220 protein-coding genes, 14 tRNA genes, 3 rRNA genes, 1 pseudogene and 1 other annotated feature (2 of these 239 cut by a window edge) are annotated in these 226976 nt (G+C 54.6%); of the genes and pseudogenes, 106 read left to right on the top strand and 132 right to left on the bottom strand.

Annotated features, from left to right (window positions below; genetic code table 11):
* From ACGHUK_RS04515 to fabZ, 7 genes are all read left to right on the top strand, one after another.
* Positions 1-741, top strand: the 3' portion of a protein-coding gene (locus ACGHUK_RS04515; protein WP_249235711.1) for a beta-ketoacyl-ACP synthase III. 213 nt of this gene lie to the left of the window's left edge; the window shows 741 of its 954 coding nt (coding positions 214-954); its start codon lies beyond the left edge, outside the window; it ends in the stop codon at positions 739-741.
* A 150-nt stretch (positions 742-891) separates the two neighbouring features.
* On the top strand, positions 892-1827 hold the full coding sequence (locus ACGHUK_RS04510; RefSeq protein ID WP_371290968.1) for a DUF561 domain-containing protein: 936 nt from the start codon (positions 892-894) through the stop codon (positions 1825-1827).
* Positions 1821-2888, top strand: coding sequence for an NAD(P)H-dependent flavin oxidoreductase (locus tag ACGHUK_RS04505; RefSeq protein WP_390575226.1), 1068 nt, complete (start codon positions 1821-1823; stop codon positions 2886-2888). Before ACGHUK_RS04510 ends, ACGHUK_RS04505 begins: the two co-directional genes overlap by 7 nt.
* On the top strand, positions 2885-3817 hold the full coding sequence (fabD, locus tag ACGHUK_RS04500) for an ACP S-malonyltransferase (protein WP_390575223.1): 933 nt from the start codon (positions 2885-2887) through the stop codon (positions 3815-3817). Before ACGHUK_RS04505 ends, fabD begins: the two co-directional genes overlap by 4 nt.
* Positions 3814-4563, top strand: a complete 750-nt coding sequence (gene fabG / locus ACGHUK_RS04495) for a 3-oxoacyl-[acyl-carrier-protein] reductase (protein ID WP_154258590.1) — start codon at positions 3814-3816, stop codon at positions 4561-4563. Before fabD ends, fabG begins: the two co-directional genes overlap by 4 nt.
* Before the next feature lie 15 nt (positions 4564-4578).
* The gene (gene fabF, locus ACGHUK_RS04490; RefSeq protein WP_338428662.1) at positions 4579-5817 is read left to right on the top strand and encodes a beta-ketoacyl-ACP synthase II; all 1239 of its coding nucleotides are present in this window, start codon (positions 4579-4581) and stop codon (positions 5815-5817) included.
* 3 nt (positions 5818-5820) lie between these two features.
* Positions 5821-6291 (top strand): 3-hydroxyacyl-ACP dehydratase FabZ, encoded by a 471-nt coding sequence (gene fabZ, locus ACGHUK_RS04485; RefSeq protein ID WP_005939736.1) that lies wholly within the window; start codon positions 5821-5823, stop codon positions 6289-6291.
* A gap of 102 nt (positions 6292-6393) precedes the next feature.
* Here the strand turns inward: fabZ and ACGHUK_RS04480 are convergent, their stop codons facing one another.
* Positions 6394-6534: a hypothetical protein gene (locus ACGHUK_RS04480; protein ID WP_337679651.1), complete on the bottom strand. Its 141-nt coding sequence runs from the start codon at positions 6532-6534 to the stop codon at positions 6394-6396.
* A gap of 2 nt (positions 6535-6536) precedes the next feature.
* Positions 6537-7019, bottom strand: a complete 483-nt coding sequence (locus ACGHUK_RS04475; protein ID WP_097774744.1) for a peptide-methionine (S)-S-oxide reductase — start codon at positions 7017-7019, stop codon at positions 6537-6539.
* A 464-nt stretch (positions 7020-7483) separates the two neighbouring features.
* Here ACGHUK_RS04475 and ACGHUK_RS04470 point away from each other — a divergent pair, with 464 nt between their 5' ends.
* Together ACGHUK_RS04470 and ACGHUK_RS04465 are read left to right on the top strand one after the other, a co-directional pair.
* Positions 7484-8614 carry a sodium ion-translocating decarboxylase subunit beta gene (locus ACGHUK_RS04470; protein ID WP_005939727.1) on the top strand — a complete coding sequence of 377 codons (1131 nt, stop codon included), beginning with the start codon at positions 7484-7486 and terminating at the stop codon, positions 8612-8614.
* 13 nt (positions 8615-8627) lie between these two features.
* Positions 8628-8756: an oxaloacetate decarboxylase gene (locus ACGHUK_RS04465; protein ID WP_097782029.1), complete on the top strand. Its 129-nt coding sequence runs from the start codon at positions 8628-8630 to the stop codon at positions 8754-8756.
* A gap of 342 nt (positions 8757-9098) precedes the next feature.
* Here the strand turns inward: ACGHUK_RS04465 and ACGHUK_RS04460 are convergent, their stop codons facing one another.
* Positions 9099-9569, bottom strand: coding sequence for an Hsp20/alpha crystallin family protein (locus ACGHUK_RS04460; protein ID WP_390575219.1), 471 nt, complete (start codon positions 9567-9569; stop codon positions 9099-9101).
* Between the two features lie 425 nt (positions 9570-9994).
* Between ACGHUK_RS04460 and ACGHUK_RS04455 the strand changes: the two genes are divergently transcribed.
* From ACGHUK_RS04455 to ACGHUK_RS04445, 3 genes are all read left to right on the top strand, one after another.
* Positions 9995-10765: a threonine/serine exporter family protein gene (locus ACGHUK_RS04455; protein WP_390575216.1), complete on the top strand. Its 771-nt coding sequence runs from the start codon at positions 9995-9997 to the stop codon at positions 10763-10765.
* Positions 10762-11220, top strand: coding sequence for a threonine/serine exporter family protein (locus ACGHUK_RS04450; RefSeq protein ID WP_005939716.1), 459 nt, complete (start codon positions 10762-10764; stop codon positions 11218-11220). The genes ACGHUK_RS04455 and ACGHUK_RS04450 overlap by 4 nt, the downstream gene beginning before the upstream one ends.
* A 123-nt stretch (positions 11221-11343) precedes the next feature.
* On the top strand, positions 11344-12474 hold the full coding sequence (locus ACGHUK_RS04445; protein WP_390575214.1) for an SLC13 family permease: 1131 nt from the start codon (positions 11344-11346) through the stop codon (positions 12472-12474).
* 87 nt (positions 12475-12561) lie between these two features.
* Here ACGHUK_RS04445 and ACGHUK_RS04440 read toward each other — a convergent pair whose 3' ends face one another.
* The 3 genes from ACGHUK_RS04440 to ACGHUK_RS04430 form a co-directional block, all read right to left on the bottom strand.
* Positions 12562-12798 (bottom strand): hypothetical protein, encoded by a 237-nt coding sequence (locus ACGHUK_RS04440; RefSeq protein ID WP_242961855.1) that lies wholly within the window; start codon positions 12796-12798, stop codon positions 12562-12564.
* Positions 12799-12820: 22 nt separating this feature from the next.
* Positions 12821-13432, bottom strand: coding sequence for a class I SAM-dependent methyltransferase (locus tag ACGHUK_RS04435; RefSeq protein WP_390575212.1), 612 nt, complete (start codon positions 13430-13432; stop codon positions 12821-12823).
* Positions 13433-13679: 247 nt separating this feature from the next.
* Positions 13680-14462, bottom strand: coding sequence for a ZIP family metal transporter (locus ACGHUK_RS04430; RefSeq protein WP_390575210.1), 783 nt, complete (start codon positions 14460-14462; stop codon positions 13680-13682).
* A 290-nt stretch (positions 14463-14752) separates the two neighbouring features.
* Between ACGHUK_RS04430 and ACGHUK_RS04425 the strand changes: the two genes are divergently transcribed.
* The 4 genes from ACGHUK_RS04425 to ACGHUK_RS04410 all read left to right on the top strand — a co-directional run bounded on the left by ACGHUK_RS04425 (position 14753) and on the right by ACGHUK_RS04410 (position 17715).
* A complete protein-coding gene (locus tag ACGHUK_RS04425; protein ID WP_120080707.1) occupies positions 14753-15589 on the top strand; it encodes a hypothetical protein in 837 nt (278 codons plus the stop codon).
* 100 nt (positions 15590-15689) lie between these two features.
* Positions 15690-16799 carry an FMN-binding protein gene (locus tag ACGHUK_RS04420; RefSeq protein WP_223387923.1) on the top strand — a complete coding sequence of 370 codons (1110 nt, stop codon included), beginning with the start codon at positions 15690-15692 and terminating at the stop codon, positions 16797-16799.
* Positions 16796-16963: a hypothetical protein gene (locus ACGHUK_RS04415; protein ID WP_005939690.1), complete on the top strand. Its 168-nt coding sequence runs from the start codon at positions 16796-16798 to the stop codon at positions 16961-16963. Before ACGHUK_RS04420 ends, ACGHUK_RS04415 begins: the two co-directional genes overlap by 4 nt.
* Positions 16942-17715 (top strand): 4Fe-4S binding protein, encoded by a 774-nt coding sequence (locus ACGHUK_RS04410; RefSeq protein WP_223387924.1) that lies wholly within the window; start codon positions 16942-16944, stop codon positions 17713-17715. Before ACGHUK_RS04415 ends, ACGHUK_RS04410 begins: the two co-directional genes overlap by 22 nt.
* A gap of 141 nt (positions 17716-17856) precedes the next feature.
* Here the strand turns inward: ACGHUK_RS04410 and ACGHUK_RS04405 are convergent, their stop codons facing one another.
* From ACGHUK_RS04405 to ACGHUK_RS04350, 12 genes are all read right to left on the bottom strand, one after another.
* Positions 17857-18135: a hypothetical protein gene (locus tag ACGHUK_RS04405; protein ID WP_223387925.1), complete on the bottom strand. Its 279-nt coding sequence runs from the start codon at positions 18133-18135 to the stop codon at positions 17857-17859.
* A gap of 18 nt (positions 18136-18153) precedes the next feature.
* Positions 18154-18912: a cyclase family protein gene (locus tag ACGHUK_RS04400; RefSeq protein ID WP_223387926.1), complete on the bottom strand. Its 759-nt coding sequence runs from the start codon at positions 18910-18912 to the stop codon at positions 18154-18156.
* Positions 18913-19294: 382 nt separating this feature from the next.
* On the bottom strand, positions 19295-19684 hold the full coding sequence (locus ACGHUK_RS04395; RefSeq protein ID WP_005939676.1) for a C-GCAxxG-C-C family protein: 390 nt from the start codon (positions 19682-19684) through the stop codon (positions 19295-19297).
* Positions 19685-19716: 32 nt separating this feature from the next.
* A complete protein-coding gene (locus ACGHUK_RS04390; RefSeq protein ID WP_390508131.1) occupies positions 19717-20343 on the bottom strand; it encodes an alpha/beta fold hydrolase in 627 nt (208 codons plus the stop codon).
* Positions 20344-20360: 17 nt separating this feature from the next.
* Positions 20361-21131: an EFR1 family ferrodoxin gene (locus ACGHUK_RS04385; protein WP_390575206.1), complete on the bottom strand. Its 771-nt coding sequence runs from the start codon at positions 21129-21131 to the stop codon at positions 20361-20363.
* Between the two features lie 483 nt (positions 21132-21614).
* A complete protein-coding gene (locus ACGHUK_RS04380) occupies positions 21615-21824 on the bottom strand; it encodes a hypothetical protein (RefSeq protein WP_097772305.1) in 210 nt (69 codons plus the stop codon).
* A gap of 95 nt (positions 21825-21919) precedes the next feature.
* Entirely contained in the window at positions 21920-22903 is a 984-nt protein-coding gene (locus ACGHUK_RS04375; RefSeq protein WP_390575203.1) for a Gfo/Idh/MocA family protein, read from the bottom strand.
* A gap of 203 nt (positions 22904-23106) precedes the next feature.
* Positions 23107-23484, bottom strand: coding sequence for a desulfoferrodoxin family protein (locus ACGHUK_RS04370; RefSeq protein WP_390575201.1), 378 nt, complete (start codon positions 23482-23484; stop codon positions 23107-23109).
* 117 nt (positions 23485-23601) lie between these two features.
* A complete protein-coding gene (locus ACGHUK_RS04365) occupies positions 23602-23814 on the bottom strand; it encodes an HFLK protein (RefSeq protein WP_154258567.1) in 213 nt (70 codons plus the stop codon).
* A 97-nt stretch (positions 23815-23911) separates the two neighbouring features.
* On the bottom strand, positions 23912-24409 hold the full coding sequence (locus ACGHUK_RS04360) for a hypothetical protein (RefSeq protein WP_291014541.1): 498 nt from the start codon (positions 24407-24409) through the stop codon (positions 23912-23914).
* A complete protein-coding gene (locus ACGHUK_RS04355; RefSeq protein ID WP_390575199.1) occupies positions 24390-25907 on the bottom strand; it encodes a DNA methylase in 1518 nt (505 codons plus the stop codon). Before ACGHUK_RS04355 ends, ACGHUK_RS04360 begins: the two co-directional genes overlap by 20 nt.
* Positions 25908-26078: 171 nt before the next feature.
* Positions 26079-28133 (bottom strand): TIM-barrel domain-containing protein, encoded by a 2055-nt coding sequence (locus ACGHUK_RS04350; RefSeq protein WP_390575197.1) that lies wholly within the window; start codon positions 28131-28133, stop codon positions 26079-26081.
* A gap of 519 nt (positions 28134-28652) precedes the next feature.
* Here ACGHUK_RS04350 and ACGHUK_RS04345 point away from each other — a divergent pair.
* From ACGHUK_RS04345 to ACGHUK_RS04335, 3 genes are all read left to right on the top strand, one after another.
* Positions 28653-29453: an SDR family oxidoreductase gene (locus ACGHUK_RS04345; protein WP_097774724.1), complete on the top strand. Its 801-nt coding sequence runs from the start codon at positions 28653-28655 to the stop codon at positions 29451-29453.
* 142 nt (positions 29454-29595) lie between these two features.
* Positions 29596-30075: a sigma-70 family RNA polymerase sigma factor gene (locus ACGHUK_RS04340; protein ID WP_242961853.1), complete on the top strand. Its 480-nt coding sequence runs from the start codon at positions 29596-29598 to the stop codon at positions 30073-30075.
* 71 nt (positions 30076-30146) lie between these two features.
* A complete protein-coding gene (locus ACGHUK_RS04335) occupies positions 30147-30581 on the top strand; it encodes a helix-turn-helix transcriptional regulator (protein ID WP_097774722.1) in 435 nt (144 codons plus the stop codon).
* A gap of 122 nt (positions 30582-30703) precedes the next feature.
* Here the strand turns inward: ACGHUK_RS04335 and ACGHUK_RS04330 are convergent, their stop codons facing one another.
* The 25 genes from ACGHUK_RS04330 to ACGHUK_RS04210 all read right to left on the bottom strand — a co-directional run bounded on the left by ACGHUK_RS04330 (position 30704) and on the right by ACGHUK_RS04210 (position 49070).
* Positions 30704-31780 carry a hypothetical protein gene (locus ACGHUK_RS04330; protein WP_390575193.1) on the bottom strand — a complete coding sequence of 359 codons (1077 nt, stop codon included), beginning with the start codon at positions 31778-31780 and terminating at the stop codon, positions 30704-30706.
* A 328-nt stretch (positions 31781-32108) separates the two neighbouring features.
* Positions 32109-32345, bottom strand: coding sequence for a hypothetical protein (locus ACGHUK_RS04325; RefSeq protein ID WP_005922522.1), 237 nt, complete (start codon positions 32343-32345; stop codon positions 32109-32111).
* 60 nt (positions 32346-32405) lie between these two features.
* Positions 32406-32789, bottom strand: coding sequence for a type II toxin-antitoxin system PemK/MazF family toxin (locus tag ACGHUK_RS04320; protein WP_097785024.1), 384 nt, complete (start codon positions 32787-32789; stop codon positions 32406-32408).
* A 123-nt stretch (positions 32790-32912) separates the two neighbouring features.
* Positions 32913-33323 (bottom strand): (deoxy)nucleoside triphosphate pyrophosphohydrolase, encoded by a 411-nt coding sequence (locus ACGHUK_RS04315; protein WP_390575188.1) that lies wholly within the window; start codon positions 33321-33323, stop codon positions 32913-32915.
* Complete coding sequence (locus tag ACGHUK_RS04310; RefSeq protein WP_390575186.1) at positions 33320-34534, bottom strand: Fic family protein; 1215 nt, start codon at positions 34532-34534, stop codon at positions 33320-33322. Before ACGHUK_RS04310 ends, ACGHUK_RS04315 begins: the two co-directional genes overlap by 4 nt.
* Positions 34535-34736: 202 nt before the next feature.
* The gene (locus tag ACGHUK_RS04305) at positions 34737-35228 is read right to left on the bottom strand and encodes an HD domain-containing protein (protein ID WP_223387951.1); all 492 of its coding nucleotides are present in this window, start codon (positions 35226-35228) and stop codon (positions 34737-34739) included.
* 52 nt (positions 35229-35280) lie between these two features.
* Positions 35281-35541 carry a hypothetical protein gene (locus ACGHUK_RS04300; RefSeq protein WP_097774716.1) on the bottom strand — a complete coding sequence of 87 codons (261 nt, stop codon included), beginning with the start codon at positions 35539-35541 and terminating at the stop codon, positions 35281-35283.
* 156 nt (positions 35542-35697) lie between these two features.
* Entirely contained in the window at positions 35698-37437 is a 1740-nt protein-coding gene (ade, locus tag ACGHUK_RS04295; RefSeq protein WP_390575182.1) for an adenine deaminase, read from the bottom strand.
* Between the two features lie 172 nt (positions 37438-37609).
* Positions 37610-38644 carry an alcohol dehydrogenase gene (locus ACGHUK_RS04290; protein ID WP_223387952.1) on the bottom strand — a complete coding sequence of 345 codons (1035 nt, stop codon included), beginning with the start codon at positions 38642-38644 and terminating at the stop codon, positions 37610-37612.
* Positions 38645-38751: 107 nt separating this feature from the next.
* Complete coding sequence (locus tag ACGHUK_RS04285; RefSeq protein ID WP_223387953.1) at positions 38752-39609, bottom strand: YitT family protein; 858 nt, start codon at positions 39607-39609, stop codon at positions 38752-38754.
* 248 nt (positions 39610-39857) lie between these two features.
* Positions 39858-40322, bottom strand: coding sequence for an Hsp20/alpha crystallin family protein (locus ACGHUK_RS04280; RefSeq protein WP_156069501.1), 465 nt, complete (start codon positions 40320-40322; stop codon positions 39858-39860).
* A gap of 233 nt (positions 40323-40555) precedes the next feature.
* Positions 40556-41359 carry an ADP-ribosylglycohydrolase family protein gene (locus ACGHUK_RS04275; RefSeq protein ID WP_390575178.1) on the bottom strand — a complete coding sequence of 268 codons (804 nt, stop codon included), beginning with the start codon at positions 41357-41359 and terminating at the stop codon, positions 40556-40558.
* Between the two features lie 14 nt (positions 41360-41373).
* Complete coding sequence (locus tag ACGHUK_RS04270; protein WP_349935989.1) at positions 41374-41637, bottom strand: hypothetical protein; 264 nt, start codon at positions 41635-41637, stop codon at positions 41374-41376.
* A gap of 216 nt (positions 41638-41853) precedes the next feature.
* A complete protein-coding gene (locus tag ACGHUK_RS04265; RefSeq protein ID WP_156074991.1) occupies positions 41854-42306 on the bottom strand; it encodes an aminoacyl-tRNA hydrolase in 453 nt (150 codons plus the stop codon).
* Between the two features lie 12 nt (positions 42307-42318).
* Positions 42319-42906 (bottom strand): pentapeptide repeat-containing protein, encoded by a 588-nt coding sequence (locus tag ACGHUK_RS04260; RefSeq protein ID WP_154258538.1) that lies wholly within the window; start codon positions 42904-42906, stop codon positions 42319-42321.
* Between the two features lie 12 nt (positions 42907-42918).
* Positions 42919-43368 (bottom strand): low molecular weight protein-tyrosine-phosphatase, encoded by a 450-nt coding sequence (locus tag ACGHUK_RS04255; protein ID WP_223387956.1) that lies wholly within the window; start codon positions 43366-43368, stop codon positions 42919-42921.
* A gap of 57 nt (positions 43369-43425) precedes the next feature.
* A complete protein-coding gene (locus ACGHUK_RS04250; protein WP_390575174.1) occupies positions 43426-44202 on the bottom strand; it encodes an HAD hydrolase family protein in 777 nt (258 codons plus the stop codon).
* Positions 44187-44648 (bottom strand): DUF523 domain-containing protein, encoded by a 462-nt coding sequence (locus ACGHUK_RS04245; protein WP_112115314.1) that lies wholly within the window; start codon positions 44646-44648, stop codon positions 44187-44189. The genes ACGHUK_RS04250 and ACGHUK_RS04245 overlap by 16 nt, the downstream gene beginning before the upstream one ends.
* Before the next feature lie 86 nt (positions 44649-44734).
* On the bottom strand, positions 44735-44992 hold the full coding sequence (locus ACGHUK_RS04240) for a helix-turn-helix domain-containing protein (protein ID WP_180806609.1): 258 nt from the start codon (positions 44990-44992) through the stop codon (positions 44735-44737).
* 419 nt (positions 44993-45411) lie between these two features.
* A complete protein-coding gene (locus tag ACGHUK_RS04235; protein WP_390575171.1) occupies positions 45412-45789 on the bottom strand; it encodes a desulfoferrodoxin family protein in 378 nt (125 codons plus the stop codon).
* 110 nt (positions 45790-45899) lie between these two features.
* Complete coding sequence (gene sfsA / locus ACGHUK_RS04230; protein WP_349935986.1) at positions 45900-46565, bottom strand: DNA/RNA nuclease SfsA; 666 nt, start codon at positions 46563-46565, stop codon at positions 45900-45902.
* 14 nt (positions 46566-46579) lie between these two features.
* Positions 46580-47662: a hypothetical protein gene (locus ACGHUK_RS04225; RefSeq protein WP_349935985.1), complete on the bottom strand. Its 1083-nt coding sequence runs from the start codon at positions 47660-47662 to the stop codon at positions 46580-46582.
* 18 nt (positions 47663-47680) lie between these two features.
* Entirely contained in the window at positions 47681-48199 is a 519-nt protein-coding gene (locus tag ACGHUK_RS04220; RefSeq protein ID WP_349935984.1) for an O-acetyl-ADP-ribose deacetylase, read from the bottom strand.
* Positions 48200-48209: 10 nt separating this feature from the next.
* Positions 48210-48737 carry an isochorismatase family protein gene (locus ACGHUK_RS04215; protein ID WP_055191168.1) on the bottom strand — a complete coding sequence of 176 codons (528 nt, stop codon included), beginning with the start codon at positions 48735-48737 and terminating at the stop codon, positions 48210-48212.
* A gap of 114 nt (positions 48738-48851) precedes the next feature.
* Positions 48852-49070, bottom strand: a complete 219-nt coding sequence (locus tag ACGHUK_RS04210; protein WP_349935983.1) for an HFLK protein — start codon at positions 49068-49070, stop codon at positions 48852-48854.
* Positions 49071-49451: 381 nt separating this feature from the next.
* Here ACGHUK_RS04210 and ACGHUK_RS04205 point away from each other — a divergent pair, with 381 nt between their 5' ends.
* The gene (locus ACGHUK_RS04205; protein WP_243111976.1) at positions 49452-49655 is read left to right on the top strand and encodes a helix-turn-helix domain-containing protein; all 204 of its coding nucleotides are present in this window, start codon (positions 49452-49454) and stop codon (positions 49653-49655) included.
* Positions 49656-49764: 109 nt separating this feature from the next.
* Here the strand turns inward: ACGHUK_RS04205 and ACGHUK_RS04200 are convergent, their stop codons facing one another.
* Both ACGHUK_RS04200 and ACGHUK_RS04195 read right to left on the bottom strand, forming a co-directional pair.
* A complete protein-coding gene (locus tag ACGHUK_RS04200) occupies positions 49765-51093 on the bottom strand; it encodes a 6-phospho-alpha-glucosidase (protein ID WP_120080779.1) in 1329 nt (442 codons plus the stop codon).
* 53 nt (positions 51094-51146) lie between these two features.
* Entirely contained in the window at positions 51147-52742 is a 1596-nt protein-coding gene (locus ACGHUK_RS04195) for a PTS transporter subunit EIIC (protein WP_120080781.1), read from the bottom strand.
* 264 nt (positions 52743-53006) lie between these two features.
* On the opposite strand from ACGHUK_RS04195, the gene ACGHUK_RS04190 reads away from it, so the two are divergent.
* Positions 53007-53759: a MurR/RpiR family transcriptional regulator gene (locus ACGHUK_RS04190; protein WP_294648810.1), complete on the top strand. Its 753-nt coding sequence runs from the start codon at positions 53007-53009 to the stop codon at positions 53757-53759.
* Positions 53760-53880: 121 nt separating this feature from the next.
* Here the strand turns inward: ACGHUK_RS04190 and ACGHUK_RS04185 are convergent, their stop codons facing one another.
* The gene (locus tag ACGHUK_RS04185; protein ID WP_349138211.1) at positions 53881-55866 is read right to left on the bottom strand and encodes an FAD-dependent oxidoreductase; all 1986 of its coding nucleotides are present in this window, start codon (positions 55864-55866) and stop codon (positions 53881-53883) included.
* A gap of 154 nt (positions 55867-56020) precedes the next feature.
* Here ACGHUK_RS04185 and ACGHUK_RS04180 point away from each other — a divergent pair, with 154 nt between their 5' ends.
* On the top strand, positions 56021-56902 hold the full coding sequence (locus tag ACGHUK_RS04180) for a LysR family transcriptional regulator (RefSeq protein ID WP_390575164.1): 882 nt from the start codon (positions 56021-56023) through the stop codon (positions 56900-56902).
* Positions 56903-57022: 120 nt separating this feature from the next.
* Here the strand turns inward: ACGHUK_RS04180 and ACGHUK_RS04175 are convergent, their stop codons facing one another.
* A complete protein-coding gene (locus tag ACGHUK_RS04175; protein WP_349935980.1) occupies positions 57023-57949 on the bottom strand; it encodes a replication initiator protein A in 927 nt (308 codons plus the stop codon).
* 69 nt (positions 57950-58018) lie between these two features.
* Between ACGHUK_RS04175 and ACGHUK_RS04170 the strand changes: the two genes are divergently transcribed.
* Positions 58019-58498, top strand: coding sequence for a recombinase family protein (locus ACGHUK_RS04170; protein WP_390575163.1), 480 nt, complete (start codon positions 58019-58021; stop codon positions 58496-58498).
* 132 nt (positions 58499-58630) lie between these two features.
* Positions 58631-59332 carry a sigma-70 family RNA polymerase sigma factor gene (locus ACGHUK_RS04165; RefSeq protein ID WP_390575161.1) on the top strand — a complete coding sequence of 234 codons (702 nt, stop codon included), beginning with the start codon at positions 58631-58633 and terminating at the stop codon, positions 59330-59332.
* Between the two features lie 28 nt (positions 59333-59360).
* Here the strand turns inward: ACGHUK_RS04165 and ACGHUK_RS04160 are convergent, their stop codons facing one another.
* The 7 genes from ACGHUK_RS04160 to ACGHUK_RS04130 form a co-directional block, all read right to left on the bottom strand.
* Complete coding sequence (locus ACGHUK_RS04160) at positions 59361-59975, bottom strand: toprim domain-containing protein (protein ID WP_390575158.1); 615 nt, start codon at positions 59973-59975, stop codon at positions 59361-59363.
* On the bottom strand, positions 59972-61000 hold the full coding sequence (gene holA, locus ACGHUK_RS04155) for a DNA polymerase III subunit delta (RefSeq protein WP_390575155.1): 1029 nt from the start codon (positions 60998-61000) through the stop codon (positions 59972-59974). Before holA ends, ACGHUK_RS04160 begins: the two co-directional genes overlap by 4 nt.
* A gap of 65 nt (positions 61001-61065) precedes the next feature.
* Positions 61066-63114, bottom strand: a complete 2049-nt coding sequence (locus ACGHUK_RS04150) for a ComEC/Rec2 family competence protein (protein WP_390575152.1) — start codon at positions 63112-63114, stop codon at positions 61066-61068.
* 69 nt (positions 63115-63183) lie between these two features.
* On the bottom strand, positions 63184-63723 hold the full coding sequence (locus ACGHUK_RS04145; RefSeq protein WP_005946272.1) for a phosphoribosyltransferase family protein: 540 nt from the start codon (positions 63721-63723) through the stop codon (positions 63184-63186).
* 26 nt (positions 63724-63749) lie between these two features.
* Entirely contained in the window at positions 63750-64082 is a 333-nt protein-coding gene (locus ACGHUK_RS04140) for a histidine triad nucleotide-binding protein (RefSeq protein ID WP_005946271.1), read from the bottom strand.
* Between the two features lie 145 nt (positions 64083-64227).
* Positions 64228-66891, bottom strand: coding sequence for an alanine--tRNA ligase (alaS, locus tag ACGHUK_RS04135; protein WP_390575150.1), 2664 nt, complete (start codon positions 66889-66891; stop codon positions 64228-64230).
* Positions 66892-67316: 425 nt separating this feature from the next.
* Positions 67317-68033 (bottom strand): hypothetical protein, encoded by a 717-nt coding sequence (locus ACGHUK_RS04130; RefSeq protein WP_390575147.1) that lies wholly within the window; start codon positions 68031-68033, stop codon positions 67317-67319.
* Between the two features lie 181 nt (positions 68034-68214).
* Between ACGHUK_RS04130 and ACGHUK_RS04125 the strand changes: the two genes are divergently transcribed.
* Positions 68215-69165 carry a pseudouridine synthase gene (locus ACGHUK_RS04125; protein ID WP_390575144.1) on the top strand — a complete coding sequence of 317 codons (951 nt, stop codon included), beginning with the start codon at positions 68215-68217 and terminating at the stop codon, positions 69163-69165.
* 79 nt (positions 69166-69244) lie between these two features.
* On the opposite strand, the gene ACGHUK_RS04120 is transcribed toward ACGHUK_RS04125, so the two are convergent.
* The 7 genes from ACGHUK_RS04120 to ACGHUK_RS04090 all read right to left on the bottom strand — a co-directional run bounded on the left by ACGHUK_RS04120 (position 69245) and on the right by ACGHUK_RS04090 (position 77100).
* On the bottom strand, positions 69245-70264 hold the full coding sequence (locus tag ACGHUK_RS04120; RefSeq protein WP_294648928.1) for a hypothetical protein: 1020 nt from the start codon (positions 70262-70264) through the stop codon (positions 69245-69247).
* A gap of 224 nt (positions 70265-70488) precedes the next feature.
* Positions 70489-71115: a hypothetical protein gene (locus ACGHUK_RS04115; protein ID WP_390575141.1), complete on the bottom strand. Its 627-nt coding sequence runs from the start codon at positions 71113-71115 to the stop codon at positions 70489-70491.
* 334 nt (positions 71116-71449) lie between these two features.
* Positions 71450-73609 carry a 1,3-beta-galactosyl-N-acetylhexosamine phosphorylase gene (gnpA, locus tag ACGHUK_RS04110; protein WP_390575138.1) on the bottom strand — a complete coding sequence of 720 codons (2160 nt, stop codon included), beginning with the start codon at positions 73607-73609 and terminating at the stop codon, positions 71450-71452.
* A gap of 39 nt (positions 73610-73648) precedes the next feature.
* On the bottom strand, positions 73649-73837 hold the full coding sequence (locus tag ACGHUK_RS04105) for a DUF6903 family protein (RefSeq protein ID WP_207698337.1): 189 nt from the start codon (positions 73835-73837) through the stop codon (positions 73649-73651).
* A gap of 11 nt (positions 73838-73848) precedes the next feature.
* A complete protein-coding gene (locus ACGHUK_RS04100; RefSeq protein WP_097774693.1) occupies positions 73849-74745 on the bottom strand; it encodes a carbohydrate ABC transporter permease in 897 nt (298 codons plus the stop codon).
* A gap of 12 nt (positions 74746-74757) precedes the next feature.
* Positions 74758-75642, bottom strand: a complete 885-nt coding sequence (locus tag ACGHUK_RS04095; RefSeq protein WP_390575135.1) for a carbohydrate ABC transporter permease — start codon at positions 75640-75642, stop codon at positions 74758-74760.
* 87 nt (positions 75643-75729) lie between these two features.
* Positions 75730-77100 (bottom strand): carbohydrate ABC transporter substrate-binding protein, encoded by a 1371-nt coding sequence (locus tag ACGHUK_RS04090; protein ID WP_390575133.1) that lies wholly within the window; start codon positions 77098-77100, stop codon positions 75730-75732.
* Between the two features lie 417 nt (positions 77101-77517).
* Between ACGHUK_RS04090 and ACGHUK_RS04085 the strand changes: the two genes are divergently transcribed.
* The 6 genes from ACGHUK_RS04085 (at position 77518) to ACGHUK_RS04060 (ending at position 83871) form a co-directional block, all read left to right on the top strand.
* Positions 77518-78384 carry a helix-turn-helix domain-containing protein gene (locus tag ACGHUK_RS04085; protein WP_390575131.1) on the top strand — a complete coding sequence of 289 codons (867 nt, stop codon included), beginning with the start codon at positions 77518-77520 and terminating at the stop codon, positions 78382-78384.
* Between the two features lie 19 nt (positions 78385-78403).
* Positions 78404-79513 (top strand): phosphotransferase enzyme family protein, encoded by a 1110-nt coding sequence (locus tag ACGHUK_RS04080; RefSeq protein ID WP_390575772.1) that lies wholly within the window; start codon positions 78404-78406, stop codon positions 79511-79513.
* Between the two features lie 1040 nt (positions 79514-80553).
* Positions 80554-80988, top strand: coding sequence for a plasmid mobilization protein (locus ACGHUK_RS04075; RefSeq protein ID WP_005930640.1), 435 nt, complete (start codon positions 80554-80556; stop codon positions 80986-80988).
* On the top strand, positions 80960-82495 hold the full coding sequence (locus ACGHUK_RS04070; protein WP_390575128.1) for a relaxase/mobilization nuclease domain-containing protein: 1536 nt from the start codon (positions 80960-80962) through the stop codon (positions 82493-82495). The genes ACGHUK_RS04075 and ACGHUK_RS04070 overlap by 29 nt, the downstream gene beginning before the upstream one ends.
* A 12-nt stretch (positions 82496-82507) precedes the next feature.
* Positions 82508-83443: a hypothetical protein gene (locus tag ACGHUK_RS04065; RefSeq protein WP_390575125.1), complete on the top strand. Its 936-nt coding sequence runs from the start codon at positions 82508-82510 to the stop codon at positions 83441-83443.
* A gap of 137 nt (positions 83444-83580) precedes the next feature.
* Positions 83581-83871, top strand: a complete 291-nt coding sequence (locus ACGHUK_RS04060; RefSeq protein WP_390575122.1) for a transposase — start codon at positions 83581-83583, stop codon at positions 83869-83871.
* Positions 83872-83896: 25 nt separating this feature from the next.
* On the opposite strand, the gene ACGHUK_RS04055 is transcribed toward ACGHUK_RS04060, so the two are convergent.
* Together ACGHUK_RS04055 and ACGHUK_RS04050 are read right to left on the bottom strand one after the other, a co-directional pair.
* Positions 83897-84454 (bottom strand): hypothetical protein, encoded by a 558-nt coding sequence (locus ACGHUK_RS04055; RefSeq protein ID WP_317421650.1) that lies wholly within the window; start codon positions 84452-84454, stop codon positions 83897-83899.
* A gap of 98 nt (positions 84455-84552) precedes the next feature.
* Positions 84553-84783: a DUF6061 family protein gene (locus ACGHUK_RS04050; protein WP_390575120.1), complete on the bottom strand. Its 231-nt coding sequence runs from the start codon at positions 84781-84783 to the stop codon at positions 84553-84555.
* A 587-nt stretch (positions 84784-85370) separates the two neighbouring features.
* On the opposite strand from ACGHUK_RS04050, the gene ACGHUK_RS04045 reads away from it, so the two are divergent.
* The 22 genes and pseudogenes from ACGHUK_RS04045 to ACGHUK_RS03940 all read left to right on the top strand — a co-directional run bounded on the left by ACGHUK_RS04045 (position 85371) and on the right by ACGHUK_RS03940 (position 103562).
* Positions 85371-86240, top strand: coding sequence for a DUF6017 domain-containing protein (locus ACGHUK_RS04045; protein WP_390575117.1), 870 nt, complete (start codon positions 85371-85373; stop codon positions 86238-86240).
* Positions 86240-87073, top strand: a complete 834-nt coding sequence (locus ACGHUK_RS04040) for a ParA family protein (protein ID WP_390575769.1) — start codon at positions 86240-86242, stop codon at positions 87071-87073. The genes ACGHUK_RS04045 and ACGHUK_RS04040 overlap by 1 nt, the downstream gene beginning before the upstream one ends.
* Positions 87030-87965: a ParB/RepB/Spo0J family partition protein gene (locus tag ACGHUK_RS04035; RefSeq protein WP_390575115.1), complete on the top strand. Its 936-nt coding sequence runs from the start codon at positions 87030-87032 to the stop codon at positions 87963-87965. Before ACGHUK_RS04040 ends, ACGHUK_RS04035 begins: the two co-directional genes overlap by 44 nt.
* A 63-nt stretch (positions 87966-88028) precedes the next feature.
* Positions 88029-88451 carry a hypothetical protein gene (locus tag ACGHUK_RS04030; protein WP_390575113.1) on the top strand — a complete coding sequence of 141 codons (423 nt, stop codon included), beginning with the start codon at positions 88029-88031 and terminating at the stop codon, positions 88449-88451.
* A gap of 135 nt (positions 88452-88586) precedes the next feature.
* The gene (locus ACGHUK_RS04025; RefSeq protein WP_390575111.1) at positions 88587-89027 is read left to right on the top strand and encodes a DUF3846 domain-containing protein; all 441 of its coding nucleotides are present in this window, start codon (positions 88587-88589) and stop codon (positions 89025-89027) included.
* A 30-nt stretch (positions 89028-89057) separates the two neighbouring features.
* Complete coding sequence (locus ACGHUK_RS04020; protein ID WP_390575110.1) at positions 89058-89516, top strand: PcfB family protein; 459 nt, start codon at positions 89058-89060, stop codon at positions 89514-89516.
* On the top strand, positions 89513-91279 hold the full coding sequence (locus ACGHUK_RS04015) for a VirD4-like conjugal transfer protein, CD1115 family (protein WP_390575108.1): 1767 nt from the start codon (positions 89513-89515) through the stop codon (positions 91277-91279). The genes ACGHUK_RS04020 and ACGHUK_RS04015 overlap by 4 nt, the downstream gene beginning before the upstream one ends.
* Before the next feature lie 141 nt (positions 91280-91420).
* Positions 91421-91636 carry a Maff2 family mobile element protein gene (locus ACGHUK_RS04010; protein WP_055186938.1) on the top strand — a complete coding sequence of 72 codons (216 nt, stop codon included), beginning with the start codon at positions 91421-91423 and terminating at the stop codon, positions 91634-91636.
* Positions 91637-91720: 84 nt separating this feature from the next.
* Positions 91721-92203 carry a DUF3990 domain-containing protein gene (locus ACGHUK_RS04005; protein WP_390575106.1) on the top strand — a complete coding sequence of 161 codons (483 nt, stop codon included), beginning with the start codon at positions 91721-91723 and terminating at the stop codon, positions 92201-92203.
* A complete protein-coding gene (locus tag ACGHUK_RS04000) occupies positions 92181-92624 on the top strand; it encodes a hypothetical protein (RefSeq protein ID WP_390575105.1) in 444 nt (147 codons plus the stop codon). The genes ACGHUK_RS04005 and ACGHUK_RS04000 overlap by 23 nt, the downstream gene beginning before the upstream one ends.
* A 271-nt stretch (positions 92625-92895) precedes the next feature.
* Positions 92896-93762: a VirB6/TrbL-like conjugal transfer protein, CD1112 family gene (locus tag ACGHUK_RS03995; RefSeq protein ID WP_390575103.1), complete on the top strand. Its 867-nt coding sequence runs from the start codon at positions 92896-92898 to the stop codon at positions 93760-93762.
* A 13-nt stretch (positions 93763-93775) separates the two neighbouring features.
* Positions 93776-94138 (top strand): PrgI family protein, encoded by a 363-nt coding sequence (locus tag ACGHUK_RS03990; protein WP_390575100.1) that lies wholly within the window; start codon positions 93776-93778, stop codon positions 94136-94138.
* Positions 94113-96479, top strand: a complete 2367-nt coding sequence (locus tag ACGHUK_RS03985) for a VirB4-like conjugal transfer ATPase, CD1110 family (RefSeq protein ID WP_390575098.1) — start codon at positions 94113-94115, stop codon at positions 96477-96479. The genes ACGHUK_RS03990 and ACGHUK_RS03985 overlap by 26 nt, the downstream gene beginning before the upstream one ends.
* Positions 96476-98209: a C40 family peptidase gene (locus tag ACGHUK_RS03980; protein ID WP_390575095.1), complete on the top strand. Its 1734-nt coding sequence runs from the start codon at positions 96476-96478 to the stop codon at positions 98207-98209. The genes ACGHUK_RS03985 and ACGHUK_RS03980 overlap by 4 nt, the downstream gene beginning before the upstream one ends.
* Positions 98210-98223: 14 nt before the next feature.
* On the top strand, positions 98224-98496 hold the full coding sequence (locus ACGHUK_RS03975; RefSeq protein ID WP_390575094.1) for a DUF4315 family protein: 273 nt from the start codon (positions 98224-98226) through the stop codon (positions 98494-98496).
* A pseudogene (locus tag ACGHUK_RS03970) lies at positions 98480-98959 on the top strand (DUF4366 domain-containing protein); the annotation flags it as partial. The gene ACGHUK_RS03975 and the pseudogene ACGHUK_RS03970, both read left to right, overlap by 17 nt.
* 473 nt (positions 98960-99432) lie before the next feature.
* Entirely contained in the window at positions 99433-99921 is a 489-nt protein-coding gene (locus ACGHUK_RS03965; RefSeq protein ID WP_390575092.1) for a sigma-70 family RNA polymerase sigma factor, read from the top strand.
* Between the two features lie 361 nt (positions 99922-100282).
* Entirely contained in the window at positions 100283-100510 is a 228-nt protein-coding gene (locus ACGHUK_RS03960; RefSeq protein WP_015538297.1) for a hypothetical protein, read from the top strand.
* 68 nt (positions 100511-100578) lie between these two features.
* Positions 100579-101253, top strand: coding sequence for a type II toxin-antitoxin system PemK/MazF family toxin (locus tag ACGHUK_RS03955; protein ID WP_223474485.1), 675 nt, complete (start codon positions 100579-100581; stop codon positions 101251-101253).
* Entirely contained in the window at positions 101244-102056 is an 813-nt protein-coding gene (locus ACGHUK_RS03950; RefSeq protein ID WP_390575090.1) for a DUF6551 family protein, read from the top strand. Before ACGHUK_RS03955 ends, ACGHUK_RS03950 begins: the two co-directional genes overlap by 10 nt.
* 132 nt (positions 102057-102188) lie before the next feature.
* Complete coding sequence (locus ACGHUK_RS03945) at positions 102189-102389, top strand: helix-turn-helix domain-containing protein (RefSeq protein WP_005927005.1); 201 nt, start codon at positions 102189-102191, stop codon at positions 102387-102389.
* Between the two features lie 75 nt (positions 102390-102464).
* A complete protein-coding gene (locus ACGHUK_RS03940; protein WP_252264321.1) occupies positions 102465-103562 on the top strand; it encodes a site-specific integrase in 1098 nt (365 codons plus the stop codon).
* A 134-nt stretch (positions 103563-103696) separates the two neighbouring features.
* On the opposite strand, the gene ACGHUK_RS03935 is transcribed toward ACGHUK_RS03940, so the two are convergent.
* The 11 genes from ACGHUK_RS03935 to ACGHUK_RS03885 form a co-directional block, all read right to left on the bottom strand.
* Positions 103697-103774: transfer RNA gene (locus ACGHUK_RS03935), tRNA-Pro, on the bottom strand.
* A gap of 95 nt (positions 103775-103869) precedes the next feature.
* On the bottom strand, positions 103870-104649 hold the full coding sequence (locus tag ACGHUK_RS03930; protein ID WP_390575087.1) for a ComF family protein: 780 nt from the start codon (positions 104647-104649) through the stop codon (positions 103870-103872).
* The gene (locus tag ACGHUK_RS03925; RefSeq protein ID WP_044953515.1) at positions 104649-106751 is read right to left on the bottom strand and encodes an S-layer homology domain-containing protein; all 2103 of its coding nucleotides are present in this window, start codon (positions 106749-106751) and stop codon (positions 104649-104651) included. The genes ACGHUK_RS03930 and ACGHUK_RS03925 overlap by 1 nt, the downstream gene beginning before the upstream one ends.
* 58 nt (positions 106752-106809) lie before the next feature.
* Positions 106810-108015: an ABC transporter permease gene (locus tag ACGHUK_RS03920; RefSeq protein ID WP_005940518.1), complete on the bottom strand. Its 1206-nt coding sequence runs from the start codon at positions 108013-108015 to the stop codon at positions 106810-106812.
* Entirely contained in the window at positions 108012-108752 is a 741-nt protein-coding gene (locus ACGHUK_RS03915) for an ABC transporter ATP-binding protein (RefSeq protein ID WP_005940521.1), read from the bottom strand. The genes ACGHUK_RS03920 and ACGHUK_RS03915 overlap by 4 nt, the downstream gene beginning before the upstream one ends.
* A gap of 14 nt (positions 108753-108766) precedes the next feature.
* Positions 108767-110584: an HlyD family efflux transporter periplasmic adaptor subunit gene (locus tag ACGHUK_RS03910; protein ID WP_390575084.1), complete on the bottom strand. Its 1818-nt coding sequence runs from the start codon at positions 110582-110584 to the stop codon at positions 108767-108769.
* 262 nt (positions 110585-110846) lie between these two features.
* On the bottom strand, positions 110847-111245 hold the full coding sequence (locus ACGHUK_RS03905) for a NusG domain II-containing protein (RefSeq protein WP_005940526.1): 399 nt from the start codon (positions 111243-111245) through the stop codon (positions 110847-110849).
* Positions 111242-113158, bottom strand: a complete 1917-nt coding sequence (locus ACGHUK_RS03900; protein ID WP_390575081.1) for a flavocytochrome c — start codon at positions 113156-113158, stop codon at positions 111242-111244. Before ACGHUK_RS03900 ends, ACGHUK_RS03905 begins: the two co-directional genes overlap by 4 nt.
* Positions 113159-113269: 111 nt before the next feature.
* Complete coding sequence (locus ACGHUK_RS03895) at positions 113270-114268, bottom strand: GGGtGRT protein (RefSeq protein ID WP_005935035.1); 999 nt, start codon at positions 114266-114268, stop codon at positions 113270-113272.
* Between the two features lie 17 nt (positions 114269-114285).
* Positions 114286-114987, bottom strand: a complete 702-nt coding sequence (locus ACGHUK_RS03890; RefSeq protein WP_015537775.1) for an iron-sulfur cluster assembly scaffold protein — start codon at positions 114985-114987, stop codon at positions 114286-114288.
* A 296-nt stretch (positions 114988-115283) separates the two neighbouring features.
* Positions 115284-116501, bottom strand: coding sequence for an MFS transporter (locus tag ACGHUK_RS03885; RefSeq protein WP_390575078.1), 1218 nt, complete (start codon positions 116499-116501; stop codon positions 115284-115286).
* Positions 116502-116624: 123 nt separating this feature from the next.
* Between ACGHUK_RS03885 and hisS the strand changes: the two genes are divergently transcribed.
* The gene (gene hisS, locus ACGHUK_RS03880; RefSeq protein ID WP_097774680.1) at positions 116625-117866 is read left to right on the top strand and encodes a histidine--tRNA ligase; all 1242 of its coding nucleotides are present in this window, start codon (positions 116625-116627) and stop codon (positions 117864-117866) included.
* A gap of 155 nt (positions 117867-118021) precedes the next feature.
* Here the strand turns inward: hisS and ACGHUK_RS03875 are convergent, their stop codons facing one another.
* From ACGHUK_RS03875 to ACGHUK_RS03835, 9 genes are all read right to left on the bottom strand, one after another.
* Entirely contained in the window at positions 118022-118864 is an 843-nt protein-coding gene (locus ACGHUK_RS03875; RefSeq protein WP_005940544.1) for a response regulator, read from the bottom strand.
* Between the two features lie 201 nt (positions 118865-119065).
* Positions 119066-119776, bottom strand: a complete 711-nt coding sequence (locus ACGHUK_RS03870) for a CpsB/CapC family capsule biosynthesis tyrosine phosphatase (protein ID WP_120080815.1) — start codon at positions 119774-119776, stop codon at positions 119066-119068.
* Positions 119773-120519, bottom strand: coding sequence for a CpsD/CapB family tyrosine-protein kinase (locus ACGHUK_RS03865; protein ID WP_390575075.1), 747 nt, complete (start codon positions 120517-120519; stop codon positions 119773-119775). The genes ACGHUK_RS03870 and ACGHUK_RS03865 overlap by 4 nt, the downstream gene beginning before the upstream one ends.
* Positions 120516-121337 (bottom strand): Wzz/FepE/Etk N-terminal domain-containing protein, encoded by an 822-nt coding sequence (locus ACGHUK_RS03860; RefSeq protein ID WP_332376063.1) that lies wholly within the window; start codon positions 121335-121337, stop codon positions 120516-120518. The genes ACGHUK_RS03865 and ACGHUK_RS03860 overlap by 4 nt, the downstream gene beginning before the upstream one ends.
* A gap of 148 nt (positions 121338-121485) precedes the next feature.
* Entirely contained in the window at positions 121486-122049 is a 564-nt protein-coding gene (locus ACGHUK_RS03855) for a hypothetical protein (RefSeq protein WP_390575071.1), read from the bottom strand.
* Between the two features lie 77 nt (positions 122050-122126).
* Positions 122127-123122, bottom strand: a complete 996-nt coding sequence (locus ACGHUK_RS03850) for an LCP family protein (protein WP_390575069.1) — start codon at positions 123120-123122, stop codon at positions 122127-122129.
* 231 nt (positions 123123-123353) lie between these two features.
* Positions 123354-123554, bottom strand: a complete 201-nt coding sequence (locus ACGHUK_RS03845; RefSeq protein WP_005940562.1) for a PTS ascorbate transporter subunit IIC — start codon at positions 123552-123554, stop codon at positions 123354-123356.
* The gene (locus tag ACGHUK_RS03840; RefSeq protein ID WP_332376060.1) at positions 123554-124585 is read right to left on the bottom strand and encodes an SPFH domain-containing protein; all 1032 of its coding nucleotides are present in this window, start codon (positions 124583-124585) and stop codon (positions 123554-123556) included. The genes ACGHUK_RS03845 and ACGHUK_RS03840 overlap by 1 nt, the downstream gene beginning before the upstream one ends.
* 169 nt (positions 124586-124754) lie before the next feature.
* A complete protein-coding gene (locus ACGHUK_RS03835; RefSeq protein WP_349935930.1) occupies positions 124755-125081 on the bottom strand; it encodes a hypothetical protein in 327 nt (108 codons plus the stop codon).
* A gap of 43 nt (positions 125082-125124) precedes the next feature.
* Between ACGHUK_RS03835 and ACGHUK_RS03830 the strand changes: the two genes are divergently transcribed.
* The 9 genes from ACGHUK_RS03830 to xerC (ACGHUK_RS03790) all read left to right on the top strand — a co-directional run bounded on the left by ACGHUK_RS03830 (position 125125) and on the right by xerC (ACGHUK_RS03790) (position 131288).
* Positions 125125-125388, top strand: coding sequence for a hypothetical protein (locus ACGHUK_RS03830; RefSeq protein ID WP_371293096.1), 264 nt, complete (start codon positions 125125-125127; stop codon positions 125386-125388).
* Entirely contained in the window at positions 125381-125758 is a 378-nt protein-coding gene (locus ACGHUK_RS03825) for a NisI/SpaI family lantibiotic immunity lipoprotein (protein ID WP_371293097.1), read from the top strand. Before ACGHUK_RS03830 ends, ACGHUK_RS03825 begins: the two co-directional genes overlap by 8 nt.
* 38 nt (positions 125759-125796) lie before the next feature.
* Positions 125797-126459 carry a response regulator transcription factor gene (locus tag ACGHUK_RS03820; RefSeq protein ID WP_390575064.1) on the top strand — a complete coding sequence of 221 codons (663 nt, stop codon included), beginning with the start codon at positions 125797-125799 and terminating at the stop codon, positions 126457-126459.
* Positions 126450-127814 carry a sensor histidine kinase gene (locus ACGHUK_RS03815; protein ID WP_390575061.1) on the top strand — a complete coding sequence of 455 codons (1365 nt, stop codon included), beginning with the start codon at positions 126450-126452 and terminating at the stop codon, positions 127812-127814. The genes ACGHUK_RS03820 and ACGHUK_RS03815 overlap by 10 nt, the downstream gene beginning before the upstream one ends.
* 559 nt (positions 127815-128373) lie before the next feature.
* Positions 128374-128799, top strand: coding sequence for a sigma-70 family RNA polymerase sigma factor (locus tag ACGHUK_RS03810; RefSeq protein WP_117850953.1), 426 nt, complete (start codon positions 128374-128376; stop codon positions 128797-128799).
* The gene (locus ACGHUK_RS03805; RefSeq protein WP_371293100.1) at positions 128796-128936 is read left to right on the top strand and encodes a helix-turn-helix domain-containing protein; all 141 of its coding nucleotides are present in this window, start codon (positions 128796-128798) and stop codon (positions 128934-128936) included. The genes ACGHUK_RS03810 and ACGHUK_RS03805 overlap by 4 nt, the downstream gene beginning before the upstream one ends.
* Positions 128937-129182: 246 nt before the next feature.
* Positions 129183-129485, top strand: a complete 303-nt coding sequence (locus ACGHUK_RS03800; RefSeq protein ID WP_371293101.1) for a hypothetical protein — start codon at positions 129183-129185, stop codon at positions 129483-129485.
* Positions 129486-129563: 78 nt separating this feature from the next.
* Positions 129564-129878, top strand: coding sequence for a helix-turn-helix domain-containing protein (locus ACGHUK_RS03795; RefSeq protein ID WP_371293102.1), 315 nt, complete (start codon positions 129564-129566; stop codon positions 129876-129878).
* Positions 129879-129890: 12 nt separating this feature from the next.
* Positions 129891-131288, top strand: coding sequence for a tyrosine recombinase XerC (gene xerC, locus ACGHUK_RS03790; RefSeq protein WP_371293103.1), 1398 nt, complete (start codon positions 129891-129893; stop codon positions 131286-131288).
* Between the two features lie 577 nt (positions 131289-131865).
* On the opposite strand, the gene ACGHUK_RS03785 is transcribed toward xerC (ACGHUK_RS03790), so the two are convergent.
* The 8 genes from ACGHUK_RS03785 to ACGHUK_RS03750 all read right to left on the bottom strand — a co-directional run bounded on the left by ACGHUK_RS03785 (position 131866) and on the right by ACGHUK_RS03750 (position 139013).
* Positions 131866-134169, bottom strand: a complete 2304-nt coding sequence (locus ACGHUK_RS03785; protein WP_390575058.1) for a DEAD/DEAH box helicase family protein — start codon at positions 134167-134169, stop codon at positions 131866-131868.
* Positions 134139-135044 carry a DUF1837 domain-containing protein gene (locus ACGHUK_RS03780; protein WP_390575055.1) on the bottom strand — a complete coding sequence of 302 codons (906 nt, stop codon included), beginning with the start codon at positions 135042-135044 and terminating at the stop codon, positions 134139-134141. The genes ACGHUK_RS03785 and ACGHUK_RS03780 overlap by 31 nt, the downstream gene beginning before the upstream one ends.
* Before the next feature lie 20 nt (positions 135045-135064).
* Complete coding sequence (locus tag ACGHUK_RS03775) at positions 135065-135799, bottom strand: PmeII family type II restriction endonuclease (protein ID WP_390575053.1); 735 nt, start codon at positions 135797-135799, stop codon at positions 135065-135067.
* Positions 135786-136982: a DNA cytosine methyltransferase gene (locus ACGHUK_RS03770; protein ID WP_390575050.1), complete on the bottom strand. Its 1197-nt coding sequence runs from the start codon at positions 136980-136982 to the stop codon at positions 135786-135788. The genes ACGHUK_RS03775 and ACGHUK_RS03770 overlap by 14 nt, the downstream gene beginning before the upstream one ends.
* A gap of 13 nt (positions 136983-136995) precedes the next feature.
* Complete coding sequence (locus ACGHUK_RS03765; RefSeq protein WP_390575047.1) at positions 136996-137205, bottom strand: helix-turn-helix domain-containing protein; 210 nt, start codon at positions 137203-137205, stop codon at positions 136996-136998.
* Positions 137206-137532: 327 nt separating this feature from the next.
* The gene (locus ACGHUK_RS03760) at positions 137533-138198 is read right to left on the bottom strand and encodes a sigma-70 family RNA polymerase sigma factor (RefSeq protein ID WP_390575045.1); all 666 of its coding nucleotides are present in this window, start codon (positions 138196-138198) and stop codon (positions 137533-137535) included.
* Positions 138182-138595, bottom strand: a complete 414-nt coding sequence (locus ACGHUK_RS03755) for a hypothetical protein (RefSeq protein ID WP_390575043.1) — start codon at positions 138593-138595, stop codon at positions 138182-138184. Before ACGHUK_RS03755 ends, ACGHUK_RS03760 begins: the two co-directional genes overlap by 17 nt.
* 37 nt (positions 138596-138632) lie before the next feature.
* On the bottom strand, positions 138633-139013 hold the full coding sequence (locus tag ACGHUK_RS03750) for a helix-turn-helix domain-containing protein (protein ID WP_390575041.1): 381 nt from the start codon (positions 139011-139013) through the stop codon (positions 138633-138635).
* A 684-nt stretch (positions 139014-139697) separates the two neighbouring features.
* On the opposite strand from ACGHUK_RS03750, the gene ACGHUK_RS03745 reads away from it, so the two are divergent.
* The 14 genes from ACGHUK_RS03745 (at position 139698) to xerC (ACGHUK_RS03680) (ending at position 154653) form a co-directional block, all read left to right on the top strand.
* Positions 139698-140963 (top strand): plasmid recombination protein, encoded by a 1266-nt coding sequence (locus tag ACGHUK_RS03745; RefSeq protein ID WP_390575039.1) that lies wholly within the window; start codon positions 139698-139700, stop codon positions 140961-140963.
* A 42-nt stretch (positions 140964-141005) separates the two neighbouring features.
* The gene (locus ACGHUK_RS03740) at positions 141006-141320 is read left to right on the top strand and encodes a helix-turn-helix domain-containing protein (protein ID WP_097783233.1); all 315 of its coding nucleotides are present in this window, start codon (positions 141006-141008) and stop codon (positions 141318-141320) included.
* A 16-nt stretch (positions 141321-141336) separates the two neighbouring features.
* Positions 141337-142716 (top strand): tyrosine recombinase XerC, encoded by a 1380-nt coding sequence (gene xerC, locus ACGHUK_RS03735; protein WP_390575037.1) that lies wholly within the window; start codon positions 141337-141339, stop codon positions 142714-142716.
* Between the two features lie 569 nt (positions 142717-143285).
* Positions 143286-143534, top strand: coding sequence for a DUF6061 family protein (locus ACGHUK_RS03730; protein WP_390575034.1), 249 nt, complete (start codon positions 143286-143288; stop codon positions 143532-143534).
* A gap of 208 nt (positions 143535-143742) precedes the next feature.
* Positions 143743-144870, top strand: coding sequence for an ROK family transcriptional regulator (locus ACGHUK_RS03725; RefSeq protein WP_120119684.1), 1128 nt, complete (start codon positions 143743-143745; stop codon positions 144868-144870).
* 185 nt (positions 144871-145055) lie between these two features.
* Complete coding sequence (locus ACGHUK_RS03720) at positions 145056-146117, top strand: NAD(P)-dependent alcohol dehydrogenase (RefSeq protein WP_005940978.1); 1062 nt, start codon at positions 145056-145058, stop codon at positions 146115-146117.
* Positions 146114-146506 (top strand): VOC family protein, encoded by a 393-nt coding sequence (locus tag ACGHUK_RS03715; RefSeq protein WP_117476342.1) that lies wholly within the window; start codon positions 146114-146116, stop codon positions 146504-146506. The genes ACGHUK_RS03720 and ACGHUK_RS03715 overlap by 4 nt, the downstream gene beginning before the upstream one ends.
* A gap of 33 nt (positions 146507-146539) precedes the next feature.
* Positions 146540-147922 (top strand): MFS transporter, encoded by a 1383-nt coding sequence (locus ACGHUK_RS03710; RefSeq protein ID WP_390575030.1) that lies wholly within the window; start codon positions 146540-146542, stop codon positions 147920-147922.
* Positions 147923-147931: 9 nt separating this feature from the next.
* A complete protein-coding gene (locus tag ACGHUK_RS03705; RefSeq protein WP_390575028.1) occupies positions 147932-148900 on the top strand; it encodes a carbohydrate kinase in 969 nt (322 codons plus the stop codon).
* A gap of 15 nt (positions 148901-148915) precedes the next feature.
* Positions 148916-149155, top strand: a complete 240-nt coding sequence (locus tag ACGHUK_RS03700) for an HPr family phosphocarrier protein (protein WP_390575026.1) — start codon at positions 148916-148918, stop codon at positions 149153-149155.
* 769 nt (positions 149156-149924) lie between these two features.
* On the top strand, positions 149925-151247 hold the full coding sequence (locus tag ACGHUK_RS03695; protein ID WP_390575024.1) for a phage/plasmid primase, P4 family: 1323 nt from the start codon (positions 149925-149927) through the stop codon (positions 151245-151247).
* A 354-nt stretch (positions 151248-151601) separates the two neighbouring features.
* The gene (locus tag ACGHUK_RS03690; protein ID WP_390575021.1) at positions 151602-152849 is read left to right on the top strand and encodes a hypothetical protein; all 1248 of its coding nucleotides are present in this window, start codon (positions 151602-151604) and stop codon (positions 152847-152849) included.
* Positions 152850-152928: 79 nt separating this feature from the next.
* Positions 152929-153243: a helix-turn-helix domain-containing protein gene (locus ACGHUK_RS03685; protein WP_156071667.1), complete on the top strand. Its 315-nt coding sequence runs from the start codon at positions 152929-152931 to the stop codon at positions 153241-153243.
* 12 nt (positions 153244-153255) lie between these two features.
* Complete coding sequence (gene xerC, locus ACGHUK_RS03680) at positions 153256-154653, top strand: tyrosine recombinase XerC (RefSeq protein WP_390575019.1); 1398 nt, start codon at positions 153256-153258, stop codon at positions 154651-154653.
* 156 nt (positions 154654-154809) lie between these two features.
* On the opposite strand, the gene ACGHUK_RS03675 is transcribed toward xerC (ACGHUK_RS03680), so the two are convergent.
* From ACGHUK_RS03675 to ACGHUK_RS03610, 14 genes are all read right to left on the bottom strand, one after another.
* Positions 154810-154885 (bottom strand) — tRNA-Lys (locus tag ACGHUK_RS03675).
* A gap of 5 nt (positions 154886-154890) precedes the next feature.
* Positions 154891-154962: transfer RNA gene (locus tag ACGHUK_RS03670), tRNA-Glu, on the bottom strand.
* Positions 154963-154969: 7 nt separating this feature from the next.
* Positions 154970-155086: ribosomal RNA gene (gene rrf / locus ACGHUK_RS03665) — 5S ribosomal RNA — on the bottom strand.
* A 127-nt stretch (positions 155087-155213) separates the two neighbouring features.
* A 23S ribosomal RNA gene (locus ACGHUK_RS03660) occupies positions 155214-158048 on the bottom strand.
* A gap of 207 nt (positions 158049-158255) precedes the next feature.
* A tRNA-Ile gene (locus tag ACGHUK_RS03655) sits at positions 158256-158332 on the bottom strand.
* Between the two features lie 3 nt (positions 158333-158335).
* A tRNA-Ala gene (locus ACGHUK_RS03650) sits at positions 158336-158411 on the bottom strand.
* A gap of 121 nt (positions 158412-158532) precedes the next feature.
* Positions 158533-160043 (bottom strand): 16S ribosomal RNA (locus tag ACGHUK_RS03645).
* The 16S, 23S and 5S rRNA genes sit together here with 4 tRNA genes alongside, the layout of an rRNA operon.
* Before the next feature lie 440 nt (positions 160044-160483).
* The gene (locus tag ACGHUK_RS03640) at positions 160484-161155 is read right to left on the bottom strand and encodes a sigma-70 family RNA polymerase sigma factor (protein WP_390575016.1); all 672 of its coding nucleotides are present in this window, start codon (positions 161153-161155) and stop codon (positions 160484-160486) included.
* Positions 161156-161182: 27 nt separating this feature from the next.
* Positions 161183-161617: an anti-sigma F factor gene (spoIIAB, locus tag ACGHUK_RS03635; RefSeq protein WP_005945484.1), complete on the bottom strand. Its 435-nt coding sequence runs from the start codon at positions 161615-161617 to the stop codon at positions 161183-161185.
* A gap of 3 nt (positions 161618-161620) precedes the next feature.
* The gene (locus ACGHUK_RS03630) at positions 161621-161938 is read right to left on the bottom strand and encodes an STAS domain-containing protein (protein ID WP_005945481.1); all 318 of its coding nucleotides are present in this window, start codon (positions 161936-161938) and stop codon (positions 161621-161623) included.
* A 96-nt stretch (positions 161939-162034) separates the two neighbouring features.
* A complete protein-coding gene (locus ACGHUK_RS03625; protein WP_120121120.1) occupies positions 162035-163300 on the bottom strand; it encodes a folylpolyglutamate synthase in 1266 nt (421 codons plus the stop codon).
* 3 nt (positions 163301-163303) lie between these two features.
* Positions 163304-163816, bottom strand: a complete 513-nt coding sequence (locus ACGHUK_RS03620) for a VanZ family protein (protein WP_242702975.1) — start codon at positions 163814-163816, stop codon at positions 163304-163306.
* A gap of 1 nt (position 163817) precedes the next feature.
* Positions 163818-166523 carry a valine--tRNA ligase gene (locus ACGHUK_RS03615; protein ID WP_097780825.1) on the bottom strand — a complete coding sequence of 902 codons (2706 nt, stop codon included), beginning with the start codon at positions 166521-166523 and terminating at the stop codon, positions 163818-163820.
* A 59-nt stretch (positions 166524-166582) separates the two neighbouring features.
* Positions 166583-166804, bottom strand: a binding site (T-box leader).
* 190 nt (positions 166805-166994) lie between these two features.
* Entirely contained in the window at positions 166995-168764 is a 1770-nt protein-coding gene (locus ACGHUK_RS03610; RefSeq protein WP_390575012.1) for a bifunctional homocysteine S-methyltransferase/methylenetetrahydrofolate reductase, read from the bottom strand.
* Between the two features lie 151 nt (positions 168765-168915).
* On the opposite strand from ACGHUK_RS03610, the gene ACGHUK_RS03605 reads away from it, so the two are divergent.
* The 5 genes from ACGHUK_RS03605 to ACGHUK_RS03585 all read left to right on the top strand — a co-directional run bounded on the left by ACGHUK_RS03605 (position 168916) and on the right by ACGHUK_RS03585 (position 173570).
* On the top strand, positions 168916-169521 hold the full coding sequence (locus ACGHUK_RS03605; RefSeq protein ID WP_371287819.1) for a GNAT family N-acetyltransferase: 606 nt from the start codon (positions 168916-168918) through the stop codon (positions 169519-169521).
* On the top strand, positions 169518-170783 hold the full coding sequence (hflX, locus tag ACGHUK_RS03600; protein ID WP_005945458.1) for a GTPase HflX: 1266 nt from the start codon (positions 169518-169520) through the stop codon (positions 170781-170783). Before ACGHUK_RS03605 ends, hflX begins: the two co-directional genes overlap by 4 nt.
* A gap of 532 nt (positions 170784-171315) precedes the next feature.
* Entirely contained in the window at positions 171316-171756 is a 441-nt protein-coding gene (locus ACGHUK_RS03595) for an Lrp/AsnC family transcriptional regulator (RefSeq protein WP_005945452.1), read from the top strand.
* Between the two features lie 151 nt (positions 171757-171907).
* On the top strand, positions 171908-172465 hold the full coding sequence (locus ACGHUK_RS03590) for a DUF4358 domain-containing protein (protein ID WP_154261153.1): 558 nt from the start codon (positions 171908-171910) through the stop codon (positions 172463-172465).
* Positions 172466-172568: 103 nt separating this feature from the next.
* Positions 172569-173570, top strand: a complete 1002-nt coding sequence (locus tag ACGHUK_RS03585; RefSeq protein WP_005945443.1) for a glycosyltransferase family 2 protein — start codon at positions 172569-172571, stop codon at positions 173568-173570.
* Between the two features lie 51 nt (positions 173571-173621).
* Here ACGHUK_RS03585 and ACGHUK_RS03580 read toward each other — a convergent pair whose 3' ends face one another.
* Together ACGHUK_RS03580 and ACGHUK_RS03575 are read right to left on the bottom strand one after the other, a co-directional pair.
* Positions 173622-174536 (bottom strand): hypothetical protein, encoded by a 915-nt coding sequence (locus ACGHUK_RS03580; RefSeq protein ID WP_005945439.1) that lies wholly within the window; start codon positions 174534-174536, stop codon positions 173622-173624.
* A 107-nt stretch (positions 174537-174643) separates the two neighbouring features.
* Positions 174644-174985 (bottom strand): arsenate reductase family protein, encoded by a 342-nt coding sequence (locus tag ACGHUK_RS03575; RefSeq protein ID WP_005945436.1) that lies wholly within the window; start codon positions 174983-174985, stop codon positions 174644-174646.
* A gap of 115 nt (positions 174986-175100) precedes the next feature.
* Here ACGHUK_RS03575 and ACGHUK_RS03570 point away from each other — a divergent pair, with 115 nt between their 5' ends.
* The 3 genes from ACGHUK_RS03570 (at position 175101) to tsaD (ending at position 178993) form a co-directional block, all read left to right on the top strand.
* Positions 175101-175289, top strand: coding sequence for a ferredoxin (locus ACGHUK_RS03570; RefSeq protein ID WP_005945433.1), 189 nt, complete (start codon positions 175101-175103; stop codon positions 175287-175289).
* A gap of 119 nt (positions 175290-175408) precedes the next feature.
* Positions 175409-177982, top strand: a complete 2574-nt coding sequence (gene polA, locus ACGHUK_RS03565) for a DNA polymerase I (RefSeq protein ID WP_390575008.1) — start codon at positions 175409-175411, stop codon at positions 177980-177982.
* A 3-nt stretch (positions 177983-177985) separates the two neighbouring features.
* Positions 177986-178993 carry a tRNA (adenosine(37)-N6)-threonylcarbamoyltransferase complex transferase subunit TsaD gene (gene tsaD, locus ACGHUK_RS03560; protein ID WP_390575005.1) on the top strand — a complete coding sequence of 336 codons (1008 nt, stop codon included), beginning with the start codon at positions 177986-177988 and terminating at the stop codon, positions 178991-178993.
* Between the two features lie 53 nt (positions 178994-179046).
* Here the strand turns inward: tsaD and ribF are convergent, their stop codons facing one another.
* The 14 genes from ribF to ACGHUK_RS03490 all read right to left on the bottom strand — a co-directional run bounded on the left by ribF (position 179047) and on the right by ACGHUK_RS03490 (position 196413).
* A complete protein-coding gene (ribF, locus tag ACGHUK_RS03555; RefSeq protein ID WP_120079721.1) occupies positions 179047-179964 on the bottom strand; it encodes a riboflavin biosynthesis protein RibF in 918 nt (305 codons plus the stop codon).
* A 17-nt stretch (positions 179965-179981) separates the two neighbouring features.
* The gene (truB, locus tag ACGHUK_RS03550) at positions 179982-180866 is read right to left on the bottom strand and encodes a tRNA pseudouridine(55) synthase TruB (RefSeq protein WP_349138195.1); all 885 of its coding nucleotides are present in this window, start codon (positions 180864-180866) and stop codon (positions 179982-179984) included.
* A complete protein-coding gene (locus tag ACGHUK_RS03545) occupies positions 180867-181856 on the bottom strand; it encodes a bifunctional oligoribonuclease/PAP phosphatase NrnA (protein ID WP_120079717.1) in 990 nt (329 codons plus the stop codon).
* 17 nt (positions 181857-181873) lie between these two features.
* Entirely contained in the window at positions 181874-182266 is a 393-nt protein-coding gene (gene rbfA / locus ACGHUK_RS03540) for a 30S ribosome-binding factor RbfA (protein ID WP_005945412.1), read from the bottom strand.
* Positions 182267-182435: 169 nt separating this feature from the next.
* Positions 182436-184904, bottom strand: a complete 2469-nt coding sequence (gene infB, locus ACGHUK_RS03535; RefSeq protein ID WP_097776638.1) for a translation initiation factor IF-2 — start codon at positions 184902-184904, stop codon at positions 182436-182438.
* Positions 184901-185278, bottom strand: a complete 378-nt coding sequence (locus ACGHUK_RS03530; RefSeq protein ID WP_005945406.1) for a hypothetical protein — start codon at positions 185276-185278, stop codon at positions 184901-184903. The genes infB and ACGHUK_RS03530 overlap by 4 nt, the downstream gene beginning before the upstream one ends.
* The gene (gene rnpM, locus ACGHUK_RS03525) at positions 185262-185561 is read right to left on the bottom strand and encodes an RNase P modulator RnpM (RefSeq protein WP_005945403.1); all 300 of its coding nucleotides are present in this window, start codon (positions 185559-185561) and stop codon (positions 185262-185264) included. Before rnpM ends, ACGHUK_RS03530 begins: the two co-directional genes overlap by 17 nt.
* 33 nt (positions 185562-185594) lie before the next feature.
* Entirely contained in the window at positions 185595-186701 is a 1107-nt protein-coding gene (nusA, locus tag ACGHUK_RS03520) for a transcription termination factor NusA (RefSeq protein ID WP_097773881.1), read from the bottom strand.
* Positions 186702-186738: 37 nt separating this feature from the next.
* Positions 186739-187224 carry a ribosome maturation factor RimP gene (gene rimP / locus ACGHUK_RS03515; protein ID WP_005945397.1) on the bottom strand — a complete coding sequence of 162 codons (486 nt, stop codon included), beginning with the start codon at positions 187222-187224 and terminating at the stop codon, positions 186739-186741.
* 137 nt (positions 187225-187361) lie between these two features.
* Positions 187362-188603, bottom strand: coding sequence for an aminopeptidase (locus ACGHUK_RS03510; protein ID WP_207699036.1), 1242 nt, complete (start codon positions 188601-188603; stop codon positions 187362-187364).
* Positions 188604-189109: 506 nt separating this feature from the next.
* Positions 189110-190531 (bottom strand): glycine--tRNA ligase, encoded by a 1422-nt coding sequence (locus ACGHUK_RS03505; RefSeq protein WP_097773884.1) that lies wholly within the window; start codon positions 190529-190531, stop codon positions 189110-189112.
* A gap of 182 nt (positions 190532-190713) precedes the next feature.
* The gene (gene rlmH, locus ACGHUK_RS03500; RefSeq protein WP_044954166.1) at positions 190714-191199 is read right to left on the bottom strand and encodes a 23S rRNA (pseudouridine(1915)-N(3))-methyltransferase RlmH; all 486 of its coding nucleotides are present in this window, start codon (positions 191197-191199) and stop codon (positions 190714-190716) included.
* A gap of 680 nt (positions 191200-191879) precedes the next feature.
* Entirely contained in the window at positions 191880-194129 is a 2250-nt protein-coding gene (locus ACGHUK_RS03495; protein ID WP_097780837.1) for a DNA gyrase subunit A, read from the bottom strand.
* Positions 194130-194421: 292 nt separating this feature from the next.
* On the bottom strand, positions 194422-196413 hold the full coding sequence (locus ACGHUK_RS03490; protein WP_154261165.1) for a type IIA DNA topoisomerase subunit B: 1992 nt from the start codon (positions 196411-196413) through the stop codon (positions 194422-194424).
* A gap of 363 nt (positions 196414-196776) precedes the next feature.
* On the opposite strand from ACGHUK_RS03490, the gene ACGHUK_RS03485 reads away from it, so the two are divergent.
* From ACGHUK_RS03485 to ACGHUK_RS03465, 5 genes are all read left to right on the top strand, one after another.
* Positions 196777-196852, top strand: a tRNA-Phe gene (locus ACGHUK_RS03485).
* 30 nt (positions 196853-196882) lie between these two features.
* Positions 196883-196958, top strand: a tRNA-Gly gene (locus tag ACGHUK_RS03480).
* Between the two features lie 29 nt (positions 196959-196987).
* Positions 196988-197064 (top strand) — tRNA-Asp (locus ACGHUK_RS03475).
* An 86-nt stretch (positions 197065-197150) separates the two neighbouring features.
* Positions 197151-197226 (top strand) — tRNA-Gly (locus ACGHUK_RS03470).
* 28 nt (positions 197227-197254) lie between these two features.
* Positions 197255-197329, top strand: a tRNA-Cys gene (locus tag ACGHUK_RS03465).
* Positions 197330-197710: 381 nt separating this feature from the next.
* Here ACGHUK_RS03465 and ACGHUK_RS03460 read toward each other — a convergent pair.
* Positions 197711-198193, bottom strand: a complete 483-nt coding sequence (locus ACGHUK_RS03460) for a GNAT family N-acetyltransferase (protein WP_046414970.1) — start codon at positions 198191-198193, stop codon at positions 197711-197713.
* Positions 198194-198343: 150 nt separating this feature from the next.
* On the opposite strand from ACGHUK_RS03460, the gene recG reads away from it, so the two are divergent.
* Complete coding sequence (gene recG, locus ACGHUK_RS03455; RefSeq protein ID WP_390574998.1) at positions 198344-200404, top strand: ATP-dependent DNA helicase RecG; 2061 nt, start codon at positions 198344-198346, stop codon at positions 200402-200404.
* Between the two features lie 70 nt (positions 200405-200474).
* On the opposite strand, the gene ACGHUK_RS03450 is transcribed toward recG, so the two are convergent.
* Complete coding sequence (locus tag ACGHUK_RS03450) at positions 200475-201167, bottom strand: metallophosphoesterase (protein WP_097773889.1); 693 nt, start codon at positions 201165-201167, stop codon at positions 200475-200477.
* 175 nt (positions 201168-201342) lie between these two features.
* Between ACGHUK_RS03450 and ACGHUK_RS03445 the strand changes: the two genes are divergently transcribed.
* Positions 201343-202683, top strand: coding sequence for a D-alanyl-D-alanine carboxypeptidase family protein (locus ACGHUK_RS03445; protein WP_097773890.1), 1341 nt, complete (start codon positions 201343-201345; stop codon positions 202681-202683).
* A gap of 78 nt (positions 202684-202761) precedes the next feature.
* On the opposite strand, the gene ACGHUK_RS03440 is transcribed toward ACGHUK_RS03445, so the two are convergent.
* Positions 202762-202835, bottom strand: a tRNA-Gln gene (locus ACGHUK_RS03440).
* A 313-nt stretch (positions 202836-203148) separates the two neighbouring features.
* Between ACGHUK_RS03440 and ACGHUK_RS03435 the strand changes: the two genes are divergently transcribed.
* The 8 genes from ACGHUK_RS03435 to ACGHUK_RS03400 all read left to right on the top strand — a co-directional run bounded on the left by ACGHUK_RS03435 (position 203149) and on the right by ACGHUK_RS03400 (position 211485).
* Positions 203149-203607, top strand: coding sequence for an InlB B-repeat-containing protein (locus ACGHUK_RS03435; RefSeq protein ID WP_243139283.1), 459 nt, complete (start codon positions 203149-203151; stop codon positions 203605-203607).
* 48 nt (positions 203608-203655) lie between these two features.
* Positions 203656-203877, top strand: a complete 222-nt coding sequence (locus ACGHUK_RS03430; protein WP_223388047.1) for a hypothetical protein — start codon at positions 203656-203658, stop codon at positions 203875-203877.
* 326 nt (positions 203878-204203) lie between these two features.
* Positions 204204-204746 (top strand): hypothetical protein, encoded by a 543-nt coding sequence (locus ACGHUK_RS03425; RefSeq protein WP_005945339.1) that lies wholly within the window; start codon positions 204204-204206, stop codon positions 204744-204746.
* Positions 204743-205333: a signal peptidase I gene (gene lepB / locus ACGHUK_RS03420; RefSeq protein WP_120079691.1), complete on the top strand. Its 591-nt coding sequence runs from the start codon at positions 204743-204745 to the stop codon at positions 205331-205333. Before ACGHUK_RS03425 ends, lepB begins: the two co-directional genes overlap by 4 nt.
* 15 nt (positions 205334-205348) lie before the next feature.
* The gene (locus tag ACGHUK_RS03415; RefSeq protein ID WP_390574995.1) at positions 205349-207964 is read left to right on the top strand and encodes an LPXTG cell wall anchor domain-containing protein; all 2616 of its coding nucleotides are present in this window, start codon (positions 205349-205351) and stop codon (positions 207962-207964) included.
* Between the two features lie 102 nt (positions 207965-208066).
* A complete protein-coding gene (locus ACGHUK_RS03410) occupies positions 208067-209680 on the top strand; it encodes an isopeptide-forming domain-containing fimbrial protein (RefSeq protein WP_223388051.1) in 1614 nt (537 codons plus the stop codon).
* A gap of 79 nt (positions 209681-209759) precedes the next feature.
* Positions 209760-210605, top strand: coding sequence for a class C sortase (locus tag ACGHUK_RS03405; protein WP_097780842.1), 846 nt, complete (start codon positions 209760-209762; stop codon positions 210603-210605).
* Complete coding sequence (locus tag ACGHUK_RS03400) at positions 210592-211485, top strand: SpaA isopeptide-forming pilin-related protein (protein ID WP_390507722.1); 894 nt, start codon at positions 210592-210594, stop codon at positions 211483-211485. Before ACGHUK_RS03405 ends, ACGHUK_RS03400 begins: the two co-directional genes overlap by 14 nt.
* A 79-nt stretch (positions 211486-211564) precedes the next feature.
* Here the strand turns inward: ACGHUK_RS03400 and ACGHUK_RS03395 are convergent, their stop codons facing one another.
* From ACGHUK_RS03395 to ACGHUK_RS03370, 6 genes are all read right to left on the bottom strand, one after another.
* Positions 211565-213715 carry a polyribonucleotide nucleotidyltransferase gene (locus ACGHUK_RS03395; RefSeq protein ID WP_005945323.1) on the bottom strand — a complete coding sequence of 717 codons (2151 nt, stop codon included), beginning with the start codon at positions 213713-213715 and terminating at the stop codon, positions 211565-211567.
* A gap of 189 nt (positions 213716-213904) precedes the next feature.
* A complete protein-coding gene (gene rpsO, locus ACGHUK_RS03390; RefSeq protein ID WP_005933138.1) occupies positions 213905-214159 on the bottom strand; it encodes a 30S ribosomal protein S15 in 255 nt (84 codons plus the stop codon).
* A 158-nt stretch (positions 214160-214317) separates the two neighbouring features.
* Positions 214318-215157: a CPBP family intramembrane glutamic endopeptidase gene (locus tag ACGHUK_RS03385; RefSeq protein WP_097780845.1), complete on the bottom strand. Its 840-nt coding sequence runs from the start codon at positions 215155-215157 to the stop codon at positions 214318-214320.
* A gap of 108 nt (positions 215158-215265) precedes the next feature.
* Positions 215266-216876, bottom strand: coding sequence for a glycosyltransferase family 39 protein (locus tag ACGHUK_RS03380; protein WP_390574991.1), 1611 nt, complete (start codon positions 216874-216876; stop codon positions 215266-215268).
* Positions 216877-217447: 571 nt separating this feature from the next.
* Positions 217448-217523: transfer RNA gene (locus ACGHUK_RS03375), tRNA-Pro, on the bottom strand.
* Between the two features lie 34 nt (positions 217524-217557).
* A tRNA-Gln gene (locus tag ACGHUK_RS03370) sits at positions 217558-217631 on the bottom strand.
* A 280-nt stretch (positions 217632-217911) separates the two neighbouring features.
* On the opposite strand from ACGHUK_RS03370, the gene ACGHUK_RS03365 reads away from it, so the two are divergent.
* A complete protein-coding gene (locus tag ACGHUK_RS03365; RefSeq protein WP_291016835.1) occupies positions 217912-218991 on the top strand; it encodes a 6-phosphofructokinase in 1080 nt (359 codons plus the stop codon).
* Positions 218992-219284: 293 nt separating this feature from the next.
* Here ACGHUK_RS03365 and ACGHUK_RS03360 read toward each other — a convergent pair whose 3' ends face one another.
* Positions 219285-220280: a D-isomer specific 2-hydroxyacid dehydrogenase family protein gene (locus ACGHUK_RS03360; protein WP_097773899.1), complete on the bottom strand. Its 996-nt coding sequence runs from the start codon at positions 220278-220280 to the stop codon at positions 219285-219287.
* A gap of 208 nt (positions 220281-220488) precedes the next feature.
* Here ACGHUK_RS03360 and pepT point away from each other — a divergent pair, with 208 nt between their 5' ends.
* Positions 220489-221706 (top strand): peptidase T, encoded by a 1218-nt coding sequence (gene pepT / locus ACGHUK_RS03355; RefSeq protein WP_390574986.1) that lies wholly within the window; start codon positions 220489-220491, stop codon positions 221704-221706.
* A gap of 399 nt (positions 221707-222105) precedes the next feature.
* On the opposite strand, the gene ACGHUK_RS03350 is transcribed toward pepT, so the two are convergent.
* Positions 222106-223491, bottom strand: coding sequence for a TrkH family potassium uptake protein (locus tag ACGHUK_RS03350; RefSeq protein ID WP_390574984.1), 1386 nt, complete (start codon positions 223489-223491; stop codon positions 222106-222108).
* Positions 223492-224237: 746 nt separating this feature from the next.
* On the opposite strand from ACGHUK_RS03350, the gene ACGHUK_RS03345 reads away from it, so the two are divergent.
* The 4 genes from ACGHUK_RS03345 to ACGHUK_RS03330 form a co-directional block, all read left to right on the top strand.
* Positions 224238-224314: transfer RNA gene (locus tag ACGHUK_RS03345), tRNA-Arg, on the top strand.
* A gap of 569 nt (positions 224315-224883) precedes the next feature.
* Positions 224884-225087 (top strand): hypothetical protein, encoded by a 204-nt coding sequence (locus ACGHUK_RS03340; protein ID WP_223385014.1) that lies wholly within the window; start codon positions 224884-224886, stop codon positions 225085-225087.
* On the top strand, positions 225084-226013 hold the full coding sequence (locus ACGHUK_RS03335; protein WP_002304312.1) for a DUF6017 domain-containing protein: 930 nt from the start codon (positions 225084-225086) through the stop codon (positions 226011-226013). The genes ACGHUK_RS03340 and ACGHUK_RS03335 overlap by 4 nt, the downstream gene beginning before the upstream one ends.
* Positions 226014-226019: 6 nt before the next feature.
* Positions 226020-226976: the 5' portion of an AAA family ATPase gene (locus ACGHUK_RS03330; RefSeq protein WP_390574980.1), read on the top strand. The gene runs 39 nt beyond the window's last position; 957 of the gene's 996 nt are visible here — the first part of the coding sequence; the start codon lies at positions 226020-226022; the stop codon falls past the right edge of the window.

Raw genomic sequence — 226976 nt, 5'->3', positions numbered from 1 at the left:
GCGCAGATCGGGTGCTGCATCTGTGCCACCCTGTCCGCCCCAGACGCGACCCCCAGTGTAGCCTGTCAGGTGCAGGCGGCGCTGGGCCTTCCCGAGGACCGGCCTGCGCTGGATGTCAACGCGGCCTGTTCCGGCTTCCTCTACGGCATAGCCGTGGCGCGGGGACTGCTGACAACTTTGGGTGGACAGTATGCCCTCGTCATTGGGTGCGAAGCCCTTTCCCGCCTGATGGACCCCGCCGACCGCTCCACCTGTGTACTGTTTGGGGATGGAGCCGGTGCTGCCATTTTTCAGCTGTCGGACACTCCCTTTGCTCTGACGCTGGGCGCGCGCGGCAGCGATGTTCTCCATGCGGGCGGGCCGAACCGCACAGGTTCTGCGCCCATCACCATGGACGGCAAGGCCGTATTCCGCTTTGCAGTGGATGCCCTGCCCAAGTGCCTGCACACTGTGCTGGATGAAACACAGCTGACCCTCGATGATCTTGAGTGGGTGGTCTGCCATCAGGCCAACAGCCGCATCATCGACCACTGCGTGCGGGCGCTGAAGGCCGACCCGGCAAAGTTCTACAAGAACATGGACCGCCACGGCAACACCAGCGCCGCCAGCATCCCGGTAGCCCTGAACGAGCTTGCCGAGAACGGGCAGCTGCAGCCGGGCCAGCTTCTGGCCTGCATCGGCTTTGGCGGCGGCCTGACATGGGGCGGCATGATCGTGGAATACGACCCTCTCAGGCGCTGATGCGCCAGCTCCCCCGAAGGGGGAGCTTTATGGGCGGGTAGGGTCAGTGTGCCTTCCAAGAGAAGGTCCAGCTGACAGAAAAGCAGAAAAAAGCTCCCCCCCTCGGGGGAGCTGTCAATGCCGGAAGGCATTGACTGAGAGGGTTTTTCAATGAAACTTTTAAATGAAATTCTAGGCACAAAATACCCCATCATTCAGGGCGGCATGGCCAACATTGCCACCGGCGAGTTTGCCGCCGCCTGCTCCAACGCGGGTGCGCTGGGCATCATTGGTGCGGGCGGCATGAACGCCGACACCCTGCGCCAGAACATCCGCCGCTGCAAAGAGCTGACCGACAAGCCTTTCGGCGTGAACATCATGCTCATGCATCCGCAGGCAGATGAGTTTGCCAAGATCGTGGTGGAAGAGGGCGTGCCCGTTGTGACCACCGGTGCAGGCAACCCGGGCAAATATATCCCCGCGTGGAAAGCGGCAGGCATCAAGGTGATCCCGGTTGTCGCCGCCGCCGTGCTGGCAAAGCATCTGGAGCCGCTGGGCATCGATGCTGTCATTGCTGAGGGCACCGAGAGCGGCGGCCATGTGGGCGAAATGGCTACCATGGCGCTGGTGCCGCAGGTGGTGGATGCCGTCAGCATTCCGGTCATTGCGGCTGGCGGCATCGCCGATGGCCGCCAGCTGGCAGCAGCTCTGGCTCTGGGTGCCTGCGGCGTGCAGGTAGGCACCTGCCTGCTGGTGAGCGAGGAGTGCCCCATCCATGAAAACTACAAAGCCGCCCTGCTCAAGGCCAAGGACAGCGATACCATCGTGACCGGCCGAAGCGTGGGTGCGCCGGTGCGAGTGCTGAAAAACCGCATGAGCCGCGAATATGTCCGGCAGGAAAACGCCGGTGCCGACAAGATGGAGCTGGAAAAGTACACCCTTGGCAGCCTGCGCCGCGCCGTGTTTGAGGGCGACACCACCACCGGAAGCCTGATGGCCGGTCAGGTGGCAGGCATGCTGCACGAGGTGCGCCCGGTGGCGGATATTCTTGCAGACCTGTGGAACGGCGGGAGGCAGCGCATTGCCGCGCTGAGCACCGAATGCTGACCCTCGGCAGAAAGACCCTGTCTGTGCCCATCCTACAGGGCGGCATGGGTGTGGGCGTTTCCCTTGGCGGGCTGGCCGGTGCTGTTGCAGCCTGCGGCGGCATGGGGTGCATCTCCACAGCCGATGCAGGCTACCGGGAGCCGGACTTTGCCCGCGACCCGGCAAGCGCCAACCACCGTGCCCTGACAGCGGAAATTAAAAAAGCAAAGCAGATCGCAAAGGGCGCGGGCATGGTAGCCATCAACGCCATGGTGGCAACGCAGGATTATGCGGCCGCGATCCGCACCGCTGTGGAAGCGGGCGTGGACGCGGTGGTGTCCGGCGCGGGCCTGCCGCTGGAGCTGCCCGGCATCGTGGGCACAACGGATGTTGCCATCGCTCCCATCGTTTCCAGCGGAAGAGCCGCAAAGCTCATCCTGCGCCGCTGGGCCAAAGAGTTTGGCCGCACCGCTGATTTTGTGGTGATCGAAGGCTGCAAGGCAGGCGGACACCTCGGCTTTGCCGAAGATGATCTGCTGGCAGGCAAATGCCAGACCCTCGACGCCATCCTGCCCGAGGTGCTGGCCGAGGTAAAGCCCTTTGAAGCACAGTTTGGCCACAGCATCCCCGTGTTTGTGGCAGGCGGCGTGTATACCGGTGCCGATATGGCCCACTTTACCGCAATGGGCGCTGCTGGCGTACAGCTTGCCACCCGCTTTATCACCACCTACGAGTGTGACGCATCCCAGGGCTACAAGGACGTTCTGCTGAACGCCCGGCCCGAGGATGTACGGATCATCCACAGTCCGGTGGGAATGCCGGGCCGTGCACTGAACACCCCGCTGGTGCAGGCGCTGGCAGAGGGGACCCGCTTCCCTCCCCGGCACTGTGCCCGCTGCCTGAAGACCTGCGACCCCGCCAAGGTGCCCTACTGCATCACCCACGCGCTCATCGAAGCCGTAAAGGGCAATGTGGAGGAGGGCCTGTTCTTCTGCGGGGCCAACGTGGGCAGGCTGGATCGGATGCGCACGGTACAGGAGCTGATGGATGAACTTGTGACCGAATGGAGGCAAAATCAATGAAGCTTGCCGTTTTATATGCCGGTCAGGGGGCACAGCACCCCGGCATGGGCAAAGAATTTTACGAAGGCTCTCCCGCGTTCCGGGCGGCATTTGACAGTGCAGAGCTGGACTTCGACCTGCACCGCGTCTGCTTTGAGGACCCGGACGGCCTTTTGAATCAGACCGAATACACCCAGCCCTGCATGGTGGCCTTTGCCTGCGGCGTGACCGCAGTGCTGGCCCAGCAGGGCGTGAAACCCGCTTATGTGGCCGGGCTTTCGCTGGGCGAATACTCCGCGCTGGAAGCTGCCGGGGTGTTCACCGCAAAGCAGGCCATCGAGCTGGCCGCTTACCGCGGCAAAGCCATGGCCGAAGCTGCAAAGGGCATCGACTGCGGCATGACCGCCGTGCTGAACCTTGACCGGCAGGCACTTGCCGCCTGCTGTGAGCAGGCGGCAGAGCTGGGCTGCGTGCAGATCTGCAACTACAACTGCCCGGGTCAGCTGGTCATCGGCGGCGAGAAAGCCGCTGTGGACAAAGCCGCCGCACTGGCCAAAGAAGCCGGTGCCCGCCGCTGCATCCCGCTCAAGGTAAGCGGCCCGTTCCACACCCGTCTCATGGCCCCCGCCGGGGATGCACTGGCAAAGCGTTTTGCGTCTGAGTCCTTTGGCGAGATGCAGGTGCCGGTGCTGTTCAACTGCCTTGGCCGTGAAAAAGCTGAGCAGGACAGCATCCCCGCCCTGCTCGTGAAGCAGGTGCAGAGCAGCGTTTACATGGAAGATACGCTCCACCGCCTCGGTGAGCTGGGCGTAGACCATATTCTGGAAGTTGGCCCGGGCAGTGCTCTGGCTGGCTTTGTGAAAAAGACCCTGCCCGGCGTGGTCTGCGCTTCGGTGGAGACCCCGGAGCAGCTGAACGCCGCACTGACAGCATGGAAGGAAGAGCTATGAGCGAAGAAACGATCATCCGCACCGCCGTTGTTACTGGCGGAAGCCGGGGCATTGGCCGGGCTGTGTGCATCCAGCTGGCAAAGCAGGGCTGCAATGTCGTGGTGAATTACTGCCACGGCGAAGCTGCAGCTGCCGAGACGGTGGCTCTGTGCAAGGCCGAAAACGCAAATGCCGTGGCTGTGCAGGCCGATGTTTCCACTGCCGAGGGCTGCAAAGTGCTCTTTGAACAGGCGGTGAACGCCTTTGGCCGGGTGGATATCCTTGTGAACAACGCGGGCATTACCCGCGATAATCTGATCCTGCGCATGAGCGAAGAGGACTTCGATGCAGTGCTGAACGCAAACCTTAAGGGTGCGTTCCTCTGCTGCAAGGAAGCCGCCCGCCGCATGGTGCGCCAGCGCTGGGGCCGCATCGTGAACCTTTCCAGTGTGGTGGCCCTGCGGGGCAACGCCGGCCAGACCAATTACGCCGCCAGCAAGGCGGGCCTGATCGGCCTGACCAAAAGCCTTGCCCGCGAGCTGGCAAGCCGCAATGTGACCGTGAATGCGGTCGCGCCGGGCTTTATCGAGACCGACATGACCGCCGCCCTGCCAGAAGCCGTCCGTGCCGAAATGGCAAAGGGCATCCCCGCAGGCCGCGCAGGAAAGCCGGAGGATGTGGCAAATGCAGTGGCATTTTTTGCCGCAGAACAAAGCAGCTATCTCACCGGGCAGGTGCTCTGTGCAGACGGCGGCATGGCAATGTAAAAGGAGAAAACTCTCATGGAAAAACGCAGAGTCGTGATCACCGGCCTTGGCACCGTGAACCCGCTGGGCAACAACACCGCCGACAGCTGGGCCGCTGCCAAAGCGGGCAAATGCGGCATCGGCCCCATTACCCAGTTCGATACCACCGATTTTAAATGTAAGCTGGCAGGCGAGGTGAAGGGCTTTGACCCGGAAACCATCGTGGACAAAAAGGAAGCCCGCAAGATGGCCCGCTTTACCGTTCTGGCCCTTGCTGCCGCCGCTGAAGCGGTTGCAGACAGCGGTCTGGACACCGAAGTAGAAGCCAAACAGATCGGTGTCATCCTTTCCAGCGGCATCGGCGGTCTGCCCACCATTGAGGAGCAGCACACCCGTGGTGAAGAGAAGGGCATGGAAAAGGTAAGCCCCTATTTCGTGCCCATGTCCATTGCCAACATGGCAGCGGCACAGGTGGCCATCCGCTTTGGTCTGAAGGGAATGTGCACCTGCCCGGTGACGGCCTGCGCCGGCGGCACCAATGCCGTAGGCGATGCTTTCCACCGCATCCGTGACGGCTACGAGACCGCCATGGTCTGCGGCGGTGCAGAGAGCTGCATCAGCCCTCTGGGCATCGGCGGCTTTACCAGCATGAAAGCGCTTTCCACCGCGACCGATCCGGATGCAGCCAGCCTGCCCTTTGACGCACGGCGCGGCGGCTTCGTGATGGGCGAAGGCAGCGGTGTGCTGGTGCTGGAAGAGCTGGAACATGCCCGTGCCCGCGGTGCGCACATCTACGCCGAGGTGGTGGGCTACGGTGCCAACTGCGATGCCTACCACTTCACCGCCCCCGCCCCCGGCGGCGCAGGTGCCATCGACTGCATGGCGCTGACGCTGGCGGATGCAGGCATCGCACCGGAGCAGGTGGATCACATCAACGCCCACGGCACCGGCACCCACATGAACGATGCCTGCGAGACCGCCGCCATCCATGCGGTGTTCGGCGAACACGCAAAGCAGCTGACTGTGGTGAGCACCAAGAGCATGACCGGCCATCTGCTGGGCGGTGCGGGCGGCATTGAAGCCGTATTTACAGCGCTGGCCCTGCATGACCAGTTTGCGCCGCCCACCATCCACTATGAGCAGCCCGATCCCGAATGTGATCTGGACTATGTGCCGAACACTGGCCGTGCGCAGGCCATGACCTACGCACTGAGCAACAGTCTGGGCTTTGGCGGGCACAACGCCTGCATCGCCCTGCGCAGATGGGAGGGCTGACCCATGGCAGAACCCCGCACCGTGCGTGCAGACGCAAACGCCCTGAACAGTGAGGAGATCGCGGCGCTTCTGCCGCACCGCTATCCCTTTGCCCTTGTGGACCGCATTCTGGACTATGAGCCGGGCCAGTGGGCCATCGGCCGCAAGTGCGTGAGCCGCAATGAGGAATTTTTCTGCGGACATTTTCCCGGCCAGCCGGTGATGCCGGGAGTGCTCATTCTGGAAGCACTGGCCCAGACCGGTGCCGTTGCGGCGCTCAGCCTGCCGGAGAACAAGGGCAAACTGGCCCTCTTCGGCGGCATCAAGAATGCCCGCTTCCGCAAGCAGGTCACCCCCGGCGATGTGCTCACCCTGCACTGTGAACTGGTAGAGCAGCACGGCCCGGTGGGCGTGGGTAAAGCCTCGGCGTGGGTGGACGGCAAGTGCGCCGCCACCGCCGAGTTGACCTTTGTGCTGACCGACCCCAACGCCTAAAAACACCCCTGTGAGTTTAAAAAAACTCACAGGGGTGTTTTCCGTTATTTTACCATTGAGAAGCCGTTTCGCTCTCTCAGCCAAACGCCACATCCAGAACCATCAGTGGTGCCCCACCAGATAGGCCACCCGTTCGATCTGCGCCGCCGTCATGCCGGTATCCGCCAGAAATTCCCGCACCAGCGGAGCACTCTCCTGCTCCTGATACTTTCCATTGGTGTTACTGCAATGGTAGGATCGCATATTTACTGATTTCTGTATCTGTTCAGGACAGCATCCGGGATATGGCAGTAACTGCAGTCTTCAGGGTGCCGTTCCAGATGGTGCTGATGCTCCTCAGCGCTCCGGACATAATTTGTCAGCGGCAGCACTTCCAGCATGATCTTGTCCCGGTCCTCCCGGCCGTTTATAAAAGCTCTTGCTTCTTCCAGATGTCTGGGATCTGTACTGTACAGCCCTGTCCGGTACTTTTTTCCAACGTCCACGCCCTGTTTGTTCAGGCTGTAGGGGTCGATGATCTCAAACAGGTGTGCCATCAGTTCTGAAATGCTTGTGTTTTTCTCATCATAGACCACTTTTACGCATTCTGCATATCCATCGTATGGGCCATCCAGAGAACTCGTTGTTCCGTTGGCTCTGCCGGCTTCAGTCATCTGTACACCAGGCACTGTGTCAAAAAAATGCTGTACGCCCCAAAGGCATCCGCCTGCGATATAGACCGTTTCCATCTTGATTTTCCCCCTCCTGTTGATCATATATCAGCTTTGCTCCTATTCTACCACGCTTTCCCACTGTCGGAAAGATGTCGGAAAACAAAAATGGCCCCGGAGGGCTTATCGCAGCTCTCCGGGGCCGCCTTGTGCAGAGTGATTTTCTCTCGATGGGCTTCCAGAAATGCTTTGCCGTAATCAGCTTGCGCGAACCACAGCGGAAGGACCCTCATAAGATACAGAAAAGATTTCTGTATTTTTCTTGACAGTTTTCCCATATTCTGTTTTAATACATCTGATAAAAGGGAGTAAAGGGCAGTGTTCCGGCTTATTCTTCGGGAGACTGCTGCATGGCAGCGTCATCACGGCAGAAATGCCCGATGTCATGTGTTCGCTTGAGACTTTTGTCACAGACAAGGTGCTGTGGCAGGAGTCTCTTTTTCTTGTCACCGTACCGGAGCACAATAGGAGGCAAGAAAACTATGAACTTTCTGAACACATTCGCAAGTCTGTTTTCCAATTTTGGAAACCTGACTTGGCAGATGGTGGTGATGTGGGGCATTGGTGCATTGCTCATCTACCTTGCCATCGCCAAAAAAATGGAGCCGAGCCTGCTTTTACCCATGGGCTTTGGTGCCATTCTGGTCAATCTGCCGCTGTCCGGTGCCATCACGCAGGGCGATACCGTAGGCCCCATTTCTGCCCTGTTTGAAGCAGGCATGTCCAACGAGCTGTTTCCCCTGCTGCTTTTCATCGGCATTGGTGCTATGATCGACTTTGGCCCCCTGCTGGAAAAACCGTGGCTCATGCTCTTTGGTGCCGCAGCGCAGTTTGGTATTTTCTTCACCCTGTTTCTGGCAGGCTTCTTCTTTGATTTGAAGGATGCTGCTTCCATCGCTGTCATTGGTGCAGCGGACGGTCCCACCGCCATTTTTGTAGCTAACACCCTCAACTCCCAGTACCTTGGTGCCATCATGGTGGCAGCGTATAGTTACATGGCTCTGGTGCCCATCGTGCAGCCGCCGGTCATTAAACTGCTGACCACCCAGAAGGACCGCCGCATCCGGATGCCCTATGAAAAGGGCAATGTCAGCCAGCTGACGAAGATTCTGTTCCCCATTGTGGTAACCATCATTGCCGGTATGGTAGCTCCTGCCAGCGTAGCTCTAGTTGGTTTTCTGATGTTCGGCAACCTGCTGCGGGAGTGCGGCGTACTGAACGCCCTCAGCGAAACCGCGCAGAATGTGCTGGCAAACCTCATCACCATCGTGCTGGGCCTGACCGTGGCCGGACAGATGACCGCTGACAAGTTTGTCCGGCCCGATACCCTGCTCATCCTTGCACTGGGTCTGGTAGCCTTCGTTTTTGATACCGCAGGCGGCGTGCTGTTTGCAAAGCTGCTGAACCTGTTCCTGCCCGAAGGCAAAAAACTGAACCCGATGATCGGTGCAGCCGGCATCTCCGCCTTCCCCATGAGCGGCCGTGTGGTCAACAAGATGGGATTGGAAGAAGATAACCAGAATTTCCTGCTGATGTACTCCATCAGCGTCAACGTTTCGGGGCAGATCGCATCCGTCATTGCAGGCGGCCTGATTCTGACCCTGATGGCTTAACGGAGGTACACTTATGCTTCATCTTTCTTCGTGGATGACCACCCTGCCCATGATGCTCATCGGCATGGTCGGCATTCTTCTCGTCATTGGTGTCATTGTCCTGGCTGTGATGCTGCTCAACCGGCTGACAAGTCGGAAATAATTCACCCCATCAAGCAGAAACGAATTTACGGCGAAATATCGCTATAAATATGATGCACAGGCCTTCTAAAGCTGTGATTTTGTGACAACTTGGTGTCACTTCAATAAAGAACCCGCTTTCACTTCAATTTGATGTTGAAAGCGGGTTCTTTTCGCTTTTATGCGTGTTTGACGGCGGTTTCAAAAAGATTGACTGCTGCGCCCTCTTGCGTGTCGGTGTTGTGGGTACCACGCTTTTTCACTTCCGAAAAGATGTCAGAATACAAAAACCCCCGAAGAGCTTCTTACGGTTCTCCGGGGGTTGGTTCTATGCGCCGGTGTTCCTCACACCGATGCACAAACGTTACTCGATTTCAATGAGATTGGGATTCGCAGGCAGAGCCTTCTGCTGCTGCGGTGCGGGCAGCACGATGTGCAGGATGCCATCCTCGAACTTTGCGTGGATGTCCTCCTTCTTCACGGCATCACCCACATAGAAGCTGCGGGCACAGGTACCGGAGAAGGTCTCACGGCGCAGGTAACGGCCATCGTTGTCCTTCTCGTCACTGGAGTGGCTGCGGACGGCCTGAATGGTCAGGTAGCCATCGCTCAGCTCCATCTGAACGTCTTCCTTCTTGCAGCCGGGCAGGTCAACAGCCACATCATAGTTGCCATCGGCGGTCTGCTTCACATCGGTTTTCATCATGTTTGCGCCGCGCTTGCCGAAGGTTTCACGCTCTTCACGATTCATTGCACGCTCCAGCGCACCGTCGTTCCAGAACGGATCAAAGAAATCATCGAACAGATTTTCATGGAAAACAGCAGGCATAAACATAAAACAACCCTCCAATCCCGGCGTTCGGGTCGGGCATAAAATCAAGATCGTGCATCAGGAGCGGAGTCTTCCCGGGAGCCTTGCGGTTCCCTCATGCCCCTTTCTCCTGAGCACGCCACTGTTATAGCACCGTTTATTAGCAGTGTCAATAGTAGAGTGCTAAAATTCATAAAAGAATAATACTTTTATAATATTTCATGCAATTCTCGGCAAAATCGTTTGCACTGGATTCAATTTTTTCTTCTCTGATCGTAGTCTTTCGCTGTGACAGAACGGATGCAAGCCGTTTCTTCAGAACCAGGCGATCCATTGCCCGCGTAAACAATGCAGTTGTCAAAAAGTCTCTCTGTCCTTGCATCGTCTTGCGTTCTGCCGGTCCACCCGCTATAATAATGTGGAAACCGAGATGAAAAGAGCGTGATATTGTGGAAGAGACCGAGATCAGTCATTTTCTCCACATTTTGGTCCGAATGGGCGAAGCTTTACAAAACAGTGGCGCAGAAGTATTCCGCGTTGAGGACACTTTGAACCGAATCGCAGTCGCCTATGGGGCAGAAGATGTGAATGTATTCGTGATCACATCCAGCATCGTGGTCACGCTTACCATGCCCTCGCTGCCGCCGCAGACCGAGACCCGCCGCCTGCGTCACGCTGCCAGCAATGACCTGCTGACATTGGAAAAGCTCAATGCGCTCAGCCGCCGTATCTGCACAGCGCCTCCTTCCATAGAAGAGTTTCAGCGCCAGCTGAATGCCATTCTGGCACAGCATCCGGACCCAAGACTGCATCTTGCCGGCAGTGTGTTGGCTGCTTCCAGTTTTGCCATCTTCTTTGGTGGAAATCTCTGGGACGGCCTGCTGGCCGGCGGCATTGCCGTTCTGATTTGCTGGATGGAGCGCTATCTCTCGCCTTTTTGTATGAATGGCGTAGAATTTCAGTTTATAGCATCATTTCTCAGCGGTGTCTCCACTCTGCTGCTCTGCCGCTTTGGGATGCAGTTTCATGCCGATAAAGTTCTGATTGGTATCATCATGCTGCTGATTCCCGGCATCATGCTGACAAATTCCATCCGGGACATCTTACTTGGGGACATTATTTCCGGCTCTCTTCGGCTGGTGGAAGCCATTCTGATGGCCGCCACCCTTGCACTCGGCATGATGGCCGCCATCTGGTTGATGGGAGGAATTTCCGCATGATACAGGTTTTTTCGCAGTTGCTCAGTGCTGCCCTTGGTTCGGTCGGTTTCGGACTGATCTTCAATCTGAACCGGCGCTACTTACCCGCCGCCGGTGTAGGCGGACTTCTGGCATGGCTGGCTTATCTTCTTGCCGCCAACACCCTGCACAGCGTCTTTCTTGCCAATCTGTTGGCCGGTTTCTGTGCCGCTCTGTATGCCGAAATTCTTGCCCGATGCTGCAATGCACCCTCTACGCCTTTCTTCATCACCGCTGCCATTCCCCTCATTCCCGGAAGCACCCTCTACTACTGCATGAACGCAGTCGTCTCCAATGATTTGTCTGCTGCAGAGCATTTCGGAGAGCAGACCTTTCTGGCCGCTCTTGGAATTGCCGGCGGTATGGCAATCGCATGGTGTCTGGCCGATTTGAGCCGGAAGCTGCACGCACTTGCAATCCGTTCTTCGGGAAAGTAGCGATCTTCCACATTGAAGAATGCCCCTGATGATCGGGTCGTTTGAGCTGCTGCTCTGAAATACGGAAAAAGGCCGTCCGGCACCGCAGCAGGGCTGCCTTTACAATTACAAGGATGTGTCTCTATGAAACTCAAACAATTCATTCAGCAGGAAACGGTCCTCACCGCAGCCGCTGTGCTGGCCGTTGTCTCCGCCTTCTTTGTTCTGCCGGATGCGCAGTATCTCGGCTACATCGACCTGCGCACGCTGGCGATTTTGTTTTCCCTGATGACGGTCATGGCCGGGCTGCGGCGGCAGGGCTTTTTTGATGGACTGGGCCGGGCATTGCTGTCCCGTACCCACAGCACCTTTCAGCTGACGCTGGTACTGGTCGGGCTGTGCTTTTTCGGAAGCATGTTCATCACCAACGATGTTTCCCTGCTGACCTTCGTTCCCTTTACGTTCGTGGTTCTGAGCCGTCTGGGAGCGGATGTCCGCCGCTCCCTTCTGATCCCGGTGGTCTGTATGCAGACCATTGCGGCAAACCTTGGCAGTATGCTGACCCCCATCGGCAACCCGCAGAACCTCTATCTTTACGGAAAAAGCGGCATGAGCATCGGGGGATTTGTTCTTCTTATGCTGCCCTACACCCTGGTCTCTCTGCTCCTGCTGCTGGCTTGGGCAGCGCTGGTCTGCCAGAAAGCCTCTGCCGCCCTCTCCGTGGACGAGCTTGTTTCTTCTTCTGCATCTCAGGGAGATCAGAAGATCATCCTGCTGTATCTGGTTCTGTTTGCCGTCTGCCTGCTGTCCGTGATCCGGGTACTGCCCTATGGCATTGCCTTTGCCGCTGTACTCGTCTGCGTTCTTTTTGCAGACCCGCACACCTTACGGGCAGTGGACTATTCCCTGCTTTTGACCTTTGTGGCTTTTTTCATCTTCATTGGCAATCTGGGGCGCATTCCGGCCTTTTCCGGCTGGCTGCAGGAGTTTCTGACCGGCCGGGAAGTTCTTGTGGCGGTTCTTGCTTCGCAGGTCACCAGTAATGTTCCCGCCGCCCTGCTGCTGTCCGGTTTCACGGCAGAGACACAAGCTCTCATCATCGGCACCAATCTCGGAGGTCTTGGCACTTTGATCGCATCCATGGCCAGTCTTATTTCCTACCGGCAGATCGCACGGGAGCTGCCACAGGGGAAGAAGCAGTATTTTGGGCTGTTCACCCTGTCCAACCTGATCTTCCTTGCGATCCTGCTGGGTGTGTGGTTTTTGCTCCGCTGAGCGTGGCAGATGACTTATGGTTTTTCTATAAAGCTAAAAAGGGGAGTTCTGTCACAGACGAAGGTCCAGGCAGAACTCCCTTTGGTTTTATCGTATGGTCAGAATGCCGGTGCCCACCGGCACCTCCAGCAGCTTGCCGGAAAAATGCTCCGGGATACCGGACAGTGCCTTTTCCAGATAGGCATCGTTTTCCACCTTGTTCATGTCCCACACCAGACGGCACACTGCTTTCCCGCTCAGGGTGGAACAGGTGATCATACTGTCATAAAAATTATTGCCGCCTGTCAGCCGGTAGGCACTGCGGATTGCTTCTTTTCGTTCCATGCTCCGTCCTCCTTACACTATTTCACCGCTTTTGCGCCGTAACGCAAAGCCAGCCCTTTTTGCTTTTGTGGCTCTGGATCTGACAAAATCCTGCTTGTTCCAGATACTCTTTCAGTGCAGTATCCGTATAGATGGTCATGCCATTGATGATTTTCGTCCATTTGTCGTCTTTTGTCGTTTCGCCGTTTGCTTCGTTACAGATGAAAAAGACCCCGCCGGGCTTCAGCACCCGATAAACCTCTCTGAAATTCTGTGCAAGCTCCGGCCAGAAGTAGACCGTTTCAAAGGCGGTCACCACATCAAACTGCTCCGCTTCAAACGGCAGTTCTGCCACACTTGCCTGTTGCACGGTACACCGTCCTGCCGCAATGGCTCTGGCATTGACTTTTCGCGCTTTTTCCACACTGACAGCTGAGTAGTCGATGCCATGCACCTTGCCTTTGTGACACAGTTTCAACAGCGTTTTAATGTTCGCTCCACCGCCGCAGCCGCAGTCCAGCACCATGGCATCCGGGGCATGCTGTAAAAAACTCAGCCCCCATTCTGCCATTGCGCTGTGTCCAAAGTTCATCATAGCAACCATGATCTTCCCGCCAAGGCCTACGGGCTTTCGGGTATTTTCAAAAAAGGACATAATGCCACCCTCTTTCTGTTTACCGTTCACAATGCAATACTTTTTACCAGATGCGCCCACTGCACCGGATGACAGGCCCGCAATTCCTCGTGCTGTGAGTTATGCAATGCTAACTTTTCATTCTATAAAAAGCCGCTTCTCAGCGGTCCTTCTGCCAAAATAATACGCCCTGCCGTCTCCTCTGTCAAGGAGTTTAGGCATTTTCGGGTATTCCGAAAGAGATTTTGCTTTTGGGAATCCCCAACCGTCACCCCAGTGCCACATCCAGCACCATCATCACGCTGAAGCCCACCGCAAAAAACACCGTGCCGACGTTGGAGTGCTGCCCCTGCGACATTTCCGGGATCAGTTCCTCCACCACCACATACAGCATAGCTCCGGCAGCAAAGCTGAGCAGATAGGGCAAAGCAGGCACCACGATGCCTGCCGCCAGAATCGTCAGCACTGCCCCGATGGGCTCTACGATGCCGGACAGTACGCCGCCCCAGAACGCCCGGCCTTTTTTCATTCCTTCCGCCCGTAGTGGCATGGAGATGATAGCACCCTCCGGGAAGTTCTGGATGGCAATGCCAAGGGAAAGTGCCAGCGACCCGGCGGCGGTGATCTGAGCCGTTCCGGCAAGGTATCCGGCATAGACTACGCCCACTGCCATACCCTCCGGGATGTTGTGCAGCGTCACCGCCAAAACCATCATTGTGGTGCGCTGGAGCTGGCTTTTTGGCCCTTCGGCCTGCAAACTGTTCTGGTGCAGATGCGGGATGAGATGGTCCAGCAGCAGCAAAAACAGGACGCCCAGCCAGAAACCCACCGCCGCCGGGAAAAACGCCAGCCTGCCCAGATCTGCAGCCTGCTCCATGGCCGGGATCAGCAAGCTCCATATCGATGCCGCCACCATCACTCCGGCGGCAAAGCCGGTGAGGGCGCGCTGGATGCCGTCACGCAGAGAGTTTTTCAAAAAGAACACACAGCCTGCCCCAAGGCTTGTGCCTAGAAAGGGAATTAGGATCCCCCAGAACGCGTCTTGTATCATGTAGTACCTCCTTGCGGTTATTCATGACTAACTTCGCAAAAAGTATACTGCGCTCCGGCAAAAAGGTCAAGGGCTTTGCGGTATAGAGGATGCAGATCGTTTCCTGCATCGAAAAATTCACCTCTGCAAACTTTCCGGTTTCTACTTGACAACGCCCGGTGGGAGTGCTATTTTTACTTCGCGAATTTGTTTTGCCTAACCATCTGAGGGGTTTTTCCCCTGCATTTTTTTGCATCAATTGTTAGGTAAAGCTAACTATTTTTTCAAAACTGAGATAGAGGTGTGTTACCATGAGATTGAAAAAAGTATTTGCAGGTGCACTTGCGGCCGCTATGCTGGTATGCGCTGTGGCAGTCCCGGCCTTCGCTGCGGAAGAGGTGGAACAGGAAAACTGCCTGACCTCCAGCTATGTCCAGATGAACATCCCCTACGCCGACTTCTACAAGGCTGCCGGTGTGGACAACGCATCTGAGATCGACGCTGTGACCAGCGCCACCAAGAACAAGACCCGTGCAGGCAACCTTGCCGCCGGTTCCTACCACGTCAACGCAGATGGCACCGACATCACCGGCGTTTCCTTCCCGGTCAAGGTGCTGACCCCGTGGGCGCTGAAGAATGCAAAGCAGGTCACCGATGCCGACAGCTACGACATTACCGTTACCCTGAAGGGCAAGGAATCCACCACCACCTACACCGGCGCAGATGCCTTGTTTGAGAACGAGAGCTACGCTTACTACAAGCTCAGTGAGACCCCTGCCTACTACATCACCGCATGGTATAACCTGCTGAGCGGCAAGTGGGAGTTTGGCAAGGTCCACGCCACCGAGACCACCGTAGAGGGCACCACTGTGGAGCTGAATACCAACGGTCACCATGCCACCTACGAGATGAAAATCTCCGGTTTTGATCTGGACTACAAGGCCAACAAGGTCTACGGCGTAGTTCTGACCACCGCCGATGGCAGTGAGTACGGCCTGCATCATGTGACCAACATCTGGCATGGTACCAAGCTGGGCTTCAATGCCGATGATCCTTACTTTGCATCCGTCATCGGCAAGACGATTACTCAGATCACCTTCTACGCCGCCGACGGCGTGTATGTCCTGCCGGTCAATGTGGCGCTGTGAATACACGGGAAACTGCCTAATTTATTGTAAAATATAACACAAAACGGCAAGGTCGCTTGGCATCAGGCGGCCTTGCTTTTCCGTGTCAGGAGGAGTTGGAATGAACAAAAAACGATGCCATACACTGCTGCCGCTGGTGCAGCTGCTCCCGACGGTGGCGGCAGCGGCAGCTGTACTTTTTGCCCTGCCCCGCACCGTTCCGGTGCTGGCCGCCGTGCCGGAAAAGCTGACAACCGTGGTGGAGCAGCCTGTGGAAGCCGTTTCCTCCGAAGCGGAGGAAGAAACCCTGCCCAAGCTGCCCTATGCCGACGGCGTTTACGTCGGCTCTTCCCGGGGCTACGGCGGTGCCGTCCGAGTACAGGTCACCATGGAAAACGGCAGCATCACGGAGGTGGAGATCTTGGACGCATCCCACGAGACCAAGCAGTTTCTGCGGCGTGCCAAGCGGCTTTTGACCACCGTGGTGGAGACTCAGAGCTGGGAGGTGGATGCCGTTTCCGAGGCCACCTACACCAGCCGGGGCATTCTGGGCGCAGTGCAGAACGCCCTGACCGGCGAGGTAGTCAACAATCCCCTGCCGCCCCAGCCAAAGCCCGCTGCAACGCTTGTGGTGGAGGAATTTACGGCTCCCTCCATCTACTTGGACGGCATCTACACTGCCGAAGCCATGGGCTTTGAGGGGCAGATCACAGTGCAGGTCACGGTGGCAGAGGATAAAATTACCAATATCACGATCCTGAGCGCCGAGGACGAGGAGGAATATCTCTCCCGGGCAAAACAGGTCATCCCCGCCATTCTGGAGGGACAAAGCCCCAACGTGGATGCTGTTTCCGGCGCGACCTACTCTTCCACCGGCATCCTGAACGCGGTCAAGCTGGCGCTGGCAAAGGCGGCTGTTGCCCCGGCAGAGAAAACCGCTCCGGAGCAGACTGCATCGGAAGAGACGGCAGAGGAAACCGCACCGTCTGAAGCAGCAGAGCCCGAGGAAACGCCGGTCACCGCGCCCACCGTGGAGGTGGTGCAGCCGGAGGAAAAGAGCGCCGTTCCCGTGTGGCTCAAGGAAGTATGGCAGCAGCTTTTCTATGCAGATGCACCGGCATCCTCTGAACCGGAACCGGCATCTTCTGAGGAAGTGCTGCCGACATCCGAGCCGGCACTGCCGCCGGAAGAGACCGGGATTGAATCTGAAACGGAAGGAGCAGCAGAATGAAATACAAAAATTTTCTCCTCCGGGCGGTGAACCTGCTGCTAATTTTGGGGGTACTGTGGCAATACCAGCAGGTGGCGCTGATCCGGGCGGCAGCGGTAAGCCAGCGCAAGCAGGAAATTGCCGAAGTTGAAGCCTACAATTCGTGGCCGGGTTTTCCGGGGTAAAACAGATCTTTCTGCACATCGGTGCAGGCGAGGTGCTCTCTGTGGACAGCTTCACACTTTCCCTGCTGGGGCTGTGCGGCTTCACCCTGCTTTTCGACCGTTTTTTCTGTGGGTACGCCTGCGCCTTCGGTAGCTTGGGCGATGCCGTCTGGGCGCTTTCCGGGCTTATTCAAAAAAAGCTGTTCCACCGCAAAAAGCAGCTCCGTCTGCCGGAGCGGGCGGTGCTTTTGGGGCAGAAGGTCAAATATCTGCTGCTGGCATGGCTGGTAGCACTGTATGTGACCCGGCAGGAAAAGATGCTGACCGGCGCAAGCCCGTGGGAGGTGTTTTCCCGCCTGACGGCTCTGCATCTGCCGCCGGAGGGCTTTGGTGTGGGCATCGGGCTGCTTGTGCTCATTTTGCTGGGTATGGCGGTGCAGCCCCGGTTCTTCTGTCAGTTCCTCTGCCCCATGGGAGCGGTGTTTGCCCTGCTGCCGGTGCTGCCATTTGCGCGGCTGCACCGGCAGAGCGACGGCTGCATCCCGGGCTGCAATGCCTGTAAACAGCAGTGCCCGGTGTGCCTGAAGCTGGAGGAAACCAGCCTGCGCAGCGGGGAATGCATCGCCTGTGAAGCCTGCGTTGGCACCTGCCCCAAGCAGAACATCCACCGGTGGGATACCACTTTGTGCAAGCGTCTATGGCTGCCGGTGCTGGGTAAAGTATTGCTCTTCTTCCTGCTGGGCTGCTGGCTGGGCTTTTGCCGATTCATCTGAACTAAAAAAGGAGGCTGCTGCGCAGTATTTGTGCAGCAGCCTCCTTTTGGCTGGGAGATCTATCATTTCGATACGCCGGAGCATCTGCGGACGCTCCGGCGTACCATTTTTACAGGGAAGACTTCTGCTCCAACAGGTCTGTCATGCTGCGCAGGCTGATGCCGAGGGTGGAAAGGTTATGCAGCATCGCGCTGGTGGCGGGGGCAAAATGCCCAGTGCGCCCAGAAGGATGAGGGCCGAGTTGAAGCTGAGCACCGGCTTTTCGCCCTGCAAAACCGAAAGCGTTTTGGCGATGCTGGCAGGCTCTACGCCCAGTACGTGAGCTGCCTCCGCCACGGTTGCCGAGGACTCGCTCAGCACAATGACATGGTCTCCCAAGCCTTTTTCTTCTAGGTCTGCTTTTGCTTTTTCAAAGGACATTTTCCCACTTCTCCGCTCTTATTCGGTAATAGCCCAGACCCGTGCGGGCAGACCAGTTGCACCTTCAATGCGGGGATAAGAAACGATGACCACCGCACCGGCAGGCTGAACTTTATCCAGATTTGCAAGCACCTCCACCTGCAGCTTGTCGTTGTCCAGAACATAGCGCTCGCAGGCAAGGTCACCCTTTTCCTCCGCCACCGCAGAGGAATCGGTATCCAGCGTTTCGTGGCCGTTGGCGGCGGCATTGCGCACCTTGTAGATATACTCCAATGCTTCCAGCGACCAGCCGGGAGCATTTTCTTTGCCCTCTGCGTCGATGCCGGACAGCGCATCCATATCCGGCCACTTCTTATACCAGTCGCTGCGCAGAGCCACCAACGCACCATCCGGGATAGGACCGTACTTTGCTTCATAGGCCTTGATGTCCTCCACTGTCACAGCGTAGCGAGGGTCTTTCTTGGCCTGCTGGGAAATATCGATGACCACCAGCGGGAAAATCAGGTCGTTCACATCAAACTTTTCGGACAGTGCTTTGCCCTTGATGAAGTGACCCGGGAAGTCGATATGGGTACCGAACTGTCCGGGGAATTTGAAGGTCTGGATCAGGCATTCCAGTTCCGGCTTGCCCCAGTCCCACACGGTCTTTGCCAGCTCCACAGAGCCTTCCGGGATGCCGGACCAGTAGGGGCTTTCGTTGTTCAGCGAGTGAGAAAGTTCCACCCAGCGATATTTTTTAGCATTCTTCAGTGCGTTCCACAGTTTATAATCAGCCATTGTCGGTTCTCCTTTTATTGTGACGATGTATGTTCGGGCACTTCTCCCAGACAACGGCATCTTCCTGTTTTTCTCAGTCTGTCTGCCGGGAATTTGTCTGGGAGCAGCGCATTCGCCCGGGCAGCCTGTGCCGGGCATCTGTTGTACGTTTCATCTGTCTGTGCTCCCTTCCTTGTGTTGGGGATAGTATAAGCCCATTTTCGCACCATGTCAATAGGTTTATGCTGTCAAAAACTTCCCCGGCAAACGACAGGTCAGCAAACCGTTCGCCCTTGCAATAACGTTTCGTCATCCCCTTTCCCTTTTATCGCAGCTCTTCCAGCAGGGCGGTGCATCCCTCCAGCACATCCTGCCATGGCAAACAAACAAGATCTTCTTCATCTTACTCTCCCAGCACCTCGCCCAGTGCCAGAACAGCGTTGCGGACGCACTCCGGGCACGGGCACAGCGGTGCGCCGTTCTCTATTCCCTTCAGATCCTTGCAGATGGTAGCACCGCACTTTTCCTGAAAGTTTTGCAGCAGTTCCTTAGAAATGCGGGGTGTGCCCTTGCCGTCGGTGACGATGCCCGCCACCATCACAGCGCCGATCAGTGCGCCGCAGGTGCTCTCCATGCAGCCCATGCCGGCGGCATAGCCTGCGCCCAGCTTCATCAGGGTGTCGGCATCCACCGGCAGCTTGTCCTCAAATGCCTTCATCACCGCCTGTGCACAGTTGCACTGTCCAGTAGCTTTCCATGCGGCAGCCTGTGCCGCCCGTTCTTCGATGTTCATTTTAAAGTCCTCTTTCTTTGATGAATCGTAGTTTATTCGACATTATCATAAAATTCCTGTAACACTGTTGCCAATTCCTCCGGAGATTCTATGTTTGCTTCATGACCCGCTTTCAAAAGTTCATGGAAGTGGGAATCACTCAAATAACTGGCAAGTTCCTTTGAGGCTTTTTTGTTTGCGTTGTCCTTTTCCCCACAAATGATCAATGCCGGACAGGACACCTTACATAATGAATCCCTGAAATCCAATTCCGTCATCGTACCGCACAAGCTGATCACATCTGCTTTCTTGAATCCAAATTGCTTGAACATTGTATTCGGCATAAAGCGAAACAGCATATTCTGGAACTTCAATAGCTTTTCAGGCATTTTATATTGTGCTGCAATTAGCACCAGTGCCTTTACTTTATTCGGATGGTCTATCGCATAATTAAGTGCCAGAACAGCACCCAAGGAAAGCCCGCACAAGACGATTTCGTCATTTTCCTTGTTGCACTCTTCTGAGAATGCAGTATACAACTCCTTATAGGTGGCCGCTTTTCCTTCCAGCATCTCTGCCAAGCTCAAGCTGGCGCTTCTATCCGAGACCTTCGTTTCTTTTATTACTCTGTCCCAACTGTCTGGTTTTTGTCCCAACCCATGTAAGTACAAAAACTTCATCTAATTTCCGCTCTCCTTCACACGTCCTGCTGCTTCCTTTCCAGCGCTTCAAAGTGATACCGGGGCTTGCCTTTGCTCTTTTTGCCATACTCGATGGCCTCTTTAGGGCAATAGCAGATGCAGGCCATGCAATGGGTGCAGTTTTTGCCCCAGACCGGCTTGCCGTTTTCCAGACGGATGTTGTTCAGAGGGCACAACTCCACGCACTTACCGCAGCCGATGCAGGCATCCGTTGCCCGGAAGGCATCCGCTTTTACAAAGAAGCGATAGAACACCGGGTTCACCGGGCCGCTCATAAAGCGGTCGTAGAGGTTCTCTCTCGGCGGAGGAAATTCCTGCCCGGCCTTGAGCTGCGCCAGCACCTTCTGAAGTGCAGGCTCTGCCTGCTCCACGATGCTCCGTGCCTGCTCCTTTTGAGGTGCATTGAACATGGCAATGTAGTTTTCCGGCATGATGATCTGAGCTGTGCCCATATACTGCAGCTGCTTTTGCGCTGCAAGCTGCCGGTTATAGCCTGCCGCATTGCCAATTTCGCTGCCGCAGTCCATCACAAACCAGATGCGCTCTGCCCCGGTCAGCTCGGTCTTGCCCAGCCACTCCGACACCACCCGGGGGATGCGCCATGCGTAGGTAGGCGTTACCAGCACCACGTCACTCCCGGTCTGCACCGGGGCGGTATCACCTGCCTTGATACAAGCGTTCAGGTCGTAAAGCGGCATCTCCAACCCTTCGGCAATGCGCCGCGCCAGATACCGGCTGTTGCCGGTTCCCGTAAAATAAAGTACCATGGCTGCTCCCTCGTTTTTTGTGTGGTTTTCGGTTGCCTGTCCGCCCGGCAAACTGGAACTTGTCGGGGCGAGGCCCCTCCATCTTGCTACGCAAGACTGTTCTGTCACTTAAAAGCCCCACTGGGGCTTTCATTGTTCCGCTTCGCTCCACAAACGCGAACTTGTCGGGGCGAGGCCCCTCCATCTTGCTGCCGCAAGACCATTCGGTCGCTTGAAAGCCCCACTGGGGCTTTCATTGTTCTGCTTCGCTCCACAAACGCGAATTGTTTACTTCTTCGTCTTAGGCGCAATAAGCAACATGACTGTCACAAGAATATATAAACCATACAGTAACCAAGTAATGGTATTGTTCCAAGGAAAACTCATTTCTGGATGGTTCAATGCAAACACTATAAATGCAATAGCTATAATCAGCATTATTAAACCGAGAATCCTTGATATACGCTTTTTCATGCAAAGCACTTCCTTGTCAAACTGGAATTGTTAATCTTGAACTGGTCCTATAATGCCAAATGCTATTGCATCAATAAAAAGCACGAACGCTATCACACAAACAATTAAAATAGTTGCAATGACTTTAATAACAAGTTGTTGATTTTGTCTTAAATTACTCTTACTAACAATCCTTAAGACAAAAATCAAAGCAACGAGGATGATAAAAGAAATAATATTATAAAGAACCACTGTTTTCATCTATGTGTCCTTCTTTTTTATATCAATTCCGAGTTGCCGCTCTCCGTATGCCATAGTCTCCGCACGCAAAAAGCCCTTTGCGGCAAGGTGTGTGCTTACACCTCACCCGCAAACTTCATGCCCCAGCTCATGCGGGTGTCGTACATCAGGCGGGTCAAGGCAAGGCTGTCCTGCGGGGTGTAGCGGTCGCTGCCGGTGCGCCCCAGCTTGACGCAGCGGCTTGCTTCCCGGATCTCATACTCAAAGCCGTTGATGTCCACCGGGCAGCGGATGACCTCCGGCTCTTTGCCCTCCACTTCCAGCGTCATGGTCTCGGCGTGCTGGAAATCCGGCAGAAAGATACTGCCCTTGGTGCCAACGATACGGGCATTGCGCTCCAGCTCCTGCCCGATAGTCTGGACCGACTCCGCCTTGCAGCCGCCGGGGTAGGTCAGCACAAGGCGGCTGTAATCGTCGGTGCCGTACTCGTTGATGTGGACCTCTTTGGTTTCCACCTTCTCCGGGTCCTGTCCGGTGAGGATGCGCAGAAAGCCCAGATTGTAGATGCCGATATCCAGCAGCGCACCGCCGCCCAGACCGGAATCAAACTTGCGGTCCTTCCGGGCACCGGAGGCAACAAAGCCGTACTGACAGGTGATCTGCTTCAGCTCCCCGATGGTGCCAGCAGTAATGATCTCGCGCAGGCGGTCGTACAGCGGCAGCAGCCAGATCCAGAACGCCTCCATGAGAAAGAGGTGCTTTTCCTCTGCCAGACGGTACAGCTCCCGTGCCTGCTCCGGGCTGATGGTAAAGGGCTTTTCGCACAAAACGTGCTTACCCTGCTCCAAGCAGAGCTTGCAGTTTTCGTAATGCAGGGTGTTGGGGGTGGCGATATAGATGGCCTCCACCTCCGGGTCGGCGGCAAGGGCTTCGTAGGAGTCATAGCAGCGGGGAATGCCGTACTGCTGTGCAAACGCCTGTGCGCTTTCCAGATGCCGTGACCCCACGGCAACAATCTGCTCCCCCTCTGCGCCCATCTGTTCCACCGTAGACGCAAACTTTTTGGCAATGGTGCCGGTCGCTAAAATTCCCCACTTCATAACGGTACCTCCCATTTTATGGCTTTGGGTCCAGTATACCATGATTTTCCCTTGTGGAAAAGCTTCCGAAAAACAAAAATGTCCCCGGAGGGCTTGTTCCAACTCTCCGGAGACAGATTCTATGCACCGGTATCATCCCTCTGGCTGCACGCCAAAACAGGCTCCTGCAAGCGTTTAACCACTGGCAGGAGCCCGTTCATTTCTTAAAGTTTCGTCATCCACAGACCATGCAGGTTGCAGTAGGCGTAGACCGCCACCGGCTTTTCGCTGCCCAGCTCAAACACCGCCTTGGGTGCCTGCCCGGGGGTAAGATAGCGGAGCTGTCCGCCGTTTTCGGTCTCCACAAAGAGCCACTGGATGTGGTGCACATCCACCATGGGGTGCTCCACCGCACCCACCGTGACGGTGAGGATGCTGCCGGAACGCTCTGCCACCGGCAGATGCTTTTCGCCGCTGGCTTCCACGGTGTTGGGGAGCAGTTCCTTCATCTTTTCGCCGCAGCAGACCAGCGGAACGCCTGCGTTGTGGATGGTGGTGACCAGGTTGCCACAGTGCTCACAGATATAAAACTTTGCCTTCATATTCAAATCCTCCATCGGAATGTTGTTGGTGTTTCCTGTGGCTATATGATAACATTTCCTAGTTATATTTTCTGTGACTGGATCACGTAAGACAGCCTTGTGCTATGGGAATGCCCCTCAGCTTCCCATGCCGAGGAGCACCAGCACGACCACCACCGCAATGGCGATGAGGCAGCCGCAGCCGCTTCCGTCTCCACCACTGCCGCCACCATTGTTGTGGCCGCCGCCACCGCCACCAGACGAACCGCCGAAGTTGCGGTTGAAAGCCGTCATGTATTGGGCATAGCCCGTGTCGCCTTTGCCGAAATAGCCGTAATCACCGTTTGCCATGGTGTTTTCCTCCGTCTGAAGTGTGTTTTGCTTCTTCTGAGGTCATTTTACCGGAAGAGGTATCCAATAAACCTCTCTTTCAGTATTTTTTGCCGTCTCATTCTTCCCCGATGCCCAGATACGCATCAATGTCCATGATACCCTCCCCGCTGACCTCCACCAGATCTTCAAAGGGCACCACGGTGTCGCCCACCTGCAGGGTGCGGAACACCGGATCGATGCGGTCTGCTTTTCCGGTCAGGGTGAGGTAGTTGCCCACTGCGGGAACCTCCGGGTGAGCGGTATCCTCCTTGAAGTACCGCACCGTGATGGTCATGCCCTTGGTGACCTGCATCAGCCGATCGGACAGAGCTGACATTTCTTCCTCGGTCAAAATGCGCTTGGTCACCCGCTCGGTGCGCTGCTTTTCTGCGGCAAGCTGCTCGTCGTAGCCCCGCAGCGGAGAGAAGGGCGAGAAGATCTTGGCACGGTTCTGAAGGGTCATGCGGGGGTGCTTGCGGAGGGATTCTTCGGTCTGGGGGCGTTCCATCTCTATGATGTCCCCGTACTTTTGGGCGGTCTCCAGCCCGATCTTGCTATTTTTGTAGTTTTCCATCTGAACCTCCCGCCGAATCTCCTGCACTGTGCCCGCCGATTTGTGCGTTGCGCTGGCGCATGGTAGCACCCTCTTCGTAGCTGCTGGCTTTCAGTACGGCATTTTTGCCGTACTTGTTCTTGATGCCCAGCATGGCTTGCTGGAGTTTTTTCTCCCTTTCCAGCTTCTTGGTGTCGGTGAAAAAGTCCACCTGATAGAAGCCCTCGTCCGGCGTGACCTTGTTGGCGTTGAGGGTGATGCGCCGCACCGTCAGTGCCGGGTCGGTGATGCGCTCAAACAGCTTTGCGCTTTCGTTGATGAGGGTGCTGCCCAGATTGGTGGGCGCATCAAACCGGATAGTGCCGTGAGCTGCCTTGGGGATGGTTCTGCCGTAGCGGTCGGTCTGGGTCAGACCACGATAACCGCCCTTGTCCACGTTCTCCCGGTCGTAGCCTATCTCCAAGGTGATGGATTCCGTCACCAGCTTCTTTTCGGTGAGCCGGAACATCAAGATCTCTGCCATTTCCCGGACGATGAGCTTTGCTTTATCGTTGGGGTAAGGGCAGGTCAGCACCTGTCCCTCGCTGATGCTGTTGGTGCTGGGCTTGTAACTTTTGATCTGCTCCATACCGCAGGGTTCGTAGCCCCATGCATGGTCAATAAGGATTTCTGCATCTACGCCGAAAATCTCATACAGACGATCTTCTCCGTGGATGGAAAACCGTGCCAAGTCCCCCATGGTGTAGATGCCGTGGGCTTCCAGCCGCTTGACGGTACCAGGGCCGGTCATCCAGAAATCGGTCAGCGGGCGGTGGTTCCACAGCAGATACCGGTAAGACTGCTCGTCCAACTCCGCAATGCGAACACCATCCTTGTCCGCCGGGATGTGTTTTGCCACAATGTCCATGGCCAGCTTTGCAAGGTAGAGGTTGGTGCCGATGCCTGCCGTTGCGGTGATGCCAGTGTTGTACAGCACCCCCCGCACCATGGTCATGGCAAGCTCATGGGCGCTCATGTGGTAATAGGGCAGATAGCCCGTCACATCAATGAAAACCTCGTCAATGGAGTAGGGGTAGATATCCGCCGGGGACACATATTTGAGGTAGGTCTTGTAGATCTGGGTGGAAACGTCCAGATACCGCTGCATCCGGGGCGGCGCAACAATGTAACTCAACCCCAGTGCAGGGTCTGCGTTCAGGGCGTTGGCATCGAAAGAGGTTCTGGCAAAGTGGTATTTTCCATCCTCTCCCCGGACCGCCTTTTTCTGCCGGATGGCAGTTTGCAGCCGCTGGGCGTTGACCTCTTTCACCCGCTGAACAGCTTCAAACAGCCGTGCTCTGCCGGGTATCTTGTAGGCCTTCAGGGAGGGCGACACCGCAAGGCAGATGGTTTTCTCGGTGCGGGAGGCATCTGCCACTACGAGATTGGTGGTCAGGGGGTCCAGATGGCGGTCTACGCACTCCACCGAGGCATAGAAGCTTTTCAGGTCGATTGCCAGATAGGTGCGCGGCGCTGCCATACTTCAGCCCTCCTTTGCAGAAATCACAACCATTTATCTTATTATAATAAATCTTTACGCTGTTTTCAAGATGGAACGGCTATTTTATCTGTGATATAGACAACAAAAAAGAGTGGCAGCATTTCAAGCTGAAACGCTGTCACTCTGTAGGAACTGCGTAATGACTGACGATTATCCTTCTACTTTGACCGTAGCACGATCGCACTTTGCGTTTCCATCCGCATCCAGCGTGATATGCACAAAATGTTCCGGCTTATCATAATCCTTTGTCTCGCCGTCATCGGTATAGTATTCATAGGATGCACCATCGGGAGCATAGGCAAGCAGGCGCAGATCTGCAAAATCCACATCGGCAACGCTCTGGATCTTTTTGCCGTCCTTGGCAAGGGGCAGAAGGTGTCCCTTGCGCATAAAGAACACCACTTCATCCAGCTCCACCGGAATGTAATGATGGCCTGCCGGCAGCACGCTGGTTTCGATGCGGTTGCTTTCGCTGCACTTTACCCGCACCTGCAGCATCTCCTCCGGCAGATAAACATACCGACCTCGGGCATTTTGCTCATATACCGGGGCGATCAACAGGCTTTCACCGATCATCACCTCATCCTCTACCCGGCGGGCAAAGTCATCCTCCGGGAAGGCGAAAGCCAACGGCATACAGTACATGCCGTCGTGCAGGGCAGCTTTCATGTACTCGCTGTAAATGTAGGGCAGCAGCAGGTAGCGCAGTTGTAAAATACCAGCAAAGGCAGCCTTGTTCTTAAAGCGGTAGGGCTCCTGCCGGCGAGTGCCGTTGGCAGAGTGGTTCCGCAGCAGCGGAGAGAAGATGCCCATGCCGTACCAGCGCAGCACCAGATCCTCCGTGGTATTGCTGCCAAAGCCGCCAATGTCGGGGCCTTCGTACAGGAAGCCGCACATATTCAGGGAGGGCATCATGTGCAGCGCAAGCAGAATGTGGCTCCACCAAGAATGGTTGTCGCCGGTCCAGATGCCGCCATACCGGTGCATCCCGATGCAGGCAGAACGGGAGTACATCAAAATGCGCTTGTCCGGCTCCAGCCGCTCAAAAGCCTCGCCTGCCGCACGGGTCATGTTATAACCAAAAAGATTATGTACCTTGTCGTGCCGCATACGCCCCTGTTTGGTGTTGTGGTAGAACAGCTTATAATCGTTTTCGTTGTTGGAAAGCCCTGCCACCATGCCGGTAAAAGCACCAAAGCTGGAAATATCCAGGTTTTGCTTGTTGTATTTCTCAATTTGAGCAAAGGTCTTTTTCAGTCTTTCCTCTGCGTAGAAGATAGCAGGCTCGTTCATATCATTCCAGAAGCCCTCGATCCCCTGATCCAGCAGAACTTTATATTGACTGCCAAACCAAGCACGGGCTTCCGGGTTGAGCATATCGGGGAAGTGTACCCGTCCCGGCCACACACCGGCTACAAAGGGGGTGCCATCCTGATTCGTGCAGAAGTAGCCGTTTTTCACGCCTTCCTCGTACACATCATATCCATCTTCGATTTTGACTCCTGCATCGATGATGGGGACAAGATGGATGCCCTGCGCTTTCATCTCGGCGGCAAAGTCTGCAAAACGCGGGAAGCGCTGCGCATCCACCGTAAAGTCCTTGTAATGCTCCATGTAATCGATATCCAGAACCACAGCGTCCAGCGGCATATGATTGGCACGGTAATTTGCCACCACCTCGCGGACCTCGTCCTCGTTCATGTAGCTCCAGCGGCTCTGGGCGTTGCCAAAAGCCCATTTGGGCGGAATATAACTGCGCCCCACCAACTGGCGGAACTGGTGCACAATATCGGTCAGGCTCTCGCCCTCAATGATGTAGAGATCGTAATTTTCCTCGGCCACCGTGATGCGTAAGGTATCCAGGTCGGTGTAGCCGCAGTCAAAGGTCACCTTGCCCGGGTAGTCGATAAAAACGCCAAATGTATCCTTGCCGGACACGATCATAAAATTATAAGCACCGTACAGCGAGGATTTGCCCTCGGTATGGTTGCCGTCATCGGAGCATTTGCTTTCGTACACCCACCCGCGCTTGTTGATACCACGGACGTTTTCGCCAAGACCATACAGGACATCCTGCGGTTCCATGGCATAGGAGAAACCATCCGGCTCCTTGGTCAGATAGGGTATCGTTTCCATCATGGGCAAAAAAGAACCCACTACACTTTCGGTATCAAACGGTTGCCCGTATTGCTTTTTGTAAATCATAGCAAAACACCTCTCCTTTGTTTTTTGAATCGCATGCTGATCCTGTCGAGATAAAAATTTTCTTTAAATCCAAACGATGCAAAATCATCTCGCCCGATGCACCGCGAAACGAAACACCACCATTATGATAGATCGTCTCCCGCATGGCCTGAAACGCATTTTTCCCAGCCTTACCGTATCGGAAGTGTAGATTTCATCTGTAAGCCTTCTATCAAATTTCATTTTCATCCTCGTAGGGTTTTGATTCTGCCGCGCACTTCAATTCTGGTATGTCTTTTATGGTCAACTGGCATACTGATTTTTGATCAAGCTTGTACAGCATAGCTAGTATAGTATACTTGCGCAGCATTTCGATTTCAAGCGCTAATTGGCATTGGCTGTGTAAAAAAGAGAGGCCAATCTGCGTAAAAATTTGCGCAAGTTGATCCCTGTGCTTTTTCACAATCCGGCTATCCGTATAGACAGTCATCTTGCGATGCGGTATACTCGAACCAGATCAACATTTTCAGGAGGAAAATCATGGCGGGAGAAAACAACAAGGTCGTTATTGTTACCGGCGGAAGCTCCGGCATCGGACGGTGCACGGCATCCGCTCTGAAAGAGAATGGCTGCATCGTCTATGAGTTCAGCCGCAGAAATATCCCTATGGAGGGTGTTACCCATCTGTCTGTCGATGTGACCGATGAAGATGCGGTCAACGCCGCTGTGCAGCAGGTCATCCAAAAAGAGACCAAAATTGATGCAGTGATCAACTGTGCAGGCTTTGGCATTTCCGGTGCGGTGGAGTTTACGTCCATGGAGCAAGCCAAAGCGCAGTTTGATGTGAACTTTTTCGGGACAGTCACTGTAAATAAAGCAGTTCTCCCCTTCATGCGCCATCAAGGGAAGGGGCATATTGTGAACATCAGCTCTGTTGCTGCCGTAGCGCACATTCCGTTCCAGACCTTCTACTCTGCAAGCAAAGCCGCCGTTTCTTCTTACTCTTACGCTCTGGCAAACGAAGTCAAGCCCTACGGCATCCATGTTACCGTCGTAGAACTGGGTGACATCTGCACCGGGTTTACAAAAGCACGTCAAAAAAGCATTCTCGGCGATGATGAATACGGTGGACGCATCTCCCGGAGCGTCAGCCAGATGGAACACGACGAGCAAAACGGCATGGACCCGGCACGCATTGGACGGTACATCGCCGGTATTGTGGAGAAAAAGGACCCGGCAGTCGTTTATGTTGCCGGTGCACAGTATAAATTCCTGAGCCTTTTGTGCAAGCTCCTGCCTGCCGCAGCACGCGGAAAGATCGTGGGGAAAATATATGGGTAACAGGCGCATTGCTCCGCAAAGCTGCCATATCCGTATTTTGTGGACAACGAAGCAGCGTTGTTCTCCTCGGAGTCCGGAAAAAAGGCAAGCCCTCCTTCATAAATTACAGTAACCGTTTATGATACTATGGGGAGGGGTCGGCATGTTTTTATCTCTTCTGCAATTTTTTGCCACAAAGTTTCTGGTTCTGGCGCTTCATCTGGAAAGCGGCAGCTTTCCGCGGCCCCTCTCTGCCCGGGAGGAAACCGAAGCCTTTTCCGCACTGCGTGCCGGTGACCCTGCCGCACGGGAAAAACTGATCCGGCACAATCTGCGTCTGGCGGCACACATCGTAAAAAAATACTACGCCCTGCCCGGCGATCAGGACGACCTTATTTCCATCGGCACCATCGGCCTGATGAAAGCGGTGGATACTTTCGACTCTGACCGTCGGGCACGCTTTTCCACCTACGCCAGCCGGTGCATTGAAAATGCTATCCTCTCCCCAGCGCACTTTCAGATGGAAAAGAGAACCCACTCATTTTTCAAAGCAGCGCAAATGCGTCAAAATGGGTTTTCTGGGCTCAGGAAAGCGGTCACCTTTTTCTACTTCAAAAGGTATCATGTGAGGGTTGTGGTCTAACCCCTCTATACATCTTGCAGGTAACTTTGGCAGGCCCCCGCACTACCGTAGAGGCGCAGGCGTTCTACCGTATGTACCATTCTTACGCCGGCATCCCGGACCCCTGGGACCGTCTGCGTTGGTGCCGCTATGGTCTTGACCTGCTGCAAAAAGAGGTTGCTGCCATGGTGGGCATGGAGGAATGGCTCTATCGGGATCTGGAAAGCGGCGCATTTCACCGCAGCTTCACGCCCGAACTTGCGGACAAGCTCGCCGCCCTTTACGGCATCCCGGTGGAGGATATTCTGGACGACTACACCCTGTTTCTGCACCGGGGCGGAGGAGCCTTCCTCCGCAGATACCGGGAGGCAAAAGGCTGGAACCGTCAGCAACTTGCCGACCACGCAAAGGTCAGCCGGACAAGCATCCGCTGCTGGGAGAGTGGACAAAAGACCATCAGTCAGAAGTGCTTTTGCCATCTGGTGGAAAACCTTGGTTCCGATTTTCCATCTATGCTTCGCATGTGAGGTATGGTAATTTTTCTCCGGTCAAACGAAAAAGCTCGTCTGCAAGCCACGATATGTGGCAGCGCAGACGGGCTTTCGTTATGGAATCATTCTGTTTCAATTATTCTGATATTTGCTCTGACTTACATGGCGTTCCGTAAAACACGCAGTCGTTCTTCAAACGTTGCTTTCCATGCCGGATGCTCGGAGAATACGGTGTGCTCCACCTGACGGACTTGGTTCAGTCCGATGTTCCGCACCGCTTCCACTGCAGCATCTTTTTGGCTCAGATGGCGTTTTCCCACGGTCAGACAGTTTGCGCCTTCTGGCGTGTCGTACTGCTGAAACGCCCGGTTGAAGTCCATCAGGTCATGCAGACGGATGGGCTGATTGGTTTCGTTGTCTACCAGCAGACCCCAATTTTCCCAATGACGGTCAGTATTGCCCACCAGATAATCCAGAATGTTCATCATATAGTAGCCGGGAGCATCCAGCTCTAAGATCTTATCCAGCGTATTCCAATCACGGTTCGTGCAGTAGACGTCATAGGCTGCATAGGTCACAAGACTGTATCGCTGAGATGTCATGATTTTGCTGATAGAAACCGGCTCATTTTCAAACATTCCCTGCTCATACAGTATCTGATGGCAGTCAAAGCACCGGCAGATTTTGCTTGCCAGCACTTCACGTTCCACCGCATCCCTGCCGCCATCCTTGTAAAGATAGAATCCATCCTCTTTGCGCACCCATGCTTTGGGGTACAAGCCGCCCGTAGACAGGTCATTTGCCAGAAGATGGGCGTTTGTCACCGTCATTTGGTGCCCCCGCAGCGCAATATCCACAAGCGCATTGCTTAAGGAGTGTGCAAAAAGGTTGATATCCTCGAATCGAATCTTCTCGTTTTCTTCTTTCACCCAGAACACATCCAGCAAAGACAGACAATGGTAGGATAACGCAATCTGTGCTCGTTCCCTGTCCGTAACGCTCTGAGATGCACCGATACTGTTCAGGATTTCCTTGGCGTAGGTGCGATCCAACGTCAGCATCCGGGAGGCACACCAATAGTAAAAGTTCGTCACATTATTGATGCGCTCGTCAAAATCATCCGATTCCACCAGAACCAGATCACAGGGCATGAAATCCTCGAGGCAGATCTTGCATTCCCCTGTCGTGCTGAGTTGTGCCACACAGCTTTCCCGGTGCATGATCTCGTAAAACATGGTTTTCATCCCTCCCTGCGTTCTGTGTCTTGCTCTGTATTTATATTACCTTCTTTTTTCACGGAACACAAGAGCTTTTACTTTTCAAAAAGCTTTTTCTGCTGCTCCCTCAGGACGGTTTCGATACGCTCTTTCAGAAAAAAGTGGAACTGTTTTGCGTGTTATGCAGTGTCATAGGATACCATATTGGCCGCCAACAATCAATGATTTTTTGTCAGCAAAATTCCAAAAACTTATGTAACACAAAAAGCCCCACGCTCAACACTGCCTCTGAATCTGACCGTCTCTGGTCAGAGCAGAAAAGCATATGTTGAGCGTGGGGCTTTGTTTATCGGCTCGGCTGCCAGCCGGGCTTTTGGTGTTCTTTGGGTTTGTAGGTTCCTTTGGTAGTATCGATCACCGCCTGCAGCAATTCGAGCTTCTGCCATGTGGGGCAGTTCAGACGGTCGATTTTTTCGATCACATAGTTGGCGTGGGCGGTTGCGACCCGTTTTCCGAGTTCGTCCCATCCCTCTTTCGTTTTGGGGTAATGTACCACCACTTCAATGGGGGCACTCTTTCGCATGGCTCACTCACCTCCGGTTACATCGCTATCACCTCATTTTTACGGGTTACTGGTTGTCCGCTATTCGCTGCGGTTTCCGCTCAGAACGTTCAGAGCCAGACTGACCAGCAAAGCCATATCAATGCGGAGCATTTCAGCCTTGCTGGCATAGCCCATAAAGCGTTCGATGCGGGATTTATCGATCGTGAAGATCTGCTCCAGAAGAATCATGGACGGTTCTTCAAAGGCCGGGTTGGAATCCACCAGCACATGGGTGGGCTGGTTTTTCTTCTTTTCCGTCCGGGTGGTAACAGTTGCAACGATCAATGTAGGCGAATGACGGTTTCCAATGTTGTTCTGCAGAACTACCACAGGGCGTTTCCCGCCCTGTTCCGAGCCGATATGCGGCTCCATGTCTGCATAGTAGATGTCCCCTCTGAGATATCTCCAATTGTTCGGTAACATAAAAATCCCCGTGGAATGAAACGCCCTCATAGCCAAGAAGATTTACGAATCCTCTCAACTATGAGGGCATTGTTTTTATTCGTGCGGTTCCATGGTCAGATTATGCTGCAAAATTCAAGTGAGTCACTTTTTCTTTACCATTGAGCTTCTGATAACATCCAAAATGGTCTGATCCGCCGGGAGCCACGGAACGGAATCAATGTCATCTTTTGTCAGCCACCGTGCAGCTTCCGCTTCTTTCAGAACAAGATCGCCGGAAACCACTTCACACCAGAAGCAGTCCATGGAAAGATGAAACGCCGGATAATCATACTCGATTGTCCCAACTAGATTCCCCACGGCGATTTCCGTGTCCAGTTCTTCTTCAATTTCCCGCTTCAGAGCCTTCTGCGGGGTTTCGCCCGGCTCGATTTTGCCGCCCGGAAACTCCCATTGACCTTTGTAGTCACCATAGCCGCGGGCGGTAGCGTAGATTTTGCGTTTTGCCTGCATGGAATCGCAGATCACAGCGGCCACAACACGAATCGTTTTCATAACGTTCTCCTTTTGAATTCATTAGGCCGACCGTCAGAAGTCCCACCGACACGATAGAACACCCTGTTTCCTGCTTTTCTTGCAGTAAGCAGCCCCATCTCATGGAATTTCATCACAAACGTCCGAATGGTTGCATACGCAGCGTTTCGGAAATCCTTTTCCAGCTGCTTTGTGGTAAACTCCTCTGCACCATAAGCAGACAGAACATATTCCCAGAGCAGCCGTTCTTTTTCTGTGATTTTTCCTTCCGCAAGAGCAGTTTGATATACCTCAAGATCAGTTTTCGGCGGAACTGCATCCACCTGCAGGCGGTTATAGACCTCATTGCAGAAGTAGAACAGAAAGGAAGTCACATCCGTATAGCCGGAAATCAGAGCATTTCTCTCCACGCGTTCGTAGGCTTTGTAATATGCGCCCTTGTTTTCAGCGATGTATCGGGAAAACGGCGTGAACAGTGCCGCAGGATAGCCCTGCTGAACAAGATACCAGAGGTGGAATAGCCGTGCAGTGCGTCCATTCCCGTCAAAATAGGGGTGGTAGTACGCAAAGGCAAAGTGCAGAATGGCAGCCTTATGCAGCTCATTGATGCCGTCATTGGCATTCGCAAAATCGACAAGACATTTCATGGCACCGGGAAGCCGCTTTGCCGGAAGTCCCGGTCTGGGTTCTTCACCGCCCACAATAAAAACCTCGCCATGCCGATAAAAGCGGTTTGGCAGTAATCGATCTTCATCCGGGAGATAATCCCCTGTGCTGATCTGATACAGGTGATGCAGATTCTCCTCGGTGATCGTATTCTGACGATTCGCGATAAACTCCAGTCCGCGCTTCATACCATAGATGCGGGCTTCTTGTTCATCACGAGGGGCATAACCATCGAGGATATAACGGATACTGCTGCGGGTCGAGCGGATACTTTCAATTTGAAAAGTAGCATAAATTTCCTCGGTCATCGCCGACAAACCGAAGTTTTGTCCACTGACAGGGACAGAGAGCAACTGCTTCATACCATTTGTTGAAATTTGCGCGAGGTTCGGCAGGTAAAACAGCTTATTTCCAGAAAAATCAGTCAACGGCAGAGGCTGCGCAAAGTTTTGCCGCAGCAATTCGGCAAATTCTTTGACGCTGACAGTCGAGTACTTGTATTCCATCCGATTGAGTTCAAACAAATGCTTATCTGAAAGCATTTTGGCAAACTGTGCCCCATCCATTCTGTCCACCTCGCAGTTGATACTTATTGATACTATATAGTATCATATATACCGATTCTTTATAAAAAAGTCAACCGAAACAGGCCGAACCAACTTTTTTCCATACTCTCCGTCAAAATTCCCGCGGCACAGCCACGAATCACATCTCCATCGGCTTATTCCCCACTTCGTCCAGATTCAAAGCAATGCTTCTGAATCATTTTTACACTCCAAACACTGTTTTCGTCAGCCGGATACCTGCTGCCGTTTTCATCGTATGTTCCATAAAGGTTCGGATTGCCTGCTGACCGTACCCGCTTTCGGACGCATTGACGATATAATCCGCCTCAATCAGAATCTGATAGTCAATGCCGTCGATCTGCGCCGGACTATGGTGGTGCCCTACCAGATAGGCCACCCGGTCGATCTGTGCCGCTGTCATGCCGGTATCCGCCAAGAACTCCCGCACCAGCGGGGCACCCTCCTGCTCCTGATATTTACCATTGGTGTTGCCGTATTTTTTGCGGCAGAGCGGGCAGGCGATATCGTGGGTGATGGCCACCACCTCCAGAATAAACTGCGTGTCTGCGTCCAGCCCCTCCAGCTCACCAATGGTTTTGGCATAGGTCCACACGCAGCTCAGGTGCGTGATGTCATGGATATTCCCTTCGGAAAAGGCGATCATCTTTTCCATGATCTGTGCAATGGTCATCATTTGTTTCACTCCCGTTTTTAATACTTAAATGTTCACCTTGATAAACGCGAACTTATTCTTCAAATTTTTTATGACACTTTGGACATTCTTTAGGGATCGGCCTATAACCAACAAGCGAGCAACCGCAATAAGGACATTTCATCATGGTGAGATGATATACAATACCACCAACAGCAACCATTGCACCGATTAGCAGGCATAGGTTTACTCTGTACTCCTTTGCCGTCATTGCTCCTATTACTGCGAGCAATATTCCTATCATCAAAATGATCCAAGAAATGGCAGCCTGCTTTTGTGGGCTATTGTTTTTCATATAATCACACCCCTCCACAAATTCCGATTTATCAAATAAGAATTTCCGTCAATTTTTCTCTTGATGCGGCTCGTTTCTAAGAGTAGGAACGAACTGTTCTGTTGCCGGAGACGGACCATTCAGGTCGATCTCCGGCAGTATTTTTGTTATCGCCTATTAAAAAACAGCCGGAACGACTTTCTGCTGCGCTACATCGATGATGCCGTATGTATTCAGTCTGAGTTTTGGAATGACCGGAAGGCTGACGAAGGCGAGGGTCATAAAGATGCCGATATCTTCCGCTACACCATGTGCCTTGAGGGCATCGTTCAGCGCCTGCATTTTCGCCGCAACGCTCTCTGCGCTTTCGGTGCTCATCAATCCGGCCACCGGAAGCGCAAGTTCTGCCACGACCTGTCCATCTGCCACAAACGCAAGTCCGCCTTTGTTTTTCCGCACAGTGTTGCCGGCCAGCATCATATCGGTATCGTTGTCCCCTGCCACGATCAGGTTATGGGAATCATGTGCGATGCTCGATGCAACGGCTCCGCATTTCAGGCTGAAGTTTCCTAAAAAGCCAATACCCACATGGCCGGAGTGATGATGCCGCTCAAAAACGGCCAGTTTTACGATGTTGTGTTCCGGGTCCACACCGGGAGCTTTGCCCGGATGCCGTTGGAACGGGATGATTTTTTCCTCCGTAAGCAACTCGCCCCGGTTCAGGCAGATGACACGCTCCTGCTCCCCGCTTTCCCGAAGTTCCAGGTCCTGCAGTGTGATCTCATCCAGATCAAAGGAATCCATAACGTGGGAAAATCTCACACGGTCGATGTCAAGCGGTGCGGGTTTCAGCGTTTTTCCGTGCTCGGCCACCAGCGTGCCATTCTTGTAAACCTGTTCGACCATAAAGGATTCCAGATCAGAAACCACAACCAGATCTGCCCGGTACCCCGGTGCTACGGCACCGCGCTGCTTGAACCCAAAATACTGTGCCGGGACCAGCGTTGCCATTTTGACGGCCACTGCCGGGTCCGCCCCCAACCGGATCGCTTTACGGATGTTGGAATCGATGTGTCCGCTGTCCAGCAGGTCACCGGGGTGCTTATCATCTGTCACCAGCATACAGCGGCTGCAATAGGGCTCCCGGAACAGCGGCATCAGGGCCTCCATATTTTTGGCAGCCGTTCCTTCCCGGATCATGATGTATTGTCCGAGCCGGAGTTTTTCCATGGCTTCCTCGATGTTGGAGCACTCGTGATCGGACTGAACGCCTGCCGCAATATAAGCATTCAGGTCCTTAGCGCTCAAAAGCGGTGCATGGCCATCCACGATCTTTTCTGCTTCGGTGCAGTCGCGGATCTTCTGCAGGATCTTCGGGTCACAGCGCACCGTTCCATAGGCGTTCATCAGTTCCGCAAGCCCCAGCACGCGGGGATTGCCGTAGTAAGGCCGGAGCTGTTCTGCGTTCAGCACCGCGCCGGATTCATCCAGATCCGTAGCCGGAACACAGGAGGGCAGCATGAAATAAACCGAAAGGGTCAGATTTTTTGTCGTTTCCAGCATAAAATCCAAGCCTTCCAGCCCCGCAACGTTCGAGATCTCGTGTGGGTCTGTGACCACCGCAGTGGTACCGTGGGGCAGCACCGCCTGCTCGAAAGCCGGACCACAGAGCATGGAGCTTTCGATGTGGATATGCCCATCGATCAGGCCCGGGCAGACATATTTGCCGTGCAGATCAACTTCTTTCCGGCCATGATACGTGCCCACGCCCACGATCGAATTTCCGCTGATGGCAATATCAGCGGTGTCGATCTCATCGGTAAACACATTGATGATTCTGGCATTTTTCAAAACCAGATCAGCCAAAGCATCTCCTCTGCCTGCCGAGATCCGGCGTTTCAGTTCATCGGACTGCATAGAAACATCTCCTCTCTCTGAAGTTCGATTTTCTCACCTGTGGATTGGTTCCGCCATTATTCTACCACGCCTTGCCGCTGCGGAAAAGATGTCGGGAAACAAAAATGGCCCCGGAGGGCTTGTTACAGCTCTCCGGGGCCACTTTATGTGCGTTGTGTCTTGGCGCAGACCGTCAGCACTCCACTGCCACCTTGATCACGCCGTCCCGTTTCTTTTCAAACAGCTCGTAGCCCTCTGCGATCCGGCGCAGGGGGTAGGTGTGGGTGATGAGCGGTTCGGTATCGATCTTGCCTTCTGCGATGAGACGCAGCGTTTCTTCACAATCGCAGCCGTCCACGCCGCCGGTCTTAAAGGTGAGGTTTTTGCCGTACATTTCCGGCAGCGGCAGGGTCTGTGCCTTATCGTACAGCGCCACCACGGTCACGATGGCGTTGGGCCGTGCACACTCCCATGCCAGCCGGAAGGTGGAGTCTGCCCCTGCCACCTCCAGCACCACATCGGCCCCGCCGTGGTCGCTGTGGGCGCGCACAAAGGTGGCGCAGTCCTCCGGCTGCACCGTGAGCACCTGCGGGTAGTGCTGACGGATGAACTGCAGGCGGCTTGCGTCCTTTTCACAAACGATGATGCGCTTGGGGCTGTGCAGCATGACGCACAGCAGCGTGCAGATGCCGGTCGGCCCTGCACCGAGGATCAGCACGGTATCCTCGGGGGTGATTTCCGAGATGCGTGCCGCCCAAAAGCCGGTGGCCAGCACATCGCCCACCAGCAGCGCCTGCCGATCGGTAACGCCGTCCGGGATCTTGTTCAGTCCCTGATCCGCAAAGGGCACCCGGACATACTCGGCCTGCCCGCCGTCGATGCGGCAGCCCAGCGCCCAGCCGCCGTTTTGATTGGTGCAGTTGTTCACAAAGCCTTTTTTGCAGAAAAAGCACTCTCCGCAGAAGGTCTCCACGTTCACCGTCACCCGGTCGCCGGGTTTCACATTGGTCACCGCACTGCCCACTTCTTCTACGATGCCCACCATCTCGTGCCCTACCGTGATGCCGGGCACCGCCCGGGGCACGCTGCCGTGCTTGATGTGCAGGTCGCTGGAGCAGATGCTGGCAAGGGTCACTTTTACAATGGCATCCCGCTCGTGCTGCAGCACCGGCTTTGGTTTTTCCATCAGTTCAAATTTGCCCTCGGAAACATAGGTATAGGTCAGCATGCTTTTTACCTCCACGCGCTTTGATATTTCCGGACTTGAGTATACCACGCAGCTATGGCAAAGAGCAAGCCGCAAAAGGCCCGCCCTTTGCGGCAGCTCTCCGCCGATCAGATCTTGGGCTGATACTGCATGCTGGATACATTGTAAATGGTAACAAAAGCCTTGGGGTCTTCCCGGTTGATAAAGTTCATCAGCTTCTGATATTCGCTCTTGTCCACGATGGTAATGATCTCGTTGTGTTTTTCCAGATTGTATGCACCGATGGCCTCGTACATGGTCGCACCGCTGTGCAGGTCATGGAGGATGAACTGACGCAGCGCCTCCTCTTTTTCGGTGATGATGCAGACGCGGCGTTTGATGCTGTTATCAAAGATGAAATGGTCCAGCACGATGCCGTTGAAGTAAGTACCGAGGATACTCAGCACCACGGTCTTTTTATCGTAGACCAGGGCCGCGGAAAGCGCCACACACATTCCTGACAGAGACATGGCTTTTCCCAATTCCATGTGCAGGTACTTGTTCATGATCTTTGCCACAATATCCAGCCCGCCGGAGGATGCATTGCGGTTGAACAAAATACTCAGCCCGATGCTGACCACCAGAATATAGCACAGCACGTCCAGCTCCTGACTGCCGGTCATCGAGCCGAACTCCGGGAACAGCTTTTCAAACAGCCCCAGAAACACCGGCAGCAGCACACTGGTGTATACGGTCTTTGCGCCAAATTCTCTGCCACAGGTAAAGAACCCGATGATGAGAAGCACGACGTTCAGGATCATCGTAATGACCGACAAGGGCAGCGGCACAAAATTGGACAGCACGATGCCAAGGCCGGAAATGCTGCTGACGGATGTATGGCTCGGCACCAGAAAAAAGAAAACGCCCGCCGCAATGATCGCCACCGCCCCGGTCAGGACTGCCGTCTCCCTCAGGACTGCGCCGGTCTTTCCTTTTACATCACACATCTTTGTCCCCCTAAAATCAAATTTGTTTCACCGATCTCCTCATCTTTGTCGATGCGGACAAGGAGCTTACCGCCAAAGCGTTTGTATTCCATAGTGAAGTACCTCCATAAATTCCGAGTTGCTGTTCTCAGTATACCATGATTTTCCCTTGCGGAAAAGATAGCGAAACAAAAATGCCCCCGGAGGGCTTGTTGCGGCTCTCCGGGGGCATCTTATGTGCGTTGTGCCTTGGCGCACACGGTCGGCATTTACTCGATCTCGATCAGGTTCGGGTTCTCAGGCAAAGCCTTCGTCTGCTGAGGAGCAGGCAGCTCGATGTGCAGGACACCATCCTCGAACTTTGCGTGGATGTCTTCCTTCTTCACATCGCCCACGTAGAAACTGCGCGCGCAGGTGCCGGAGAAGGATTCGCGCCGCAGATAGCGGCCCTTCTGATCCTTTTCGTCGTTGCTGTGGCTGCGCACTGCCTGAATGGTCAGGTAGCCGTCGTTCAGATCCATCTGAACGTCTTCCTTCTTGCAGCCCGGCAGGTCAACCGCTACTTCGTAGCCGTTGTCCGTCTGTTTGACATCGGTCTTCATCATGTTTGCACCACGCTTACCAAAGGTATCACGAGCCTCACGGTTCATCATACGTTCCAGTGCAGCGTCATTCCAGAACGGATCGAAGAAATCATCGAACAGGTTTTCATGGAAAACAGTCGGCATAAGCATAAATCATTCCTCCAATCCCGGCGTTCGGGTCGGGGCAAAAAATCTGAAGCGTCCATTCAGAAGGGCTTTCCGGGGAGCCTAGCGGCTCTCCTTTTGCCCTTCCTCCTGAGCACGCCACTGTTATAGCACCGTTCATTAGCAGTGTCAATAGAAGAGTGCTAAAATTCATGAAAGAATAATACTTTTATAAAATCCTATGCAATCTTTTCGAAATTCAGTCGCATCATCGCATTTTATATCATCTTGGCAATCATGAAGCACAACAGCTCATATCCTTCCCGGATATCCTCCGGCAGACGTTTCAAAGTCTCGTCCCGCAGTTCCTGCGGCATCCCGTAAAAAGCTTCGGCAATGCCGCCGGTGATGCAGGCAAGGGTGTCGCTGTCGCCGCCCAGAGAGACCGCATTGCGAAGTGCATCCTCAAAACTGACGCTTTCCAGAAAAGCAATGATTGCTTCCGGCACAGTTTCCTGACAGGTCTCCACATGATGATAGGTCGGCCGAATTTCATCGCAGGTACGGTTCAGGTCATAACCGAAGGTCTGCTCCACATACCGCTTGATCTCCGGCTTGCTGTGGCCGGTACGGGCCAGAAAAATCACTGCCGCCGTGGCCTGCGCGCCCTTGATGCCCTCCGGGTGGTTGTGGGTGACTTCGGCGGTCACTTTTGCCATTTCCAGCGTTTTGTCCAGCGTATCGAACAGCCAGCCCGCTGCCGACACCCGCATAGCCGAGCCGTTGCCGAAACTGCCATAGGGATTCGGATTTTCTGCGTGCAGCCACCGGCGGAACATCCCGCCGTAACCGGCATGGGGATATTTACGGCCCCAGAGCCGCATTTCATGCTGCACTGCACAAAATGTTCTCTCCGGCAGACCCTTTCCGTCAATCAGACCAACTGCCACCGCAGCGGTCATGACCGTATCATCGGTGAAGTGCGATTTCTCGCTCAGCAGCGGAAAATCCTTGTGCTTGTAATTGTTGTGGTCAAATTCATAGGGACTGCCCACGATGTCACCCAAGATTGCTCCTAACATGGCTGTTTCCTCCCTTACCTATGATGCCGCTTCTGGAAATCGGCTTCGATTTGTTCTTTCCACTCTGCGCCGATGGACGCGCAGCAGGGTGCTTCCCGCATCCGGGAGACTGTCTCGCTGACAACGTGGTAGTTGACCGCCACGCCCTGTGCGTCATTCTCAAACCGCACAGCCCGGTCGGACGAGATGCCGAAGCGGGCAGCTTCCTTCACGGCGTCCATGTTGGCACCGAGGAACAGGAACTCCCAGCCGTACTGCTCTTTTTCCCGCTCGATCATCCGGCGGATCTTCTCATAGCCAAACCGCTTGCTGGCGTTTTCCAGCCCGTCCGTGGTGATGACAAAGATGACCTTTTCGGCACGCTCGTCCTCCGGCAGATGGCACTGGATTTATATGTGCCTCATTTCCGCGCAAACTGCGAGACCTGCGGCAGCAAGTTGATCTGCAACGGCTGCAGTGACTGTGGAAAATGCTTATAAAATAAAGGAGTTCTATCAATACAAATGGAACTTATGGCTGATCTGGTGTGCAATTTCATCCGGCAGCGGGCGGAAGCCGATGCAGGTCAGGGTCATGCCTTCTCCGTTTTCATCAAATTCTTCCGGCTCCAGCTCGGTGTGGCAGGCATCCCGGATAAGGAAGAAGTCTTTGTTTTCCACAAGGCCCAATTCCTCGGCAATGGTCTTTGCTTTCAGCAGTTGATTGCGGTTCTTTGCCCCGCAGATAGTTTTGGTAAAAGAGCCATCGAACCATTCTTCATAGGTTGCTTTCTCCAACATGATTTCTGCCCGATAGCCGGTAATTTCTCCGTCTTTCTCAATGGGTTTCACGCTCTGTCCCATGCCGATGGGGTCGGTGAGGAATGCCAGCGAAGCGTGGCAGCACTGCGCCGCCAGCTTACCGGGAGACATCTGCAGGTCTTTTCGGGCAATGATGAGTTGACGCATTTTCTCTCCTTCTTACGACAGCTTGATCTTCAAATCTGCCAGCAGATTCACCGCTTCCGGCAGCGAAAATTTCGCATCCTTCAGGCGGCTGCCCAGAATGTCCACCTTATAGCCTGTAGCATCCCGGAAATCCGCCTTGCGCAGGTCACACTGGTAGAATTCCGTTTCGTGAAGTTCCACTCCCTTGAAATTCGCCAGCTGCATCTCGCATTTGGCAAACATGGAGCCGACAATTTCGTTGCCGTCCGAAAAGTCGAAGCGGTTAAAGTTCATTTCGGTGAAGGTGTTATATTTCAGACTACACTCTTTCAGCGTGTGGATAGGGTCCGGGAAGGCACCGTTGGACATCAGCGGTGCCCACTCGATTTCATTCAGGCGGCAGTCCTCAAAATCCAGCGACTGCACCGAAGAATGAGTGCTGCGCAGACCTGTGATCTCACACCGCACGAATTTGCACTCATTCAGCGTGGTATGATCCAGTTCGCACTTGGTAAAAGAGCAATCCGCAAACACGCAGTCGGTAAAGTCGCAATCCTCAAAAGCCTCCTCGGTGAACGACAGGTCAGCAAACCGTTCACCTTCACAATAACGCTCTGTCATAAAATTCTCCTGTCAGCGCAGTTCTTCCAGCAGAGCCGTGCAGCCTTCCAGCACATCCTGCCAGGTAGCTTCAAAGTCCCCGGTATACCATGGGTCGGCCACATCGCCGGGGCGGCGGGTATGATCCATCAGCAGAGACACTTTATGCTCCGGGTCGCCGCCCACAAAGCGCGCCATATTGCGCAGGTTGTTGTGATCCATGGCGATCAGATAATCGTAGGTTTCGTAATCCCTCCGGGTCATCTGCCGGGCGGTTTTACCCTCGCAGGAGATGCCGTGCTCGGCCAGCTTCCGCCGGGCGGGCGGATAGACCGGGTTGCCGATCTCCTCGGTGCTGGTGGCGGCGGATGCGATTTCAAACTGGTCAGAAAGCCCAGCTTTGGCCACAAGGTCTTTCATTACAAATTCGGCCATTGGGCTGCGGCAAATGTTGCCGTGGCAGATAAAAAGCACTTTCGTCATACCAAAATATTTCCTTATATCGTATCATTTCGAATTTTGCACACATGCGTGCAAAATTTAGTTCTGCTTCAAGAACTCCCGCAGCACATCCTCTGGGCGGGGTGTATGGTTCGGGTACTTTTCCCGCAGCGGTGCGGCGGCACCATCCATAATGTAGGGCACACCCACAATGTCCAGCATCGACACATCGTTATAATTGTCGCCAAAAGCCATCACATCGGCAAGGGCGATGTCCAGAGTCTTGCAGATGCTGCGCACACCGATGCCCTTGTTAGCAAAGGTGGTGTCGATCCAGTACGGCCCTGCCACAGCGCAGTTCGCCTCTTTCCATCGTGGGACAAACCGTTCCGTGTAAGATTCTACGCCTTCGTGCAGATACACCGATACTTTTGTGATCTCCTCCGGCACCTCGGAAGGGTCATGGATGATCTGATAATTGTTTCCGATGAACTGAATACGCTTGAGCATTCCCAGACCCCGCTCCATCAGGTATGCAGTATTCCGGCCGGAAAGCATCACTTCGCCCTGCCCGTCGCTGCGGGTCCACAGGTCGTTGGCGATTTCTTCGGCCAATGCACGCGGCATCGGATTCTTGGCGATGCACTGTTCGTCCTTATAGATCACGCCGCCGTTTTCGCAGAGAAACACACAGCAGTCCGCCACCGGTGCAAAGAGCTTGCGCAGGCTGGTATACTGCCGACCGGATGCCGGGCAAAACAGAATGCCGCGCCGATGCAGCTCCCGTATCTGTTCAAAGATCTCGCCTTCCAGCTCTTTCCTGCCGTATTGCAGCAGCGTACCGTCAATGTCGCTGCAAATCAGTTTGATTGACATTTTCCGTCCTCATTTTTCAAGATAATTTTAGGCAATTCCCCGGCATCCAGAACACGGACGCCTTCGTCCATCAGCATTTTCGCAAAAACGCCCTGTCCGGAGATTTTTGTACCGGAAAACGTTCCATCGTAAATTTCCTTCACGCCGCAGCTGGGGCTGCGGGATTGCAGGATAGCAAGCTCCACCCCATTTTCTTTTGCGATGGCAAGGGCCTTGGCTGCGCCCGCTCGGAACTCCCGGTCCACATTGATGCCCTCTTTGTTCGTGACAACGCCCTGCACGATTTCCGCCGGGCACCGCGGTGTGGGCAGGCCGCCCAAAACCTCCGGGCAGACCGGAACCACCTGATGCCCCCGCGCAAAATCACAGACCGCCTGATTGTAATTGTTTCCGCCGCTGTATTTGCAGTTTTCGCCCAGCAGGCAGGCGCTGACCAGAATCTTCATTGTTGCGTGCTCCGTTTTTCAGATACTGAATCTTTTACCTATTCTACCACGCTTTTGGGCATTGAAAAAGAGGATTTTGCTTTTTCCTATCCCCATACCGGGAGGTCCGCCGTAATCTTTTCTAATTCCTGTGCAAGAAACGTCAGTCTTTCCCTCAGATGGTTGTTATGCGGTGCATCTCCGTTCAGCAGATAGTCCGTTCTGACATTCAGGCAGGACGAAAGATCCTGCAGCAACTCAATCGAGCAGCAGCGGCTTCCCGTTTCAACTTTTGCAAGATGGTTCGCACTAACGTTCAGCATTATACTCAGCTGTTCCTGTGTAATCCCCTTCTTTTTCCGCAAATCGCGGATTCAAATTCGACTTTATTTCACAAAAGCGAATTTGCTCATAAATTACCACAGAGTATTTTTTCCGTCAAGTCCTTTTTTGCGGCGGAACGTGACAAATTCACACAACAAACTCACAAGAATGAATATCTGCACTCGAATTACACATATTTCACTATAAACTCGTTTCAAAAACATCAATATGCCTTAGTTTGCAGCGCAAACATATCAAATTTTCTACGTTTTTCACAGGTCTCATTTTCACGATTCAACGCAAAAAATTGAACGCTGTTAGCGTTTAACAAACGCATATAGTGTGCCTACTCATTTTATCCATCCCATTTATACACAGTTCCGAACCAAAAGAACCGCATAAAGTTCTCATCAAAAAACAGGGAGTGACATCAAATCACTCCCCGTTTGCATTGATTGTATCAGAGTTTCGTCATCCAGAGCCCATGCAGATTGCAGTATGCGTAAACAGCCACCGGCTTTTCACTTCCCAGTTCAAACACCGCGTTGGGAGCCTGCCCCGGATTCAGATAGCGGATCTGCCCGCTGTTCTCAGTCTCCACAAAAATCCACTGAATATAGTGAACATCCGCCATGGGGTGCTCCACCGCGCCCACTGTGACCGTGAGACGACTGCCAGAAAGCTCTGCCACCGGCAGATGCTTCTCGCCGCTGGCTTCCACCGTATTGGGAACCAGCTCTTTCATTTTCTCCCCGCAACAGACCAGCGGAACGCCTGCGTTATGGATGGTAGTGACGAGGTTGCCACAGTGATTGCAGATGTAAAACTTTGCCTTCATATCGAAATCCTCCATTGGAATGTTATCGGTGTGTTTCTTGTGCCTATATGATAACATTTCCTATTTATGATTTCTGTAACTGAATCACGCAAAGCGTTTTTCTGCCGTCTTCACCCTTCCCTCTGCTCCACGATTTCCAGACTATCCCGCCCTACATGGCAGAGCAAAAACAGCACCCGCACACCTGCGGCCTTTGCTTCGGCCAGTGCCGTACCAAACTCCGGCTGTGTGCTGACATTTGGCCGCACCTCGGTGATGCCTTTCATCTGAATCACGAAAGCCACTGCGCACCGATACCCTGCCTGCTGTGCCTGCGCCAGCTCGTGCAGGTGCTTCACGCCGCGCTCGGTGGGTGCATCCGGGAAGTAGCCGATACCGTCCACTTCCAGTGTGCAGCCCTTGACTTCCATCAGATACTTTTGCTCGCCCTTTTCCATATAAAAGTCGATGCGGGACTTGCCATAGGTGAATTCCGGCTTGATATAGTCGTAGCCCTGTTTTGCAAGCCACTCCCCTACCACCTTATTGGGTGCCTGACTGTCCATGTTGACCCAACCAAGTCCCTGCTTATGTACCGCCACAAGGTCGTATTTTGTTTTACGTTTCGGGTTATCTGACACTTCCAGCCGAACCGCCGTGCCGGGCAGTAGCAGTTCCTTGCACCGCCCGGTGTTCTTGACATGGACGGTTTCCACTGCTCCATTCACTCCCACATGGGCAATAAAGCGGTTGGGACGGTCAACAAAAATGCCGTCTGCGATTTCTCTGTATTTCAATCTTTACTCCATTTTCAGTACAGGATTCGGGAGCCATACCCATCCTGTTTACCAAGATACAGTTCCACGACCATCCTGCCGCTTTCACTGTTGCAGAGTTCTTCCTTGCAGTAGCCGTAGAGCTTTCCTTCCGCTTCCGATACATAGCGGTGCAGCGGTTCCTGCAGGTCTTTCGGGATGCTGCCCCACGGAATGACATAGCTCATGCCGGTATCCCCCACATCCACGATGCAGGCCCGCTCACTATCCTCATCGGACAAAATCAGGTTCACCAGAAACACATCTGCGAACGGTGCGCCCTGATACTCTGCCTTTTGCCGTCTGCGCTCCGTCCGAAGCTCATCCAGCGCTTGATTCAGGTCATTTTCTGGCAGCGTGGACTTGTACAACAGGACATGCAGTTTCTGCTCCGCCGCCCCACTGTCATTCTGACCGTTGGCCGGGAGTTCTACATCTGCATGGATGGCGCAAATTTGTTTCTGCATCGCAGTGCGCAGAGTTTCCAGTTTTTGCTGCCGTTCTGCTTCCAATTGCTGTGCGGACTTTTGATGTAATTCTTTGGCTTCTGGCTGTTGCGCAGCATGCTCCTGCTTGGGTTCTGGCTTAGGCTTTGACCGTTCGCTATGCTTTTCTGCGTCAGCCGCCGAAACGTTTTGCCCTAGTACAGTCGGTACCGACACGCTTTTGGCACCGCTTTGTGCTGCCGATGCTTTCTGTGCCGCAGAAGGACGCTCCGTTCTCTTTGGTTTTACCGACCGCGTTGCACCTGTGCTTGTGCTTTTTGTCTCCGGCCTTGGTGTTTTCACCGCAGGAACAGCATTTTTAACACTTTTCGGTCGAACCCGTGTCTGCGTCTGCCAGAAATCGCTGCCTGTGCGCTGATAATAGGACTTTTCCGCTCGTTTCCGGCTGCTGCACACACCTTCACAGATCCACGAAAAAATCAGATAGCGTTCCAGCGTATTCCAAAAACTGCTGCGCCGATGACGGGGCTTATGCCGCCCGCGGGACGCATACACAATCACTGACAAGCATCCGAAGAACAGAAAACCTGCCGCAAACCCGATCCCTGTAAACAGCTTTTTGAAAAAGCCCATCTCTCACACCTCTTCCGGTTACAGCCTTGCCTGATACACCCGCTCCGTCCGGGCATCGAAGCAGCAGAAAATCACCTGCATTGCGTAATCCGCATGTGCTTCCAGCCACTGCGCCACTGTTTTGACCGCAATCTCCGTGGCATCTTCCAGCGGGTAGCCATACACGCCGGTCGAAATTGCCGGGAACGCAATGCTATGGACATCATGCTCTTTGGCAAGGTTCAGCGAATTGCGGTAGCAGTCCGCCAGCTGCGCGGCATCCTCTGCTGTGCCGGAATAAATCGGGCCTACCGTATGAATGATATACTTTGCTCTCAACCGGTAGCCCTTGGTGATTTTTACTTCGCCGGTGCGGCAGCCGTGCAGCGTACGACACTCCGCCAACAATTCCGGCCCTGCTGCCCGGTGGATGGCACCATCCACACCGCCGCCACCCAGCAGACTCCGATTGGCCGCATTCACGATGCCGTCACAGTCCAGTTTGGTAATATCACCCTGCACCACTTGAATCTGATTTTTTACTTTTTCAGGAATCATTGTAAACACCTCACTTTTTGAGCAGCTCCAGCGCCTTGTCCATGGGCACACAATCGGCATAGCGGTCCGGCCAGAGGAATTCATTGTAATAGTGGTAGCTCTGCTCCCCTGTCATGTACTCGTTGTCCTGCGTGGAATTTGCATAGGCAGGAACGATCATGTGCAGGCCATGCTCAAAGCCCGCCTCCACCGTTGCATTGATGCAGAAGTCGGTCATGATGCCGCAGACCATCACATCTTTTTCGCCCTTTTCCGTCAGATATTCCAGCAGACCGCTTTCTTTTTTGAACGCACTGCATACGGTCTTGACGAACCGTTTTTCAGTCAGCAGTGGCGCAAACCCGGAATAGACCTCGAATTCATCGTCCCCGATGGAGAAACCGGTGCCGGGCCCATCGTCATGCTGGACATAGACAACCTCGATTCCCTGTTCGCGGGCAGTTCGGATTAGTTTCCTGATGTTGCTGACAAACTTTTCGAACGCATACAGGCGTTCATCCACGATACCTTTCTGTGTATCCACAACCAGTAAAACCATGTGTAAGCCCTCCTGTTTTTCTTTGATTTCATGCTATCATAGACCGCCGTTTTCTACAAGCAGATTCGAAAAATCCCCACAGGGAAAACCTGTGTTTCACCTGCAGGGATTGATTCAGCCATCCAAGACGATCAGGATCAGCACCACGACCACTGCAATAGCGATCAGGCCGCCGCATCCGCTGCCGTCCCCGCCGCCACCGCCATTGTTGTTGTGGTTTCCGCCACCACCACCGCCGCCAGACGAACCGCCGAAGTTGCGGTTGAACGCCGTCATGTACTGGGCATAGCCCGTATCACCTTTGCTGAAGTAACCATAATCACCGTTTGACATTGTTTTGTCTTCCTCAGAAATATATTTTTTCCCTTCTGAGGTTCATTTTATCGAAAGTGATGTCCAACAAGCATCTCTTTCAAAACATTTTATGCAAAAATCTTTGAAAGCCATGGAAATAACGGTTTCTTAAAAGTGATACCAAAGAACTTCTGCGCCTCCTCCAGATTCATCATCAGGCAGTCTCTGGACTTACGTACTTCCAATGTCTCTGGCAATTCTTTCAAAATTCTGTCGGCCTCATATGTCGCACCCGCATTATAGCAGAGTTCATTTGTTCGGGGATAAATTTCAAATGAATCCTTGCTGGTTTTCCATCTCTAGAGCAAAGATTTGAGGTCGTTGGAAAAGTTTTGAACTAAAAAGATGGGAGGAGTTTTCGTGGATACGATCAAGCGTGTTCAGGATTTGATGCAAGTGCGTGATATGAATCTATGTGTATTGGCAAAGAAATGCGGAATATCGTACTCCACGATTCAAACCACCGCCCGTCGGGGAGGGCAGTTAAGCGTAGAGACGATTGAAAGAATTTGTCAGGGTTTAGGAATTACATTAAAAGACTTCTTCGATTCCTCTGACTTGTAAATATGACAGCAAAAAAACTCCCCGGCATCCTTCTTGGAAGGAATGCCGGGGAGGCGTTCAATGTTTTATGGGCTCAGTTGTCCGGTATCAGCCGCTGACGAAGTACTTATCAGTGCAGCTCCGGCCAGTAAGCCTTGTTGGCAACGATCATATCGTCCAAGATCTTCTTGGCGACCAGCAGGCTGGGCACGGTCTTGGACAGAGTAAAGGCCATCAGTGCCTTCTCGTAGGAGTGCTCCACAGCGGCATCCACGATCAGCTTCTCCACAGCCTCCTGCTGCTCGATCAGACCCTTGTAGAAGGTGGGAATCTCGCCCACACGCACGGGTTCCGGGCCGCGGTCGGTGATATAAGCGGGAATCTCCACCATGGCGTCAGAGGGCAGGTTCTCCACAGCGCCGTTGTTCTCCACCATGACCAGATAGCGCTTGCGCAGGTCGAAGGCAAGGCTCATGGCAACGTCCACGATGAACTCGCCGTGCACACCGCCGAAGAACTTGGTCAGGTCTACGTCCTTACCGGCACGATAATCTGCCACAGCATCAAAGATGCGCTTCTCGCGGCCTTCCATGACCTCGTTGGCACGGGTGTGGTTGGGATCGCTGCTCTTTACAACTTCATCGCCCAGCAGGTAGTACTGCATATAGGTGTTGGGCAGATAGTCATGGAAAGCAGAGCAGATGTTCTTGGCGTTTGCGTAGGTGTGCAGCCAAGACGGATCGCTGTGCAGCACATCGCTCTTGGCGTTCTGGGGCATATAGCCGTGCTCTGCTACATAGCTCTTGAGCTTCTCGGTCACATCCTCGCCGTTCAGGCGCACCTTGGTGAACCAGCCGAAGTGGTTCAGACCAAAGTAGTCCACTTCCAGATCATGACGGTCGCACTCCAGAATCTCGGCCATGTTGCGCTCGATGGCAACCGGCATATCGCAGATGTTCAGGATACGAGCCTTCGGGCGCAGACGGAAGGTTGCCTTTGCCACGATGGCAGCGGGGTTGGAGTAGTTGACGATCCAGTAGGTGGGCTTTGCGTACTTTTCGCAGTAATCGATCAGCTCCACCATGGGGTAGATAGTACGCAGGCCGTAAGCCAGACCGCCGGGGCCGCAGGTCTCCTGACCCACAACGCCGTACTTCAGCGGGATCTTCTCGTCCTGCTCACGCATAGCGTACAGGCCGACACGCATCTGTGCAAAGATGAAGTCGGCATCGGTCATGGCAACTTCCGGGTCGGTGGTCAGGGTCAGCTTCAGTTCCGGGTCGAACATTTCCACCACATGGCGGACGATGACACCCACAGCCTCCTGACGCTCTGCGTTGTTATCGTAGAGCACCAGCTCATTCAGCTTGAAGCGATCCTTCTGCACCAGCAGGCTCTTGACGATGCCGGGGGTATAAGTGCTGCCGCCGCCGGCGATGACCAGTTTGAACGTTTTCATAAGGCAAGCCTCCTATTATAATGTTTTTTGTATGATGAATAAAAGCGGATATCTTATTCTGCGCGGCCAAGGTAGCTGTCCACGATGGCACGCATCTTTCCCACTTTGGGGCCGTAAATGATCTGGATGTTGTTGCCCTTTACCACAAGACCTGCGGAGCCGGTGGGCTTGAACCACTCCTTGTCCTTGACCAGAGCGGCATCCTTGACCTGCACTCGCAGACGGGTCATGCAGTTATCGGTGTTCAGGATGTTCTCTGCACCGCCCAGTCCTTCCACGATATGGGCTGCGGTCTGTGCATCGTTTGCGCTGGCAGCAGTCTTTTCGGCTGCGCCGCTGCGGATCTGTTGCTTGACAGCAGCTGCGTTTGCAGCAAGGTCGGTGACTTCTTCGCCGTCCTCACGGCCGGGGGTCTTGAGGTTCATCTTCACGATGAGGAAGCGGAAAACGAGGTACATCACCACGATCTCCACCAGACCCACCAGCACATACAGCGGCCAGCGGGTGCGACCGATACCGGCAGGCAGATTCAACACCAGAAAATCAATGATGCCGTTGGTGGCGCAGACCCGGATGCCCACAAGGTAAACGATCATCTGGAACAGACCGTCCAGAACCGAGTACACCAGCCACAGCGCGGGAGCTGCAAACAGGAAGGTGAATTCCAGCGGCTCGGTCACGCCCACCAGACAGGCGGTAAGGGTAGCCGGGATGATCTGTGCCTTGGTGGCAGCCTTCTTCTCCTTTTTGGCGGTGGAGATGAAAGCCATTGCCACGCCGATCACGCCGAAGGTCTTCATCAGACCGTAGGTCAGAAAACGTGCGGAATCCCGCATCATTGCCACGCTGGGGTCACTGAGCAGGGCAAGGAACACAGGCTTTGCGCCAACGATCTGCTCACCGCCGATGATCATGCTGTCGCCCAGTGCGGAGTAGAGGAAGGGCGACCAGACCAGATGATGCAGACCCGTGGGGATCAGCACGCGGTTCAAGAAGCCGTACAGGAACACACCGAACGCGCCTGCACTTGCCATGACACCGGTCAGGGCGTTGATACCCGCCGCAGCCACAGGCCAGACGTAGCTGGCAACCACCGCCATGACCAGAACGATGGGCAGCAGCACCACAAAGACGAACTTGCTGTTGCCGTACATGGCCATGGCACCTTCAAACTCGGTGTCGATGAAGCGGTTGTGGACCAGCGCCACCACCACGCCAAGGATCATGCCCAGAAATACGCCCATGTCAGTAACGTGATAGCCGAGGCAGATGGTCTGACCGGTGCCGTACAAAGCGCTTGCCGTATCACCGGCGATGGTCAGTCCTGCCACATCCAGCCAGCGGGAATTGGCTGCCAGCCAGACCAGATAGCTGACCAGTGCCAGAAATGCCGCATCTGCCTTGCGCTTTTTGGCAAGGCTCATTGCGATGCCCACGCAGAACAGGATACCCAGATTGCCAATGACTGCTCCAACGCCGCCATTGATGAATTTGCCGAGGGTCCAGACAACACCGCCCTCTGTCACCAGTGCCGTGTTGCTCATGACCGAAGAAATCGCCTGCAGCATACCCGCAATGGGCAGGAACAGAACGGGGCCCATCAGAGCTCTGGAAAAGCTCTGCATAGCATCCATAACTTTTTGTTTCATTGGTGTTCTCCTAACGTTCCATGAATCTCTCTTTTCAAATTGTCTCTTCGTTTCGGGGGTGCACCTTACCGTTTCGATGGCTTGATTATATCACTCTGCACAAAAAAATCTACCGAATTGGACTTTTTTTGAACTTGTTCGCAAAAGCTGAAACATGTTTCGCTTTCATGTTGGATACATCGAAATGTTTATTGACAAAATACGCGATTCAGCGTATACTTTATGGAATCAAGCCGTTCTTTGATTCGAAAATCGGAGTAAAATATGAAACACGACCTTTATAAACTGGCAGATCAGCACCATCTGAATGCCAACGAGCAGCAGCTTTTGCAGGCGGTGCTGGAAACCGCAAAAAACGGCGGTCAGTGCAGCGTGCGAGAGTTTGCAGCGCAGAATTATACCTCCCCCGCGGCCGTGATCCGGCTGAGCAAAAAGATGGGCTATACCGGCTACACCGATATGATCTACCGCATCGGTTTTCTGATCCAGAACGAGATCGACAACAAAAACCACGCCTCCGACATCACCGCCTTTATCGGGGGTATCCCAGAAGAAAAAATACACCGCTTTGTGGAGCTGCTCCACGCCAACCGGCAAAAGCCCATCCTTGTGACAGGCACCGGGTTCTGTGCCCCTTTGCAGGAATTTATGGTGCGGAAGCTGCTGGTTCTGGGCTACTGCGCCATCGGCTCCAACAGCTATGAGGTCTACGAAAGCGGTGCACTGAATGCCGGGCTGGTCATTGCCATCAGCAAGAGTGGAAAGACTGGCACCATCCTGAAGCCGGTACAGGATTCCTTTGCACAGCACCGGAGCATCATTGCCTTTGTGGGTGCCGACAATTCTCCCATCGCCCGCTGTGCAGACCCTGCCTTTGTGCTGCTGGACGACAAGATGCTGGACGACCGGAACCTTACCGCCAACTATTTCTATGCGCGCGTGCTTATCACCTTTGAATATCTCATGGATCTTGTTCTGGAGAAGGACGAGCATCCGAACGGAAAAGAAGGGCAGTGAGCGGTTTTCACGCCTGAGAATACATTTTCTTCTCCGCATTCATCAGAAAAGCCGCCCCGGCTAGACCCGGAGCGGCTTTTTCAGGTGCAGATATAATTAGAAGAGAAGGAAAACGTTGTAATCAGATGCCTGCGGCAGCGTTCTGACCGGCAAGGCGGCCGAAGGTGGCACTGCGGCCTGCGGCGGCACCTGCCATCAGGCTGGGATAGCTGCCGGAGAAGTAGTTGCCGCTCATGTCACCAATGACATACAGACCGGGAATGGCCTTGAAGTCCTGATCAATGGCGTGCATATTGTCGTCGATCTGGATGCCGTCGATGGTGCAGATCAGATAGCCGCCGGCCTGACGGACGCCGTAGAAGGGTGCCTCGCTCAGGGTGGAGAGGCGGTAGTTCTCCTTGCCGTAGTCCTCATCCTCGCCCTTGGCGGCCAGCTCATTGTAATGGTCCACCGTAGCGGTAAAGGTCTCCTTCGGCAGACCCAGCTTGTCGGCCAGCTCCTCGATGGTGTCGGCCTCCACGATGTAGCCCTGATCCTGCAGGTCGGCGTTCATTGCCTGCACATAGTCCATGGGGAACACCGGGTTGGTGCCGTTGACATGGGGATACAGACGGCTGCAGCCATGGGTGGCGAAGTGCTCGCAGTCCTCGGCATACTTGCTGTCCCACACGGTGCAGTAGGTGTGGTAGGGCTGGCTGGCGGCAGCGTGCAGCACCAAATCGTAGGGCATATACTCGTTCATAAAGCGTTCACCCTTCAGGTTCACCTTCAAGAACGGCTGGCTGCCCATCCAGAAGAGGGCACCATCGCTGGCCTTGCCGTACTCGCCGGTCTGGTCCGGCTTGATGGCACCACGGTCGAAGATCATGGAGGTGTGGGTGGTGTCCATGATGGCACCAGCCCACAGGCACGCCTTGATGCCGTCGCCCTTTGCGCCGGGCTTGGAGTAGTTGACGCAGGTCTGCTCCACGCTCTGGGGCTGCAGGGCGTTCATCATGGTCTCGTTTCCGCTGTAGCCGCCGCAGGCGAGGATCACGCCCTTGGAAGCGTTGTAGCGCACATATTCATCGTTGGCATTCTTGGCGATGAGGCCGGTGACGCGGTCTCCGTCCTTTTCCAGCTTGACCATGGTGATCTCGTACTGCACTTCAAGGCCGTCTGCCTCAGCGTGCTTCAGCACGGCATCCATGGTCAGCTGCTCGCTGTATTCTTCGCCATACTGGGTGCTGTGGCCGACATCCAGAACCTCGTAATTGTCACCCTCGTGCTTTTCGTCGATCTCGTGGCGGAAGTCGATACCGCTTTCGGCCAGAACATCCGTGAACCAGTCCATGGTCTCGCCGCTCTTATCGGCCCAGACCTGTGCCAGACTGCGGCGGGTGTATCCCTGACTCCAGTTGCACAGGTAGCACACGGCGTCCTTCTTGCTCACGTCGTCGCCGTCCTCCTGCTGCTGCTTGGAGCCGCAGGCTGCCAGCGTATCCCGGATGCCGCTGGCCATATCGTGACCAAACTTCTCGATGAGGATGGTCTTGGCACCAGCCTCGGCGGCAGCGGCGGCAGCAAAGCTACCGGAAGAACCGGCGCCCACCACCAGAACCTCGCAGTCCACGGTCTGCTTGATATCGCTCTCGGCGATCTCCGGTGCCTCACCCAGCCAGTCGGCGGTAGAGGAGGTTTCCTCGGTGGACTGCTGTGCAGGGTTGATGGCACCGCCGCTGGCCTGCTGGATGCAGTCTGCCACAGCGTTCTGCACGGCCTTGCTGGTGACGGTTGCACCGGTCACGCCGTCGATCTGGCTGGTCTGGGCGTTCATGATCTGCTCGATCAGCTTGTCCTTGGCAGCGCCACCGATGCTCTCGGTCTCGCCGGAGAGGTCCAGCTCCACCTTGGTGATGGTGTTGGCATCAAAGGTGACCGTGGCGGTGATCTCGCTCATGCCCTTGGCAGTAGCGGTGTAGGTGCCGGGGGTGTAGATACCGGCTGCACTGGAAGCGCCAGAGGAGCCACTGGCTGCATTGCAGGCAGCCAGACCGGCAGCGGTCACGCCGCTCATGGCAGCAGCTGCTGCGATCTTCAGAAATCCTTTACGGGAGATCTTTTCCATAATAATTCCTTCCTTTTCTTGCTATATCCTTCGCATCGACAAAAATCTATTGCCGTTCTTGTTAAAAGTATCACATTTACAAACAAAGAAAAAGAAGATATAATATCCTTATAAGTATCAAGTAAAACTTGCGTTTTGTAAAAAGGAGCACATCATGACCATCCAGCAGCTGCGCTATTTTCTGGCACTGTGCGAAGATTTGAATTACACCCACACCGCCGGGCGGATGTATCTGTCCCGGCAGGCCTTGCGGCTGAGCATTGCTGCACTGGAAGAAGAGCTTTGCGGCAAGCTGTTTGTCAACAACCGCAATCATCTGGCTCTTACTGAAAAGGGTGAGCGGTTCCGGGCACAGGCTGCGCCGGTGGTGCAGCAATTCAATGCCCTGTGCCAGCAAGCTTATCAGGACATCCAGTCTGCACCACTGCGGCTGGGCATCAGCGTGGCACTGGTTCCGGACTATCTGCCCAATCTGGGGGAGGTGCTGGAAGCATTCCGGCAGCAGTACCCCGGCATCCCCTTGGAGCTTACTTCCCTGTCCAACGATGAAGTGCCGGTGCAACTGCAACGGGGCGCACTGGATGCCGGGCTGGTGATGGACCTGGGCGGCTGTGCTGCGGGGCTTGCACGCACCGCCCTTTCACAGCATACCGCCGCCGTCATGGTCTGCCGCAGCAGCCCTTTCTGGGAGCGAACGCATATTACACCGGCAGAGCTGGACGGGCAGACCCTGCTGGTGCCCGGCTTTGCCCCGGATGCCCTGGCACCGCTGTGGCAGGCACTGCGGGAGAGCAGTGCACACCCACAGCTGGAGCTGGTCGAGCAATTTTATCAGGTACTCTACCGCACGCAGGAGCAGAATTGTGTATCTCTGAACCGTTTCGAGAAATCTTCCAGCAACCAGATGTCCAATGTCCGGGATTTAATATTAGACGGTCTGCCGCCTATTTGTGCCGGATTCCTCCGTCCCCAAAAACAACACAACGCCTGTGCGGAGCTATTGTGCCGCTTTTTGCAGGAGAGGTTGAAGTTTTAAAAAAGAGTGACAGCATTTCGCTTTGAACACTGCCACTCTTTTTTGTATTATGAATAACATCAAAACGACCACGTTTTTCTTATCATCCTTCATCAGCGCGAGCGATGGTTGATTATTTTATCAGCTTAATCCAGAGAGTGACCGCATTACAAGGTCAATATCCTGATTTTCCAGTTCCCGAATGATGTGCAGGTAGGTTTTCTGCGTTGTTGTCATGCTGGAATGCCCCAGCCGCCTTGCCACGCTTGCAATAGATACACCTGCAAACAGAAGCACCGAAGCGTGGGTATGCCGCAGACCATGTACCGAGATAACCGGGATCTTGGCCTGGTTGCAGTGCCGTTCCAGAACATTCAGCTTCATGAATCGGCTGCGCACGACCTCCGCGGGCTTGTCATCCCCTGCCACCCGCAGCATTCTGCGTTTCGAAGAGCAGGTATCCACCAGAAGATTCACGATTTGATGGATGGTGTCCTCCTCATCCGGGCAGGCCCGGAGCAGCAAGTCCACCTCCAACGACTGCATAAAATACGCTTCCAGCCGTGTGCGCTCATCCGATTCGTCCTCCGCGTCGGAAGAGAAAGGATCAGGTTCACTCCCCTCGGTTTTATTCCACTCAGTCTTATTTCCTCGTGATTTTGCCGTTTCCTGCTGCGCTGAATCCGCGGCACCGGAACCGTTCTTTTCACGATTCCGGAAACGCGGGTCTGCAAAGTTTTTGACGTAAATCAGATTGGGTTTTCCCAGCCCGCGCCGTTTGCGCTCAATCAGACCAAACTTTTCCAATTCCCGGAACAGTTTGGTAGCCTTGTTGTCTGCGCAGCCCAGTGCATCCATCACTTCCTGCACAGGAAAAATGATATACACCCTTCCCTGCTCATCCAGCCATCCGTTTTTCACCGACAGCCCCATGCGGTCCAACAGGATGCCGTACAGCGTTTTGGCATCAGTGGACAGGTCCTTGAATTTTATGTCCCGGAATAAAATTTTGGGCACCCGGAAATACGAGAACATCTCGCCCGACTGCCCATAGAAATAGTCAAACATCCTGACTTCCTCGCTTGTTCTGCCTTGTCACATCCTTGACACCTCCGTTCGTAGTATGATGAAATATGTATGACTATCGTTATTTTTCTTTACAAAGATGGCCTGCCATGCTACAATAGCCGCATCTACGGCCACCGGACAACAGGAAAGGAGTATCTCATGGCCAAAACTGCCGACACCATTGCCATCTATTCCCGCAAATCCCGCTACACCGGCAAGGGCGAAAGTATCGGAAATCAGATCGACCTCTGCCGCGAATATATCCGCACTCACTACGGCGATGCCGCCGCGGAACATGCCGTTGTCTTTGAGGACGAGGGCTTTTCCGGCGGCAACCTGAACCGCCCGGACTTCAAAAAGATGATGACCGCTGCCAAAGAGCGGAAGATCCGTGCCATCGTGGTCTATCGACTGGACCGCATCAGCCGCAACATCAGCGACTTTTCCAGCCTGATTGAAGAACTGGGACGGCTGGGCATCAAAACAAAAACGGGCGTTCGTTCACCCGGTTTTCCATCAAGTCGATTTTGCAGAATCCTGTCTACCTGATTGCAGACAAGGACGCCTATCCGTATTTTGTGGACAACGAAGCAGAGTTGTTCTCCCCGGAGTCCGGAAAAAAGGCAAGCCCTCCTTCATAAATTACAGTAACCGTTTATGATACTATGGGGAGGGGTCGGCATGTTTTTATCTCTTCTGCAATTTTTTGCCACAAAGTTTCTGGTTCTGGCGCTTCATCTGGAAAGCGGCAGCTTTCCGCGGCCCCTCTCTGCCCGGGAGGAAACCGAAGCCTTTTCCGCACTGCGTGCCGGTGACCCTGCCGCACGGGAAAAGCTGATCCGGCACAATCTGCGTCTGGTGGCACACATCGTAAAAAAATACTACGCCCTGCCCGGCGATCAGGACGACCTTATTTCCATCGGCACCATCGGCCTGATGAAAGCAGTGGATACTTTCGACTCTGTCCGTCGGGCACGCTTTTCCACCTACGCCAGCCGGTGCATTGAAAATGAGATCCGGATGCAGTTCCGCCGGAACCGCAAAACCGGCGGGACCGTCTCGCTGCAGGAAGCGCTGGAATCAGATGGTGACTCTGCGCTGACGCTGGCCGATGTGCTGCAGGACAGCTTCTGCATGGAGGACACCTGCGAAACGCAGGACGATATCCGCCGGATGCGGCAGCTGCTGGACGGCCTGCCCGCCAGGGAGCGACAGATCATTCTGCTGCGGTATGGTCTTTCCGGCCAGCCGCCGCTGACCCAGCTGGAAACTGCAAAACTGCTGGACATCAGCCGCAGCTATGTTTCCCGTCTGGAAACTCATGCGCTGGAACTTCTGCGCCAGCGGTGGGATGTTCCGAGCACAAAAACAGCGCAGAGGTGAACGGTGTGCTCACCCCTGCGCCATGCAATCAGCCATCCAGAATTTTCAACTGCAGTTCGTCCAATTGTTCAAAAGTATACAGTCGATTCAGCGCTTCCACCAGCTCCTTTTTGGAAAGACGCGGCGGCAGGCCCAGCGCGTTCAGAAGCTTTGCCTTGCGCTCAGCGCTGCCCGGCCTGCCGGAAAGCCCCCACTCGTAGAGGTCGGTATAGGTGATCTGCCGTCCTTCCGGGCGGGCCGCTGTGGCACCCGCCTCAGCGCCAAGGGCATCCCGCAGCGCCTGTAGAACAATGGCATCGTCCACGCCCTCGACCCCCAGCAGGCCCTCCTTGCCGGGCTGCTCCTTGCGCTTTTCCTTGCCGTGGATCGCGGGCACGTAAGCCTGAACCACATTCTTTTCTCCCACCAGATTGGTGATGTAGGTGCGGATGCGGAAGCCTGCCGCGTCCGAATCCGTCAGCAGGATCAGGCCGTTTTTCTGCGCCAGCGCTTTGAACAGCTGCTGGCGCTTTTTGTCGCTGTAAATGCCAAAGCCGTCGGTCAGCAGGATCATGGCATCGGTCAGATGGGAAAGCCGGGCCGCATCGTATTTGCCTTCCACAATGAGCACCCGGCTGGTATGGATCATTTCGTTTTCCTTCATCGTCCGCTCCCCGCCAATGCCAACCGACACAGCGCTGTTTCCAGCAGGATCTGGTCATCGGTAGGCTGGCTTTTCAGGCTCTGGTCCAGTTCCAGCAGCACCTGCATACAGTTTTCGATCTGGCCCAGCGTGTAATGCGAGGCTGTTTCGGCCGACCGCTTGAGCCGGTAATCACTGCCCTTATAGCCAAAATCCTTGAATACCGTGCTGTAATTTTTCCGTTTTGCTGCCCCCAGCTTGACCCGGTACAGATCCACATAGCTGCCGATCATGGCCGCTGTAATGGCAATGGGCTCCTGCTGCAGGCGCAGCAAAGTCTGCAGCTTTTTGCAGGCACCTGTGGCGTTTTTGGCCGTGATCATGCGGATCATCTCGAACACGTCTGCTTCCAGACTGACCGTGCCCATTTCCGCCACCATCGCTGCCGTGACCGTCTGATACCCGGACAATGCACAGAGCTTGTCCACCTCATTTTCCAAAAGGAACGGATCCTCGCCGCAGCGCTCCAGCAGCGCCGCCGCTGCGCCGTCCGGCAGGGTGGTTTTCTGCTCCTTTGCGCGATCGATCATCATCATTTTCAGCTCAAAGGGCTTGGGCTTAGCCAATTCTTCGGTGTAGCCAAGCGCCTTGCACTGCGCGATCAGCTTCTGTGCGCGCTTGCCTGTTTTGAGCTTGCTGCGCTCCAGTTCAAACACGCTGCCCAGCACCACCACAGCATTTTCCAGACTGGAAAGGGTGCTGTTCAACTCTTCCAGATCCTTGTCACTGTAAGCCGCAGGGTCGATCTCCGGCAGCACCACCACACGCCGGGTACCAAAAAATGAGATGGTGCCCGCCGCCATGATGAGCTGTTCGATCTCCGGCGCAGCTCCATCCAGAACCGTGGCATCCTCGTCGCTGTCTGCGGTCAGGATGCGGGTGGCCGCTGCTACAGCCTGCCGCACCAGATACCGCTCACTGGAATAAAAATAGTAGACCGGGCAGCCCTTGTCCGCCAACTGCCGGAGTTTTGTCTCGGTCGCCATGCAGGCACCTCCCTTCTCTTATGGTGTTGTTCTATTGTACCACACTCTGCCCGGATTGCAAAGCATCACTCCGTTTTCAGCCCGCCGTGCCGCCGCAGGCTGATGGATGCCGCCAGTTCTTTTCTGTTGTCCATCCAGTCATAGCTGCGCAGGGCCAGAACATTTTTATACTGCACAGCATCCGGCTTTGCAGGGGATGCCAGCAGCCACTGCACTGTGACCTGTTTTGTCAGTTCTACAGTTCCATTGACCACGGCAAACTGCCGGTTGCCCACAGTCAGCCGCACAAGACAGCCATTCCGGGTGCGCAGCATTTCCACCAGAGCCGGTGTGCACCGCAGCTTTTGTGCTGTGTTCACCGCCATTTCTGCTGCCGGAAGTGTCCGCTCTGCTTCCAGTGTACAGGCCGTTTTAGGGTTTGTGCGCAGGTCTGTCACAAGCTCCACAGTCTGCACGCCCCGCCGGGCAAGCTGGTTTTCCACTGCGTTCTGGGCAGAAGCTCCGCCCCGGAACAGCACCACGGCGGTATCGTTCTGGGTGACGACCACTGCCGGCGCGTTGGCGCTGCCTACAAGGTCGATGTGCACCACATCCCGGCTGAGAGCATTGCCCAGCCCGATGGAAACAGCTGCCGCCAGCAGGATGCATGGCCCTGCCACCCGCAGCCGTACCCGCCAGTGGAACGCCAGCCAGCCCAACAGGATCAAAACCAGACACACGATGGCTGCATAGGCCGTATCGAAGTAGATTCCCGCGCCCGTTTTTGCAGAGATCCAGACGGCCCAGCGGTCGAGCAGGCCGGTCAACGCCGCAGACGCTGCGGACAGCACCCCATACAGCGGAGCAAGAGCGGGTACCAGGCCGGCAAAGGCCGTGCCAAGGCCCAGCAGCATCATGGGCTGGATGAGCCACAGCACCGCCACACTGGATGCCACCGCATAAATGCTCACACTCAGCCCGCGCAGCACCAGCACCGGGAATGTGGCCACCGAAGCACAAAACGAGATGCAAATGCTTTCCGCAAGGCCCCAAAGACGTTCCGGCAGTTTGAAATACCCTGGGCGCCTCACCGGATTTTTCGCGTTTTTCCAGAACTGGCGGTACCACGCATCCCGGGCGCGGCGGATGCACACACCGCCTGCCACCGTGCCCACCACCGCCGCAAACGAAAGTTCAAAGCCGATATCGCACACTGCATAGCTGTTGCCTGCGGTCATAACGATACCTGCCACCGCCAGAGAGGTAAGGGTATCCGGCGGGCCGTACAGCCACACACCCAGTGCACCGACCCAGACCGCCACTGCGGCGCGGCATACCGAGGGTGTGAAGCCGGTCACGCCCATCAGCAAAAAGGCCAGCAGACTTCGGAATACCGCCCGGCGTCTGCGCCTGCGGTAGCTCTGCTCCCACTCGTAGGGCAGGAGTGTGCTGAGGATATCACCGCACAAAATGGACACATGCATTCCGCTTACCACCAGCACATGGGCAAGACCCGCGCCCCGGTAGGCGCTGCGCATGGCCGAAGACAGATAACTCCGGTCGCCGGTAGTCATGGCAGCCAGCACACCGCCGGTCTTGCCGTCCATACGGCGGCGCAGCGACGCACTGAGCCTTTGCTGCAGGCGGTGGGTGCGGGCGCGGAAGCTGCCGCTTTCGCCCAGAACTGTAAGCTCCGGCCCGTCCTCGTCCATTTCCGCCTGCAGAGCGATGCCGTCCGCATACAGGCTGACCCGGCTTCCGGATGCCGGGGCCGACAGTATAAATCTTCCCTGCACCCTTTCCCCGGCTTTGCACTCCGGCAAAGCACTGCACTCCACCCGGAAGGATGCCGCGCTGCCGTTCACTTTCTCTACATGCAAAACCGCATCCACGATACCGGGATCGTAGGAATCCGCCGTGCTTTCCACCTCTGCGGTCAGCACCAGTGGACGGCCTGCATATTGCACCCGGATGCGCTCCAGCCGGTTTGCCGTGTGCAGCACCGATGCCATACCCACAGCAGCACCCAGCAGGATGCAGAGCGCTGCTTTGCGGGCAGCATCAAAGATGCACAGCACCAGACAAACGGCAACAAAAAATGCCGCAAACGGCACAAAAAGTTCCGTTTGCGGCAAAAAAACGCACACTAACTCCACACCCAGCATTCCAGCGCAGAAAACGCAGAGCGGGCGTCGCATTGCAGCTTAGTGGAAGAACAGAGGCAGCGGCTCCAGGAAGATGATATCCTTGCGCTCAGCTGCATCGCCCTCGGCCAGAACAGCGGCCTGGCCCACAATGGTGCACTGGGTCTGCTCAGCCAGCGCGTCCAGAGCCTTGAGCGAACCGCCAGTGGAAATGACATCGTCCACCACCAGAACGCGCTTGCCGCTCATCTTGTCCAGCTCCTTGCGGTCGATGACCAGCTTCTGCTTGCCTGCGGTGGTAATGGACTGATCCTCCACCACCACGGGGTCGGTCATATACAGCTTTTCGCCCTTGCGTGCGCAGACGTAGGGCTTGCCGCTCTGGCGGCTCATCTCGTGTGCCAGAGGGATGCCCTTGGCCTCGGCGGTCAGCAGGATATCAAAATCCGGGCACTTCTTCAGCAGTTCAGCGGCAGCAGCCACGGTCAGCTCGGCATCACCCAGCATGATAAAAGCAGCAATGTCCATGTGGTCATTCACCTTGCAGATGGTCAGCTCACGGGTCAGGCCTGCAACGTGCAGAGTATAGGTCTCAGCCATAATTCAACGCTCCCTTTTTATTGGAATCAGACAGGCAGCTTTTCGCCGCCCAGAACATGGAAATGCAGATGTTTCACGGTCTGGCCTGCGTCCTCGCCAACATTGGAGATGACGCGGTAGCCGTTGTTCAGGCCCTGCTCCGCAGCCAGCTTTGCGATCACTGCAAAGATATGGCCCAGCAGTGCGCCGTCCTCTTCGGTCAGCGCAGCGGCAGAGACAATGTGCTTTTTGGGCACCACCAGAAAGTGCACCTTGGCCTGCGGGTTGATGTCGTAAAACGCCACCACCTGCTCGTCCTCGTACAGCTTCTTGGAGGGGATTTTCCCCTCCGCGATCATACAGAACAGACAATCTTCCATGGGAAACAACTCCTTCCTGATATTTTATAAACGTCCCCGCCCTCTCAGGCCGCTTTGCGTCCAGCTCTCCCAAAGAGAGAGCCCTTGGCAAAACCATAAACTTTGGCAGCGCGTCAGCGCTGACGGAGAGGGCGAACCCGTTTTCTTATTCGCCCAGAGCCTTCTTGACGATGGCGCCGACAGCAGCCAGAGCTTCGTCGATCTTGGTCTCGTCCTTCAGGCCGGCCATTGCAAAGTCCGGCTTGCCGCCGCCCTTGCCGCCGGCAATGGCAGCGATCTCCTTGACCAGAGCACCGGCCTTCAGGCCCTTTTCCTGTGCCTGTTTGGTCACAGTGACAGCCATGGTGATCTTATCCTCAGCCTTGCCCACCAGAACCGCCACAGCGGGCTTCACAGCCTTGTCGCGGATGGTATCGCACATGCCGCGCAGGGTGTCGCCGGTGGTGCCGGTGAAGTATGCAGAAGCGATCTTCACGCCGCCGATCTCTTCGGCATTGTCAAACAGGCTGGTCACCTTGGAAGCGGCGACCTGCGCCTTGATCTCTTCCAGCTCCTTGGCCAGAGCCTTGTTCTCAGCCATCACGGCCTCGGCACGGACGGGCAGAGCGGTCACGTTGTTTGCCTTCAGGGTGTTTGCCACGGTATGCAGCATAGCCTCCTGCAGGTTTGCACGGATCAGCAGGTTGCGGCCGGTGACAGCCTCGATGCGGCGGATGCCCGCAGCAACGGAGGCCTCGCTCACGATCTTGAAGCCGCCGATCTGGGCGGTATTCTTCACGTGGGTGCCGCCGCAGAACTCGGTAGACCAACCCTCGATGTCCACAACACGCACGACCTTGCCGTACTTTTCGCCGAACAGAGCCATTGCACCCAGCTTCTTGGCTTCCTCAATGGGCATTTCCCGGACGGTGACGTTCATGGACTCGTAGATCTTGTCGTTCACGATCTTCTGCACGCGGGCCAGCTCCTCGGGAGTGACAGCGCTGAAGTGGGTAAAGTCGAAGTGAGTGATCTCTGCATCCTGATAGGAGCCTGCCTGATGGACGTGGTCGCCCAGCACTTCACGCAGAGCTGCCTGCAGCAGATGGGTGGCGGTGTGGTTGCGGGCAATTGCCATGCGGTATTCCTTATCCACCTGAGCGGTCAGGTGGTCGCCCACCTTCACGATGCCGCTCTCCAGCACGCAGGTGTGGACGTAGTAGCCCTTGGGGGTCTTCTTCACATCCAGCACGCGCAGGCTACAGTCGGCGCTGTTCAGCATGCCGTGGTCCGCAGCCTGACCGCCCATCTCAGCGTAGAAGGGGGTCTTATCCAGAACCACCAGCACGCCGTCCTTCGCTTCCTCGTCGGTAGCAATGGCATCGGTCAGAGTTTCTTCGTCGCTCAGGGCCACCACAACACCGGTGTCGCACAGGGTCTCGTAGCCGGTAAAGACGGTGGGCTCTGCATCCAGCGCACCGAACAGATCCTCGCTCCAGCCGGAGATGTTCTTCTTCAGGCGCTCTGCACGGGCACGCTCCTTCTGCTTGGTCATTTCGGCGTGGAAGCCTTCCTCGTCGATCTCAATGCCCTGCTCTGCAGCGATCTCCTTGGTCAGATCCAGCGGGAAACCGAAGGTATCGTTCAGCTTGAACACATCCAGACCCTTCAGCAGGTGCTCATGTGCCTTTTCCAGACCGTCGATCATGTTGTTCAGGATGTTCATGCCGGCATCAATGGTACGGGCAAAGTTTGCCTCCTCGGTGCCGATGACCTTCTTGATATAAGCATCGTGCTCGCGCAGCTCGGGGTATGCGCTCTCGCTGGACTGGATGACAGTCTCCACCAGCTCCACCAGGAACGGGCGGGTGATGCCCAGCATACGGCCATGGCGGGCAGCACGGCGCAGCAGGCGGCGCAGCACATAGCCGCGGCCCTCGTTGGAAGGCAGGATACCATCGGACACCATGAAGGTGCAGCTGCGGATGTGGTCGGTGATGACACGGATGGAGATATCGGTCTTGTCGTCCTCGCCGTAGGTCTTGTTGGCAATGTGCTCTACATGGTGCAGCACGCTCTGCACGGTGTCAACCTCAAACAGGTTGCCCACGCCCTGCATCACGCAGGCCAGACGCTCCAGACCCATGCCGGTATCAATGTTGGGGCGTGCCAGACGCTCGTAGTGGCCCTTGCCGTCGGCATCGAACTGACTGAACACCAGATTCCAGATCTCCATATAGCGGTCGCAGTCGCAGCCCACGCCGCAGGTCGGCTTGCCGCAGCCGTACTCGGGGCCGCGGTCAAAGTAGATCTCAGAGCAGGGGCCGCACGGGCCGGAGCCATGCTCCCAGAAGTTGTCTTCCTTGCCCAGACGCACCATGTGGTCGGGGGCGATGCCCACCTTCTTGGTCCAGATATCGTAAGCCTCGTCGTCCTCTTCGTACACAGAGATGTGCAGGCGGTCCTTCGGAATGGCCATCCACTCGTCAGAAGTCAGGAACTCCCATGCCCAGGGAATGACCTCATCCTTGAAGTAATCCTGGAAGGAGAAGTTGCCCAGCATTTCAAAGAAGGTGCCGTGGCGGGCAGTGATGCCAACGCGCTCGATATCCGGGGTGCGGATGCACTTCTGGCAGGTGGTCACGCGGTGACGGGGCGGCTCTTCCTGAGCCAGAAACCACTTTTTCATGGGGGCCATGCCGCTGTTGATCAGCAGCAGGCTGGGGTCGTTCTTGGGCACCAGCGGGAAGCTGTCCAGACGCAGGTGGCCCTTGCTCTCAAAGAAGCTCAGGTACTTTTCACGCAGTTCATTCAAACCGGTCCATTGCATAGGTTTTCTCTCCTCAATCGTCTTTGGCGTTTGTGCGCCGTTTTTATGCTGTTATGGCAGAGGGGCGGCACGGTGAAAAAAACAAAAAACAGCCCTCATCCCAAAAGGGACGAAGGCTGCTTGTGCATCAAACTCCGTGGTACCACCCAAATTGCAAAGGATAAAATGTGTCCCCTGCCGCTTTCGGCGCGTTAACGCTGCGCTGCGTCCGACTTGTGTCGCCGGAAGCTCCGGGGCGGCGCAAAATGGAACCGGCCGGAACGCCTTGCAGCTGGAAGCGCTCTCTCTGAACGGCGGTGTGCATTTCTGACCCCATCATTGCCATCTGTCATAATTTTACATTCCGCAAAGCAGACACAATGCCCCTTTGCGTACAGCTAAATTATAGCATACGCAAAACGTTTGTCAACGGTTTTGAGCAAAATTTACGGCACCCAGATGCGGACGATGCTGCTGATGGTGCCATCCTCGGTAAAGACCAGGGTGTTGTTGGGCATCCAGCCGTCCGGCTCGGCGTTGACGGCCTCGGCCACGGCATCGGCGCCGTCCGTCTCCACGGCGGAAGCCTGCGGGTCGGCCGAGCTGTCGCTCAGGGTCACGCCCCCGGCCAGAGGCAGGGTCACCTCGCCCATCTCATAGTAGACGGGGTAATCGTCAAAGGTCACGGTGCGATACACATCGTGGTCCAGCGTCAGCTCCACGCCGCCCGCTTCGATGCCGCCGTTGATGGTCACATAGCCGTTGTCGGCATCCCTGTCGATGCTGGTCACAGTCAGCTTGGTCACGGTGGTGTCGCCCTGGTCGTGGATCCGAAACACGCTGCCCTCCTGCAAGGCGTCGATGTCCTCGGGCAGGTAGCTGTCGTAGCCGTATACGCTCAGGGTCGCCTGGCCGTCGGCCACCTTGGTGATGCTGGCTGCAAACTTGTAGGAACCCGTCTTGATCTCGTTCAGATCCCCGGCATCGATGGGCAGCACATCGCCCATCTCACCGGCTGCTTCGGACGAAGCCGCACTGCTTTCCACGCCGGAAGCCGGTGCGCTTGCCGCGCTGCCTGCGGTGCTGTTGCTGCTGCCGCAACCTGCCAGAATGCCCACTGCCAGAATGGCCGTAACGGCCAGCACCTTTTTATTCAGTTTCATATTCTATACCTTCTTCTGTTGTTGTCGGGGCGGTGTTTTCCGCACCTGTCTCGGTATCATACGTCACCCGTGCGGAAAAGTCAACATTTCCTTTTCTCTGCGCTTGACGCGCGGTTTTTGTTCCGCTACAATAAAAACGATTCAAAGACACATTCTATTTCAAGATAGAGAGGAATTTCCCGTGAAAATTTTAAAAGTAAAATGTCTTGCCCCCACCCGGCTGGACAACTACCTGATGCAGCAGTACCCGGCACTGAACCCGGGCCGCCTGAACAAGGCCCTGCGGGAGAACAAGATCAAGCTGAACGGCAAAAAGCAGCCGCTTTCCACCCGCGTGATGGCCGGTGATGAGATCAAGCTGTTCATTCTGGATGAAGTTCTGGATGCGGACCGCCGTGTGGACGGCCCGGCGTGGAAGAATGCCCGCGGCCCGGCACAGGTGGTGTATGACTGCCCGCAGATCGTCATTGTGAACAAGCCCGCCGGTCTTGCCGTGGATGGTCCGGAGGACGATACCCTGCTGAACCGCACCCTGCTCTACCTGAACCAGCAGGGCGAGTACAAGGAGAACGACCTGTACACCCCGGCGCTGTGCCACCGGCTGGACACCGGCACCAGCGGCCTTGTCATCGTTGCCAAGACCCCGGAGGCCGAAGAGCTGTTCCTTGCAGCCATCAAGAACCGCGATGTGAAAAAGACCTACCTCTGCGTCACCTTCGGCCGACCGATGCCGCCGGATGCCACTCTGGGCGGCTATCTGCTCAAGGACGCGGACCGCGGCATCGTGAAGATCGTGGAGGAAAAGCAGCCCGGTGCCAAGGAAGTGGAGACCCGGTACGAGACCATCGCCGTCTCCGGCCGTCTGGCCCTGTTGAAGGTGCAGCTGATCACCGGCCGCACCCATCAAATCCGCGCACACATGGCCAGCATCGGCTGTCCCATTCTGGGCGACAGCAAATACGGCAACAACACCGCCAACCGCGAGCTGAAACTCAAGTATCAGGCCCTGTGCGCATGGGAACTCACCATGCCCCGCTTCACCCAGCCGGATTTCGAGTTCCTCAGCGGCAAGACCTTCCGCGCACCAAAGCCCTGGTATTACAGTCAGGTACTGGACGGAACCCTGAAATAAGCTTTTTTTACAACAAATTACAGCAAAAAAAGAAATCCCGGAAGTGTATTCCGGGACTTCTTTTTTGTCGTTTATGATTTTACTGGAATAGACCGCCAAACCAGCCCAGAGTGGACTCAGTTGCATTTGCAAAGGCATCCTGAACTTCCTGAATGCTGTCCAGCAGCTTGGTGCCCTCGGTATCCTTCACCGACCAGTAAACGCCGCTGCTTGCCGAGCCATCCGAAACCGTGAAGTCACTGGTAAAGCAGAGGTTATCGCCCTGAGAATCGGTCACGACCACCATGTAGGTGTAATTGCCTGCGGGCAGTTCACCAAAGCGGATGGAGCTGTCCAGCGACTTGAAGGAGAAGATTGCCGTATTGGGTGCTGCCTGTGCAGTGAACACCGTCTGGTCGTTCTCGTCCAGCACTGCCACCTGCACATTGGTCAGGGTGGTGCCCAGCGCAGCATTTGCAGTGCCGGTCAGCGCCATGCCCTTGCCCGCACGGACATTGATGGGGTAGCTCATGCCTTCCAGACGCAGGCCGTCAGCCTCTGCAGCAATGAAGTTGTGATCTGATGCCACATACCAGTAGCAGGAGGACCTATTGACCGAAACGCTGGAGTTTTCCAGCGGGATGCGTCCGGAAGAGATGTTGCCTGCCGGATCGGAGCAATAGAAGTTGCCGTTGGTGTAGTCGGTGAGCAGCACTGCATGGGGCTGGCTGCGGTCATACAGCACGATGCCCTCCGGGTGCTGCGAAAGCAGGGTGATCAGGGTCTGCACTTTTTCCTGTTTGCGAGAGGGCAGTGTGCCGTAGCCCACCTGCATCTCCTTATATGTAAAGCTGTGGGAAAGCCCGTTGGACCATGCCGTGGAACGGACACTGTTCTCGGTCACAGTGGACCAGTCGGTCAGGCCGTCAAAATAGGCACGGCGGCGCAGCATCATGGCTGCGGATGCCAGCGTGCAGGTGCCGCCACGGCTCTGCTTGAAGTAGAAGCCTGCGTCCACATTCAGATCAACCGCCAAGGCAGCCGGCAGGCAGGTGAGCATAAACACCAGTGTCAGCACAAGGCTCAGCAGTTTTTTACGGGACGGTGCAGCGGTATTCACGGGTAGGTTCTCCTTTCAGCTTCCATGGCTTGTTACGTTTACCACCATAAAGTATACCAACCTGTTACCCTTTTGTAAACGTTTGTGAAGCTTTTTTCTCAATATCAACACGTTTGGGCAGTTTTTGTTGGAGAGAATGCACAGTTTCCGGCAAGATATTCTACATTTTTTACAAAAATCCCGTCCTGACATTTTTCAAGCGCACCGCATTTTGCATTCTTTTTTCATTTTCCGACCACGCTGTGGGCAAACAAAAAAGCTCCACAGACGAACAAATTCGTCTGTGGAGCTTTTGGTCCAGCAGAGCCGGACAAATCCGAACTTGTCGGGGCACGGCCCCTCCATCTTGCTTGCGCAAGACCGTTCTGTTGCTCAAAAGCCCCACTGGGGCTTTCGTTGCTTCGCAAACGCAAACTTTTTTCTCCGCAATCAGCGGTCAAAGCGTCCTCAAATCGGACGGTTTGGGTGCCATCCTTGTAGTTGAACGTGATTAGCATCCGGTCATCGTACAGAAAAATGGCATTGACAAAAATCTCGATCAGCGCCTTCCGCTGCTTTTTCTGCGAAATATCGAACTTTCTAAATTTCATCAGCCAGAACCGGATGAAATCCTCATTGAAGCTGGGCTTCTTCAATTTTTCATCTGCGATTTTTGCAGTCAGTTCATCTTTCTGGATTTCCAGCTCTTCCAGACGCTCTTTCGTTGTCCGGGTGTACAAGCCGTCCTCGATCGCCTTCATCAGGTTGTCCAGCTTTTTGTTGACCTCTCGCAGTTGCTTTTCCAGCAGCGGGATCGTGGTGTTCTCCTGATTCTGGACATCCATGACCAGTTGAACGATCTTGTCGATCACCGCATCGTCCTGAATCAGCTTCATCGTCTCCCGGACGACCAGATCTTCCAGCCAGTCCTTCTGCACGGTCTTTTTGTTGCAGCCCTTACGCCGCTTGACGTTGGCACATACTTATATTTTTTCAGAAGGTGCTTCACCATCTTACGCATACTCGCACGGGCAGTTTCTTTTTTCTGCAGGTCTACTACGCTCCCATTACTGAATTTCTGCGTTTTCAGCCATCTCCATTGCAGCGTTCGATTGACACAGGTTGAGTTATCGGCAGATACAGCAAACACAACGGGCGGCTCTGGTAACAGAGCTGCCCGTTGTGTTCGTTTATGAAAAGGAGAACTTAGATCTCATACCACTTGATCTCGTTGGCATCCAGATGCAGAGCAAAGCTGCTGCCGTCTGTGGTGTAAACGGTGGTGTCCTGCGGCTCGTACGTGTTGTTCACCACGCAGTACTTGCCGTTTTTGACGTAGGCGTGCACCTCCACGTTGTAGTTGGAGCTGAACCATGTATGCAGCTCCTCCTCGCTGTGGGCGCTCCACAGGATAGCGCGGTAAAGGGTGCGGCTGTTGGCAAAACTGTAAGGCACACCGCTGATGTACACGGCACGCCCCTTGCCGAAGTCGTGTGCCGCCATCTGCACTTCCTTGTTCCGCTGCACCAGCACCTCGGTGCCCTCAAGGGCGTAGATGTTCTTTTTGCCCTCGCCAAAGTCGATGGGCCGGTCGGCATCCTGCAGAATGAAGTGGTCGGGGTGCTCTTCCCAGTTGTACTTGTCGTAGTTGAGGGTGAAGCCGTTTTCTTCCTCCACGCCCAGCACGCTGGCAAGCTGGAGAATGTGCCCCTGATACGGGTGACCAGAGGGCTCGCCCACGCCGATAAAGCCGCCGCCGTTCCAGACGAACTTGCGGATAGCGGAGGAGATCTCCGGGTCTTCCCACCAGATACCGCCGGTGTGTGCGGTGTCGGCATCGCCGACATTGATAATGACCTCCAACGAATCCAGCAGATGCGGGTCGTTCTTGATATCCTCAAAGCTGATAAACTTCACGTCAAAGGGCGCACCGGACAGCATCTCAATGACACCGGCATAGCTGTAGTTCTGCTTGTAATAGAGGGCGTGATGCACCATGTGACAGCCCCAAGCCCGCATTTTACCCCAACAGTTCAGCACGGCCACTCGCTTGACACAGTAGGGTGTGGTGCCCTTGATGTTCTCGTACAGTTCGCGGAACTCGTTGCAGACGCTCTCCACGTAGTCCACGAACTCCGGGAACTGCAAGGCCAGTTTCAGATAGCCGCCATAGCCGATGCGGTCGATGGGCTTGCGCAGGATAGCGCGGCGGGCTGTAACCCAGTTCTCCTTGGCTTCCCGCACCGGGTCGCCGCCCTCGTGGAAGGTGTCGGGGAAGAAGTACGGCAGGAAACGGCCCTCGGTGTACTTCACGCCCTCAATGTCAGAGATCAGGCGCAGGGTGGAGCCGTTGCCCACGCTGCCCACTACGGCATCCAGTCCGATGGTTTTGAACTCCGGCATAAAAGGTTCGGTGCCGATCCAGTGATCGCCGAGGAACATCATGGCTTCGCACCCGCACGCGTGGGTGATGTCCACCATCTCCTTGGCAAGCTTTGCCACCTCGCGGCGCTGGAAGGCCTGAAAATCCCGGAATTCCTTGCTGGGCACCCGGTACTGGTTGTTATAGTAGCCCTGATCGATGATGTACTCCGGGCGGAACTTGTAGCCCACTTCCTGCTCAAACTGGTTGAGGATATAAGGGCTGACCGAAGCAGAGTATCCATACCAGTCCACGAATTTCTCCCGCTTCAGCTCGTCGAAGATCAGGGTGAACTGGTGGAAGAAGGTGGTGTAGCGGATGACGTTTACATAGGGGTGCTCTGCAATGAACTTGCGCAGGCGCTCCATGGAATACTTGTGGGTCTTGGGCTGACGCACGTCAAAGGTGATCTGGTGCTCAAAATTCGTCCAGCCGTTGGTGGTAGCGTTGTACATATGCACCGGGTCCCAGATGAGGTAAGCCAGAAAACTGACGGTATACTCATGGAACGGTACGGCCTGTACCGTCACACTGCCGTCGGCGTAGCTCCACTGCTCCGGCGGCACGGGCTGACCGGTGGTTCGATCCATGACCTCCCACCAGCGGGTGATGTCGTCGTTGGTATTCACCTGCATCAGCTCCGGGCTGATGCCCTTCATCAGCGGGATGGTCACGGTGTCGCCGGGTGCGGTGTAGAAGCCGGTCATGATGTAGCACTGCTGCACCTCGTCCGGGTTTGCTTTTGCCCATGCGTTATCCTTGCGGGTGGTATAGTAGGTGGAGTAGATCTTGGCGTCCGCATCCTTGAGCTGTTGCGGAAAGTCGGTGCCGTCGCAGTCGCGGATGGCATCGGCACCCCACTTTTTTAAGATCTCCAGCGTTTCGGGCACAACGTCCAGGTCTGTGGGAATGGTCACGCGCCCGGTCTTTCTTATTTCATCCATGGGAAACTCTCCTTTTGCCTCTCTTTGAATCGTAGGGGGTCAATCGTAGGCGGCGTTATACAGCGCCAGCACAGCCAGCAGCAGCGCTACGCCCACCAGCATGATGCCAAGCCCTGCCAGCTGCCCGGTCATTTTCCAGCCGGACACCACCAGCACCAGTGCCAGCACAAACAGCACCAGCATCAGTACCATGCGCAGGGCGGGATGCTCTTTCCAGTATGCTTTCATCGTCTGTCACCTTAACCTTTCAGGCCGCCCACGGTCATGCCCTGCGTCAGCTGCCGCTGCACGCAGATGTACAAGATCAGGGTGGGCAGCATTACCAGCACAAGACCTGCGTACATGGTGCCGTACTGGGCGGCGCTCTGCTGCGCCTGCATCAGGTTCAAAAGACCTACCGGCAGGGTGCGGGGTGCCTTGGTGGAGCTCATCAGGGTCATGGAGATGATATACTCGTTCCAGAAGGACAGGAAGTTGAACAGGATAATGGTGATGATGGAGGGCTTTGCCATGGGGAAGATGATGCGGGTCATGGTGGAAAAATAGCTTGCACCGTCGATATAGGCGGCCTCCTCAAAATCGTGGGGCAGGGTGGCAAAGTAGCCCGACAGCAGGTAGATGGTAAAGGGCAGCGCGGTGGCGGCGTATACCACCGCCAGCACCACCAGATTGTTCAGCAGAAAGCCGCTGCCGAAATGGCCTTTCAGCCACGCATCGCCGTCCCGCAGCATCAGGAAGATGGGCACCACGATGTAGTTCACGTTGATGAACAAGCCCGCCATGAACAGGGTGTTCAGCACCTTGCACCCCTTGAAGTGGAAGCGGGACAGGCAGTAGGCGGCGGGCAGGGCAACGACCAGCAGCAGCGCCAGCGCCAGCGCGGTGACGATGACCGAGTTGAGCATATATTCGCCCATTTGGGCACCATTCCATGCGTTGACAAAGTTCTGCCAGTAAAACCCGGCGGGCAGTGCCCAGGGGTTGCCGTAGAACTCGGCATTCTGCTTGATGGAGGCCATGAACACCCATGCCACCGGCACGATGATGGTAACGGCCAGCAGAACCAGCACAAAATAGATGAAAAACTTGTACAGACCTTCCGCAGAGCGGGAAGATTTTTCGGTGGTATTCTGCATCTTCTTCCCTCCTTAAAATTCCAGCGTATCGCGGTTGGTGACCTTGTTGACACAGGCGGACAGGGCAAACGAGAACAGGAAGATTACCACGCCGATGGCCATGCTGTAGCCGTAAAGACCGGCGTCCTTCTGACTGTACATATAACTCAGCGCCACATCCGATGCGCCGTTGGGCCCGCCGCTGGTCATGGCCTTGACGAAGAGGAAGGCCATGTTGATGGTGGAGATGATAAAGAAGGTGAGGGTGGTGCGGATATTCGTCCAGATGAGGGGGATGGTGATCTGGAAGAACTGGGTCAGCCGCCCGGCACCGTCCAGATTGGCGCTCTCGTACAGGCTGATGGGCACGGCAGACATGGAGGCCATGTACATGACCATATAGTAGCCGATGGCCTGCCACACCATGGCAATGATGATGGAGGGGATGACCAGTTTTTCGCCCTTCCACAGGATGGGGTCGCTCATGTTGCGGAACAGGCCGATGATGCTGTTCAGCATGCCGTTTTCCGGCTTATAGATGGCAGAGAAGATGCCGGAGATGACGACCACCGACAGGATGTTGGGGATGTAGAAGATGATGCGGAAAAAGTTCTGGCCTTTGATCTTCTCCCGGGTGAGGATGGCGGCAAATACCAGTGCAAAGGCGAAGGTGATCAGGGTGACCACCACCACGAGCAGGATCATATTCTGCATGGAACGGATGAACTGGGCGTCCCGCAGCAGATGCTGGAAGTTTTTAAGCCCCACAAAGGTCTCGTTGGGAGAATAGGCACCCCGCTCATACAAACTCATGCGGAACACGTTGAGGGTGGGCAGGATCATAAAGAGGAAAAACAGGATGGTAGCCGGTGCCACACAGAGGAATACGAACCGTTTGCGGCTTTTATCCGTTCTCATAGGGGATTGACCGCTCCTTTCTTGATGGTACTGTACAGCCCAAAAAAGCGGAGGCGGTAAAAACCGCCCCCGCTGGGCAGGGCTTAATTACTCGATAATGTTGGCGCGCATCTGGTCGCTGGCGGACTTGATGCCGTCGATCCACTGCTGCTCGGTCATGCTGCCGGACACCAGAGAGTTGACAGGGTCGAAGAACACGGTGCGCACTTCCACGCCGGGGATGGCACTGAAGGCTGCAAAGTTGCCCATGGCGGCCTTTGCGCCGTTGTCGTAGATGGAGTAGAACATCTTGTTGTCGCCTTCCAGACTGTCGGCGATGCCCAGCACAGGCTGGATAGCGCCGCTCTCGGCAAACAGCTTGCAGGCTTCGTCGCTGTACAGGTAAGCCACGAACTGCTTGGCGGCATCCTGATGCTCGGCACCGGCGGGGATCCATGCCTGCTCGAACCAGGTGTAGCTGTAACCATCGCCGCCGGCCTTGACAGCGGGCAGGGCGGTCATGCCCCACTCAAAGCCGTCTGCACGGGGAGCCTCGGCCATCTCGCCCACGATCCAGGTGCCGTTGGGCATGAACAGGGCCTTGTTGTCCAGCACCAGCTGCTGGTTCTGGGTAAAGTCCTGATCGTTGGCCTGTGCGGGGGTGATGGGGTTGGTGTAGGAAGCCAGCTTTGCCACGATATCAAAGCAGGTCTTTGCCTCGGGGGTGTCCCAGATGCCCTCGGTGTAGTGGGTGGCCTTATTGAAGAACTCCGGGCCGCCGGCAGCGTACATCAGCGCATAGAAGAAGGCGTCGAAGTAGCCGGTGGTGGGGTAGGTGAACAGGTAGGTGCCCTCAGCGGCAGCCTTGTCGCCCAGTGCCCACATCTCGTCCCAGGTCTTGGGCACGTCCCAGCCCTTTTCCTTCAGGAAACCGGCGTTGTAGAACAGGCCGCAGGGGCTGTAGAACATGGGAGCCAGATAGGTCTTGCCGTCGCCGTAGGGGTTGGTCAGGGAGGTGTCGGTAAAGCCGCCGGCGATCTTCTCGCTCACCTTCTTGCTCTCGCCGGGCACGGTCATGCTCAGCACATCGGTGATGTCGGCGATCAGGTTGCCCTTGATGAACTGCTCGGTCAGAGCAGCTTCACGGCCGGTAGCCAGATGGACCACGTCGGGGTAGTCGCCGCCCTGCATGGAGGGGCCGATGACGTCCTCCAGCTTTTTGTCGGTGGTCAGGTCCACCTTGATGCCGGTCTGTGCGGTAAAGGCCTCGGCGACCTTCTTCCACATCTCAGCGCCGTAGCCGGTCTCAATGGCAGCAACCTTGATGGTGACATCCGCAGCCACTGCGGAAGAAGCAGCGGCAGAAGATGCCGTGCTGGACGCGGTGGAGCTGGCAGCACCACCACAGGCAGCCAGGCTCAGTGCAGCGGCACCCACGCCAGCCGCTTTCAGGAAATTGCGACGAGAAATGCGTTTCATAGTGTATCCTCCATCATAAAATTCCGTTCAAAACACAGCCGGGGCAAACAGGCTTCGTCCGAGAGGGCTGTGGTTTTTTCTGGTTCCAATATAGAGGTTTTTACGGTTCGCAACAAGGTCTTTGTTGTTTCGTTTTTTAGAAATATTGCTTTTTAGAAAATTCTTTCAGCAAAAGCACTAAAATTGGTCGGATTATTTTGGAACATTTCCCCCCTCTGTAACCGATTTGACATATTTTTGCACGCCATCAAAGGCAAAAGTATTGATCCTATCCAAAAATCAGGGCTTGCATTTTTTCTTCATTGCCTCTATAATAAGAAAAAACGTACGAAGCAACGCATCGTTTTTAGACTCGTATTTTTAGTATCTTGCTTTTATTTTTATGTTTTTTGTTCTTCGCCTCAAAAGGAGCCATTTATGAGTACCGAGCGATTTGATATCCGCCATGCTCCCGCTCCACGGGAATCCTTCCGGCTGCTGTACATCAGCAAAAGCAAATTCGGCGGCGATTGGAACAGCACTGCCCACACCCATTCCTGCACAGAGCTGTTCTACTGTCTGAGCGGAGAAGGTCAGTTTTATTTAAGCGGTCAGCTTTATCCGGTCAAACCGGATGATATGATTATCGTCAATCCGCAGGTAGAGCATACCGAGTTGAGCCTGAATGCTTCACCGCTGGAATACATTGTATTGGGCGTTGCTGGCATCGAGATCTTATTTGGAAAATCAGATTCTTCCTACGCCATATTCAACTGCCGGGAAAATCGGGAGCGGATGGTGACGCTGCTCCATATGCTGCTGGCCGAAGCAGACCGCAGTCTGGACGGCTGCGAAACGGTCTGTCAGGATCTGCTGGAAGTGCTACTCATCTGGCTGGTGCGGTGTACCACGCTTTCTTTGCAGGTAGAGGAAACGCCCCGCTCCGACAGCCGGGAGTGTGTAGAGATCAAGCGATATCTGGACAGCAACTTCCGGGAGGACATCTCGCTTGACCGTCTGTCAGAGATCGCACACATCAACAAATATTATCTGGCCCACACCTTTCAAAAAGAGTACGGCATCTCTCCGATCACCTATCTGAACCGCCGCCGCATTGAGGAAAGCAAATATATGCTGGGCAACACCGGTTACAGTCTGGCGCAGATCAGCGAGTTGATGGGCTTTTCCTCTCCCAGCTATTTTTCCCAATGCTTCCGCAAGGCGGAAGGCTTGACCCCAAATGAATACCGCCGTCAGGTGCGGCAGGGACAACGCCCTGCCCCGTCAAAACGGCATGAAGTATAACGAAAACGAGGAATTTATGATGAAATCCGTTACCCTTTCTCTGCTCCAGTCTGCTGCAAATGCCTTTGATTTTGGCGGGCCTGTGCTCTGCGATGCTCACCACTATGGTGAGGGGCATATCAACGACACCTTTGTGGTCTGGCGGGCAGATCATACCAAACGCTTTATCTTACAGCGCATCAACACCGATACCTTTACTAACCCGGTGGGCCTGATGGAGAATGTCTGCGGCGTGACCCGGCATTTACGGACAAAGATTCAGGCAGAGGGCGGCGACCCAGCACGGGAAACGCTGAATGTCATCCCAACTTTGTCGGGGTCGACTTGCTATCTGGATGCAGACGGCGGCGCATGGCGTGCCTACGACTTTGTAGAAGATACCATCTGTTTGCAGCAGGTCGGCAGCGAAACCGACTTCCGCACCGTGGCCGAGACACTGGGCAAATTCCAGAACCAGCTGGCCGATTATCCTGCTTCTACCCTCCACGAAACCATTGCACGTTTTCACGATACGCCCAACCGTTACGCAAACTTTGAAAAAGCTCTTGCAGCCGATGCACTGGGTCGAGCCAAAACCATTGCGCCGGAGATTGCTTTTATCCATGCACGGGAAAAGGACTGCCACGTTCTGCTGGATCAGCTGGCCGCTGGTGAGATCCCGCTGCGTGTCACCCATAATGATACCAAAATCAACAATGTTCTGCTCGATGAAGCCACCGGCAAAGGCATCTGTGTCATTGACCTCGACACCGTGATGCCGGGACTTTCGGCCTACGACTTCGGCGATTCCATCCGCACCGGTGCCAACGACTGCGCTGAGGACGAACCTGACCAGAGCAAAGTCCATTTTGACCTGCATCTGTACGAAGTGTTCGCCAAAGGGTATCTCTCCACTGCCGGGGCATCCATGCGCAGGGCAGAAAAAAAGAGCCTTGCATGGGGTGCAAGGCTCATGACGCTGGAATGCGGCATCCGTTTTCTGACTGACTATCTGGAGGGCGACCATTATTTCCATATTGCTCGCCCGGATCACAACCTCGACCGCGCCCGCACCCAGTTCACACTGGTGCGGCAGATGGAAGAGGTTTTCGATCAGATGCTGGAAATCGTCTGCCCGGACAATCGCTGATTTCGCAATCTCCTCCATTCGGATACAGCAAGAAGCATGGACGCTCTCCTTTTCGGGGGCGTCCATGCTTCTTTTTACAGCTTATCCCTACACACCCATCAAATCGTCCTTTGAGGACGCTGGGAGCGTCGAGGACATGATGCGCTGCAGCAAATCATGAAAGCCCTTTTCAGCCCTGACCAATCACAATCCCCCAATGGCTATCATTGTAGCTGTAAATAGAAAAAACAGCTCAAGCGGCCTCCTATAAGTCCTACTATCACCGCTTTGCCGCAATAATTTTTTTCAAATTATCTTGACGCACCGCTCAATGCGTGATATTCTCTGTCACAAATCCCGCTGCTTTTGTGGATTGGCTTGAAGCCATCCACAAGATGTGGTCGTGTTCATTTTGAACACTGCCTCACCGTGGATTATCCCTGAAAGATTAACCGCCCCGCAACACACCCGATTCATTTTGCCGCCGATTCACCCCGACAAAATCCATCGCTGCGCTGCTTGGGCGGTATTTTTCTTTATGAGAAACGTACCTTGAAAATTTCATAAGCCGACCGGACGTGATACCGACTTTCCGTCAACGCCGCTGCACAAACAGGGGCAGGAACTTCGTTCGGAGCAAACGGTGACCCTTTACATGAGCAGCACAACTTCTACTTGTTTTTGCGCCTTAAAAATTCGGAAACAATTACCCAGAAACGGTTTTGAGCGCAGCGGTAGAGGGCAAGAACCGTCCCGTGGCCACAAATTTTCAATTCTTGAAAATTTCCTGTCCATCCGGGACTTCACTTCTACAATGCGTCTGCATTTCCGAAGTGATCTTGTTGGGGTAACGCTTGTCGGGGCAAGGCCCCTCCATCTTGCTTGCGCAAGACCGCGCTGCCGCTTAAAAGCCCCACCGGGGCTTTCATTGCTCCGCTGCGCTTCGCAAGCGCGGTCCAACCCCAAACCCTGCTCATCATTCGTGCCTTACGGCACGAATGGAACGGCGTGTCGTGCTTACATAACTTCACCGAGGAGTTATCGAACAGACAGGAGGTACAATGACCAAAACGAATGTTCAACTGACCCCTAGCAATTCCCAGCGCCACGACACGCCGAACAACAAAACGCACATCATCAAGTTCCGTGTGACAGCGGAGGAAAAAGCGTCACTGGAACTCACTTGCAAACTCCTGAATCTCTCCCTCTCCACTTTTATCCGCCGAGCCATTCACAACGTCAAAATCGAGAAAACGGTCATCGTTGCCGGCGGCGGTGAAGAAACCCTGACCGCTGTTTCCACCCTGCTTGCTCAGTGCAGCAAGGTGGGCGGCAACCTGAACCAGCTTGCAAGGCACTTCAATTCCGGCGGTGCAGACACCGAACAGATCCGGGCGAAACTCCTTGACGAACTTGCAGACCTGACCGCATTTCGGCTGCACGCCGAGAAAGTTCTGGGTGAACTGTATGGCAACGCTCAAGCATATCGCCTCTAAGAACTCGGACTACACCGCCATTGAAGCGTACCTGATCTACCAACACGATGAGTTCACCGGAAAGCAGCTTCTGGATGAACAGGGCAAGCCGAAGCTGCGGGAATCCTACCTGCTCGACACCCTTGAGTGCGGTGATTTCTCATTTGCAACGGCCTGTCTGCTGGCAAACCGCAAGTATGGCAAGAACACCCAGCATGGTGATATTAAAAGCCACCAGTATATCATCAGCTTTGACCCAAGAGATGCAGCCGACAACGGCTTGACCATGGAAAAGGCACAGGCACTTGGCCTGAAATTCTGCGAAGAAAACTTCCCCGGTCATCCCGCCATCGTCTGCACTCACCCCGATGGGCACAACCATTCGGGAAACATCCATGTCCACATCGTGATCGGCAGCATCCGAATGCGAGAAGTGGAACGCAAGCCCTATATGCAAAAGCCCCGCGACTGGTGTGAGGGTATGAAGCACTCCAGCACGGCCCAGACCATGCGGCACTTGCGTGTCGAGGTCATGGAGCTGTGCGAAGGTGCTGGACTGTACCAGATCGACCTGCTCAACGGCTCGAAGGTTCGTGTGAGCGAGCGCGAATACTGGATGAAACAGCGAGGTCAACTGAAACTCGACCATGAAAACGCTGCCCTGCTCGCAACAGGTCAGCAGCCCACACAAACGAAGTTTGAAACCGCAAAAGAAGTCTTGCGGAGACAGATTTCGGAGGTTCTCAATGTTGCAACGAGTTTTGAAGATTTCTCGGACAGGCTCTTGCAGCAGTACGGCATTGCCGTCAAGGAAAGCCGTGGACAACTCAGTTACTTGCCTTCCGGCAGAACGAAGTTCATCCGGGCGAAACATCTCGGTGACAAGTTCGATAAGGCAGCAGTGCTTTCCACGTTGCAGGTAAACACCGAACGAAAACCCAAGGCGCAGTTCAAGCAGGATACCATCGGGAAACCGATCGACATCCAGTCGAAGATGACCGAGGGCAAGGGCATCGGCTATAAGCGTTGGCTCACGAAACACAATCTCAAAGTTATGGCACAGACCGTGAAGCTTCTGCAGGAAAAGGGCTTGACCGACGAGGACGCCCTGAACCAGCGCATCACCGAACTGGAAACCAAGTACCACGACTCGCTGGCGGTGGTGAAAGACCTTGAAGGTCGCATGAAGGCCAACAAAGAACTGCGCTATCAGGTCGCAGCCTACACCAGTACCAAGAATGTTGCCCAGCAGTTAAAGACCGCCAAGCGCCCCGCAGTCTTTGAGGAACAGCATCGTGCAGAGCTGACAGCGTACCGGGCGGCAGCAGCCTATTTCAAAGCAAACAACATCACAAAGCTGCCCAACCCGAAAAAGCTGGAAGCCGAGTATGCGCAGTTGGCATCCGAAAAGGCAAAGTTCTACGAGCAGTACAAGGAAGCTAAGGAAGAACTGCTCAAACTGAAAACCGCAAAGCAGAATGTTGCGTCCTTTTTCCGGGAGGAAGAACCGGCGCAGCAGGAGAGATAAAGGAGTGTGCGTATGATCAATCTGAAAATCGACCCGGAGTTCCAGTCCCAGATTCCCCCTCTGACCGATGATGAATTTAAGCAGCTTGAAGAAAATATCCTGAAAGAGGGCAAGCTGCTCTCTCCTTTGATTGTCTGGGGTAATACCCTTGTTGATGGACACAACCGTTATGCGATTCTTCAGAAACATCCCGAAATCTCTTTCTCCACCATGCCGCTCCCGTTTGAAAGCAGAGAAGAAGTTCTCGCTTGGATCTGCAAGAACCAGTTGGGGCGGCGCAACCTCACGCCGGAGCAAAAGAAGTTTCTGATGGGCAAGCAGTATTCCTCTGAAAAGCGTACCGAGGCATTTCGCGGCAATCAGCATACTGCAAAGAAATCTGGCAGTGTTCAGTCTGAACACAACCAGAAGCCTATGAAAACCTGTGAGCGCATCGCACAGGAAAATCACAGCAGCGCAAGTTCAGTCCGCCGGGCAGAATACTATGCCCACGGCGTTGACGTTGCGGATGAACTGTCTCCCGGTTTCCGTGATCGGTTCTTCCGCGAGGAACTGCACATTCCCGATTATCTTCTCGAAAATCTCGGCAAGGCCAAGCCCGAAGAACAGGCTGAAATTTTTGAGGAAATCAAGAATTATGTGCCGAAGCCGAAGAAAGTCAAGCCTAACAAAGTGACGGTGAAGCAGGCAGAGAAAGCCGCCAGCAACACCATTGATGAAAGCTATGATGTTCCCCAAAAGTTTCTCGAACTATACTACCGGCTCCACAATGCTGAATCTCTCATGCGAAAGAGTTGGGAAGTTACGTTCGACTTGAACCCGAAACTTCTTACGCATCCGGAACAGGTCAAGGTTCTTCGCTTTGCCCTGAAGCCTCATCTTGAATTTTTGAAAACGCTGGATGAAGTTCTTGCAGAATCCAGCGATGAATCCTCTAAAACGGCATAACGACAGGCACTTGTAAGCCATCAACGGGCCACCAGCCGCAAGTGCAGGGCGGAAACTATCCGCGCCCCTGCGCCTGATAAAAATTGAAACTTTGATTTTCTCGCCCAAATTTGCCACGGTGGGACGATCAAAGGAGCGTGCGTTTGAACAAAAAGAAAAAGTCCACAAACTCTTCCCCCTATCCCGATGAAGTCATTGACCGTCTGGCACGGGCATTCTACCCGGCCATCCTTGCCTGCTGGAACAGCGAGGAAGGCCAGCGGGAGTTTGCTGCATGGCAGGCGGAACAGGCTCATCTTGCAGGAAAAGAAAAACAGGAAGTTCCCGCCGCTGGGGAACTCCCTGTTGTACATATCGCTATCGTCTGTGGCTTTTGGCAGGGTGCGTCCGGGTGGGCGCACCCTGTTTTTGTTTTATACCTTAATTGAAAAAAATTTCGTTTCATACTGCAAATCACTTTATATATTTAGTTATTGCTCGATACAGACTTTTGCAGCGAGCATCCCACAATCTAGCAGGTTCATGGATAGAGCATTGATCCACCCTAAAAAGTTTATGAAAGTCATCTAAAAAACCAACATAAACAGGAATGTTATAATACAAAAAACATTTTTGATTTGTGAACTGATCTCCGGTTATGTCAATAATAATAGCATCTTTTAAGTTATAGTATTTTCGCAGTAGCATTACATCATTATCTTCATTATAAACACTTATCAGACTTTTATACTTTCTGTCAGCATCTGAATTATCAGTTGTCACTGTTACAGTGTTTACAAGAACCAGCCATGCGTGTGATTGGGTACCTTTTTGACCACAGACATAATATGTGTAAATATCATGCTGTGCCAAATACTCAGCTAAAAGATCGCTTGTATCTCCACAGCATCCTTTGGGAAATCGAGGAAATGCAAAGTCATTATCAAATTCACCAGCATCTTTTGCTATCTCAATTGCACCACGGAAAGAAGTTGCCAAAACTTTTATTTTATCTAATTCATACGCTTCCATATGCTAATACCTCTTCTGAAACAAAATAAAGCCTGTTGCTATGATATCTAGTTTTCGCTACATTGTCAATTCTTCAGTAAAATCGCAGAATATTCATTTCACAAAATTTGTTTCAGATATTTCTCCGGGTCACCATTCAGAATCAAATCTGCATACGCCAGTGGGTCATTGTAGATGAGGTAGTCCAATTCTGCCCTCTGCACCATAGTCACGTCCAGCGCATCCTCGACCCCGGTGCAGTCGATGGAAATTTTTCTCCCATCCCGGAGCAGCAGTTCCACGCAGCCGGTGTCCATGTTGAATTTACAGGCTCTTTCATCGTACTTCACATTCATGTCCTCCTGAAATCATGTTGTGGCTTATGTCGGTCAATCTATGATTTCGGATTTTATCTTCCACGGACACCTGCATGGAACTTGTCGGGGCAAAGCCCCTCCATCTGCTAACGCAGACCGTTCCGTCGCTTAAAAGCCCCACTGGGGCTTTCATTGCTTCGCAAACGCTAATTTTCCGAAGAAAACAAATAATCCGAACCCATCTCCTATCGGAAACAAGTTCGGATTATTTTTGTTTGGTCCGAGTGGCGAGAATCGAACTCACGGCCTCTTGAACCCCATTGTGCTCCACTCGCGGACACATTGGTCAAAACAGCACACACTATACGCTATATCACCAATTTTCGAATTCGTTTTTTCATTCTATTTCGTTTGATGTCAAGACGTTTCATTCCTTTTGTGGTCAAATTGTGGTCAAACGACCCCGACAAATGACTTTTCTCCCCCGGCTAAGTTACATCGCGCAATTTCGATTTTCATCAATCGAAGTTGCGCTTTTTGTTTGCACGAATTATCTATAAGGAGGATTTGTCAACCATGTCAATGAATCATCGTTGTTTTTTCATCCTTGACAGAATTGTATGACCCTTGACTACTTTTACGGACAGGCCGGAGAACTCTTTTCGTTCTTCCGCATTCCCAAGGCTCTTTTTCAGGAGCAGCGGTTTCAAAATCTGTCAACCGATGCAAAGACCCTGTACGGCATCCTGCTTGACCGCATGAGCCTTTCTGTTAAAAATGAATGGTTTGACCAAAAAGGCCGAGTGTTCATCATCTTCACGATTGAGGATGTCAAGAGGACTTTGCGTTGCGCAGACAACAAAGCGACCAGACTGCTCCGGGAACTTGAAGGATTTGGTTTGATTGAACGAAAACGTCGAGGGCAAGGAAAGCCATGTTTGGTGTATGTGAAAAACTTTTCGGCAGAATCTTCAAAGGAGAGTGTCAAGAATCGTGATAATGACGATTCTTGTGGCTCTAAAATCACTTGTCAAGACCCGGTAAAATCACGAGGTATTAAGAAGAAAGAAAATAAAACAGAGATGAATAATACGAATCCTATCCTTTCCGATGAATCGGAGAAGATGAAGAATCGTAAACTGCTCGAAGAATTTTTTTCACATTCTTTAGAGATAGACCTTCTGCTCCGGCTTTACCCGGACGATGAGGACACCATCTATCAGATCGTAGATTTGCTGGTGGACACCTGTTCCACCAACCGCAAGCTGCTGCACATCGCCGGGGATGATAAGCCCGCCGAGGTGGTACGCAGTCGGTTTATGAAGCTGAACGCTGACCATATCCGCTTTGTGCTGAAGTGCCTTGCAGAGAACAGCAGCCCAATCCGTAACATGAAACAATATCTGCTCGCTTCTCTGTACAATGCACCGACTACAATGCAGCTTTATTATCAGAACCAAGCCAATCACGACTTGAATATCAGGGGGTGATAGAAATTTCAAAGAAAGCAACCACGATAGCCATCGTCAACCAGAAAGGCGGCACCGGCAAGACCACCACCTGTGAAAATCTGGGCATCGGGTTGGCAATGGAGGGCAAAAAAGTCCTGTTGGTGGATGCTGACCCGCAGGGGTCACTTACCATCAGCATGGGCTGGCAGCAGCCCGATGAACTGCCCACTACCCTTTCCACCCTGATGGCAAAAGCTATGAACGACCAGCCCATTCCGTCCGGTGAGGGTATCCTGCACCATGCAGAGGGCGTTGACCTGATCCCGGCTAATATCGAACTGGCAGGGCTGGAAGTGTCCCTTGTCAACTGCATGAACCGGGAAAAGATGCTCAAACAAGTGCTGGAAGGTGCAAAGCACGAGTATGATTTCATTCTGCTGGACTGCACCCCTTCCCTTGGGATGCTGACCGTGAATGCACTGGCAGCGGCAGACACCACCCTGATTCCCGTGCAGGCGCAGTACCTGTCTGCAAAGGGTCTGGAACAGCTTTTGCAGACGGTGCAGAAAGTCCGGCGGCAGATCAACCCGAAACTAAAAATTGAGGGCATCCTGCTGACTATGACTGATAACCGCACCAACTATGGACAACAGATCGACAACCTGATTCGGGGAGCCTACGGCAGCAAGATCAAGGTGTTTGACCAGACCATTCCCCGGTCTGTCCGTGCTGCGGAAATCAGTGCAGTGGGCAAAAGCATTTTCCAGCATGACCCCAAAGGCAAGGTGGCAGAAGCCTACCAATCTTTGACGAGGGAGGTGTTGGCTGATGCCGAAAAACAGCTTAAACGTGTCGCTGAAAGGGGCAGATGACATTTTCTCCACCGAGGAATCCCGGCAGGAACAGCAGAGAGAGCAGGTGCAGCAGATTCCCATCGAAGAACTGTTTCCCTTCAAAAAACACCCCTTTAAGGTCTTGGATGACGAGTCCATGCAGCGCACCGTAGAAAGCGTAGAGCAGTACGGCGTGCTGTCTCCACTGATTGCCCGTCCCCGCCCCGAAGGTGGCTATGAGATCATCTCTGGGCACCGCCGCCAGCACGCAGCCCAGCTTGCAGGGCTGGATGCCCTGCCGGTCATCGTCCGCAATATGGATGATGATGCCGCTGTTCTGCTTATGGTGGACTCGAATCTCCAACGTGAAAACATCCTGCCCAGTGAACGGGCTTTCGCCTACAAAATGAAGCTGGAAGCTCTAAAAAATCAAGGTGCTAGGTCGGATTTAACTTGTGGCCAAATTGGCCACAAGTTAAATGGTGCAAAAGCGCGAGATATTGTCGCTGATGAATCAGGTGACAACGCTCGAAATGTCCAAAGGTTTATCCGCTTGACCAGCCTTATCCCGGAACTGCTGGACATGGTAGACGAAAAGAAAATTGCCTTTAATCCCGCTGTGGAGTTGTCGTATCTCGACACGAACCAACAGCGGGATTTTTTAGAAGCCATGGAGGACACCCAGAATGCGCCGTCCCTTTCCCAAGCGCAGCGGCTTAAAAAGCTGGCTCAGGAAGGGCACTTTTCGTATGACGTTGCCTTTGCGGTCATGGGAGAGGAGAAAAAAGACGAGCTGGACAAGGTGGTCATCAAAAACGACACCCTGCGGAAATACTTTCCTCGCAGCTACACCCCGAAACAGATGGAGGACACCATCATCAAGCTGCTGGAACAGTGGCAGCGCAAACAGCAGCGGCAGAACGAACGCTGACTTATACCGTAACGCAAGACCCGATGGGGTCTTTTTCTTTTGCAATCAAAAGGAGAAAAGCCTATGAAAAACAACGCTACCCGTACTATCCGCTCCGAAGAGATCACCATTGATGTGCGTATCTGCGCTGCGCTGGCGGCAAACCGGGGCGGTGAGGTCTACCTCGCAGCCATTGCCCCGGATATGGAACTGACCATCATCACGCTGGACGAGGCTCCGGGCATCCTGCCCTGCTTTGAGGAGGATGATGCCTGCCTGAACCTTCCCAACACCTCGCTGCTGCTCTGCTACAACCCGGCGCAGGTTCTGAAGATGGGCGGCAAGCACTACCTGACCGGCCCGGTGATTCTGGCTCGCACCAACATGGATGGCGAAGTCATCTCGCTGACCATTGATGAGGTCTACCTGTTTCAGAAGTATCTGGCAAGCCACAGCATCACCCTGATGGCAGACGACCAAAAGCTGCCCTGCATCTGCATGGACTGAGGTGTGCCATGCTGAACTTTTTTATCGGTTTCGCATTTTTTGAAGCAGGTGTCTTTTTCGGCTTCTTCGTGGCGGCTCTGTTGAACGCCGCCCGTGTCGGGCAGGAGATCTCTATCAAATTCGAGGAGGACGATAATGGAACAGAACGAGAGCACCTTGTCGGTGCTGAAAATTGCACCGGGACAGTATCCGCAGCAGGTCGAGATCGATAACGACCTGAAAGCCTTGCAGCAGGCGGTGGGCGGCTCCATCGGCGCAAGCTACCCCTTTGCCGATGACCCGGTCGCCATCGTCTACAACGATAACGGCAAGCTCATGGGACTGCCGTTGAACCGTGCCCTGCGGGACGAGGACGGGCAGATGTACGATGCCGTTGCCGGGACTTTTCTGGTGGTGGGACTGGGCGAGGAGGATTTTGCATCCCTGACCCCGGAACTGGCGCAGAAGTACGAGCAACTTTTCCATCAGCCGGAAGCCTTTCTGAAGCTGGGCAATCGCCTGCTGGTGCTGCCAGTGCCCGATGAACCTCCGGCAGAAAAGCCCCACACCAAGCCCCCGGCAGAGCATGACCGCTAAAAGCATCCTGCTGCATGGGAGGTGATGGCAGTGCAGGAAGAAATCGAACAGAAATCCTTCAACCTGATGATCTCCACCACGAAATTGTCTGCCCGGACTGTCCTGCGGGCGGTAAAGGCGGCGTATCGGCTGTACCAGTCCAAGGCATCCCAAGGCAAGCAGAGCGTCCGTACCCTTCTGCGGCAAAACCGTGGCGTATCCAGCGTGGAGATCAGCAAAACCGGCATCCGTGGTTTGGAACGCTACGCCAAAAAATACGGCATCGACTACGCCATCCGCAAGGACACCTCCGAGGTGCCGCCCCGGTATCTGGTCTTTTTCAAAGCCCCGGATGCAGAAGCATTTCAATCCGCGTTCAAGGAATACTCGGCATCTTTGCTGAACAAAGATAAACGCCCCTCGGTGCTGGCACGATTGCAGGAGCTGATGCAGGCGGCAGCAGAACTCCCCGGCAAAGTCCGGCACAAGGAACAGGAGCGTGGGCTGTGACTACAAAAAAGCTGACAAAGCTGCTGGCGCTCTATCTGCCCTATATTTTGCTAGGTCTGGTTGCAACCAACTTTGGCGAAGCATGGCGGCTTGCCGAGGGCAAAGAACTGGGCGAACGCATTATGTCCATGATGGGCACCATCCCGGCGGCGTTTGCGAACCCTCTGCCCAGCCTGCATCCGCTTGATTTGCTGGTGGGTTTGTGCTGCGGCGCAGGGTTACGGCTGGCGGTCTATCTGCGTGGCAAAAATGCAAAAAAGTACCGCCACGGCATGGAATACGGCTCTGCCCGGTGGAGTACGCCCAAGGACATTGAGCCGTTCATGGCCCCCAAGTTTGCCGACAACATCATCCTGACCAAAACAGAACGGTTGATGATGAGCAACCGTCCGCCTGACCCCAAGAATGCCCGGAACAAAAATGTGCTGGTGGTGGGCGGCTCCGGCAGCGGCAAGACCCGGTTTTGGCTGAAACCGAACCTGCTTCAGTGCCACAGCTCGTATGTTATAACAGACCCGAAAGGCAGTATTGTGGTCGAGTGCGGGAACGCCCTCCTGAAGAACGGCTACAAGCTGAAAATTCTGAATACCATTAACTTTTCCAAGAGTATGCGCTACAACCCCTTTGCCTACGTCCACAGCGAAAAGGACATTTTGAAGTTGGTGACAACGCTGATGACCAACACCAAGGGGGAAGGGTCTGGTGGAGACCCCTTCTGGGAGAAAAGTGAACGTCTTTTGCTTACTGCCCTGATCGCTTATCTGCATTATGAAGCCCCCGTGGAGGAGCAAAATTTCGCCACTCTGCTGGAAATGCTGAACACCATGCAGGTGCTGGAGGACGACGAGGAATACCAGAATCCGGTGGATCTGCTGTTTGAAGAACTGGCAAAAAAGAAGCCCAACAGCTTTGCCGGGCGGCAGTATAAACTTTACAAGCTGGCTGCCGGCAAGACCGCAAAATCCATCCTGATCTCCTGCGGCGCACGGCTTGCGCCCTTCGATATTCAGGAACTGCGTGACCTCACCATGTACGATGAGCTGCAACTGGACACGCTGGGCGATAAGAAAACGGCGCTGTTCCTCATCATGTCGGACACGGATTCCACCTTCAACTTCCTCATCAGCATGGTCTACACCCAGCTTTTCAATCTGCTGTGCGACAAGGCAGACGATGTGTACGGTGGAAAGCTGCCCATCCATGTGCGGTGCCTCATCGACGAGTGTGCCAACATTGGCCAGATTCCGCAGCTGGAAAAACTGGTGGCAACCATCCGCAGCCGTGAGATCTCCGCCTGCCTTGTTTTGCAGGCGAGAAGCCAGTTGAAAGCTATCTACAAGGACAACGCAGATACCATCGTGGGCAACATGGACAGCCAGATTTTCCTCGGCGGCAGCGAGCCTACCACCCTGAAAGACCTGTCTGAAATGCTGGGCAAGGAAACCATCGACAGCTACAACAATTCCGATACCCGTGGCAATAGCCCAAGCTATGGCACCAACTACCAAAAACTTGGACACGAATTATTGAGCCGGGACGAGCTTGCGGTGCTGGACGGCGGCAAGTGTATTTTGCAATTGCGTGGTGTCAGACCGTTTCTTTCTGACAAGTACGATCTGACCCAGCACCCTAACTACAAGCTGACCTCGGACTACGACGCCAAAAACATCTTCGATATTGAAAAGTATCTGAACCGAAAAACAAAAATCCACCCCGGTGATGAGTTCATCGTGGTGGACGCTGATTCGCTCCCGTCTGCCTGACCCGGTAGGCGGTTTTATTTTTATCCCGGCTAGAAAGGTGCACCAGAAAATCAGCCTTGCTGCGGTTATGCAGCGTAAAACTACAAGATTTTGGGTGTGTACAAATGACCGGAAACGCTTTATAATAAAGGAGAAAAGACTATGGAATTCTTCAACTCTGCTATCGAAGTTCTTCAGACTCTGGTCGTGGCTCTGGGTGCCGGTCTCGGCGTGTGGGGTGCAATCAACCTGCTGGAAGGTTATGGTAACGACAACCCCGGCAGTAAGAGTCAGGGCATGAAGCAGCTCATGGCTGGCGGTGGCGTTGCGCTGGTCGGCATTACCCTGATTCCCCTGCTGAGCGGTCTGTTCGGTTAAGAACAGCGGGCGGCGGTTGCCGCTCGGTACATACTATAATAGGGAAAGCCATAGCAACTATCTCACATACAGAAGGTGAAGCAGATGAGCGAGATTTTATTGTATCATGGCAGTAAAGAAGAAGTTGTCTATCCCGAAATCCGCATCACACGGTATACAAAGGACTTTTCTTGGGGATTCTACTGCACGAACAACTATCAGCAAGCCTACCGCTGGGCAGACCGCCGTTCTGCCGATGGCCTTGTGAACGTCTATCGCTATGCAGAAAATCCCGACCTGAAGATCCTGCGTTTCCCTGAAATGTCGGACGAATGGCTGGATTTTATTGCAAGATGTCGTGCAGGCGAAACCCATCCCTACGATATTGTGGAGGGACCCATGGCAGACGACACCATTTGGGATTACGTCAACGGATTTACGTCCGGGCAGATCAGCCGTGAAGCATTTTGGGCCTTGGCGAAATTCAAGCATCCAACACACCAGATCAGCTTTCATACCGTAAACGCTTTGCACTGCCTGACCTTTGAGAGGAGTGAATCCATCCATGACCGAAAAGCAGAAAAATGATATTCTCTATGTTTGCAGCCTGATTGAGACCATCGCCCGCAAGACCAAAAATCATCGGCAGGATGTGATCCGCCACTTCACAAAAGCCGACATCGAACGGCAGCTCCGGCTGGCAGAAGTAAACCACTGCCTGTCCTTTGAGCAGGTTTCAGATGAGCTGATTGAAGATCTCAACATCCCGGATGGGGATTTTGATACTGTTGCAGAGTGCCGCTATACGGCCCCTTCTGCAACCTCCATCGGAATGCTGTATCAGGGGCTGGTGCTGTCCACCATGAAGGATGAGGATGCTGCACAGGCAATTCTGGATGTTTTTTCGTCGTTTATCACGGATGAGATCTCTGATTTCAATTCCAACGTGTACTACACCAATCCTGATTATCTCCGCTGCTCCTATCTGGAGGGCAAAATGCTTGCATAACTGAATTATTGTCCTATGCCGATTGCCAAAAAGCAGTCGGCATTTTTGTTTTCATCGGCTTCTGAGGCGATTATTCCATACGGCGGCTTGAGCAGCAGCGGAAAGCCCTCTGCGGTTTGCAGGTTTATTGAATGACCGTGCCCCAAGCTGCGTTTTTATCCACCCATCAATGAAAGGCGGTGTCTTATGCAGTTTTTGACCCACATTATTTTTCTCCTGAACCTTCTCAAGACCCTTATCAACCACTTCAGCTAAGGACGGTGACTGCTGAATGGAAACCGTTCTCAAAGCCATTGCCGACTGGATCAAAGGCATCCTGACGGCAGGCATCATGTCAAATCTCAGCGGCCTGTTCGACGATGTGAACACACAGGTTGGCAACATCGCACAGCAGGTGGGCACCAAGCCCTCCAGCTTTGAGCCGAGAGTATTCGCCATGATCGAAGCCCTCTCCCGGAACGTGGTGCTGCCCATTGCAGGCATCATCCTGACCTTCATCGCCTGTTATGAACTGATAGAAATGATCACTCAGCACAACAACATGGCACAGTTTGAGCCTGCCCTCATCATGCGATGGATCTTCAAAACGGCGGTGTCGGTCTGGCTCATCTCCAACACCTTCGATATCGTAATGGCAGTGTTCGACATCACCCAGAAAGTAGTGTCCGATTCCAGCAGCATCGTTGCCGGAAATACCCGTGTCAACGACATCGGGCTTTCCATGCTGCAATCCAGCTTGATGCAGATGGATGTTGGCCCCCTGTTCGGGCTTTTCCTGCAAAGTTTCTTCATCGGCATCACCATGCGGATATTGAGCATCGTGATCTTCGTCATTGTCTACGGAAGAATGATTGAAATTTACTGCATGGTAAGCCTTGCGCCCATCCCCATGGCAACCTTCGGCAACCACGAGCAGAGCCACATGGGGCAGAACTACCTGAAATGCCTGTTTGCACTGGGCTTTCAGGGCTTTCTCATCCTCATCTGCGTGGCGATTTACGCAGTGCTGATACAGAGCGTGGCGATTTCCGGGGATGCCATCAACTCCATTTGGAGCATTGTGGGCTATACCGTTCTGCTCTGTTTCAGTCTGTTCAAGACCAGCTCCGTGACGAAATCAGTCCTCGGAGCGCACTAAAGGAGGTGCTTTATTGGCTGCGTATATTTCCGTTCCCCGTGACCTGACGAAAGTGAAATCGAAGGTCGCATTCAATCTGACGAAACGGCAACTGCTTTGTTTCGGCACAGCGGCTCTCATTGGAGTGCCGCTGTTTTTTGTTCTCCGGGATTCTGGCGGCAACACTGCCGCCACCCTCGGCATGATGGCGGTGATGCTGCCTATGTTCTTTCTGGCCATGTACCAGAAAAACGGCCAGTCCGCTGAAAAGATTCTGCGGTACTACTTTCAGGCGCGTTTTGTTCGCCCGAAGGTGCGTCCGTACAAGACCAACAACTACTATGCGATTTTGATGAAGGGAGGCATGACCCATGATTCCGTTTCTGAAAAAGAATAAGGACGGCAAAAAGCCGCCCAAGTCCACGGTGCCCCGGACCGCCCAGCAGTCCATCCCCATGCAGCGAATGTTCGAGGATGGCACCTGCCGGGTGAAGCCCAACTACTACACCCGCACCATCCAGTATCAGGACATCAATTATCAGCTCGCCCAGCAGGAGGATAAGACGGCGATTTTCGAGGAATGGTGCAGTTTTCTGAACTTCTTCGATTCCAGCATCAAATTTGAACTGTCCTTTGTGAACATGGCAACCGACAGCACCGAGTTTGAAAAGAGCATCCGTATCCCGTTCCAGAAGGACGGCTTTGACGATGTTCGTGCGGAGTATTCCCAGATGCTGCGCCAGCAGCTTGCCAAGGGCAATAATGGTCTGACCAAGACCAAATTCATCACCTTCGGCGTGGAGGGCGAAAGCATGGCGCAGGTCAAGCCCCGGCTCGACCACATCCAGAACGATTTGCTCAACAACTTTCACCGGCTGGGGGTGCAGGCAAAGCCCCTGAACGGTGTCCAGCGGCTGAAACTCATGCACGATATGTTCAACATGGACGGTGCCAGCAAGTTTCATTTCGACTGGAAAGACCTCGTAAAAAGTGGGCTTTCGGTGAAGGATGCTATTGCACCCACCGCCTTTGCCTTCAAAAACTCCCGGACATTCCAGATGGGCGGCATCTACTGCGCCGCCAGCTTTTTGAGCATCACGGCATCCGACATCAGCGACCAGCTTTTGAAGGACTTTCTGGACATGGATTCCAGCCAGATCGTCACCATGCACATTCAGAGTGTCGATCAGAACCGTGCCATCAAGACCGTCAAGCGCACCATCACCGAACTGGACCGCAGCAAGATCGAGGAACAGAAAAAAGCCATCCGTGCCGGGTATGACATTGACATCATTCCGTCAGATTTGGCGACCTACGGCAGAGATGCCAAGGCTCTTTTGAAGGAATTGCAGAGCCAGAACGAGCGGATGTTCCTTGTCACCTTTCTGGTGCTGAACACCGGGCGCACGGAACAGGAACTGGAAAACAACGTTTTTCAGGCATCCAGCATTGCACAGAAGCACAACTGCAACCTGTGCCGCCTTGACTTTCAGCAGGAGCAGGGGCTGATGAGCAGCCTGCCGCTGGCAGATTGCCAGATCGAAATTCAGCGAGGGCTGACCACCAGCAGCACGGCCATTTTCATCCCGTTCACCACGCAGGAACTGTATCAGTCCGGCAAAGAGAGCCTGTACTATGGGCTGAATGCCCTGTCCAACAACTTGATCATGGTGGACCGGAAGAAGCTGAAAAACCCCAACGGCCTGATCCTCGGCACTCCCGGCTCTGGCAAAAGTTTCTCAGCAAAGCGTGAAATTGCAAACGCCTTTCTGGTGACGGATGATGATATTATTGTCAATGATCCTGAGGGAGAGTATTCTCCGCTGGTGAATCGGCTGAAAGGTCAGGTCATCAAAATCAGCCCCAACAGCACCCAATTTATCAACCCCATGGACATCAATGCCAACTACTCCGAGGAAGATAACCCGCTTTCCCTGAAAGCCGACTTTATCCTTTCCCTCTGTGAACTGGTGGTGGGCGGCAAGGAAGGTCTGCTGCCGGTGGAGAAAACGGTCATTGACCGCTGTGTGCATCTGATCTACCGCAAATATTTTGCGAACCCCTGCCCGGAGAATATGCCCATCCTTGAGGACTTATACAACGCCCTGCTCCAACAGGACGAAAAAGAAGCCCACCATGTTGCCACGGCTCTGGAAATCTACGTCAAAGGCTCCCTGAACCTGTTCAACCACCGCACCAATGTGAACGTCAACAACCGTATCGTCTGCTATGACATCAAGGAATTGGGCAAGCAGATGAAGAAGCTCGGTATGCTCATTGTACAGGATCAGGTGTGGGGGCGTGTTACGGCAAACCGCAGCAGCGGCAAATCCACCCGGTATTATATGGATGAGATGCACCTCCTCTTAAAAGAGGAGCAGACCGCCGCTTATTCTGTCGAGATTTGGAAGCGTTTCCGCAAGTGGGGCGGCATCCCGACTGGTTTAACGCAGAACGTGAAAGACCTTCTTTCTTCTCGTGAGGTCGAGAATATTTTTGAAAATTCGGACATGATTATCATGTTGAATCAGGCCGCTGGTGATAGGCAGATTTTGGCGAAGCAGCTCAACATCTCGCCCCACCAGCTTTCCTATGTCACCCACTCCGGCGAGGGCGAAGGGCTGCTGTTTTTCGGAAATGTCATTCTGCCGTTTGTGGACCGTTTCCCCACCGATCTGGAACTCTACCGCATTATGACCACCAAGTTGGGTGAAGTCTCGGAGGGCGCGCAGAAATGAGTGAACCGAAGCTGAACATCAAAGAGGAAACGTCCGCAAAAAAGACTCGTTCTCCCCCGAAGAAAACCAAGGTGGAGCAGTCGGTGCCTAAAAAGAAAAAGCTGAAAACCGATGCGGAAAAGGCGGCAGAGAAAGCCCAGCACCTGCGGTTTGGCAAGGCGGAACTGACCCCGGACGAACTGAGACGGTTGAGCAAGGCGCAGAAGCGTGAAATGTACGCCGCCCATGCCGCTCGCTCTGCGGTGCATCGGGAGGTTGACCAGTACGAGGACGACAATGTGGGCACGCAGGCGTTGAGCGAGGGCGAAAAAGCGGCAGGAAATGTTCGTGATATTTCCAAAAGCCGCTATGCCCGGAAGCTCAAGAAGAAAGCCAAGATGCAGGGCAAGAAAAGCTCCAAAACCTCTAAATCTTCCGCATCGGAGCCGACTGCGGCACAAGATGCAGGTGCATCCGGCACCGGCGAGGGCAGTTCCAACTGGCTTTCCCGGTGGCGGCAGAAACAGGACATCCGGCAGAGCTATTATGCCGCCGCCCGTTCGGGCACAGCGGCGCAGACCGCAGGCGGTAAGGCGGCATCCAACGGTGCATCTGCCGCCCGGTCCGGCGTGGAACAGGCTGTTGAGAAGGGCAAAACCGCCGTCAGCACCGCCGTGAAAGGGCTGATAAATGCCGCCAAGGGCAACGCGCACGTTCTGGTGATCGTGGGCGTTTTTCTTTTGCTCATCCTCATGGTCATGTCTGGTTTTTCCTCCTGCGGCATCCTCTTTTCGGGCGGTACACAGGTATCCGGGCAGACCATGTACTCTGCCGAGGATCGGGACATCCGGGGCGCAGAACAGGACTACAAGAAGCTGGAAAAGGAACTGGATAAAAAGATCAAGCGCACTCCCACTGACCATCCCGGCTACAACGAGTATCAGTACCACCTTGACCCCATCGAGCATGACCCGTGGCAGCTCACCTCTTTTCTCACGACTTTGTATGACGATTACACCCGGTCGGAGGTGCAGGGTAAGCTAAAGGAGACCTTCAAAAAGCAGTACAAGCTTACCACATGGGTGGAGGTGCAAACTCGGTATATGACGGTCTGGGTCATGACTCCGGCAGGCATCCCGGTTCCCACGCAGGTTCCCTACGAGTACCGCATCTTCCACACCAAGCTGGTGAACCGTGGCTTGGAAGTGGTCATTCGGGAAGAACTGAATAACGACCAATGGAAACGGTACGAGATTTTCCAAGATACCTTGGGTGGTCGGCCTTATCTATTCAACGGCGGATTGCCGCCCGGTGGCTCCGATGGCTCCGGCACACCCGGCATCGACTATCAGGTTCCGGCAGAAGCACTGACGGACAGCGAGTTTGCCGCCATCTACAAGGAAGCCCAAAAGTATGTGGGCACGCCTTACGTCTGGGGCGGTTCCTCCCCGGAAACAGGCTTTGACTGCTCCGGCTACGTCTGCTGGGTGTACAACCAGAACGGCTACGATGTGGGGCGCACTACCGCCAACGGCTTGTGGAATAAGAGCCAGCACATCAGCGAGGCCGAAGCAAAGCCCGGTGATTTGGTCTTTTTCAAAGGCACCTACGACACCCCCGGCATGAGCCATACCGGGATCTATCTGGGCAACGGCATGATGGTGTCCGCTGGCGACCCCATCAAGTATGCAAACATTCACTCGTCCTACTGGGAGAAGCATCTCGCCGGGTTCGGACGGCTTTCAAAATGATTGGAGGAATTACTATGAGCGAAAAACTGGATAAGTTGCGGGCAACGCTCAAGAAAGAGCAGGAGCGCCGCATCAAGCTGAATAACCGCATTGCGGTTTTGGAGCGTCGGATTCAGGAGGAAGAAGCCGCTGAGGTCAGCAGCATGGTACGCACGGCTAATGTGACCCCGGAACAGCTCGCCGCCCTGCTGCGGCAGTCTGCTAACACTACCCCGAACCCGGCTGCGCTGTCCGCTGTGGGTGCAACTATTGATAAGGAGGAATCCGATAATGAAGATGATGAATAAGTTCTGCTCCCTGATGCTGTCGGCGGTGCTGTGCGCTGGCATGGCAGCTCCCGCCTTTGCCTTTGAGGGCGAAGCTGCCCCGGTGGAGCAGCCGGTTCTGCCGGAGGTGGTGGAGGATATTGTCACCATTACGGACGAAACCTCTGGTGCCCTGACCCCGGAGGGCAATCTGACGCTGGTGGACGATTACCACACCAATTATTCGGATGGCAGCGGACAGCAGTTCATTACGCTGGTGTCGAAGTCCGGCAACACCTTCTATCTGGTCATCGACCGCAACGCCAAGGGGCAGCAGACCGTCCACTTTATGAATCTGGTGGACGAAGCCGACCTTCTGGCATTGATGGAAGAAGATGCTGCCGATGCTTATACCGCTGAAAAGGAAGCGGCGGCGCAGGCGGAACGGGATAAGCTGAAAGCCGAGGAAGAAGCCAAGAAAGCCGCAGAAGAAGCGGCGGCATCATAAGAAGAAAGCAATTACGGAACACTGGCAGTTTTGCCCCAAGTGCAACTTAAAACTTTATCGAATGACCGCCGACTGCACTGGATTCATCCATATAAAATGCTGGCGTTGCCGGAAAATGTTATGGCTCGACCTTTCCATTCGGGCCAAGTAAACATCAGTTTTATAAAACAATCGGGTGCACTGCACTCTGAATATGGACTGTTAGCACCGAGCAACGGGCCATTGCCATAAGGCAATGTATGAAACGTAGCACCAAATGGCCGGGCAGCAGCTTGACTGAAAGATTTTCGCTTGAAAATCCTTCGGTTGGCTGTTGTCCGGCTATTTTTTATAGCTTCAGATGGCCTGCTCCCGAAAAGGAGCAGGTTTTATGTTTGCCCTCTTTTCGTGGCTGCCCCAGATGGCGAAATATCCGTAGTATCTCCAAATTTTCGACATTTCACGTTTTATCGAAAATTTGGAGGTTACACATGGGCTTTAATTATGGTTTGGAAAAGAAGAACTTTGACCGTCAGTGGGCTATCATGCGCAAGCAGTATGAGGAAGCTGGCATGAGCATTGAAGTGATTCAGGCAATGTATGAGTATGACTGGTCTGTTTTCAATGCTGCACGTTCTTACCAGAACCACACGCAGGAAATCGCCGCTCCGTCCTTTGAGCAGGGCGAAGAAGCCTACTCGCCCCTTATGAACAAGTATCAGGAAGCCATTTCTATTACCGAACACTATCGTGAAACCAAGAGCCGCTTCACATGGATTGGTGAGATCGAGGACGAACGACTGCTGTCTGCGCTGGAAAATTTGTCGGATGCAGACCTTGAGCTGATTACTCTGTACGCCTATGAAGAATATGACACCGTTGAAATTTCTAAAGTATTTGGCACAACAAAGCAGAATATTAGTAAGAAAATCCGCAGAATTACTAATTTTATCAAAAACTTTCAAATTGAGGTTGTCTGAAAGGCGTTTTCGATGCCTACCAAGTGAAAGGACAATTCACCAGACGGCGAAAGCCGCTGAACGAAATGTCTGCACTCATGTTCTTTGAAAACTGAATAGTTCCGTCATCTGGTACTCCGATAATGATACTTCCGTAATTCGCGGCCCGGTCACAAAGCAGACGGGGTGGCTGAAATGCCAATGGAGCGGTACAAGTCCGCTGCCAGATGTTTATGCCCCACTCGCAGGGAGCCGAGGGCGAATATGCGAGACCTTAACTTATTAAATCAGGCGTGGCCGAATGCTGTTTTCGGTCTTCGTCCACGCCTGTTCTTTTTACTTATTCCATATATCCACATTTTCGTCCTACATAGGAGGTTTTATGAACGAGAACGACCGTACCACCTTAGAGCAAGCGATCTACGAGGAAATGGAACTGACCCCGGAAATGATCCGGTCTATCCGCACGCTCTGCGGTGTCTGCCTTTGCAGCTTTGTAGAATCCAAGGCGTTCAAAATCGCCATTGTTCCCAGCGCAGACCGGAGCATGGACACTTGCACAGTCTGCCAGACCCGGCGCGGTCATGACTACGTTGTGATGAACCGCTGAACAAACACACCGCCCACTGCCAAGGAGGTGCAGCGGGCGGTGTACATATTGTAAAAGGAGGGCAGCTTTTGATTCAAAACTGGAAATTCCAGCGTGGAGACATTTTCTTCACCCGTTTCGACAACGCCATCGGTTCAGAGCAAAGTGGGAATCGTCCGGCAGTCGTTCTCCAGAACGATGTAGGAAATTTTTACTCGCCCACGCTGATCGTGGCCACATTGACAAGCAAGGCGGCAAAAAAGTATACCCAGCCGACCCACTGCCTGCTGGTGAACGAGTTTCTCTCCGTACCATCCATCGTTCAGGCAGAGCAGATCTTTACCGTAGACAAAAGCAGGGTGCTGAAATTTCTCGGACACCTCACCCCGGAAGAAATGAGCCGGGTGGATGATGCTGTCCGTGCCAGCCTTGCCCTGAACCCGATGGGGAGCATTCAGCGGCTTCCACCTATCATCCGTTCTACGGCGGCTTACGCGCCGCCTGAGGTGGTTGACGGCAAGCCGCCCATCTATCCCTACACGCCCATCAAATCGTCCTTTGAGGACGCTGGGAGCGTTGAGGACATGATGCTGTACACCGAACTGGAAGCTGCGGTACACGCAATGATCCAGCGGCTGGAATACAGCTTCACATTTAACCCCAGCCTGCTCACCATCCCAAAGCGTAAGCAGCAGGTTGCTGAAATCCTGAAAGAAGCCGAAACGTACATCTGGAGGATCAAGGAGGAAATGCGATGCGCCTGAAAGACAATAACAATCCCTTCATCCATGTCAACCCGCCGTACCAGCTTATGGTCATCCACAGCAGCAAGCTGGTCTATCCCCGCGAACTGTATCAGCGCGGTGTGGAGCGCAAGCGTGTGGAACTGATCGCCGCCCACTTCAACGAATATGTGGCAAATGAGCCGAAGGTCAGTTTCCGTAACGGTCAGTTCATCGTAACGGATGGGCAGCACACCATCGAGGGGCGCATCCTCCGCAACGGCGGCAAGGATCTGCCGATCCTCTGCAAGGTGTACACGGGCATGACCGTGGAGCAGGAAGCCCTGCTCTTTGCCGAGCAGAACGGCTTCTCTGCGCCGCTGACGGCAGGCATCAAGCTCCGTGCCAAGGTGGTGGGCGGCGATGCTATCTCCAAAGCCTTTCTCGCAGCCACCAACCGGGTGGGATTGAGCCTCAATTATGACAGCCAGCAGCTGACCGATTACCGCATCGGCTGCGTTGGTACGGCTTTCCGGCTCTACAAGCAGATGGGCGAACCGCTCTACTGTGAAACGATGCGGCTGATCGTGGCAGCATGGGAAGGCAAGCCGGATTCGTTCCGGGCATCTGTTCTGAAAGGCATGATGCACTTTGTGGAACTGTACCACGGCGAGTTCAGTGAAGAACGGCTGCTCCGTGCGCTGCGCAACATCCACCCGGTCGATATTTACCGCATCGGGCAGGACGACCCCGCAAAGCTGCGCGGATGGAAGAAATACGTTTTCCCCGTCTACACCGCCTACAACGGCAAGTGCAGAAAAGACGCACTGCCGATGAAATTCTGATATTCACAGGCATTCCTCCCATATACACAAGGGGCATCCGCAAACCGCAGATGCCCCTTGTTACATATCAAAGTGCAATATATAGTGTTTCTGTATTCATTTAATACAACATATAGAGAAAAGAGGTATTCTATGCGCTCTCAGTTCACTTCGTATGAGCAGCTTCCCATCACGCTGACAGCCGATCATGTCGCTGCTGCGCTGGGCATCTCCCGCGCCAACGCTTACATCCTGCTCCGTTCGGACGGCTTTCCCACGCTCCACATCGGTAAGCGGATGGTCGTACCCAAAGACCGTTTTCTTCAGTGGATCACGGACAGCGTAAATGGCTGATCTGACATCCTTGATTCAAGAGGTTTCTTTTTCTATACTATTCCCGAAACGACTTGACATCAGGAAGGAGGCAATATGCCAAGCAAACGTTCACACGGCGAGGGTACGCTTCGCCACCGCAGCGACGGTCGCTGGGAATTACGTATGATGGACGGCTACCAGAAAGATGGTTCGCCGCGCTTCAAGACCTTCTATGGCAAGACCCAGAAGGAGGTCAAGCTCAAACTGAAGGAGTATCAGGATGCGCTTATCAGCGGTGTCCAGCTGGACACGATCCTGTACTTTGAGGATTGGGCAGATACATGGTTCGAGGGTCACAGGGATAATATCGCTCCCACGACACAGGAAAGCTACAAATACTGCCTGAAAATGCTCAAAGAGGGATTTTATCATCGCCCCTTGACCGTCATACGCCCCATCGACATCGAAAACTTCCTGAAAGGGATGCGCCGTGACGGACGCTCCGATTCTTACATCAGCAAGGCACGAGGGATGCTCTACCAGATCTTTCAAAAGGCAGAAGCCAATGACCTTGTGCGCCGCAACCCGGTTCGGCTTGCTGAAAAGATGCGGACATCCGGCACTGCAAAGCGCAAGGAAGCCTTTACCACGGCGGAAGTCGCTCACTTAATGAAGGTTCTCCCCGATGACCGCATGGGCTTGAGCATCCGGCTTTTGCTCGGCACTGGAATGAGAATGCAGGAACTTCTGGCTTTGGAGCCGCAGTTTATTGAAGAAGATGGCTCTGTCATTCACATCCGGCAGGCAGTAAAGGTCGTAAAAGGTACGGTCAGCATCGGCAGTCCGAAATCCAAAGACAGTATCCGGGATATTCCGGTGCCGCTGAATGTCCGCCCCTGTGCCATCAAGCTGCGAGATACCACCGACCAGTTCATCTGGGAAAGTCCCAAAACCGGCTTGCCCTGCAATCCCACCCATTTCCGGGATGTGTTCCGCAAATCTCTGGAAGAAGCGGGCGATGTCCGCTTGCTCACGCCGCACAGCTGCCGCCACACCTATGTGTCGCAGATGCAGGCGTTGGGCGTGGACATCCAGACCATCCAGAGCATCGTAGGCCATGCCGATACCGAGATGACTGAGCATTATCTCCATGTTCAGGAATCCATTCGGCAGAGTGCGATCCAGTTGTTCAGCGAGGCGTTTTCGGCCTGAAAATTGGACGGAACAGCACTAATTAGACCAGATAAAATCTTTGGCATTGTGGTCAAAATTGTGGTCAAAACCAAATGAGGTCAGCCCACAAACAAAAAAATCCAACGATTTCTAACGTGAAATCGTTGGATTTATGGTCCGAGTGGCGAGAATCGAACTCACGGCCTCTTGAACCCCATTCAAGCGCGCTACCAAAACTGCGCTACACCCGGATATCTGCAAGCGGTTATCGCTCACAGCTCAATTAGTATACTTGATTCAGGGTGTTTTGTCAAGCTTTTTCTGCCAAGTTTTTGCAAATAAATTTTCAAAACTCCGGCTCGTTTTCCTGCAGCGGCTGATCCCTTGCGGGAAACATTTCAAATTCAACAGTGGCAAGTGCAATTGCAAACACACTCTCGGCACCGGCTGCCAGCAGCGCCTGTGTGCAGGCTGCTGCCGTGGCACCGGTGGTGATCACATCGTCTACCAAAAGCACCTTTCTGCCCTCCACAAGTTCCGTGTCCGTCACCCGGAAGGCACCCGCCACATTGGCAAGGCGCTGCTCAAAGGGCAGGCCCGCCTGATGCCGCTTTGCACGAGTGCGGCCCAGTGCTTTCGGGTACAGCGGTATCCCCAGTGCGCGGGCCAGCGGCACCGCCATGAGCTGCGGCACATTGTAGCCGCGCGCTCTGCCGGATGCCGGTACGGGAACGATGCAGTCGTACCCAAGGGACATGCCTTCCACAAGCTCCGGCCCCGGTTCTGCACCGGCCATATGCATCTCGCTGCCAAAGGCCAGCTTTGCCAGCCAGAGGCCCAGCTCCACCGCCGCCCACGGTGCAGCATGGTATTTTGTATGCAGGATGCCGCGCCGCACACAGCCCTCATACCGGAACGGTGCTGCTGCACCGGTCAGTTCCCCTAAATAATGCTGAGAAGCGTCCAGCCGCATTCCCGGCTTTCTGCGCAGCTCTTCCAGCTCCGCGGCACAATCCGGGCAGACAGGCACACTGCCCAGCACCCGATCACAAAACGGGCAGCGGCGTGGGTACACCAACTGCCTTGCCCCGCGCAGAATGCGGCGCGGGACGCTGTAATAATCCATCAGTCCTTTTTGACGGCCACGATCACGCGCACGCGCTTGCCCGCAGCACAGCCAAAGTTATCGTACCAGCCGGTCAGGTAGTAGCCCTCCGAGTTGACCTCGGTCAGCTTGGTGGCATAGTACTGACCCTTGTACCACAGATACACCTGTGCGTCGTCCGCCATCTCAAAGCGGGTGCCGTTGCTCATGACCGACGCTGCACCCACCTGATCGATCTTCATGGGCATGAGCTGGACCATCGTCCGCACGCTGCCGGTCGTCTCTCTGCGGGCTGCAACACCACCTACCAGCACCGGATATTTGACGTTGGTGGTGAAAGCTACCTGCGAACCATTGACATAGCACACATAGGTAGCACCGCCGCCAATATAGCGGAAGATGGACGCATACGGTTCGCCTACAAGGCTGCCCACCTGCCGCAGACCAAGGCTGAGCAGGCTATCCGTGTTGGCTGTGATCTTCTGCCACAGAGTGGAGAGGATGTCGCCGTTGATCACACCCCACAGCACTTCGCTGGTGGTGGGCACCAGAACATCCTTCAGGTCGTCCACGATCTTATCCTGCGTATCCGTGCTGTCGCTCTTGCCGGTGGAAATGATTTTGGCCAGCGTCTGCAGTTCCGAGTAGTTGACTGCCACATTCTTGATATCATCCAGCACGCCGTAGGTCCACAGGTCGCCGGTGACATCATTCAGGATCAGGCGGTCGATCTCGCCCTTCTCATTCAGCGTATAGTAGCGGACGTTCAGAAGATTCAGGTCTGTCCCCGCTAGGCGGCTGGGACGAACCGTCCCAGCCACACCCTCCGCAGTTGTATCCAGAATCTGTACATCGTCGGCAAGGGCATAGCTGCCCAGTGCCGTTGCATCTGCATTGACCTTGCCGGTAACGACCTTGTTCTCGATGCCGCTCACGGACTCGCCTTCCGGCGTTACGCGGATCTCTACCAGCCAGCCCTTGGGGTAGTTCAGGCTTTTGTCCACATTCACAGTGCGCTGAACACCATCGGTGCACATGACAGCCACGCGCTGCAGCACATCCGCGCCGTTATCTTCCACAAGGCTGCGGGCTGCGCCCTGCACCACGCCGTAGAACACCTCGTCGGCCTCTGCGCCGGTAATAACATCCGCCGCCTCATTGTTCATGCCCAGCAGCAGAGTGACCACTTCGCCCACGCCGCCGCCGTTCAGGCTGGACACCTTGGAAGCCACTGCTGTGCTGCCCAGCTGATAGCTGGTGCCCGCCACGGTAACGGCCGTGGGTGCGCTGGCGCTGGGCGAAACGGCAGTGATGCGGCCTGCTGCTTTGCGGGTGTAGATCCATACAGTCTGCAGACTTTCGCTGTAATAATACACATCGTAGCGGTTCAGCTCTGCAGAAGCCGAGACCTTATCGTTGCGGTAGATGCTCACCGGCGTAAAAGGCAGCTGGGTGCCTTCCGCTGCCACAAAGGGTCCCTTCAGGCTCTTGAGCATTACCGTGGAGGTGTCCACCTGACCGTTCGAAACCGTAAAGCCCAGGCTGGTACCATAGGCGCTGCCAGAGGCGGTGTTTGCCGTGAGGGTGTTATACAACAGCAAAGCACAGTCCTCATAGTTCATGGCCTCGCTCTGGCTGCGGTTCAGCTGGTTACGCAGGCCCAGTTCCTGCGCCTTGTTCAGCTGTGCCGTCGGGAACACGCCGTTGAGGTCGGTCATTTTATAGCCCAGCAGCTTGAGCGCTGCGGTGCAGGCTTCTTCCAGCGTGACCGTATTATCCGGGCGGAATGTACCATCAGTATAGCCGTTTATCCAGCCCTGCTGCACCGCAATGCGCACATAGGGTGCCCACTGAGAGCTGCCGGGCACATCCTTATACAGTGTGCCCAGATTGCCCTGCTGGCTGGCGCTTTCGCGGTAGGCCGAAAAGGAGACCAGCATCTTGGCAAATGCACCGCGGGTGACGGCAGCATCCAGACTGCCGGTCTGGCTGGTATCCATAGCGCCCAGTGTAATGGCCGTCTGGATGGCCGAGTTGTTCAGGCTGGCCGCCGATGCCGGAAGCACCAGCACGGACACAGCCAGGCATGCTGCAAGCAGACATGCGAAAAGACGTTTTTTCATAGGTATATTCCCCTTCCTTGGTGTTTTGCAGTCCGGCGCAACGCCGGCAGAGAAGAGTTCAGTCATAGCGCAATGCTTCAATGGGGTTGAGCCGCGCTGCGCGCTTTGCGGGCAGGTAGCCGAACAGCACGCCAATCCCCACCGAGATGCCAAAGGCCACTGCGATGGAATTGAAGGACGGGCTGACCGTGACCGTTGTGCCGCTGGTGAACATGGGCAGCACCTTGTTTGCTCCCATGGATACGATGTAGCCCAGTGCAATGCCCAGTGCGCCGCCGAGGGCCGAGGTGGTGGCTGCTTCCACCACGAACTGCGACAGAATGGTGCGTTCCTTGGCACCCAGTGCCTTGCGAATGCCGATCTCGCGGGTGCGCTCAGTCACCGACACCAACATGATGTTCATGATGCCAATGCCGCCCACCAGCAGCGAAATGCTGGCAATGCCGGTCAGGATCACAATGACCATGTTGATCATGTTGTTCATTTCCTCCAGCCACTCGCTGGCGCTATAGACATAGTAGCCGTTATCCGAGCCAAGCAGGCGCTGCAGTTCGCTTTCCACCGCAGACTTTGCTTCGTTGGCGCGGCTCTCATCCTCCATGACCGCGGCATAGTTGTTCACCGTGCTCTGGCTGGAAAGGCGCATGGCCGTGGTATAGGGCAGGTAAACGCAGTCGTCATCGCTGCCCTGCTGCATGTCCGGATCGCTGACTTTGGCCGCCAGCACGCCCACGATGCGGAACTTGTTGGCACCGATCTTGAGCGTCTGGCCAAGGCCGTTGCCACCAAAGGCCACACGGTTGAGGTAATCGCCGATGACACACACATGCTTGTTATCCTTCATATCCATGTACTGCAGGCCGCGTCCCTGCGCGATCTGGTAATTTTTCATGGCGGAATAGTTCTCGTCCACGCCGCTGATGTTGGACCAGCGGTAGCTGGTAGTGCCGATCTTCAGCGTGCCGCTGCCGCTGAAATCGATCTGCGGCGAAATGGACTGGATCAGCTCCGGGTACTCCGTGGGCAGCTTGTACATTTCCTCCACCGAAACGGTGCGGGAGCCGTTGCCCCACACCTGCACCGAAAGGGTGTTGGTACCCAGTGCCGAAAAGCTGTCGCGCATGCTTTTGGTCATGCCGTTGCCCAAGCCCACGATGACGATGACTGCCATAACGCCGATGATGATGCCCAGCATGGTAAGGAAGGTGCGCAGTTTGTTGCTCCACACGTTCTGGATGGCCTGACGGAAGGTCTCAATGATCATGCTTTTTCCTCCTCATCCGGCAGCAGCGTGGGCTGCACCACGGCTTCCGGTGCATGGGCATCGCCATCGTAGACCACCCGCCCGTCCTCCAGACGGATGATGCGGTCTGCCTGCACCGCAATGGAATTATCGTGGGTGATGAGCACCACGGTGTGGCCCTCATCGTGCATCTGCTGCAGCATTCCCAGCACTTCGCGGCCGGTGTGGCTGTCCAGTGCGCCGGTAGGCTCGTCGGCCAGAATGACCGCCGGGTTCCGCACCAGTGCCCGAGCGATGGAAACACGTTGCTGCTGGCCGCCGGAAAGCTGGTTGGGGCGGTTCCTGAGCTTATCGCCCAGACCCACCTGCTCCAGCACCTCTTTGGCCCGGGCGTGGCGCTCGGCGCGGCCGATGCCCGCATACACCAGCGGCACCTCCACGTTCTCCATCAGGTTGAGCCTTGGCAAAAGGTTGTACTGCTGGAAGATGAAACCCAGCATCTCGTTGCGGACGGATGCCAGCTCGTTGCGGCTCATCCGGCCAACGTCTTTTCCGTTCAGGCGGTAGGTGCCGTGGGTGGGCACATCCAGACATCCGATGATGTTCATGCAGGTGGATTTGCCGGAGCCGGACTGGCCCACGATGGCCACGAACTCGCCTTTTTCGATTTTCATGGTGATGTGGTCTGCAGCCTTTACCGTGGTGTCACCCATCTGGTAATACTTGCACACCTCATCAAACTCGATCAGAGCGCTCATGCATTCCTCCTGTGTCAGCCCAGATAGACCACGCCGTCTGCCTGAGACGGATTCACGGCATCCTCTGCGGAGCTCTGCTTTTCCTCGGCTTCCACAGGCTCTTCCGCCGGTACGGTCCCGTTTTCCGGTTCTGCTTCATCGACCATGCCGTTCTCAGCATCGGCGCCTTCCTCGCCCTCGGTGCCCTCTGCATCCGCCTCGTAATAGCCGCCGTCGTCATAGTACGTATCGGTACTTGCTGCGGCAGAGTCGTAAGCCACCGTGTCATTGCCGGTCAGCCCGCTGACGATCTGGGTGTAGTTGTCATCGCTGACGCCGGTCTTGACCGGCACATACACATAGCCGTCCGGCGCGATCATGCCCGGGTCTGCGTTGACTGCGCTGGGGGAGTCCTGCGTGACCAGCACATAGCCGCCGCGCACGATGGCAGCGTTGGGCACGGTAAGGGTATTCTTTGCCTGTGCCACCACGATCTCAGCATTGGCGTTCATGCCCGGGCGCAGGCCATCGGTCTCATCAATGCGCACCTTGACCGGGTAGGTGGTGGTGCCGCCGTTGGAGGTACCCTTCATGGAAACACGGGTCACAACGCCGGTATAGGTCTTGTCCGGCACGGCATCCGCCGTGACCTGCACGCTCTGACCCACCGACAGGCTGCTGACCTGCAGCTCGTCCACGTTCAGGGTCATCTCCAGATAGCTCAGGTCAAAGATCGTGCACAGGTCCGAGCCGGCGGACAGCGCGTCCCCGGCCTTGGCATTCTTTTCAATAATGGTGCCGCTGATGGGCGAGGTGATGGTGTAGTTGTTCATGGCCTCCTGCAGATTGTCCATGTTCAGCTCGGCGCTGCGCAGGCTCTCGGCGGCAGACTGGATAGCCTCGGTCAGGTCCTCGCCGCTGATCTGCAGCACGATATCGTCCTTGTTCACGGCTCCGCCTTCCGGCACATTGATGGCCGTCACGGTACCGGCGGCAAGGGCAGTCAGGGTGCGCTCCGCCTGATACTCAAAGCACTTGGCGGCAATGCAGTTCACGCCATTGATGGTTGCCGTTGCTGCCTGCGCAGTGGTCAGGCCGCCTGCATTGCGCACAGCAATGGTCACGGTGCGGGTGAGCAGGTTGCCGGTGCTCAGGGCATCGGTGCCGGTCACAGCGGTCACGGTGCCAGTCAGCATTTCAAAGGTGCCGTCCAGCGTCACCTCTGCGCTCTGGCCCACCGAGAAGGTGGCGGCATCTGCTGCCGGGAACTCCAGCCGCAGCACCATTTTGGAGCTGTCACGGATGACCGCCACTTCCTGACCGCTGGTCACTTCGTCGCCCTTGGCCACCTTGAGGGCACTCACAACACCTGCCACCTCGGCGCGGACATACTGGCGGTCTGCCGTCTTGTCGTAGCTGCGCTGTGCCTGCTGCAGAGCAATGGACGCCTGCTCCGCCTTGGTGGTGGCATCGGAGGAGTCCACCGTGTACAGCACGGTGCCTTCCTCCACGATGTCCCCTTCCTCAAAGCTGCTGGTCAACACCTTGCCCGCTACCAGCGACTTAACATTATACGTATTGGCAGGGTTCAGAGTGCCGGTTCCGCTGAGGGTGTTGGACACATCCCGCTTGGACGGCGAGACCTGCACATAGTTGATGTCCTTATTGGCGTTCTGTGCCTTGTCCGGGCGCAGGATGAACCATCCGCCCAGCACGGCCACGCACACCACCGGCACCATCCATTTCCAGTTCTTGCGGAAAAAGGCTGCTGCTTTGCCGCCCTTCGCTGCGGGCTTTGCCTCACCCGCAGCCGTCTGCTGTACCGCAGCATCCTGCTTCTTTTTAAAGATCATGCTTGCTGTTTCCTCCTGTATCTTTCAGGGCATGCCCTGGTTTCGGTATCGGGCGCAGGCTTTGCAAAAGCGCGCGATAAAGAGTTTATTGTTAGTTTATCGCATTTTCGTCTATTACACAAGCGTCTAAATTTTGTTTTGACGCATTTGTGTCAAAGTTTTACCCAACTTTCACACCGTGCCCTCTTTTGCCTTCCAGACAAAACAAAAGAGACAGTGCCCTGCTCTTGCAGGGTACTGCCTCTTTTTTGAAGCACGATCTTTATTCAGCTGTAGTTTCCACTACCACATACACCCCGGCAGGGACGCATGCAGCCCATGCGCCGTCCTTGTCCAGCCAGCCGAATTGCTCGCACACGTGGTCCGGGCACTGACTGTCCAAGAACGCGATGGCACCATCCTTTACCTGCAGATGCACGACATAATTGCCCACATCATACAGGTAATCGTGGTCTGTATCCAGCGGCAGAGTCTCGGTGATGCCATCGCCAAAATCGACGGTGGCCTGCAGGCCGCTGCCCTTGCTGCTATGTGCTGCGCGCACGCCGAAATACAGCGCTGCTGCCAGCACAAGGATCACTGCAGCAAAGATCAGGTTCTTCATCCATGGCTTCAGGCCTTTGGAGCCGGAAGCGTTTTCAGGTGCTTTGCGGGTACTCATGCAGCGTAGTCGCTGGCAGCCTTACCTGCAATGCGGCCAAACACGGTGAAGTCTGCAACAGCGTTGCCGCCCAGACGGTTTGCACCGTGCACACCGCCAGTGACCTCACCTGCTGCAAACAGGCCCGGGATCACAGTGCCGTCCTCCTTGAGGACTTCGGTGTTGGTGTTGATGGTCAGGCCGCCCATGGTGTGGTGCACACCAGCAGTGACCTTGATTGCATAGTACGGAGCAGTATCCAGCGGGTTTGCAAAGCTGGTGCGGCCAAAGTCGGGGTCATTCTTGGCCTCAACATAGCCGTTCCAAGTCTTCATGGTCTCGGCAAAAGCAGCCTCATCAACGCCCATTGCCTTGCCCAGCTCCTCGTAGGTCTCGCCGGTCACGGTGTAGCCCTTCTTGATGTAGCCCTGAATGACGCTGGAAGCATCGACCATAGCCTGATCGACCACCAGCCAGCTGTAGCTGCCGGTCTGAGCGATCTCAGCAGCAGAGACCACGTCACGGGTGCCCACTTCGTCGATGAAGCGCTTGCCCTCAGCGTTGATCAGCACAGCGCCGTCGCCGCGCAGACCCTCGGTGATCAGGGCAGCGGTGTTGGCCTCAACGGTGGGGTGGATCTGGATCTGGTCCATATCCACGGTGCCAGCACCGATGGCGGTGGCCATCTCAATGCCCTGACCCTGAGCGCCGGCAGCGTTGGTGGTCATGAAGCCCTTCAGCTCAGGCTTGTACTCGACAACCATGTCCAGATTTGCGCCGAAGCCGCCGGTGGTCAGCACCACAGCCTTGGCGTTCACAGTGACGGTCTCGCCGGTAGAACCGGTGGCCTTGATGCCCACAGCAGCGCCGCTCGCATCGGTCAGGATCTCGTTGGCGGTGGTGTTCAGCAGGATCTGAACGCCAGCCTTCTCACAGTTCTCCTCCAGCAGGGGGATCATGTAGGAACCGACGGAAAGGGTCTTGCCCTCTGCGTCCACAGGGCGATGGATGCGCTTGACGGATGCACCGCCAAAGCTGGAAACGCTGTGCAGGGTGATGCCGTGCTCGTCCAGCCAGTCGATGGCATCAGCAGAGTTGGAGCACAGGGTCTCCACCAGAGCAGGGTCGTTGATGCCCTTGCCGCCGATCATGGTGTCCAGCTCCATCAGCTCAACAGAGTCGAAGTAGCCGGTGGGGTTCTTCTGGTACTCTGCCCACTGCTCAGAGACGGTCTTTGCCAGAGCGGTGATGGTCTCGTTGTCAGCGTACTTTTCAGCAGCGGTCTTCAGGGTCTTTTCGACACCGGCAGACTCGCCGAACTCGTTCTCATCCTGATACACGGTCTTGCCGGCGTTCATGCCGCCGGTAGCGCGCACAGAGTTGCCGCCCACCATGGCCTGGCTCTCCACGATCACAACGCTCTTGCCCTCGGCAGCAGCGGTGATGGCAGCGGTCATGCCTGCGCCGCCTGCACCCACGATGACAACGTCAGCGTCAATGGTGGAATCCTCGGCCTTGGTCTCGTCGGCCTTGACCTCGATCTTATAGTCGTCAGCGTTCAGGCCAGCGGCAGTCAGGGCAGCGGCTGCTGCCTCCTTGATGGCGTTGGAGGTGATGGTCGCGGTGGACACGCCGTCCACGGCGATGCTGCCGGTCTCAGCGATCTGAGCGGGCAGCTGCTCCAGTGCCAGCGTACCGATGCCGGGGGTCTCGTCCTTGCCCTCAGCGGTGCAGCCGGTGATCTTGCCGTCTTCCAGCGTCAGGGTAACGGTAACGTCGCCGCCCATGCCCTTGGCAGTGCCGGTGAAATCGCCGGACACGCCGCCTGCGGTGGAAGCGGACTTGCTGCCGCAGCCGTAGCCCAGCAGACTGACACCCACAACAACCGCCATGGCCAGCGCAGCCACGCTCTTGCGGATCTGATTCTTTTTCATTGTTTCTTCCTTCTCATATTCGGGTTGCTTGTGTTCGGACATCTATCAGCAAAAAAGGGGGAGCTGCTCATTCGGAAAGCAGCTTCCCCCTCGCTGAAACTTAGGAAAAACTTAGGCGTTAGCCTGAGCTGCAGCAACAGCGCATGCAACGGTAGCACCAACCATCGGGTTGTTGCCCATGCCGATCAGGCCCATCATCTCAACGTGTGCGGGCACGGAGGAAGAACCTGCAAACTGAGCATCGCCGTGCACACGACCCAAAGAGTCGGTCAGGCCGTAGCTTGCGGGGCCTGCGGCCACGTTATCGGGATGCAGGGTACGGCCCGTGCCGCCGCCGGAAGCGACAGAGAAGTACTTCTTGCCGTTCTCGATGGCCCACTTCTTGTAGGTGCCTGCAACCAGATGCTGGAAGCGGACGGGGTTGGTGGAGTTGCCGGTGATGGAGCACTGAACGTCCTCCTTCTTCATGATGGCAACGCCTTCCATAACGTCGTTTGCACCGTAGCACTTGACGGCTGCGCGCTCGCCCTCAGAGAAGGGGATCTCCTTGACGACGGTCAGGGTCTGAGTGGGGATGTCGTACTCAGTCTGAACATAGGTGAAGCCGTTGATACGAGAAATGATGTAAGCTGCATCCTTGCCCAGGCCGTTCAGGATGACGCGCAGGGGGGTCTTGCGGACCTTGTTTGCGGTGCGGGCGATGCCGATAGCACCCTCAGCAGCAGCAAAGGACTCGTGGCCTGCCAGGAAAGCGAAGCAGGTGGTGTCCTCGCTCAGCAGACGAGCGCCCAGATTGCCGTGGCCCAGACCGACCTGACGCTGCTCAGCGACAGAGCCGGGGATGGTGAAAGCTTCCAGACCTTCGCCGATGGCAGCAGCACACTCGGCAGCATCGGTCAGGCCGCGCTTGACGGCGATGGCGGTGCCCAGGGTGTATGCCCAGACAGCGTTATCAAAGCAGATGGGCTGAACGCCGCGCACGATCTTGTCGCAGTCGATGCCCTTTGCGAGGAGCATCTCGTTGCAAGCGTCCAGAGACTCCAGGCCGTTAGCCTTCAGGCATGCCTCGATTTTCGGCATGCGGCGATCCATAGATTCAAAAGTTGCCATGAGTTGTTCCTCCTCTCTTATTCCTCACGCGGGTCAATGTACTTCACAGCACCCTGCTCCTTGCTGAAGCGGCCGTAAGTACCCACGTTCTTCTCATAAGCCTCGTTGGGGGTCTTGCCGTGACGGATATCCTCCATCATCTTGCCCAGCTTGACGAACTGATAGCCGATGACCTCATCGTTGGCATCCACAGCCAGCTTGTTGATATAGCCCTCGGTCAGCTCCAGATAACGGACACCCTTCTCCTTGGTGGAGAAGATGGTACCGGTCATGGAGCGCAGGCCCTTGCCCAGGTCGTCCAGACCTGCGCCGATGGGCAGACCGTCCTCAGAGAAAGCGGTCTGGCTGCGGCCGTAGACGATCTGCAGGAACAGCTCACGCATAGCAACGTTGATGGCATCGCACACCAGGTCGGTGTTCAGAGCTTCCAGAATGGTCTTGCCGGGCAGGATCTCGCCTGCCATAGCAGCAGAGTGGGTCATACCGGAGCAGCCGATGGTCTCCACCAGAGCCTCCTCGATGACACCGTTCTTGATGTTCAGGGACAGCTTGCAGGTACCCTGCTGAGGTGCGCACCAGCCCACACCGTGGGTGTAGCCGCTGATGTCCTTGATCTCATAGGCCTTGACCCATGCGCCCTCTTCGGGGATGGGAGCCGGACCATGCTTAGGACCTTTGGTGATCGGGCACATATTCTGTACTTGCTGCGAATAGGTCATAATCATACTCTCCTTTTGACAAATGTTGCTTTGCAGCACAAAGCCGCCGCCGCGCCCTGCCGGCACAGCCGCTGCCCTTTGCTGCTTGCATCTGACCGGGCGCGCCGCTCTCTTTCAGCGCCTTAACCGGTACTACCACGCATGATTTTATTATAGAGAAAGCTGACGGATTTTGCAATACATTTCCGGTAAAAAACATCAAAACTATTTGCAGTTGTCTGCTGCTAACTGTCAATTCGGATGCTTTTGTCATTTCATTCGTCAAGTTTTTGTCAACTATGTCAAGAGGGCAAATTTCACGCTCCTGTGTCCTGCCTGCGCGGTGTCTGCCCGGCAGGCTTCAGTACCCACATGGCTGCAAAGCCCGCCGCTGCGCCGCCCACGGCAAGCCAGTGTCGCCCGGCTTCCAACCCCCAGAGATTTGCTGCAAACGGAAAGGCCAGACTGCCCACGCTCTGCCCCAGTGCCAGAAAACCGTAGTTCACCCCTGCGTGCGGCAGGCCGAACAGATCGGTGGAAAGGGCGGGCAGCACTGCTGCAAGGCCGGAATAGCAGAAGGTAAGCCCCGCATAACAGGCGATCACCCACCAGCCCTGCGCAAACGCAAACCCTGCCGAAAGCCCCAGCGACACTGCAAACAGCAGCAGATCGGTGGGCCTGCGGCCAATTTTATCGCTGAGCATGGGCATCAGCAGGCGGCCCGCCGCACTGCCCACGCTGCCCAGCACCACGCTCCACAATGCAGCGCTTTCGTCCAGCCCCCGCTCCACGCCCAGCTTCAGGATGATGGGGCTGAACAGAAGCACCGCCGGGGTGGAAAAACACACCGCGCCTGCGCACAGCCAGTACTGCTTTGTTTTCAGCATCTGCCACGGGGAAAGGTCGATCTCATTTTTGCCGCTCCCCTGCTGGTTTTGTCTGCTTTCCGGCGGGTCCTGCAGCAGCAGACTGCCCGCAAGGCAGACGGGCAGCGTTATGGCCCCCAGCGCCCAGAACGCGCCCCGGATGCCCTGCACGATCCCAAAGCCGCTGACCGCCGTGCGCACGAACACGGTGAGGAACGCACCGGAAAGACCCACCGCCCCGCCGATCACGCCGGTGGCAAGACCCTTGCGCCCGGCATACCACTTCTGTGCGCAGGACTGGATGGATGGGTACAGAAACGCCGTGCCCAGCCCCGCCGGGATACTGAATGCCAGAAAAAAGCTGATCGCACTGCCGCCCGGCAGGATGGCCGCTGCAAAAAATCCGCCGCACAGCAGTGCTGTTCCCCACAGAGCCGCACACCGCGGGCCTCGGCTGTCCTGCAGAAAGCCGCCGAGGACGCACCCCACGCCGAACGCCGCAATGAGGATGCCGAAGGCATAGCCTGCCCCCTGCTCGCTCAGGCCGTACTCGTCCATGACCGGCTGCTGGAATACGCCCCACGCCGCCGGGATGCCCGTGAGCACCTGAATGGCTGCGCCCGCCGCAAGGATGGTCCACGGATGTTTTGCTGTAAATTGCTGTTTCATTGCCTGCCCTCCGAATGGTTTTTCCCTTACAGTGTGCCCATTTCAATTGACAAAACGGCAGATTTCTTTATAATGAATAAGGTAAAAGTATTTACATTGATTTATATAGAGAGGAACCATCTTATGAAAACACAGGCATTGAAGGGCATGCGCGACCTGCTGCCCGCAGAGCAGACCCTGCGCGATTACATTCAGGGCAAAATTCTGGAGACCTACCGTGCGTCCGGCTTCGAGCGCATTTCCACCCCCATGCTGGAGGATATGGAGAATCTGGACAAATCCGACGGCGGCGACAACCTGAACCTGATCTTCAAGGTGCTCAAGCGCGGCGATAAGCTCACCGCTGCCCTGAACACCGGCGATCCCAAGCAGCTGTCCGATATGGGCCTGCGCTATGACCTGACCCTGCCGCTGAGCCGCTACTATGCCGCCAACAAGGATAAACTGCCCAGCCCCTTCAAGGTGATCCAGACCGACCGTGTGTTCCGCGCCGAGCGCCCGCAGAAGGGCCGTCTGCGCGAGTTCGTACAGTGCGATATCGACATTCTGGGCGATTCTTCCCCCAATGCCGAGGTGGAGCTGATCGACGTGACCACCCGTGCCCTGCTGAACATCGGCTTCACCGGCTTCACCGTCAACATCAATGACCGCCGCATCCTGCGCGGGATGCTGGAGAGCATGGGTTTTTCCGCTGATACGCTGGATTCCGTCTGCATCACCTTTGATAAGATGGACAAGATCGGCGCCGATGGTGTGAAGGCTGAGCTGACCGAAAAGCAGCTGCCGGAAAATGCCATCAACGCACTGGCCGACTTCATTGCCGCAGGCGAAGTCACGCTGGATGCCGTGGCTGCCCGCTGCGCAGACCCCGCCATTGCCGATGACCTCAAGTATGTCCTTGCTACCGCCAACGCCATGGCTGCAGGCCGCTATCAGGTAGCCTACTGCCCCAGTCTGGTGCGCGGTCAGGGCTACTACACCGGCATGGTGTTTGAGATCACCTGCCCGCAGTTCAGCGGTGCCGTGGCCGGCGGCGGCCGCTACGACAACATGGTGGGCAAGTTCCTGGGCACTCAGGTGCCCGCCGTGGGCTTCTCCATCGGCTTCGAGCGGGTGTGCGGCATCCTGCTGGAGCAGGGCTACCAGATCCCCGGCGCAAAGCAGAAGATCGCCCTGCTGTACGGCAAGGATGCCGACTTCACCGCCGTTCTTGCCAAGGCTGCAGACCTGCGCAGCAGCTACAATGTCACCGTTCTGCAGCAGGCCAAGAAGCTGGGCAAACAGTTGGGCCAGCTGGAAGCTTCCGGTTTTTCCGGTGCCGCCTTTATGGATAAGGATGAGATCAAAATTTTTGCGCAGCAGTAAATAATTGCACACAAAGCCCCTTTACTTTTGATATGCTACCCCTAGAATAGACAGAGTAAAAACAAAACTCTGAGTACTCTTGGGGTATTTTCATGTCAAGAAAAAACACCTCAGAAAATCGAGCGATTTTCTGAGGTGTTCTTGTTTTTTCTGGTTTAAAAGCCGGTAGGCGGCACATAGTAACTGGGGATCGAGGCTGTTTTCTGCACATTTGCCTGCTGGCGCAGCGCTGAACGGGTCACCTCTGCCCAAGAATACTGGGTCATATACTCGCCGCGATAGGAATTGGTGGCCGAGCGGCTGCCCCGCAGGAAATTGTAATAATCACAATCCACCTTGCTGGTGTCCAGCGCCAGTGTGCTGCGGCCGCGGATGAGCAGGCCGGTAACACCTGCATCCTCCAGCGTATGGCTCAGGTCAAAGATCAGATTGCGGAGATGGCTGTGCAGCGATGCGGTGTCGGGCTTATCCTCCCACAGCACGGCCAGCATTTCGCCGTTGGTGCAGGTGGCACCATTGCGATCCACCAGATAGGCCAGCAGCTCCTTGCTCTTGCTGCGCTTGAAGGCCAAAGCGCGCCCGCCCACGAAGATCTCAAAATTGCCAAAGCACTGGATCTTGATGCCGACAGGGGCATTCTCCGGCGGGTAGCGCAGATGCTCCAGCACATTGCGCACATCTGCCTCGTTTGCAGGCTTGAGTAAAAAGCCGCTCACGAAGATCTGCAGCGCTTCCAGCGCATACTCCGGGTGCTCTGTTACCACAATGATGTTGCAGCGCGGCTGCAGCTTCTGGATCATGCGCGTCAAAGCAAGCCCGTTCATGCCGGGCATTTCCAGATTGAGGAAAGCCGCGTCCATCGGCCCCTGACGCATCCAGCTCAGTGCATCCTCGGTCGTCATGGCGCTGATATAGTCACAGTCGGGTGCAACGCGGCACAGGATGCGGATCAGCGAGTTGATTGCAAGCTGTCCATCATCGACGACCAGTATCTTCATTCGTACACCCCCGCAAGTTTACCATACATGTTCCCTGTTTCAGTTTAACACTTTGTCCTTTGATTCGCAAGTTTTTTTGCACAAAAAGCCAGAAGCTCCACACTTCTTTACAAAAGGACGTTCCTTCCCCATCCGTTTCCTCACGAAGCAGCTGGCTGAAAGTGGCGTCTTTCCCATTTTCATTTCCGGCAGTCAAAGCAACTATACAAGATACTCTGTGCCATCCAGTCCGGTCAGTTTTTGTGCTGTCGTTTGTCCCACACGGGTGCAGAGCCGCTCATACGCCTGCCGCATCCGGGTCGGGCGCGAGGTGCAGTTGTGTGCATCGGAAGAGACCGCGTCCACCAGCCCCGCCTTGACCCAGTGCTCCAGCCGCATCCGCTGCCAGAAGCCGCTGTCCAGCACAGCCGAACAGTTGATCTGGCAGCGCAGCCGGTACTGTTTGTGCAGGCGGGCCAGCAGGCCGTGCTGCGCAAGGCAGGGATACCGCTCAATGTGGGCCACCAGAATGCGGTAACCCGCACCCGTGATCTCCTGCAGAGCCGTTTCCAGCTCCTTTGCCGTTATGTTCGGCACAAATTCCAGCAGCACCCAGCCGGTATCTCCCAAGGTCAGCAGCTGGCGCTGGACTGCCGCATATCCCGTCGCAGGGGTATACAGCAACTCAGAGCCGTGCTCCAGCTTCAGGTCGTAGCCTTTTTGTGTGCAGTATGCGCGGGCCAGCGCCAGATGCCGGTCGTAGATTTCCTGCGGGAAGCGTTCCATGCCCGGCGTACTGTGCGAGGTAGCAAACAGGTGCCGCACACCGTCTGCTACCGCTGCATCCAGCATGGCATACATTTCTTCTCTGGTCTGCGCACCATCGTCCACGCCGTAGACGAAGTGCGCATGATAATCCGTAAAGCCGCTCATTTCTTTTCCGCTTCGTGGCTTCGTTTATAATACTTTCTGTAATAGCCGTACTTTCCATACTTTGAGTAGGATTTGTAGTACTTGCGGCCCATATAGTTGTCGTAGTCCACCTGATTGAGCACGGTGCCCAGAATGGGGCAGCCGGTCTGCTCGATCTGCTGCTTCACGTCCAGCAGCTCCTGACGGCTTACATCGTTGTAGTTCACTGCGATCAGGGTGCCGTCACATGCCTTGGCGATCTCCGCCGCATCGATGACCATGCCCACCGGGGGTGCGTCCACAATGACGTAATCTGCCATTCTGGCCAGCATATCCAGCAGTTCGGCAAAATGGCTGTTGGTCAGCAGCGCCAGCGGGTTGGGCACATCGCGGCCCACCGGCACCATGATCGCGTTGGGGATGTCGGTCTGGTAGATGACCTCATCCATGCCCACCATGCCGGCCAGAAAATGGGAGAGGCCCTTGCCGTCGCTGCGGCCATCCTCATATTTCAGGCCGTAGTCATTGTTGACCATGCTGCGGCGCAGGTCTGCGTCCACCAGCGCCACCTTGATGCCGCGCTGTGCCAGCGTGCGCATCAGGTTTATGGACAGATAGCTCTTGCCCTCTGCAGCATGGCAGCTGGTGATCATGATCTTTTTGACACTCGCACCTGCAAAGGAGAGGTTGGTGCTCAGGGTATTAAAGGCTTCATTTCCCGCATAATCCAGAGCCGGAAATTTTGTGATCTTCAGCTGTTTCATGCTTTCCTCCCAGAGCTGCCACCCACACGGCGGCGGACATCATTGGCAAACCGCTTGGTGCGGCGCTTGAACTCGCTTTTCTCTTTCGGCTGTTCGCCAGCATCGGCCAGCGGGATCGATGCCAGCACGACCATGCCGGTATACTTGCGGATATCATCGGCAGACTTGTAGGTATCGTCCAGCATGGTCCGCAGCACCACCACGGCGCAGGCCAGCACAAAGCCCACTACAAAGCCCAGCAGGATGTTCTTGGCCTTGTTGGGGCTGAACGGGTTCTCCGGCACACGCGCAGAAGACATCAGGGTGGGCTCGTCCGTCTTCATCTTTTCCGAGATGTACTTTGCGCCCACATCCGCATACTCGTTTGCGATCGCTGCTGCTTCTTCCGGGTCCGGGTTCGTGACCGTGATATCCAGCATACGGGTGTCGCTGGTGTTGGTGACAGACAGCATACTGGCCATATCGGTGTAGGTGTAATCCAGATCCAGGTTGCTGATGACCTTTTCGTGGACTTCCCACATTTCAAAGACCTTGATGTAATCGCTGGTCAGCTCGCTGCCGACCTGCAGATCGGAGAAGTTCAGCACCGAATCATTGCGGCTGACCACATAGATGGTAGCCGTTGCTTTGTACATCGGCGTTACCAGAAAAAACGTATAAAGCGCCATCAGCACGGCACCCACCACAGCCGTGGCTGCAATGAGCGTCCAGTGGGCCAGCAGGCCCAATGCCAGCTCCAGCAGATCAATGGTATCTTCGTCCTGTTCCGGCTGTGCCGCTAAAGCTGTGCGCTCCTTCACAAAAGTATCTTGCTGCACGATTTCACTCCTTACCTATAATACTGCATAATATTGCCGCCCATGCGGCCCGGGCATTGTGCCCTTTCCTCTATTTTTCTGAATCCTATACGCCAAAAATGCGGCGTTCCCTTTTTCATCAGGGAGCACCGCAGAACATTTCTAGTTCTTAGCCCTCAATGGTCTTCACGGCCACCAGAACGAAGTTGGAGCCATAGAGCTTGACCTGACGGCCCTTCAGGTTCACCACGATCTCGCCATCCACGACCTTACCGGGCACAGTATAGTAGGTATAGGTCACAGTGCCGTCTGCCTTCGTCTTGGGCACAGCCACCAGAACGGTAACTTGCTCGTTGTCCTCGTAAGCAGCCTCAATGACCTTGGACTCAATGGTCAGCTTAACATTTGCAGCGTCGAGCAGGTTAGAGGTCTGCATCTCAAAGGCCTGCGTTACAGTAACATCTATAGTCGTCTTCTTTTCTTTCGAAGCGCCCGCAGCCTTCTGCAGGTCTGCATCAGAAGTGATGTCCTGCAGGACTTCCTCGACCTGAGCGGTATCCTCCTTGGCAGTGACCCTCACATCGCTGACAATGCCCAGAACACCGGTGACGGTAGCAGAACCGCTGGCCTTGACCTCATCTGCCACAGTCTTGCTGGGCGTTGCTGCCAGAACAGACACACCCATGCCCACGACCATAGCAGCGGTCAAAACAGCGCTGATAACTTTCTTCATAATGAAGATCTCCTTTCACTTCAAGCCGCACTCCCCAAGATGCTGCTTTCTATCGCAAATGCTTTTCAACATTTACATCATTCTTCAACAGGCTCCCAAAACAGCGTCAGAACCGCTTTCTGGATGGAAGCTTCGGTCGGATAGAACTCGGTGAATCCGTCCTCTGCCACCTTATGCTCGCCCTCCAGTGCAATGGCAGGCTCCACAGTATCATCTTTGGCAGCCCACACCTCGTTCACCAGCCGGCCCTTTGCAAGGTCGGTGACCAGATACGGCTGCAGCGCATCGTACACCTGTGCGGTGAACTGCTGATCCTGCTGCACCCTGCTTTCCAGCTGTGCGGAAAGCTGTGCAAGATACTCCTCCTGCCGCACCATGCGGGCTTCGTTGGTGCCTTCGCCAATATCCATGCGCCTGCGCACAAAGATCTCAGCCTGATTGCCCTGCAGCGTCAGGGTAGCTCCCTTGGTCATGGCCGGGTCTGCTGCGGAGAAATCATCCTCCAGCGTCACGGTCACACCGCCTGCAAGGTCGTTCAGCACCGAGATGCCGTCCAGACTCATAGCCAGATAGAAATCAATGTTTTCCCCCTGCAGCAGGCGGGACACCGCATCACGGGCATAGCCGCAGCTTTCATCCTTGCCATCGCCAAAGCCATGGGCAAGGCTGATCTGCATCTGAGTGGTGCCCACCGGATTGCCCAGCATGCCAAGCACCGTCACCTCTGCCATGGTGTCGCGGTCGATCTTGAGCTGACGGACCGTCTTGTCTTTGCTGTCTATCACAATGAGCCGCTGAAAATCCGCCTGACCGCCCTGATAGGAGCCTTCTGCTTCCACCTCGCTGTCATGGTCGATGCCCATAACAAGGATGGTGGTCAGATCTGTGCGCCTGCGGTAGGTCACGCCGTCCACTTCCATGGTCTCGGCGGTCTCCTGCGGCAGCTCCGTCCGGGTCTCCGGCTTTTGGCTGCGCTTTTCCAGCCAGCTTCCGCCCACAAAAAGCAGTACAGCTGCCAGCACCAGCACAGCCAGCGCAGCAGCGGCACCACGATGTTGTTTTTGTCTGTTCAAGCGGGTAAGTTTCCCTCTTTTCTTCGGAATATAGTTTTCTGCGGGAAGGTCTTTCCATTGCCACAGAAAGATATTCCTTGGCTTATTATAGCGTCACAAGCGTGCAACTGTCAATGCATTTTCGTTATTTTTCGGCAGGAAATTTCGCATTTTCAGCCTTTAGGGAGCCACAGATAAACACAAACCCCGGCCATGCAGAGTTCATCCGCACAGCCGGGGCCAATTGGTATTTTATTTGATATCCAGTTCAGGCGGCACATCGATCTGGTCCGAGACATACTTGCCGTTCTTTTTGCGCTGCCGCACGCACTCCGTCAGCAGATATTCGATCTGCCCGTTCACCGAGCGGAAGTCATCTTCGGCCCAGGCGGCAAGGGCATCGTAGAGCTTCGCGTTCAGGCGCAGGGGCACCTGCTTTTTTGGTTCTGCCATCAGTACAGGCTGCCGCTGTTCACGATGGGCTGGGCATCACGGTTGCCGCACAGCACCACCAGCAGGTTGGAGACCATTGCCGCCTTGCGCTCGTCGTCCAGCTCCACTACCTTGTTCTCATTCAGGCGTTCAAGGGCCATTTCCACCATGCCCACAGCACCGTCCACGATCATCTTGCGGGCATCGATGATGGCGCTTGCCTGCTGGCGCTGCAGCATCACGGCCGCAATCTCCGGCGCATAGGCCAGATAGGTGATGCGGGCTTCCACTACCTCGATGCCGGCCTCGGCTACATTCTTCTGGATCTCGTCCCGGATGCGGGCGGCTACCACCTCCGAGGAGCCGCGCAGACTGCCCTCATCGGCTACGCCGTCGCCGGTGGTATCCACATTGGGAGCCACATCATAGGGGTAAATGCGCACCACATTGCGCAGAGCGCTGTCGCACTGCAGGGAGAGGTACTCCTTGTAGTTGTCCACATTGAATACGGCCTTTGCGGTATCGGTCACGCGCCAGATGACCGCAATGCCGATCTCCACCGGGTTGCCCAGACAATCGTTGATCTTCTGGCGGGAGTTATTGAGGGTCATCATTTTGAGCGAGATCTTCTTGCTGGTCGATTCTGCAGTCTGGGGACTGCTGTTGCCTGCCTTAAGCAGGGCCGCCATGCCGGTCTCGCCGCTGTTCACATCGCCGCTCTGGCTCAGTTTGGTGCCAGCTGCCGGGTTCACCGCGGTGCAGAAGGGGTTCACCCAGTAAAACCCCTGTCCCTTCAGGGTGCCGATGTAATCGCCGAACAGGGTGAGCACCAGTGCTTCCTGGGGCTTTAACACCTTCAGGCCGCAGAGCAGGAAGATGCCCGCCACCCAGTATGCGATGGACAGGATCGTGAGCAGGATGCCCGGAAACAGGCTTTCGTCCAGCAGAATGATGCTGTAGAAAAACAGCAGGACGGTAACAGCATAGCCCAGCAGGGTGAGCAGCAGCATGACCATGCCGTTCTTTTTGGTCTGCAGAATTTTCTCTTCCATAACAGTTCCCTCCTTCACAGGGTGCGGAAGCGTTTCTTTATGATATCAAAATAATATCACTTTATATCATTCTTGTCAAGTCCTCCGCAGGCAAAAAAGAGCCGCCGCACAAACACTGTGCAGCAGCTCCTTTTTGTTTATCTTTTTATAATGTAAGGGGCACTTGCTCTCAGGCGAAGGTCAGCACCACCTTGCCAGCGCCGCTGTTACGGTCTGCAAGGGTATCGAATGCCTTCTGGAAGTCCTCTGCCTTGAACACATGCGTGGTGATCTCATCGACCTCTTTCAGGTGGTCAGGCAGGATCTTGACCACCTCGGGGAACTTCTGGTACTGATGACGGGTACCCAGAATGGTCAGTTCCTTTGCGTTGATCTCCTTGAAGTTCACGGGGATCGGCTCCTTGCCAAAGGTCATAGCCACCAGACGGCCTGCGGGAGAAAGCTGGCTGGTTGCATGTGCCAGCAGTGCGGGAACGCCTGCGGCCTCAAAGATCACGTTGACACCCTCGCCGTCGGTCAGTTTGTTGATGAACGCATCTATGGGATTGGGAATTGCAGGGAGTTTAATAGCTGCCCTTATGATAACAGGGCTTGGTGACGCTACATGGAAATATATTCCCTGGGCCTGGGGCGTTCGTGCTATGGATTACACTGTGCTTGCATGGGATAGCCCCCAACTGTATGCACAGGTAAAAACCGATTTTTTCAGCGGTATGATTATTTCTGTATGCTGCACTGTTTGTCTGCTGATTGCCAGTTTGGTTTGGTTTCATGGTTGGGAGGGAGGTAAAAACAGTGAATAAAAAGTGCCTGTTTGCCGTGGTAATTGTGCTTGTAAGTCTTATATGCTTATCGGCCTGCGGTGCGCTCCGCGATACCGCCGATAAAAATAAGGCGTTAAATGAATCTCTGCCGTATTATGAGCTGAACGCCGCAAACTATGATGAAATTTCATATAACGGCCTGACATATACCATAACGGATGAATGTCTTGAAATGTCAGAACTGCAAGAAGAAATCGGGCAGGTATCGAAACGCTTCAAAAATGTGGCGGGGAAAGATTTCAGTTTCGGCTACGTTTACAGTATTGTGGATGTGGATATAAGCAATGCCGTAGCTGTAAATATCAACAATGAATATCGGAAAGCTGACATTAAAAATAATGATGAGTAACCTCGACAATGTGGTATAATGGGGCGGGAGGTGATTTTTTGACCCACTTACTTGTAGTTGACGATGAAGTTTCTATCTTGGAATTGATTAAGAACAGTTTGGGGAAAGATGGATATTTGATAACAGTCTGTCAAAATGCGGATGATGTAGACATCAAAAAGCTGCATTTCTATGACCTCATTCTTTTGGATGTGATGATGCCTGGCACAGACGGGTTTGAGTTTTGCAAACAGATCAGGAATATGGTAGACTGCCCGATTCTCTTTCTGACCGCAAAGACATTAGAGGAAGATATATTGTTTGGATTGGGCATCGGTGCGGATGATTATATTACGAAACCTTTTCGTATTCAGGAGCTTCGCGCCCGTGTCGCGGCACATTTACGCAGAGAAAAAAGGGAGCATCACAGCACACTTTCATTTGAGCCTGATATAAAATTTGACCTTTCCGCAATGGTACTGTATGTTTCAGAACAGCCGGTTCCCCTTACCAAAAGCGAGTATTCAATCTGTGAATACCTTGCAAAAAACCGGGGACAGGTTTTTGCAAAAGAACAAATCTATGAAGCCGTTTTCGGGTTTGATGGAATAGGCGATAACTCTACGATCTCAACGCATATAAAAAATATTCGTGCGAAATTGGAGCATTTCAAAATAAGTCCGATCAGCACCGTATGGGGGATAGGATATAAATGGGAGTGAAAAAGAAACCTACATTGAAAATATTGTTTCGCCAGTTTGCTATCTCCCTCATTGTCATGCTGGTAGCGGCAATTATTGTCCCTTTTGGTTTGGAGGGACTTGCTATAAATGCTGGATTAGCTACAAGAGCAAATCTAAGTGAATTGCAGGTAAAAGAGATCATTCCAACGCTGACGATTGCCCCGGATATTACAAAGGTTGTGATTCCACAGGGATGCGGCTACTTAATTCTGGACAAGAACTTTAATGAGCTTTACAGCAATATGGACGATGATGAAAAAGAAATTGCCCTGCTGTACGCAAAGGGAGAATATATTGAATATGCTACGGGGAGGCAGTTTGCACTTGTTGTCCGGGAAAACGAATTTTGCGTTTTAAGGTATTATATTGGTTCTCAATTTACAGTGTCATGGCTACCGGAATATTTTCCATCTCCTGATACGCTTGCGTTTATCCTGATGGCTGTAAATTCGCTGCTGGTCATTATCATACTGACCGCCAGATTTGCTAAGAACCTGCGTACACAACTGACCCCGCTTTTTGAAGCAACTGCGGAGGTTTCAAAGCAAAACCTTGATTTTGAAGTAGGACACGCCAAAATCAAAGAGTTTGAAGATGTCCTTGCATCTTTTTCAGATATGAAAGATAATCTGAAAATTTCGTTAGAACGGCAATGGAAAACCGAACAGACACAGAAAGAGCAAATCGCCGCGCTTGCCCATGATTTGAAAACGCCTCTGACGGTTATTCAAGGAAATGCTGATTTACTCACAGAAACAAATCTTGATGATGAGCAACGATTATACGCTGGTTACGTCGTGGAAAGCTCCGGCCAGATGCAGTCATATATTCAAACCCTGATTGATATATCACGGGCGGCGGTTGGTTATCAGCTCCATATTGAAAGTATAGACTTGCCAGCGTTCATGCAGCACTTGTTCGGTTATATGGAATCACTATGCCGGACAAAAGAAATCCGGCTGCAAATAAATACTGTTTCACTCCCTCAAATGCTGAAATTTGATAGGGTGCTGATAGAACGTGCTATTATGAATGTTATCAGTAATGGGCTGGACTACTCCCCGCAAGGCGGAACGCTTTATGTGGATGTTCAGAGTAACAACAGTTTCGTGGAAATTTCAGTCACAGACGAGGGAACGGGGTTTTCTAAAGAGGCATTATGCCACGCACAGGAACGGTTCTATATGGGCGATCAAAGCCGCAATTCAAAGTCACACTTTGGTATGGGTCTATATATTACAAATTCGATTATGGAACAACATAATGGTCAGCTTATTTTAGAAAATTCAAAAGAAACCGGCGGCGCAAAGGTTACTATGAAACTTCCTTGCTGATTTTCCGATAGTGTAATGGACGTCTTTTATGTCCGTCCATTTTTCAAATCTTTATGGAATCTTCAAAAATTCCTCTTATCATGTATCTAAAGAAAAAACATCTGCCCAGCGGCAGAAAAGAAAAAAACGCTGCTGGGCAGACCCATTTTCACGCTTAATTTATATTCACTGGTGGCGGTTTTGAGAAATCAAGGCCGCTGCTTTCTTTCTGTCATTCCCAGCAGTTAAAGGCATGGCGGCCCACGGGAGGACGCCGCCATGCTGTTTTACTATCATTATAATCTAATCCACTTCTACCGCTTAAAAAAAGCCTTGCCCCGCCACGGGAATATTCCGGCTATGAGTATGAACTATACCATGTAAGAAAACAACAAAACGCTTCAAATCGTCGCCCGGTAGGTTTACGACCTGCCGGGCGATTTTTGTCGATTTTCGCGGATTCTCATTTCCGGCAAAAAATCAGATGGAAAAGGAGGCGGTCAGCAGACCAGGGCCAGCATAGGCCCCTGACAACGGACAGGATCATCCTGCTCACTCCCCACGGAAAGGAGGTGAGAAGATGAAAGTTACCCCTGATGATTACGGGAGGCGCTGCCAGTTTGACCATTTTTGCAAGCTGGTACTGTACCATGAAGCCGTTGACTACTTCCGGGAAAGGAAGCGTCAGCGTGGCTGGGAAACATCCTTTGAAACGCTGCCGCTTTCGGAACTGGACACGCTATGCACGATAGATCAGTACCCCAGCGACAGTTTTATATTTCCGGCCTATGGCTGTGAGCTTCAGATCAGCGACGGGCTGGTGGCCGCTGCCTTTGCCAGCTTGCCCCAGCCGGGACAAAGCATCTTGATACTGCATTGTGTCCTGGAACTGACGGACAGCGAGATCGGCGCGGTGGTGGGAATGTCCCGCAGCGCCGTCCAGCGGCACAGGACTAAGACGCTGGAAACCATGAGAACAAGACTGACGGGAGGTATTGCAGAATGAAGCAGGCCAGATATAAGGAGCCTTTGCCCCTTGCAGTGATCGAGGCGGCCCGCGCCGGTGACGCCGGGGCCGTGGAACAGGTCTTGCAGTATTACAACGGTTACATTTCTGCCCTTTGCAGTACACGGTGGAGGTAGGTAAAATGCAGAAATACCGATCCTGTAAATAGTTTGCAACCGGTTCGCTGCTCTCCCCCGTCACACCCATAGCATGAAAGAACAGCACCGCAGGATGATTCCTGTTGCCATAAGTTTGAAACATCATTGATATCGCCTCAGCTTTCCATAAGAAACATCATAATTCTCGCAAGTACCGCCGCTATGACTGCCATGCCCACCGTGCCGAACAGCCACTTTTTCTGTTTGTCTTTTGCGGTGATGCGGATGATCGAGGACACGAAGAAGTGGGTGCTGTCCCCTGAACGCAAGGCTCCGCAGTCCACGAGAGAATATGCAGCCCATCGGTTGGATACCGTGTTGGACAAGTTTCTCAAGACCATGCAGACCACCGCTGCCCGCTTGCAGGAGAAGCTCCTGAAGCCGGAGGCCCGGCAGAAAGGCAAGGAACAGGTCAAGGAGAAAGCACGGGATTCCGTTCTGCAACTGTTGAGCCGTTTGCAGGCAGAACAGGCGCAAAACAAACCATCGGCACAACCCCGCACACAGGAGGGGTACTCGGAAATCTGAACTCATCGGGAACGTTTGGGGCAGAAAGTTGGCACTTTCTGCCCCGGCACCCGGTTACAAGGAAGTGGAGGTCTGCCTATGAATATGAATCGGCCTGACATGACCGAAACCGTGAAATATGAAAATTATACGAATAAATCCTTGCAAATGGACTCGAACCTCGCTACAATGGAGATGTCTAAATCCCCTGCCATTGAATCTTCTGACCAGACCAAAGCAGCCAAGCTCAAACCGCTTGTTTACCGGGTGGAGGAAATCGCCCAGCTTTTGGCGATTTCTCCTCGCGCTGCGTACAACCTGTGCAACACCACGAAGGATTTTCGGGTGCTGCGCATCGGCACCAGTATCCGGGTAACCAAACAGAGCTTCGACAACTGGTTTGCGGCGGTCTGAGGGAGGTAATCTATGGCATCTATTCTAAAGCGCGGAGATTCCTACTCCGTCCGTTACAAGTACAAAGACCATTCCGGCAAGCCCTGCGAGGGATGGGAAAGTTTCAAGACCAAAAAGGAGGCGCAGGAGCGAAAGATCACGGTCGAGAAAGAACTGCTGGATGGCACATTCCTTGTCCCCGACACCATGACGGTGGAGGAAATGCTGTACAAGTGGATTCCGATTCAGTCCACCAAGCACAAATGGTCCCCCAAGACCTACACCCAGTCTGTGGCGATGGTGCAGAACCTTATCGTGCCGTATATCGGGAAGCGGAAGGTACAGGAACTGCGCACCTACGACATTGAGAAGTCCTATGCTACCCTTGCCAAGACCCCCTGCGGGCAGTACGTCCACGGCGTAAAGCAGCCCCTGACCGAAAAGCAGAAGAAGCGGTTGCTGTCCAGCACTTCTATCCACGAAGTCCACACGCTGCTCAAGACTGCTTTCTCCTATGCGGTGGAGTGGGATTTGATTCACAAGATTCCCCTACCCCGTGATGCGCCCAAGGCAAACAGTGAGGAACGTACCATCTGGGACAAAAAGACCATGCTGGCGGCATTGCAGACCATCGAGAACCCGGCACTCCATCTGGCGGTGCACATGAGCATGGTCCTTTCGCTCCGTGAGGGCGAAATTCTCGGCTTACAGCCGAGTGATCTGGATTTCGATGCCGCCGATGGGCGCGGCACCATCTCAGTCAGCAAGACCATGCAGCGAGCCAACAAGGATGCTCTGGAAAAGCTTGACCCCAAGCAGGTCTACTACACCTTCCCAGATAGGCGCGAGGGCAGCAAGTCCTCTCTCATCCTAAAAAAGCCCAAAACCAAGAAGTCCAACCGTGTTCTGTATATGACCAAGCCCTTGAAGGAAGAACTGCTGGCATGGCTTGAAAAGCTCAAACAGGACGAGCAGAACGCCCCGGAGAAATATAGCAACTGTGGGCAGTTGTTCCGACTCCCGGACGGCTTGCCCATCGCGCCGGAGCTGCTGACAAAGTGGTACCGCCTGTGGAGATCCGAGCACCCGGAGTTTGAGCAGATCGTGTTCCACGGCCTGCGGCACTCCAGTGCCACCTACCAGCTCTTGCAGTCGGACGGCGACTTCAAGTCGGTGCAGGGCAACACAGGTCATGCGACGGCATCTGTCCTGATGGACACCTACGCCCACACGCAGGACAAGCCCCGGCTGGAGCTGACCGAGAAGATCGAAGCGAACTTCTATTCCCAAGACCTAACCCCGGCAACATCCCAGCCCCGGCAAAACGAAAAGCCGGCGGCAACAAAAATCTCCGGTAGGGAGATCCTTGAAGCCATCCGGCTGATGGACGCAGACGAACGCAGAGAATTGACGAGAGCCTTGTTCGCCTAAAATTTCTTCTTTTTATGCAAAGGAAAGCAGGCTGTGCAAACCTTGCGCAGAAAAGCCCCCGATTCGGGCAAATGTGCAAACGGTGTGCAGAAAGTGTGCAGCCGCTTTCTTACATAAAGAAAGAACGCCAAATCTTACGATTTGACGTTCAATATCTGATGCACCTCCAGGGACTCGAACCCTGGGCCCACTGATTAAGAGAGCAAGCCGCCGGTTCGTCTCAATTTATGGATGTTTCGAGTCATCGTTATTTTTAATCAAAGCAACGTGATTTTTCACCCGGTAATTTCTGCACCCTTTGTCGGATTTTGCAACGAAAAGCACCCTCTGCACGTTTTGAAACCGTGCAAAATCCGTGCAGAAACCGTGCACTTACTCTCCAACAAACAAAAATCACCCTATCCACCACCGACTTGACGGCATTTGTTTGAGTGGCCGTGCAAAAAAAAAAATACAATCTATAAATCCAACCTTATCTAGTCCATTAACTTTTGTGTTTCTATATAATCGAAACAATCTTTTTAAAATCAAACCGAAATATTTGGCTCACCACTTAACGGTTTTCTAACGGACTTGCTTATTGGAACAATCTGCTTACTTGCTCATCAATTTGTTTCTCATAAGCATCAAACTGCGCCTTATCATATTCTGTTTGGCTATCATAACAATCAATAAGCTTAAAAGGAACGCCATAGTCACTTACCTTGCGCGCAGCAGGAGACAATGCATTGTACTCAAGCTTTTGCAGCAATAGGCCCAATCCAGGGACACTATCTATATCAATGTTTTCAAGAGTTGAAACCCGGTATCTAAAGAAAGCATCGAACAAACCGAGATATTTTACTAAATGATATTTGAAAATATTATAAACAAAATCCGCAACTATTCGTATCGCTTCGTCTTTAGTCTTGGGCGAATTTTGACGAGTGGTATAATAATTCACCATTGACATAAACCCACCTTCAAGATACGAGCTTAATAGCACGGTAACTAAGGAGTACTCTTGTTTGCCGCCAACTCGGAAACTAATAAGCTGCTTAAGCTTTTCTTCCCGCACAATGGGAAATATCAGATTGAGAATAGCTTGAAAACCACTCCAATACAAACTTTTTGCATTACTTCTTGCTAATTTAATGGAAACTTGTTTAATCTCATCAATCGTCCACCAAGGCATTTTTTCTATGTTTGCATACAACAGCAGTTTATCTTTAGGTCCCACAACTCTGAAGCCGTTAAAAACATTTGCTGGAATTCCAGATGCCTCAATTTGTGAAGTTATCATTTCTTTCTCTTGAAGATTTGCCGCAGATAAATATTGATCCTTTGTAATTTGATAGTCAACATCTGTTTTTGGCGCATCGATATCATAATTTTTGTGTTCTAATAGTTCCGGCCTGCTGTTAACAATGCTCTCAAAGCTATTATTCAGGTCAATAACTCTTCCTGAATAATGTTGTTGAAAACGCCCTGCTCGACCAGCGATGTTTTTAGCATCAAATTGTCTAAGTTTTTTCGCACCTTTTTTTCCCGATGTAATAATTATATTTTTTGCAGATGTATTAACCCCCTCGGTAATTGTAGTAGTCGAAAAAAGACAAATCAATGCCCCACAGTTAAACAAATTGATGATTTCTTTTTGAATATATTTTGGTACAAGACTGTGATGGATCCCTATTCTTCCTCGTAATGCCTTTAATACAATCCAATCGTCACCAAACGTATTTTGTAAATGATTTAAGAAAATTTCATAGACAGGTGCATCTACCCCTGAACACCTTTCTTGAAATGATAAAATAAGATCTTCATCTTGCAACAACTGTCTAGCATACAATTCTGTATCGGATTTTCGACTACAATAAATGATAGTATTTTCTGTGGGGGAACTCAAAGCCTGAACAATATTGGCAATCTTCTGCGTCTTACTCACTGAACCGATTTCAACTGGAATACTGTCAATAATATATTGCTTCTTACTTTTAACTGTTGTATATTCCTTCGAGACAATTTCAAACTGATTATACAGAAGAAACGCAAATCCATTATCATGTGCAAAATTATTAAAAGATTTGTGTTGCTCCGTTTCTGCTGACGGTAGGGCCATATATGGGCCTGCGAGTAGCATATCATCCGTTAGATTGCAAATAAATTCTACTGTCAAGCGATAAGCTGTATCACGTTCATTTTCTCCCGATGTTTCCTGGTCTATAATAAAACTATTATCAATTTTATAAACTTCGTCAATAAAAGCAAAATCAAAGTGAAGATGCTGATGTGAATCCATAAAAGACAGAAATCTCTCAGGTGTAAAAATAAAGATATTCTTCTGAGCAATCTCAAAAGTTTCTTCACTCAATGAATGAATAGCGTAGCTATTAAAGGCTTCCCAATTACAAAGACGCGCATAATTTTCAGATAATAAGCTTATTGCCGGAAAAATCAAAAGCACATTCCTATACTGCATCTTTTGGATAATTTCGTAGACCAAGAAAGTTTTTCCAAAGGATGTAGGAGCAGTTAAAACATAACGATTTCGCTGTTCGATTACAAAACTATCTAGAACATGCTTTTGATAACGATGTAATTTACTATCACCTCTGATAAGGCTTGCATCATGGAACAGTGCGCTCATTGTAAGTGAATTGATATTTTCATCACCAATCTCGGCATTTGTGAACTTTGATTTTAACAAATCATAGTATTGAGGAACACCTGCTTCATTCGCCAAAAACAAGAGTAAATTCAAATCGGCATCAGACAATGTCTCATCTTTCATATAGTCAAAGAAGCCGCAAACTTTTTTGACAAATGTTGCAGAATTTTCTGTTTTTTTATAATTATAATACGCCTTAATTACATCAGCGGTTCTTGTGAATCTATCCATTGAATCACGCTCTCCTTGATTTGTTTGACCTCTGACAGCGGTAGAAAGATAAAGAAAAGTCGATAATCAAATGTAGCAGGAATATTAATACCAATCCGTGCATATTCTACAGCAATATGATCGATACATTTTTTTATACTTTGATGGTATGTATCTCTAGAAGCTTTTTCATAAGCAATAAAAATAGGATAGATTAGCCGTATACCCCGGTTCTGCATTTCTTGCGCCAAATTGATATCGGGGTTTTCTTGCCAAGAGTCCAATAGACTATTCAGTTGATCATTCTGAACAGAAAGATTATCCCGCTCATTTATAATTGCTATCAAATTCCGATTCAAATAACCATCTGACAATGATGTTCCCAATTTTTCTATTACAGGGGTTATTGCACTCTTGTAATGCAAATAGAATTTCGCTTCTCCAAACCATAGATCAATATTTCCATCGCGCTCCATCAAATGAAAAGCGTCAAATCCTTTCGCTTCACTATTTTCAATAGGCGAATAAAAGTATCCACGTGCCGCAACAACGCTTGTTTGGAGAAACACCCTCAAAATCAAATCTAATAATACTTCACCGTAAAATCCATATTTCAATTTCGTCGAGTCAGCTGCACACGGATCATATCTAATTCTGCCAAGAATTGCTTTTCTTTGCTCACGCTCCAAATCGTTATAATTTATTGCATATTCGTTTATAGCGAATTCCACAATCCCATTATATATAACCTTTGCAATCTCCTGAGGGTCAGTATTGTTATAACAAATATCACTTTGAGAGGAAAGGCAGGATTTATCTAGTCCACTCTCTTGGTGCGGCAACCGACATTCGAACAGAATAGCACTTCTTACAGCATTTTTAAGAGCTTCCCTCATTAGCCGTTTCCTCCTAAAAATTAATTTCCGGAGTTAAACTCAACAAGTTTCTCCCAGTTGATACTTCCATCCTCAAAGCAAAACTGTTGTGTAAATTCTCGAACTAAACGATTTGCTGCTTTCTGATAAGATGTATCAAAGTCTTCTACATACTTCTCAGGCAGTTTGTCCATATAACGTATTAGTTTAATATAAAATTCCTCATCACCTGTTAATTTCTCCCAAAAATCTTTTCCCGCTAGTTCCATGTAGAATTTAGGCAAACCACGATTAGAAGTTTTTTTCTTTCCATAGCCATATCCAACGATTGGAACGAATCTCTTTTTTGCCTGTTGAGCTAATTTGCTCGCAGCCATAAAGTTTTGCTCCTGTTTTTTACGGCTATCAGCATTAAAAACACTTGTCCCCGATTTTACTGCAATAGCATAAATAGTGTTATCGCGTTCTACCATAATATCAACACCCTCAGCTAAGGCTTTTTGACCTTGTGCTGCGGCTGTTGCAATAGGTTCAAAAAACACGTTTCCAAAAATAGTTTCTTCTGAAGATGATACAAATGCAGCAAGAATAGCATCGACAATCTGAGCGGCTCCGTTCATAGCTTTAGCCCGGAAAAGATACGGATTTTTACGTTTCATTACCGCCTTGATATTCAAACTGTCCACTTTTTTTATAAGGTTGGTGTAAAAATTGTCCAGTGCATCGGCAATAGCTGCTACAATAGCTTCTTCGTTGTAAGAATTATTTATGGGCATAACAACTTCCTCCTATTTCAAGAGCCATCTTAAGTTTTTGATGAACATCTGTTCCTCTAAATCTCTTTGTTTGAATCGCAGCATTTTGATCTGCAACTGATAGAACTACTTTACCCAAAGCTTCCGCAAGCCCAACCGGGACAGCATTACCAATTTGCCGATATTTCTCTGTGCTTGTTCCTGTAAAAATCCAATCATCTGGAAACTGCTGAATTCGTGCATATTCTCGAATGCTCAAAGGGCGATTTTGTGTAGGATGGCACATCATAGTTGCTTTTTGCACAGGCGATGTAACCAATGTAGGAGAGGGCTGATTATAGGATAGCCTACGGTAAAATCCTACTTTTCCTCCTCCCGACTCAAATGCACCTCCCATAGCTATTCTCCTTAAATCAGTGGGAAGATCTCTCCAATTTCCACCCTCAGGGATAAGTTTTAGAAAAGATAAGCGTTCCTTGCTAAAGGCAGCACACTCACCACAATCATATTCCAAATCTCGTATAGTATCGCCTAATGTTTGCCATCGATAGGATGCGTTTTGATGCATTTGGAAATGGGTAGGAATTGGCATAAAAATATTTTCATTATCACGACTTCCAATAAGAACAAATCGTTCTCTAAATTGTGGGACGCCATAATTTACTGCATCCAATACCCCATATACAGTTTTATAGCCGAGTTTCTGGAATTCAGATAAAATAACGTCCAAAACTGTGCCCAGTTGTTGCTCAGGATCGTTTTTATCTCGTTCAGCAAGCGGAACATGTTTCAGCGGGGCAGACATAATTCCCTTCACATTTTCCATAATAAAAAACCTTGGCCGAATGTAATCAATCATTCGAATAAAATCCATAAAAAGGCTTCCACGTGGATCATTAATTCCTAATCGCTTTCCTGCAGTTGAGAACGGTTGGCATGGTGGACCGCCACAAATCAAAAATGGTTCTCCCGGAACCAAATTCACTTGTTCGAGTAAATCAGCAGGATCAATGTCTCGAATATCTCCACTTAAAACTTTATGTCCATTTGCTCGCATAGTCGCGACACACGCCGCATCAAAATCCTGTCCAATAGCGATATTCAATCCTGCCTTTGCAAGTCCTATATCAAGTCCCATTGCACCGGAGAATAGGGATATTACATCCCGGTTCTGTGAGTTGTTCTTAAAATGCAACACATTCATTTTTATTCTCCTATCAAACCTTCTCACCATCTGGAAGGACAAAGTATCGCTCAAACGAGCACCCAACAGTTTCTGCCAAACGCTCCAAATCGGAAACTGTAAAGCTTTCCCGTTTCATTTTGGAGTTAAAATTCTGGGGTGTGGTTCCCATACGTCTTGCTAACTCTGCTACACTAATATTTGAACGTACGCATAGGACTTTTATCTGTTCGGAAATAGTCATCAGGGTACTCCTTACTATTTTAAATTTTTTAATTGAAAATATAAATCAAAAATTTTACACTTTCAAAATAGTCCCTCTCACTTATTATGATAGCACATATTAGAAATATCTGCAATAACAAGAAATTCTCTTATCAAACTTTAGAGTTTAGGCCACCGCTCAATATCAAGTACAACTACACTTTTACTACGTTTTTTGATAAGTCACACTTAGGCCCAACCATACTTAGTTTTTCAAAAATTCACAAACACATTATCAGTATTTTGGGCTCACATCCCTCTTATCGGGAGGAATTATGTCAATTTGACACGATTCCTCTCTGCTCATTCAGATAAACCACCACGGCAATTCCAGCCACAAATTATCCATAGCTTGTTCCTCCGTCTTTTTGGCACGGCTTTTTGTCAGGTGAAAGTATATCGCCGTACCGATTAAAGGATGTTCCTCACCATCGGTGAAGCCATAGCGGTACAGCAGGTAGGTCTGCTCTCGCTGGGTCAGCCGTTTCAGACCATCGTACAGTTCCCGGCGCGATTCCTGTTCTTCCATAATACTCTGCGGCTGCATGGCGTAGGGGTCGGCTATGGCTTCGATGCGCCGCAGTTGTTCCTCTCCCGGCAGAACATCGTCCAGCGAAACGCGCTGGTAGCAGATACCGTCCTTATCCTCCGTCACCATCCGCTGTTCAAAAGTGGCAAAGGCATCCCGTACCATGTCCATCATGGCGTTGCGGATGGCAGGAGCCGCATAGGTCAGGAACTTCATGCCGCGCGCTGCATCGAACTTCGGCACAGCTTTCCATAAGCCCAGATTGCCCGCCTGTTTCAAATCGTCCGTATCAAGGTTCAGGCCAGCCTGTGCCAAATTCATGCTGCGAAAAAGGTCATTCGCCACCTTGCCAATAAAGGACTTGTTGTTGTCGATCAGGCTGTCCAGCGCGGCAGCATCGCCTTTCTGTGCCAGCGCACAAAGCCGTTCATTCGTCTGCTTCATGGGCGTTTTCCTGCTCTGCGGCAGACTGCAAGATTCCCAACAGACCGCTTCGCAGCTGTTCCAGTGCTTCCGGCGTGGCTCCTTTCATGCCCGAAACGCTGTCCAACATTGCATCCGTCAACTGCTCTGCCGTGATCGTTGGGTGCTGCACATCCTGCCCTTTGGTCAATTCGGTGAACATCTTCTCTGCCACTTTCTTGCTCATGGCTTCCTGTTCGGCGTAATGGCTCCCGATGCCCTTTTTAATTTCTTTGACCGTTGCCATGAAGTACATCTCAATATCATCAAGGTCGCCTTGGTACACGGGCTTTCTCCGAAGGCTGATGTCCTTTGCGGCTTTGGCTGCCTCCGGGGTCTTGACCCTTGTACGCAGCAGGGTGCTCAATGTCGTGAGCATGGCGTTCTGTGCCGCAATACCGGACGCAAAGGTATCATCAAAATACTGCGCTATGCGGTAAGTAAGCTCTGCGAAACGGGCATTTTCCAGCAGCAGATTGACTACCTCTGGTATTGATACGCCCCGTGTAGAGGTTCTTTGCGGCTTCTACGGACAAACCCAGTTCGGCAATGTCATAATTCTTGCGATCGGGGATGTTGGTTTCTCCCAGCAGGAAATCTGTGGACACGTTGAACAACCTTGCGATCTTCAACACCTGCTCATGGGTCAGGGTTCCTTTCGCACCACTGATAAAACGGCTGATAGTGCTTTTGGAGCAGCCGATTTCCTTGGCAAGCTCCGGTTGGCTGATATTGTGCTCTTTCATCAAGTCCGCAAGACGGACGTTGGACGGTGCGGGCAGATATTCCTGTGCCATGTGGTCGGCCCTCCTTTTTGAGCTTTTTCCTCATTATAATACGCTCTGCCGTTTTGTTCAATATACGGTTTCCTCTCTGCCCTTGCTGTTGCAGCCCTGCAACCAGTAAGGGCTTTTTTCTTTTTCCGTTGCAGTTTTGCCGCTTTTTCGCCCCTCCTGCAAAATTTTCCGTATATTCAGGCAGGAAGCAAAAAACACCAGAGTTCCCACACGGGGATACTCTGGTGCAACACATAACACCGCCCTGCCCGGTGGCCGCAGGGTGCGCGGTTTTGCAGGCATCGAGCCGCTTGTCCACCCCTGCCCGTAAAAAGTGCATTTTTCACAGAAGAAGTTCGTACAACCTGTACGGTCTGTACTTGTACGCATCTGTACGGCGAATTAAAGCGATTTAAAACGTGTTATCGTTTATATTTCGCATTTCCGTACGTCGTACGAACCGTACAGGTTATTTGAAGTCCGTACGCAATTTTTTCAGATGCGTACGGAGCAATCAAGTTCGCATTGTGCGAACTTGATTGTAATTCTCCCGCAGGAGACGTTCCCCCTCGGAGAGTCCTCGAAGAGCCCACTACACTTTGCAGCCCATAGGGATGAAAGTGTTATAGTGGGTTATTACACTTCCGGGGAAGTGCATCTCCGTCCCCGTCACCTTCCTCTGAACCCCGAAAGGAGGGATGCCCTTTGGCAAGAAATGATGGTATTGACCGCACCAGTGTCCGAAATCTCGCCGTTTCAGACAAAGCCGTTGGCAACACCCAGCAGCACAACGAGCGCGAAAAGGACAGCTATCGGAACCCCGACATTATCCCCCAGCGCACCTCATGGAACGTCCACTTCAAAAAGCCAACCGCCAGCTACACCGACCTATTCGCCCAACTGGAAGCCGCCGAAACCATCTCCACGCGCGGCCTGAAGCCGGATGCTACCCACTACTGTGAACTTATCTTTGATGTCAACTCGGCCTATTTTGACAATCACGGTGGCTACGAGTTCGCCAAGCAGTTCTATGCGGATGCCTACAAAGCTGCTGTGCAAATCGTGGGTGGTGAGCAGTATATCCTCTCGGCTGTCATGCACGCCGATGAGATCAACCGTGCCATGACAGAAGCATTAGGCCGGGAGGTCTACCACTACCATCTCCATGTGGTCTATGTGCCTGTGGTGGAAAAGCAGATCCTCTGGTCGAAACGCTGCAAGGACAAGGCACTGGTCGGCACCGTCAAGGAGACCGTCATGCAGGTCAGCCGAAGCAAGAAGTGGGCTTCCAAGCCCCTGCTGGACGATGCCGGAAAGCCTGTCCTGCAAAAGAGCGGCAAGCCAGTCCTGAAGAAGTCGTACAGTGTCCTGCAAGACGATTTCTTCCACTATATGCGCAACGCCGGGTATACGGATGTAGAGCGCGGTGAGCGTGGCAGCACTGAAGAACACCTGACCGTCACCCAGTTCAAAGTCCAGCGGGAGCAGGAGCGACTGGACAGCCTGACTGCACAAGCCGACGAACAAGCACAGTCGCTTGCTAAAACCAGTCAGACCCTCTCCAAAAAGGAGAAGGAACTTGCCGCTGTGCAGAAAAAGGCCACACTCACGAAAGAAGCCCTCATTCATGCGCGTGATCTGGATTATATCGGCAAGCGCACCTTCCTCGGCAACTACTCGCTGACCGAAGAAGAATTTTCCAAACTGAAAAAACAGGCTGACCACGGCTATATGATGGACGTAGAGAACCGCCGCCTGAAAGAAGAACTTTCCACCGCCAAGAAGGAAGCCATTCATTGGAGCAACAAGTACCACGACCTGTGGTACGATGTAAAGCCCTATCTGGATGCGCTCCACCGTGCTCCTGAACTGGTGCGCGGTTTTCTGGAAAAGATTCTTGCTCCCAAGCAGGAGCGCACCATGAATGTGCCACAGCGAAACCGCAAGCGTGGGCAGGATGTAGAACTTTAAGCTGAATTTTTAGATGATATGACAATATAAGGAGCAATGCTTATGGATTTTGACCGTAATTCTATGACCGTCCCTGTGCAATCTTCCGATTATACGAAAAAGTTCTTGCAAAAGGACTCGAATCCCACTACAATGGAAGTGGTCACTCAAACCAATGCCGTCAAGTCTCCGACTGACAGCCCGGCAACCACGAAACTGGTGTACACGGTGGAAGAGATCGCACGAATGCTGGCCATCAGCCTGCGCTCTGCTTACAATCTGTGCAACAGCACTACCGAATTCCGTGTCCTGCGAGTAGGCGGAAGCATCCGTGTGCCGAAGGACAGCTTCGATGCGTGGCTCTACCGGGCAGCTTGATAAGGAGGCAAACAGTATGGCATATATTACAAAACGCGGCAACTCTTACAGCGTCCGCTACACCTACGAAGATGAGCACGGCAAGAGCTGCGACAAATGGGAAAGTTTTCCTACAAAAGAGGAGGCAACGAACCGAAAGAAGCAAATTGAGCACGAACTGGCGGCTGGCACTTTTCTGATCCCGTCCTCGGTAACGGTGGCAGAGTTCCTGATGGACTGGCTGCCGAAACAGTGCAGCAAGCACAAGTGGGCACCCAAAACCTACGAATCCAACCTTTCCACCATTCAGAATCTCATTATCCCCTATATCGGTAGCATGGAGATGCAGAAGCTCAAGCCCTACCACATGGAGAACCTCTACACGACCCTGAGCAAAACGCCCTGTGGTTCGTATATCGAGGGCAAGAAGCAGGAACTGACCGAAAAGCAGAAGCAGCGTTTCCTTTCCGGCACAACGATCCATGAGGTGCACCGGCTGCTGGGCACTGCCTTCCAGTATGCCGTAGAGTGGGGCATCCTTGTCAAAAGCCCTGTTCCCGTGGACAGCCCCAAGAAGTCTACGCAGGAGCGCACCATCTGGACGGTAGAGGAAATGAGGGCGGCTCTGGACAGCATGGAGGACCCTATCCTGCATCTGGCAGTCCACCTCACACTGGTGGGCGCACTGCGAGAGGGCGAGATCGTAGGTCTGACCCCGGAAGATCTCGATTTTGACGCAGCAGATGGCATCGGAACCTTCCGTATCAACAAGTCCATGCAGCGGGTGCGGAAAGAAGCCCTAAATCAAGTGGACGATGGCTGCATCATCAAGATATTCCCGGACAAGCTGGAGCGCAGCACCACTTCCCTCATTTTGAAGAGTACCAAAACGGCGTCTTCCTGCCGCACCATCTTCATGACCTCTGCTCTGAAAGAGGAATTGAAGAAGTGGCTGAAGCAGCTGGCGGCAGACGAGAGGAAAGACCCAACACGTTACCATGACAGTGGAATGCTGTTCCGTTTGCCCAACGGTCTGGCGGTAGAGCCTGTGTTGATTCGCAAGAAGTTCCTCAAATGGCAGGATGCACACCCGGAGTTCCCTCGTATTGTGTTCCACGGTCTGCGGCATTCCAGTGCGACCTATCAGCTGATGATCTCCGGCGGCGATGTGAAGGCCGTTCAAGGCACCACAGGACACGATATGCTGGTGAACACCTATGCCCATATCCAGCAGTCCTCTCGTGTAGAACTGGGCAAGAAGTTTGAGGAAGGTTTCTACGCCAAACAGGAAAGCCCTAGCCCGCAGGCTGTACCCGCCGAAGGCGAACCGACCATCTCTATGACTGCTCTGCTGGAACTTCTGAAGAATGCAGACCCCGAAGTAAAGGCGCAGCTCCGTCTGGCACTGCTGACCTGATGCAAAATTTACCACGCATTTCAAAGCAATTACAGCCCATGCAGAGGATTCCTACGAAAAAGCCGACCGTGCAAAAACCGTGCATCGACCGTGCAGACCCCGATTTTTCGGGGTTACATAACAAAAAAGAACGCCAAATCTTACGATTTGACGTTCAATATCTGGTGCACCTCCAGGGACTCGAACCCTGGGCCCACTGATTAAGAGAAACCAACGTGCAACAATCGTCGATTTCGACAATTACGCAGCTTCGTTGTTTTTATCGTTTTATCGCAAATTTGTGTTTTGCATCTGCTGCATTCTTTGCACCTGTTATCCCCTCTTGCATCCGTTATCCAGCCGTTCCGGTGTGCAAAAAGTGTGCAAAAATGTGCAGAGCCAAAATCAGCACCTTAAAACAGGTATCGGATTTTTATGCAATGGGGTGAAAACAGGTCTGTTTCATCCGGCGAAAGGCACACTCTATATCACCAATTTATACCACACATCAAATGTACATCAACAATTTGATTCTTGGCAGGGATATGGACAATCGAACTGACACCGCCTTATATAAAAGGAGTTTTACCATGAACAAACTGCTTTCCTGCCGCTACAACATGGACACTAACCGGGTAGAAGCCCGGTTCGCTGATGGCTCTGCCGTTGCCATCGACTGCGTCGCCATCGAGGACAAGTACGGCAACACTCCTACACAGCGGGCTGAACTGGAGTGGCTGCTGTACAACAGGCCGCTGGAGTACGCACAGCTTGTGCTGGGAGGAGAGATGGAGCACTATCTCTCGCTGGGATGCGACCACGGCAGGCTGGAAGATTAAGTCCCTATAAAGAACACGGTGCCCACCGACCTATGGTTTGCCATAAGCTGGTAGCATCGCTTCTTATCCATAAGCAACTCGCTCTTTTCGGCTAACGCTTTTTTGTAAATGTTTCCCTTGCAGAATCTCTCCAGATTCTCTATAATAAGAAAGAGCTTTATAAATCTTCTTTCAAATGTTGAATCTGCTCTTGGAGGTGAGTGAGCCCATGACCGGCAGCGGCGCAAATAACCGTGATGTTAAAAAAATCAACCGCATCCGAACGATTCGCAGCATTTTTTCCTGCGATCGAATCTCGCAGCCGGAGCTTGCGGCAAAAGTCAACAACAGCTGGCCGACCGTATTGCAGAATGTCAAAGAACTGATGGCGATGGGACTGGTGCAGGAGGTCGGCACCTTTGAATCCACCGGCGGGCGCAAGGCGAGAGCATTCGCTCCTGTACGGGATGCCAGACTTGCGGTCGGACTGGAGATTACCCAGAATCATGTCGGAGCAGTTCTGGTCGATCTGTCCGGTAACCTTCTCCGCTATGAGCGTAAAAAGCGTCTTTATGAGCGGTCGGACACCTATGCGGAAATGCTTGCCGGAATCGTGCAGGGGCTGATCGAAAAAGAGGGCTACCCGGTGGAAAAAATTCTGGGTGTCGGCATTTCGCTGCCCGGTATTCTGGACAAAGAGGGGCAGACATTGGTTTACTCTCATGCCTTGGGTCTGCGGAATGTTCCTACCGAAGAATTCAGCCGTTACATCCCGTTCTCCTGCCGGTTCATCAATGACGCGAACGCTGCCGGACTTGCTGAAGTGCGCGACCTCGAATCTCCCCGCAGCCTTGTCTACCTTTCTCTGAGCAACAGTGTCGGTGGTGCGATTCTGACCGGTGGAGCGCTCTATGGCGGCGACCATCTTCGTGCCGGAGAGTTCGGGCACAACACGCTCGTTCCCGATGGCCGCCCCTGCTACTGCGGAAAAAAGGGCTGTCTGGATGCCTATTGCTCTGCAAAAGTCCTCTCCCGACTGACTGACGGAAATCTTGCACTATTCTTTGATGGGTTGCGCTCTGGCGATGCAGCTTTGCAAACGGCATGGAATGAATACCTTTCTTACCTTGCTGTAGCAGTCAATAATCTGCGCATGACCTTCGACTGTGATGTAATTGTTGGCGGCTACGTTGGCGGATTTCTGGCAGAGTTTGGCGAACCGCTCCGGGAAATGCTGGTCGAGCGTAATACGTTTGAGCCGGACAGTTCCTACCTGAAGTTCAGCCGCTATAAGCTGGAAGCCTCTGCGCTGGGAGCCGCTCTGCTCCATATCGAAGCCTTCATTCAGAACCTATAAACCTTCCCATCGAGGACGGCACCTGCCGTCCTCGATTTTTTGCACAATTCCGCCGCTTTTTCCTTGTGCAGTTCTCCGAATCCGCGAAAAAGGGCTTGACTTTGGTTGTGCGGTGTGCTAATTTGTAGTCACATTCATAAACACTTTATAAAAGTCAATAAACAAACAAAAACGGAGGTCATCTTATGAAAGGCACAATGAAAGTTGCAGTCATGAACGGCATCGGCAAGATGGGCTACACCACCCGCCCGATCCCCACACCCAAAGAGGACGAAGTTCTGGTCAAGCTGGAATACGTTGGCATCTGCGGCAGCGATATGCACTACTATGAAACGGGTGCGATCGGCAATTATGTAGTCAAGCCGCCGTTCGTGCTGGGCCACGAGCCGGGCGGCACAGTCGTGGAAGTTGGCAGTGCTGTCAAGCATCTGAAAGTCGGCGACCGCGTTGCGCTGGAGCCGGGCAAGACCTGCGGTCACTGCAAGTTCTGCCGTGAGGGCAAATACAACCTCTGCCCGGATGTCGTGTTCTTCGCTACTCCGCCGGTAGACGGTGTTTTTCAGGAGTATGTGGCCCATGAAGCAAACCTCTGCTTCAAGCTGCCGGACAACGTAAGCACCATGGAAGGTGCGCTGATCGAGCCTCTGGCTGTTGGTTTCCACGCAGCCAATCAGGGCGGTGCTCATGCCGGTCAGACTGCGGTGGTCATGGGTGCAGGCTGCATTGGTCTGGTCTCCATGATGGCGCTGAAAGCCGAGGGTGTTTCCCGTGTTTACGTTGTGGATATCATGCAGAAGCGTCTGGATAAGGCTCTTGAACTGGGTGCAGACGGTGTGATCAACAGCCGCGAAAAGGATGCTGTCCAGACGATTCTCGACCTGACCGATGGTCTGGGCTGCGACCTCGTTATCGAGACTGCTGGTACAGAAATCACTACCCGCCAGGCCATTGAGATGGCGCAGAAGGGCGCAAACATCGTTCTGGTCGGTTACTCCAAATCCGGCGAGATGACCCTGCCTATGAGCCTTGCACTGGATAAGGAACTGACCTTCAAGACCGTGTTCCGTTATCGCCACATTTACCCCATGGCGATCGATGCCGTTGCTTCCGGCAAAATCAATCTGAAGGGTATTGTGACCAACATCTTTGACTTTGACGACATCCAGAATGCCATGGACAAGAGCATTTCGGACAAGGCCAACATCGTCAAAGCAGTGGTGAAGATTGCGGAGGAAACGAAGGTATGAGCTTTCCGCAGGTTCTGACCGGTGTGGCGCACATTGGCATCCCAACAAATGATCTCGACAAGACCATTGCATTTTACAAGAAGCTGGGGTTTGTTTCTGCGCTGGAAACGGTGAATAAAGCCGCCGGAGAGCGCGTTGCGTTTCTTCAGCTTGGCGATCTGATGATCGAAACCTATGAAAACCATCGTGCGGCGGAAAAGGCCGGAGCAATCGACCATGTAGCTCTGGCAACGACCGATATCGAAGCCGCCTTTGCTGCGGCAAAAGAGGCAGGGATGCACCTGCTGCATTCCAGCATCCAGTCACTGCCGTTCTGGGAAAACGGTGTTCGCTTTTTCATGGTCGAAGGCCCGAATAAAGAGAGAATAGAGTTCTGCCAGAAATTATAAGCATCGCGTCAAGAGGAGAAAGGAGCGCGTCGTATGAGTTACACAGCAGAGCCGAAACAGCAGGATACGAACATCAAAGTCCCTCTGATTAGTAAAATCGCTTACGGCATGGGCGATGTGGGCTGCAACTTCAGCTGGATGTTCGTTGGCAACTTCTTGATGATTTTTTACACCGATGTCTGCGGCATCAGCATGGCGGCAGTGTCCCTCCTGATGCTGGTCTCCCGCTTCTGGGATGCCATCAATGACCCCGTGATCGGTTCGCTGAGCGACCGCACCCGTTCTCGCTGGGGACGCTACCGTCCATGGCTGCTGTTCGGCGCACCGGCAACTGCTGTGGTGCTCGTGCTGACGTTCTGGGCGCACCCCACATGGTCAGACAGTGCTAAGAGCCTGTATATGTACATTACTTACTGTGTACTGGTTCTGGGCTATACTTGCGTGAACATCCCTTATGGTACGCTCTGCGGCACCCTGACCCAGAACATCGAGGAGCGTGCGAAAATCAACACCTCTCGCTCCGTCTGTGCCATGATCGCCATCAATATCATCAACATCATCACCCTGCCTTTGATCTCTGCTTTTGGCGGTGATAATGCAGCACGGGGATATCTTCTGGTGACCGTCCTTTACGGCGGTATCTTCACCCTCTGTCACTGGTTCTGTTTTGCCAAAACCAAAGAGGTCGTCCAGCCCCCGGAGCAGAAAAAAGTCTCACTGAAAAAGCAGTTGGATGCAGCGCTTCAGAACAAGCCCTACCTGATTGCACTGGCGGGTCAGTTCCTGTTCGGTGTGACGCTGTATGGCCGCAATGCCGACCTGCTCTATTACTTCAAATATGTGGAAGGCAACGAGAATCTGTTTACCATCTACTCGATGATCCTGATCGTTCCCTCCATTCTGGGTGCTGCGGCATTCCCCTTCGTGTTTGAAAAGCTGGGCAACAAAGGGCACACTGCTTCCCTTTTCGCTGCCGGAACCGGCGTTTCCCTGATTGCGCTCTATTTCTTCAGTGCAGTTTCTTCTCCCATTCCGTTCTATACATTCGCTGCACTGTCCCAGTTCTTCTTCTGCGGATTCAATACCGCCATCTACGCCATCGTTCCCGACTGCGTGGAGTATGGCGAGTGGAAAACCGGTGTCCGCAACGATGGTTTCCAGTACGCATTCGTTTCACTGGGGAACAAGCTGGGCATGGCGATTGGCACCTCTGCGCTGGCTGGTGTGCTGAGTGCATTGAGTTTTGCCCCCAATCAGGTGCAGAATGCTGCCGTGCAGAATGCGATGCACTATGCATTCTCGCTGCTTCCCGGTGCGCTGTGGCTGGTAACAGCGATTGTCCTGTTCTTCTACCGAATCAGTAAGCGTTCGTATAACCAGATTATGTCCGAACTGAACGCTAAAAAAGCAGGTTGAGGTGATACCATGTTTGATGTTGTAGCTTTGGGAGAAAGCCTGATCGACTTTACCCCGAACGGAACCAATGCACAGGGCATCGAATTGTTTGCCCGGAATCCCGGCGGTGCACCCGCCAATGTCCTTGCCATGAATGCCCGTCTGGGCGGCAAAACAGCATTCATCGGAAAAGTCGGCAAAGACGGATTCGGCGATTTTCTCCGCCAGACCCTTGTAGAAAGCGGCATTGATGTGTCCGGTCTGGTGATCGACGAAAAGATTCCCACGACCCTTGCCTTCGTTCAGCTTGACAGCAAGGGAGACCGCTCCTTTACCTTTTACCGGAACCCCGGTGCCGATGTGATGCTGACTTCGGCAGAAGTCAACAGGAATCTGATCGACGATGCTGCCATCTTCCATTCCGGCTCTGTCTCTCTGACCGCCGACCCGAGCCGCACCGCCACGTTGGAAGCTGCGCGGTATGCACGGCAGCAGGGCAAGCTGGTCAGCTTTGACCCCAATTACCGTCCGCTTCTGTGGGAGCACCCGGCAGATGCCGTTGTCCAGATGCAGGAAGGTGTCAAGCTGGCGGATCTTCTGAAAGTTTCCGAGGAAGAAATGCAGCTTATCACAAACGAAAGCGACCTTGCCCGCGGCTCACAAGCCCTGCTCGAAATGGGGCCATCTCTTGTGCTGGTATCGCTGGGTGCAAAGGGTGCTTATTACCGGAACGCTGTGGGAGCAGGGCATCTTCCCACCTATGATGTGCCTACCGTGGACACGACGGGTGCAGGCGACGCTTTCATGGGCGCAATTCACTACCAGCTGCGAGGAAAAGATGCTGAGGATTTGCGTACCCTCCCTGCATTTGAGCTTGAAGAAATCGTCCGCTTCGGCAATGCAGCGGGCAGTCTGACCACGACAAAGGGCGGCGCAATCCCTGCAATGCCCTCCATGGTGGAAATTCAGAACTGCATTGCCTCTATCCCACTGCTGTAAAAGAAAGGATACCCTATGACAAAATTACAGATCAGAATGCGGCAGGTCGATCAGGTCAAGGAATTTGTAGATTTGCTGTCCAAATATCCCTATGAGATGGACTTAGTCTCCGGGCGATATACCATTGATGCCAAATCCCTGCTTGGCATTTACAGTCTCGACCTGAGCAATCCGCTTACCCTCGTGATTTATTCCGATTCTTGCGAAGAACTGCTGGCACAGCTCCATGCGTTGCTCCCAGATTGCATCGTCTGATTTTCTACGCTTTTCTCCTTCTTCCATTTGCACCGTTCAATTCTGGTTCTCCTTCACCAGAATCGGGCGGTGTTTTGATTTGTATAAGTCCTACTATCACCGCATTCCCTTAATAAATTTTGCAAGCCCATATTGATGTGCCTCATTGCCTTGTCAAGAGGGCTGGCACCGCCCAGCCCTCTCTCTTTTTGCCAAAGTTTCCCTTGCTTTTTCTTGCAAGCTGCCGAAAACAACGCGCTTTCAAAACTTTTTGTTGACACGGCTCGATTTTTGTGGTAATCTATCCCAACAATTGAATATAACATATTTTTACATATTCGTTCAGACCCTGCGGGGCTGAACATCTTGGCTTTCAGCCGTTACATAACCGACTAGCATGACCTTCCAGAAAAAGCGAAGGCAGGGCTGGTCTGTTTTGTGACGGCTTTTTTATTGCCGTTTTGCCCGTTGGACCTTGAAAACCGCATGACCGTCTGTATGGGATACCCGGCGATGACCCTGAGAAGGAGAGCCGGAAAACGCCGCCGGAGGGGGGCAGGAAAGCCATGCAGAGAGAACGGCAATTCACCTCATGTGGTCAAAATGAGCACATGAGGTGAAACGGACGTTTATCTACTCGTTGCGGCAGGAGAAATCAATGTAGACAAATTGTCCACATTGATTTGCCGTAACCCAAAGGACGTTTATCCACCTGTTGCAGCAGAGAAAATCCATGTGGCCAAATTGACCACATGGATAAGCCGCAGCACCGAAGAAAGGATGTGTGCCTATGGGAAACAACTTTACCCCTGCATGGATCAAGAAAGGCTTCTTCAACGAATCCCTGTTTTGTGACGATTTTCTCAGCACCCACCAGCTCCTCTATGTGAATGGCGCATTTTTCACCCCGGACGGCAGGGTCACAGACACCATGAACCTGCGCTGTGAAATTTTCGATATGCTGCGAGACCATATCGGCGCAAATATCGCCAAACGGGTCAGCAATGTCGTGGACGTACTGAAGCTGGCGGCACAGGTGGAGGACTTCCCGCCCATCACCGACCGCATTGCGCTGGCAAACGGCACCCTGTATCTGGACGGCACCTTTCAGGAAGGCAAGCCGGAGATCGTCCGCAACCGGCTCCCGGTCAAATATGACCCGAAAGCCGCCCAGCCCGTCCACTGGCTGCGGTTCCTGTCCGACCTGCTCTACCCGGAGGACATTCCCACGGTGCAGGAGTTCATCGGCTACTGCCTGATCCCCAGCAACAAGGGGCAGCGCATGATGGTCATCAAGGGCAGCGGCGGTGAGGGTAAGTCGCAAATCGGCGTGGTGCTGTCCCGGCTGTTCGGCTGCAACATGAAGGATGGCAACATCGGCAAAATCTCGGAGAACCGCTTTGCCCGTGCCGATCTAGAGCACACCCTGCTCTGTGTGGACGATGATATGCGGATGGAAGCCCTGCGCCAGACCAACTATGTCAAGTCCATCGTGACCGCACAGGGGCAGATGGACTTGGAGCGCAAGGGCAAGCAGAGCTATCAGGGTTGGATGTACGCCCGCCTGCTGGCGTTCAGCAATGGCGATTTGCAGGCATTGTATGACCGCTCGGACGGTTTCTATCGTCGTCAGCTCATCTTGACCACCAAGGATAAGCCCCTGTCTCGTGTGGATGACCCGGACATTGCCGAGAAGATGGCGGCAGAGGTCGAGGGCATCCTGCTGTGGGCATTTGAGGGCTTGCAGCGGCTGGTGAAGAATGGCTTCCAGTTCACCGAGAGTGACCGTGCCAAGCGGAACCGGGAACTGGTGAAGCGGGACAACAACAATGTGTTCGATTTCCTTGAATCCGAGGGCTACATCCGCCTGAAGGCGGATGCCTGCACCAGCTCGAAAGAGCTGTATGAGGTCTACAAAATGTGGTGCGAGGAGAACAGCCTGAACGCCATCAAGTCCCGTGGATTCAGCGATGCGCTGATCGCCAACCAGCGCAGGTACAATCTGGAACACACCAACAACATCATCAATTCTTCCGGGCGGCGTGTCCGGGGCTTTGTGGGCATCGAAGCCCTTGTGCAGCCTGACCTCACCCCCAATGGCTGGCGGGCATGACCCGCTTTTGATCCCCCTATATGGTGCGTTTTCGGTCTTTCGCTGCGTACGTGCGTACAGAGAAAATCGCCTGCTGCGTACGCACGTACGCAGCAAAACGCCCAAGTTCTCCTTTATAGGGGGTGTTGGCAAAGTGTCAGATTGACAGTTTGCCAAAATCAGAGGGTCAAAATGACCCTCTGAAAAACCGGACGAGCTGTCCTTCAGGGCAGCTTGCCCGGAGCAAGAGTGCAGAGAGCGCAGCTCTTTGCCCCAGTGATATGATGCTGTGCGTCATATCCTACTGGGTATTATCTGGCGCAAAATGGCGGCAGATCCAGCAGCTCCGCTGCTGCGTTCTCCCACGCCAAACTGATGAAACGGAGGGATGTCTATCTGAAACTGACACGACACAACGGACGAGCCGGAACCCACGGCACCTATAACCCCAGGCACAATGACCGCAGTTTCAACCTTGCCAACAGTGAGCACATCGACCCGGAACGAGCCAAGGGCAACATCTATTGGGACTGCTTCCACGGTTTCCGTTCGGCTCTCGACCCACAAGACCCGGACGATCTGGGGGCGACCTTCTCAGATGTGGAACGGCAGTTCTACGAGAGCCGGTACACGACCTTTATCGAAGGTCAGAACGAGCGCAACGCCAAGATTCGGCACACAGAGCGCAACCGCTCCATTCCCGACCTGCTGTCCAGCCGCAAGACCTGCCCGGAGGAGACCATCTACCAACTTGGAACGCTGGATGAACACGCTTCGGCAGAGGACTTGCTGAGCGTCGTCACAGAGTTCATCGAGGAGTTCAAGGCCAAGTATGGCGACCACGTTCATGTGCTGGACTGGGCACTGCATCTGGATGAGAGCACACCCCATATCCATGAGCGTCATGTGTTCGACTGCGAGAACAAGTACGGTGAGGTGGCTCCCCAGCAGGAAAAGGCATTGGAAGTGTTGGGCTTCAACCTGCCCGACCCGGACAAGCCCCTCAGCCGCCGCAACAACCGCAAAATCACCTTTGATGCCGCCTGCCGGAAGATGCTGTTCGAGATTGCAAAACGGCATGGTCTGGAATTGGAGGAAGAAGCGGAGTATGGCAACCGCAAATATTTGGAAAAGCAGGATTTCATCCTTGCCAAGCAAAAGAAGCAGCTTGCCGCCCAGCAGAACAAGCTGGACAAGCTGACCCTCAAGGTCAACGACATGGAAGCGTTGATCGATAAAGTTTCGGCTGCGGCCTACGACAAGGCGGTGGAGGTCGTGACCGATGTGGTGCGCACCGAGACCCGGAAGGAAGATATGCGGATGATCGAGGACACGAAGAAGTGGGTGCTGTCCCCGGAACGTAAGGCTCCGCAGACCACGAGAGAATACGCCGCCCACCGTTTGGACACCGTGCTGGACAAGTTCCTCAAGACCATGCAGACCACCACCGCACGTCTGCAGGAGAAGCTCCTGAAGCCGGAAGTCCGTCAAAAAGGCAAGGAGCAGGTCAAGGAGAAAGCACGAGATTCCGTTCTGCAACTGCTGAACCGCTTACAGGCAGAACAGGGGCAAAACAAACCAACGGCGCAACCCCGCAAACAGGAGGGGCACTCGGAAATCTGAACCTCATCGGGAGAGTTCGGAGCAGAAAGCTGGCACTTTCTGCCCCGGCACCCGGTTACAAGGAAACGGAGGTCTGCCTATGAATATGAATCGGCCTGACATGACCGAAGATGTGAAATCTAAAGATTATACGAATAAGTCCTTGCAAAAGGACTCGAACCCGGTTACAATGAAAGCGTCCAAATCCCCTGCCACAGAATCTTCTGACCAGACCAAAGCAGCCAAGCACGAACCGCTTGTTTACCGGGTGGAGGAAATCGCCCAGCTTTTGGCGATTTCTCCTCGTGCGGCGTACAACCTGTGCAACACCACGAAGGATTTCCGGGTACTACGCATCGGCACCAGCATCCGGGTGAACAAGCAGAGCTTCGACAACTGGTTTGCAGCGGTCTGAGGGAGGTAATCTATGGCATCTATTATGAAGCGCGGAGATTCCTACTCCGTCCGTTACAAGTACAAAGACCATTCCGGCAAACCCTGCGAGGGATGGGAAAGTTTCAAGACCAGGAAGGAGGCGCAGGAGCGAAAGATCACGGTCGAAAAGGAATTGCTGGACGGCACATTCCTCGTCCCCGATACCATGACGGTAGAGGAAATGCTGTACAAGTGGATCCCGATCCAGTCCACCAAACACAAGTGGTCCCCCAAGACCTACACGCAGTCGGTAGCGATGGTGCAGAACCTTATCGTGCCCTATATCGGCAATCGCAAGGTGCAGGAGCTGCGAACCTACGACATTGAGAAGTTCTATGCAACCCTTGCCAAGACCCCCTGCGGGCAATATGTGCACGGTGTGAAGCAGGACCTGTCCAAGAAGCAGAAGAAGCGGCTACTGTCCAGCACCTCTATCCACGAAGTCCACACGCTGCTCAAGACCGCATTTTCCTATGCGGTGGAATGGGACTTGATTCACAAGATTCCCCTGCCCCGTGATGCCCCCAAGGTCAATATCGAGGAGCGCACCATCTGGGACGAGAAAACCATGCTGGCAGCCTTGCAGACTATCGAAAACCCCGCCCTGCATCTGGCGGTACACATGAGCATGATCCTTTCGCTCCGTGAGGGCGAAATTCTCGGCTTGCAGCCGAGTGATTTGGACTTTGATGCCGCCGATGGGCGTGGTACCATCTCGGTCAGCAAGACCATGCAGAGAGCCAACAAGGACGCTCTGGAAAAGCTCGACCCCAAGCAGGTCTACTACACCTTTCCAGACAGGCGTGAGGGCAGTAAGTCCTCCCTCATCCTGAAAAAGCCCAAGACCAAGAAGTCAAATCGTATCCTGTATATGACCAAACCTCTGAAAGAGGAACTTCAAGCATGGCTTGAAAAGCTCAAACAGGACGAGCAGAACGCCCCAGAGAAGTACAGCAACTGCGGGCAGCTGTTCCGGCTCCCGGACGGCTTGCCCATCGCACCGGAGCTGCTGACAAAGTGGTACCGCCTGTGGAGAGCCGAGCACCCGGAGTTTGAACAGATCGTGTTCCACGGCCTGCGGCACTCCAGTGCTACCTACCAGCTCTTGCAGTCGGACGGTGACTTCAAGTCGGTGCAGGGCAACACAGGTCATGCAACGGCATCTGTCCTGATGGACACCTATGCCCACACGCAGGACAAGCCCCGGTTGGAGCTGACCGAGAAGATCGAAGCGAACTTCTATTCCCAAGACCTGACCTCGGCAGCATCCCAGCCCCGGCGAAATGAAAAGCCGGCGGCAACAAAAATCTCCGGCAGGGAGATCCTTGAAGCCATCCGGCTGATGGACGCAGACGAACGCAGAGCATTGACGAGAGCCTTGTTCGCCTAAAATTTCTTCTTTTTATGCAAAGGAAAGCAGGCTGTGCAAACCTTGCGCAGAAAAGCCCCTGATTTGGGCAAATGTGCAAACGGTGTGCAGAAAGTGTGCAGCCGCTTTCCTACATAAAGAAAGAACGTCAAATCTTACGATTTGACGTTCAATATCTGGTGCACCTCCAGGGACTCGAACCCTGGGCCCACTGATTAAGAGTCAGTTGCTCTACCAACTGAGCTAGAGGTGCAAATATGACCCGTACCGGAATCGAACCGATGTTAAAGGCGTGAGAGGCCTCTGTCTTAACCGCTTGACCAACGGGCCATATAAAAGTCGGCGACTACCTATTTTCACGCGCCGTTTCCAGCGAACTATCTTCGGCACAAGTGAGCTTAACTTCTGTGTTCGGAATGGGAACAGGTGGAACCTCACCGTCATCGACACCGACCGATCTGACTGAACCAGTATAACATGTTTGTTGTACTTTGTCCAGTATTTCTTAGAAGGACGTGCCTTCAAAACTGAATAATCACTGCTTACATTTTTTCGTTGACTCTCAGAGTCTCAAGCGAATTGTGGTCAAGCCCTCGACCTATTAGTACACGCTTGCTGAATGGATCGCTCCACTTACACATCGTGCCTATCAACCTTGTAGTCTTCAAGGGGTCTTACTTGTTTGAAACAATGGGATATCTTATCTTTGGGTCGGCTTCACGCTTAGATGCTTTCAGCGTTTATCCGATCCGTACATAGTTGCCCAGCTATGCTCTTGGCAGAACAACTGGTGCGCCAGAGGTACGTCCGCTCCGGTCCTCTCGTACTAGGAACAGCTCCCATCAAATATCCTGCGCCCACGACAGATAGGGACCGAACTGTCTCACGACGTTCTGAACCCAGCTCGCGTACCGCTTTAATTGGCGAACAGCCAAACCCTTGGGACCGAATACAGCCCCAGGATGCGATGAGCCGACATCGAGGTGCCAAACCTCCCCGTCGATGTGGACTCTTGGGGGAGATCAGCCTGTTATCCCCAGGGTAACTTTTATCCGTTGAGCGATGGCATTTCCACTCACATACCACCGGATCACTAACTCCAACTTTCGTTACTGCTCGACCCGTCAGTCTCGCAGTTAGGCTCGCTTCTGCGTTTGCACTCTTTTGCTTGATTTCCGTTCAAGCTGAGCGAACCTTTGAACGCCTCCGTTACTCTTTAGGAGGCGACCGCCCCAGTCAAACTGCCCACCTAACAATGTCCCCCGCCTTGATTCAAAGGCGCAGGTTAGAATTCCAATATCGCAAGGATGGTATCCCAACGGCCACTCCACAAGCGCCAAAGCACCTGCTTCCCAGTGTCCCATCTATCCTGTGCATGCAACATCGAAACCCAATATTAGGCTACAGTAAAGCTCCATGGGGTCTTTCCGTCTTGTCGCGGGTAACCGGCATCTTCACCGGTACTACAATTTCGCCGGGCGGGCTGTTGAGACAGTGCCCAAATCATTACGCCTTTCATGCGGGTCAGAACTTACCTGACAAGGAATTTCGCTACCTTAGGACCGTTATAGTTACGGCCGCCGTTCACTGGGGCTTCGATTCAATGCTTGCACATCTCCTCTTAACCTTCCAGCACCGGGCAGGCGTCAGCTCGTATACGTCATCTTTCGATTTAGCACAAACCTGTGTTTTTGGTAAACAGTTGCTTGGGCCGATTCTCTGCGGCTGCATTGCTGCAGCACCCCTTCTCCCGAAGTTACGGGGTCAATTTGCCGAGTTCCTTAACAACCCTTCTCCCGTTGGCCTTAGAATCTTCTTCCTACCTACCTGTGTCGGTTTGCGGTACGGGCACCGCAGAAATTCACACAGCTTTTCTCGCCATCTTCCATCTCAGACTTCGGTACTAACTTCCCTCGATCGCTACCGGAACCAACACCCGGCTCCGAGACTTCATATGTGTCCCTGTGTTTAACTCTTTTGGTGGTGACGGAATCTCTACCGTCTGTGCATCGGCTACGCCGTTAGGCCTCACCTTAGCTCCCGACTAACCTGGAGCGGACGAACCTTCCTCCAGAAACCTGAGGCTTTCGGCCATGCAGATTCTCACTGCATTCGCGCTACTCATTCCGGCATTCTCACTTCTATACACTCCACAGCCGCTTGCGCTACTGTTTCACCGCGTATACAACGCTCCCCTACCCAGCATGTAAACATGCTGCCTAAGCTTCGGTGTCAGGTTTAGCCCCGTTAAATTCTCCGCGCAAAGACGCTCGACCAGTGAGCTATTACGCACTCTTTGAATGAGTGGCTGCTTCTGAGCCAACATCCTGGTTGTCTACGTATCTTCACATCGTTTTCCACTTAACCTGACTTTGGGACCTTAGCTGTAGATCTGGGCTGTTTCCCTTTTGACAATGACATTTATCTGACACTGTCTGACTCCCAAGCATCAATACTCTGGCATTCTGAGTTTGATAAGCTTCGCTAACCTCTCGGCCGCTAGGCTATTCAGTGCTTTACCTCCAGGTATCTAACTTGAGGCTAGTCCTAAAACTATTTCGGGGAGAACCAGCTATCTCCGGGTTCGATTGGAATTTCTCCGCTACCCACAGTTCATCCGCCGCCTTTTCAACGGAGGTCGGTTCGGTCCTCCATGGAATTTTACTTCCACTTCAACCTGACCATGGGTAGGTCACCCGGTTTCGGGCCCATTATATGCAACTTAACGCCCTTTTCAAACTCGCTTTCGCTTCGGCTCCAGACCTTAAGTCCTTAACCTTGCTGCATACAATCGCTCGCCGGACCGTTCTACAAAAAGTACCCTATCACGCTTTGACGCGCTCTAGGTGCTTGTAGGCACAGGGTTTCAGGTTCTTTTTCACTCCCCTCCCGGGGTGCTTTTCACCTTTCCTTCACAGTACTATACGCTATCGGTCACTGGGTAGTATTTAGGGTTGGAGGGTGGTCCCCCCGTATTCCGACCAGGTTTCACGTGTCTGGCCGTACTCTGGAATTCGCTCGGCTCTTGTCGTTTTCACCTACGTGGTTCTCACACTCTCTGACCGGCCTTCCCATGCCGTTCGGTTAACAACTTAAGTCCTAAATGCGCTCCGTACCCCGAAAGTATTTCTACTCTCGGTTTGCCCTCTTCCGCGTTCGCTCGCCACTACTTACGGAATCTCGTTTGATGTCTCTTCCTCGCCCTACTTAGATGTTTCAGTTCAGGCGGTTCCCTCGATATACCTATTTTGAAGTTCAGTATAACGTACCTGAGTATGAACTCAGGTGAGTTTCCTCATTCAGAAATCTCCGGATCAATGCTTATTTGCAGCTCCCCGAAGCTTATCGCAGCTTATCACGTCTTTCATCGGCTCCCAGTGCCAAGGCATTCGCCCTGCGCCCTTGTTCGCTTGACCTTTCAAACGTTCTCTTAAGAACATTTGGTATCCTCTTGATTCTCTCTTGCCAACGAAGATTATTGTTACCCTTCCTTTTGAAATTGTAATATTTCTTAAAAAAGAACTTACTATAATCTTTGTTTCGCAGTTATTATTCAGTTTTCAAGGTACGTCTTGGTGATGTTCCTCAAAGCCCGGTCTCCCGGTACTTTGATTTCCATCACATGGTGGGCCAAAATGGACTCGAACCATCGACCTCACGATTATCAGTCGTGTGCTCTAGCCAGCTGAGCTATTGGCCCATGTGGTGGAGATTAAGGGAATCGAACCCTTGACCCCCTGCTTGCAAAGCAGGTGCTCTCCCAGCTGAGCTAAACCCCCACATTAGGAATTGAGTTCCCTTTTCAGGGCCCTCAAAATCGAACAATATCTACTCTACTTGTTTGTTACCTGTCCAAGGACTGTCCATCTTTTGATGTCCTGTCCTTGCCTGACTCCTTAGAAAGGAGGTGATCCAGCCGCAGGTTCTCCTACGGCTACCTTGTTACGACTTCACCCCAATCACCAGTTTTACCTTCGGCGGCGTCCTCCTTGCGGTTAGACTACCGACTTCGGGTCCCCCCGGCTCTCATGGTGTGACGGGCGGTGTGTACAAGGCCCGGGAACGTATTCACCGTGGCATGCTGATCCACGATTACTAGCAATTCCGACTTCGTGCAGGCGAGTTGCAGCCTGCAGTCCGAACTGGGACGTTGTTTCTGAGTTTTGCTCCACCTCGCGGTCTTGCTTCTCTTTGTTTAACGCCATTGTAGTACGTGTGTAGCCCAAGTCATAAAGGGCATGATGATTTGACGTCATCCCCACCTTCCTCCGTTTTGTCAACGGCAGTCTGGCCAGAGTCCTCTTGCGTAGTAACTGACCATAAGGGTTGCGCTCGTTGCGGGACTTAACCCAACATCTCACGACACGAGCTGACGACAACCATGCACCACCTGTCTCCTTGCTCCGAAGAGATTACATATTTCTATGTCTGTCAAGGGATGTCAAGACTTGGTAAGGTTCTTCGCGTTGCGTCGAATTAAACCACATACTCCACTGCTTGTGCGGGCCCCCGTCAATTCCTTTGAGTTTCAACCTTGCGGTCGTACTCCCCAGGTGGATTACTTATTGTGTTAACTGCGGCACTGAAGGGGTCAATCCTCCAACACCTAGTAATCATCGTTTACGGTGTGGACTACCAGGGTATCTAATCCTGTTTGCTACCCACACTTTCGAGCCTCAGCGTCAGTTGGTGCCCAGTAGGCCGCCTTCGCCACTGGTGTTCCTCCCGATATCTACGCATTCCACCGCTACACCGGGAATTCCGCCTACCTCTGCACTACTCAAGAAAAACAGTTTTGAAAGCAGTTTATGGGTTGAGCCCATAGATTTCACTTCCAACTTGTCTTCCCGCCTGCGCTCCCTTTACACCCAGTAATTCCGGACAACGCTTGTGACCTACGTTTTACCGCGGCTGCTGGCACGTAGTTAGCCGTCACTTCCTTGTTGGGTACCGTCATTATCTTCCCCAACAACAGGAGTTTACAATCCGAAGACCTTCTTCCTCCACGCGGCGTCGCTGCATCAGGGTTTCCCCCATTGTGCAATATTCCCCACTGCTGCCTCCCGTAGGAGTCTGGGCCGTGTCTCAGTCCCAATGTGGCCGTTCAACCTCTCAGTCCGGCTACCGATCGTCGCCTTGGTGGGCCGTTACCTCACCAACTAGCTAATCGGACGCGAGGCCATCTCAAAGCGGATTACTCCTTTTCCCTCTGTGCCATGCGGCACCGTGGGCTTATGCGGTATTAGCAGTCGTTTCCAACTGTTGTCCCCCTCTTTGAGGCAGATTCCTCACGCGTTACTCACCCGTTCGCCACTCGCTCGAGAAAGCAAGCTCTCTCTCGCTCGTTCGACTTGCATGTGTTAGGCGCGCCGCCAGCGTTCGTCCTGAGCCAGGATCAAACTCTTTATAAATGATATTTATCACTTAAAAGTGTTAAATCTTGTTCGCTCAGCACGCAATCGCTTGCGTCCTGTGTGAATTACTTTTGGAATTGTTTTTAGTGTTTTTCCAAACACTTAAAAGGTTCCTTACAAGTTTTTCGATATTGTTCAATTTTCAAGGTCCTGTAGCGCCTCAGCCTTGTGGCTGAAAGCTTATTTATTTTATCACTTTCGTGATAAGTTGTCAAGCACTTTTTTGAATTATTTTTGAGTTTCTTGTGGAAGCTCATCGATTCTTCACGTTAGGACGTTCCTTCTGAAGTGTTTCATTCTGTCGGATGTCCGCCTGACAGTAATGTATTTTAGCACAGCCTTTTGCAAAAAGCAAGCATTTTCTTCATATTTTTCGCAAAAATCCGGCTTTTGGCTTTTTGCCCAGTTTTTTCCTTTTAATCTGGAAAGTATGACATCTAATCTTCTAAAAGTCGGCGGCGCAGCTGTACCAGTATCTTGCGTTCCCGCCGGGAGATCTGCACCTGTGTGGTATGCAGCACCTTTGCAGTTTCACTCTGGGTCTTGTTGCCATAAAACCGCAGGCGGATCAATTGCCTGTCCTGTTCCGGCAAAGCGTGAAGCACCTCTTCCAGACTGATACGTTCTGCCAATGCTTCTTCCGGGGATTCTACTGGAATATCCATCTGCCGGTTCTCTTCTTCATTTTCCGGGGTCAGGCTCATGGCAGGCTGTGCCGCCTGAATGGCAAGTGTGATGTTCTCTGTAGGTTCATTCAATTCTTCCGCCAGCTGAGAAAGGGTCGGCTCCGTACCGCACACTTTCATGTGATGCTCCCGTGCCGCCTGTACGCGCATCCCTAATTCTTTTAAGGAGCGGCTCACCTTGACTGTGCCGCTGTCCCGGAACAGCTTTTTGATCTCGCCTAAAATTACCGGCACTGCATAGGTAGAAAAGCATACGCCGCGACTCTCATCAAAATTATCGCAGGCTTTTACAAGTCCCATGCATCCGGCACTGTACAGGTCATCGTACTCTATGCCCCGCCCGCGGAAGCGCCCGGCGCAGGCGTGCACCAGCCCCAGATTCTGCTCAATGAATGCGTCCCGCCGGGTCTTATCCGATACCATGCTCCTGCCTGCCTTTCCTGTTATGTATCATTCTCTCTGGGCCAGACGCTTGATGAGCAGCACCTTTGTACCCTTGCCGGGCTTTGAGATGACCTTGACCTTATCCATAAAGCTCTGCATCACCGCAAAGCCCAGCCCGGAGCGTTCCTCCGGGTTTCCGGTGGTGAACAGCGGTTCCATGGCCTGCGGGATATCCGGGATGCCGATGCCCTTATCTGCCACCGTGATGTGCACCTCCCGCCCGGGATAGACTGCAATGCTCATGGCCACCGGCCCGATGTGGTCCGGGTAGGCATGGACGATGCAGTTGGTCACCGCCTCAGACACTGCCGTTTTGATATCGGCCAGCTGCGGCACGGTGGGGTCGTACCGGGCAAGAAAGGCCGCTGCTGCGCCCCGGGCGTAGCTTTCGTTCACGCTGAGGGAATCAAACTGGATCTTTGTTGTGTTTTCCGCTTTCATGGTTTATTCCTCCTTCTGTCCTGCATCCGTGCAGGGGATGCGCGCCAGCTGCAGTACCTTTTCCAGCTGGGACGGTGTGTGCTGCACCCGCAGTGCCGTGCCCAGTGTGCGGGCAATGCGCTGCCGCCCCAGGATCAGCCCTACACCGGATGAATCCATAAATCCGACCCCGCCAAAATCCAGGATCATGGTCTGCGGGGCACGGCTGACCAGTGCATCATCCAGCTGGATGCGCAGGCTTTGCGCCGCATCGTGATCGATCTCGCCCGCAAGGTAGGCATAAAGCACATCGCCCGCCGGGCTGAAGCTTACCGTTGCCATGGTTTGTCCATCTCCTTTGCCAAAAATAAAAAGATCCCGTACACATGGTTTCAGTGTACGGGATCTTTCGTTTATTTTTTAGGGAAGCGTGTCGGCTCAGCTGTTCACCAGCAGTTCGGCCGCTTCCAGCGCGGCAGCTTCACCGCCGCAGACCAGCAGGCCGCGGCGGGTGTTGGCATGAGCCAACTCCACTGCTTCGGCAATGCTGGTGCACATCTCGGCATCAAAATGATACTTTGCCTTTTCGGTCAAACGGGCCGTCATCTCGTCATCGCCGCCTGCCGGGGTGACAAGATACACCTTATCAAAGGGGTTCTCACTCATGCCGGGCATGGTGGACTTATCCTTTTTCTGCTCTTCAGGGGTCAGGCCGGTCTCCAGTGCGGAGAAGAACGCTTCGGCTCCCTCCTCCTCTGCCAGACCGATGATGGCGCTCATATGGCGCACCTTGGCCATGTTGAGCACACGCAGCAAGGCTGCTGCCTGCTGCGGGGTGCGGCAGGCATCCAGAATGATGAGTGGGCGCTGCGAGATGACCCGGATGCTGCTGCGGTTCTCCACCGCAGCCAGACCTTCCAGAATGGCATCGTCGGTAATATCAAAGCCCTTGCGGCACAGCGCCAGCGAAAGCTCCACAGCCATGGCAGCGCTGCCCGCCGCATGACGGCCCAGAAAAGCCAGCGGCACGGTATATCCGCCGTAGTCCACCTTGCTGGCAAACTTTTCTGCCTCCAGAAAGGTGATATCCTCCGGGTCCGGCACCACCAGCTCGCAGCCGCACTTACCTGCGGCCACGATCAGCTCGCTGAGCACAGACTTGGGCTGCTCCGGCGCGGTGACGCAGATGCTTTCCTTGCGCATGACACCTGCTGCCAAAGCCGCAAGGCGCTCCACCGAGCGGCTCACACCGTCCGGGCCGACCGAGGTGACGGCGCACACCGGCATGCCGGGCAGCGCTTCCGCAAGGCCCGCATCCGGCAGTTCCACCACGGCCAGCGTGCAGCCCGCTGCGCCAAAGCAGTTGGCCGCAGCGGCCAGCTCCGCTGCATCCTGCGGCAGGGCTTCGGCTGCGGAAAGGGCATCCGCAGTCAGAGCCAGCAGGCCCTCGTCCACCGGGGCATCATCGATGCAGATGCGCTCCGACAGCGGGCGGCACCCGGCATGGTACAGGCCTGCATGGATCCCCTGTGCGTGCAGGATGGCCGCCAGCAGACGGGCCGTCACGGTCTTGCCTGCCGTGCCTGCCACGCCCACGAACTGCACCTTCTGCACCGGCGCGGTGAACGCGGCGCGCAGCTGTTCGGTGGAGGCAAAACCGTCCGGCAGGGCGGCAAAATACTGATTTGCCTGTTCGATGGTCATTGGTTACTCCTTATTACGATGGTTGAACAACAATCTGCACAGCGCCATGAGCACCAGCGCCGTAAGGATGCCCGCCAGAACACCGGCTGAATCCAGCCACACATCGGTGACCTGACTGCTGCGTCCGGGCGAAAAGATCTGGATGGTCTCATCAGTCAGCGCAGTGAGCACGCCGCCCAGCATGGGCACGCTGATGTGCCAGATATACTGCCGGGTATACACCCGCATACACAGCATGAGCAGAAAGCCCTCCAGCATATACTCGCAGAAGTGTGCCAGCTTGCGCACGATGTGGTCGGTCAGGCGCTGGGCAAGGGCCGGATGGCCCAGACGGCGCAGAGCCGCCTGCAGCAGAGTGAGCACCCGGCTGCTGGACACAGTAGACACCGAGGCGATCTTCATGGAATTGGAAAAGATGAACGCGATGCAGCTGATGAGAGCAAGGGTAAAGATCACCCGCCCTGCGGTCACCCACGGCGAAGTGCGCTGTGCGCTGCTGTTATATTCCCCGCTCAAATCAGCCCAGAGCCTTGATGCTCTGCTCGATGTTGGCCAGCTTATCCTGGCTCTTGGCGTACTTATTGCGGATATCCTCCACCAGTGCCGCCGGGGCGCGCTCCACGAACTTGGGGTTGTTCAGCTGGTTCGCGAACATGGCCATTTCCTTTTCGGCCTTGGCCTTTTCCTTGTTCAGGCGGGCCAGTTCCTTGTCGCGGTCGATCAGCTCCATCATGGGGATGAAGCCGCGGGCGGCGTGGGTGGACACCTGCACCATGCCGTCGGTGCTGCCCTCGTACTTCTCGGTAAAGGTCACGTCGGTGGCAAAGGCGAACTTTGCCAGATAGACCTGTGCCTTCTGGAAGGGTGCTGCGTCGGCGGTCTCGATGATCATGCTGGTCTTTTTGGCGGGGTGGACATTCATCTCGGTGCGCATGGTACGCACGGCCTTGATGTAGTCCATGACCTTTTCAAAGGCTTCCTCTTCGTCAGCCCAGTTGTGAGCTTCGTCAAAGGTGGGCCAGCTCTGGGTCATGATGGTCTCGGCAGAGCCGGGCAGAGCCTGATACAGCTCCTCGGTGATGAAGGGCATGAAGGGATGCAGCAGCTTGAGGGCCTTGTCCAGCACATACACCAGCACACGGCGGGCGGTGTCGGCCTGCTCGGCATCTCCGGAGTTCAGGCGGGGCTTTGCGATCTCGATGAACCAGTCACAGTAGACATCCCAGATAAAGCTGTTGATCTTGGCGGCGGCCAGACCCATCTCGTAGTGGTCGAGGTTGTCGGTCATGGCACCGGCCACCTGATTCAGCTTGGTGAGCACCCACTTGTCGCTCATATCCAGCTTGTCCTCACTGGGCAGGCCCGGGGTAAAGTCCTCGGGCAGGTTCATCAGCACAAAGCGGGTAGCATTCCACAGCTTATTGGCAAAGTTGCGGGCAGCCTCCACCTTCTTTTCGATATAACGCATGTCGTTGCCCGGGGTGGAGCCATCCACCAGCATAAAGCGCAGGGCATCTGCGCCGTACTGGGCAATGACTTCCAGCGGGTCGATGCCGTTGCCCAGACTCTTGGACATCTTGCGGCCCTGACTGTCGCGCACGATACCGTGGATGCAGACAGTGCTGAAGGGTGCCTTGCCGGTGTAGGCCAGACCGGAGAAGATCATGCGGCTGACCCAGAAGCCGATGATATCGTAGCCGGTAACAAGGGTGTTGGTGGGGTAGAAATACTTGAGGTCTTCGCTCTCTTCATTGGGCCAGCCCAGCGTGCTGAAGGGCCACAGAGCGGAGGAGAACCAGGTATCCAGCGTATCGGGGTCCTGGGTCAGCTTTGCGCTGCCGCACTTGGGGCAGGCGCAGGGAGCGGACTTTGCCACCACGGTCTCGCCGCAGTCGTCGCAGTACCATGCCGGGATCTGATGGCCCCACCACAGCTGACGGCTGATGCACCAGTCGCGGGTGTTCTTCATCCAGTTCATATAGTTCTTGGTGAAGCGCTCGGGCACGAACTTGATCTCGCCCTTTTCCACGCTCTCGATGGCAGGCTTTGCCAGCGGCTCCATCTTGACGAACCACTGCTTGGACACCATGGGCTCGATGGTGGAGTGGCAGCGGTAGCAGGTGCCAACCTCGTGCTTGAGGGGCTCGATCTCCTTCAGGAAGCCGCCTGCTTCCAGATCGGCCAGAATGGCCTTGCGGGCCTCGAGGGTGGTCATGCCGGCGTACTTGCCGCAGTCCAGCACCTCCGGCTCATTGATGGCGTTCTTGCCGGCGGCGAACAGGGCATCGGCAGCAGCCTTGTCGGCAGCACCGGTCATGTGGCCGTCGTAGGTGAACACGCGCACGATGGGCAGGTCGTGGCGCAGGCCCACTTCAAAGTCGTTGGGGTCGTGGGCGGGGGTGATCTTGACCACACCGGTGCCCTTGGTCATGTCGGCGTGCTCGTCGCACACAATGGGGATCTCCTTGTTCAGCAGGGGCAGCACCACATGGCAGCCGTGCAGATGGGCATAGCGGGGGTCATCGCCGTTGATGGCAACAGCGGTATCGCCCAGCATGGTCTCGGGACGGGTAGTAGCCAGCTCCAGCATCTCGCCGGTCTCCTTGACCGGGTACAGCAGGTGCCAGAAGCTGCCATCCTTCTCCTCGTACTCCACCTCGGCATCAGAAATGGAGGTGTTGCAGTGGGGGCACCAGTTGACCATGCGGTTGCCGCGGTAGATCAGGCCCTTGTCGTACAGGCGCACGAACACTTCCTTGACAGCCTCGGAGCAGCCCTCGTCCATAGTAAAGCGCTCACGATCCCAGTCGCAGCTGCTGCCCAGCTTCTTCAGCTGGCTGACGATGCGGTTGCCGTACTTGGTCTTCCATGCCCATGCACGGTCCAGAAAACCATCGCGGCCCACCATCTCCTTGGTCAGGCCCTCGGCACGCATGGCCTCCACCACCTTGGCTTCGGTAGCGATGGATGCATGGTCGGTACCGGGCACCCACAGGGCGGCATAGCCCTGCATCCGCTTGGTGCGGATGAGGATGTCCTGCATGGTGTTATCCACCGCATGGCCCATGTGCAGCTGACCGGTGACGTTCGGTGGCGGCATGACGATGGTGTAGGGTTTCTTGTCGGGGTCTGCCTTCGTGTGGAAGTAGCCGCCGTCCAGCCAGAACTGGTAGATGCGGTCTTCCACCTGGCTGGGATCATACTGTTTTGCAAGTTCTTTCATAGGGTCCTCCCAGTAAAAAATGATGAAGTGGGACGAAAAAAGCCGTCCCACGGAACGTTCCATGGGACGGCTGTAATAACCGCGGTACCACCCAAATTGCGCAGAGCATCCTGCGCCCCTTGATGCCCCGGTAACGTGGGACAGCTCCGAGAGCGGCTTACTCTTCAGCTCACCGCTCCTGCTCCAAAGTGACAGCACACCGCCGGGCCATACCGGGTTTTCAGCAGCCCCCGGCTCTCTGAACGGCAAATGCAGTGCACACTCTTCTTCAACGCATTTATAAAAAGAATATAGCGTTTTTTGTGCGATTTGTCAATTACTTTTTCTTCAAAAGAATTTATCCCGATGCATCTTACGGTTTGGGCCTTATTCGTGAAAGCGCGTTTGGAGTGGCCCACAGGCCACGACAAACGCAAATATAAAAAATATTTTTTCCGCTATCAATGGCCAGAGCAAACGCATCGGCCATTTTCAATCCGCGATTCCTTCATCCTTCAGCCTTGCAATGAGCCGCTCCATCAGGGCGATGCGGTTGAAGGGGGTCATCAGGTAAAAGCCGTCTGCATAGGGCGCTGCGGCCTGCGCGGCCTTCACCGAGACTTCCAGCCCCAGCTCTTCGCCCTGCGCACGGTCCAGCCCGGCAAAGCGCTCGATGATCTCAGCATCCACATGGATGCCGTTGACCTCGTTCTCCATAAAGACGGCGTTGCGCTGGCTCACCACCGGCATGATACCGGCCAGAATTTTCGCCTTTTCGCCCAGTGTTTCGCGGGTCTTTTTCAGGTTCACCACCGGCTGGGTAAGGAAGCCGCTCATGCCATTTTGCAGCTTTTCCTGTGCGCGGCGCAGCTCCACATCAAAGTTGCGGGCGTTCAGGTTCAGCGCACCGAACACGGTGAGGGGCGAGGGCATCTCCCGGCCCTCGCCTGCCAGCGAGACGATGTACTGCGCCAGCTTGCGGGAGTTGAACTGGTACACGTTTTTCACCTCGTCCCGCTCCGCGGTGGGGATGGGGTCGCCGGTGATGGCCAGCACCTCCCGCACGCCCTCGGCGTACAGGCCCAGCAGCAGGGCCTTTGTGGCGTTCAGATTGCGGTCGCGGCAGGTCATGTGGGGCAGCACGTTCAGCCCCAGCTCCCGGTGCACCCGGCAGGCCACCAGCGAAGAATCCATCCGTGCCCGGGCAATGGGACAGTCCGCAATGGTCAAAAGATCTGCACCAGCAGCCTGCAGGCGGCGTGCACCGTCCAGATAGCCGGTCAGGTCGGCATCCTTGGGGCTGTCCAGCTCAATGGCGATCACCTTTTTGCCCGCGTTCAGCTTGCGCAGGAAGGCATCGTCTTTTTCCACCTCCGGCTTTGCGGCAGTGGAGACTGCTGCTGCCGGGGCTGCAGGCAGTGTTTCCGGCAAGGCATCCAGTGCCGCACGCAGGGCCGCAATGTGGGCAGGCGTAGTGCCGCAGCAGCCGCCCAGAATGCGCACACCCTCGGCAGCAAGGCGGGCCAGCTCCCGTGCAAAATATTCCGGCCTGCCCTGATACTGCACCCGGGTGCGTGTGACCACCGGGTAGCCCGCGTTGGGCATCACTGCAAGCGGCAGCTTTGTCTCGCCAAGCTGCTGCACCAGCGCACGCATGGCACCGGGAGCAGAAACGCAGTTCAGGCCCACAGCATCCACTGCACCGCAGGCAGTCATGCTGCGCACAAGCTCTGCGCAGTGACGGCCCTCGCGAGTGTAGCCGTCCGGCAGCACTGCAAAGGACACCAGCACAAAGGCATCCGGCACTGCTTCTTTGATCTGCCGCGCGGCTTCGGCCACACCGGCATCGCTGCTCAGCGTCTCAAACAAAAAGTTCTTTGCACCCAATGCGGCAAACCGCTCGGCAAGGGCCGTATAGATCTGTGCCGCCGGGAGTGCCTCGGTGTCCGGGGCCGGGCCAAGATCGGCAAACACGGCAGCGCTGGTCTTTGCAGCGGCCTGTGCAGCCAGTTTCCAGCCTTCGTCCGCCATGGCCTCCCACATGGGGTTCTGCGCTGCTGCCATGCGCGGCAGGCCGAAGGTGTTGGTCTTGATAGCATCGGCACCCGCTTCCAGATACGCGCGGTGCACGGTCAAAATGCCGTCCGGGTCCAGCAGGTTTGCCTGCTCACATTCCTGCCCGGGCTTTGCCTTATAATATGTACCCATGCCGCCATCGAACAGCAGCGGGCGCTTTTTTAAAATTTCACGCACATCCTTCATGAGGGAGTTCTCCTTTTTCCTACAAAAACGCTTGGCTTTCAGTTTAATGCACAAATGCCGTCCGGTCAAGCGTTTTTTCACGGCGGCGCTTGCAGGAACGCAAAATTTGTGCTATCCTATGCATACTTTATAAAGTGGGGAGGTGTGTGCCATGCGCCATGCCGGAACGCAAACGCTTGAGACCGACCGGCTTTTCCTGCGCCAGCTTCTGCCCGAGGATGCCGAGCAGATGTATACGAACTGGGCATCCGACCCGGAAGTGACCCGCTTTCTGCGGTGGGAGCCGCATAAAAACGCGCTGGAGACCGTAGGTCTGCTGGCGGCATGGGCCACCCTTTACCCGAACCCGGACTACTACCAGTGGGCCATTGTGGAAAAGGCTTCCGGGCAGGTGTTTGGCAGCATCAGCATCTTCAATGCTCTGCTCGGTGACCCGGCACAGAAAGCGCTCTGGCCGCAGCAGGACTGCACAGACGGCATCTGGGAAGCAGGCTACTGCATCGGGAAGCACTGGTGGAACCATGGTTTTGCAACCGAAGCTTTAAAAGCAGCAGTAACCTACTGGTTTGAGAATACAGACGGCGGCTGGCTCACCTGCTGCCACGCAAAAGAGAACCCTGCCAGCGGCCGGGTAATGGAAAAAGCCGGTTTTGTGTACCACCACGACACCGTTGATCACAAGTTTGACGGCACACCGGTGGAGTGCAGAAGCTATCTGCTGACAAGAGAACGATATAACAGAAAGGACTTACTTTGAGCGAACTTTACGATATTTTGGTAGAAACACCCCCGACGAAGGTCATTCTGCTGGCGCTGGATCAGGGCCTGTGGGACTGCGAGCGCAGCCTTGCAGAGCTTTCCGCCCTGTGCGAAGCAAACCACATGGAAGCCGTGGCACAGGTGACCCAGAAGCGCCAGACCCCGGAGACCGGCATCGTGCTGGGCAGCGGCAAGCTGGAGGAAGCATCCCTTGCCGCCGAAACGCTGGGCGCGGAATGCGCCGTATTTGACGGTGAACTGACCGGCAGCCAGATCCGCAACATCTCCAATGCGCTGGGCGGACTGGAAGTGATCGACCGCACCATGCTGATCCTTGAAATTTTCCGCAGCCGCGCCGTCACCAACGAGGGCAAGCTGCAGACCGAACTGGCCCTTCTGCGCTACCGCCTGCCCCGTCTGCAGGGCATGGGCGAAGCGCTCAGCCGTCAGGGCGGCGGTGGCGGCGGCGGCGGTGGTGCCCGCCGCGGTGCCGGTGAGACCAAGCTGGAACTGGACCGCCGTCATGTGCATGCCCGCATCGATGCGCTGGCTGAAAAGCTGGCCGAAATGGAAAAGCGCCGGGGCGAGAGCCGCAAGGCCCGTGCCAAGACCGGGATGCCGGTGGTCAGCCTTGTAGGCTATACCAACGTGGGCAAATCCAGCCTGATGAATGCTCTGTGCGGCCCCAGCGTAGCCGAAGCGGACATGCTGTTCGCCACACTGGACCCCACCAGCCGCAAGCTGATACTGCCCAGCGGCATGGCGGTGCTGCTGGTGGACACGGTGGGCTTTGTGTCCCGCCTGCCCCACAATCTGGTGGAAGCCTTCAAGTCCACGCTGGAAGAAGCGGCATGGTCGGACGTGATCATCCGTGTGGCAGACGCAGGCGATGAACAGCGGGAAGAGCAGCTGGCCGTCACGGATGAGGTTCTGGACGGGCTGGACTGTGCGGACATCCCCCGCCTGACCGTCTACAACAAGTGCGATAAGCCGGGTGCCATGAGCTTTGACCCGGACATCCTGCTCACCAGTGCCAAGACCGGCTACGGTCTGGACACCCTGCTGGCAAAGCTGGACGAGGTGCTCAGCGACCGGGTGCACACCTTAAAGGTGCTGCTGCCCTACGATAAACTGGGCCTTGCCGCCCCCATGCGGGAGCGCGGCAGCGTGCAGGTGGAGGAATACCGGGAGGACGGGCTGTATCTGGAGGGCATCGTCAAGACGGAAGACCTGCACTGCTTTGAAGGGTATCTGGTCTGATAGGCGTACACGATCTAAATCGCCTCCGCTGTGCTCCGGCTATCATCAGCAGAATAATATTTTGAGATAGAACAAGCCCGGAAAGTCTGCGGACTTTCCGGGCTTGCATTTTCACGGGCGGGGTCGCAGCCGAAAGCAGCTGCTCTATGGGTCGAGTACATTGTCTGCCACTGCTTTTTTCAAAAAGAAAAAATCCCCAACAAACACAAAAACCCGCCTGGCAGCGGGCTTTTGTGTATAGAGGGGTGGGAAAGTATATAAAGTGGTGAATCTCAAATTCAAAGCGGCAGACGCTTTCTGTGCTGCGCTGCCTTGCATGATGTATTATACCCCTTTTTGTTTTCTTGTCAAACAAAATTTTCCGGTTTTGCTTTAAATTAAGTCTTTACTTTTTCGATAAAACTTTATATAATTAACGCAAAGCAAAGCAAAAGCAAAATTTTTTGGCTTTTGTATGTTTGCACCAACAATAAAACTTTACTTTCAAAAAATTTTATACAATCCAACATATTTTCAAAAAGGAGTATTCCCCATGGATGATCTGGATCGTAAGATTCTCTCCCTGCTGGCAAAGAACGCACGGATGCCGGTCAAGGAGATCGCCGAGCAGGTATCGCTGACCAGTCCTGCTGTTTCCAGCCGCATTCACAAGCTGGAAACGGATGGCATCATCAGCGGCTACACCGTCACCCTGAACCGTCCCGCTGACCGGATGTATGTGGATGCCCTCATCAGCCTTTCGGTAGCACCTTCCAAGCAGGATGCCTTTCTGGAGCTGCTGCAAAGCAGCAAGGAAGTGCTGCAGTGCTACCACGTCACGGGTGCATACACCTTCCTTGTCAAGGTGAGCTGCGGCAGCATGCCCCAGCTGGAACACCTGATCCTGCAGTTCCAGAAGCTGGGCACCACCAGCACCCAGATCATCCTTTCCACGCCGGTGAACCACGGCGAGCTGGATGCCCTTATGCTGTAACGCTGTTCATAAAATGGTTACGTTTGCGGTGCAATTCTGCCGGGGTGTTCTTTCGTATTATGGATAGCAGGCGCAAAACAGCACACAATAGCTTCAAAACCGCTGCGCCCGCTTTCACACGAAGATTTTCACACACGAAAGGACTTCATTTATGAAACGTATCATTGCTTCCCTGCTTGCCGGTCTGTGCCTGCTTGCTCTGGTGGGCTGCTCTGCCGGCAGCAAGGCCGACTCTTCCGCCCCGAAGGACTACTCCCAGATCATCCACGATGCCCGCACCGACGAGGACAACGAATACGATATGATCTTTACCAAAGGTGAGGACGGCAAATTCACCGCCATCGACGGCTACAGCGCCGAGTATGAGGCCGACCAGCTGAATGACGAGCTGAAAGACATCGTGTTCCCCCTGCTGGGCCTTGAGGACGGCAGCTACGAGAGCTTTGCCGCCTCTGTTTCCTCCATGATGGTGCGCAGCTACGCCGTTGCCATCGTAAAGCCAGCCGAGGGCAAGACCGATGCCGTGAAAGCCGCACTGGAAGCCTATGTGCAGAGTGAGCAGCAGTCCATGGAGCACTATCTTGAGGATCAGTATCTGGTCGCCAAGGCGGCCACCGTCACCGTAGCTCCCACCGGTGAGGTGGTTCTGGTGTGCGCCGAGGATCACGACACCATTCTTTCCAACATCGAGAAAGCCCTTGCCGCATAATTTTTGCCCTGCCGAAGCCGCATCCTGCCGGGATGCGGTTTCTTTTTGTGTGCAGATATGCTATACTGTTCCCGTGAACTTGCACTGAAATACAGGAGTATTTATGTATAAAGCGACTATCGTGATCCCGAATATCAACGGCAAGGGCTGGCTGAAGGATTCTATCGAGTCGGTCTATGCCCAGACCGAACAGAACTTCCGGCTCATTGTGGTGGACAACGGTTCCACCGACGAAAGCCTTGAGCAGGCCCGCAGCTATTGCAGCCGCGAAAATTTCACCCTCATCGAAAACGGCACCAATACCGGCTTTTCCCATGCAGTGAATCAGGGCATTGCGCTGGCGGACAGTGAATATGTGGTGCTGTTCAACAACGATGCCTTTGCCGAACCCCAGTGGCTGGAAGAGCTGATCCGCACCGCTGAGACCGACCCGAAAATCTTTGCAGTGCAGAGCCTGATGATCCGACACTTTGACCGGGAGCTGGCCGACGATGCCGGCGATTATGTCACCTGGATGGGCTTTGCCTGCAAGACCGGCGATGGCCGCCGCGCCAGCCGCTATACCCGGCAAAAGCGCATCTTCTCGGCCTGCGGCGGTGCGGCGCTCTACCGCAAGAGCATTCTGGACGAGATCGGCAATTTTGACGAGAACTTCTTTGCCTACTTTGAGGATGTGGACCTGAGCTGGCGCGCCAACAATGCAGGCTATAAAAACCTGCTCTGCCCCACCGCCAAGTGCTACCACATCTGCGGTGCCAGCACCGGCGCGGTGAAGTACAACGCCTTCAAAAGCCAGCAGAGCGGCCGCAACAGCATCCTGCTGCCCCTCAAGAACGAACCGCTGCTGATGCTGATTTTAAACTTCATCCCGCTGGCCGTGGGCTACCTGCTCAAGTGCTACAAGTTCCACAAACAGGGCTTTGGCGAGGCATGGGACAAGGGGATGCACGAAGCCTTTGCCCTGCTGAAAAGCGGCAGGCTGGGCAAGCGGCCTTTCCGCCTGAAGGATCTGCCCAACTACATCCTGATGGAGCTGTGGATGATCTGGAACATGGTGCCGTACCTGTGGTACCGACTGGTGATCGTAAAATTTGACCTCAAATAAAAAATACCGGATACGAAGCATCTGCCTTGTATCCGGTATTTTTGTTTTGTATTATGCCGCCGGGCTGGCTGTGCTTTCGTCCGCCTGTGCCTCGGTGCTGTCGGCGGGCTGTTCCTCCGCCTGTGTATCCACGCCCTCGTCTGCAGCGGTGCTGTCTGCCTCAGCCGAAGCAGAATCCGAACCGGCTGCTGCAAGAATGGCATCCTGCACATCGCTTTCTGCCATGGGTTCCGGCACATTCGCGGCCGGTGTGCTTTCCGTGCTCTCGGCCTTGGTCTCACTCTCGGTCAGGCCGGTGAGATACCAGCTGCCGCTCTGGCGCTCGAACAGATAATCCATGTACTTGGTGGGCGTATCCGAAGAAACATTGATGATGCTGTCGTCCGTGCTGGTGGTGGGAATATAGCCCACGGTCACATGCAGCTTGCCGCTGCGCTTGAACAGCTTGGTGACGACTGCGCGGTAGTAGCCCACCGTGCCGGTGACCGGAATCTTATAGCACTGGGTGGCATCGTCAAACTCGATGGTCATATCCTCCATCTCAAAGCTGCGGTGGGTCAGCTTGAAGCCGGGGCCAAGCAGCTTTGCAAGGTAGGCATCCACATCCAGCGAGGGCAGCAGCAGCTGTTCGGTGTCGGGGTCGGTATTGTAGTTGTCAAAGCCGCCCTGCGTTTCCTGAATATTATAGATGCAGCCCCACACCGCAGCTTCGCGCAGAGTCAGGTCGTCGATGTTCTCAATGCCGTCAAATGGCATGGGGTCAAACAGCACAAGCCCTTCCAGCTTATCTTCATATTCCTGCTTTTGGGCGGTATCATCGAACAGGTTCGCCACCGCGCCCACACCGGCCCGCAGCACGGTAACAAAGCCCACGATCACCAGAATGGCAACCAGAAGGCCCAGTGCCTGCCGCCCGCGGCGGCGCTGCATCCGGGCATGTTCTTCAGGGGTAATATAATGTTTCATAGTTGTTTTATCTCCCAGGGTTCTCAAATGCTACAGTGTCCAGTATACCACATACCGGCCCATTGTGCAAAACTATGCCCGTGGTTTTTTTGTGAAAAGCGCATTCCTTATTCCCATGTCTTCCACACATCGGGCTGGTAGCCCACGGTGGCCTTGCGGCCATTGCGTACAATAGGCGTTAAAAACAGCTGCTGGTTCTCAAACAGCTTGTCCTCCTTCTGCCAGTCCACCAGTGCGTCCAGAAGTGCAAGGGTCTGCTTGTCCTTCGCATTGGGGTCCACCAGCTTTTCCCAGCCGCCAAGAGCGCGGGCCACGTTCTCGAACTCGCCGCGGCTCATCTCTTTTTCCTTGAGGTCGATCATCTGGAACTTGATGCCGCGCTCCTTGAAATAGCGCTGGGCCTTTTTGGTATCAAAGCACTTGCTTGTGCCAAAGATCTGAATATTCATGGTCTGTACCCTCCTGAATTTTTATTGTACCACATCCTGTGCCCTCTGCATAGGCATAATTCGCAGCCGGATGGGCCATACTGCCCGCAGGGCATTATCAGAAGGAGGTTTTTCTATGAACGCATATGTTGACCCTGATCTGTGCATTGGCTGCACCCAGTGTGCCGGGCTTTGCCCCGCCGTATTCCAGATGGAAGGCACGCTGGCCGTGGCCCAGCCCGGGCCGATCCCACCGGAGGAGGTGCCGCAGGCTGTGGACGCAGCCAACGCCTGCCCGGTAAGCGCGATCCGCATCGAGGAGTAAGAGGGAAGGCCGTCAACCATGTTGGCGGCTTTCTCTCTTTTTTACGCAAAAATCCCCCGCTGGGCACGGTTTTGTGGTATAATGCAGAATGTGTAATAATGCAATGGAGGAACACGACTATGCGTTTACTTGTCATTGACGGCAACAGCATTGCCAACCGTGCTTTTTTTGGCATCAAGCTGCTGACCACCAAGGACGGACGATACACCAACGCCATCTATGGCTTTCTGAATATCCTGCTCTCCCTGCTTAAGGAGTGCGAACCCGACGAGGTGGCTGTTGCCTTTGACCTGAAGGCTCCCACCTTCCGCCACAAAATGTACGATGGCTACAAGGCCACCCGCCATGGCATGCCCGAAGAGCTGGCCCAGCAGATGCCGGTGCTCAAGGAACTTCTGGCAGACCTCGGCTACCGCACCGTCACCGCCGAAGGCTGGGAAGCGGATGATATCCTTGGCACGCTGGCCGCTGCCTGCGCCGCCCGGAAGGACGACTGCTTCCTTGCTACGGGAGACCGGGACAGCCTGCAGCTGGTCAGTGACACCACCACTGTGCTGCTTGCCGCCACTGTCATGGGACGCAGCAAGACGGTGACGATGGACGTGGACGCCATTCAGGAAAAATACGGCATCCAGCCCAGACAGCTCATTGAGGTGAAGAGCCTGATGGGCGATGCTTCGGATAATATTCCGGGCGTGAAGGGCATTGGTGAAAAGACCGCCCTGACCCTTGTGCAGAACTTTGGCACGCTGGAAGGCGTGTACGAGCACATCGACGATAAGCTCATCAAGCCCAAACAGCGGGAACATTTGCTGGAATGCCGCGAGATGGCCCAGCTGAGCCACACCCTTGGCACCATCCGCACCGATGCACCCATCGACACGGCCGAGGGTACCTATGCCGTGGGCGAGGGCAACAAAGCCGAGGCCGTGCGCCTTTTGCAGGAATTGGAGATTCACTCTCTGATTCCTCGCTTTGGGCTGGACGGCATTGCACCTGCCGCCCCAGAAGAAGAGGACGGCATCGAGCTGGCTGAAGCAGGGCTGGAAGCTCTGCCGCTGACCCCTTCCGGCACCTATCTGGTGGCATCGCGCCCGGCCGTGATGGGCAAGCAGGGCACCCGCAACGTGGTGCTGCAGCCGGAGAGCTGGTACGCCGTGCAGGACTGCACCGTTTACCCGCTGGAGAATGCCGACCTTATGCGCCTGCTGGACAACGCAGACGTAACGCTGGAAGTGTTCAACGCAGCGTCCCTCTATGCCAAGGCCATGGCCGCAGGCGGCTGGGGCAGCAGCATCGTGTGGGATGGCAAGCTTGCCGCCTACCTGCTGGACGCTTCTGCTTCCAAGTATCAGATCAGCGAGCTGACCGCCAGCTACCGCGCCGCTGCTGCCTTTACCTGTGCCGATTACCCGGATGCAGGCCGCCTTGCAGACCTGTTCTGCAAGATGAAGGCCGAGATCACTGCCTGCGGAGAGGACAGCCTTTACAATGAGATCGAGTTCCCGCTGGCACAGGTGCTGGCCGATATGACCCGCACCGGTGTGCTGGTGGACAAAGACGGCATCGAGCAGTTCGGCGTAAAGCTGCGCACTGAGCTGGAGCAGGTGCTCACCCGCATCCACATGGAGACCGGCAGCGCCAGCTTCAACCCCAACAGCCCCAAGCAGTTGGGCGAAATGCTGTTTGACACCATGGGCCTGCCCCACGGCAAAAAGACCCAGCGCGGCTGGTCCACCGATGCCGAAACGTTGGAAAGCCTGCGGGATTACCCGCTGGTGGAGGACATTCTGCAGTACCGCGCCTACCAGAAGCTGAACTCCACCTACGTGGAGGGCCTGCTCAAGGTGATCGGCGAGGACGGCCGCATCCACTCCACCTTCAACCAGACCGAGGCCCGCACCGGACGGCTCTCCTCCGACAACCCCAACCTGCAGAACATCCCCATCCGCACCGAGCTGGGAAGTCAACTGCGCGCCTACTTTGTGGCAAAGCCGGGCTGTGTGCTGGTGGATGCCGACTACAGCCAGATCGAGCTGCGCATTCTGGCCCACATTACCGGTGATGAGCACATGCAGCAGGCATTTTTGAACGGTGAGGACATCCACCGCAGCACCGCCGCAAAAATTTACGGCATCCCGCAGGAAGAGGTCACCTCCCGTCTGCGCTCTTCTGCCAAGGCCATCAACTTTGGCATCATGTACGGCAAGGGTGCTTACAGCCTTGCCAAAGACATCGGCGTGACCGTGAAGGAAGCAGACGCCTTCCTCAAGAACTATCTGGCCGCCTTCCCCAAGGTGAGCGGCTACATGGACAAGACCATCGCGGACGCCAAGGCCGTGGGCTATGTATCCACCCTGTTCGGCCGCCGCCGCGCCTTGCCGGAACTTTCCAGCTCCAACTTCAATGTCCGCTCCAGCGGCGAGCGGATGGCCCGCAACACCCCCATTCAGGGCACTGCGGCAGACGTCATCAAGCTGGCCATGGTGCGGGTATGGAAGCGGCTGCGGGACGAAAAGATGGAAAGCCGCCTGATCCTGACCGTCCACGATGAACTGATCGTGGAAGCACCGCAGGCTGAAGCCGAAAAGGCTGCGCAGATCCTGCGGGAGGAAATGGAAGGCTGCGTGCAGTATGCCGTGCCCCTGAGCACCGATGTGCACGCAGGCAAAAACTGGCTGGAGGCCCACTAAAACATGATTATTTTGGGAATTGAATCCACCTGCGACGAGACCGCCGCAGCTCTGGTGGAGGATGGCCGGCACCTGCTGAGCAACGTCATTTCCACCAGCGTCAAAGAACAGGCTCTTTACGGCGGCGTTGTGCCGGAGATCGCCAGCCGCCGCCACTGCGAATTTATCAGTGCTACGGTCAAAAAAGCCCTGCTGGATGCAGGCAAGGCCATCGACGATGTGGATGCCGTGGCCGTCACCTTTGCGCCGGGCCTCATCGGTGCAGTGCTGGTGGGCGTGAATTTTGCCAAGGGTCTGGCCTACTCGGCCAATAAGCCTTTGGTGCCGGTGCACCACCTGCGCGGACACATTGCCGCACTGTATCTCACCCACCCGGAGCTGAAGCCGCCCTTCCTCTGCCTTGTGGCATCCGGCGGCCACAGCCACATTGTGGAGGTGCAGGACTACACTCACTACCACATCCTCGGCCACACGGTGGACGATGCCGCCGGTGAAGCCTTTGACAAAGTGGCCCGCACGCTGGGTCTGCCCTATCCCGGCGGCCCCAGCGTGGCCAATGCCGCCAAGACCGGCAACCCCAAGGCCTATCGCCTGCCGGTGCCCCATGTGGACGGCAAGTACAACGTGAGCTTTTCCGGCCTGAAAACCGCCGTGCTCAATGAGGTGAACAAGGCCCAGATGAAGGGCGAAGAAATCAATGTGCCCGACCTTGCCGCCAGCTTTCAGGACCGCATTGCGGGCATTCTGGCCGAAAAGCTGCTGCTGGCCGCAGCGGACACCGGCGCAAAGCAGGTGTGTCTGGCAGGCGGCGTTGCCGCCAACGGACGGCTGCGCCAGCTGGTGAACGACGGTGCCCAGAAGCTGGGTGCAAAAGTTTATCTGCCGGAGCTGAAATTCTGCGGTGACAACGGCGCTATGATCGCGGCGCAGGGGTATTACCAGTACATTGCCGGGCACACTGCCGGGCTGGAGCTGAACGGCCTGCCCACTTTGCCCATCGACTACGAATAAGCAGTAAAAAAAGACCTGCCTTTCCGGGATCTCCGGAAGGACAGGTCTTTTTCTTATGCAAAATATTCCTGTGCACGCTTTGCAGCGTTGTTGATGCAGGCCCGCAGCTCGTCCAGCGTATCAAACTTTTTGCTGGGGCTGAGGTAGGCGTGGAACTCCACCACCGGGTCGGTGCCGTAGAGGTCGCCGGAAAAGCCCGGGATAAAGGTCTCGCAGGTCACCTTGGTGGCATCATCATTGACGGTAGGGCGGCTGCCAAGGCCGGTGGCCGAAGGATACCACACCCCGCCAATGTGGGTGCGGGTGATATAAATGCCGCTGCGGGGCAGCTGAAAGCCCTCGGGATACAGCTGGTTGATGGTGGGCACCCCCAGCGTGTGGCCCAGACCTGCACCGTGCTGCACCTCGAACCGGATGGCGTAGGGCATTCCCAGCATGGCGTTTGCTGCCGGGATGTCGCCGCCTTCCAGCGCGGTGCGGATGCGGGTGGAAGACACCGGCTTTTCCTCAAACTGCGCCATGGGCACCACGATCACCTCCACGCCCAACGGAGCGCAGAGGGTGCGCAGCAGCTCCGGGTTGCCGGCCGCTTTGGCACCAAAGGTAAAGTTTTCGCCGCAGACCAGCGCACGGGCATTGCAGTCCCGCACGATGCCCAGCACGAACTGCTCCGGGGTCAGGCCCTTGATCTCCTCAAAGTCCGGCGTGAGGTAATACTCCACGCCAAGGCTTGCGATCAGAGCATGCTTATCCGCTGTGGAAAGCAGGCGCTTGCCCTTCATCTTATTCACCATCGGCAGCTTGAAGGTAAACACCGCCGGGGCGGCATCGTGTTCTTTGGCCCACTGCACGGCGCTTTCGATCACCGCACGGTGGCCGATGTGGATGCCGTCAAAAAAGCCCATTGCCACTGCGGTGCCTTTTTCCGGCTGCGCCAGCGGCAGCGGTGCAAATTGTGAAATGATCTGCATGGGTTTTGTTTCCTTTTTCAATTACGTTCTACGAACAGTTTTTCCACCCGCAGCACACCCTGTACGATATTGGCAAGGCCCAAAAACTGTCCGGCGGCATTGCGCACCCGGTAGCGGCCATCTGCTGCCGGATACCGGCTGGTGGGGCAGCCGTTGTACAAATGCTGTTCCACCCAAGGCTCCACCACCAGCAGCGGTAGGCTTTCAAACACGCTCTCCACCGGCAGCATCAGCGCTTCCAGTGCGTCCATGCCCTGCTCTTTTGCGGCAAGAATTTCCTCCAGCGTGTGAGCATCGGCTTCGGTGTACACGCCCGCCGAGGTGCGGCGCAGTGCGCTCATGGTGCCCTTCTGGCCCATGGCGGCGGCAATGTCTTCCAGCAATGTGCGGATATAGGTGCCCTTGGAGCACGTTACATCCAGCACATACTCATTTTCGGCAGGGCTGCCGCCGTAGGTGATGCTGCAAATTTCAATGGGGCGCGCCTTGCGCTCCACGGTCACGCCCTCACGGGCCAGCTTATACAGCGGCTGACCGTTCAGCTTGATGGCCGAGTACATGGGCGGCACCTGCATCTGCGGGCCGATGAATTGTGGCAGCACGGCCAGCAGTTCCCCTTCGCCCGCCGTGACCGGAGCCGTTTCCAGCACAGTGCCGGTCACATCGCCGGTGTCGGTGCGCGCGCCCAGTTTTAAAACCGCACGGTAGCTTTTATCGTGGTTCAGCTGCAGGTCCACTGCCTTGCTGGCACCGCCGCAGAACACCGGCAGCACGCCGGTGGCCATGGGGTCCAGCGTGCCGCTGTGGCCCAGCTTGCGGGTGCCCAGCACGCCGCGCAGCTTTGCCACCACATCAAAGCTGGTCCAGTCCATGGGCTTGTCAACGATCAGGATGCCCTGCATTTATGCTTCCTCCTGCGGTGCGTCCAGCTCGGCTTCCACCTCTGCCAGAATTGCATTTTTTGCGTTTTCCAGATTGCCCAGCAGCTCACAGCCTGCAGCGCGGCTGTGACCGCCTCCGCCCAGACGCCGAGCGATGGCGCAGGCATCCACGCCCTTTGCGGTGCGCACGCTGATACGGTAGCTACCGCCGGGCTGCTGCCGCAGAGTCAGGCCCACCTTTACGCCCTCAATGCTCACAGGCAGGCTGGTCAGTTCTTCCAGATCGGCCGGGTCCACCCCGCTCTGCTCGATCTCGTCCCGGGTGAGGTAGATGAGCGCGCACCGGCCATCCAGATAGTATTCCAGATGGTTGCGGGCAATGCGCTCGGCCTCCATGCGCTCACGGGGCTTGGTATCGAACAGCAGGGTGTTCAGCTCTTCCACATGACAGCCCGCCTCAATGAGCTTTGCCGCCACGATGTGGGTGTTTGCCGTGGTGGAAGAGAACCGGAAGCAGCCGGTGTCGGTTGCAAGGCCGGTGTAAAGGCAGTCTGCAATGTGCGGCGTAATGGCAACGCCCATGGCGTTGATCACCTCGTACAGCAGCTCTGCCGCCGCTGCGGCGCTGCCATTGAGCAGGGTGAAGTCGGCATAGCCGCTGTTGCCTGCGTGGTGGTCGATGCACAGGTCCACATGGCGCGAGAACTGCGTCATACCGTTGTTTTCTCCAAACAGCTGCACGCTGGCGACATCCACCGCTACCACCGTCTGCGGCTCAAACTCACCTTTGAACATATGTGCGTTGGTAAACGCATACCGGTTGGGAATGGCATCGGAGCAAAGCACTGCCACATTTTTATCCAGTGCTTTCAGTGCACAATACAGCGCGCTGCCGCAGCCAATGGTATCGCCATCCGGGTTTTTGTGACACAGAATCAAAATGTTGTCCGCCGTCATCAGGCGCTGGGCCATCTGCTGCACATTCAACTGTTCTGTCATTCCATGATCCATCCTTTCCGCAGGCGGAATTATTCTTCGGTCTCCTCCGGTGCGCTGGCTTCGGTGTCAGCGTCGCCGTTCACGTTCAGCGTGCGGAGCAGCTCGTTGATGTGGGCTGCATAGGCGGCACCGTCATCCTCTACGAAGATGAAGCGGGGAGCCTTGCGGATGTGCATTTTCTTGCTCACTTCAGTGCGCACATGGCCTGCCGCGCGGTTCAGTGCCTCGATGGCGGGCTTTGGGCCGTCCTCGCGGCCCATCACGCTCACATACACCTTGGCCACATCCAGATCAGGGGTCACATCCAGACGGGTGACGGTGAGCAGGCCGCCCTCCAGACGCGGGTCCTTCAGCCTGCCGATGATGGCAATGATCTCGCGCTTCATATCCTGCGCCAGACGGCCCATATTCTTCTGAGACATAGTATTTCTCCCTATAAAAGAAAACCCTCTCAGCCTCGCTTCGCTCGGCAGCTCTCCCGAGAGGCGAGCTTTTTGCGTGGATACGGCAAACGTTCCGTTTCTCTGCAAACCTCCCACCTCGGGGGAGGTGGCATTGCGCCAGCAATGACGGAGAGGGTTATTTCAGATCTTAATCGCGGTACTCTTCCATCTTGAAGGCTTCGTACACGTCGCCTTCCTTAACGTCGGCAAACTTTGCCAGAGTAACGCCGCACTCGTAGCCCTCGGCCACTTCCTTGGCATCATCCTTGAAGCGCTTCAGGGATGCGATCTCGTCCTCGGTGATCACGATGCCGTCACGCACCACGCGCACCTTGCTGTCGCGGGTGATCTTGCCGCTGGTCACGCGGCAGCCTGCAACGGTGCCCACATTGGAGATCTTGTACACCTGACGGACCTGCAGCTCGCCCAGAGACACCTCGCGGAACTTGGGAGCCAGCATGCCCTTCATAGCGTCGGTGACATCGTTGATGGCATCATAGATGACGCGGTACATACGCATTTCCACCTTGGTGGCAGCAGCTTCTTCCTTGGCCACATTGTCCGGGCGGACGTTGAAGCCGATGATGATGGCGTTGGAGGCATCGGCCAGATCCACGTCGGACTTGCTGATGGCACCGACACCGGCATGGATGACACGCACGCGCACCTCTTCGTTAGAGATCTTCTCCAGACTCTGCTTCACAGCCTCGGCAGAGCCCTGCACATCGGCCTTGACCACGATGGCCAGTTCCTTCATGTCGTTCTGAGCCATCTGGCTGAACAGGTTATCCAGCGTGACCTTCTGGAAGGAGGAGAACTGCTTTTCCTTGGCGGCAGCAACGCGCTGTTCGGCCAGCTCACGGGCCAGACGCTCGTCCTCAACAGCCTCGAACAGGTCGCCTGCTTCCGGCACTGCGGTCAGGCCGGTGATCTCCACAGGGGTAGAGGGGCCGGCATCGCTCAGCAGCTGGCCCTTGTCGCTGCGCATGGTGCGCACGCGGCCCACAGCGGTACCGGCAATGATCACATCGCCGGAGTGCAGGGTGCCGTTCTGCACCAGAATGGTGGCAATGGGGCCCTGGCCCTTGTCCAGACGGGCCTCGACGACCGCACCCTTGGCGCGGCGGTTGGGGTTTGCCTTCAGCTCCATGACCTCAGCTTCCAGAGCAATGCGCTCCAGCAGGTCGTTGATACCCATGCCGGTCAGGGCAGACACCGGGATGCAGGCCACATCGCCGCCCCAGTCTTCGGTGATGATGCCGTACTTGGTCAGGCCTTCCATCACGCGCTCGGGGTTTGCGGTGGGCTTATCCATCTTGTTCATTGCCACGATAATCTTGACATTTGCAGCCTTGGCGTGGTTGATGGACTCGATGGTCTGGGGCATGATGCCGTCGTCGGCAGCAACCACCAGAACTGCAATATCGGTCATGTTGGCACCGCGGGCACGCATGGAGGTGAACGCCTCGTGGCCCGGGGTATCCAGGAAGGTGATGAGGCTGTCGTTGACCTTGACCTGATATGCACCGATGGCCTGCGTGATGCCGCCGGCCTCGCCTGCGGTAACGTTGGTCTTGCGGATGGCATCCAGAATACTGGTCTTGCCGTGGTCAACGTGGCCCATGACGCAGACCACCGGGGGACGCTCCACCAGGTCCTCCTGCGAATCCTCTTCCTGCGTGAACAGGCGCTCCTCGATGGTCACATGCACCTCGTGCTCGACCTTTGCGTGGAACTCCTCTGCCAGCAGAGAAGCGGTATCGAAATCGATCACGTCGTTGATGGCGTGCATCTCACCCATCTGCATGAACTTGGCAATGACCTTGCCGGCCTGCTGCTTCAGGCGGGCAGCCAGCTCGCCCACGGTGATCTCGTCGGGGATCATCACCTTCAGCTGTGCGCTGCGGGCCTTTTCCAGCTGGATGCGCTGCAGACGCTCGAACTCGGTCTCGCGCTTACCCTTCTGGAACTGCTGGCGCTGGCGCTGACCGCGCTGGGTGAACTTTTGCTTGTTGCCCTGCGGGGTGGGCTTGCGGCGGTTCTCGGTGTTCTTGGTGGAAGCCAGATCATCGTAACGGGCATCGAAGCGGTCCACGTTCATATCCACAGTGCGGGTATCCACGGTGACCTGATTGTCCTCGCGGCGCACGGACACAGCCTGTGCCGGAGCAGCGGATGCCTTGGCACCGGTCTCACGAGCCAGTTCGCTGAGAGAAACGGTCTTTTCCTCGCGCTTCTTGTGCTGCTCGTTCTTCTTTTCGTTATGCTTATTGCCGTTCTTATCCTGCTGGGCAGGCTCTGCCTTTTTGGCGGCAGGCTGCTCCGGCTTCTTTTCCGCCTTGGGAGCTTCGGGCTTTTTCTCGGCCTTCTTCTCGGCCTTCTTCTCAGTGGGCTTCGGCTCTTCCTTTGCGGCCTTGGCGCTGTTCAGGAATTCGTCCAGATTTGCCACGCTGTTATCCTTGCTGAACTTTTCCAGCAGGTAGTTCAGCTCGTTCTCTTCCAGATTGGAGCTGTTCTTCTTGCCGGTGCTGCCCATGGCGTTCAGCTCATCCAGGACCTTCTTGGCGGAAAGGTTCAGGTCCTTTGCAAAATCACTCACTTTATATTTTACGATCATTCGGTCATATCCTCCTCATTTTTGATTGCTCCGCAGTCCGACAGGCGGTCAAAGCAGAGCTTTGCGAGGTTGCGGTCAGTCACCGCGTAAACAGCCACAGGCTTGCGGCTGATATCGGCCAGTTTATCCTGCGTAAGCGGCATGGTGATCACATCCACCAGATCGCCCACAGAATAGTCGAGGCGCTGCACGGTCTTGGCGCTGGCATCGCTTGCCACCATCACCAGCCATGCCTTGCTCTTGACGCAGGCATCTTCCACGGCATCAAAGCCCATGGTCAGTGCGCCCGCCTTACGGCACAGGCTCAGCGCCTGAAACAGCGCTTCCTCCGGCGGCAGCTTGGGCTTTGCGGGGGTGTTATTCTTCTTTGCCATTTGCTGCTGCCTCCTTTGCGGCTTCGGCCAGCTGTGCGGCCAGAGCCTCGTAAACTTCGGCGGGAACCGGCTGCTCAAAGCAGCGCTCCAGCGCCTTTTTCTTTTTTGCCTTGGTCAGGCAGTCGGGGTTCGGGCAGAGATATGCGCCGCGGCCCGGCTTTTTGCCGACCAGATCAATGCTGATCTCTCCGCTGGGTGCACGCACCACACGCACCAGCTCCTTTTTGGGGCGGCTGGTCATGCAGCCGATGCACTGGCGGGAAGGGATCTTTTTCTGTGCCATCCGGTTTCCCTCCTTTGGCCATCTGCGCCAGAATTACTCGGTGTCGGTCTCGGCTTCCTTCTTCGGCTCTTCCTCGCCATAATAGCCGCTCTCGGGGCGGATATCAATGTTGTAGCCGGTCAGGCGTGCGCACAGGCGTGCGTTCTGGCCCTTGTTGCCAATGGCAAGGCTCAGCTGCTGGTCGGGCACGGTCACACGGCAGGAACGGGTCTCGCCGGGCAGCAGTTCCACCTTGACCACCTTGGCCGGGCTGAGTGCTGCGGAGATGAACTCGGAGATATCCTCGCTCCACTTCACAATGTCGATCTTTTCGCCGCCCAGCTTTTCCACAACAGCAGCTACACGGGCACCGTGCTCGCCGATGCAGGCGGAAACAGGGTTCACGTTGGGGTCCTTGCTCCAAACAGCCATCTTGGTGCGGGCACCAGCCTCGCGGCTGATGGCCTTGACCTCCACAGTGCCGTCAAAAATTTCGGGCACTTCCAGCTCAAACAGGCGCTTGACAAGGCCGGGGTGGGTGCGGCTGATCATAACGCGGGGGCCGCGCTCAGTGCTGACCACGTCCACAACGTAGACCTGCAGGGTCTGGCCCTCGGTGTACACCTCGCCGGGCACCTGCTCGTTGTGGGGCAGGATAGCCTCGCCGCCCTTGCCCAGATCCAGAGCAACGATGCCCTTCTCCGGGTCCACGCGGGTAACGGTGGCCTGCACGATGTCGTGTGCACGGGACTGGATCTCGCTCAGCTGCTGGCTGCGCTCAGCCTCGCGGATGCCCTGACGGATCACATGCTTTGCGGTCTGGGCTGCAATGCGGCCGAAGTCCTTGGTCTTGAGGGGGGTCACGATGCGGTCGCCCACTTCGTAGCTCTTGCGGATCTTCTGTGCCTCGGTAATGCCGATCTCAGAGTGCTCGTCGTACCAGTCCTCGTCGGCCACAACGTCCTGGATCAGGGCCACATCAAAGCGGCCTGCGGCGGGGTCGATATCCACCTTCACGTGGTCCTCTTCCACCTCATAGTTCTTCTTGACGGCAATGATGATCGCAGCCTTGATCTTTTCGATCAGGTATTCTGCGGTGATGCCGCGCTCGTGCTCCAGCATGGAGAGAGCTTCAAAAAATTCATTGTTCGCTGCTGCCATTTTTCGGGTTCCTCCTGTAATTTACTCTCTATCTATGTTAGTCAAACAGGTCTTCATCGTCGCACAGGTTCACGCTGGATGCGGCGTTCACCTCAAAGGTGACAGCGCCCGCATCGGTGTTCACCGTAACGGTGCTGCCCTCGCGGCCTGTCAGGATACCGGAAAACTCACGCACGCCGTCTGCATTCGGGCGGATGAGCTTTACCCGGATCTTCTGGCCCTTGAGGGCTTCATAGTGCTCCGGGCGGGTCAGCTTACGGCCAAGGCCGGGGCTGCCCACTTCCAGATAATAGCTCTGGTCGATGGGGTCTGCCTCGTCAAGGATGGGGTCCAGCGCATGGGAAACATCCGCGCAGGTGTCGGTATCCATGGTGCCGTCCTTGTCGATGAGCACGCGAAGATACCAGTCTGGACCTTCCTTTTCAAAAACCACATCCCACAGGCGCAGGCCCATGCCCTCCACGGTGGGGCGGACAAGCGCTTCGACTCTCTGGGCGGTGTTGCCGCCAGACTGCTTCGCCATAAAAAACCTCCAAACAAACAAGAAACGCGGACCTTGCGGCCCACGTTTCAGGTTAAACTATATCGTACTACTAGAATATACCATACATCCCGCGATTATGCAAGCATTTTCGCAGATTTTTTTCGCCGCAGGGTCTTTTACAGCACCCACACGCCGTCCCGGAACAGCTCCACGGTGCGGCCATCGCGGCATTTGCCGGTGATATGGCTGTCCTCTGCACCGATCATCACATCCTCATGCAGGCGGGACTGGTTCATGCCGCGGGCCAGCAGCTCTTCCTTCGTCAGCGCCGTGCCGCCCTTCGTGGTGCCGGGGTAGCTGGCACCAAAAGCGATGTGGCAGGCGGCATTTTCGTCAAACAACGTGCTGTAGAACAGCTTGCCGCTGCGGTTGATGGGGCTGCTTGCCGGCACCAGTGCCACTTCGCCAATGCTGCGGGAGCCTTCGTCGCCGTCCAGCAGACGGCCCAGCAGCACCTGCCCCTGCTCGGCGTGGTAGTCCACAACCTGGCCCTTCTCAAAGGTGACACGGAAGTTCTTGATGAGCTGGCCGTTGAACACATAGGGCTTTGTGCCGTAGACGATGCCCTCTACCCTGTCCTTGTGGGGCGCAGTGAACACTTCCTCCGTGGGGATGTTGGGCAGGAACACCACGCCCTTTTCGCTCTTGCTGGCGGCGCTTTCCCACACAGCCTGATCCGCAAGACCCACGGTCAGGTCCGTGCCATTGCTGCTCTCAAAATGCACGCTTTCCAAGTCCAGCGCGTTCATTTTATCCCGCAGAGTGCTGAGCCGCTCCATATGGGCCTGCCACTCGTTCACCGGGTCGCCACCAGTGACCCGGCACACGTCAAAGATCAGCTTCCACAAAGCCTCCATTGCGGCATCCGCGTCCAGCTCCGGGAAGACCTTCTTTGCCCACGGCACACTGGGCAGGGCCGCAATGGACCACTGCACCCGGTCGTTCATGGTGTACTCCTGCCACTCCTCCATAAAGGCGCGGCGGGCGGCATTCACCCGGCTGATCTTATTGCCGTCAATGCCCGCATACAGCTCCGGGTCGTCCGCAATGAGATGCAGTACACACACGCCGCCCTCGCTTTCAGCATAGTCAAGATAGCGGCGCAGCTGCCATGGCTTGAGGTCGGTCAGGGCCTCCTCGCTGCCCAGCTCCATGCGGGCACGGGCCACAGCGTCATCGCTCCAGTTCACCTGCACATCCCGGGCACCGGCTTCGTAGGCACTGCGCACGCACAGCCGCGCCAGCGGCGCGCCCTCCAGCGGGCAGTTGATGATGAGGGTCTGTCCGGGCTGTGGGTTCACCCCCACCCGGACGATGAAATCGGCATATTTTTTCAGCAGTTCGTCAAAGTTTTCCACGGTAGAACCTCCTGCGGTGTAAAAATCATATTTTTCTGTTTTTCAGTATACCCGGTACAAGCCGTTCTGTCCAGTAAAAAGAAAACAGACACCTCCCGCTGTTGAAAAAGCAGGAAACGTCTGTTATACTGTCTTTTGAGAGTGCTGTCTACATACGGCAGGCGGTCTATGCCTTTTCGGCCCTGCGTCGGGAAGGCGAACATTTTTGTCGTACCCCGACGCTTTGCAGCGAAGGGGGTGATGCTTCATGACGCTTTTAGAAACTCTGGCTCTGCTCACATTGCTTGCAACCGTGAGCTTTGGCATTTTCGATATCGCGTGGAAGATCTTCAATAACAAAAAATGACCGCCCTCAGCGTCCAAACCTGAGCGGTCATCTTTTGATTATCGCGCCGGAAAGGTACTGACCGTTTGCCAGACAGCACTTTCTTTATTTGTATTATAGCACAGCCCCGCCGAAATTGCAACGGCGGGGCTGTTTTTTATCGCCTGAAAGCGAAATTTTCTCAGAACTCGATCTTGCTCTCGATATAAGCTTTCAGCTCGGAGATGGGCATACGCACCTGCTCCATGGTGTCGCGGTCACGGACGGTGACGCAGTTGTCGGCAGCAATGCCCTTGGCCTCGTCGCCCACGGTGTCAAAGTCCACGGTGATGCAGTACGGGGTGCCGATCTCGTCCTCGCGGCGGTAACGCTTGCCGATGGAACCGGTATCGTCGTAATCCACCATGAAGTACTTGCTCAGCTCGTTGCGGATCTCCATGGCCTTCTCGCCCAGCTTCTTGCTCAAGGGCAGCACAGCGCACTTGTAGGGAGCCAGAGCCGGATGCAGATGCAGCACGGTGCGGATATCCTCCTTGCCCTTGCTGTCGGTCAGGTGCTCCTCGTCGTATGCTTCGCACAGGAAAGCCAGAGCCACACGGTCACAGCCCAGAGACGGCTCAATGACGTAGGGGATGTAGTGCTCGTTGGTCTCGCTGTCGAAGTACTCCAGGCTCTTGCCGGAAGCTTCCTGATGGCGGGTCAGGTCGTAGTTGGTACGATCCGCGATGCCCCACAGCTCACCCCAGTCGGTGAACGGGAAGGCGTACTCGATATCGGTGGTAGCGCGGCTGTAGAAGGCCAGCTCTGCAGGCTCGTGGTCACGCAGGCGCAAGTGCTCCTTCTTGATGCCAAGGCTCAGCAGCCAGTTCTCGCAATAGTCCTTCCAGTAAGCGAACCATTCCAGATCGGTGCCGGGCTTGCAGAAGAACTCGCACTCCATCTGCTCGAACTCACGGGTGCGGAAGGTGAAGTTGCCCGGGGTGATCTCGTTGCGGAAAGCCTTGCCCACCTGGCACACGCCGAAGGGCAGCTTGCGGCGGGTGGTGCGCTGGATGTTGGCAAAGTTGACAAAGATGCCCTGTGCGGTCTCAGGACGCAGATAGCAGGTGGAAGAGCTGTCCTCAGTAACGCCGATGGCAGTCTTGAACATCAGGTTGAACTTGCGGATGGGGGTAAAATCGTGCTTGCCGCACACCGGGCACACGATGTCCTCATGCTCTGCGATGAAAGCATCCATCTCGTCAAAGCTCATGGCATCCACGTTCACCTCGGGGTGCTCCTCACCGATCAGCTTGTCGGCGCGGTGGCGTGCCTTGCAGGCGCGGCAGTCCAGCAGGGGGTCCGAGAAGCTGGAGACGTGGCCGGTGGTCACCCAGGTCTGAGGGTTCATGATGATGGCTGCATCCAGACCCACATTATAGGGGCTCTCCTGCACGAATTTCTTCAGCCATGCCTTTTTGACATTGTTCTTGAACTCGACGCCCAGCGGGCCGTAGTCCCAGCTGTTGGCCAGACCGCCGTAGATCTCGGAACCGGGGAACACATAACCACGGTTCTTGCAGAGATTGACGATCATATCAAGGGTCTTTTCGCTCTGTTCCATTGTAGTACATCCTTTCCGTCCGCGGCTGGTTTGCCGTGTCGTTGTTGTATCGTTCCGGCAGCTTTCCCCACTGCCGGGCGTGCTTTTCAAAGGGAAAGCACAGTATCTTTACTGTACCATGTTTTGCGCCGCTTGTAAAGCCGAAAACCGGCCTGCTTTGGGGAACAGACCGGTTTTTGCACTTATTTATGGTATTTCATTCCTGCATTGATGGTGCAGGCACGGTAGATCTGTTCTGTGAGCACAAGGCGGGCCAGCTGGTGGGGCATGGTGATGCGTCCCATGCTGAACTTGAGTGCAGCGGCCTTTTTCACCTCATCGGACAGGCCGTGGGACGAGCCGATCACAAAGGCCACGTCTCCTGCCCCACTGTTCGCACGGTCCGCAAGGAACTGCGCCAGCTCGTCGGAGGAGATTTGCCTGCCCTCAATGCACATAGCCACGATGGCAGCACCCTTGCGCACGTTGGACAGGATGGCCTTGCCCTCCTTGTCCAGTGCCTTTTTTACCACGGCATCCGAGGCGTTCTTCTCCTCGATCTTTTCCTCCGGCAGCTCAATGATGCGGAAGGACGCGAAGGCGGCAAGGCGCTTCTGGTACTCGGCCACGCCCTCGGCGAAATATTTTGCATTCAGCTTGCCCACACAGATCAGGTCGATGTTTTGCATTGCAGTTTCCTCTTTTATATAGAAACGATTTAAAATTGTCTCCGCTTCGCTCTGACAATAACAGCGGAAAATTATTTTTATAATTTGCAGCTCCGAAACGACTGCGGTCGTTTCGGAGCTGCTTTTTCACGGGAGGGGTCGTAATGGCAAGCGGCATCTTGCTGCTGTCAGCCTGCGGCTGTCGCGCAGCAGATAAAGCGTAAACTCACCCGCACGGCTCGTCGCGCAGCGACTCAAAATCGGCGCAACACAAAAAATCCTCTAGCGCAGCGACTTAGATTTTTTGTATGGAGCCCATCTGCTTTGGGATTATTAAGGGCGAGCAGCCCTTAGTTTGCAACGGCGACGACCGCGGCCAGTGGCCGAAACAGGAAGGAGCTGTTGGGGCAGCGGCCTGCAGGATGCGAGTGCCGTCCAAGGCACGAAGCAGACGCAGGGAGCCGCAACCCGCCGCCTCCCGCGCCTCGAAAGTAGCGGAGACCTTGCCGCGCTGGACACGCGGCATTTGCTTTGCAAACCGGTCTGCGGCTTAAAAGCCCCACTGGGGCTTTCATGCCCTGCGGGCACCGCCGTCCTTTCTGGTTCTCTTTTGGCACGCAAAAGAGAACGTGTCCGGCGGAGAAGAATTTTATAAAAGGCATAAAATCTTAGATACGCGACCGCTCTCTGCACGGGAAACATCACAGCAGGCTCATCTGCTCGCCCTCGTCCTCGGCGCGGAGCAGCGCACCGGTGGCGGGCAGGCTGCGCACACGGTAGCGGTGGGGGTTCGCCAGTTCCAGCGTGTCCGCCGGCACCACCGAAGCAATGGTCTGGTTCTTTTTCAGGGTGACCACCGCCACGCCCTGACTGTCGCGGGTGGCCTTGGCGGCGATCTGTGCCGTGCCAACCAGCAGCATCCGGCTGGCACTGGTGCGGATGGCAAGCTCGGTCTCCTCCGGCAGGAAGAAGAGCTTTGCCAGCGGTTCCTTGTCGCAGTAGGCCTTGAGCAGCTTGCGACGGTTCTGCTTGGTGGCGTAGGAGCTGAGGGGGATTTTCGCGCACTTGCCGCTGGCAAAGAAGAACAGCATAAAGCCGCTGTAGTCGCTGGTGATCACCATGGAGAGCACGTTCTCGCCCTCGTCCATGCCCAGACGGCCCGGGATGAAAATGCCCATCTGGGCCACCTTGCCGTCCTCCAGCTCTGCCAGACGCACCTTGTACACCTGCTGCTTGTCGGTAAAGAACAGCGCTTCCACGTTGTTGCGGGTCTCGATCTGCTGCACGATCTCGTCGCCTTCTTTCAGCTTATGGGCACCGGCGGTGCGCAGACCCTGCGGCGGGATCTTTTTGAAGTAGCCCTCGCGGGTAAAGAACACCGTCACGGGGTAATCCGGCGCTTCTTCCTCCTCGGAGCCGTTCTCATCCTCAGGCAGATCGTACAGGATCTCGCTGCGGCGGGGCTGGCCGTACTTCTTGGCAACATCGTTCAGCTCATTGATGATGATGCGGCGGATGCGGGCGGGCTTTGCAAGGATATCGTTCAGGTCGGCAATGTCCTTCTCCAGCTGTTCGATCTCGCTGGTGCGCTTGAGGATATATTCCCGGTTCAAATGACGCAGCTTGATCTCGGCCACATAGTCGGCCTGCACTTCATCGATGCCAAAACCGATCATCAGGTTGGGCACCACTTCGGTCTCTTCCTCGGTGGTGCGGATAATTTTGATTGCCTTGTCAATGTCCAGCAGGATGGCAGCAAGACCCTTGAGCAGGTGCAGGCGCTTTTCCTTGCCGTGCAGGTCGTAGTAGGTGCGGCGGCGCACGCACTCCACGCGGAAGGCCGTCCACTCCTTGAGAATTTCGCGCACGCCCATCACGCGGGGCTGGCCGGACACCAGAATATTAAAGTTAGCGCTGAAGCTGTCTTCCAGAGGGGTAGCCTTAAACAGCTTTGCCATCAGCTTGTCGGCATCCACGCCGCGCTTGAGGTCCAGTGTCAGCTTCAGGCCGTTCAGGTCGGTCTCGTCACGCATGTCGCTGATCTCCTTGACCTTGCCGGCCTTGACCAGCTCCGCGATCTTATCCATGATGGCCTCCACCGTGGTGGTTGGCGGGATCTGGGTGACCTCGATCATGTTCTCGCCCGGCACCACATTGTAGCGGGCGCGTACCTTCACGCTGCCGCGGCCGTTCTCGTAAATTTCACGCATCTGCGCTTCATCGTACAGAATCTGACCGCCGCCCACGAAGTCCGGGGCGGGCATGGTGGTGGAGATGTCGTGGTGCTCGTCCTTCATCAGGGCCACGGTGGTGGCGCACAGCTCTGCCAGATTGAAGGAGCAGATGTTGCATGCCATGCCCACCGCGATGCCCAGCGTGTTGTTGGCCAGAATGGTGGGGAAGGTGACCGGCAGCAGGGTAGGCTCGGTGGTGGTGCTGTCGTAGTTGGGCACAAAGTCCACGGTCTCCTTGTCGATATCCCGGAACAGCTCCTCGCACACACCCTCGAGCTTCGCCTCCGTGTAACGGGCAGCAGCGCAGGACATATCCCGGCTGTAGGCCTTGCCGAAGTTGCCCTTGCTGTCCACAAAGGGCACCAGCAGGCTCTCGTTGCCGCGGCCCATGCGCACCATGGTGTCGTAGATGGCGGCATCGCCGTGGGGGTTCAGGTGCATGGTGCTGCCCACGATGTTGGCAGACTTGGTGCGTGCGCCCTTGAGCAGGCCCATCTCGTACATGGTGTACAGCAGCTTGCGGTGCGCCGGTTTGAAGCCGTCGATCTCTGGCAGCGCGCGGCTGACGATGACGCTCATGGCGTAGGGCATATAGTTGGTTTCCAGCGTGCGGGTGATGGGATCCTCCAGCACACTGCCGGCATTTAAAATTTCAACGCCGTCGCCCAGCTGCGGGCGCACCGGCTTGAGTGTTTTCTTGGTCGATTTTCTAGGCATCTTCTAACCTCTTGACGATTTTAAATGGGCGCCGCTCTCGCTCTGCCCATATTCAGCGGAAAATATTTTTTATTTTTGCAGTTCAGGATGGCCTGCGGGCCATCCTGAGCTGCTCTTTCACAGATGGAGCCGTTCCGGTTTTCTGCATTTTTCCCTTAAAATGCCGTGACCCGTTGGGGCCTTCTTCGTGAAAACGTGATTTGGAGCAGCCCGCAGGCTGTGACAAATCACCAAATTAAAATAACGTTACCTCTGTCATTGCCAGAGCGCAAGCGGAGGCAATTTAAAATCATCAGCTCACATCCAGATCGTCCAGATATTCTGCGCCGTGCTGCGCAATGTGTTCCTTGCGGCCTGCAAGGTTATCACCCAGCAGGATATCGAACACCTGCGCGGTCTGCACCACATCAGTGGGCATCACCTTGATCAGACGGCGGCTCTCCGGGTTCATGGTGGTCAGCCACATCATCTCAGGGTCGTTCTCACCCAGACCTTTGGAGCGCTGGATGGTGTATTTTTTCTCGCCGATCTCTTCCAGAAACGCTGTCTTTTCCGGCTCGGTGTAGGCGAAATAAGTTCGGTCTTTCGTTGTAATTTCATACAACGGCGACTCTGCGATATACACATAGCCCTTCTCGATCAGGGTCGGGGTCAGGCGGTAGAGCATGGTGAGCACCAGCGTGCGGATTTGGTAGCCGTCCACATCGGCATCGGTACAAATGACGATTTTATTGAACCGCAGATTATCGAGATTGAAGGTGGCCAGCTCCTTGTTGTGTTTGCCGCCCAGTTCCACGCCGCAGCCCATCACCTTGATGAGATCCACGATGACATCCGATTTAAAGATGCGGGCATAGTCGGCCTTCAGGCAGTTCAAAATTTTGCCGCGGATGGGCATGATGGCCTGATATTCACTGTCGCGGCTGGACTTGACCGCACCCATAGCGGAATCGCCCTCCACGATATACAGCTCGCGGCGGGATGCATCCTTGGTGCGGCAGTCCACGAATTTCTGCACCCGGTTGGCAAGGTCGATTTGGGTGGACAGGGTTTTTTTGATGCTCTGGCGCGTTTTTTCCGCATGCTCACGGCTCTGCTTGTTCACCAGCACCTGCTGGCAGATCTTCTGGGCCTCGTCCGGCTTTTCCAGAAAATACACTTCCAGATAATGCTTGAGGAAGTCGGTCATAGCCTGCGAGACGAATTTGTTGGTGATGGCCTTTTTGGTCTGGTTCTCGTAGCTGGTGCGGGTGGAAAAACTGGACGAGACATACACCAAGCAGTCCTGCACATCCTGAAAGCTAATGGCGCTCTCACCTTTTTTATAGAGGTTCTTTTCCTTCAGGTACTTGTTGATCTGATAGACAAAGGCGGTGCGCACCGCGTGCTCCGGGCTGCCGCCGTGCTCCAGCCAGGAAGAGTTGTGGTAATATTCCAGCATCTGCACCTTATTGGAGAAGCAGAACGCCGCGCTCATGCGCACCTTGTAATCCGGCTGGTCCTCGCGGTCCCGGCCCACAGCCTCACTCTCGCAGCTGAACACCGGGGTCAGGGTATCCTCCCCTGCCACCTCGGCCACATAGTCCGCGATGCCGTGCTCATAGCACCAGCTCTCGTACCACGCCTTGCCAGTGGCAGGGTCTTTCTCCTTTTCATCGGTGAAGTTCAGGGTCAGGCCTGCGTTGACCACCGCTTGACGGCGCAGGGTATCCTTATAGTAGCTGCCAGGCACATCGATGTCGGTGAACACCTCGTCGTCCGGCTTCCAGTGAATGATGCTGCCGGTGCGGCGGCCCTTGTAGGCTTCCTTCTGCAGGCCGCCCACATTCTCGCCCTTTTTAAAATCAAGGTGATAGTGGTATCCGTCACGGTAGATATCGGCGGTCATCCATGCAGAAGCATACTGGGTAGCGCACAGGCCCAGACCGTTCAAGCCAAGGCTGAACTCGTAGTTATCCTCACCCTCGCCATACTTGCCGCCTGCATACATCTCGCAGAACAACAGCTCCCAATTGTAGCGCCCCTCGCCGTTGTTCCAGTCCACGGGCATACCGCGGCCAAAGTCCTCAACGATAACGCTGCCATCCTTACAGCGGGTCACGTTGATGGTATCGCCGTGGCCGTCGCGGGCTTCGTCGATGGAGTTGGAGACGATCTCAAAGATGGAGTGGGCGCAGCCCTCCACGCCGTCTGAGCCAAAGATAACGGCCGGGCGCTTACGCACACGGTCGGCACCCTTCAAAGAAGTAATGCTCTCGTTGCCATATTCCTGTTTTTTTGCCATGCTGCTCCTCCCGGCCCGGCCTTTCTTGCAAAAAAGCGGGCCGTCTGTAGTCAAATCATAAAACGCCACTGCCCTTTTTTACTATAATATAGGTATATGCAGAGAAAAAGGGCAAAAGTGCCTGAATTATTTTATTTTCATTAAACCATAGGTTGTTGAATTTGTCAATTTCTGTTTGGCGCGTTGGCGCGCCCGCACACAGCACGTCCTGTGCCGGATGTGCCGAAAGCAGGTTGAAAAAAGTCATTCTTATTTTACGCGCTGGAGCGACTAAAATCAAGAAAGTTTCAATTTTCTGAAAAAAATTTGGATTTACCCCTTTACAAAATCGAAATTTCAGGTATAATAATCATCGTCCGGTGCGCCTCTGTAGCTCAGTCGGTAGAGCAGGGGACTGAAAATCCCCGTGTCATTGGTTCGATTCCGATCGGAGGCACCAGTCAAGGAAACCCAGCAGGGTTTCCAATATGCGGCCGTAGCTCATCTGGTAGAGCGCCACCTTGCCAAGGTGGAGGTAGCGAGTTCGAGCCTCGTCGGCCGCTCCATAACGGAGCAGCAACGGTTGCTCCAATATGGCCCGGTAGCTCAGTTGGTTAGAGCACCAGCCTGTCACGCTGGGGGTCGTCGGTTCGAGCCCGATCCGGGTCGCCACCAAGAAAGCGCAAGCTTTCACCTACTTTGAAACTTGTTTTCAGGGCATCAGAAATGATGGGTGCAAGGTAAAATGCACCGAATATGCGGCCGTAGCTCATCTGGTAGAGCGCCACCTTGCCAAGGTGGAGGTAGCGAGTTCGAGCCTCGTCGGCCGCTCCAACAGGAGTGGAAATTCACTCCTAAATATGGTGACGTGGCCAAGTGGTAAGGCAAGGGTCTGCAAAACCCTCATCCACCAGTTCAAATCTGGTCGTCACCTCCAAAAGATTCCCGGAAGCTGAAGCTTCCGGGATTTTTTTGTTTTGCGTTGTTCCCTATCAGCCTCCTCGCCCTCTCCGTCACCTACGGTGACAGACTCCCCCTTTTGTCACCTACGGTGACATCTTCCCCCGGAGCGGGGGAAGTCTTTCCTCAAAGGGAGAGCCTCTGGCGAAACCGGTCACTTTGCAGTTAAGCCGAAAAGTCTGCCGCAGTGCCGCACTTTCGCAGAAAGCGGCACTGCAAATGCCGTCTACCTTTACGCCCCCTCCAGTGAAAATGCAATGCCGGAGCTTCCGCGGACGCTCCGGCATTGCTCTCTTAAAAATTATTCTTCCGCTGAATACGGCCGGAGCAAGGCGTAGGCCATTCCAGATCGTCCCCCTCAGAACTTCAGCCGCATCTGGTACCACACCACGCCCCCGTGGGTGGAGCCGGAAACGCCCTCGTTCACAAAGCCGAACTTTGCATAGTAGTGCACCAGGGCCTCCTTGCAGGTCAGTACCAGCCCCTTCCGGCCTTGGGCCCGGGCGTCGGCAATGGCCTGCTGCAGCAGCTGCCCGGCGTACCCCTGTCTGCGGCAGGCCGGGATGGTGTTTACCCCAAAGATCATCTGCCAGGCACCATTCTCCCGGTGGAGGGAGGCGTCGGCGTACATCTCATCGGTCAGGTCCGGCCAGTCGGTGCAAAAGCCGTCCACAAAGGCCAGCAGCCTTTCCCCCTCCCACAGCAGCCAAAAATGATCGCCGTACTGCTGCAGCCGCCCGGCAAACTCCTCTGCCGTAGCCGCCTCTGCCGCCGGGAAGCAGGCCGCCTCCACCGCTGCAATGGCCTCCAAGTCCTTTAAGGTCCCCTTACGGATCTCCATAAATATTCTCCCCTCTTTTTCTTCCGAGTGTACCACAGTTCCTGCCCAAAGGCAAAGGTCCTGCCGGTTTTTCCTTTTTGGGCCATTTGCATCCGCTGCCGCTCCGTGTTACAATGGCTATATTGCATCCAGGAAAGGAGCTGACACGCCATGCCCGCCGAAAACCATACCACCCTCACCCCGGATACGCCGGTGCGCTACCTGAAGGGCGTTGGCCCCAAGACTGCTGAGCGGTTCGAGAAGCTGGGCATCGTGACGCTGGCCGACCTGCTGTGCCACTACCCGCGCAGATATATCGACTTCACCAAACCCTATTCCATCGCCGAAGCGCCCACCGATGTGGAGTGCGTCGTCAGGGCCGAGGTGTTCGCCAAACCCGGCGGGCGTATCCTGCCGGGCGGGCGGCGGATGGAGCGCATCACTGCCGGGGACGATGTGTCCAGTCTGGAGATCACATGGTTCAATAATCCGTATGCCGCCCAGAAGCTGCAGCTGGGGCAGGAATATTATTTTCAAGGCATCGTTACCGGCGGGATGCTGCGCCGCCAGATGGTCAACCCGCAGGTGCGCACCGCCGAGCAGATCAAGGCTTCTCCCTTTGAAGCGGTCTACCCCCAGACCGAGGGCCTGACCAGCAATGCCATCGCCAAGTGCGTGCGGCAGCTGCTGCCCCATGCAGAGCTTCTGCCCGACCCTCTTCCGCCGGAAATGCTGGCAAAATACCGTCTGCTCTCCAAGGCAGATGCTGTGCGGGCCATCCACTGCCCTGCCACCGAAGAGCAGGCCTATGCAGCCCGGCGGCGGCTGATCTATGAAGAACTTCTGGTTTTGCAGCTGGGCATTGGCCGGATGAAAAACCGGGGTGCCGCTGCCACCGGTGCGCCCATGCAGCTTGCCGACCCGTCCCCGTTCTGGGCCAGCCTGCCCTTTTCCCCCACCGGAGCCCAGCGCCGGGCCGTGAGCGAGATTCTGGCCGACATGGCGGGCGAGACTTCCATGAACCGCCTTTTGCAGGGCGATGTGGGCAGCGGCAAAACGCTGGTGGCGGCTGCCGCCATCTGGGCCTGCATCCGAGCGGGGTATCAGGCCGCGCTGCTGGCCCCGACAGAAATTCTGGCCACCCAGCACGCCGAAGGCCTGAACCGGATGCTTGCCCCCTTCGGGATGCGGGTGGCTCTACTGACCGGCGGCATGAAGGCCGCTGCACGCCGCACCACCCTTGCCGCCATCCGGAACGACGAAGCCGACCTTGTGGTGGGCACCCACGCCATCCTCAGCGAAGGCGTAGAGTTTGCCCGGCTTGGTCTTGCCGTGATCGACGAGCAGCACCGCTTTGGGGTACGGCAGCGCGGAATGCTGGCCGAAAAGGCCGCGAATCCGCACCTGCTGGTGATGAGTGCAACGCCCATTCCCCGCACGCTGGGCCTGCTCATCTACGGCGATTTGGACATCTCCATTCTGGACGAGCTGCCGCCGGGCCGCACCCCGGTCAAGACCCGCTGCATCACCGGCAAAAAGCGGCGCGACCTCTACCATTTTCTCGATCAGGAGATTGGTAGAGGGCGGCAGGTGTATCTGGTCTGCCCCGCCATCGAGGACACACCGGATGGCGGGCTGAACGCCGTTAAGAGCTACTACGAGGACATTGCCAAAGCCCTGCTGCCGGAGCGCCGGGTAGGCCTGATGCACGGCAAGCTCAAACCCAAGGAGAAAGCTGCCGTGATGGAGGACTTCAAAGCCGGACGGCTGGACGCACTGGTGTCCACCACCGTCATTGAGGTGGGTGTGGATGTGCCCAATGCCAGCGTAATGGTGATCGAAAACGCAGAGCGCTACGGTCTGAGCGCCCTGCATCAGCTGCGCGGCCGCGTGGGACGCGGTGCAGCGGAGAGCTGGTGCTTTCTTGTCAGCGACAACCAAAGCGAAAACGTACAAAAGCGGCTGAAATTTTTGTGCAGCACCACGGACGGCTTTGCGGTGGCGCAGTACGATCTGGAGACCCGCGGCCCCGGCGACTTTTTCGGCAGCCGCCAGCACGGCCTGCCCACCCTGCAGATCGCCGACCTGATGAACGACACCCGCACCCTGCACGCTGCGCAGGCGGAAGCCGTTGCCATGCTGGCCGACGACCCGCTACTGGAAGCGCCGGAGCACGCACTGCTGGAACAGCAGGTGCAGCAGATGTTCGAGAAAGCCGGAGCCATGAACTGATCCGGAGATTTTTTGCGCACAAGCAACAGCAAATGCAAAAGCCGCTGCACGGCTGGTGCAGCGGCCCCTGTTATCGAACGGAACGCTTTGCGTGCCGTTCGCCCATGCTTATCACATCGCAGAACACGCAGCGGCTTTTGGTGGAAAGCTGGGTATCCTTATGGTAGCAGCCAAAAAACCACTTGTCGTAGGTCAGCTTCAACAAAATTTTATCCAGAAAGCTGTGCAGCTGGTTGGTCTCGCCGCTGGCAAGGGCGGTAAAATCCAAAAATCTGCTTGGCGCATCGTGGGTCAGCACATAATCCACTTTGTAATCGCAGGCTGCAAGGTTCTCCTCACAAAAGGCGTATTCCTCCTCCGAAGGCATTTCTTCCCTCCACCAGTTCACGCCGGGTTCCCGATCCTCCACATCCTGGCTTTCCGCACCGCCAAAGCACAGGTATTTTTTATTCTCCAATTCCAGCACGCTGCCGCGGCACACATGGTACACATTGCCGCCCAGTGCCTGCACCTTGCCGCCAAAGCGTTCCTCGGTGGGATACTGCTTTAAAAGGTCGTAGTTTTCGTGGCTGCCGTCCAGAAACAGCAGGGTATACGGGCGCTTGCGCAGCCAATCCAGCTTTTTCTGTTCCTCCTTGCTGCCGTCCCACACAAAGCCAAAGTCGCCCAGTACCACCACGGTATCCCGTTTGCCCAGCCAGCGCAGCTTGCCGTGCTTGAAGCGGTCGATGTCGCCGTGGGTGTCCCCTGTCAGATATACCATTTCTGTCCTCCCTGACCGGATGTGAAATCGGCACAATAAGCCTTGTCACACCCCGCCAAACCTGTTATTATAAAGAATACAGCCTTCCGCTGTGATCTCGTTCTTACCCGGCGCACGGCGCTTGTGCCGTGCTGCCTGTTGTTTTATATTATCGCTTTTTAAAGGAATTGTCCACATGAAACGTATTTTTGCGCTGGTTTTGTCGTTCGCTGTCCTGTTCAGCTGCCTTGTGCTGCCCGCCGGGGCTATGTTCGACCCCACCCCGGTCTATCAGGTGCAGGCACAGAGTGCCTATATCGTCAACACTGATACCAATATCATTGTCTATGATAAGGACAGCACAAAGCAGGTATCCGCCGGTGGTCTGACAAAGTACATGACCATTGCCCTGCTGCTGACCAACTATGCCGACCATCTGGACGACACCTTCCAGATGCCCTTTGCCATCTCGGATTACGTTTATAACACCAACAACGCCGATATGCGCTCCAACGAGACCTTTACCTACCGCGAAGCCATGTACGCCATGCTGACCCGCAACGCCAACGAAGCCGCCATGGGCCTTGCTTATGCCCTTTCCGGCGGCGACCTCGCGGGCTGGGTGAGCCAGATGAACACCCTGTCCCAGCGCATCGGCACCACCGGCAGCACCTGGACGGATGCCTGCGGCATTGACAGCGGCAACGTGACCTGTGCCGTGGATATGTACCTGATCCTGCGCTATCTGATGAGCTTTGATGCCTTTGTGGAGGTTTCCGGTGCGCCCAGCTTTACCATGCCCGCCAAAGAAAAACACCGTTCTTCGTCTGTTCTGGTCAGCCAGAATGCCGCGCTGAGCAAATCCAGCGGCGGCAAATACTACCGCAGCGCCATGCAGGGCGGCATGTGCGATGTGACCGCATTCAAAAGCGACAGTGGCAATCAGAGCTATGTTTCATGGGCCAATAAGGATGGTGCCACCTATATTTTCTGCGTGATGCAAAGCCCGGACACCTGCGACGATTTCGGCTACGCCAACCGTCGCCCGGCCCTGTGCGAGACCGTGAAGCTGATGGACTGGGTGTTCGACAGCTTTTCCATTCAGGCCGCACTGGACACCGACCTTACGCTGGCCGAGATCCCGGTGAAGTATTCCTCCGATACCAGCTCCCTGCAGCTGTATCCCGCCGACAGCATGATGACCCTGCTGCCTTCCACCGGCGACGGCAGCGTGACCCAGAAATATTTCCACCTGCCGGATTCCGTGTGTGCCCCTGTCCAGCAGGGCGATGTGGTGGGTACCGTGGAGCTGAAGCTTGCCGGTGAGACCATTGGCGTGGTGGACCTGATCGCCGGGCAGGATGTCAGCCGCAACCCGCTGCTGTTCACTGTGGCGCGTTTTCAGGAGTTCTTAGGCAGTCTGTACCTCAAAGTTGTAATAACATTGAGTATTATTTCCATCATCATCTACTTTGCGTGGGTCCTTTTGAACAACTGGAACCGTCGCAAGCCCACCAGAAAGATCCGCCGCCGCTGAGCTTTGCACCGTTCAGCCGCATTTTGTGGAAAAGTGATGCAAAAAGCCCCGTCAGCCTTTTCAGGATGACGGGGCTTTTGGTTGCGCCAGCAGGAGTCGAACCTACGATGGGGGAGTCAAAGTCCCCTGCCTTACCGCTTGGCGATGGCGCATCGTGCAAGATATTATACCATATTCTTTGTTTTTCCACAAGGGGAAGGTTCCACTTTTCCGCTTTTGCGGCGGCTCTGTGCCGCCTTTTGCAGCCTGCAATTTGTGAAAAACCAATTTTTTCATCATAACAACAGAATACGCCCATTTTGTTGCGCTTTTGTTACACTATATGTGGTAAATATAGGATTGAATAAACCTCCTCTTCCCGGCTTTTTCGTCTACTGCCTCATGGCGGGGACATCGAGGTCTGTTCTGGTGTTTCCGTTCCCGGCAGGCACCACATCCCAATTCGTCAGGAAAGCGAGGAGTCATATGAAAAAGATCTTGAAAATACTGGTCCTCGGTCTGCTCAGCGCTGCACTGCTCTGCTGTGCACTGCCCTCTGCCTTTGCCGCAGAAGACAAGGATTCGCAGGTCTACACCATTGGTTTGGATGCCATGGGCGGCAGCAGCTCCGCTGTGGCAGTCACCACCAATCTGAGCGGCAAACTCAGTGCCCTGCCCGCGCAGCCTGCGCTGGAAGGCTACACCTTTGACGGCTGGTATACCGAGCCGGTGGGCGGCACAAAAATCAGCACCTCTACGGTGTTTACCGGTGATACCACTGTGTACGCACACTGGACCGTGAAAAATGCCACCACTTCCACCAGCACATCCACGCCCGCTCAGCCGGAACAGACCGCGCAGGAATACGATGACGGCCCGATTTTGAGCGTTCTGACGGTAGCCGGTGCTCTGATCACCACGCTGGCCGTGGCTGCCTTTATTTAAGTCTTTCCACACACTGTATCAATTTTATCAATAGAAAGGAAAATCTCCATGTCTACTATGAAACTGCCCGCAAACTATGCCTCCATCAGCGAAGAGGAAATGGTCTATCTGGACGGTGGTGCCCGCGACGCTTACAACAGCTTCCTGAATGTCGGTAAGGTGTTCAACGCCATTGCCCGCATCTTCTCCGGTGCAAGCTCCATCATCAACAATGTCAACGTGATCTACCAGTCCTTCCTGACTCTGGGCGATCTGCTGAAGAGCTTCTGATCCGGCTTCTATTTTCATCTGTTTTTCAAGAACTGTCTCCGTTGTGGGGACAGTTCTTTTTGTTTTTAACGCATTTTAATCGTTTACATCAAAAGAAACAATTTTTCTTTGGCTTTGGCAAAAAAATGCACGGAAAAGGCATTTTTGTTACGCTTTTGTTACGCATACTGTGCTAACATATAAGGTGGAAGGTCATTCATCAAACTGGCGCTTTCACGCCGAAAACTGATATATCAAATGTGGTTTTGTGGTGCGAAAATTTTCGTATTTGTCGAAAGTTTTCGTTCGCCCAATCCGACCACTTTTTGCGGGAGAAATCGATCATTATGCCAGACCGTGAACTGCGGCACATGCGCCGCACCGAATTAGTCGAGATCATTCTGGCGCTCAAGCAGAGCGAGGACCGGCTCCGGGCAGAAAACGCTGCCCTGTCTGCCCAGCTGCAGGAACGGCAGATCCATATTGAAAACGCAGGTTCCATTGCGCAGGCTGCACTGGAGCTGAACAAGGTGTTTGAAGCGGCGCAGGCTGCGGCTGATGAATACGTTGCATCGGTGCTCGCAGCAAACAAAAACACCGATGCCGCTGCCAGCGCTCTGCGCGCTCAGGCGGAAGCCGAAGCCCAGCAGATCCTTGCACAGGCACAGACCGAGGCTGCGAACCTGAAGGCCCGTACCCAGCAGCAGTGCGACGCGGAAACGGAAGCCGCCGCACGCAAGCGCGCCCAGACCGAAGCGGACTGCAAGGCAATGCTTGCCCGGACGCAGCAGGAGATCCAGCAGCGCCGGGCCGCTTTTGACCGCCGGGCCAGCGAACTGCTGGACGGCTATCACAGCACGGAATTCCTGCCGGAGGAGCGTGCCAAATGAAAGAGCAAAAGATCAGGTTCACGCCCATTCCATCCACAGCAGAGGTGGAAGCAGAGCGCGAACGTCTGGCCTACCGCAGCCGTTATATGCGGGTGCTGCGCAGCACGGTCTACACGCTGCTGGTGGTCGCGGCCGTTGCCGTGCTGCTGGCCACCCTGTTTCTGCCGGTGCTGCAGGTCTCCGGCGACAGCATGAACCCCACTCTGCAGGACCGGGACATCATTCTGCTGGTCAAGGACAGCGACATGAAGACCGGCGACCTTTGCGGATTTTACTGGCAGAACAAGCTTCTGCTCAAGCGCATCATCGGCCTGCCCGGTGATGTGATCGAACTGGACGAGGACGGTGTGGTCACTGTGAACGGCCAGACGCTGGATGAGCCCTATGTAGATGAACTGGCTCTGGGCGAATGCGACATCAAATTTCCCTATCAGGTGCCGGAAAACCGGTATTTCGTACTGGGTGACCATCGGGCCACCTCCATTGACAGCCGCAGCAGTGTGATCGGCTGTGTGGAAAAAAGTCAGATCGTAGGCAAGGTTTTTTTGCGGGTATGGCCCTTGTCCAACTTCTCGTTGATCCACTAAGGAGGTTTAGGAATCATGCGGGATATTGTGAAAGAATATCAGAAAAAGTTCCGTCGGAACCACCAGCGCGCCAGACGCTATACTGCGCTGCTGCTGGCGCTGGCGCTTACCACCAGCCTGTTCGTGAACTGGCAGCTGCACGGCGTGGGCATTGCCAAAACGGCCGAATATCTGTGCGGCGAGTTGGAGCACGAGCACACCGCTGCCTGCTATGAAAAGCAGCTGGTGTGCGGCTATGAGGAAGGCGAACCGGAGGACTGGAACGCCACCATGACGGACGACGGCATGTCTTTTGATGATACATTCGACATGGATGATGATGCGTTCGGCGTGGATGCGGATGATCCCGGCATTGCAGCCCATTCCGCAGAGCCGGAGTACATCTTTGTGCCCCATGAGCACACCGACGACTGCTACCAGGAAGTGCAGGAGCTGACCTGCCTGGAAGAAGAGCACACCCACGACGACAGCTGTTTTGATGAGGATGGTGTCACCTTCATCTGCGATAAATTCGAGCACACCCACGACGACAGCTGCTACACCACCACCTATGAGCTGGTGTGCGGTCTGGAAGAGGGCGAGCTTGTAGAAGAAGTGAACCCCGATTATGACCCGGTGGCCCTGTTTGAGGAGCCAGTGGCCGCAAAGCCCGTGGTGGTCGATCCTGTGACCGAGACCCCGGTGCACCACCACACTGATGCCTGCTACGAGGAAGTGCTGGTCTGCGGCCTGCCGGAGCATCACCACACGGTGAACTGCCTGTCCGACCCGCTGGACGGCACGCAGGACGAGGACGAATGGCTGGCACAGACCGGCACCACGCTGAGCGGCAACTGGGCCGACGACCTGCTGGCCGTAGCCGAGAGCCAGCTGGGCTATGAGCAGAGCGAGCGCAACTTCCAGCTGGACGATGCCGACGGCGAGACCGTGCGCCACTACACCCGCTACGGCAACGACTACGGCAACGACTACGGCCCATGGGACGTGATGTTCCTTTCCTACTGCCTGAAATATGCCGATATCCCCCAGAGCGCTATCCCGCAGGTTTCCAGCGTGCTGTCTTTGCACAGCCAGCTGCGCAGCGCGCTGTACAACGAAGAGACCGGCAGCGGCTATGCCATGGATTTTGACGGTGATCTGCCGTCTGATGCCGCAATGCCCGGTGATATCGTCATTTACAATGGCACCGTGACCAAGGCTGTGGCCGCGGAAAGCCAGCCGTTGCAGGTGCAGGATGATTCTGCCGATGCCGACATTGCCCTGCTCTCCATGGATGCTGCGGCCACCACCGACACCGCGCCCCACATTGAGGAATACACCGTGGATGCCAGCACCGTTGGCATCGTGAGCGATGTGGACGAAGATTTCGGCACCCTGACCGTGATCTCCGGCGATGTGGATGGCAAGGTGGCTAAAGTCACGCTGAATGCTTCGCAGGTGACAACGCTGGTGTCTGTGGCAAATGCGCAGCAGGCCGATTACGGCGTGGCTACGCCGGATTACAAAGTTGAAGATGACGCAGGTGCCATTACCACCATCAAAGGTCTGGATGCACTGGATTACCTCACTGCTCTGGAGGTGCAGCGCAAAAATGGCACTGAATACGAGGATACCAACGTCACCACCATTTCGGAGCTTCTGCACAGCAGCCTGACCGTCACAGATATCCCGGCCAAAGAGATCCAGGAAAACGACTACTGTGTCCATGTTAAGCTGCCCAAGAGCTTTGATGTGCTGAACGATGAGCTTATCTCCGGCAAACTGGAAGATACCGGCAATTATGACACCTGCGGCAGCTACCGGCTGCTCAAGGGGAATGACGGCTGCTGGTACGCCGTGCTGCGGTACGACCAAAACTATATCCAGCAGAAAGAGGCGGAAGACGCAGGCGCGGATCCTTCCGATTCCAAGGTCACCAGCAACGTTGCCTTCAATTTCCAGTGGAACCAGAGCGAGGTCACCAGCAGCGGCTTTAATCTGATCGAGGTCAACAAAGATTACGCCCTTGATATCACCATCAACCCGGATGAAACCCCCGATGAGGATCAAAAAGACGATAAGAACTATGACCTTAACCAGAGCGTGAAGGACCCGCACTACGATGGCAGCGATGCCTACCTGGATTACACTGTTACGCTTGTGGTCAAGAACGAACAGGCCGGCCCGCTGACGCTTGCGGACAGCATGACCCTGCCCACCGGCGTAACCGCCGAATATGTCGAAGACTCGCTCCAGCTCAGCATGGAAAACGGCAATACAACGCTCAGAATCACTTGGGAAAATGATAATGGTGAGCGCAAGATCACCTTGGGTTCTGCCGGTTCCCCCATTGCCGCAGGCACCTATTCTATCCGCTACACCGTCAAGCTGAAGGACGTTGGCGAAACGGCTGTTGACGGAGTAATCAATAACATCAGGATTCTGGATACGCCCATCAGCGATGATGCCGAAGAGTCGGTAAAAACCGACAGCCTTGTGATCACCAGTCAGGCCGATCCGTCCGACTACGAACTTCCCTCTACCGGCGGGGCCGGTACCAAACTGTATACAGCAGGCGGCGGCGCGCTGATGCTTGCCGCTCTGGTGTGCGGGGTTTGCAGAAAGCGCAGACGCGAAAGGAGGGCACGTTAAAAACCTGCATCCTTCCTGACACGGCGGCAAAATTGATTCTGCGCCGGAAGCAGACCCTGAAAATAGGAATCAGAAAAACTTGAAAGGAGACTTTCGCAAATCATGATGAAGAAAGTAATCAAAAAGCTGCTGGCCGCACTGCTGGCAGTTGCCATGGTGTGCGCCATGGCGATCCCGGCGTTTGCAGGCACTGAGGGGGACATCACCACATGGCACTCTTTCAGCGCTTTCCAGATCTTCAAGGGTGATGTTGAGGGTAATGATATTAAAGACTTTAAGATTTCCAACGTTACGTGGGGCAGCAACATCGCTGATAATCCTGCCGCTTTTCTGGACCAATTGAAAGCAGATTCTACCCTTGGCACTCAGTTTCAGTTTATCGACGCTACCGACGCTAACACTGCTCAGAAGGTTCTTGAGGTTATCAGCAAATGGGACGATTCCGATGCTAACAGCATCGCTTTCGCGCGTTTTGTATGCCACTATCTCTACCCGGATGCCAATGCAAAACCGAAACCCGCCGTTGAAGGTGGTGGTGGTAGCGATCACATCCATTTTGACGAGGCAGGTTATTATCTGGTCGTTGATACTACCCCATTTAATCCTGGCGATTTCGATCATGCCTACAATTCCTTCCTGCTGATGGTTACCCACAAAAACTGGAACGTTCCAATTACGCCTAAGGCCGAAAAGCCCTCTGTTAAGAAGGAGGTTTTCGACAATTTCGACAATCAGGATGGCACCAGCACAGGAGTTTTTGGTTCCAGCGCTGACCATGCGATCAATGAAAAGTTCCAGTTCAAGCTGACCGCTACCTTGCCCGCAAGCACCGACCATGCTTACGATTACTATGATACGTACGCTGTTTGCTTCAAAGATACTCTGTCCGAGGGCATTACTTATGACAAACTCGATAGTGTAGTCATTAATTCCAATGGCCACACCTATGATATCACCAACGATACTTCGAAGTATACCATTACTGAAAGTCAAAACTCTTTTGTGGTAAAAATTCCTGATGTCAAGACCTGTGCCGAAGGGCTTGATTTGAATGACGGCGCTACTATTACGGTCACCTATACTGCACACCTGAACGACAAAGCCTATGTCAATACTGGAAGTGGCTCTACCGAAAACAAAAACAGCGTACAGCTCCAGTACTCTAATAACCCCAGACCCGGCGAATACTGGGGCACCACTCCTAAAAGCGAAGTCTATGTGTTCACCTACCAGCTGAACAACACCAAGCTTGCAGAGAACGAACACGGTGCTCCGCTGAAGGACGTAGGCTTCTGTCTGTACAGCGATGAAGCTTGCGCGCATAAAGTAGAACTCTACAAGGAAGGCGACTTCTACTTCCCCATCAAAGACGCAACCGATAAAAAAGCTGTTGAAGAAATGTACTCTGACAAGGACGGTAAGTTCAACATTAAAGGTCTGGACGCTGGCACCTACTACCTGAAGGAGACCACCCCTCCTAAAGATTACAATGCCTGTGCCGATAAAGAAATCGTCATTTCTGCAACGCACGACGTAAACCATGTTGAGCTTGATAGCTCCAAACTGTCCACCACCATCATCAACAAAAAAGCCGGCGGCATTACCCTGCCCTCCACCGGCGGTATCGGCACTACCATCTTCTATGTGGTCGGCGGCGGCCTGATGGTTGCGGCCATCGTTCTGCTGGTCACCAAGAAGCGCATGGAGAACAAGTAAGCTCCATTTCCCCCCAGAACCCGGAGCAAAGGGGCCGCAAGGCCCCCGCTCCTATCCTTATAACATTAGGGAGTAGCCCATGAAAAAGAACAAAAGCACCATCATCCTGATCCTCGTCTTTTTCGTGGGTCTATCCGTGATGTTATACCCCACCCTCAGCGATTACGTCAACCAGCTGCATCAGTCCCGTGCTGTGGCCACCTATGCCGAGGATGTGGACAATCTGACCGATGCCGACTACAGCGCCTATTTCGAGGCGGCAGATGCGTTCAATGCGCAGATCGCCGCCGACCCGGACGCTTTGTATTTCCCGCAGCGCTTTCCCACCTACGAAAGCACGCTGGATGTGACCGGCACCGGCATTATGGGCTACATCACCATTGAAAAGATCGGTGTGGAGCTGCCCATCTACCACGGCACCAGCGATGGCGTGCTGCAGATCGCCGCAGGCCACTTGGAGGGCACCAGCCTGCCGGTGGGCGGCGGCAGCACCCACGCGGTCATTTCGGCCCACCGCGGCCTGCCCAGTGCCAAGCTGTTCACCAATCTGGACCAGCTGGAAGTGGGCGACACCTTCACCATCACGGTGCTGGACCGGGTGCTGACCTATGAGGTGGACCAGATCTCCATTGTACTGCCCACCGAGACCGACAACCTCAAGGTGGTGGACGGCAAGGATTACGTCACCCTGATGACCTGCACCCCCTACGGCATCAACTCCCACCGCCTTCTGGTGCGGGGACGGCGCATCGAAACGCCGGACAAGCTCAAGCACATCCGTGTAACAGCCGATGCCATCAAGATCGAACCGATCATCACAGCTCCCATCATGGCACTGCCCCTGCTGCTGGTGCTGCTGCTCTGGCTGCTGTTCTCCAACCGCAAACGCAAATCTACAAGAGGTGAAAAACATGAAACGCACTGATCTCAAAAAGCACGCTGCGGCCCTGCTTTTGGTGCTGTGCCTTCTGGTAACAAGTGCGCTGCCTGCCCTTGCCACCAGCGCAAACATCAAGCTGGTGGACAGCAGCGGCAATCCCACTACCGGCACCATCTGCGTTACGCTGTACGACAGCGCCAACGATAAGGCGCTGAGCGGCGGCAAGCTCACTTTGTACCGTGTGGCCGAGGTAAAGCGCCAAAACGGCAACCTGAGCTACGAATACTGCGGCGATTTCTACGGCTGCGGCATTGCGCTGGGTGATTTGACCGACAGCACCCTTGCGGCCCAGCTGCAGGAGTATCTGCCCCAAAGCGCCGAGGGCACCACAAAGACCATTGATGCGGACGGCAACGTGACCTTCCGTGGTCTGGAGCTTGGCCTGTATCTGATCGTGCAGACCGAGGCTTCCAAGGGCTATGAGCCGATCAATCCGTTCCTTGTCTCTCTGCCCATGGCGGAGGATGGCAAGTGGAATTATGCGGTGGATGCCAGCCCCAAGGTGGGTGCTTACACCCCCACCAAGCCGGACACGCCGCCTACGCCCCCTACCCCGCCTACGCCCGATTATCCTGATACGCCTACCCCGCCGGACAATCCGGATAACCCGGTCTCTCCCGGTAATCCGGACAATCCCGTGGCTCCGGGCCATCCGGACAATCCCGTGGCCCCGGGCCATCCGGATCATCCGGTAGCACCCGGTAATCCAGACAGCCCCGTTCTGCCGGGCCATCCGGATAACCCGGTAATGAGCGGTCTGCCGCAGACCGGTCAGCTGAACTGGCCCGTGCCGGTGCTGGCTGTCAGCGGTGTGGTGCTGTTTGCATTCGGCTGGGCGCTGGATCGCAAATACCGCACAGTATAATTTTATTCTGATACAACAAAGAGGACCCGATGCATCTGCATCGGGTCCTCTTTTTCGGTTTCTTTTATGCAGTCAGGGTTTACTGCTGCTGTGCCTGCTGCTCGGCGCGTTTGGCTTCCAGCGCCAGAATGGCGTCGCGGCGGCTCAGGTTGATGCGGCCCTGCTGGTCGATGTCGGTCACCTTGACCACGATGGCATCGCCCACGGCCACCACATCCTCCACGCGCTCCACACGCTTGGTGTCCAGCTTGGAGATGTGCACCAGACCTTCCTTGCCCGGTGCGATCTCAACGAAGGCACCAAAGTTCATCAGGCGGGTCACTTTGCCCTTGTAGATGGCACCGATCTCGGGGTCCTCCACAATGGTCTTGATGGTAAAGATGGCGCGCTTTGCGTCCTCCTGATCCACAGCAGAGACGAACACATGGCCGTCCTCCTGCACGTCGATCTTGCAGTTGCAGGTAGCGCAGATGTCCTGAATGACCTTGCCGCCCTTACCGATCACGTCCTTGATCTTATCGGTGGGGATCATCATGCTGAACATCTTGGGTGCGTAGCGGCTCAGCTCATGGCGAGGCTCTGCGATCACCGGCTTGATGATCTCGTCCAGAATATACAGGCGGCCCTTGCGGCACTTCTCAAAGGCCTCGGCAATGATGTCGTAGGTCAGGCCATCGATCTTGATGTCCATCTGGATGGCAGTGATGCCCTTGCGGGTGCCGCCCACCTTGAAGTCCATATCGCCGTGGAAGTCCTCCACGCCCTGAATGTCCAGCATGGTCATCCAGCGGTCGCCCTCGGTGATCAGACCACAGGAAATGCCGGCAACGGGTGCCTTGATGGGCACGCCTGCATCCATCAGGGCCAGCGTAGAGCCGCAGATGGATGCCTGCGAGGTGGAGCCGTTGGAGGAGAGCACCTCAGACACGCAGCGGATGGTGTAGGGGAACTCTTCCAGAGAGGGCAGCACGGGCACCAGAGCACGCTCTGCCAGTGCGCCATGGCCGATCTCGCGGCGGCCGGGGCTGCGCGGTGCGCGGGCCTCGCCCACAGAGTACGGCGGGAAGTTGTAGTGATGGATATAGCGCTTGGTCTGCTCGTCGGTCAGGTCGTCCATGAGCTGGTTGTCCTTGGTGCCGCCCAGAGTGCAGGTGGTCAGCACCTGCGTCTGGCCGCGGGTGAACATGCCGGAGCCGTGCACGCGGGGCAGGATGCCCACTTCGGCAGCCAGCGGGCGGATCTCGTTGATGCCGCGGCCGTCCACGCGCTTGCCCTCGTCCAGCAGCCAGCGGCGCACCACGAACTTCTGCATCTTGTAGCTGACCAGATCAAGGTCTGCAGCGGTCAGGTCGGGGTACTCCTCGGCGATCTTGTCCATGATGGGCAGCAGAGCGGCATCGCGCACATTCTTGTCGTCGGTGTCCATAGCGGCCTTGAAGTCGTCCAGATACTTGTTCTGGATGGCGTGGAACACGTCCATATCCAGACCCACCACCTGAAAATCGATCTTCGGCTTACCGCGCTCGGCCACGATGCGGTTGATGAACTCAATGGTCTTTTTGATCTCCACGTGAGCGGCCTTGATGGCGTTCAGCATGGTGTCCTCGTCCACCTCGTTGGCACCGGCCTCGATCATGACGATCTTATCCATGGTGGCGGCAACGGTCAGGGCAAGGTCGCTCACCTTGCGCTGTTCCTGCGTGGGGTTCAGCACGATCTCGCCGTCCACCAGACCCACCTGCACGCCGCCGATGGGGCCGTTCCACGGGATGTCGGACACAGCAGTGACCAGAGAAGCACCGATCATACCGGCGATCTCAGGGCTGCAGTCGGGGTCCAGACTCATGACGGTCATGGTGATGCACACGTCGTTGCGCATCTCCTTGGGGAACAGCGGGCGCATGGGGCGGTCCACCACGCGGCTGGTCAGGATGGCGCGCTCACCGGGGCGGCCCTCACGGCGCATAAAGCTGCCGGGGATGCGGCCTGCGGCGTAGAGCTTTTCCTCATACTCCACGTTCAGCGGGAAGAAATCCACGCCTTCGCGGGGTTTGGGGCTCATGACCACATTGCACAGAACGCAGGTCTCGCCGTAGCGGATCATGGCGCTGGCGTTGGACAGGCCGCACATCTTGCCCATCTCGACCTTGAACGGGCGGCCTGCCAGCATGGTTTCGTAGACCTTGAAATTCTCAAAGGTCTCTCTGCGGGAACCAAATTCAATTGCCATTGTTTTTGCCTCCTTGTTTTTCCGGATTTTTCTATCCAAAAAGGCCGTGGCGCGCGCATCATAGCAATAAATCCAGCGTCCGTACCCGGGGCACAGGCGTTCGATTTACTGCTGCAATACGCTGCCGCCGCCATTTTGTACATAAAAGCAAAAGGCAGGCACCTTTGCGGTACCTGCCCTCTGTTTAAATTACTTACGCAGACCCAGAGTTGCGATCAGAGCACGGTAACGCTCGATGTCCTTCTTCTGGAGATAAGCCAGCAGATTGCGGCGGCGGCCAACCATCTTCATCAGGCCGCGGCGGCTGTGGTGATCGTTCGGGTTCTTCTTCAGGTGCTCGTTCAGCTCGTTGATGTGAGCGGTCAGCAGAGCGACCTGCACTTCGGGAGAGCCAGTGTCCTTCTCGGTCAGAGCGACTTTGGCCATAACTTCCTGCTTGTTCATAGTTACATACCTCTTTATAAAATTTTATGTGCCAATGGAACAGCGGCGGGAAACGGCATTCCCAAAAAGCGGGCATACTCCCAACCCCGTACCACGGTAACAGATACAGTATACCAGAACCCTGTGCAAAATGCAAGGATATTTTTTGCATCCTGCCTTTATTTTTTTACGTACTGGTGCCAGTACAGCTGTACCTCCGGCAGCTTCTTTTTGCGCAGCAGAACTGCGGTGGGGATCAGATACAGCAGCACCGAAAGCAGCATGGATGCATCGTAGCCGCTCACCGCATCGGCCACGGTAGTGGTGCCGTACAGCCCACCGATGAGCATGGACGAAATATCCATGGCACCATGCAGGAATACCGTCACCCACAAATTGCCAGTGCGGAAGTAGATCGCCGCAAAAAGAGTGCCCAGCGATGCTGCAAACACGCACTGCATCAGCACACCGAAGGGTGCCGAACTGAGGATATTGGTCAGGTGCGCCGCACCAAACAGCACACCGGACAAAAGGCAGGCCTTCCACACACCGGCGCGGCTGGTGCCAAAGTGCTCCAGCAGGGTCTGGGCAATGACACCGCGGAAGATGAATTCCTCGGCCACACCCACCATGGCCATGCTGACAAGGAAGGTGCAGATGCGTGCCGCAGGCTGCAGCACGCCGTTCTCCGGCCGGCCCAGCACCAGCGACCCAAAGGCATTGTAGCCAATGAACACCAGCGGGTACATGCCCACCAGCAGGCCATTGAAAAAGCCGCTGCCGCGGCGGCGCAGCAGCCCAGCACGGTCTGTCCGTACCAGAAACAGCACTGCCACCATGGCCCCCACCAGCTCCTGCAGAGTGCTGTAGAGGTATGTATCAATGGACGCAAAATCCGTCCGAAAAAGAACCAATGCAATGGTAAAGACAAGATCTGTTACGAACAGGCTTGCCAGAAAGACCACTTCTGCCAGAACGCAGAATAAGATTGGGTGCGCTTTGCGCAGTCGTTTGAGCATGGGATACCCTCCTGAATCGTTGATGGTACTATTCTAGCACACTTTACCTTAAAACGATATAGCACGCGCAAAAAAGGCAGTTTTCCCTTCTGCTGTGCCGCAAAGCGTTCACTTTTTCAAAACAAAGATCTGTTCAAACTCCTGCGTTGCCAGCAGCGAAACATCCTCATAGCCGCCCTGTCGGGCAACGTTCCACGCAGTTTCCATGTTCTGGGCCGTGATCTGCTCCACCTGTTCTGCCGTCACGAACTGCCACAGCCCCCGGCCTCCAATGAACAGCACCAGCGTATCATTTTCGCCGGTGTTATACTGCACCAGCAGCTCACTGGAATCGTCCGGCACCACACAGACATCCTGAAATTTGAGAAGCTCCTGCACGCCGGAAGTGAAACTGCCAAGGTCCCCGGTAATATCCACGCAGGCGGCCTGACTGTATTGTTCCAGTTCCTTGTCTATCTTATAAGTACCGCTGTACATGCGCTCCGGCTCGATCACAAATGCAAGCACGACCATTGCAAGGCACACGATCTGCAGAATGCGCTTTCTGGTGCCTGCACGCAGCGTATCCAGAATGGAGAAAAGGCCGCAGCCACAAAACAGCGCTTCCAGCGGTTGCAGATGGTACACATACCGCAGCGACTTATACGGCGAGATCACCGCGATAACCAGAAATGCAGCAAGCGCCGGGACCGTGATCAGCTTGACATCCTCGGGGATCAGCGTAGTGCCGCGCAACTTGCCCGGCAGCCAGCGCTGCCCCAGCTTCGTCAGGATCAGCACGGCCATAATGCCTGCGCCTACAGCAAAGCCGACGATGCTCCAGCCGATCAGCTCCAGCGGGCCTTTGGGGTACTGCGCCAGATCAAAAAGATTGCGCGTTGTAGCATCCAGTGAGTTCGTATTCTGCGAGTGCAGCTGTGCATACCAGCACGGAAAGGTGAGCAGCATTCCGCCAACACCCGCAAGTGCCGGAAGCGAAAATGCAGCAGCATTTTTCCATTCGCGCCGGAACATCAGGTAAAGGTCATATGCTGCGCACAGCAGGAAGGCATAGACCACAAAGAAATACTGGGTCATCATGCCAAGATAGATGGTTACACCGATCAGAAGATATTTGGGCACAGACGGCCTGCGAAGAGACTTTGCCACCAGCAGCGCAAGCAGGATCGTCAGCAAGGTCATGAGCATATACATGCGCACCATCGTCACATTTGAGATCATTTCACGGTTGAACGCATACAATGCACAGACGAACAATGCTTTTTTCCAGTCTGCAAACAGCTCCATGCCCAGCGCATACAGCGCTGCCAGCGTGCCGCCCAGCAGCACAAAATTCATCCCAAGACCCGTCCATTTTGTAAAGCTGCCCGGAAATAATGAGCACACCGTGTGCAGCAAAAAGTAGAACAGCGGCGGATGAATGTCCTGCGTCTGATTATAGTAGACCGACGCATAGTTGAAGCGATCATTTTTCTGAACCGAAATATAATTCACAAAATCCTGTTGTTCAAAAACTGCTTCCGGGAGATTTCCATCAAACGAATGCTCACCATTATAATACCAATTCAAAAACGGCGCATAGCTGCTGTTTGCAAGGCCGTAGGAGTAGATCTCATCCAGAAAGAAACCCTCTTTCCGCACAGCCCACCAGCCGCAAAGGCAGATCAGAACGATCACAAAAAGCGCGACCGCCCGTTTTTTCTTTTTTATTTCCTGCATAGTTTCTGTTTTTCCTCGCTTTTTTGTCCGTTCTGCAGCCAAATATGGCTTTGCTTTTCCAGTATATCATATTTAGAACACAAGTCAAAACTTTTCGGGTTGCAGATCCCGCTGCTCCTAGCAGCATGCACCTTGTTAGACATTCCTAGCCGGTGGAACCCGCGGGCTAAACAAAGCCATACTATGGCTTTGTTTGCGGTGCTTCGCACCGCCGCCCTGTTCAAATCCCGCGCGGAGACAAAAAAGAACCAGTACACGAATGTGTTAGCAGCATGCACCCTGTTAGACATTCCTAGCCGGTGGGACCCGCGGGCTAAACAAAGCCATACTATGGCTTTGTTTGCGGTGCTTCGCACCGCCGCCCTGTTCAAATCCCGCGCGGAGACAAAAAAGAACCAGTACACGAATGTGTTAGCAGCATGCACCTTGTTAGACATTCCTACGGGTTGGGACCCGCGGGCTAAACAAAGCCATACTATGGCTTTGTTTGCGGTGCTTCGCACCGCCGCCCTGTTCAAATCCCGCGCGGAGACAAAAAAGAACCAGTACACGAATGTGTACTGGTTCTTGTTGGTCGGAGCAGCGGGATTTGAACCCACGGCCTCCTCGTCCCGAACGAGGCGCGCTACCAACTGCGCTATGCCCCGAAAATACCGCAGCCAGTTGAGACTGCGGTTTTCTTGGTTGGGGATGAGAGAATCGAACTCCCACAAGTAGAGTCAGAGTCTACCGCACTACCACTATGCAAATCCCCATTATTCAGTTTGTCTGCCGCGCCGTGCGCTGCTGACAAGGGATATTATACTCAAAAGGCCCGCGCTTGTCAACCATTTTTTTATTTTTTCTGCAAAAGTTTTCCCGCTGTTCTCCTGCCCGCAGAAATGCACCGTGGAAGCGTGTAAATTTTCTGCGCTTCTCTTGACAGCGGCCCCCATCCGGAATAATCTTATACTATAAACAGGTAGGTCTCCGGGCAGACTGACTTTGAAAGGCAGAACGCGCGGCGCTGAATACCAAATGAAAGAGGGCTTTTGAATGAAAAAACGTGTTGGAATCCTGACCTCCGGCGGCGACTGTCCGGGTCTGAACGCCACCATCCGCGGCGTAGCAAAAGCACTGTATGCCCGCATGGGCGATAACGTGGAGATCATTGGCATCCTGAACGGATACAGCGGCCTGATTAACGGCGACTACAAGGAGATGTGCGAGGACGATTTCCGCGGCATCCTGACGCTGGGCGGCACCATTCTGGGCACCAAGCGCACCCCCTTTAAAATGATGCGTGTGGTGGAGGACGACAACATTGATAAAGTTGCCGCCATGAAAAAGACCTACAAGGAAGCCAAGCTGGACTGCCTGCTGTGCCTGGGCGGCAATGGCACCCACAAAACCGCAAACCTGCTCTCGCAGGAGGGTCTGAACATCATCGGCCTGCCCAAGACCATTGATAACGATATCTATGGTACCGACGTAACCTTCGGCTTCCACACCGCCGTGGACATTGCCACCGATGTGATCGACCGCATCCACACCACCGCAGGCAGCCACAGCCGCGTGATGTGCATTGAGATCATGGGCAACAAGGCCGGCTGGCTGACGCTGTATTCCGGCATTGCAGGTGGTGCAGATATTATTCTGCTGCCGGAACAGCCCTATGATATCGACCGTGTGTGCTCTGCCGTGGAACGCCGCGCAAAGAAGGGTTCCAACTTCTCCATCATCGCTGTGGCCGAGGGTGCCATCAACTGCGAGGAAGCCGGCATGAAGCGCAAGGAATGGATGGCAAAGCGCGCCGAGGCAGGCTTTGGCACCACCGCCACCAACCGCATTGCACAGGCCGTGCAGAAAAAAACCGGCATGGAGACCCGTGTGTGCATCCCGGGCCACATGCAGCGCGGCGGCAGCCCCAGCGCCTACGACCGTGTGCTGGCCACCCAGTTCGGCAGCTATGCGGCAAAGCTGGTGGAGATTGAGCGCTACGGCGTGACCGTTGCCATGGTGAACCGCCATGTCACCCAGAACCGTCTGGCCGACATTGCAGGCAAGACCCGCAACGTGCCGGAGAACTGCGACCTGCTCACCGTCGCCCGCCGCATGGGCATCAGTCTGGGTTGATTACCATTTGAATGCTCTCCGCTTTGCTCTGAGCATATTTAGCGGAATCATTATTTTTTATTGGGGATTCCTGAAAATCTGCGGATTTTCAGGAATCCCTTTTTCACCGGAAGGGTCCCAACCGGCAGATGCTTCAAACAAACTGAATGCCGTTTTCCGCTGCACCTCCTCCCGTGAAAATGCAGATCCCGGCAGACCGTAGTCTGCCGGGATCTGCTCTATTCAGAAATACTGTTTCCGCTGAAGATGGCCAGAGTGCAACGGTGGCCATTCAAAATCGTCCGCCGGACAAATCAAAGGTCCGTCACATCATGCCGGGTGGGCTGGCCTTTTTCAAAGGCAACCGCGCTTTCCAGCACACCGCGCACCATGCTCTCCACATCCTCGTGGGTGTAGAAAGCCGTGTGGTCGGTCAGGATCACATTGGGCATGCTGCGCAGAGCCGCCAGCTCCGGGTTCGGGATCACATCGCCCATGCGATTATAATAGTACAGGCCGTTCTCATTTTCCAGCACGTCCAGGCCCGCCGCGCCAATCTTGCCGCTTTCCAGCCCGGCGATCAGTGCATCGCTGTCGATCAGCTTGCCGCGGGCGGTGTTGATGATGGTCACGCCCGGCTTCATGCTCTCAATTGCTTTGGTGTCGATGAGATGGTGATTCTCCTCCGTAGCGTTGGTGTGCAGAGTGATGACATCGCTTTCCGCCAGCAGGGTCTCCAGCGGCACATACTCGGCGATCTTCTTTACCTCGTCGTTGGGGTACAGGTCGTAGGCCAGCAGGCGGCAGCCAAAGCCGGACAGATGCTGCAGCACCGTGCGGCCAATGCGGCCCGTACCGATCACACCCACAGTGCAGGTGGAAATATCGCGGCCGATTTTTCCCTGCAGGGAGTAGTCCTGCGCTTCGCCGCGCTTGAGGATGTGCCCTGCCTTGCGCAGGCTCATCAGCATGAGCATAATGGCAAAGTTTGCAACGCCGTTTGGCGGGTAGTCCACATTGGCCACCTTCATGCCCAGTTCCCGGGCCGTCTCGCGGTCTACGTGGTCATAGCCGATGGAACGGCAGCAGATGGACTTTACGCCCAGCTCGTGAAACCGCTTGACCATGGGCGCGCTCATATCACAGGGCGTTACCGACACGGCATCATAGCCCTTTGCCAGTTCAGCATTTTCCAGCGTGGGATACTCCTGCGTAGAGCCAAACTCAACGTCCAGCTGCGGTGCCAGCCGCTGCGCGATGCCCAGCTCATCGTAGGGGCGCAGGGTGTAAAAAAAGACTTTTGTTGCCATAAAACTTCCCTCCCGGCTTATTTTGTACCTATTGTAGCACGTTCTGCACAGATGGATGCATTTTACTGCGTGAATTTTGTTCACCTTAAAAATGAAGATTCATCTTTCCATATGAATGCGCGCAAAACAGTTGTAAATTGTCGGAAAAGAGGGTATGATAAAGGAACTGAGAAGTATACATCACTGAAATATAAAAGGAGTGTGCCTTATGCGCGCTTATGAACGGCTTTTGAATTATGTCCGGGTGCATACCACCTCGGACGAAAACTCCGGTACGCACCCTTCCGCTGAACGGGAGTTTGTCCTTGCCCGCCAGCTGGTGGAGGAGATGAAGGCCCTTGGCATGGAGGATGCCCATGTGGACGAGCACTGCTACGTCTATGGCACCCTGCCTGCCACGCCCGGCTGTGAGGATCAACACGCTCTGGGCCTGATCGCCCACATGGACACTGCCGACGATGCCAGCGGTGAGAATGTGCAGCCCGTTGTGTGGGAAAACTACAACGGCGGCGACGTAACTCTGCCCGCCACCGGCATGGTGATGAAGCCCTCTGTGTTCCCCTTCCTTACTTCCATGAAGGGCGAGACCCTCATCACCTCAGACGGTACCACCCTGCTGGGTGCCGACGATAAGGCCGGTATTGCCGAAATTTTGACCGCTGTTGAGACCATTCAGGAAAAAGGCCTGCCCCACGGCAAGCTGTGTATCGCCTTTACTCCGGATGAAGAGATCGGCGAGGGTGCAGAGCTGTTCGATATTCCGGGCTTCGGTGCCGACTTTGCCTATACGGTGGACGGCGGCGATGCCGGCTCCATTGAGTACGAGAACTTCAACGCCGCTTCCGCCACCGTGACCATCCGCGGCTTCTCGGTGCACCCGGGCACCGCCAAGGACACCATGATCAACGCTTCCAACGTAGCAATGGAGTTCCACGGTGCTCTGCCCGTCACGGCCCGGCCGGAGACTACCGAGGGTCGTCAGGGCTTCTACCACCTGTGCCAGATGTACGGCGATGTGACCACCGCAAAGCTGGGCTACATCCTGCGCGACCACGATGCCGCAAAGCTGCAGTTCAAGAAAGACAACATGCTGGATATTGCCGAATTTTTGAACGGAAAGTACGGCGAAGGCACCGTGACCGTGGAGATCAAGGACAGCTACCGCAACATGCTGGAAAAAATCAAGCCGCATTTCCACTTAGTAGAGACTGCCCGCAAGGCCACCCGCATGGCCGGGCTGGAACCGGAGGAAATTCCGGTGCGCGGCGGCACCGACGGTGCTATGCTGAGCTGGAAAGGCCTGCCCTGCCCCAATCTGGGCACCGGCGGCTTCAATTTCCACGGCGTATGCGAGTGCATCACCGCTGAGCGCATGGACCGCTGCACCGAGATCTTGCTGAACATCATAAAGCTGTACGCAGAGTAAATTTTATTTTTCAATATACCAAAAAGTGGGTGCTATTTTCGGATAGCACCCACTTTTGTTATACTCTGACGCTTATTTCTACAACTCCACTCGTGAAAATGCATTTGGAGCAGCCCTGCGGTTGCGTAGCAATGAAAGCCCCAGTGGGGCTTTCAAGCAGGCGAGCGATCTGCGTTAGCAGATGGAAGGGATTCGCCCTGACAAGCGTCGGGGCTGCGACAAATGCGAAAAATAAAAATCAAATTCCACTGAACATGCCCAGAGTACAACGACGACGACCGCTGCCTGCGGCAGAAGCAGGGAGGAGTTGTTGGGGCCGCGGCCAGCAAGACACGAATGCCGCTCAAGGCATGAAGTGGATGCTGGGAGCCGCAACTCTAGGAGGGCATTCAAAATCGTTTAACCAACGTTGATATGCCCCACCGGCATGATCTTCCGTTTGTTATCATCCGGCTTTGCCGTCAGGCTCATGGCCAGCGACACCGGGCCGACACGGCCCATGAACATGACCAGCATATACAGGATCTTTGCGCCCCGGTTCAGCTGGCTGGTAACGCCCACCGAAAGGCCAACTGTGCCAAAGGCAGAGCAGGACTCGAAAATAGCGTCAATGACCGACACAGCGTCCGAGGTGTTATAGAACACCACCACAGCCGAGCCAACCGCCGCCAGCCCGCCGAGCACGATAATGGTCAAAGCACGATAAACCGTCTTGGACTCGATGTGGTGCTCTGCGATCACACAGTCGTCGCGGCCCTGAGCCACGCTGCGGATCGTCAGGATGATCACAGCGAACGTAGTCACCTTCACGCCGCCGCCGGTAGAGCCGGGTGCCGCACCAATGAACTGCAACGCGCTCATCAGCAGTTTGGTGATGGGGCCGCAGGCCGCAAGGTCGATGGTATTCATGCCCGCAGTACGAGTGGACACCGACTGGAACAGTGCCGCCATCAGCTTGCCGGGCACAGAGAGCCCGCCCATGCTGGCAGGATTGTTCCACTCCATCAGCGCGATGAGCGCCGCGCCGCCGAGCCACAGGATCACCGAGAAGCTCAGCACCACCTTGGCCTGCAGGGAAAGCCGGTGCTTTTTGTGGTATTGACCGATCTCCACCCATACCATGAAACCCAGACCGCCGGAGATGATCATGAACATCACAACGGCCTGAACATAGTAATTGTTCACATAGGGTGCCAGTGAGGAATACTGGCCGAACCGGCCAAACAGATCAAAGCCCGCGTTACAGAAAGCCGAGATGGCCGTGAACACGCTCACCCAGATGCCTTCCAGCCCGAACTGCGGCACAAAGGCGAACAGCAGCAGCACAATGCCAATGCCTTCAAACAGGCCAGCCAGTCCCACCACGATCTTCAGCACGTCCTTGGCCTGCGCATATCCGTCCGCTGAGACGCTTTCTCCCAGCAGCCGCAGATCGCGGAAGCCCATGCGCCGCCGCATAGCCAGCGCGAAGAAGCTGGTGAGGGTGACCAACCCCAGACCACCCACCTGAATGAGCAGCAGGATCACCACCTGCCCAAAGTAGGTGAACTGGGTCCAGGTATCCCGCACGATCAGACCAGTAACGCAGGTAGCGCTTGTGGCGGTGAACATGGCATCCAGTACATCCAGCCGCCCATGCTTGCTGGCAACAGGCAGGCTGAGCAGAAAGGTGCCCAGCGCGATCACGATGACAAAGCTCACACAGATGATCTGCGTAGGCGTATACATCCCCTTGCGCTTGCCCGCCGGGCGGTAAAACAGCTTTTTCCCTTTTGCCTTTTCCATAAGTTCCTCCGCACGCGGCAAAGCCTGCCGCGGCTATTTTCATTTCCTCTATAGCATACACCATTTTGCCCTCCGGTTCAACTTGATTTTATCCGCAAAATGCTGTATTATAATAGGGCATCCGTCTCCGTAGCTCAGATGGATAGAGCGCAAGCCTCCTAAGAATTCGGTCAACCTGATACCTTGGGTGCGGAAGTGATTGCTCTAATCAAAAGCAAGGCTGGGGATCGAGATTTTCCAAACAAATTTTGATGCAACAACTTTACCATCGTCCCGGTTGCAATGCAGTCGGTCACTTCGGTGTGAAAAGCATTCCACACATTTGTTTCCAAGTGCGTTGAATTTCAAAAAATCAACGATAATACACAATATGCCTCAGTAGCTTAGCTGGATAAAGCGCCTCCCTCCTAAGAATTCGGTCAACCTGATACCTTGGGTGCAGAAGTGATTGCTCTATTCAAAAGCAAAACCGAGAATCACGGTTTTCTCAACAAATTTTGATGCAACAAGTTTAACACCGTTCCGGTTGCAACGCAGTCGGTCACTTCGATGTGAAAATCATTCTGCATATTCGTTTCCAAGCGCGTTGAATTTCAAAAAATCAACGATAATACATAATATGCCTCAGTAGCTTAGCTGGATAAAGCGCCTCCCTCCTAAGGTTGCGTTACAACGGCCACCTCAAAAAAAACTAAATAAGGGATTGCAGTTCGACTTTGATCGGGCTATAATCATATATCAGACACGTCCATATAGCTCAGCTGGATAGAGCACACGCCTCCTAAGCGTGGGGTCGGAGGTTCAAATCCTCTTATGGACGCCAGTGAACAACGCCGAAAGCCTTTGTTTTCAAGGGTTTTCGGCTTTTCTTATATAAAAAGCTACGAAAAAGCTCTTTCACTGTATGAGATAAAATTCTACTCCAAAATTTGATTTTTGACAACCCCTCCAGAATCGAACGGTTGTTATAAGACAAAATCGCCAGCTAATTTTTAGCAGAAAACGGGCTGTTCTTGCTAATGAAAATGCCCTTCCTGCTAATCAGCCCCAAAATCGTGCCAAAAATCCAGCTAATCAAAAAAGGCGGATGTTTTGAATACCATGCAGTTATAGCAGATAAAATTAAATATCGTTATGTACATAGAGCGTCTATTTGCCCCGCATTGGGGATGGATAGGCGCTCTTTTTTTATGCCCAAACCCATGGGCAAATACAAGAGATTGGAGGTGTTTTATTTGAGCAAGCCTGTTTATACCGCAGACAAGCCGAGCGACTGTCATTACTGCTACTTCTGGACGAATGGCAGAAAGGGCTGCCGTCTGGGTAGAAATAATTGCTACTACTTAATCTCTTTGCCGCCGAAACCCAAGTCGGAATGTGATGGCTGTCCCTATGGGCGAGATCACCCGTGCATTGGTTGGTGTACGAAGAAGGTTATGCGTGAAGTGGGGCTTCGTTGATATGGATGTGTATGAACAGGAATACCGCTTCTACTATTTTGCCCGATGTCCTTACGAAAAGACGGATACGACTTTCCGCAGCATTCCGCTGACAACAGAAAGTTTTCCGCAGAAAGAAGGTGGTGAAGCCGTGTGAGTTTTGATTATTTTTACGGTCAGCAATCCGATCTATTCACATTCTATCGAGTTCCGAAGGTGTTGTTCACGAACGAGAGGTTCTGGAATATTTCTGCCGATGCCAAGATGCTGTATGGCATTTTGCTTGACCGCATGAGCCTGTCTGCCAAGAATGGTTGGATAGATAAAAACGGTAGAGTGTATATCATTTTTACAATCGACGAAGCGAAGATGGCTCTGAACTGTGCTGAACAAAAGGCTATCAAGCTGCTCAGTGAACTTGAGAAGAAAGCAGGATTGATTGAACGTAAGCGCCAGGGTTTGGGAAAGCCCAACCTGATCTATGTGAAGAACTTTATCTCTGCTGTGGATTCACAACTCTTGAATTGTGAAAATCACAATTCTGGAACAATGGAAATCACAACTCAAGAACTTCCGAAATCACAATGTAATAATACTGATATTAAAAATACTGAATTTAGTGATACTGATTCTATCTTTCCTTCCGGAAATGGTGGAATGATGGACGAGAATGACCGGTATCAAGAATACTTTGATTATTTCTCGGATCAGCTTAGTATGGATTTGTTGAAGAAGGATTACCCTTACGATTCCGAAATGCTGGATAACATTCTGGAGTTGATCGTTGAAACAGTTTGCACGAAGCGACCGTTGATTCGCATTGGTGCAGAGGAGCGTCCGGCAGAAATTGTCCGCAGTCGGTTTATGAAACTGAATGCCGAACACATTCGATATGTTATGGACTGCTTCAAGGAGAACACCACAAAGATTAGAAATATCCGTCAGTATATGCTGACTACGATATACAATGCGCCGACGACAATAGACACCTACTACGATGCTCTTGTTCGGCACGATATGTCACACGGATATTTGGAAGGAGGATTTAAGAAATTGAAAATGAAGCGAGAGGAAGGAGAGTGACGATAAATGTCGAAAAAAGCAACCATCATTGCGGTGGTCAATCAGAAAGGAGGCACTGGAAAGACCACCACCACCGAGAATCTGGGCGTTGGCTTGGCTCTTGAAGGAAAAAAGGTGCTTCTGGTAGACACCGATCCCCAGGCTTCCCTGACGGTCAGTTTGGGCAATCCCTGCCCGGATGATCTGTCTCCGACACTTTCCGATCTGATGGGAAAGATTATGATGGAAAACCCTATTACTCCCGATGAAGGGATTCTTCATCATCCGGAGGGCGTTGATTTGGTGCCGTCCAACATCGAACTCTCAGGTATGGAGGTAGCACTGGTCAATGCCATGAGCCGGGAAACCATTCTCCGGCAATACCTGGATACAGTCAAACAGAATTATGATTACATTCTTCTTGACTGTATGCCGTCTTTGGGTATGGTTGATGCGAATTTGCAGAGGGAGAGTATCCTGCCGAGTGAAAGAGCATTTGCTTATAAGATGAAGCTGGATGCGATTAAACATCAAGGTCAACGCACCGATTTAACTTCATCCCAAGTTGGGATGAAGTTGCAGGCAATGGATATAGTCGGTCAGGAGGCAGGAGAAAGCAGAAATCAGGTACACCGTTATATCCGTCTGACCGAACTGATTCCGGAACTGCTGGATATGGTAGATACGGGTCAGATCAAATTCAATCCTGCGGTGGAGCTTTCCTATCTGGCAAGTGAAGAACAGAAGGATTTTCTTTCTGCAATGGATTATGCTCAAGCAGCTCCTTCCCTTTCGCAAGCACAGCGAATTAAAAAGCTCGCACAGGAGGGCGAGTGTACGCTGGATGCGATGTGCGAGATTATGAATGAAATCAAGAAGGGAGAGCTGGACAGAGTAACCTTCAAAACGGATTCGTTGCGAAAATACTTCCCGAAGTCCTATACCAACAAGCAGATGGAGGATAAAATCATTCAGCTTTTGGAG

The sequence above is a fragment of the Faecalibacterium sp. i25-0019-C1 genome (assembly GCF_042854225.1).
GTDB lineage: Bacteria > Bacillota > Clostridia > Oscillospirales > Ruminococcaceae > Faecalibacterium > Faecalibacterium taiwanense.
The sequence above is the reverse complement of the archived record's forward strand: the minus strand, read 5'-3'. Positions and strand labels throughout refer to the sequence as shown.

Coding starts and splice junctions, on each gene's coding strand:
- ACGHUK_RS03425 (WP_005945339.1), top strand. CDS start 204,204: ATGCCAGACCGTGAACTGCGGCACATGCGCCGCACCGAATTAGTCGAG.
- ACGHUK_RS04360 (WP_291014541.1), bottom strand. CDS start 24,409: ATGGAAAACTACAAAAATAGCAAGATCGGGCTGGAGACCGCCCAAAAG.
- ACGHUK_RS04190 (WP_294648810.1), top strand. CDS start 53,007: ATGAAACACGACCTTTATAAACTGGCAGATCAGCACCATCTGAATGCC.
- ACGHUK_RS03595 (WP_005945452.1), top strand. CDS start 171,316: ATGGATGATCTGGATCGTAAGATTCTCTCCCTGCTGGCAAAGAACGCA.
- ACGHUK_RS04435 (WP_390575212.1), bottom strand. CDS start 13,432: ATGTCCTTTTTTGAAAATACCCGAAAGCCCGTAGGCCTTGGCGGGAAG.
- ACGHUK_RS03940 (WP_252264321.1), top strand. CDS start 102,465: ATGCCAAGCAAACGTTCACACGGCGAGGGTACGCTTCGCCACCGCAGC.
- ACGHUK_RS03340 (WP_223385014.1), top strand. CDS start 224,884: ATGGGCGAGATCACCCGTGCATTGGTTGGTGTACGAAGAAGGTTATGC.
- ACGHUK_RS03780 (WP_390575055.1), bottom strand. CDS start 135,044: ATGAGGGAAGCTCTTAAAAATGCTGTAAGAAGTGCTATTCTGTTCGAA.
- ACGHUK_RS03615 (WP_097780825.1), bottom strand. CDS start 166,523: ATGAAAGAACTTGCAAAACAGTATGATCCCAGCCAGGTGGAAGACCGC.
- ACGHUK_RS04000 (WP_390575105.1), top strand. CDS start 92,181: ATGACCGAAAAGCAGAAAAATGATATTCTCTATGTTTGCAGCCTGATT.
- ACGHUK_RS04090 (WP_390575133.1), bottom strand. CDS start 77,100: ATGAAACGCATTTCTCGTCGCAATTTCCTGAAAGCGGCTGGCGTGGGT.
- ACGHUK_RS04070 (WP_390575128.1), top strand. CDS start 80,960: ATGGCAACGCTCAAGCATATCGCCTCTAAGAACTCGGACTACACCGCC.
- ade (WP_390575182.1), bottom strand. CDS start 37,437: ATGCAGTCCGATGAACTGAAACGCCGGATCTCGGCAGGCAGAGGAGAT.
- ACGHUK_RS04290 (WP_223387952.1), bottom strand. CDS start 38,644: ATGCTGACCTATACCTATGTTTCCGAGGGCAAATTTGAACTGATGGAA.
- ACGHUK_RS04440 (WP_242961855.1), bottom strand. CDS start 12,798: ATGGAACGAAAAGAAGCAATCCGCAGTGCCTACCGGCTGACAGGCGGC.
- ACGHUK_RS04430 (WP_390575210.1), bottom strand. CDS start 14,462: ATGATACAAGACGCGTTCTGGGGGATCCTAATTCCCTTTCTAGGCACA.
- ACGHUK_RS04310 (WP_390575186.1), bottom strand. CDS start 34,534: ATGGATGGGGCACAGTTTGCCAAAATGCTTTCAGATAAGCATTTGTTT.
- infB (WP_097776638.1), bottom strand. CDS start 184,904: ATGATCGTAAAATATAAAGTGAGTGATTTTGCAAAGGACCTGAACCTT.
- ACGHUK_RS03490 (WP_154261165.1), bottom strand. CDS start 196,413: ATGGCAAAAAAACAGGAATATGGCAACGAGAGCATTACTTCTTTGAAG.
- xerC (WP_371293103.1), top strand. CDS start 129,891: ATGGCATCTATTCTAAAGCGCGGAGATTCCTACTCCGTCCGTTACAAG.
- ACGHUK_RS03755 (WP_390575043.1), bottom strand. CDS start 138,595: ATGCTCACGACATTGAGCACCCTGCTGCGTACAAGGGTCAAGACCCCG.
- ACGHUK_RS04420 (WP_223387923.1), top strand. CDS start 15,690: ATGAACAAAAAACGATGCCATACACTGCTGCCGCTGGTGCAGCTGCTC.
- xerC (WP_390575037.1), top strand. CDS start 141,337: ATGGCATATATTACAAAACGCGGCAACTCTTACAGCGTCCGCTACACC.
- ACGHUK_RS03715 (WP_117476342.1), top strand. CDS start 146,114: ATGAGCTTTCCGCAGGTTCTGACCGGTGTGGCGCACATTGGCATCCCA.
- ACGHUK_RS04065 (WP_390575125.1), top strand. CDS start 82,508: ATGATCAATCTGAAAATCGACCCGGAGTTCCAGTCCCAGATTCCCCCT.
- ACGHUK_RS04255 (WP_223387956.1), bottom strand. CDS start 43,368: ATGACGAAAGTGCTTTTTATCTGCCACGGCAACATTTGCCGCAGCCCA.
- ACGHUK_RS04145 (WP_005946272.1), bottom strand. CDS start 63,723: ATGGCTGAGACCTATACTCTGCACGTTGCAGGCCTGACCCGTGAGCTG.
- ACGHUK_RS04195 (WP_120080781.1), bottom strand. CDS start 52,742: ATGAAACAAAAAGTTATGGATGCTATGCAGAGCTTTTCCAGAGCTCTG.
- ACGHUK_RS03640 (WP_390575016.1), bottom strand. CDS start 161,155: ATGGTATCGGATAAGACCCGGCGGGACGCATTCATTGAGCAGAATCTG.
- ACGHUK_RS04470 (WP_005939727.1), top strand. CDS start 7,484: ATGAACTTTCTGAACACATTCGCAAGTCTGTTTTCCAATTTTGGAAAC.
- ACGHUK_RS03750 (WP_390575041.1), bottom strand. CDS start 139,013: ATGGCACAGGAATATCTGCCCGCACCGTCCAACGTCCGTCTTGCGGAC.
- ACGHUK_RS03380 (WP_390574991.1), bottom strand. CDS start 216,876: ATGCAGGAAATAAAAAAGAAAAAACGGGCGGTCGCGCTTTTTGTGATC.
- ACGHUK_RS04370 (WP_390575201.1), bottom strand. CDS start 23,484: ATGAAGGCAAAGTTTTATATCTGTGAGCACTGTGGCAACCTGGTCACC.
- ACGHUK_RS04285 (WP_223387953.1), bottom strand. CDS start 39,609: ATGTGTGATGTAAAAGGAAAGACCGGCGCAGTCCTGAGGGAGACGGCA.
- ACGHUK_RS03945 (WP_005927005.1), top strand. CDS start 102,189: ATGCGCTCTCAGTTCACTTCGTATGAGCAGCTTCCCATCACGCTGACA.
- ACGHUK_RS03775 (WP_390575053.1), bottom strand. CDS start 135,799: ATGCCCATAAATAATTCTTACAACGAAGAAGCTATTGTAGCAGCTATT.
- ACGHUK_RS03575 (WP_005945436.1), bottom strand. CDS start 174,985: ATGAATATTCAGATCTTTGGCACAAGCAAGTGCTTTGATACCAAAAAG.
- ACGHUK_RS03710 (WP_390575030.1), top strand. CDS start 146,540: ATGAGTTACACAGCAGAGCCGAAACAGCAGGATACGAACATCAAAGTC.
- ACGHUK_RS03360 (WP_097773899.1), bottom strand. CDS start 220,280: ATGGCAACAAAAGTCTTTTTTTACACCCTGCGCCCCTACGATGAGCTG.
- rimP (WP_005945397.1), bottom strand. CDS start 187,224: ATGGCGAAGCAGTCTGGCGGCAACACCGCCCAGAGAGTCGAAGCGCTT.
- xerC (WP_390575019.1), top strand. CDS start 153,256: ATGGCATCTATTATGAAGCGCGGAGATTCCTACTCCGTCCGTTACAAG.
- ACGHUK_RS03690 (WP_390575021.1), top strand. CDS start 151,602: ATGAAACGGAGGGATGTCTATCTGAAACTGACACGACACAACGGACGA.
- ACGHUK_RS04365 (WP_154258567.1), bottom strand. CDS start 23,814: ATGGCAAACGGTGATTACGGCTATTTCGGCAAAGGCGACACGGGCTAT.
- ACGHUK_RS03895 (WP_005935035.1), bottom strand. CDS start 114,268: ATGGCAACTTTTGAATCTATGGATCGCCGCATGCCGAAAATCGAGGCA.
- ACGHUK_RS03985 (WP_390575098.1), top strand. CDS start 94,113: ATGATTCCGTTTCTGAAAAAGAATAAGGACGGCAAAAAGCCGCCCAAG.
- ACGHUK_RS04210 (WP_349935983.1), bottom strand. CDS start 49,070: ATGTCAAACGGTGATTATGGTTACTTCAGCAAAGGTGATACGGGCTAT.
- ACGHUK_RS03855 (WP_390575071.1), bottom strand. CDS start 122,049: ATGAAGAAAGTTATCAGCGCTGTTTTGACCGCTGCTATGGTCGTGGGC.
- ACGHUK_RS03805 (WP_371293100.1), top strand. CDS start 128,796: ATGAAGCAGGCCAGATATAAGGAGCCTTTGCCCCTTGCAGTGATCGAG.
- ACGHUK_RS04335 (WP_097774722.1), top strand. CDS start 30,147: ATGTACCATTCTTACGCCGGCATCCCGGACCCCTGGGACCGTCTGCGT.
- ACGHUK_RS04405 (WP_223387925.1), bottom strand. CDS start 18,135: ATGTCCTTTGAAAAAGCAAAAGCAGACCTAGAAGAAAAAGGCTTGGGA.
- ACGHUK_RS03815 (WP_390575061.1), top strand. CDS start 126,450: ATGGGAGTGAAAAAGAAACCTACATTGAAAATATTGTTTCGCCAGTTT.
- ACGHUK_RS03580 (WP_005945439.1), bottom strand. CDS start 174,536: ATGAAACATTATATTACCCCTGAAGAACATGCCCGGATGCAGCGCCGC.
- ACGHUK_RS03400 (WP_390507722.1), top strand. CDS start 210,592: ATGAAACGCACTGATCTCAAAAAGCACGCTGCGGCCCTGCTTTTGGTG.
- ACGHUK_RS03705 (WP_390575028.1), top strand. CDS start 147,932: ATGTTTGATGTTGTAGCTTTGGGAGAAAGCCTGATCGACTTTACCCCG.
- ACGHUK_RS03905 (WP_005940526.1), bottom strand. CDS start 111,245: ATGAGTACCCGCAAAGCACCTGAAAACGCTTCCGGCTCCAAAGGCCTG.
- ACGHUK_RS04030 (WP_390575113.1), top strand. CDS start 88,029: ATGAAAAACAACGCTACCCGTACTATCCGCTCCGAAGAGATCACCATT.
- holA (WP_390575155.1), bottom strand. CDS start 61,000: ATGGCGACCGAGACAAAACTCCGGCAGTTGGCGGACAAGGGCTGCCCG.
- ACGHUK_RS04045 (WP_390575117.1), top strand. CDS start 85,371: ATGACCCTTGACTACTTTTACGGACAGGCCGGAGAACTCTTTTCGTTC.
- ACGHUK_RS03365 (WP_291016835.1), top strand. CDS start 217,912: ATGAAAAAACGTGTTGGAATCCTGACCTCCGGCGGCGACTGTCCGGGT.
- ACGHUK_RS03930 (WP_390575087.1), bottom strand. CDS start 104,649: ATGGATTATTACAGCGTCCCGCGCCGCATTCTGCGCGGGGCAAGGCAG.
- pepT (WP_390574986.1), top strand. CDS start 220,489: ATGCGCGCTTATGAACGGCTTTTGAATTATGTCCGGGTGCATACCACC.
- ACGHUK_RS04345 (WP_097774724.1), top strand. CDS start 28,653: ATGGCGGGAGAAAACAACAAGGTCGTTATTGTTACCGGCGGAAGCTCC.
- rbfA (WP_005945412.1), bottom strand. CDS start 182,266: ATGTCTCAGAAGAATATGGGCCGTCTGGCGCAGGATATGAAGCGCGAG.
- ACGHUK_RS03960 (WP_015538297.1), top strand. CDS start 100,283: ATGAACGAGAACGACCGTACCACCTTAGAGCAAGCGATCTACGAGGAA.
- ACGHUK_RS04235 (WP_390575171.1), bottom strand. CDS start 45,789: ATGAAGGCAAAGTTTTACATCTGCAATCACTGTGGCAACCTCGTCACT.
- rnpM (WP_005945403.1), bottom strand. CDS start 185,561: ATGGCACAGAAAAAGATCCCTTCCCGCCAGTGCATCGGCTGCATGACC.
- ACGHUK_RS03925 (WP_044953515.1), bottom strand. CDS start 106,751: ATGAAAAAACGTCTTTTCGCATGTCTGCTTGCAGCATGCCTGGCTGTG.
- ACGHUK_RS04055 (WP_317421650.1), bottom strand. CDS start 84,454: ATGGAAGCGTATGAATTAGATAAAATAAAAGTTTTGGCAACTTCTTTC.
- ACGHUK_RS03885 (WP_390575078.1), bottom strand. CDS start 116,501: ATGAAACAGCAATTTACAGCAAAACATCCGTGGACCATCCTTGCGGCG.
- ACGHUK_RS03720 (WP_005940978.1), top strand. CDS start 145,056: ATGAAAGGCACAATGAAAGTTGCAGTCATGAACGGCATCGGCAAGATG.
- polA (WP_390575008.1), top strand. CDS start 175,409: ATGCGTTTACTTGTCATTGACGGCAACAGCATTGCCAACCGTGCTTTT.
- ACGHUK_RS04280 (WP_156069501.1), bottom strand. CDS start 40,322: ATGCTTATGCCGACTGTTTTCCATGAAAACCTGTTCGATGATTTCTTC.
- ACGHUK_RS04260 (WP_154258538.1), bottom strand. CDS start 42,906: ATGACAGAGCGTTATTGTGAAGGTGAACGGTTTGCTGACCTGTCGTTC.
- ACGHUK_RS04375 (WP_390575203.1), bottom strand. CDS start 22,903: ATGAAGTGGGGAATTTTAGCGACCGGCACCATTGCCAAAAAGTTTGCG.
- ACGHUK_RS04010 (WP_055186938.1), top strand. CDS start 91,421: ATGGAATTCTTCAACTCTGCTATCGAAGTTCTTCAGACTCTGGTCGTG.
- ACGHUK_RS04175 (WP_349935980.1), bottom strand. CDS start 57,949: ATGTTTGACTATTTCTATGGGCAGTCGGGCGAGATGTTCTCGTATTTC.
- ACGHUK_RS03460 (WP_046414970.1), bottom strand. CDS start 198,193: ATGGAGATCCGTAAGGGGACCTTAAAGGACTTGGAGGCCATTGCAGCG.
- ACGHUK_RS04465 (WP_097782029.1), top strand. CDS start 8,628: ATGCTTCATCTTTCTTCGTGGATGACCACCCTGCCCATGATGCTCATC.
- ACGHUK_RS03405 (WP_097780842.1), top strand. CDS start 209,760: ATGAAAAAGAACAAAAGCACCATCATCCTGATCCTCGTCTTTTTCGTG.
- ACGHUK_RS04330 (WP_390575193.1), bottom strand. CDS start 31,780: ATGTTTTACGAGATCATGCACCGGGAAAGCTGTGTGGCACAACTCAGC.
- ACGHUK_RS04480 (WP_337679651.1), bottom strand. CDS start 6,534: ATGCGATCCTACCATTGCAGTAACACCAATGGAAAGTATCAGGAGCAG.
- ACGHUK_RS04340 (WP_242961853.1), top strand. CDS start 29,596: ATGTTTTTATCTCTTCTGCAATTTTTTGCCACAAAGTTTCTGGTTCTG.
- ACGHUK_RS04200 (WP_120080779.1), bottom strand. CDS start 51,093: ATGAAAACGTTCAAACTGGTCATCGCCGGCGGCGGCAGCACTTATACC.
- ACGHUK_RS04225 (WP_349935985.1), bottom strand. CDS start 47,662: ATGGGCTTTTTCAAAAAGCTGTTTACAGGGATCGGGTTTGCGGCAGGT.
- gnpA (WP_390575138.1), bottom strand. CDS start 73,609: ATGGATGAAATAAGAAAGACCGGGCGCGTGACCATTCCCACAGACCTG.
- ACGHUK_RS03545 (WP_120079717.1), bottom strand. CDS start 181,856: ATGGATCATGGAATGACAGAACAGTTGAATGTGCAGCAGATGGCCCAG.
- ACGHUK_RS03725 (WP_120119684.1), top strand. CDS start 143,743: ATGACCGGCAGCGGCGCAAATAACCGTGATGTTAAAAAAATCAACCGC.
- hisS (WP_097774680.1), top strand. CDS start 116,625: ATGAAAACACAGGCATTGAAGGGCATGCGCGACCTGCTGCCCGCAGAG.
- ACGHUK_RS03920 (WP_005940518.1), bottom strand. CDS start 108,015: ATGATCATTGAGACCTTCCGTCAGGCCATCCAGAACGTGTGGAGCAAC.
- ACGHUK_RS04475 (WP_097774744.1), bottom strand. CDS start 7,019: ATGGAAACGGTCTATATCGCAGGCGGATGCCTTTGGGGCGTACAGCAT.
- ACGHUK_RS03830 (WP_371293096.1), top strand. CDS start 125,125: ATGGGATTGGGAATTGCAGGGAGTTTAATAGCTGCCCTTATGATAACA.
- ACGHUK_RS04245 (WP_112115314.1), bottom strand. CDS start 44,648: ATGAAGATTCTGGTCAGCGCCTGCCTGCTGGGCGAAAACTGCAAATAC.
- ACGHUK_RS03870 (WP_120080815.1), bottom strand. CDS start 119,776: ATGAGCGGCTTTACGGATTATCATGCGCACTTCGTCTACGGCGTGGAC.
- ACGHUK_RS04250 (WP_390575174.1), bottom strand. CDS start 44,202: ATGTCAATCAAACTGATTTGCAGCGACATTGACGGTACGCTGCTGCAA.
- fabG (WP_154258590.1), top strand. CDS start 3,814: ATGAGCGAAGAAACGATCATCCGCACCGCCGTTGTTACTGGCGGAAGC.
- ACGHUK_RS04095 (WP_390575135.1), bottom strand. CDS start 75,642: ATGAGAACGGATAAAAGCCGCAAACGGTTCGTATTCCTCTGTGTGGCA.
- ribF (WP_120079721.1), bottom strand. CDS start 179,964: ATGCAGATCATTTCACAATTTGCACCGCTGCCGCTGGCGCAGCCGGAA.
- ACGHUK_RS03965 (WP_390575092.1), top strand. CDS start 99,433: ATGGGCTTTAATTATGGTTTGGAAAAGAAGAACTTTGACCGTCAGTGG.
- rpsO (WP_005933138.1), bottom strand. CDS start 214,159: ATGAACAAGCAGGAAGTTATGGCCAAAGTCGCTCTGACCGAGAAGGAC.
- ACGHUK_RS03760 (WP_390575045.1), bottom strand. CDS start 138,198: ATGAAGCAGACGAATGAACGGCTTTGTGCGCTGGCACAGAAAGGCGAT.
- ACGHUK_RS04025 (WP_390575111.1), top strand. CDS start 88,587: ATGGAACAGAACGAGAGCACCTTGTCGGTGCTGAAAATTGCACCGGGA.
- ACGHUK_RS03975 (WP_390575094.1), top strand. CDS start 98,224: ATGAGCGAAAAACTGGATAAGTTGCGGGCAACGCTCAAGAAAGAGCAG.
- ACGHUK_RS03795 (WP_371293102.1), top strand. CDS start 129,564: ATGAATATGAATCGGCCTGACATGACCGAAACCGTGAAATATGAAAAT.
- ACGHUK_RS03770 (WP_390575050.1), bottom strand. CDS start 136,982: ATGAATGTGTTGCATTTTAAGAACAACTCACAGAACCGGGATGTAATA.
- ACGHUK_RS04100 (WP_097774693.1), bottom strand. CDS start 74,745: ATGCAGAATACCACCGAAAAATCTTCCCGCTCTGCGGAAGGTCTGTAC.
- ACGHUK_RS04220 (WP_349935984.1), bottom strand. CDS start 48,199: ATGATTCCTGAAAAAGTAAAAAATCAGATTCAAGTGGTGCAGGGTGAT.
- ACGHUK_RS03915 (WP_005940521.1), bottom strand. CDS start 108,752: ATGAGCGCTCTGATCGAGTTTGATGAGGTGTGCAAGTATTACCAGATG.
- ACGHUK_RS04185 (WP_349138211.1), bottom strand. CDS start 55,866: ATGGAAAAGATCTCCCGTAAAGGATTTCTGAAGATCGCAGCAGCTGCT.
- ACGHUK_RS03730 (WP_390575034.1), top strand. CDS start 143,286: ATGAACAAACTGCTTTCCTGCCGCTACAACATGGACACTAACCGGGTA.
- ACGHUK_RS03845 (WP_005940562.1), bottom strand. CDS start 123,554: ATGGCAGAACCAAAAAAGCAGGTGCCCCTGCGCCTGAACGCGAAGCTC.
- ACGHUK_RS04385 (WP_390575206.1), bottom strand. CDS start 21,131: ATGGTACTTTATTTTACGGGAACCGGCAACAGCCGGTATCTGGCGCGG.
- ACGHUK_RS04005 (WP_390575106.1), top strand. CDS start 91,721: ATGAGCGAGATTTTATTGTATCATGGCAGTAAAGAAGAAGTTGTCTAT.
- ACGHUK_RS04355 (WP_390575199.1), bottom strand. CDS start 25,907: ATGGCAGCGCCGCGCACCTATCTGGCAATCGACCTGAAAAGCTTCTAT.
- ACGHUK_RS03435 (WP_243139283.1), top strand. CDS start 203,149: ATGAAAAAGATCTTGAAAATACTGGTCCTCGGTCTGCTCAGCGCTGCA.
- ACGHUK_RS03740 (WP_097783233.1), top strand. CDS start 141,006: ATGGATTTTGACCGTAATTCTATGACCGTCCCTGTGCAATCTTCCGAT.
- ACGHUK_RS03610 (WP_390575012.1), bottom strand. CDS start 168,764: ATGAAGGATGTGCGTGAAATTTTAAAAAAGCGCCCGCTGCTGTTCGAT.
- ACGHUK_RS03700 (WP_390575026.1), top strand. CDS start 148,916: ATGACAAAATTACAGATCAGAATGCGGCAGGTCGATCAGGTCAAGGAA.
- ACGHUK_RS04315 (WP_390575188.1), bottom strand. CDS start 33,323: ATGAAAACGATTCGTGTTGTGGCCGCTGTGATCTGCGATTCCATGCAG.
- spoIIAB (WP_005945484.1), bottom strand. CDS start 161,617: ATGAAAGCGGAAAACACAACAAAGATCCAGTTTGATTCCCTCAGCGTG.
- ACGHUK_RS03410 (WP_223388051.1), top strand. CDS start 208,067: ATGATGAAGAAAGTAATCAAAAAGCTGCTGGCCGCACTGCTGGCAGTT.
- ACGHUK_RS04080 (WP_390575772.1), top strand. CDS start 78,404: ATGAAATCCGTTACCCTTTCTCTGCTCCAGTCTGCTGCAAATGCCTTT.
- ACGHUK_RS03395 (WP_005945323.1), bottom strand. CDS start 213,715: ATGGCAATTGAATTTGGTTCCCGCAGAGAGACCTTTGAGAATTTCAAG.
- ACGHUK_RS04325 (WP_005922522.1), bottom strand. CDS start 32,345: ATGCGAAAGAGTGCCCCCATTGAAGTGGTGGTACATTACCCCAAAACG.
- ACGHUK_RS03840 (WP_332376060.1), bottom strand. CDS start 124,585: ATGGAAGAGAAAATTCTGCAGACCAAAAAGAACGGCATGGTCATGCTG.
- ACGHUK_RS04170 (WP_390575163.1), top strand. CDS start 58,019: ATGACTATCGTTATTTTTCTTTACAAAGATGGCCTGCCATGCTACAAT.
- alaS (WP_390575150.1), bottom strand. CDS start 66,891: ATGCAATGGACCGGTTTGAATGAACTGCGTGAAAAGTACCTGAGCTTC.
- ACGHUK_RS03900 (WP_390575081.1), bottom strand. CDS start 113,158: ATGAAAAAGAATCAGATCCGCAAGAGCGTGGCTGCGCTGGCCATGGCG.
- ACGHUK_RS03590 (WP_154261153.1), top strand. CDS start 171,908: ATGAAACGTATCATTGCTTCCCTGCTTGCCGGTCTGTGCCTGCTTGCT.
- ACGHUK_RS03995 (WP_390575103.1), top strand. CDS start 92,896: ATGGAAACCGTTCTCAAAGCCATTGCCGACTGGATCAAAGGCATCCTG.
- ACGHUK_RS04075 (WP_005930640.1), top strand. CDS start 80,554: ATGACCAAAACGAATGTTCAACTGACCCCTAGCAATTCCCAGCGCCAC.
- ACGHUK_RS04320 (WP_097785024.1), bottom strand. CDS start 32,789: ATGTTACCGAACAATTGGAGATATCTCAGAGGGGACATCTACTATGCA.
- ACGHUK_RS04035 (WP_390575115.1), top strand. CDS start 87,030: ATGCCGAAAAACAGCTTAAACGTGTCGCTGAAAGGGGCAGATGACATT.
- ACGHUK_RS04165 (WP_390575161.1), top strand. CDS start 58,631: ATGTTTTTATCTCTTCTGCAATTTTTTGCCACAAAGTTTCTGGTTCTG.
- ACGHUK_RS03495 (WP_097780837.1), bottom strand. CDS start 194,129: ATGCCTAGAAAATCGACCAAGAAAACACTCAAGCCGGTGCGCCCGCAG.
- recG (WP_390574998.1), top strand. CDS start 198,344: ATGCCCGCCGAAAACCATACCACCCTCACCCCGGATACGCCGGTGCGC.
- ACGHUK_RS04140 (WP_005946271.1), bottom strand. CDS start 64,082: ATGGAAGATTGTCTGTTCTGTATGATCGCGGAGGGGAAAATCCCCTCC.
- ACGHUK_RS03950 (WP_390575090.1), top strand. CDS start 101,244: ATGCGCCTGAAAGACAATAACAATCCCTTCATCCATGTCAACCCGCCG.
- ACGHUK_RS03685 (WP_156071667.1), top strand. CDS start 152,929: ATGAATATGAATCGGCCTGACATGACCGAAGATGTGAAATCTAAAGAT.
- rlmH (WP_044954166.1), bottom strand. CDS start 191,199: ATGCAAAACATCGACCTGATCTGTGTGGGCAAGCTGAATGCAAAATAT.
- truB (WP_349138195.1), bottom strand. CDS start 180,866: ATGCAGGGCATCCTGATCGTTGACAAGCCCATGGACTGGACCAGCTTT.
- ACGHUK_RS04180 (WP_390575164.1), top strand. CDS start 56,021: ATGACCATCCAGCAGCTGCGCTATTTTCTGGCACTGTGCGAAGATTTG.
- ACGHUK_RS04390 (WP_390508131.1), bottom strand. CDS start 20,343: ATGAAGTTTTTGTACTTACATGGGTTGGGACAAAAACCAGACAGTTGG.
- ACGHUK_RS04265 (WP_156074991.1), bottom strand. CDS start 42,306: ATGCGTCAACTCATCATTGCCCGAAAAGACCTGCAGATGTCTCCCGGT.
- ACGHUK_RS04160 (WP_390575158.1), bottom strand. CDS start 59,975: ATGAAGGAAAACGAAATGATCCATACCAGCCGGGTGCTCATTGTGGAA.
- ACGHUK_RS03695 (WP_390575024.1), top strand. CDS start 149,925: ATGGGAAACAACTTTACCCCTGCATGGATCAAGAAAGGCTTCTTCAAC.
- ACGHUK_RS03890 (WP_015537775.1), bottom strand. CDS start 114,987: ATGACCTATTCGCAGCAAGTACAGAATATGTGCCCGATCACCAAAGGT.
- nusA (WP_097773881.1), bottom strand. CDS start 186,701: ATGGCAGCAGCGAACAATGAATTTTTTGAAGCTCTCTCCATGCTGGAG.
- ACGHUK_RS04275 (WP_390575178.1), bottom strand. CDS start 41,359: ATGTTAGGAGCAATCTTGGGTGACATCGTGGGCAGTCCCTATGAATTT.
- ACGHUK_RS03765 (WP_390575047.1), bottom strand. CDS start 137,205: ATGACTATTTCCGAACAGATAAAAGTCCTATGCGTACGTTCAAATATT.
- ACGHUK_RS03810 (WP_117850953.1), top strand. CDS start 128,374: ATGAAAGTTACCCCTGATGATTACGGGAGGCGCTGCCAGTTTGACCAT.
- ACGHUK_RS04460 (WP_390575219.1), bottom strand. CDS start 9,569: ATGTTTATGCCTGCTGTTTTCCATGAAAATCTGTTCGATGATTTCTTT.
- ACGHUK_RS03980 (WP_390575095.1), top strand. CDS start 96,476: ATGAGTGAACCGAAGCTGAACATCAAAGAGGAAACGTCCGCAAAAAAG.
- ACGHUK_RS04425 (WP_120080707.1), top strand. CDS start 14,753: ATGAGATTGAAAAAAGTATTTGCAGGTGCACTTGCGGCCGCTATGCTG.
- ACGHUK_RS04450 (WP_005939716.1), top strand. CDS start 10,762: ATGATACAGGTTTTTTCGCAGTTGCTCAGTGCTGCCCTTGGTTCGGTC.
- ACGHUK_RS03570 (WP_005945433.1), top strand. CDS start 175,101: ATGAACGCATATGTTGACCCTGATCTGTGCATTGGCTGCACCCAGTGT.
- ACGHUK_RS04130 (WP_390575147.1), bottom strand. CDS start 68,033: ATGAAACTGAATAAAAAGGTGCTGGCCGTTACGGCCATTCTGGCAGTG.
- fabZ (WP_005939736.1), top strand. CDS start 5,821: ATGGCAGAACCCCGCACCGTGCGTGCAGACGCAAACGCCCTGAACAGT.
- ACGHUK_RS03785 (WP_390575058.1), bottom strand. CDS start 134,169: ATGGATAGATTCACAAGAACCGCTGATGTAATTAAGGCGTATTATAAT.
- ACGHUK_RS03625 (WP_120121120.1), bottom strand. CDS start 163,300: ATGACCATCGAACAGGCAAATCAGTATTTTGCCGCCCTGCCGGACGGT.
- ACGHUK_RS04510 (WP_371290968.1), top strand. CDS start 892: ATGAAACTTTTAAATGAAATTCTAGGCACAAAATACCCCATCATTCAG.
- ACGHUK_RS04085 (WP_390575131.1), top strand. CDS start 77,518: ATGAGTACCGAGCGATTTGATATCCGCCATGCTCCCGCTCCACGGGAA.
- lepB (WP_120079691.1), top strand. CDS start 204,743: ATGAAAGAGCAAAAGATCAGGTTCACGCCCATTCCATCCACAGCAGAG.
- ACGHUK_RS04400 (WP_223387926.1), bottom strand. CDS start 18,912: ATGGCTGATTATAAACTGTGGAACGCACTGAAGAATGCTAAAAAATAT.
- ACGHUK_RS03875 (WP_005940544.1), bottom strand. CDS start 118,864: ATGAAGATACTGGTCGTCGATGATGGACAGCTTGCAATCAACTCGCTG.
- ACGHUK_RS03385 (WP_097780845.1), bottom strand. CDS start 215,157: ATGCTCAAACGACTGCGCAAAGCGCACCCAATCTTATTCTGCGTTCTG.
- ACGHUK_RS03350 (WP_390574984.1), bottom strand. CDS start 223,491: ATGGAAAAGGCAAAAGGGAAAAAGCTGTTTTACCGCCCGGCGGGCAAG.
- ACGHUK_RS03430 (WP_223388047.1), top strand. CDS start 203,656: ATGTCTACTATGAAACTGCCCGCAAACTATGCCTCCATCAGCGAAGAG.
- ACGHUK_RS03445 (WP_097773890.1), top strand. CDS start 201,343: ATGAAACGTATTTTTGCGCTGGTTTTGTCGTTCGCTGTCCTGTTCAGC.
- ACGHUK_RS04395 (WP_005939676.1), bottom strand. CDS start 19,684: ATGAACATCGAAGAACGGGCGGCACAGGCTGCCGCATGGAAAGCTACT.
- ACGHUK_RS03585 (WP_005945443.1), top strand. CDS start 172,569: ATGTATAAAGCGACTATCGTGATCCCGAATATCAACGGCAAGGGCTGG.
- ACGHUK_RS03910 (WP_390575084.1), bottom strand. CDS start 110,584: ATGATCTTTAAAAAGAAGCAGGATGCTGCGGTACAGCAGACGGCTGCG.
- ACGHUK_RS03530 (WP_005945406.1), bottom strand. CDS start 185,278: ATGGCAAAGAAGAATAACACCCCCGCAAAGCCCAAGCTGCCGCCGGAG.
- tsaD (WP_390575005.1), top strand. CDS start 177,986: ATGATTATTTTGGGAATTGAATCCACCTGCGACGAGACCGCCGCAGCT.
- ACGHUK_RS04350 (WP_390575197.1), bottom strand. CDS start 28,133: ATGATTTACAAAAAGCAATACGGGCAACCGTTTGATACCGAAAGTGTA.
- ACGHUK_RS03800 (WP_371293101.1), top strand. CDS start 129,183: ATGATCGAGGACACGAAGAAGTGGGTGCTGTCCCCTGAACGCAAGGCT.
- fabD (WP_390575223.1), top strand. CDS start 2,885: ATGAAGCTTGCCGTTTTATATGCCGGTCAGGGGGCACAGCACCCCGGC.
- ACGHUK_RS03505 (WP_097773884.1), bottom strand. CDS start 190,531: ATGGAACAGAGCGAAAAGACCCTTGATATGATCGTCAATCTCTGCAAG.
- ACGHUK_RS04445 (WP_390575214.1), top strand. CDS start 11,344: ATGAAACTCAAACAATTCATTCAGCAGGAAACGGTCCTCACCGCAGCC.
- ACGHUK_RS04270 (WP_349935989.1), bottom strand. CDS start 41,637: ATGATCGAGCGGGAAAAAGAGCAGTACGGCTGGGAGTTCCTGTTCCTC.
- fabF (WP_338428662.1), top strand. CDS start 4,579: ATGGAAAAACGCAGAGTCGTGATCACCGGCCTTGGCACCGTGAACCCG.
- ACGHUK_RS04300 (WP_097774716.1), bottom strand. CDS start 35,541: ATGAAAAACAATAGCCCACAAAAGCAGGCTGCCATTTCTTGGATCATT.
- ACGHUK_RS04305 (WP_223387951.1), bottom strand. CDS start 35,228: ATGATGACCATTGCACAGATCATGGAAAAGATGATCGCCTTTTCCGAA.
- ACGHUK_RS04505 (WP_390575226.1), top strand. CDS start 1,821: ATGCTGACCCTCGGCAGAAAGACCCTGTCTGTGCCCATCCTACAGGGC.
- ACGHUK_RS03630 (WP_005945481.1), bottom strand. CDS start 161,938: ATGGCAACGGTAAGCTTCAGCCCGGCGGGCGATGTGCTTTATGCCTAC.
- ACGHUK_RS03415 (WP_390574995.1), top strand. CDS start 205,349: ATGCGGGATATTGTGAAAGAATATCAGAAAAAGTTCCGTCGGAACCAC.
- ACGHUK_RS04215 (WP_055191168.1), bottom strand. CDS start 48,737: ATGGTTTTACTGGTTGTGGATACACAGAAAGGTATCGTGGATGAACGC.
- ACGHUK_RS03605 (WP_371287819.1), top strand. CDS start 168,916: ATGCGCCATGCCGGAACGCAAACGCTTGAGACCGACCGGCTTTTCCTG.
- ACGHUK_RS04415 (WP_005939690.1), top strand. CDS start 16,796: ATGAAATACAAAAATTTTCTCCTCCGGGCGGTGAACCTGCTGCTAATT.
- ACGHUK_RS04380 (WP_097772305.1), bottom strand. CDS start 21,824: ATGAAAACAGTGGTTCTTTATAATATTATTTCTTTTATCATCCTCGTT.
- ACGHUK_RS03450 (WP_097773889.1), bottom strand. CDS start 201,167: ATGGTATATCTGACAGGGGACACCCACGGCGACATCGACCGCTTCAAG.
- ACGHUK_RS03865 (WP_390575075.1), bottom strand. CDS start 120,519: ATGAAACAGCTGAAGATCACAAAATTTCCGGCTCTGGATTATGCGGGA.
- ACGHUK_RS04105 (WP_207698337.1), bottom strand. CDS start 73,837: ATGAAAGCATACTGGAAAGAGCATCCCGCCCTGCGCATGGTACTGATG.